Genomic DNA, 225,966 nt, shown 5'->3' with positions numbered 1-225,966 from the left:
CGTGTCGAAGAAGCTCCGGAGCTCGGGACGGCGGGTGGCCTCCAGGGCCAGCTCGTAGCGGGAGACCAACAGGGCGCGGTGGTCGGTGAGATAGCGGTGCAGGGCGAGGGCGAGCGCGTCGACGAGTGCGTCGCCGCCGCTCTCCGGGCCCGGCAGCTCGTGCGGGGTGAGGACCTCGGCCTCGCGCTGGACCTGGCGCCGTACGGCCGTCTCCAGGAGGGCCTGCCGGGTGCGGGCGTGATTGGACGTCGACCCCTGCGGCAGTCCCGCCCGCTCGTCCACGGCGCGGTGGGTCAGGCCCCGCATCCCCCGCTCGACCAGGAGGGCGAGGGCGGCGTCGCCGATCCGCTCGGCGCGGGAGGCGGGGGACTCCGGGGCCGGGGTCCCGGCGGTGGCTGAGGTCATGGGGACAACCTACTACCGGCGTGACTACACCTGTAGTACGGTCACGATGTCGGGCTCACTACACCTGTAGTGAGTCGGTGATCCGCCCGTCCCGAGCCGAGGAGCAGCCATGGAACAGCACCGTGCCGTCGTCGTCGGAGCCGGCATCGGCGGACTCACCGCCGCCGTCGCCCTGCACCGGCGCGGCCGGCAGGTCACCGTCCTCGAACGCGCCGCCGACCTCACCCCCGTCGGCGCCGGCATCGCCCTCGCCCCCAACGCCCAGCGCGCCCTCGACGTCATCGGCATCGGCGACCGCGTCCGCGCGCTCTCCGCCTGGCAGGGCGACGGCGGCATGCGCACCCCCGCCGGCCGCTGGCTCGCCCGTACCGACGCCAGGGCCGCCGCCGCCCGCTTCGGCGGACCCCTCGTCCTCCTCCACCGGGCCACCCTCGTCGAACTCCTCACCTCCGCCCTCCCCGAAGGCGTCGTCCGTACCGGAGCCGCCGCCACCGTCACCGACCCCGGCGACGACCACCGTCCCGCCCGCGTCACCGTCACGGACGCCGGGACCGGGGCCCGGAGCGAACTCGAGGCCGAGCTCGTCCTCGGAGCCGACGGCATCCACTCGGCGACCCGCAAGGCGCTCTTCCCCGACCACCCCGGCCCCCGCTACTCCGGCGCCACCAGCTGGCGCGTCGTCGTCCCCGCCCCCGGGCGGCCCTTCGCCCCGCACGAGACCTGGGGCGCCGGCCGGCTGTGGGGCAGCCAGCCCCTCAAGGACGGCCGGGTCTACGCGTACGCCATGGCCGTGGCCCCCGCCGGCGCCCACGCGCCCGACGACGAGAAGGCCGAACTGCTCCGGCTCTTCGGGGACTGGCACCACCCCGTCCCCGAGATCCTCGCGGGCGTCGCCCCCGACCGGATCCTGCGGCACGACGTCCACCACCTGCCCGACGCGCTGCCCGCCTTCCACCGGGGCAGGGTGGCCCTCCTCGGCGACGCCGCGCACGCGATGATGCCGAGCCTCGGCCAGGGCGGGAACCAGGCCGTCGAGGACGCCGTCGTCCTCGCCCACCACGCTTGCACCGCCCCCGACTTCGTGCCGGGCCGCGCCCTCGCCGCGTACACCGCCGACCGGCTGCCGCGCACCACCGCCATCGTCCGCAAGGCCGCCCGCGCCGGCGCGCTCACCATGCTCTCGGCCCGGCCCGCCGTCGCCCTGCGCAACACGGCCGTCAGCGCCGTCTCCCTGTTCGGGCCCGGCCTCGCCCTGCGCGGCTTCGACGGCATCTGCGACTGGAACCCGCCCGTCGAGCCGGTCCCTTCGGCCGGGGACGCGAGCCGTCCCGCGTAAGCTGACCGGCGCGAACGGCCCTGATGGCCAAGGGCCGGTGGACGACGACAAGGGAGACCCCGTGAAGGTTGGCTGCATCGGACTCGGAGACATCGCGCAGAAGGCCTACCTCCCCGTCCTCGGCACTCTCCCCGGCGTCGAACTGCACCTCCAGACCCGCACCCCGGCGACCCTGGAGCGGGTGGCCGACACCCTGCACCTGCCCGCCGAACGGCGCCACCGCGACCTCGACTCGCTCCTCTCCGCCGGACTCGACGCGGCCTTCGTCCACGCCTCCACCGCCGCCCACGCCGAGATCGCCGCCCGGCTCCTGGAAGCCGGCGTCCCCACGTACGTCGACAAGCCCCTCGCGTACGAGTACGCCGACTCCGAGCGGATCGTGGAGCTCGCCGAGAAGCGCTCGGTCAGCCTCGCCGTCGGCTTCAACCGGCGCCTCGCCCCCAGCTACGCCCAGTGCCTCGACCACCCGCGCGAGCTGATCCTCCTCCAGAAGAACCGCATCGGCCTGCCCGAGGACCCCCGCACCCTCGTCCTCGACGACTTCATCCACGTCGTCGACACCCTGCGCTTCCTGCTGCCCGGCGAGATCGAGCACATCGACGTGCGGGCCCGGATCCGCGAGGGCCTCATGCACCACGTGGTGCTCCAGCTCTCCGGCGACGGCTTCACCGCCATCGGCATGATGAACCGGATGAACGGCTCCACGGAGGAGGTCCTGGAGGTGTCCGGACAGGACACCAAGCGCCAGGTCCTCAACATCGCCGAGGTCATCGACCACAAGGGGCAGCCGACCGTGCGCCGCCGCGGCGACTGGGTGCCCGTGGCCCGGCAGCGCGGCATCGAGCAGGCGACCCTCGCCTTCCTCGACTCGGTACGGGAGGGCCGGGTGCTCAGCGCCCGCGACGCCCTGCTCACCCACGAGCTGTGCGAGCGCGTCGTCCGCGACGCGCTGGCCCAGGCGTCCTGAGCGCGCCCGCGCCCTCGGCGGTGCACACCGCGCCGACCACCGCCAGCGCCCCGTACAAGGGCCAGTCGCCCCACCGGACATAGGCCGTCGTCGTCCCCGAGAGCGGCAGCTCGCGCACGAGGGCGGCGCTCGCGTCCGTGCCGAGGACCGGACCGATCCGGCGCCCGTCGGGACCGTACGCGGCGCTGACCCCGGTGAGCGTCGCGTGGACGACGGGCCGGCCCGTCTCGGCCGCGCGCAGGGCCGCGAGCGAGGCGTGCTGGGCGGGCGCCCAGCTGTCCTGGAAGGTACTGGTCGAGGACTGCACGACCAGGAGGCCGGCCCCGTCGCGGGCGAGCCGCCGGCTCATGTCGGGGAACGCGGACTCGAAGCAGATCAGCGGCCCGACCCGGAGCGGGGACGCGCCGGCCGCACGGGCGGGCAGGGTCATCACCACCGGCTCGGTGCCGCGCCGCCGGTCCTCCCGCGCGGCGCGGCCGGCGGACGTCACCCAGCCCAGGAGCGGGCGCGCGGGGACGTACTCGCCGAACGGGACGAGCCGCATCTTGTCGTAGCGCTCGCCCGTGAGACCTGCCGGGCCGACCAGGACGGCGCTCTTGTAGATGCCGGGACGGTCGGCGGCCCGCGCGTCCACGTTCACCAGGAGCGGTGCGCCCACCGCCCGCGACAGCGCGGCCAGCCGGGCCGCGAGCGCCGGGTCGCCCGTCGGATCGGCGCCCACCCCGCTCTCGCCCCACACGACCAGGTCGAGGTGCTGCCCGGCGAGGGAACGGGTCAGCGCCTCGGCCCGCGCGAGACGCAGCGCGGGCCCGTCGGGGCCGCCGAACACCCCCGGCTGCACGAGGCCCACCCGTACCGACCCGCTCTCCCGCGGGGCCGGAACGCCCCAGGCGGCCGTCCCCGCCACCAGGGCGCAGGCCACGAGCCCCACCACCCCGACGGAACGCCGCCCCGGCACCGTCACGAGCAGGACCACGGCCGTGTTCACCGCCACCACGAGGAGGCTCACCAGCCACACCCCGCCGACCGAGGCGAGCCGCAGCGCCGCCGGGACCTGCCACTGGCTCGCCCCGAGCAGCCCCCACGGTCCGCCGAGCCCCTCCCAGGAACGGGCCAGCTCGATCAGCAGCCAGCCCGAGGGCACCGCGAGCAGCGCCGCGCCCGCCCGCGACGGCGAGGGGGTGCCGCCGAGCAGCGCCCTGACCAGCCACCCCCAGGGCAGCCACAGCAGACCGAGCAGCGCGGCGAGCGGAAGCAGGAACACGTGCAGGCTCGGCAGCAGCCAGTGGTGCATCGCCAGCATGAAGCCGAACCCGCCGGACCAGCCGTCGAGACCGGCCCGGCGGGCCCCCGGCGCCGTACGGATCAGCAGCAGCCACGGGACGAGCGCCACCCAGGCCCACCACCAGAGCCCGGGAGCGGGGAAGGCGAGCACGGGCAGGGCGCCGCAGCAGGCGGCGAGCAGGGAGCGCGCGGTCCCGCCCCGGGCACGCCGGGGAGCGGGGGAGCGGTCGGCCCGGCCTCCGGGGCGGCGGATCACGAACGGACCACGCATGACGTGCCTCCCGTCGATGCCTCAAGTGTCCGCGACGCGTGGGACTCGTCCGGGGTCAGCCGTGGCGGCGCCAGCGCTCGTCGACGACGACCGAGGTCAGCCGCCAGCCGTCGGGGGTGCGGCGGGCCGCGAAGGCGTAGCGCCCGCCGCAGACGAAGTCCTCGCCGGAGGCGAACCGCATCGGGTTCACGTAGTCGGCAGCGACGTCCGCCCGGTCCCCGGTCTCCGGGTAGCCGCCCGGCTCCGAGAACCGCACCCGCCGGTTCACGATGAGGTGCTGGCGTACGGGAAAGAGGGGCAGCGTCCCGGCCAGCCACTCGGCGACCTCCGCCGCCGGCCCCTCGATCCCGCCCGAGCCGCGGTAGTCGGCCCTGCCGTCCGGGGCGAACAGGCCCCGGTAGGCGTTCCAGTCGCCCTCGTCCACGGCCGCCGCGTAACCGGTGACCAGGTCGTCGAGGGCGAATCGGTCCATCACGGTCGCGAGGTCCACGCGCTGCGTCATCGGCTCAGTGTCGGGGAGCGGAGGCCAGAGGCCAAGGGTCGTGCAGGCGTGCGATGACGGTCGGCGCGCCGGTCATACTGGCCGCCATGCGCGTGAACATCGATCCCGAACTGACCGACCGCACCTCCTTCTACCGTCTCCTCACCGCCACCGTCGTGCCCCGGCCCATCGCCTGGGTGTCCACGGTCTCGGCCGACGGGACGGACAACCTCGCCCCGCACTCCTTCTTCACCATCTCCTCGGTCGCCCCGCCGGTCGTGCAGTTCACCTCGGTCGGACGCAAGGACTCCCTGCGCAACGTGGAGGAGACGGGGGAGTTCGTGGTGAACCTCGCCCCCGAGGGGCTCTTCGAGCGGATCAACGCCACGGCGACGGACTTCCCGCGCGGGGTGAGCGAGTTCGACGCGTGCGGCATCGAGCGGGAGCCGAGCCTGCGGGTGAAGCCGCCGCGGGTCGCCCAGTCGCCGGTGGCCCTGGAGTGCGAACTGCACAGCACCCTGCGGATCGGCGACTCGACGGTCGTGTTCGGCCGGGTCGTGCACGCGGCGGTGGACGAGTCGGTCATGGTCGACGGCCACCCCGAGATGACCCTGATGCGCCCCCTGACGCGACTCGGCAAGAACGAGTGGGGCACCCTGGGCGGCATCGAGGAGATCGCCAGGGTGCCCTATCGGGGCTGAGAGCCTCGGCCCGCGCGGACCTCCCCTCCTCGCGTCGTTTCCGCATCGTCCGGACCTCGTAGGGTGGGGGACATGTCCGATACGGCTCACGGGATCACGACCGGTGCCGTGGCACGGCGTCTGGGCGTCTCTCCCACCACGGTGCGTTCCTGGGACCGGCGGTACGGCATCGGCCCGGCCGTACGCGCGGACGGACGGCACAGGCGGTGGAGCCCGGCGGACATCGCGATGCTCGACGAGATGTGCCGTCTCACGGCCTCGGGCGTCCCGCCCGCCGAGGCCGCGAGGGCCGCCCGGCAGGCGCGGACCTCGGCGGAGCCGGCCGTCCCCGACGTCCCCGACGCCCCCGTGGCCCCCGGGAGGACCCGTCGGCCCGGACCCGGCAGCGGCCTGCCGCTGGGCGACGTACGGCAGGAGGCCCGCGGGCTCGCCCGCGCCGCCGTACGCCTCGACGGCCCCGCCGTGGAAGGGCTGCTCCAGGAGGCGCTGGCCGAGCACGGCCTGGTCACCGCGTGGCAGGAGATCATGGTCCCGACGCTGCACGCCGTGGGCCGCAAGTGGGAGTCGTCCGAAGACCGCTACGTCGAGGTGGAGCACCTGCTCTCCTGGCACATCTCCACCGCGCTGCGCCGGGCCGCCGTGACCGGCCCGGCGACGGCGTCCCCGGCCGCTCCGGTCGTGCTGGCGTGCGTCCCCGGGGAGCAGCACTCGCTGCCTCTGGAGGCACTCGCGGCGGGACTGGCCGAGCGGGGCCTGCCGACCAGGATGTTCGGTGCGGCGGTGCCCGCGGAGGCCCTCGACGCGGCGGTGCGACGTTCGGGTCCGGTCGCCGTCGCCCTCTGGTCCCAGACGAGGTCCACCGCGCATCACGCCCTGGCCCGGCACGTCGCGGGGACGGCGTTCGGGGTACGGGGAGCACGCAGGGCGCCCGTGGTCCTGCTCGCGGGCCCCGGCTGGCTCGGCCGGCCCCCCGCTCCCGGCATGATGCGCCCCACCGGGCTGCCCGAGGCCATCGGCGTGATCTCCCGGTTGTACGGGGAACCGGCCGCGAGCGCGAAGGAGTGAGGCCGCCTCTCACCCGCCGGTCGCGGCGAGGGCGAGACCGCGGCGCATCCGTTGGAGGCCGCGGCGGGCGTGGCTCTTGACCGTGCCGAGCGGCATGCCGGTGCGGTCGGCGATCTGTGTCTGGGTCAGGTCGGCGAAGTAGGCGAGCTCCAGGACGTCGCGCTGGACGCGGGGGAGCCTGGCCAGTTCCTCGGTGACGACGATCCGGTCGATGATCCGCTCGGGGCCTTCGTGGGAGCCGCCGGTGTGCTCCAGGGCGGCGCCGAGGGCCGCGGTGAGTTCGGTGCGCCGGGCGCGGGCGGTCAGCGCGTCGGCGATCTTCCGGCGGGTGATGCCGGTGAGCCAGGCCGGCAGGGTTCCCCGGTCGGGACGGAAGTTCGCGCGGCCCCGCCAGGCGGCGACGAACACCTGCTGGGTGACGTCCTCCGCCTCGCGGTGGTCGCCCAGGGCACGGGCCGCGAGCGTGTGCACGAGTCGTCCCCAGCGCCGGTACGCCGCGTCCAGGCAGCGCTCGTCCCCCTGGACCAGCCCTCGGGCGATCCGGTCGTCGTCGGCCGCCGTGTCGCGCCTCGCACGGTGGGCGCGGGGCTCCATCGAGGTGGCGAGGCGGCCGGTCGTCCGGTGCGCGGTCATGACGGTTCCTCCTCCGGGCGGCGGTGCGGGCGACCACCGGGACGTGCGACCGCCGGTCTCGGAGCGGCGGTACGGCGGAACCCCGTCGATTCCGTGTCCTCACGTTCCGGCGAGAGCCTCCTGCCCCTCAACTCGCATCGTTTCCGCATCGAAATGCGAGCGATGCGCATCGCTCCACCCGTCCGCGCCGGGAGACGCGGCTCCGCTCAGGAGGTCCCCCGGCCCCGGCGGAAGCGCTCCAGCCCATCGGAGAGCCCGATCAGCGGGTCCGGGTAGTCGTAGGCGGCCCGATCGAGGCCGGAGAGGCGCCAGGGCTCGTGGACGGCCGGCGCGCCGAGACCGGCGAGCTCCGGCACCCAGCGCCGGACGTAGACGCCGTCCGGGTCGTACCGCTTGCCCTGGAGCACGGGGTTGAGGACGCGGTGGGGGCGGCTGTCCGTCCCGGTGCCGGCCACCCACTGCCAGTTGAGCTGGTTGTTCGCCACGTCGCCGTCCACCAGCAGATCGAGGAAGTGGCGGGCGCCCTCCCGCCAGTCGATGTACAGCGTCTTGGTGAGGAAGGACGCGGTGAGCAGCCGCCCGCGGTTGTGCATCCAGCCCTCGTGGGCGAGCTGCCGCATCGCGGCGTCGACGACGGGATAGCCGGTCCGCCCCTCGCGCCACGCCGCCAGGTCCGCCTCGGCCCCGGCACCCCGGCGCCAGCGGTCGTGACGAGGACGGTAGTCCGCGCCCGCCGCCCCGGGCCGGGCGGCGAGCACCTGGCGGTGGAAGTCGCGCCAGCACAGCTGGCGCACGAAGGCCTCCGCTCCGGCACCGCCGCGCTTCCTGGCCCGCTGCACGGCCTCCAGGGCGGAGACGGCCCCGAAGTGGAGGTACGGCGAGAGACGCGACGTGACGTCCCCCGCCAGGTCGTCGTGGCGCTGCTCGTACGCGTCACCGTGCGCCGTCAGCCAGGAGGCGAGCCGCTTGCGCCCCTCGCTCTCCCCTCCCGCGGCGAGTCCCGGCGACACGTCGGCGATTCCGGAGCGCCGGGGCATCCGCTCCGAGCGCACCCCCGTCGGCACGCGCACCTCCCTCGGGGCGGACAGCGGTGTGCGCAGGGGTTCGCCCGCCCAGCGCCGGTAGTACGGCGTGAAGACCGCGAAGTGGTCCGATCCCTGCGGGGTGACGTCACCGGGCGGCACGACGTCCACCACGCCGTCGTGCACGTACAGCCGGCAGCCGTCCTCCTCCAGCACCTTGCGCAGGCGTTCCTCCCTCGCCCGGGCGAAGGCCGTCACACCGCCGGCCAGGTGCACCTCATCGGCCTCGGTCTGCCGCACCAACGCCCTCACCTCGGAGACCGTGTCGCCCTTCCGCACCACGAGTCGGCCGCCCCGCTCCCCCAGCGCCCGGTCGAGGTCCACCAGACAGTCCGCGAGGAAGGCCAGCCGGTTGGCGGCCGCGAAGCCCGCCCGGTCCACGGCCGGATCACGCACGAACAGCGGCACCACCTCCTGCGCCCCGTCGAGCGCGGCCCTCAGCGGCGGGTGATCGTGCACCCGGAGGTCGGAGGTGTACAGAACGACGGCGACGGTCATCGCGTCCTCCCTGCTCGGCCGCCGGTCGCGAGTGCGCCGCCGGCGTCTGGATGTCCCATTCCCACCCCGTGGTTCCGCGCTGCCCCGCGTGCCGGATGCGCGCGGGGGCGGCCGCCTTCGCCGGGCCGGAGAGCGCCGGTGGCCCCGCGTCCCGGGCACGGGCCGTGCCGCATGGGCGCGCCGCGCGGCGGGTAAGTGGAGCAAGAGGCGGTTCCCGTGTCCCTGGTGCTGATCGACAGGCTGCGTGGAAGGGCCGGGGAAGCGCTGCTGCTGCGAGTGGCCGGACCCACGGCCCATCGGAAGCGCGCCCGGATCCACGACACGCCGGGCCCGCGCTGGTTCGCTCCGGACCGGCCGATCCGGGTCGTGCACGCGGACGCCTCGATGTACGTCGGAGGGCTCGCGGCGCTCCTCCTGCAGTCCCTCCATCCGGTCGCCATGGCCGCCGTATGGGCGCACTCGGGGTTCCGCGGTGACCCCTGGGGGCGCCTCCAGCGCACCAGCACCTTCCTGGCGGAGACGACGTTCGGGCCGGTGGAGGACGCCGAGCGGGCGGTCGCGCGGGTGCGCGGGGTGCACGCCCGGGTCACCGGGACGACGTCCGGCGGGGTGCCCTACCGGGCCTCGGACCCGGCACTGCTCGCCTGGGTGCACATCGCCGAGACCTCCTGCTTCCTGCGGGCGTACCAGGAGTACGGCCGGGCCCCGCTCACCGGGGCCCGGCGGGACGCCTACGTCGAGGACATGGCGTCGGTCGCCCGCCGGCTGGGCGTCCCCCGGCCGCCCGTGACCGAGGCCGCTCTCGTCGAGGCGCTGGACCGGCGGCGCCCCGAGCTGGCGGCCACGGAGGAGTCGGCGGCCACGGCCCACTACCTGCTGGCCGCGCCGCCGCTGCCGTGGCCGGTGCGCGTTCCCTACGCCCTCCTCGCGGCCGCCGCGGTGGACCTCCTGCCCTCCTGGGCCAGGGAGTTGCTCCCCCTGCCGGTGAGCATCCGGCTGCTCCTGCCCTTCGCGCGGCGGGGCGGCCTCGTCGTCACCGCGTTGATCCGCTGGGTGATGCCCCGGGCGCCCGCCCGGACGGCCACGAGCGCCTCGGGCCAGGGCCGGTGACGGAGCGGGCCCGACCACCGGACCCCGGACGCACGCGGAGGTGATCACCGCCCGTTCACGGCCCGTCCCGCCGCCCGCTCTCCGTCTCGGCGGTCCGGGCGATGTTCCGGGCCATGCCGCCGAAGACCACGGCGTGGAACGGGGAGACGCTCCACCAGTACGCCTGGCCCGCGAGGCCCTTCGGATGGAAGAGCGCCCGCTGCCGGTAGGACGTACGGCCCGCTTCGTCCCGTTCGACGATCATCTCCAGCCACGCGAGGCCGGGCAGGCGCATCTCGGCCCGGAGACGGAGCAGCCGTCCGCGGTCGATCTCCTCCACGCGCCAGAAGTCCAGGGCGTCGCCGACCCGGAGACGCGTCGCGTCCCTGCGGCCGCGCCGCAGTCCCACTCCGCCGACGAGCCGGTCGGCCCAGCCCCGGACGGCCCAGGCCAGCGGGAAGGAGTACCAGCCGTTCTCCCCTCCCACGCCTTCGATGACCCTCCACAGCGCGTTCGGGCCGGCGTCGACGGCGCGTGACCGTTCGTCCGTGTAGAGGCTGCCGCCCGCCCAGTCCGGGTCGGTGGGCAGCGGGTCGCTCGGTGCGCCGGGCGGCGAGGCGGACGACCAGCGGGTCGTGACCTGCGCGTCCCGCACCCGGCGGAGGGCGAGACGGAGGGACTCCTCGAAGGGGACGGGCCGCCCGGGGCCGTCGGGAACGTACCGGGCGATGTCGTGCTCGCCGCACACCACCTCGTGCCGGAGCGACTCGGTGAGGGGCTTGGCCAGAGAGGCCGGCACCGGTGTGACGAGGCCGATCCAGTGGCTCGACAGCCGCGGGGTGAGGACGGGCACGGGGACGATGAGGCGCCTGCGGAGACCGGCGACCTCGGCGTACCGCACCATCATCTCCCGGTAGCTGAGCACGTCGGGTCCGCCGATGTCGAAGGTCCGGTTGACGTCGGCGGGCATGCCGGCGCTCCCCACCAGGTACCGCAGTACGTCGCGTACGGCGATGGGCTGGACCCTGCTGCCGACCCAGCTGGGCGTGACCATGACGGGCAGCCGTTCCGTCAGGTACCGCAGCATCTCGAAGGAGGCCGATCCGGAACCGATGACGACGGCGGCCCGCAGCACCGTGGTGGGGACACCCGAGCCGAGGAGGATGCGGCCCACCTCGGTGCGGGAGCGCAGGTGCGGCGAGAGCTCGCCCTCCGGCACTCCGCGCGGGGTGAGGCCGCCCAGGTAGACGATCCGTCGCACACCCGCGGAACGGGCCTCCGCGGCGAAGACACGGGCGGCCCGGCGGTCCTTCTCCTCGAACTGAGCCGTCGAGCTCATGGAGTGGACGAGGTAGTAGGCGACGTCGACGCCGTCGAGCGCCCTGCGGAGGCTCGCGGCGTCGGTGACGTCACCGCGCACCGCCTCCACCCGGTCCACCCAGGGGAAGTCACGGAGCTTGTCCGGATGCCGGGCGAGGCAGCGCACGCGGTGACCGCCGTCGAGGAGCTCCGGCACCAGGCGGCCCCCGACGTAGCCTGTCGCGCCGGTGACCAGGCAGCGGGCGCCTCCGGCCGTGCTTGGAGTGTTCATGCGCTGATCCGTTTCGCCGATCGCCTTGGCGTACACGCCCTACGCCGGTTCTTCGCCTCGGCGGGTGCGCGCGGATGCGGCCGTGCCCCCGGCGTCGGACGAGCGGGCCTCCCGCTTCGGCTCCGGGACACGGCCGGGCGGGAGGGGCGCTGCCGGGGCTCGCGCGATCAGCTCGGGGCGGGGGCCCTGGTGGGGTCGGGCGTGGCCGGCACGGCCTGCTGGTAGAAGATGTCGATGTCCACCTCTTCGCCGCCGACCATCAGGGTGTCCCAGGCTCCGCTCTCCCACAGGGTCCGCAGGGTGGAGGAGCCGAGCGTCTCCAGGTGGTTCCGGAGGGTCGCGTCGTCGGGCATGCCGGGAACGCGCGGTGCCAGCCGGTCGCGGATTCCCCGCAGCCGTTCCATGAGCGCGTCGACGTCCGCGTCCCTCTCCAGCTTCTCCAGGTCCTTCCCCTCCGACTCCTCGATGCTCTGGGCGATCTTCTCCTTGATCGCGCGGCTGACGCCGTTCTCGTCGGTGGTGATCATCGTGTTCCAGGCGCGGCTCTTGTGCCGGTACTGGAGCATGGACATGGCCGCTTCGTGGCGGGCGAAGTCGGCGTCCCGGAACGGGCGGCCGGTCCAGCCGCCGTTGAGGGAACGGGCCAGGGAGATGGCCGAGCCCAGACCGCTGTTGAGCCCGCGGCCGGGCCAGAAGTGGATGGCGTTGGCGGCGTCGCCGAGGAGGAAGCCGTAGGTCCCCGGGGTGGTCGACGTGGCCGGGAGCAGCCGGGTGGTGAACCGTGGCCGCTGCACCATGTCGAGCCGGAAGGCCGTGACGGCGCTCAGGTCCCGCTCGGCGACGCCGAACAGCGCCAGCCCTTCCTTCACCCGCCTCCACAGGGCCGAACCCCTGACCATGGCGGGCAGGAAGAGCGTGCTGTGCGTCGAGCACTGGAAGTCGCCGTGGTCGTCCCGTCCCATGACGCACGGGCGCGAGGCGATGCATTCCTCGAAGACGTGCCGGACCGGATCGATGCCGACCACTTCCGCGGCCTCGGCGTCGGTGAGCCGCATGTTCAGGAAACCCTCGCCGCGAAGGGCGTTGAGGAGGAAGCGGTTCTGGGCCACGGTCAACAGGACCGTCATGGGGTCCGTCAGGGTCGATTTGACGCGCAGGCCCAGGACCACATCCTGAATGTGCTCCCCGGAGAGCGAGTAGATGGACTTGTCGGCGTTGCCGAACTTGTCGGTGAAATACTCGCGCGTCCGGGAGCGACTCCCCTCGCAGACGGCGAGCACGTGCCCCCGGGTCTCCGCCCCGTGATACTCGGCCGGGTCGAAGACTTCGGGAACCAGCCGGATCCGCTCCGGCTTCTCGTTGGCCAATTCGAGGAGGGTGTCCTCGATGTAGGCGATGCGGAGGTTCCTCGGTTTGTGGCCACGGAGCGAATCGGGGCCGACCGGCCACATTTCGGAGTACGCGTCGCCGCGGAAAAGCCGGGCCTGCACCTCTTCCGGAAGGTTCAGGTACTGGCGGCTCTGGACCGTGACGACCTGCTGCCGCCTGACGTTGCCCTGCCCCTCGCTCTTCCAGACGACCTTCGTCCCGTCCCGCACCCACCGGCCGTCGTACACGGTGATCGCCACGCGGGGACCCATGAGGCTTTCCAGGAGGAGGGCGAAGCTCAGACCGACGGGGCCGCCGCCGGTCACCGTGACGTTTAGGACCGGCCCCTCCGCGAGGGTGGCCTCGGACGGAGTGACCGGCCCGAGCACGGAGAGGTCGAGGATGGTCTCCATCGCGTCGGCGGCTTCGAAGCGGAACGTCTCGGTGCCGATCTCGATGAGATCTCCGGGCTGCAGTTCGTGCGAGGTGACAAGCGTCCCGTTGACGCGTGTTCCATTGCTGCTGCCGCTGTCGTAGAGGATGAATCCGTGGCGTTCGCGACGCACCTCGGCGTGAAAGCGCGAGACGTTCCCCACCGTTATCACCACGCTGTTGTCGCCGTTGCGACCCAGGGTGAGCGGTGTGGCGCCGATCGGAAACTGCTGTCCCGCAAGAGAACCTTGATGGCCGACGAGCCGAGGAGGCATGGGTCACCCAATTCCATGAGTCACGGATCCGATGACGAAATCGCGAAACCGGCCACCCGGAAGAACAGCACCCCCTGCGTCACACACGGCGAGCGGACCGGAACGCAGGGCTATGGTATTCGCGCCACGAGGCGGATGAGAAGGCGTGCGGACCCAATGGTCATCACACGGTGACCATTCGGTGAAGACGGGGGGAGTGGAGTTCCCACAGTGGCGGCTGGGGCGGATGTGCAGAAGCTTCGCTGCCGCTCGACGACGAGGACCGGCCCGCGGCCGCCTTCGGCCTCCGACGCGGAAGGGCCCGCACGGTCACAGCCGTGCGGGCCCTTCCACGTCGTCTCGTCAGCCTGCGGACTCGCCCGCGTGCGGGCTCAGGACGCCCATGGCGACCAGGACGATCAGCAGAATGCCCAGCGCGATCCGGTAGATCACGAACGGCATGAAGGACTTCGTGGTGATGAACTTCATGAACCACGCGATCACCGCGTAGCCCACGGCGAAGGCGACGATCGTGGCGAAGATCGTCGGACCCCAGGAGACGCCGCCGTCCGCGGCCGCGTCCTTCAGCTCCATCCCGCCGGAGGCGAGCACCGCCGGAATGGCGAGCAGGAAGGAGTACCGGGCGGCGGCCTCGCGGGTGTAGCCCATGAGCAGACCGCCGGAGATGGTCGCGCCGGACCGGGAGACGCCGGGGATGAGCGCCATCGCCTGGCAGACGCCGTAGATCAGGCCGTCCCGCACGCCGAGGTCCTTGAGCGTCTTGCGCTCGCGCGCGGCCCGGTGCCGGCCGCCGGCCTCGTCACGGGCGGCGAGCCGGTCGGCGATGCCGAGGACGACGCCCATGACGATCAGCGTGGTGGCGGTGAGCCGCAGATCGCGGAACGGGCCCTCGATCTGGTCCTTGAGCGTGACGCCCAGGACACCGATCGGGATCGAGCCGACGATCACCAGCCAGCCCATCTGGGCGTCGTGGTCGGAGCGCATCGCCTTGTTCGTCAGCGAGCGGAACCAGGCCGAGACGATCCGGGCGATGTCCTTGCGGAAGTAGATCAGGACCGCGGTCTCCGTGCCGATCTGCGTGATCGCGGTGAAGGCCGCACCCGGGTCCTCCCAGCCGGCGAAGGCCGCGGTGAGACGGAGGTGCGCGCTGGAGGAGATGGGAAGGAACTCCGTCAGCCCCTGGACGAGTCCGAGGATGAACGATTCGAACCAACTCATGGGGCTAGGGCCGTCCCGTTTTGTACGTGTGCGGTCAGAAGGTCGTGCGCAGCGTACAGGTACAAGATGACAAGCCTATGGCGAGGCCCGTGGCCGCTACTTGAGGACCGGCTCCCGCTCCGCCCCGGCAGCCGGGACGGCGGCCCGCAGACGGTGCCGCTTGCGCCAGGCCACCACCGCCCCGCCGAGGCCCGACAGGACGATGAACCCGGAGGAGAACAGGAACGCCGGCGAGCCCGGCGAACCGGCCTGGGCGCCCGCCACCACGTACGCCGCCGTGTTCGGCAGCGAACCCAGCGCCGTCGCCAGGAGGAACGGCACGTACCCCATCCGGGAGACGGCCGCGCAGTAGTTGGCCGCCGCGAACGGCACCCCCGGAAACAGCCGGATCGCCAGCATCGAACGGAACCCGTGCCGGCTCAGCTGTCCGTCCGCCGCCGTCAGCCAGCGGCCCCGTACGAACGGCCGCAGGGCGTCCTGCCCCAGGAAGCGGCCGAGGGTGAACGCGATCCCGGCCCCGAGGACCGTCCCCGCGAGCGCCCCCGTCAGACCGGCCGCGGAACCGAACAGCGCGCCCGCCGCCAGATTCAGCACCGGACGCGGGACGAACGCCGCCGCGCACACCCCGTACGCGAGACCGAAGAGCAGCACCGCCCCGGCGCCGCTCGTGTGCGGCGGCCAGCCCGAGGTGAACATCCGCTGCGGCTCGTACAGCACCACGAGGGTGGCCGCCGTGAGCAGCAGCAGGGCGAGCAGCGAGAGCCGCGAGCGGGGGGAGAGCAGGGCCCGGGAGCAGCGGACGGCGAGGGAGCCCGGCGGCCGGGGCACGGGAGCGAGCATTCGGGGAGAGTAACGGACGCGTCCGTAGGAGCGCCGTAATGTGCGTCATGTCCGTCCGGGGGTGCTCCCGGAGTGTTCGTCCGGGGTGTGCCCCCGGAACGTCCGTCCGGTGCGTGCCCCCGGAATGTCCGTCCGGTGCGCCCGGAGCGCGTCGTGACCGAGAGAGTTCCATGACCCACACCGCGCCGCCCGCGAGCGCCCTCGCCGACACCGTCCTGGAACGGCTCACCACGGTCTACCCCGCCGCGGGCAACCCCTTCCGGGCCCAGGAGATGGTCGCGTACATGAAGGGCGCGGCCCCCTTCCTCGGCATCCGCACGCCCGAGCGCCGCGCCCTGGCCCGCACCGTCCTCGACGGCACCCCGCGCCCCGACGAGACCGACTGCACCGCGATCGCCCTGCGCTGCTTCGCCCTCCCCGAGCGCGAGTACCACTACTTCGCCGTCGACTACCTGCGCCGGCACGTCAGGCGCTGCTCCTCCGGCTTCCTGCCGGTCGCCCGCCGGCTCGTCACCACCGTCTCCTGGTGGGACACCGTCGACCACCTCGCCGCCCACGTCGTCGGCGGCCTGGTGGCGGCCGACCCCGTCCTCGCCGGCGAGATGGACACATGGATCGACGACGAGGACCTGTGGGTCGTTCGCACCGCCCTCCTCCACCAGCTCCGCCACAAGGACGCGACCGACGCCGACCGGCTCTTCGCCTACTGCCTGCGCCGCTCGGCCCACCCCGACTTCTTCATCCGCAAGGCCATCGGCTGGAGCCTGCGCGAGTACGGCAAGACGGCCCCCGCCGAAGTCCGCGCCTTCGTCGCCGCCCACGGCTCCCGCCTCTCCCCGCTCTCCGTCCGCGAGGCCCTCAAGAACCTCTGACCCCACCCCGGCCGTCGTCCGGGACAACTGCTGCGCCAGACTCGGGACATGACGCAGACAGAGAAGCGGACGGGGAAGCGGACGGCTCTCGTGCTGGGGTCCGGTGGGCTCGTCGGAGCCGGGTGGGAGGTCGGCGTGCTGCGGGGGCTCCTCGACGCCGGGATCGATCCGACCGGCGCCGATCTGATCGTCGGCAGCTCCGCGGGAGCGGTCGTCGGGGCGCAGCTCGCCTCCGGGCGGGGCGGGCTCGACGCGCTGTACGAGCAGCAGCTCGACGGGGAGGCCACCGAGCCCGCCGTGCGGCTCGGGATCCCGACGATCCTCCGGTACGCCGTCGCCGTCCTCCGGTCCCGTACCCCCGAGGAGTACGGGCGCAGGCTCGGCCGGATCGCCCTCGCCGCGACCACCGTCACCGAGGGCGAGCGCCGCGCGACCGTCGCCCGGCGCCTCGGCCGGGCCGGGGACTGGCCCGCGCGGCCGCTGCTCATCACCGCGGTCGACGCCGCCACCGGCGAACTCGTCGCGTACGGCGAGGACAGCGGGGTCCCGCTGACCGACGCCGTCACCGCGAGCTGCGCCATCCCCGGCGTGTGGCCCCCGGCGACCATCGACGGGCGCCGCTGGATCGACGGCGGCATCCACTCCACGGCCAACGCCCACCTCGCCGCGGGCTACGACCGGATCGTCGTCGTCGCGCCCAGCGCCCGGGGGAGCAAGGTCGTGCTCTCCCCCGCCCGGCAGGGGGCGGACCTCGCGGCGGGCGGGGCGCGGGTCGAGGTGATCACGCCGGATGCGGCGTCCCGCAAGGCGATGGGGCGCAACGCGCTGGACCCGGCGCACCGGGCGGCGGCGGCGCGTGCGGGGCGGGACCAGGGCGCCTCTTGCGCTGAGGCGGTCGCCGCCGTCTGGACGGGCTGACGGGCTGCGGCCAGGTCCTGGTGGGCGTCGTACAGGGAGCCGGAACCCGGCAACGGGGGCTGTGCCCACCCGTTCCGCCCTGCGGAACGATTGCCCACAGCGGCAGCGGCAGCCGCGGCGGTGCGATGCCCGGCACCGGCGCCCGGCACCGGTGGCGGCACAATGAACGCGTGAACGAGCACATCCCCGTCATCCGCGAGGTCGACCACGGCACCGCGCGTCTCATGCCCGATGTGGACCGGGAGCGTGCCTGGCTGCTGACCGTCGACGGCGCGCCCCAGTCCTACGTCGACCTGGACGACCCGGCGTACCTGGAATTCGAGTACGCGCGGCGCCTCGCGCACGTCGTCGACGGCGCCGCCGAGCCCGGCGCGCCCCTCGACGTCCTGCACCTGGGCGGCGGGGCGCTCTCGCTGCCCCGGTACGTCGCCGTCACCCGGCCCGGCTCGCGGCAGGACGTCGTCGAGGCCGACCGGGGGCTGCTCGCCCTCGTCGAGGAGTTCCTCCCGCTGCCCGAGGGCTCGGGGACCACCGTGCACGGGGCGGACGCCCGGGCCTGGCTGGAGGCGGCACCGGACGCCTCGGCCGATCTGATCGTCGGCGACGTCTTCGGCGGCTCGCGCGTGCCCGCGCACCTCACCTCCGTCGAGTACGCGCGCGAGGTCCGGCGCGTGCTGCGGCCCGGTGGGCTCTACGCGGCCAACCTGGCCGACGGGGCGCCCTTCCCGTTCCTCCGCTCCCAGCTCGCCACCTTCGCCACCGTCTTCCCGGAGCTCGCGCTCGTCGCGGAGCCCGCCGTGCTGCGCGGCCGCCGCTTCGGGAACGCGGTCCTGGTCGCCTCCGCCCGCGAGATCGACATCGCCCGTCTCGCGCGCCGTGCGGCGGCCGACGCCTTCCCCGCGCGCGTGGAGCACGGGGAGACGCTCGCCCGGTTCACCGGCGGCGCGGAACCGGTCCTCGACGCCGGGGCCGTACCGTCACCCGTTCCCCCGGAGGGCGCCTTCGGCATCGGCTGAGGCACCCTCCTGAGCGCCCTGGGCGCCCTGGGCCGTCCCGCCCGCGACCTCCTTCGTGTGCGGACGCCGCGTCAGGTTCCGTACGTCCGGCACGAAGAGGACGAGCGCGGTGACGAGCACCATCAGCGCCGCCGCGCCCCACAGCGCCTCGCTCCGGCCGAACGCGCTCTCCGCCGGGCCCGCGAGGGCCGTGGACAGCGGCAGCAGCGCCGTCGAGCCGAACCAGTCGTAGGCGGAGACCCGGGACAGCTTCTCCTCCGGGATCTCCTGGTGCATGGTCGTCATCCACGAGACGCCGAAGACCTCGATCGCCACCCCGCTGACGAACATCGCCGCCGTCAGGCCCGCCGCGTCCAGCGGCACGGCGAGCGCCGCCGAGGGCAGCGCGATCGGGAACACGCACAGGGTCCCGACGAACAGCATCCGGCGCGGCTTCCACCGGGTCATCAGGACGGCGCCCGCGACCGTCCCCGCCCCGTACGCGGCGAGCGCGATGCCCCAGGGGCGCGAGCCGCCCAGTTCGTCCCGGGCGACCAGCGGTCCGTACACCGACTCGACCGCGCCGATCAGTCCCACGACCACCGAGAACTGGGCGACGATCGACCACAGCCAGGGCCGGCCGACGAACTCCTGCCAGCCTTCCCGCAGATCCGAGAAGAGCCCGCCGCCGGGAGCGCGGTCCGGGATGCCGCTGACGTCGAGGAAGGCCCGCAGACCGCCCGCGACGGCGAAGGCGACGGCGTCGATCGCGAGGACCCAGCCCGGTCCGACGAAGGCGACGAGTGCGCCGCCGAGCGCGGCACCGCCGATGGCGGCACCGTGCATCGCCATGCGGAAGACGGCGAAGGCGCGGCTCGCCTGTTCCCCGCTGACGCTGGACATGAGCATGCCCTCGGCCGCCGGGTTGAAGAAGGCCTGACCGGTGCCGCAGAGCGCGGTGAGCGCCATCATCTGCCAGATGCGGGCCTCGCCGGAGAGCACGAGGACGGCGAAGGCGGCCTGCGAGACGCAGTTGAGGGCGTTGGCCGCGACCATCACCCGGTGCCGGGGCAGCCGGTCGGCCACCGCGCCGCCGATGAGCAGGAAGAGGACCAGCGGCGCGAACCGCGCCATGGCCACGAGACCCACGTCGCCCGCGTCGCCCCCGGACTCGAAGACCGCCCAGGTCGTGGCGATCAGCGCGCCGTGCGTGCCGAGGTTGGTCACGATCGTGGCGGCGGTGAGCAGGAGGTAGTTGCGGCCGGCCCACTCGGGGCGGCGGGAGCGGGACGGGGCCCGGCGGGGGGAGGGGGAGGCGGCGGGTGTGGTCACTCCCGGGACTATCCCCGGCTCCTCCCCGTACTGCCAACCGGATATTCGGGCGGTCCGTCGGGGGGGGGGGGCCGGCCACCGGGACCGGGGCGGCCGGTCCCGGTGGCGGGAGGAATCGGAATCCCGAGGTCAGGACCCGGAGGAGGTCAGGACCCGGAGGAGGTCAGGACCCGGAGGGGGCGAGCCGGACCGTGGAGAGGATCTGCCGGATCGTCGCGTCGGGCAGCTCGTCCTTGACGCCGTCGGCCCCGTAGAGCACCCAGGTCGAGAAGTCGCCCGCGGCGTTCTTGAAGGAGAAGGCGATCGACTTCCCGTCCGTCTCGCACTTGTTGCGCTTCTTGACGTTCGGCGCCGTGGCCGTCGCCATGCTGCCGGTGAGGCCGGACTTCGTCGTGTACGGCACCGGCTTGGTGATCTTGATGGTGCTCTGCGGCATGTGCTGCGCGTAGCCGCCCCACACCCACGTGCCGGCCTCGCTGCGCGCGAGGGACGAGGTGTCCTTGGCGCCCTGGCCGCCCTTGGTGCCGGCCGTGGACAGGCTCCAGGTCTCGTCGGTGCCGTTCTTGTTGACGTCGTACGTGCACCACTTGCTCTTGAAGCTCGTGGGGCTGGACATCGTCACCAGCGGAAGGCCGCCGCCCTTCTTCTCGTCCTCGAAGAAGGTGATCGAGCCCGGCTTGAACACCTCCCACTCCGGCGGTACGTCGAAGAGGGTGCCGTACTTCGGGTTGTAGACGACCTTCCAGCCGGGGATCGTCGGCTGCTGCGCCGCGCCGTCGCGCGGGTTGTCGATCCCGGACGACTGGCTCGGGTCGGGCGCCGGGGCGGACGAGGGGTCCGCGGAGGCGGTGGCCGTGACGGACGGCTTGGGGTCGTCGGCGGTGTTCTTCTTGTCGTCGTCCTTGCCGAGCACGAGGAACGCGGCGACTCCGGCCGCGACGACCACGGCGGTGGCGGCGACGATCGCCACGATCGTCGTCTGCTTCTTCTTCCCGCCGTCGGGCCCGCCGGGCTGTCCGGGGCCCGGCACCGCGTACTGCTGCGGCACGGTCGGCTGCTGGTACGGGTTCGGGTAACCCGGCTGCTGCGCGTACCCCTGCTGCGGGTAGCCGGGCTGCGCGGGCGGCTGTTGCGGGTAGCCGGGCTGTGTCGGCGGCTGCTGCGGATACCCGGGCTGGGTGGGCGGCTGCTGCTGATACGGGTTCGGCTGCTGGTACCCCGACTGCTGGTAGGGGTTCTGACTCTGGTCCTGCGGGTTCTGCTCGCCCCCGGGCGGCTGCTGTCCTGGCCACATGGCCAGTAACCATAGAGGTGCGGGGGCCGCTCGACCACGCCCGCCCCCGGGCCGGGGACGGGCGGGGGATGGCCAAGGCTGCTACTCGTGGGTAACATCACGGTCCATGAGCGCAGACCAGATGTCCGTCGGCGAGATGCTCGCCGCCACGGTCCCCATGGCCGGAACCCTCAACCTGGAGTTCCTGGAGACCACCGCCGAGCGCGCCGTCGTGCGCCTCCCGGACCAGCCCGCCTACCACAACCACGTCGGCGGCCCGCACGCCGGAGCGATGTTCACCCTGGCCGAGTCCGCCAGCGGCGCCATCGTGCTCGCCGCCTTCGGCGACCAGCTGAGCCGCGCGGTCCCGCTCGCCGTCAAGGCCGAGATCGGCTACAAGAAGCTGGCCATGGGCGTCGTCACCGCCACCGCCACCCTCGGCCGCCCCGCCGCCGAGGTCGTCGCCGAACTCGACGCCGGACAGCGGCCGGAGTTCCCGGTGCGGATCGACATCACCCGCGAGGACGGCGCCGTGACCGGCGAGATGACGGTGCTGTGGACGCTCAGGCCCAACGACCTGGGAAAGTGAGCCGGACGGCGGGCGCAGGTCCCGCATCGGCCCCCTCGCCTCTCGGCGACTGAGCGCTGCTGAACGCGGCGCGGCGGAAAGGGAGACGTCCACGGCGCGGGAGTCGCGATCGCCCGCGTCGATCCGGCCGTGGACGCACCTCTCGAACGTGATGCGAGGGTCCGGTCGGCGGTGCTCTGGTTCGAGGGGGTGCTATCCGGCCAAAGAGTTGACGGGTGCATGACAATTCAAGGTCCCTGTGGGACCTTCCCTGAGGCTCACACCCCACAAGGACGCGGCCCAGAAGGAGCGACATGAGGCAGTTCTCGGCACTCTCGTGCGTCACCGCCCTGATCATCGCGGCCACCGCCGGAGCCACCACGGCGGCGAACGCCTTCGGACCCACCGCAACGCAGCAGGTCGACGGCGTGATCGTGGTCTCGGGCAGCACCTGCACCTGGACCAACGCCCGGACCAGCGCCAACCCGCCCACCGCGCTGTCCATCGACCGCACCAGCATCAACACGCCGGGCGGCAACCTGAGCTGTACCGGAGGCATCACCGCCGCCCTCAACAACAACCCCAACGTCACCTTCGACGACGCGGCCGGCCAGGCGAAGGCCGACGTCATCGACATCACGGGAACGCAGTACGGCATCTCCTGCCGCTACAAGGCGACCAACGTCCTGCTGAACCGCGACAGCACCACCCGCAGGTACGTGAACCAGGCGTTCACCGCGACGAAGACCTCCGGCAGCTTCCTCTGCCCGGGATCGGTCACCACCGCCGCAGGCGGCGCCTCCCTGCTCTTCCACTGACACCCGGTGGACATGACGAAGTCCCCGCCTCGTCCGGACCTCTCCGGGCCCCTCCGAGGCGGGGGCTTCGTCGGCGTCGAGGTCCGTTCATCCCGACCGGGTAGGCTTCCACGGCGTGCCCGCCGACGTACCTGCCGGGCCGTCGAGCAGCCGACACGGGAGGAACCGCGTGCACGTCCAGGAATGGCTGGAGACGATCCCCGCGGTCGCCGTCTACGTCCTCGTGGCGGTGGTGATCGGGGTGGAGAGCCTGGGCATCCCGCTGCCTGGCGAGATCGTGCTCGTCAGCTCGGCGCTGCTCGCCTCGCAGCACGGCGACATCAATCCGTACGTCCTCGGCGCCTGCGCCACCGCCGGCGCGATCGTCGGCGACTCGATCGGCTACGCGATCGGCCGCAAGGGCGGACGGCCGCTCCTCGCCAAGCTGGGCCGGAGGTTCCCCAAGCACTTCAGCGAGGCCAACATCGGGCTCGCCGAGAACTCCTTCCAGAAGTGGGGCATGTGGGCGGTCTTCTTCGGCCGCTTCATCGCCCTCCTCCGCATCTTCGCGGGGCCGCTCGCGGGCGTGCTGCAGATGCCGTACTGGAAGTTCCTCATCGCCAACGTCCTCGGCGGCATCCTGTGGGCGGGCGGCACCACGGCCGTCATCTACACGGTCGGCGTCGTCGCCGAGGCCTGGCTCAAGCGCTTCTCCTGGCTGGGCCTCGTCCTCGCCGTGCTGATCGGCATCGTCTCGATGCTGGTGGTCAAGAACCGCGCCAAGAAGGCGGCGGCGCAGCGGGCCGAGGCCGCGGAGCAGGAGCCGGTCCCGGTGGCGGACTGAGCGCGGACCGTACGCGTACGGAGCGGAGGGCGGCACCCGGGAACGGGCGCCGCCCTCCTTCGCGTACAAGCCCGTACGGCTTACTCCTCGAAGGCCTCGGCGTGGCCCTTGGCGAGCAGCAGGTACATCTCGGCGTTCAGCTGGATGCCCGCCTTCTCCTCCTCGGTCAGCGGGCGGCGCACCTTGGCGGGGACGCCGGCGACCAGCGAGCCCGGCGGGATCTCCATCCCCTGCGGGACGAGCGCCTGGGCGGCGACGAGCGAGCCCGCGCCGATCCGGGCCCCGTTGAGGACGGTCGCGCCCATCCCGACGAGCACGTCGTCCTCGATGGTGCAGCCGTGCACGGTCGCGTTGTGGCCGACGGTGACCCGGTCGCCGATCGAGACGGGGAAGCCGGGGTCGACGTGGACGGTGCAGTTGTCCTGGATGTTGGAGTCCTCGCCGATCGCGATCGGACCGCAGTCCGCCCGCAGGACCGCGTGGTACCAGATGCTGGCGCGGGCGCCGAGCGTGACCTCGCCGAGCACCACGGAGGTCGGGGCGGTGAAGGCGGTCGGATCGATCTGCGGCTCCTTGCCGCCCACTCCCTTGATCAACGCCTCTGTCATGGTTCGCTCCTGATGGTCGGATCCGCAGATCGTCAGCCGTCGTGTCACGCCCGGGGGTGCCCCCGGGCGCAGCCTATGCCGTGCTCATGACGGACATCACAGCGCACCGCACTGATCAGGCACGACGGCGCCGACTACGGTGGCCGGGTGCCCAGGAACAGAAACACGTTCTCATCCCTCGCCGCCTGGCGGCGCCGGGTCCTCGCCCGTGCCGTGCAGGGCGGCTGGCGCTGGGTGCAGCAGGCCGGCTCCGTCACCGCCGAGCACCCCGGGAAGCTGCGGTTCCGCCGCCTCGGCGCGGGCACCCGGCTCGCCTTCCCGCAGGGCACGGTCTTCGGCGAGCCGTGGATCGAGATCGGCGAGTGCTGCATCATCGCCGAGCAGGTCACGCTGACGGCGGGGATGCTGCCGGACCTCGACCTCGGGAAGGACACGGTCCTGACCCTCGGCGACGGCGTCGTCCTCGGCCGGGGCAGCCACGTCATCGCCGACGCGAAGGTGACGATCGGCTCGGACACGTACTGCGGTCCGTACGTCTACATCACCTCGACCAACCACAGTTACGACGACCCGGACGAGCCCGTCGGCCGCCAGTGGCCCCGCTCCGAACCGGTCTCCATCGGCCCCGGCTGCTGGCTGGGCACGGGCGCGGTGATCCTCCCCGGCGCGCGGCTCGGCCGGAACGTCGTCGTCGCGGCGGGCGCGGTGGTGCGCGGGGAGGTCCCGGACCACTCGGTCGTGGCGGGCGCCCCGGCGAAGGTCGTCCGCAGCTGGACCCCGGAGACCGGCTGGCAGCCCCCGCTCCGTACCCCCGCCCCCACCCCGATACCGGAACACGTCACCCCGGAGCAGCTCGCGGCGCTCGCGGTGTGGGAGGCCCAGCGCGCGGGAAGCTCCGAGTCCGTCCCGTCGTGATGTGAGCGGTCACCCCGTCGCCAGGAGGACCGTGCCCACCAGGGCGAGGCCCGCGCCCGCCGCCTGGACGGCACGCAGCCGCTCCTTGAGGACGCCACGGGCCGCGAGGGCCGTGATCACCGGGTAGAGGCTGGCGAGGACGGCCGCGACGGTGACCGGGCCCTGCTGGGCGGCGATCGCGTACGTGCCGTTGGCGGCGACGTCCGCGAGGCCCACGAAGGCGAGGGCCGGAAGCGCGGCGCGGACGACCCCGGGGCCGCCCTCGGGGAGCGCGCGGCCGCCGCGCCTCACCGAGGCGTACAGGGCTCCGCCGCCGACCAGGACGTTGGTGACGCGCTGGACGAACAGGGCGAGGAACAGGCCCGTCACGGTCGTGGACGCCTCGGCGATGAGCGTCATCACCGAGCCGAAGCCGAAGGCCGCGACCAGGGTCAGCAGGACCGCCTGGCGCTGGACGGGCGCCCCGCGCAGCTCCGGTCCGCCCGCGAGCACCACGCCGAGGATCGCCACCGCGATCCCGGCGAACTGGAGCAGTCCCGGCCGGTCGCCGACGAGGAGGCCGATGGAGACGGGGACGACGACGCCGAGGGAGCCGAGCGGGGAGACGACGCCCATCGGGCCGAGCGCGAGCGCCTTGTAGAAGGCGAGCATGGCCGCCGGGCCGACGACGCCCGCCCCGACCGCGTACCAGAGCTGGGGCCCCGCCTCGGTCCAGGCGCCGGTCGCGAGGACGATCGTGCCGAGGACGAGGACCGCGAGGGTCTGGGAGACCACGACGACGGTGAGGGCGGGGATCCGCCGGGTGAGGAGCCCTCCCCCGAAGTCGGCGAGGCCCCACAGCAGGCTGGTGGCCAGGGCGAACAGGGCGGTCATGGATCCTCGCAGGGGCGTGCGGCAGTACAGTGCAGTGAACAATCGGGTGCACCCCACCGTAGTTCAGTTCATTGAACTCTGTCATCCAGAATATTGGACGGAATGTGTCGGACCTCGACCAGCTCACGCAGTCGCTCGCCCGGAACCTGAAGCGCTGGCGCAAGGAGCGGGGATTCACCCTGGACGCGCTCGCCGCCCGGGCGGGCGTCAGCCGCGGAATGATCATCCAGATCGAGCAGGCCCGGACCAACCCCAGCGTCGGCACCACCGTGAAGCTGGCCGACGCCCTCGGCGTCTCCATCACGACCCTCCTCGACTACGAGCAGGGCCCCCAGGTCCGGCTCGTCCCGCCCGGCCAGGCCGTCCGCATGTGGTCCACCTCCACCGGCAGCCACACCACCCTCCTGGTCGGCACCGAGGCCCGCGGCCCGCTGGAGCTCTGGTCCTGGACCCTCATGCCGGGCGACGGCAGCGCCTCCGACCCGCACCCGGACGGCACGGTCGAACTCCTCCACGTCACCGCGGGGACGCTCACCCTGGTCGTGGACGGCGAGGACCATCCGCTGCCCGCCGGCACCTCCGCCGTCTTCGAGGCCAACGTCGCGCACACCTACCGCAACGACGGCGACGAGCCGGCCGAGATGACGATGGCCGTCTCCATCCCGCCAGTGCGCTGACTCCCGCACGCTGAGACGGCCCGCCCTGCGCCCCGCGGCAGTTGTTAGCGTGCAGCCCATGCGCGCACCCATCGGAGACTTCGACGACGCCCGGCCCGCCCCCGACTGCCTCGACCTGCTGACCGGCCCCGTCGCGGCCGCCGTCCGCGCCTGGACGGGTCCCGTCCCGGCCGACCGGCTGGTGTACGTGGACACCGACCCGGCCATCGCCGACACGGCCGTCTTCGTGGAGCACTACGGGCCCGCGCTCCTCGACGAGTCCGCCAACTGCGTGGTCGTCGCGGGCAGGCGCGGCGAGATGACGACCCTCGCCGCGTGCCTCGTGAAGTCGGCGACCCGGGTCGACGTCAACGGCGTCGTCCGCAAGCACCTCGGCGCCCGCAAGGCCTCGTTCGCGCCGATGGACACCGCGACCGGCGAGACGGGCATGGAGTACGGCGGGATCACCCCCATCGGCCTCCCCGCCGACTGGCCCCTCCTCGTCGACGCCGCCGTCGTCGACACCGAGTGGGTCCTCGTCGGCAGCGGCCGCCGCCGCGGCAAGCTCATCGTCCCCGGCAAGGCCTTCGCCCAACTCCCCGGCGCCGTCGTCCTGGAGGGCCTCGGCGTCCCCGTCGGCTGAACCTCCCGGGACTCAGGTCCTGTCCGGAGGATCAGGGTCGGACAGGCCTCAGCCCAGGCGCGGTATCTCAATGGCGGGGCAGCGGTCCATGACCATGTCGAGGCCCGCCTCGCGCGTACGGGCGAAGGCCTCGTCGTCGATCACGTCCAGCTGGAACCAGACCGCCTTGGCGCCGATCGCGACGGCCTCGTCCGCGACGGCGCCCGCCAGGTCGCTGTTCACGAAGACGTCGACGACGTCGACCGGGAAGGGGATGTCGGCGAGCGAGGCGTAGCCCTGCTCGCCGTGGACCGTCTCCGCCTTCGGGTGCACCGGGACGATCCGCTTGCCGAAGCGCTGGAGGACCGCCGCCACCCCGTACGCGGCACGGGCCCGGTTCGAGGAGAGGCCGACCACCGCCCACGTGTCGCCCGTGGACGTCAGGATCCGCCGCACCGCCTCCGACGCGGAGTACGCGGTGGGGTCCGTGGTCGTGGTGTCTGTGCTCATCGCTTCTGCTGCCTCTCGTCGGCGCGGCCCGTCCCCCTGTGAACGAGCCGTGCCGAGCCGGGATTCCCGTACGCCCGACGAAGCGCCCCTGAGATGTCCCCTACGGGCCGACGGGCAGGGCGGGGCCGGACGGAACGTAGGCTGGGCGGATGCAGGAGCAGTACCGCACGCTGGCCCGCGAGGGTGTGCACGAGACCGAGATCAACCGATCGCGCTTCCTCTGCGCGCTCGCGCCCGTCGCCGACGAGCGGGAGGCGCAGGAGTTCATCGCGCGCATCCGCAAGGAGCACCCGACCGCCACCCACAACTGCTTCGCGTACGTCCTCGGCGCCGACGCCTCCGTGCAGAAGGCGAGCGACGACGGCGAACCCGGCGGCACGGCCGGCGTCCCCATGCTCCAGATGCTGCTGCGCCGCGAGATGCGGTACGTGGTCGCCGTCGTCACCCGCTACTACGGCGGCGTGAAGCTCGGCGCGGGCGGCCTGATCCGCGCGTACGGCGGGGTGGTCGGCGAGGCGCTCGACGCGCTCGGCACCGTCACCCGGCAGCGCTTCCGGCTCGCCACCGTCACCGTCGACCACCAGCGCGCGGGCAAGCTGGAGAACGACCTGCGGGCCACCGGCCGCGCCGTCCGGGACGTGCGGTACGCCGACGCCGTCACGATCGAGATCGGCCTCCCGGACGCGGACGTCCCCGCCTTCCGCGGCTGGCTCGCCGACGCCACGGCGGGCACGGCCTCCTTCGAACTCGGCGGCGAGGCCTACGGGGACGCGTGATGCGTCACACGTGACCTCCCGCGCATCCCCCACGCGCCCGCGTGGACCGGCCCCGCCCACCCTTCCGCTCGGGATAGCGTGGTGGGCGCACACGAACGGGAAGCGGCGGCGAGGAGCGGGACACATGCGGGGTGGGACGGCATCGTGAGGCTCCTGCACACCTCGGACTGGCATCTCGGCCGGTCTTTCCACCGCGTCGGCCTGCTCGACGCCCAGGCCGCCTTCCTCGACCACCTCGTGGCGACCGTCCACGCGCACGACGTGGACGCCGTCCTCGTCGCCGGGGACGTCTACGACCGGGCCGTGCCCCCGCTGCCCGCCGTCGAGCTCTTCGACACCGCCCTGCACCGCCTCGCCGAGGCCGGGGTGCCCACCGTCATGATCTCCGGCAACCACGACTCGGCCCGCCGGCTCGGGGTCGGCGCCGGACTCATCGAGCGCGCCGGCATCCACCTCCGTACCGACCCCGACGGCATCGGCACCCCCGTCGTCCTCTCCGACGCCCACGGCGAGGTCGCCCTCTACGGGCTGCCCTACCTCGAACCCGCGCTCGTCCGCGAGCGGCTCGGCGCCGAGAAGGCCGGCCACGAGGCGGTCCTCGCCGCCGCCATGGACCGGGTCCGCGCCGACCTCGCCGGCCGGCCCGCCGGCACCCGCTCCGTCGTCCTCGCCCACGCCTTCGTCGCGGGCGGCGCCCCCAGCGACAGCGAGCGGGACATCACCGTCGGCGGCGTCGCCGCCGTCCCCACCGGCGTCTTCGACGGCGTCGACTACGTCGCCCTCGGCCACCTCCACGGCAGCCAGACCCTCACCCCGCGCGTCCGCTACTCCGGCTCCCCCCTCGCGTACTCCTTCTCCGAGGCCGACCACCGCAAGACGATGTGGCTGATCGAGCTCGGCGAGGACGGGGAGATCACCGGCGACGTACGCCTCGACTGCCCCGTCCCGCGCCCCCTCGCCCGCATCCGGGGGCGGCTCGACGACCTCCTCGACGATCCCGCGCTCGCCCCGCACGAGCAGTCCTGGGTCGAGGCCACCCTCACCGACCCCGTGCGGCCCGCCGATCCCATGGCCCGGCTCGCCGCACGCTTCCCGCACACCCTCAACCTGGTCTTCGACCCCGAGCGGACCGGGGACGACCCCGGCGCCTCCTACGCCCAGCGGCTCCGGGACCGCAGCGACCAGCAGATCGCGGAGGACTTCGTGGCCCACGTACGCGGCGGCGCCGCCCTCGACGGCGCCGAACGGGCCGTCCTGTACGGGGCGTTCGACGACGTCCGGGTCGACGCGGCCGAGCGCGAGGTGGGCCGGTGAGGCTGCACCGCCTGGAGATCACGGCGTTCGGGCCGTTCGGCACCACGCAGAGGGTCGACTTCGACGCCCTGTCCGCCGCCGGGCTCTTCCTCCTCCACGGGCCCACCGGCGCGGGCAAGACCTCCGTCCTCGACGCCGTCTGCTTCGCCCTGTACGGGAGCGTGCCCGGCGAGCGCCAGACCCGCGGCGCCTCCCTGCGCAGCGACCACGCTCCCGTCGGCACGTACACCGAGGTCCTCCTCGAACTGACCGTGGGGGACCGACGCCTGGAGATCACCCGCCGCCCGGCCCAGCAGCGCCCCAAGAAGCGCGGCGGCGGCTTCACCACCGAGAAGGCCCAGACCTGGCTCCGCCAGTACGACCCGGCCACCGGCGAGTGGGCCGGACTCAGCCGTTCCCACCAGGAGATAGGGGAGGAGATCACCCAGCTCGTCGGCATGAGCCGCGAGCAGTTCTGCCAGGTCGTCCTCCTCCCGCAGGGCGACTTCGCCCGCTTCCTGCGCGCCGACGCCGAGGCCCGCGGCAAGCTCCTCGGCCGCCTCTTCGACACCCGTCGCTTCGCCGCCGTCGAGGAACGCCTCGCCGAACTGCGGCGCACGGCGCAGCAGCAGGTCGAGGACGGGGACGCGCGGCTGCTCACCCTCGCCCACCGCATGACCCAGGCCGCCGGCGGCCTCGACAGCGCCCGCACCCCCGTCGAGGGCCGGCCCGGCGATCCCGGGCTCGCCGAGTCCGTCCTCACCTGGGCCGCCGTCGCCCGCGCGGAGGCCCGCGAGGCCCTCGACATCGCCGGCGTGCGCCTCGCCGCCGCCGAGGGCGGACAGGCCGCCGCGCGGGCCGCCCTCGACGCGGAGAACGACCTCGCCGCCCGGCAGGCCCGGCACGCCGACGCCCTCCGGCGCCGCGAGCGGCTCACCGAGCAGGCGCCCGAGCGCGACCGCCTCCAGGACTCCCTCGACCGCAGCCTCAAGGCCGACCGGGTGGCGCCCGCGCTCGGACTGCGCCGGGACGCCGAGCGCGAGCACGCCGCCGCGCACACCGCCCGGGAGCGGGCCCGCGCCCTGCTGCCCCCCGAGCTCGCCGACGCGGGCGCCGAACACCTCTCCGCCCTCGAACACCGGCTGCGCGAGGAGTTGGGCGGTCTCGACGCGGCCCGCCGCGCCGAGCGCCGCGCGGCCGCCGTCGCCGAGGAGCGCGCCGTACTCGCCCGGGAGGCGCGCGCCGACGAGGACGCCCTCCGGGACGCGGCCGACTGGCTCACCGGCTGGGAACCGCGCCGCACGGCCCTCACCGAGCGCGTCGAGGCCGCCCGCGACGCCGCCGCCCGCGCCGAGCACCTCGCGGGCCGTCTGGAGCCCGCCCGCCGCCGGCTCGCCGCGGCCCGCCGCCGTGACGCCCTCGCCGAGGACACCAGGGCGGCCGAGGCGCGCCTCGCGGAGGCCCGTGAGCGGCGCAACGGCGCCCACGAGAGCTGGCTCGACGTCAAGTCCCGCCGCCTGGAGGGCATCGCCGCCGAACTCGCGGTCGCCCTCGCCCCGGGCGACCCCTGCCAGGTCTGCGGCTCCACCGACCATCCGGCCCCCGCCCGCACCACCGCCGGCCACGTCGACCGCGCCACCGAGGACGCCGCCTACGCGGCCTACACCCGCGCCGAGGAGACCCGCACGGCCGCCGAACGCGACCTCGCCGTCACCCGCGAGGCCTGGTCGGCGGCGCGTACGGAGGTCCTGGCGGGGGCGGAAGGGGAGGAGCCCACCGTCGCCGAACTCGCGGCGGAAGCGGACGAGCTGGCCCGGCTGTACGCCGAGGCGCACGCGCTCGCCGGACAGACGCACAGCGCGCGGGAGGCGCTCGCGCGGGCCGAGCGGGAGTACGAGGAGCGGGTCGGCGCGCAGCGGGAGGCCGAACGACGGGTCGCCGCGCGGACCTCGCGCCGGGAGGCCCTGGAACGGGAGCAGTCCACGCTTGACGAGGAACTCGCCCGGGGACGCGGCGCGTTCGCCAGCGTGGCCGAACACGCCACCCTCCTGGAGCGGCGCGTCGCCCTCCTGGCCGACGCCGCCGAAACCGTACGCACCGCCGAACTCGCCGCCCAGCGCCTCAAGGAGGCCGACGACCGGCTCGCCGACGCCGCCTACCGGGCGGGCTTCACCCCCCCCGCCGAGGCCGCCGGCGCCCTCCTCGGCGAGGGCGAACGCCGAGCCCTCCAGCAGCGCGTGGACGCCTGGCAGGCCGAGGCCGCCGCCGTCGCGGACCGGCTCGCCGAGCCCGGCACGGCCGAGGCCGCCGCCCTGCCGCCCGCCGACCCCGCCGCCGCCGAGGCCGCCCACACGGCGGCGCAGCGCGCGCTCCGCGAGGCCGACTCCGCCCTGGCCGCCGCCCGCGAGCGGGCCGCCGGACTCGCCGGACTCTCCCGGCAGGCCCTCACCGAGGTCCGCCGCCTCGGGCCGCTGCGCGAGGAGTACGACCGGGTGGCCCGCCTCGCCGCCCTCACCGCCGGCACCTCCGCGGAGAACGAGCGCCGGATGCGCCTGGAGTCGTACGTGCTCGCCGCCCGCCTCGAGCAGGTCGCGGCGGCCGCGAGCGCCCGCCTCCAGCGCATGTCCTCGGGCCGCTACACCCTCGTCCACTCCGACGCGCGCTCCGGCGGCAGGCGGGCCGGCCTCGGACTGCACGTCGTCGACGCCTGGACCGGCAACGAGCGCGACACGGCCACCCTCTCCGGCGGCGAGACCTTCTTCGCCTCGCTCGCGCTCGCCCTCGGCCTCGCCGACGTCGTCACCGACGAGGCCGGCGGGGTCCGGCTCGACACCCTCTTCATCGACGAGGGCTTCGGGAGCCTCGACGAGCAGACCCTCGACGAGGTCCTCGACGTCCTCGACTCGCTGCGCGAACGGGACCGCAGCGTCGGCATCGTCAGCCACGTCGGCGACCTCCGCCGCCGGATCCCGGCCCAGCTGGAGGTCGTCAAGGCGCGGCAGGGCTCGGCGGTCCGGCTGCGCACCGGAGGGGACGCGCTTTCCGGTTGAGGCGACGCGCCCAGCGGCTGCCCCGGCGCTCCCTCACCGGCCGGGGCGACGCGCCCAGCGGCCGGGGCGACGCGCTCAGCGGCTGAGGGAACGCCTCGGCAGGGGCGAGGAGTAGACGATGCTGGTGGTCACGGCCCCGAGCGTGGCGATCTTCCCCGTGATCCCCTCCAGGTGCTTCATGGAGCGGGCGGCGACCTTGAGGACGAAGCAGTCGTCGCCGGTGACGTGGTGGGCTTCGAGGACCTCGGGCGTGGTGTCGATCAGGTCGTGGAACGGCTTGTAGTTGCCGTGCGGGTAGCGCAGCCGTACGAAGGCGAGGATGGGCAGGCCGAGCCGGTCCTGGTCGACGATCGCCGTGTACCCGGTGATCACCCCGGCGTCCTCCAGGCGCCGCACCCGCTCGGTCACCGCGGACGGCGACATCGACACCGCGCGGGCGAGCTCGGCGAAGCTGGCGCGGCCCTCGGACTGGAGGGCTTCGAGGATGCGCCAGTCGGTGGCGTCCGGGGTGTATTCACTGCTCATGAGGGAGAGCGTGCAGGGGAATCCCCGGTCGATCAAGTGAGCGACCGGGGATTCTCGGCATGGGAGACGTCAGAGCCGGGAGATCTCGTCCACCAGGTCGTCCAGACCCAGCGGGCCCAGGGAGAGCGCCGCCATGTGCCAGGCCTTCGCGTCGAAGGCCTCGCCGTGCGCGGCCCGCGCGTTGGCGCGGCCGAGCAGCCAGGCGCGCTCGCCCAGCTTGTAGCCGATCGCCTGGCCCGGCATCGACAGGTAGCGGGTCATCTCGCTCTCCACGAACGACGGCGGGCGGCTGCTGTGCAGCTGGAAGAACTCCTGGGCGAGCTCCGGGGTCCACCGCTCGCCCGGGTGGAAGGGCGACTCCGCGGGGATCTCGAGACCGAGGTGCATGCCGATGTCCACGATCACCCGGCACGCGCGCATCATCTGGCCGTCGAGGTAGCCGAGGCGCCGCTCCGCGTCGGGCAGGAAGCCGAGTTCGTCCATGAGGCGCTCCGCGTACAGCGCCCAGCCCTCCGAGTTCGCGCTGACCTTGCCGATGGTCGCCTGGTAGCGGGAGAGCCGGTCGGCGACGTGCACCCACTGCGCGAGCTGGAGGTGGTGGCCGGGCACGCCCTCGTGGTACCAGGTCGACACCAGGTCGTACACCGGGAAGCGGGTCGTGCCGTCCACCGGCAGCCAGGTGCGGCCGGGGCGCGAGAAGTCCTCGGAGGGGCCGGTGTAGTACGGGGCCGCGGCGCCGCCCGGCGGGGCGATCCGGGACTCCACCCGCCGTACCCGCTCGGCGAGTTCGAAGTGGGTGCCGTCGAGCGCCTCGATGGCCTCGTCCATGAGCTCCTGGAGCCAGACCCGGACCTCCTCGACGCCCTCGATGTGGGTGCCGTGCTCGTCGAGGTGGGCGAGCGCCTCCCAGGGGCCCGCGCCCGGCAGGATCCGCTCGGCCTCGGTCCGCATCTCGCCGAGGAGCCGGTGGTACTCGGTCCAGCCGTACGCGTACGCCTGGTCGAGGTCCAGGTCGGTGCCGTTGAAGAAGCGGGTCCAGCGCTGGTAGCGCTCACGGCCCACCGTGTTCGGCGCGTCGGCGACGGCGGGGGCGTACACGTCCCGCATCCAGTCCCGCAGGGCCACGACGGCCGCGGTGGCGCCCCGCGCGGCCGTCGCGAGTTCGGCCCTCAGCTCCGCGGGGAGCGTGGCGGGGCCGGCGGCGGCGAACTCCTCGAACCAGCCCGGCCTGCCGCCGTCGCCGCCCGCCCACTCGGTGAGCTGCTCGACGAAGGTGGCGGTGGGGCGCGGCCCGCCGAAGAGCTTGCGCTCCAGACCGAGGGCGAGCGAGGCGCGGTAACCGTCGAACGCGGCGGGGACCGCGCGCAGCCGGGCGGCGACCGCCGTCCAGTCCTCCTCGGTCTCCGTCGGCATCACGGTGAAGACGATGCGGATGCTGTGTGCGGGCGAGCGCATGTTGCTGACCGTGCAGAGGCTCTCCTCGGCCTCGTACACGGCGAGTTCCGCCGTCAGCCGCTCCCGCAGCAGCCGGGCGCAGCGCCGCTCGGCGTCGCTGTCCGCACCCGGGGTCCGCTCCGCCTCGTCGAGCCGGGCGAGCGTGCGGCGGGCGAGCTCGGCCACCGCTCGCTGTCCGGCGGGCGAGAAGTCCGGCAGCCGTCCGGCGCTCTCCTTGACTCCCAGGTACGTACCGGTGATCGGGTCGAGGGCGATGAGTGCGTCGACGTGGTCGTCGGCGACCTGGCGGGGCAGCAGGCTGCTGGAAGTGTCTGGCATGGGAGTCATCCTGGCGCCTCCGGCGGGCCCGCGTCACCCTCGTCCGGCCTCAGTCGGCTGACAAGGAAGGGCCGGAGGAATGCGGCAGGAGGGGGCCGCACTCCCACTGCTGGAAGATCAGCCGGGTCTCGACGCGGGCCACCTCGCGGCGCGAGGTGAACTCGTCGAGGACGAGACGCTGCAGGTCGGCGGGGTCCGCCACGGCCACGTGCACCAGGTAGTCGTCGGGCCCGGTGAGGTGGAACAGCGCCCGGGACTCCGGCAGGGCCCGGATCCGGTCGACGAACGGACCGATCAGTTCACGCCGATGGGGCCGGACCTGGACGAGAAGCAGCGCTTCGAGCCCACGTCCGAGTTTGGCCGGATCCAGTCGTAGCTGGTGTCCGAGGATCACCCCGGTGCGGCGCAGCCGCGCCACCCGGTCCAGGCAGGTGGAAGGTGCGACTCCGACCTCGGCGGCGAGTTCGCGGTAGGTGGTCCGGGCGTCGTTCTGCAGGAGGCGAAGAATGTGCAGATCGACCGCGTCCAGTACGACAGAATCGGCCATCGGCCGAACGTAGCACGGCGCATTCCCGCTACTTTCCGGTATCCGTTCACAGTGCCGCCATGGACGCCATGGATCACGGCCTCTCGGACACCCCGAGGGCCCTCGCCACCGAAGCCGTGCACGCCGGCCGCGAAGACCTCGCCGGACTCGGGCTGCACGCCCCGCCGCTCGACCTGTCCACCACCTACCCCTCGTACGACGCCCGGGCCGAGGCCGCCCGGATCGACGAGTTCGCCACCACCGGCGCCCGGCTCGACGGCCCGCCCGTCTACGCCCGGCTCGACAACCCGACCGTGGCCCGCTTCGAGGAGGCCCTCGCCCGCCTGGAGGGCGCCGAGGCCGCCGTCGCCTTCGCCAGCGGCATGGCCGCCCTCACCGCCGTGCTCCTCGCCCGCGCGAGCCAGGGCCTGAAGCACGTCGTCGCGGTCCGTCCGCTGTACGGCTGCAGCGACCACCTCCTGGACGCCGGGCTGCTCGGCACCGAGGTGACCTGGACCGACCCGGCGGGCATCGCCGACGCGATCCGGCCCGACACCGGCCTCGTCATGGTCGAGTCGCCCGCCAACCCGACCCTCGCCGAGGCCGACATCCGGGCCGTCGCCCACTCCTGCGGCTCCGTCCCGCTGCTCGTCGACAACACCTTCGCCACGCCGGTGCTCCAGCGCCCCGTCGGGCAGGGCGCCCGCATCGTGCTGCACAGCGCCACCAAGTACCTCGGCGGCCACGGCGACGTCATGGGCGGGGTCGTCGCCTGCGACGAGGAGTTCGCCCGTACGCTCCGTCAGGTCCGCTTCGCCACCGGCGGGGTGCTCCACCCGCTCGCCGGATACCTGCTGCTCCGCGGTCTCTCCACCCTCCCGGTACGGGTCAGGGCGGCGTCCTCGTCGGCGGCGGAGCTCGTACGGCGGCTCGCCACCGACCCCCGGATCGCCCGCGTGCACTACCCGCGGATCGGCGGCGCGATGATCGCCTTCGAGGTGTACGGGGACCCGCACGACGTGATCGCCGGGGTGCGCCTGATCACCCCCGCGGTCAGCCTCGGCAGCGTCGACACCCTCATCCAGCACCCGGCCTCCATCAGCCACCGCATCGTGGCCGAGGGAGACCGGCGCTCGGCGGGCGTCAGCGACCGGCTCCTGCGGATGTCGGTCGGCCTGGAGGACGTCGAGGACCTGTGGCGCGACCTGACCCAGGCGCTCAGCGCTCCGCCCGCCGGGCCCCTTCGTGCGACTGCTCCTGCTGCGTCCGGGCGGCCGGTCGCGGTGCCGGGGCCAGCCGGGCGGTGATCACCAGGGTGCCCTCCTCGATCTGGTAGTCGAGGGGCAGGTTCAGCGCCCGCATCGCGGCCACCATCCCCGTGTTGGAGGACTGCGTCACGGCGTACACGCTGTCGCAGCCGGTCTCCTCGGCCATCGCCACGAGGCGGCCGAGGAGCTCGGAGCCGATGCCGCGCCGCTGCCAGTCGTCCTCGACGAGGAGGGCGACCTCCGTCTCGTCGCCGTCCCACAGCAGGTGACCGAGGGCGACGAGGCGGCCGGAGGCCGTCTGCACGGCGAGGGTGCGCCCGAAGCGGGGGCTGAGCAGGTGGCCGAGGTAGCGGTCGGCGTCGCCGACCGGGCCGTGGTACCGCAGGCCGAGGGTGCGGGCCGAGCAGCGGTCGTGCATGGCGCGCGCGGCGGCCAGGTCGCGCTGGTCGGCACGGCGGACGGTGATCTCGTTGCCCTCGGGCAGCGTCAGCACGTCCTGGCTGCGCGGGACGCGGGGACCGAGCCGGGCGTCGAGCTCGACGAGGGCGCGGGCTCGGGCGAACTCGGTCGGGGTGAAGGGCAGATAGGGCCGCTCGATGATGAGCGTGCCGCCGTGCGGGTCGCGCAGCCGCATCACGGTCCCCTCCAGGACGCCTTCGACCGGCGCCTGTTCGCCGGTGGGGCGGCCGGTGAGCGAGACGGCCGGCACGGAGTGGAGGGTGCAGCGGCCCAGGAGCTGGCGCAGCGCGAGCGGCAGTTCGGCCGCGTCGAGCGCGGTACGGGTGGCCAGGCCGAGGACCCGGGTGGGGGTGTCCACCAGGTCGTGGGCGTCGGCCCGCTCGGTCCAGGTGTCGCGGCCGCCGGCGGCCGCCGTCTCGCGGGCGAGGGCCTGCGCGGAGAGGTCGGCGGGGGCGCGCAGCAGGAACTCGTCGACCGTGCCGTCGCCGAGCGGGTGGGTCTGGAGGGTGAGGATGTCCACGCCCAGCCGGGCGAGGACCGTGCACAGCGCGGCGAGGCTGCCGGGGGTGTCCGCGACGGTGGTCCGCATCCGCCACAGCGTCGTCTCGGCGGGCGGCCCGGACTCCTCCTCCGTCTCCTTTCCGTTCTGAGCGTCCCCTGCCGACGGCTCGGGGGCGGGATGCCCGTCCGTGCCACCGGCGGGTGGGGCGTGGCTGGCATGACTGTGCCGCCGCGCCCACCAGGTGTGGAACGCGGCGGTGGCGACCAGCGCGATCGCCGAGAAGACCAGGAGGTAGGGGCCGTCGGGGCCCTTGGCGATGGTCTTGGCGATCGTGTCGGCCACCACCACGGCGGTGAACATGGCGGCGAGCTCGATCAGGTCGTGCCGCCAGTGGTGCGGACGGCGGGCGCTCTTCGAAGACGTCACATCGGTCATGGCTTCACTGTGACCCAGTGGTGTTGCGTGATCACGAACGCTTTGTGACTGACGGGTTAAGCGCCGATCTGGAGGCTTAACGACCGATTCGGACCGTTTCCGTCAGAGGTTGATCGGCCCCCTGGTGGAGTGCGTTCAGCAGCCGCTTGGCCTGCACCACCAGCTGCGAGGAACCCCGTCCCGAGGCGAGCGCGTCGAGCCCGGCGACCTCTCCGCCGGCCCCGGACCGCTCCACGCAGTCGGCGGCGACCGCGAGGACCTCGCCGAGCCCCCGTATCGGCTTCGCCGCCCCGAGGAGACCGGGAAGCATCGCCGCGAGGATCGCCCAGACCGTCCCGTACGCCCCCGTGGCGGCCGCCGTCCGGGCCGCGTCCGCCAGCCGGTTCGGCTTGACCGAGCCCTCCGCGACCAGCCACGCCAGCTCCGTGCCCAACCCCCGGGCGTCCAGCTCGCCCCGCGACGCCAGGACGAGCACGGCGTCCACCGCGCGCAGCCGGTCGTCCGCGTCCACGCAGCCGAGACCGTACGCCAGGGCCAGCAGGACCGCCCGGCCCACCGGTCCGTCGGCCTCGGCCAGCGCGGTCAGCGGTTCCGTCGCGCCGCGCGCGTCCGCCTCGGCGGAGTGCGCGAGCGCCGGCAGGAGACAGGCCGCGAGCAGCTCACGGTCGGCCGGCAGCACCGGGGCCCACTGCGCCCGGCCCTCCACCCAGTGGTGGCAACGGCGGGGGGTCGCCTCCAGGGCGCCACCGAGCCACTGGAAGGCGGGCGGGAACTCCGCCCGCACCACCGGGTGCTCGCCGAGGTCGACCACGAGCCGGTCGAACAGGTGGTACCTCCGCAGGGTCTTGTCCTCGTCCCGCCGGAGGAACCGCACGGTCGGCCCCACGGCCGCCTCTTCTCCCAGCCAGGCGGCGAGCCGCCGGCCGGCCGCGGTGCCGAGCGCCGCCGCCTCCTCGGCCGCCCGCCCCGCCGACGGGTCGGCCCGCAGCACCCGGAGCAGGGCCTGCGCGAAATCGACCGGAGCGGGCTCGACGCCCGCGTCCCGGTACTCCCGCAGCCGCCCCACCAGGACCAGCGGGTCGATGGCCCCGGTGTGCCAGGTCGGCGTGGCGAGGAGGAACGGCAGCGCGTCCGTGCCGACGAGGTCGGCGGCCTCCCACAGCCGGGCGTCGAGGACCCCCGACAGGGCCTGGTGGAGGCAGATGTCCGCGCCGTGCCCCTTGGTTCGACGGAAATCGACGAGCGTCGGGTTCAGCAGCCCGAGGACCCCCGCGAGCACCCCATGGATCCCGTGGGTGGTGTGCGTGAAGCAGTGGGTTCGCTGCTCCCACTGAGGCGAGGGAAAAGCCTCCCGCACCGCCTCCGCCACGGCCGCCCGGTCCCGGTGCGCATGCCGCACAAGCCCGTCGAGCGTCCGCTCGAACGCCATGGGCTCCTCCGAGAGCCGCTTCGCCACCAGCTCCGACACCAGCTCCTCGACGGTCGTGGCCGGGGGCGGGACCAGCTGCGCCTCGGGCACGGGAGGCAGGATCTCCTCGTACGGAAGGGCCGCCGCCTCCTCCAGGTCCGCGCCGAACAGCTCCTCGGCGGCCTGCCGGTGCGTCGGACCGAGGAGACCTGCGGCCTCGGCCAGCTCGCGGCGCACCTCCGCGTCCACGCCCGGCAGATGGCGGGCGACCAGCTTGAGGGCCCGCTCCTGCACGCCGGTGTCCTCGTTCCCGAAGGCCTCCGTCACGGCGGGCAACAGCTCCCCGGCCGCGCCCGGCTCGCGGGCGAGTACCTTGCCGACCAGCGCCAACTGGGCCCGTACCAGCTTCTTCTCGGTACGGAAGAGAACCCCGGACGTCATCTCGGCCAGCGCCCCGACCGGCACCGCCCCCGCCGAGGCGAGCTCCACCAGGACGTCCTGGGCGTACCCGGCGACGATCGACGGCGCGTCGGCCGCGATCCCGACCCAGTCCGGGATCCGCTGCCGCAGCTCCTCCGCGTCCGGTGCGAGCAGCTGCACCATCTCCAATGGGAGCCGCAGGTTCCGGAGGGGGCCGCCGCGCAGCAGCCGGGACACACACAGGTCCAGGACCTGGGCGCGGTCCAGGACCCCCTCCTCGACGAGGGTCCGCAACGCCGAGGGCCAGTGCCTCGCCGGCCGGCGACCGATCGGCCGGGTCAGCCGCTCGGGGGGCTCCGCCATCGCGAGGGCGTGCGCCACCAGGGTGGGCGTCTGCGGGTCCCCCCGGAGGCGCTCCACGAGCCGGTCGTCGGTGAGGTGCCAGGTCCAGCCGGTGACGTAGCCGTCGGTCGGGGGAACGGCATATCCGGAGCGGACGACCAGCCCGTGGAGCAGCGGGTAACTGTTCTCCGCCACGGCCCGGCGTCCGGCCAGCCGTCCCGCCAGATCCGCCGCCCACTCCGGGTCCCGGTCGCCGATCGCCGCGAGGGCCAGGGGCTTGTCCTCCTCCCGGAGCTGGAGGTCGCGCGCGCCGAGCCAGCTCGCGGCCGCCGCGGGCGTCGGGACGCAGCCGGCGCCCGCCACGTACAGCGCGCTGCGGATGCGGCTCGGCACGTACGGAGGCGTTTCCCACTTTCCGGCGCGCACCTCGGTGCGCAACGCCTTCAGCCGGGTGAGCGCGAGCTTGCGCTCGGCCGCGTCCAGAGGCTCCAGGAGCGCCGGTACGTCACCGGCCTCACCGGCGCGCACCGCCGCGAGCAGCCTCCCGACGCCGGAGTCGTCCCCCGCGCCCTCGACCTCGCCCGTCCCGTTCCCCATACCGTCCCCCCATCCTGCTCTCCACGCCCCGCCGTTCCACCCGCGTCCCCGTTCCCCGTCGTCTCCGGCCCGAGCAGCCGGCCGGAGCCCGTGGACTCCAGCGCGGACGGGCGGCGGCAGGCGAGCGCCTGTACGGATCGCGTCATGGGAACGACGTTACGACCCCCCACTGACAATCAGCGGCGCCCGCCCCGACCAGGGCTCACTGCCCGACCCGCCCCGGCTGGAGCACCTTGGTGAACAGCACCGTCCCGCCCTCGGCGCGCAGCCGCACGGTCAGCTCCCCGCTCTGGCCGTCGATGTCGACCTCGCCGAAGTACTGCGGGCTCTCCATCGGCGACAGGTTCCCCCGCTCCGGCGCCCGCACGAACACCCGCTCGGGACCGAAGGTCGCGTCCAGGGCGTTCGCCGGGAACCCGCCCGCCGCCAGCGGCCCGGACACGAACTCCCAGAAGGGGGCGAAGTCCTGGAAGGCCGCCCGCTCCGGCGCGTAGTGCTGCGCCGAGGTGTGGTGGACGTCCGCCGTCAGCCACACCGTGCCGGTGATCCGCCGGTGCTTCACGAAGCGCAGCAGCTCCGCCATCTGGAGTTCCCGGCCCAGGGGCGCTCCCGGGTCGCCCTGCGCGATCGCCTCGAAGTTCGCCGCGCCGTCCGGGACGACCAGACCGATCGGCATGTCCGCCGCGAGCACCTTCCACACCGCCCGGGACGCGGCCAGCTCCCGCTTGAGCCACGCCAGCTGCTCGGCGCCGAGGATGCCGGTGGTGTCGTCGGCCTGCCGGCCGGGCGAGTTGGCGTTCCGGTACGAGCGCATGTCGAGCACGAACACGTCGAGCAGCGGCCCGTACCGCACCACCCGGTGCACCCGCCGCTCGCGCCCCTCACCGCGCGCGTGGAGGGTGGACACCGGGAAGTACTCGCCGAACGCGCGCGAGGCGCGGGCCGCGAGGACGTCCACGTCCTTCTCCGTGTAGCGGGCGTCGTCCAGGATCTGCCCCGGGTACCAGTTGTTCCGCACCTCGTGGTCGTCCCACTGCACCACCGACGGCACCTGCGCGTTGAAGGCCCGGACGTTGTGGTCGAGGAGGTTGTAGCGGAAGTTGCCCCGGTACTCGTCGAGGGTCTCGGCGACCTTCGCCTTCTCCGGCGTCGTGACGTTCCGCCAGATCCGCCCGTCCGGCAGGGTCACGCTCGGCTGGATGACCCCGTCGGCGTAGATCGTGTCGCCGCTGCACAGGAAGAAGTCCGGGTCGAGCCGGCGCATATCCTCGTACGCGCGGAAGCCCCCGATGTCCGGGTTGATGCCCCAGCCCTGCCCCGCGATGTCCCCGGACCACAGGAACCGCACCCCGTCGCGGCGCCGGTCGGGGGCCGTACGGAAGGTGCCGAGGACCGGCTCGCCCGTCCGGCGCGGATCGTCCGGGTCGACGAGGGTGACCCGGTAGTGGATCTGCTCGCCCGCCGGAAGGCCGCGCAGGGCGGTCGTCCCGGTGAAGTCCGTGTCCGCGCCGATCAACGGCCCGAGGTGACGGCGCGCGTGCCGGAAGGACTCGGTCGCCGAGGTCTCCACGAGCATCCGCGCCGACCGGTCCGAACGCACCCACACCAGACCGGAGGAGGCCGTGACGTCACCCGCCTGCACACCCCACTCGGCCCGGGGCCGGCCCGACAGGGCGAACGCCGGCGCGGCGAGGCCGGTGCCGCCGAGGGTGAGCGCCGCCGACGCGGCGAGCGAACCGCGCAGCACGCTGCGCCGGGCGGGGGAGGGGGAGTTGCCGGGCACGGGAAGGGACATGGAGGGGCCTCCGGGGGCGGTCGTTCGGGCCGTGGACGGTGCACCGCCCCGTACTGCACGGCCGGGGCGCCGACCCATGCCTAACGGCCGGGTGCGGCGCCCGCGCGAACCCCGCGTGAACAGATGGCCGTTCGGGGTTCTTCGGGCCTCAGGCTCCGGTCGCCCACGCCCGAACGTCTCCGCTCGGGATCCTGGATCCAACATCCGAATTCTGGATCCAACATTCGAATCTTGGATCCAGGATCCCGAATCCAAGATTCGAATGTTGGATCCCGGCCCCGTTCACCCGCGCCTCAACGCCTCCGCCACAAGCCGGATCCCCGTCGTGACGGCCGAAGGCGCCACGTGCGCGTACCCGATGACGAGCCGTACGTCCCCGTCCGCCGGCCGTGCCGTGCCGTACTCCTCCAGGGGCCGCAGCGCCACCCCGGCCTCCGCCGCCCGCGCCAGGAACCGCTCCGGAGGCCCGAACCGCGCAGGTACGCGCGCGATGACGTGCAGTCCGGCCGCGATGCCGCTCACCCGGGTGCCGGGCAGGTGCTCCGCGAGCGCGGCGAGCAGCGCGTCCCTCCGCTCCCGGTAGGCGCGTTGGCAGCGGCGCAGCTGCCGGTCGTACCCGCCCCGCGTCACGAACTCGGCGAGGACGGCCTGGTCGAGTACGGGATTGCCGAGGTCCATCGTCCGCTTCCGCTCGACGACCTCGTCGAGCAGCGCCTCCGGGACGAGCAGCCAGCCCAGCCGCAGCCCCGGGGCCAGCGATTTGCTGACCGAGCCCGCGTAGGCGACCCGCTCGGGGTCGAGACCCTGGAGAGCGCCGACGGGGGCGCGGTCGTAGCGGAAGTCGCCGTCGTAGTCGTCCTCCAGGACGTATCCGTCCACCGCGCGCGCCCAGTCGAGGAGCGCGGTCCGGCGCTCCGCCGACCAGCTGATGCCGGACGGGAACTGGTGCGAGGGCGTCACGACCACCGCCCGCACCCCGGAGTCGGCGAGCGGCCCCGGACGCAGCCCCTCCTCGTCCAGCGGCAGCCACACCGTCTCCACGCCGGTCGAGGCGAACAGCCGCCCGTGCTCCGGGCTGCCGGGATCCTCGATCCCGATCCGGCGCATCCCGCGCGCGTGGAGGACGAAACCCATCAGCGTCGACGCCTGCGCCACGCCCGAACAGACCACGAGCCGTTCCGGATCGGCCACCACGCCGCGCCGCCGCGCCAGCATCGCGGCCAGCGCCTCGCGCAGCTCGGGCAGCCCGCGCGGGTCCGGATAGCCGAGCGCCGGGTGGGGGAGCCGCGCGAGCACGGACCGCTGCGCCGCCGCCCACGCGCTCCTCGGGAACAGCGACAGGTCGGGGGTCCCCGGGCGGAAGTCGACCCGGACCCCGGGCGTTCCGGCGGCCGGGTCGCGGGCCCCGCGCACGGCCGCCCGGGCCGCGCCGCCCACCCAGGTCCCCGCACCCCGGTCGCTGCGCAGGTACCCCTCGGCCGTCAGCTGCTCGTACGCCTCGGTCACCAGGCCCCGCGAGACGCCGAGGTCGGTCGCGAGCGCGCGGGTCGACGGCAGCCGCGTCCCGGCCGCGAGCCGCCCCGAACGCACCGCCTCCCGCAGCGCCTCCTGCAGTGCCCGCCCCCGCCGCCGCGCCGGAGCGCCGACGGCCGGCAACAGCAGCTCCCAGGCCGCCTGCCCCTGACTCCCCATGTCGCATGGCCCTTCTCGCCGTCCCGGCCCGGGAGTTCACCGATCCGTCCCGGTCGGACCCATGATGCCGAGGTCGCCTGCGGGTCAGTGCCGCACGTCCAGGGAAAGGTGGGCGGACAGCGCGCGGAGGAAGTCGGGAGCGTCGAACATCTCCCCGGCCGAGGCGACGCCGGTCGTCCGGGTCCGGCCGGTGAGGACGCGGTGGACGGCCTCCACGGCGAGCGGCGCGCTGACGGCGTAGATGTCCTGCCCGACGGCGACGGCCCGGCGTTCCGCGCCCCCGGAGCGCACGACGACGTCCACGAGGAAGGTCTGCGCGGACCGGCCGCGCCCGTCGACCGGGGTCGGTGCCGACGCGTCCGGCGCCGACAGGTCCCGGGCCGCGTCGACCGCCATGTACGTGCGTACCTCGGGCACCGCCAGATGGCTCGGCACGGTCACGACGTCGGCCATCGTGAACTCGCCGATGACGGGCCGGACGCCCAGGGGAGCGGGAAAGGGCCAGTCCAGGACCGGGAGCGCGTCGTCGTGGTACGCGAGGCGTCCGCCGGTGTAGCGGACGTGCCGGCCGCCCCGCCGCTCCCGGGAGACCTTGCCCGCCGCGAGGGTCCCCGCCGTGGGGTGCCAGCTGCTCAGTCCGTACGCGACGTGCACCTCGTCGGCCGCCGTCCAGTCGCCCATCGCCGTGGTGGCGAGCAGGTCGCCGAGGCCGCCGTAGAAGGCCATCGCGGGGACGACGACCGTTCCGGCGGCGCGGGCCCGGTCCGTGAAGCGCGCGAAGGTGTCGGCGTTGGCCTCGATCTCGGCGGCCACGTCCACGTACGGGATCCCGGCGCGCAGGGCGGCCTCGATCACCGGGGCGCCGGTCGCGGCGAACGGCCCGGCGCAGTTGATCACGGCCGCCGCGCCGGCCAGTGCGCGGTCGAGCGAGGCCGGGTCGTCGACCGACGCCGGGCGGACGTCGAGCCCGTCGTGGGACGTGGCGAGGGTCCCGTCGTGGGATGCGGCGAGCGTCCGCAGTTTGTCGGCGTCGCGGCCGGAGAGCACGGGGACGAAGCCCCGCTCGAGCAGTTCCGCCACCACGAAGCGCCCGGTGTGTCCGTAGGCACCGAACACCACGACCCGCTGACCCGATTCCATGACTTCTCCCGCCGTTCCCAGTTGTCGAACCTTCAACTACATCCATCCTGGCGGTCGTTCCGGACGGCCGCGAGTGTCCGGAACGACCTGCCCCGTACAATTTCGGACATGGGTACGCTCGCACTCGCCGTCACCGACGGCATGCTGCACTTCGAACTCTCCCTCGCGTACGAGGTGTTCGGCTCCCCACCGGACGCGGTGGCCGTCCCCTGGTACGACGTGACCGTCTGCGGGCCGAGCCCCGCGCGCGTGGAGCGGTTCCGCCTGGAACCCGACCAGGGGCTCGACCGGCTCCCGTACGCGGACACGGTGATCGTCCCCGGCTGGGCCGACGTCGACGAGGAGCCGCCCGCCGAACTGATCGACGCGGTGCGCGCGGCCCACGAGGCGGGCGCGCGCGTGGCCTCCCTGTGCACGGGCGCGTTCGTCCTGGCCGCCGCCGGCCTCCTCGACGGCCGGCGCGCCACCACGCACTGGGCGCACACCGAGGCCCTGGCCGAGCGGTACCCCCGGGTGGAGGTCGATCCCGACGTGCTCTACGTGGACAACGGCACGGTGCTCACCTCCGCAGGCAAGGCCGCCGCGATGGACCTCTGCCTGCACCTCGTCCGCCTCGACCACGGCTCGGCGATCGCCAACACGGTCGCCCGCCGCCTGGTCGTGCCCCCGCACCGGGACGGCGGCCAGGCCCAGTTCGTCACCGCCCCCGTACCCACCCGGGAGGACCACCCGCTCACCGAGCTGCTGCCCTGGGCGGTCGAACGGCTCGACCGACCGCTGACCGTGGAGGACCTGGCCCGCCAGGCACGGATGAGCTCGCGCCACCTGGGCCGCCACTTCCGGGCCGCGACCGGCACCACCCCGCTGCAGTGGCTGCTCACCCAGCGGATCCGCCGCGCCCAGGAGCTCCTGGAGGCCACCGACGACAGCGTCGACGCCATCGCGGAAGCCACCGGCATGGGCACGGCCACCACCCTCCGCCGCCACTTCAACCGCACCGTCGGCGTCCCCCCGGACGCCTACCGCCGCACCTTCCGCACCCGGACCCGCTCCGTACGCGACGAGAAGTGGTCCCCGATGGCGTGACGGAAGTGGACCTCAACCGGGACCGCTCGGCCTCCTAGCGTCGGAGGCATGAACGCGAACGCCCTGCGCGGGGTCCTTCTCGTGACCCTCGCCTACGCCCTCGTCGGTGCCTCCTTCACCGCCAACAGCCTGCTCGGCGCCTACCCGTACGCGGGCGGACAGGCGCTCCGGTACGGCGCCGCCTGCCTGCTCCTCCTCCCGCTGCTCGGCCGTGGCGGGTTCGCCCCGCTGCGGCTCCTGACCGCCCGTCACTGGCTGCGGCTCGCCGCCCTCGCTGCCGTCGGCATGGTCGGCTTCAACCTCGCCGTCCTTGCCGCCGAGCGGACTGCCGAGCCCGCCGTCCCCGGCGTCCTGGTCGGCTGCGCCCCGGTCGTCGTCGCCGTCCTGGTCCCGCTGACCGAGGGCCGCAGGCCCGCCCCCGCCGTCCTTTACGGGGCGCTGCTCGTCGCCGCCGGTGCCTTCACCGTGCAGGGCTGGGGGCGTACGGACCTGGCCGGGATCGGCTGGTCGGCGGCGGCGCTCGCGGGCGAGGTGGGGTTCACCGTCCTCGCCGTCCCGGTCCTCCGGCTGCTCGGGCCGAAGCTGCTGACGGCCGCCGTGTGCGGGCTCGGCGCGGTCGAGGCGGCCCTCGTCGGCCTGGTCGTGGACGGCGCCGGGTTCGTACGGGTGCCGACGGCCGTGGAGACGGGCGCCCTGGTCTGGCAGGCGGCCCTGGCCACGGTCGTCGGATTCGTCCTCTTCTACATGGGCGTCCAGCGCGTCGGCATGGAGAAGGCCACTCTCTATACCGGGGCCATCCCGATCGCCGCCGCGCTGAGCGCCGCGCTGGTCGGAGACGCCGTCTTCGGCCTCCCGCAGGCGGTCGGCGGCCTCCTCGTGGGCGCCGGCGCCGCCCTGGGCACCGGCCTGTTCACGCGGAAGCCCCGGCCGGACTCAGCGGCTGCCGTCCAGGATCACGCGCGCGACCAGAGCCGGGTCGTCGTTCATCGGCACGTGGCCGCAGCCGGGCAGCCGGACCAGGCGCGCGGCGGGCAGGGTGTGCTTGGCGCGGATCCCCTGGCGGCGCAGCAGCAGCCGGTCGCGGGTGCCCCAGGCGACGGTGACGGGCACCGCGGGGACGTCGTCGCGGAAGAGCGCGGTCCGGCCCGCGGTCAGGGTCTGGTGGAAGCCGGTGGCCGCCCGCAGCGCCAACGTCTCGGCGACGACGGCCTCGGGTGACCGGCGACCGGGCCGCGCGTAGATGGTGCTGGTGAGCACGGTGCGCCCGGCGGCCGTACGCGAGAGGCGCTCGATCACCGGCACGGGCAGCGACAGGGCCGCGCCCCGCATGGCCCGCAGCGTCCCGAAGGCGTACCGCCGCTCGCCCTCCGACCAGAAACCGGCGGGGGAGAGGGCGGTGACCGAGCGCACCAGCTTCTCCCGGCCGAGCTCCAGGGCGAGCAGCCCGCCCAGCGAGTTCCCCGCGACGTGCGGCCGCTCGAAGCCGACGGCCTCGCAGAAGGCGCCGAGCACGGGGACGACGGTGGACAGGTCGTACGGGACGCCCTCCGGCAGCCCGTCGGAGGCCCCGAAGCCGGGCAGGTCGACGGCGACCACCTCGCGTTCGGCGGCGAGGACGTCGAGGACGGGCTCCCAGGCCTGCCAGTGGTGCCCGATGCCGTGGAGCAGCAGCAGGGGCTCGCCCGCGCCCCGCCGCTCGTACGTCAGGGACGTGCTGCGGGGACCCGCCGGGGTCTCGATCGTGAACGCGATCCGTGCGGGCATGGGGGCTCCTCGCCGTCTCCTGGACACCTGGGGGCGACGCTTTCAGACGTCCCGTCAACAAGAATTACCGCTCAGTAGCCGGGAGTTCAAGACGGGGGCCGGAAACTGGACAGGGCTCGTGACGTGGGCTGGGATGGATGGGTGCCCACCGACATTCCGACCGCTGTTCCGACCGACACCCTCACCGAACTCTTCGAGGAGCACCGCCCGATGCTCCTCGGCGTCGCCTACCGGATGCTCGGCCGCACCGCCGACGCCGAGGACGTCGTCCAGGAGGCCTGGCTGCGCTGGACCGCCGCGGACCGGGCCGCCGTCCGCGAGCCGCGCGCCTTCCTCGTACGGATCACCACCCGGCTCGCCATCGACCGGCTCCGCCAGACGCAGGCGCGCCGCGAGTCCTACGTCGGCCCCTGGCTCCCCGAACCCGTCGTCACCGACTTCGGCCCCGCCGCCCCCGACAGCGCCGAGCGCGCCCTGCTCGCCGACTCCGTCTCGCTCGCGGTCCTCGTGGTGCTCGAATCCCTCTCCCCGCTGGAGCGGGCCGTCTTCGTGCTGCGCGAGGCCTTCGGCTTCCCGTTCGGGGAGATCGCCGCCGCCCTCGACCGCTCCGAGGCGGCCGTGCGCCAGCTCGCCGGACGCGCCCGGCGCCACGTCGACGAGGGCAGACCGCGCTACGACGTCGACCCGGCCGAGCGCCGCGACCTCACCGAGCGCTTCCTGTCCGCCGCCGCCGGCGGCGACCTCGGCGAACTCCTCGCGCTCCTCGCCCCGGACGCGCGGCTCGTCGGCGACAGCGGCGGCAAGTCCAAGGCGCCGCTGCGGATCATCGAGGGTGCAGACAAGGTGGGCCGCTTCCTCTTCGCCGTCGCCCGGGACTTCTCGGTCGGGTACGAGCTCCGCTTCCTGGAGCTCAACGGCGCCCCCGCCCTGCTCGTCCTCGCCGACGGGAAGCCCGACACCGTCTTCCAGATCGAATCGCGCGACGGACTCGTCCAGTGCGTCCACATCATCCGCAACCCCGACAAGCTCCGGGGTCTCGCCGACGCCTGACGAAGATCACGCCACCCGACCGGAACCCGCCCCGCCTCCCCTCCCGGGAGGCGGGGCGCTTTGCTGCGCGGGCCTCACGGGGGCGCGAACGTCCTGTGAACGATCTGGGGCAGAGGGTCACATTCAGGGGCGTCCGGCGGAGGATTGGTCTTGACCAAGGGGGTGGCTCGCCTTATGGTCGCAGAGTTAGTGCAGGAACCTTTAATAAACAAGGGCGCGGAAAAACGCCGCGGGACACGGCGAATTGCGGAGGATCAGGGTGGGGACCACGCAGCTGGCATCGGTACCGGAGCCGAAGTACCAGCACCTCAAGACAGTCATCGGCGAAGCGCTCGACTCGGACTTCGCCGTCGGAGAGATCCTTCCCAACGAGCGCGAGCTCGCGGCCCGCTTCGGCGTCGCCCGTGCCACGCTCCGCCAGGCCCTGGAGCAGCTGGAGCTGGAAGGCCGCCTGCAGCGCCGCCGCGGCGTCGGCACCACGGTCGCCCCGCCGCGCGTCGGCGTCGACGTCTCCACCGGCCGGCACGCCTGGCCCGGCGTCGCCGACGAGGCCTGGCAGCCCCAGGGCTCCGCCGCCGACGCGGCCCCGGCCGCCGTCGCCCGCGTCCTGGAGATCGGCACCGACGAGCAGGTGCACGTCGTCCGCCGCCTCCGGATCAGCCAGGGCCAGCCGGTCGCCGCCGAGCTGCTCTACGTGCCGGCCGGCTCCGTCCCGGGCCTCAGCGCCATCGACGCGCCCGCCGGACCCGCCCGCGCCCGCGCCGTGCTCCGTGAACTCCAGCACCTCGCCCTCGACGGCCAGGACCGCTCCGTGGAGCTCGGCTCGGCCCGCGCCGAAGACGCCAAGGAGCTCGACAGGCTGCCGGGTGCGCCCGTCCTCGTCGTGACGACCCGCTACCTCTCCGCCGGGCGTCCGGCCGCCGTCTCCGTGGCCACCTACCGCGCCGACACCTGCCGCCTCACCTTCGGCGACTCGGTGGACCTGGTCATGGCCTCGTAGAACCCCCGCCCCTCAGGCACCGGCCCGTCGCCAGGGAAGGCAACTCCCCGCGGCGGGCCGTCACCGTACCCCCAGGGCGCTCTGGTTGGCGGGCCGTCACCGTCGTATCCCCAGGGGGCTCTGGCGGCAGGCCGCCACCGTACCCCCAGGGGGCTCTAGCGCCGGGCCGTCACCGTGCCGTCGACGGCGAAGAGCTGCTCCTCGACGTGGTCGAGGGCGAGCCGCAGCGCGCCCGTGGCGACCGCGGCCTCGCCGAGCAGGGACAGCACCACCCGGGGCGGCCGCAGGCAGAACCGCGCCAGCTCCTCGCGGAGCGGCGGGAGCACCCCGTCGAGCCCGGCCGCCCAGCCGCCGATGACCACCAGTTCGGGGTCGATGGCGAGGACCAGGGCCCCCACGTCGTGCACCAGCCGCTGGATGAACCGCTCCACCGCCGCCTGTGCGCGCGCGTCGCCCTTGCGGGCCAGCGCGAAGACCTCGGTGACCGCCTGCTCGTCCAGCGGGTGCAGCGGCTCGTCCGTGGTCGAGAGCAGATGCTCGGGGGTGACGCCCCGGCCGAGCAGGTGCAGGGCGCCGATCTCCCCGGCCGCCCCGCCGAAGCCGCGGTGCAGCCGGCCGCCGATCAGCGAACCGGCGCCGGGGCTCAGCCCGGCCAGGACGAAGACGATGTCGTCGGAATCGGTCGCGGCACCCTTCCAGTGCTCGGCGACCGCCGCCGCGTTGGCGTCGTTCTCCACGATCACCGGGCAGCGGAAGGAGCGCCGCAGCCGATCGCCGAGCGCGAGGCCCGTCCAGCCGGGCAGCGCCGTGCCGAGGCGTACCGTGCCGTCGGCCTCCACGATGCCGGGTGTGCCGACGCCGACGGCCCGCAGATTGGACCGGGCGACCCCGGCCCTGCGCAGCACGTCCGCCACGACCGTACGCACCCGGTCGAGGCGCTCGTCCGCGGGCGCCGTCTCCGACACCTCGCGGGACCCGGCGCCGATGATGCGCCCGTCCAGACCGGAGAGCAGGGCGGCCACGCGGTGCGGGCCGATCTCGATGCCGAGCAGGTGACCGGCCTCCGCGCGGAAGCGGAACCTCCGCGCCGGACGTCCCTGCCGCCGGGCCTCGCCCTCCTCGGGCGCCGACTCGACGACGAGCCCGCCCTCCATGAGGCCCTCGACGACCCCCTCGACCGTGGGCCGCGACAGGCCCGTGATCCGGGTCAGATCCGTGAACGTGTGCGCGTCGGCACCGCGCAGCGCATGGAGCACCACCGCGGAGTTGATCCGCCGCAGCAGAGACGGATCCCCGCCGGTCAGCCGCCCCACAGTGTGTCCTCCCAGCTCGTGCACCTCTTCGGCGGATGGTACTCAATGGGTCCGGTCGCGGCGAGTGCCGCCCCCGCGGCGGACCCGGGGAACCACCCCTCGCATCCTGACGGAACGCCAACTGTCAGTGCCGGCCGCTTCACTGTCCCCATGACCACGGCACAGCACCTGGCGACCGTCGACTCACTCCGCACCCGCGCCTTCCCGACACGACCGGAGCGATCCGGACCCGTCGACAGCGGCCCCGGCTACCACGTCGGGGAGCTCGCGACGAGCGAGGACTTCTGGGAGGACGACGGCTTCCGCAGCCTGCTCGTCCTGGAGCAGTACGAGGCGGACCGGGACGCGCTCGCCGCCCTGCTCACCGCCCGCTGGGGCCCGCCGGAGGAGCTGAGCCTCTGGCCCGTCCTGGAGCGGGTCAACGACGGCGAGGAGATACCGGAGCCGTGGTCCACGCTCAGCTGTCACGCCCCGCACCTGTGGCTGTGGCGGGTGGACGGACGGTGGACGGGCCTCGGCATCTCCCAGTGGGACAAGGAGCTGCCGTTCCAGCTCCTCGCCGTCATCACCGAGGTCGACCCGCCTGCCCAGGACCTGTCCGGCGGATCATGGCCGGGTCCGCCGGACAGGCCCTAGGCCTCGGCCGCCGCCCGCAGCCGGGCGAACTCCTCGGCCATCGTCGCCGTCGTCCAGTGGGCGTTGAGACCGCTCGGGTTCGGCAGCACCCAGACCCGGGTGGAACCGATCGCCCGGTCCTGCGGCCCGATCACGGCCTTCGGCTCGTTGAAGGCCGTGCGGTACGCCGTGACGCCGACGACCGCGAGCCAGCGCGGCGCGAGCCGCTCCACCTTCTCGACGAGGAGGCGTCCGCCCTCCTCGTACTCCTCACGGCTCAGCTCGTCGGCCCGCGCCGTCGGCCGCGCCACCACGTTCGTGATCCCGAGCCCGTACGTCAGGAGCTCCTCCTGCTCGTCCGGGCGCAGCTGCCTCGGCGTGAAGCCGGACAGGTGCAGCACCGGCCAGAAGCGGTTGCCCGGCCGGGCGAAGTGGTGGCCGGTCGCCGCCGTCATCAGCCCCGGATTGATCCCGCAGAAGAGGACGGAAAGGCCGCTCGCGACCACGTCGGGAACGACGCGGTCGCGAGCGGCCTCCAGCTCCTGCTGGGTGAACCGGGGGTTCCGGGTCAGAGGATCGCCCCGGGGGTGTAGGCGGCGGCCTCCGGGTGCTGCTTGAGGATCTCCTCGATACGGGAGACCACGACCGCGACCTGGTCGGCGGCGGCACCCGTGAAGGACAGCTTGTCCGCCATCAGCTCGTCGAGCTGCGCCCGGTCCAGCGGGATCCGCTCGTCGGCGGCCAGCTTGTCGAGGAGCTCGTTCTGCACGGTGCCCTGCTCGCGCATGGCGAGGGCGGAGGCGACGGCGTTCTCCTTGATGGCCTCGTGGGCGACCTCGCGGCCCACGCCGGCGCGCACCGCGCCCATGAGGACCTTCGTGGTCGCCAGGAACGGCAGGTAGCGGTCGAGCTCGCGGGCGACGACGGCCGGGAAGGCGCCGAACTCGTCGAGCACGGTGAGGAAGGTCTCCAGGAGGCCGTCGAGCGCGAAGAACGCGTCCGGCAGCGCGACCCGGCGGACCACGGAGCAGGACACGTCGCCCTCGTTCCACTGGTCGCCCGCCAGCTCGCCGGTCATCGAGGCGTAGCCGCGGAGGATGACCATCAGGCCGTTGACGCGCTCGCAGGAACGGGTGTTCATCTTGTGCGGCATCGCCGAGGAGCCGACCTGGCCGGGCTTGAAGCCCTCGGTGACCAGCTCGTGGCCCGCCATCAGACGGATCGTCTTGGCGATCGAGGAGGGCGCGGCGGCCAGCTGCACCAGCGAGGTGACCACGTCGTAGTCGAGCGAGCGCGGGTAGACCTGGCCGACCGAGGTGAAGGCGTGCGCGAAGCCGAGGTGACCGGCGATCCGCTGCTCGAGCTCGGCGAGCTTGCCGGCGTCGCCGCCGAGCAGGTCCAGCATGTCCTGCGCGGTGCCGACCGGGCCCTTGATGCCGCGCAGCGGGTAGCGGCCGAGCAGCTCCTCCAGGCGGGCGTACGCCACGAGCAGCTCGTCCGCCGCCGTCGCGAAACGCTTGCCGAGGGTGGTCGCCTGGGCGGCGACGTTGTGCGAGCGGCCGGCCATGACCAGCTCCGCGTACTCGGCGGACAGCTTGCCGAGGCGGGCGAGTACGGCGACCGTGCGGTCCCGCATCAGCTCCAGGGAGAGCCGGATCTGGAGCTGCTCGACGTTCTCGGTGAGGTCGCGCGAGGTCATGCCCTTGTGGACGTGCTCGTGGCCGGCGAGGGCGTTGAACTCCTCGATCCGGGCCTTCACGTCGTGCCGGGTGACCTTCTCGCGCTCGGCGATGGAGCCGAGGTCGACCTGGTCGAGAACGCGCTCGTAGTCGGCGAGGGCGGCGTCCGGAACCTCGATCCCGAGGTCCTTCTGCGCACGCAGCACGGCGAGCCACAGCTGACGCTCCAGCTTCACCTTCTGCTCGGGGGACCAGAGGACGGCGAGCTCCGCGGAGGCGTAGCGGCCGGCCAGAACGTTGGGGATGCGGGGCTTCGCAGTCACAGCAGTCACGTGGACAGAGTTTACTGGTGGTTTCTGCAGGCCAGCGCCACGGTCCGGTGTGGAGCTTGCTACGAGACCCAGGTCACGCGCGCGCGTGGGCGCCCCGCTACGCGCCAGCCGGGGGCTCGTACGGCAGCAGCTCCGGTCGCTTGGGCGCGCGGCCGTCGCCCGACGAGCGGCCGGTCAGGCGCCGTCCGATCCACGGGCCCAGGTGCTCCCTGGCGAAGCGGGCGTCCGCGATCCGGCGGCTCGCCCAGCCGGGCCGTACGCCCGGGGGCAGCGGTGTGCGCCAGTCCTCCTCGGGCGCCAGGCCGAGCGTCTGCCACACGGCCTCGGCGACCCGCCGGTGCCCGTCGGCCGTCAGATGGAGCCGGTCCACGTCCCACAGCCGGGGGTCGCCGAGCGACGGGGCCCCGTACAGGTCGACGACCAGGGCGCCGTGCCGGGCGGCGAGCGTGTCGATGTGGGCGAACAGCTCCTCCATCCGGGGACGGAAGCGCTCCATGACCGGACCGTTGCGGCCGGGGCTGCGCATCAGGACCAGCTGCCCGCAGGAGGGTGTGAGGCGTTCCACTGCCTCGGTGAGCAGGTCCCTCACCCGGACCATGTCGACCTTGGGCCGCAGGGTGTCGTTGAGCCCGCCGACCAGGGTCACCACATCGGCCTTCATGCCTGCGGCCAGGTCGACTTGCTCGTCGACGATCTGGCCGATGAGCTTGCCGCGCACCGCCAGGTTGGCGTAGCGGAAGCCGGGGGAGCGGGCGGCGAGCCGGCCCGCGAGGACGTCCGCCCAGCCCCCGTAGGAGCCGTCGGGCTTCAGGTCCGACATACCCTCGGTGAAGCTGTCCCCGACGGCGACGAGACTGTTGTACGTGGCATTGATCTCCATGGCGGAGCGATCATACCGCGCGGTATGCGCGGGGTGCCGTGGAGAACCCGGGAGGGGAAACCCGATGAGCGACGCGCTCCTGAGCACGCTGGCCGAGGCGCTGGCGGAGCTGGTGACGGCGGTCGAGACCTCCGAGGACGAGGACCTCGATCCCGACACGGCCGTGAAGTGGCTGGAGAACACCGGGCACACCCTGGGCAGACTCGGTGCCGCCGACCGCCGCACCCTCGACGGGCTCTTCCGCGAGGCCGCGCTGCGGGGACCGGCGGGCCCCCGGCGGGACGAGCTCCTGAAGGTCTCCGAAGGCCTCGGGCTCACGGAGGACGCGTACGCCGCCGGTCGCGATGCGGCTCCGGAGAGCGCCCGGCGCCTCGGCACCCCGGAGAGCGTCCGGCCCGCCTCGCCGACGGCGTCCGCGACCACTCCGCCGACCGCTTCCCCGGACGCCGCCTGTGACGTCGTCGCCGAGCACGTGCTGCGCTTCGCCGCCCTCGTGCGCGAGGCCGATCCCGCGACCCCGGTGCCCACCTGTCCCGGCTGGACCCTCGCCGACCTGACCCGGCACCTCGGTGCGGTCCACCGCTGGGCCGAGCACCTCGTACGCACCCGGGCCGCCGTCCGCGTCCGCGTGCGGGACCTCCCGCTCGACCTGCCGACGGACCCCGCCGCGTACGCCGACTGGCTGACCGCCGGTGCCGAGAGCGCGCTCACGGCGCTGCGCACCACCGCCCCCGACCTCCCGGTCTGGTCGCCGGGGGCGGACCCGCACGCCCGGTACTACCCGCGGCTGCTGCTCGCCGAGGCGGTCGTCCACCTCGCCGACGCCGAGCTCGCCCTCGGCGGCGCCGCCGGGGCGATCGACCCCCGCACGGCCGCTGCCGCGATCGACCACTTCCTCACCGACGCGCCGTACGTCCCCTGGATCGCCGAACCCCTCGCCCACCTCGGCCGCGACGGCGCCGTCCTCCGGCTCACCGCCCGCGACACCGGCGCCGTATGGACCCTCACGCTCGGCGGGGGCGGCTTCACCCGGAGCCGTGGCGCCGGTGGCGCCGAGCCGACCGCCGGTGTCACGGCCGACACCGGCGAGCTGCTGCTCCTCCTGCACCGCCGGTACGCCGCCGACGACCCGCGCTTCACGCACACCGGCGACCGGGAGCTGCTCGACGACTGGCTCGCCGCCACCGCGCTCTGACACGCCGAAGGGCCCCGGGATCGCTCCCGGGGCCCTCCGCTTCAGGGCGTCACGGCGCCGCCGGGCGCCCCACCAGCTCGCGCAGCACGTCCTCCATCGTCACGAGGCCGGCCGGCTTGCCGTCCTCGTCGAGCACGGCCGCCAGGTGCGTCCGGCTGCGGCGCATCGCGGTGAGGACGTCGTCGAGCGGCGTCGCCGCCCGGACCCGGGCGATCGGCCGCAGCGCCGACACCGGGAACGGCAGATCGCGCGGGGTGGCGTCCAGGGCGTCCTTGACGTGCAGATAGCCCAGGATGCGGCGCTCGGCGTCGAGCACCGGGAAGCGGGAGAACCCGGTCCGCGCGGCCAGCGCCTCCAGCTCCTCGGGAGTGGTGCCGACCTGCGCGTACACCACCTTCTCCGCCGGCATCACGACGTCCCGCACCGGGCGCCGGCCCAGTTCGAGGGCGTCGTGCAGCCGCTCGGCGGCCCGGTCGTCCAGGAGACCCGCGTGGCCCGCGTCGGTGACCATCCGGGCCAGCTCGTCGTCCGAGAAGGTCGCCGCGACCTCGCCCTTGACCTCCACCCGCAACAGCTTGAGCAGGGTGTTGGCGAAGGCGTTGATCGCGAAGATCACCGGCCGCAGCGTCCGCGCGAGCGTCACCAGGGGCGGCCCGAGCAGCAGCGCGGAGCGCGTCGGCTCGGCCAGCGCGATGTTCTTCGGCACCATCTCGCCGAGCAGCATGTGCAGATACGTCGCCAGGGCCAGCGCGATCACGAACGAGATCGTGGCGGCCACGCCGTGCGGCACGCCGACCGCGTCGAAGACCGGTTCGAGCAGGTGCTCGATGGCCGGTTCGGCGACGATGCCGAGGACCAGGGTGCAGAGCGTGATGCCGAGCTGCGCCGCCGCGAGCATCGCGGAGACGTGCTCCAGGCCCCAGATGACGCTGCGCGCCCGCCGGTTCCCGGAGTCGGCCAGGGGCTCGATCTGGCTGCGGCGGACCGAGATCAGGGCGAACTCGGCGCCGACGAAGAAGGCGTTGACGACCAGCGTGAGCAGACCGATCAACAGCTGGACCGCGATCATCGACCGGCCTCCCCGGACTCGTCCTCGGTGTGGTGCGCGGGGGCGTGCAGGAGTACGCGCGCGGCGCGCCGGCCGGAGGCGTCGACGACGTCGAGCCGCCAGCCGGCGAGCTCCACGCTGTCGCCCGCGGCGGGGATCCGGCCGAGCTCGGTCGCGAGGACGCCCGCGAGCGTCTCGTACGGGCCGTCCGGCACCCGCAGGCCGATCGTGGCCAGCTGGTCCGTACGGGCGGCGCCGTCGGCGGACCACAGCTCGCGCCCGTCCGCGTCCTCGCCGGCCCGTGCCAGGTCCGGCGTCTCGTGCGGGTCGTGCTCGTCGCGCACCTCGCCGACGACCTCCTCGACGATGTCCTCCAGGGTCGCGACCCCGGCCGTGCCGCCGTACTCGTCGATGACGACGGCCATCGTCTGCTTGCCCGACAGACGGTCGAGCAGCCGGTCCACGGTGAGCGTCTCGGGGACGAGCAGCGGCTCGCGGAGCATCTCGCCGATCCGGCGGCGGGGCCGCTCCTCGGCCGGTATCGCGAGCACGTCCTTGATGTGGGCGATGCCGACGACCGCGTCGAGGCTGCCCCGGTAGACGGGGAAGCGGGACAGGCCGGTCGCGCGGGTCGCGTTGGCGACGTCCTCGGCGGTGGCCTGCACCTCAAGGGCGGTGACCTGCACGCGGGGCGTCATCACGTTCTCCGCGGTCAGCTCCGCCAGGTTGAGGGTACGGACGAACAGCTCGGCCGTGTCCGCCTCCAGGGCGCCCTCCTTCGCGGAGTGCCGGGCGAGCGCCACCAGCTCCTGCGGGGAGCGCGCGGAGGCGAGCTCCTCGGTCGGCTCCAGGCCGAGGCGACGCAGGATCCGGTTCGCCGTGTTGTTGAGATGACTGATGAACGGCTTGAAGGCGGCCGTGAACACGCGCTGCGGAGTGCCCACCACCTTCGCGACGGCGAGCGGCGAGGAGATCGCCCAGTTCTTGGGGACGAGCTCGCCGACGACCATCAGGACGACGGTGGACAGGGCGGTGCCCAGGGCGAGGGCGACCGAGGAGGCCGCCGAGGACGAGAGTCCCATCGCCTCCAGGGGGCCGCTGATCAGCTTGGCGATCGAGGGCTCGGAGAGCATGCCGACGACCAGGTTGGTCACGGTGATGCCCAGCTGGGCGCCGGAGAGCTGGAAGGTGAGGGAGCGGACGGCCTTGAGCGCGCCCGCCGCCCCCCGCTCGCCGCGCTCCACGGCCGCTTCGAGCTCGCCGCGCTCGACCGTGGTCAGCGAGAACTCGGCCGCGACGAACGCGCCGCACGCGAGAGCGAGCAGCAGCGCCACCACGAGCAGAAGCACTTCGGTCATCGGTTCACCTCCGTCCCATGATCAGTCAGCGGGAGAGGGATCGCTCGATGTCGATGGTCGGAACCAGTGCTACTGGGAGGCTCGCCCATGGGCGGACGCTCACACCTTTCGGTCGTCGGAATGAGACACCATGGTAAAGGATCGGCAAAGCGGCGTGATGATGACCCCGTACTCAGGCGGGGAACGGCTTCACCCACCGGCGCCACTGCTCCTGCCGCTCGTACCCCGCGGCCCCCCACGCGGCGTGCGCCGTCTCGTTCGCCACCAGGACCATCGCGTCCGCACGACGTCCGCCGAGCGCGGCGAAACGGTCCTCCGCCGCGCGCAGGAGCGCGGTCGAGATGCCCTGCCGACGGTGCGAGGGCAGCACGGCGAGCCGGTAGAGCGAGGCACGCCAGCCGTCCCAGCCGGCGATCACGGACCCCACGATCCGCCCGTCGGGCAGCGTGGCCAGGATCAGCGCCTCCGGATCGCGCTCCAGGAGCCGGGTCACCCCGTGCACGTCGTCGGAGATGGAGGTGCCCTCGGCGGCCTCCCGCCAGAAGGCGAGGACGGCCTCCGCCTCGTCGGTCACGGCGGCGCGAATCTTCACATCGATCATGGCCGAATCCCATCAGGCGACACGGCGACCGTGCCAGGGATTTACCGCCGGGCCGTGCCCAGGACGCAGGGGGAGGACGGCAGCCGCGGGCCCCGCTCCGGTACGTCGAAGGAGCGGTACGAGACGAGGCCGAAGCCCGCCGCCTCGATCGCCGCGAGTGGGGTACGGGAGGTGTGGCACCCGCCGAACAGCAGTGGCCAGACCGTGCGGTCCAGGCCCCGCTGCACCCGCGCGAGCCCTGGCGTGTCCGCCGCCCCGTGCTCGAAGAACCGCAGCTCACCGCCCGGGCGCAGGACCCGCCGCGCCTCGGCGAGGGCCGCCGGCACGTCCCGTACGGTGCACAGCACCAGCGAGGCCACCGCCGCGTCGAAGGAACCGTCCGGACCCGGCAGCGCCTCGGCCGTGCCCGGCAGCACGGTCACCGGGACGGGGGCCCGGCGCGCGGCCTCCTCGGCGAGCCGGCGCAGATGCGACTCCGGTTCGACGGCCACGACCTCGGTGACCCCGGCCGGGTAGTGCGCGAAGTTCAGGCCGTTCCCCGCCCCGATCTCGACGACCCGGCCGGAGAGCCCGGCGAGCAGCTCCGTCCGCAGCGCGCCGAGCCCGCCCCGCGTGTCGGCCGAGGCGCTGAACCGGGCGTAGAAACGGGCGAACAGAGGATGGTGGACACGAGGAGGCGAGCCGGGGTGCGTCATCGTCGGTCGCCTCATCCCGTCACGAAGCAGAACTCGTTGCCCTCCGGGTCCCGCATGACCTGGAAGGAACCCTGCTCGTCGGTGACGAGCCCGCCGACCGTGACCGCCCCGAGCGGCAGCACCTCCTCGGCCGCCCGCGCCGGATCCGCCACCTCCACGTCGAGGTGGAGCCGGTTCTTCACGGCCTTGCCCTCCGGCACCCGCTGGAAGGCGATCCGTACGAACTCCGGCGGATCCACGTACGACCAGTCGGCGCTCCGGTCGACGGGTTCGCCGCCGAGGAGCCCGGCCCAGAAGCGGACGAGCGCCGCCGGGGCGGCGCAGTCGAAGACGATCTCCTGAACGTGTGCGCGCATACGGTCAGCGTACGGAGACAGGGGCGGCCTGCGCCCCCGCGCGCATCGTCCGGCGCCGGATGCCGCAGGCGCCCCCGCGCACGCCGTCAGCGTACGGAGACCGGTGGCGCCTGCGCCTCGCACAGACCGTCAGTGTGTGAAGGCCGGTGGCGCCTGCGCCCCCGCGAACGCCTCCGCGTCCCACGTGCCGCCGAGCTCCGGCGCCAGCCAGCCGCCCGCCGCCGCCCGGAACGCCGCCGGGTCGAGCGTCCCCGAGCCCTCCGGTACGGCCCCGAGCAGCGGGGCGCCCGCCTCCTTCGGCAGGTCCGCGAGGTTGCAGCGCGCCGCCAGGTCCGGCGCGTCCGGCCAGCTGCCGACGACCACGCCGAGCTGCTCGATCCCGCGCGCCCGCAGTGCCTCGGCCGTCAGAGCCGTCGGGTTGAGCGTCCCCAGACCGGCCGGGACCACCACCAGGACCGGCGCGCCGAGCAACGCGGCCGCGTCGGCGAGCGTGCCGCCCTCCTCGTCGAAGCGGACGAGCAGCCCGCCCGCCCCCTCCACGAGCACCAGGTCATGGTCGGCGGCCAGCTTCCGGGCGGCCTCCGCGACCTCCCGGGGTCCGACCGGGGCGAGCCCGGCCCGCCGGGCGGCCGTCCCGGGGGCCAGGGGCTCCGGGAAACGGCCCAGCTCGACGGAGGCCGCGGCGCCCGAGAGGCGTACGACCTCGTCCGCGTCGCCCTGCTCGTCCGGGCCGACGCCGGTCTGGGCGGGCTTCAGGACGGCGACGGACTTTCCGGCGGCGGTGGCGATGGCGGCGACTGCCGCGGTGACGATGGTCTTGCCGATCTCCGTGCCGGTGCCGGTCACGACGATGACGGTCATGGGGTGTCCCTTCCTTGCTTGCGGGCGCCGAGCACGTGGGCGCCGTAGGTACAGGGGGCGGAGGCGCCCGCAGAGGCGCCGTTCCGTTGTGCCCACCCGTTCCGCCCTGCGGAACGATTGCCCACAACGGGGGGGCGCCCCCGCCGCAACGGCGTCAGCCCGCCTGCGCCGCCGCCCTGACCGCCGTGCAGATGCGGGCCAGGTCCTCGTCGCCCGTCACGTACGGCGGCATCGTGTAGATCAGGTCGCGGAACGGGCGCAGCCACACGCCCGCCCGGACCGCAGCCTCCGTGGCCGCGGCCATGTCGACGTCGTGGTCGAGCTGGACGACGCCGATGGCGCCGAGCACCCGTACCTCGCGCACACCGGGGAGTTCCGCGGCGGGGGCGAGCCCCTCGCGGAGTCCCGTCTCGATGCGCTTGACCTCCAGCGCCCAGTCCTGGGACATCAGCAGGTCGATCGACGCGCAGGCCACCGCCGAGGCCAGCGGATTGCCCATGAAGGTCGGCCCGTGCGCCAGGACGGGAACCTCGCCGCGCGAGATGCCCTCGGCGATCTCCGTCGTGCAGAGCGTGGCCGCCATCGACAGGTAACCGCCCGTCAGCGCCTTGCCCACGCACATCACATCGGGCGAGACGCCGGCCTGGTCGGCGCCGAACAGCGTGCCCGTACGGCCGAAGCCGGTCGCGATCTCGTCGAAGATCAGGAGGACCCCGTGCTCGTCGCACGCCTCGCGGAGGACGCGCAGGTACTCGGGCGGGTGGAACCGCATCCCGCCCGCGTTCTGCACCACCGGCTCCACGATCACCGCGGCGACCTCGTCCGCGTGGAGAGCGATCTGCTCCCGCAGCATCCGGGCGTACGACTCCTCGTACGTGACCGGCGGCGCGTCGACGAAGACCTGGCGCTGGAGCACGCCCGACCACAGCTCGTGCATCCCGCCCTCGGGGTCGCACAGGGACATCGGCTGCCAGGTGTCCCCGTGGTAGCCGCCGCGCCAGGTCATCAGGAGCTGCTTGCCGGGCCGGCCCACCGAGCGCCAGTACTGCAGGCACATCTTGGCCGCGACCTCGACGGAGACCGAGCCGGAGTCGCTGAGGAAGACGTGCTGGAGCGGTTCCGGGGTGATCTCGACCAGCCGGGTGGCGAGCCGGACGGCCGGCTCGTGGGTGAGCCCGCCGAACATGACGTGGCTCATCCGGCCCAGCTGGTCGTGCGCCGCCTCGTTGAGCACGGGGTGGTTGTAGCCGTGCAGCGCCGACCACCACGAGGACATGCCGTCGATCAACTCGGCCTGGCCGTGCACGGGTTCGGCGAGCCGGAGACGCACACCGGACGCCGACTCGACGACCAGCGGGTCCGTACGGCCCGGCATGGGGCCGTACGGATGCCAGACATGGGCCCGGTCCAGGGCGAGGAGTTCGTCGTTACGCATTCGGCGCGAGGTCCGTTCCGGCGCCCCGGCGGCGCACGGCCACCAGGTCGGTGCGGGCCTCGTTCACACGAGCCTCCTCGGCCACCGGAGCCGCGTGACCGCCGCAGGGGCCGCAGCCGGCGCCCTCCTCGGCGTGCGAGCCGCAGCCGGCCGCGGCCTCCGAGCCACAGCCCGCCGAGGCCGTCGAGCCGCAGCCGCCCGTCGCGCCCGCCGCCGCGAGCGCGTCCGCGCGGTGCTTCGGGAGGGTGGTCGTGCCCGCGCCCTCCACCTCGAAGCCCGCGTCCGCGATCATGTCCAGGTCGGCCTGGCCTGCCTGGCCCTCGCTGGTCAGGTAGTCGCCGAGGAAGATCGAGTTCGCGATGTTCAGCGCCAGCGGCTGCATCGAGCGCAGGTGCACCTCGCGGCCGCCGGCGATCCGCACCTCGACGTCGGGGCAGACGAACCGGACCATCGCGAGGATCCGCAGGCAGCGCTGCGGGGTGAGGTTCCACTCCTTGGCGAGCGGGGTGCCCTCGAAGGGGATCAGGAAGTTGACCGGAACCGAGTCGGAGTCGAGCTCGCGCAGCGCGTAGACGACGTCGACCAGGTCCTCGTCGCTCTCGCCCATGCCCGCGATCAGACCCGAGCAGGCCGACAGACCGGCGGCGTGCGCCTTCTGCACGGTGTCCACGCGGTCCGCGTAGGTGTGGGTCTTGGTGATGTCCCCGTACGTCGCCTCGGACGTGTTCAGGTTGTGGTTGTACGCGTCGGCGCCGGCCTCCCGCAGCCGCTCCGCCTGGCCGTCGGAGAGCAGACCGAGGCAGGCGCACACCTCGACGCCCTCGTTCTGCTCCTTGATCGCCTCGATCGTCTTCCCGACGCGCTCCACGTCCCGGTCCGTCGGGCCGCGGCCGCTGGCCACCAGGCAGACCCGCTTGGCGCCGCCCGCGACACCCGCCGCCGCGGCCTGCGAGGCCTCGTCCGGCTTCAGCCAGGTGTACTTGAGGATCTCGGCCTTCGAGCCGAGTCTCTGCGAGCAGTACGAGCAGTCCTCGGGGCAGAGGCCGGACTTCAGGTTGACCAGGTAGTTGAGCTTCACCCGGCGCCCGAACCACTGACGGCGCACCTTGCCGGCCGCCGCCACCACATCGAGCAGTTCGTCGTCGGAGGTCGCCAGCACGGCGAGCGCTTCTTCACGGGTCGGCAGCTCGCGCCGCAGCCCCTTCTCCACCAGCGTGTTCAGCAGGTCCATAACCGCTGATCCTTGCTTACCGCCCACCCCCGGGCCAAGGAGGATCCGAACAAACGCCCCCGATAGAGGTGTGTGGATGACCACATCCCGACCTCGGCATCCTGCGGTTAGGGTCTGTGCGCTGCCTACAAAAGGATCGCCGCATGCCACAGGCCGACGAGACCCGACTGGCCGAGGACGCACGCGCCGCGGGCGCCGACGACGGACGGGCCACGGGCCCGAGCACCGACGACGGGCGGGCCGCGGGTCCGAGCACCGACGACGGGTGGGCCGCGGGTCCGCGCCGTACCGCCTTCGACTGGACCGACGCCGAAGCGCGCCGCCGGGCCGAGGCCGGTCTCGTCCGGACGCTGCGGCCCCGGGCGGCCGAATCGGACCTCCTGGACCTGGCGAGCAACGACTACCTGGGCCTCACCCGCCGCCCCGAGGTCACCGAGGCCGCGGCCGAGGCGGCCAGGCGCTGGGGCGCCGGCTCCACCGGCTCGCGGCTCGTCACCGGCACCACCCGGCTGCACACCCGCCTGGAGCGCGAACTCGCCGAGTTCTGCGGTTTCGAGGAGGCTCTCGTCTTCTCCTCCGGCTACACCGCGAACCTCGCCGCGCTGACCGCGCTCGGCGGCCGGGACTCCCTGATCGTCTCCGACGCCTCCAACCACGCCTCGATCGTGGACGGCTGCCGGCTCGCGCGCGCCGAGGCCGCCGTCGTCCCGCACACCGACCCCGAGGCCGTCGCCAAGACCCTGGACGCGCACCCGGGGCGCCGGGCCCTGGTCGTCAGCGACTCCGTCTTCTCCGTCGACGGCGACAAGGCCCCGCTCCGCGAGCTCGCCGAGGCCTGCCGGGCGCACGGCGCCGGGCTCGTCGTCGACGACGCCCACGGCTTCGGCGTCCTCGGCGACGGCGGCCGGGGCGCCCTGTACGAGGCGGGACTCGCGGGCGACGAGGACGTCGTCGCCACCCTCACCCTCTCCAAGTCCCTCGGCAGCCAGGGCGGTGCCGTCCTCGGCCCGGCCCGGGTCATCGAGCACCTGGTGAACGCGGCCCGCACCTTCATCTTCGACACCGGGCTCGCCCCGGCCGCCGCCGGCGGCGCGCTCGCGAGCCTGCGGCTGATCGCGGCCGAACCGGGCCTCGCCGAGCGGGCCCGTACCGTCGCCACCACCCTCCACCGACTGCTCACGGACGCCGGACTCACCGCGGCCCGGCCCGACGCGGCCGTCGTCTCCGTGCACGCGCCCTCCCCGGAGGCGGCGCTGCGCTGGGCGGCGGACTGCCGCGAACAGGGCCTGGCGGTCGGCTGCTTCCGGCCCCCGTCCGTCCCCGACGGCATCTCGCGGCTGCGCCTCACGGCCCGGGCCGATCTGACGGACGCGGAGATCGGGCGCGCGGTGGAAACGATCCTGCGGACCGCACCGAAGGACTGACGGGGGTCTGACGGAGGTCTGACGGGCCGTCGGGGGTCTGACGGACCGTCGGGAGGCCCAAGGGCGTTCCCGGGCAGCAGAGTTCACCGCTTCGGGCGACAGATGGGGACATATCTTGGTGGAACGCCTGCCGGGGCGGCACGATCGGTGGCACTCTGACGCGAAGCGCGATCCGGGGCGGAAGCCCCGGCGGGAAAGGGACAGCGTCGCCATGGCAGACCATCAGGAAGCATCCGTCACTCTGCCGAGCGATCCCGCGTCGGTCCCCACGGCCCGGCGGTACGTCGCCGATGTCCTCGACGGCTGGGGTCTCGACGGCGCTGACGACCTGGCGGACGCGATCCGCCTGATGGTCTCGGAACTGGCCACCAACGCCGTCCTGCACACCTTCGGGCAGTCGCCCACCTTCACGGTCGACGTCCGCCTGGAGCGCGAGGAGCGCCTCCACATCGGCGTCACCGACAGCCACCCGCGCTGGCCCCGCCGGCTCCCGGCGGCGGTCCAGCAGGACAACGGCCGGGGCATGGTCATCATCCGCTCCCTGGCGGCGGAGGCGGGCGGCCGTCTCTCGGTCACTCCGACCGAGGAGGGAGGGAAGACGGTCTGGATCACCCTCCCGTGGACCCCGACGGCCGCCTCGTACGTCTAGGAGGTCCCGGCGCAGGGGTGCGGCGGCGCCACCGCACCCCTGGGGCGGGGTCAGTGCCCGGCGGGCGTCATCGGACGCGGCCGTAGTAGACCTTCGACGTCCAGATCCTGTCGAGCTTCACCCAGGATCCCGTCTTGGGCGAGTGCCAGATCTTGCCGCTGCCGGCGTAGATGCCCACGTGGTAGACGCTTCCGCCGGAGTGGAAGAAGACCAGGTCCCCCTTCTGTCTGCTGGACGCGGAGATGTGCCGGGTCTTGTTGTACTGCTGCTGCGCGGTGCGGGGCAGCGACTTGCCCGCCTGCTTGTACGCGTAGAGCGTCAGACCGGAGCAGTCGAACCTGGAGGGTCCGGCGCTCCCGTACCGGTACGGGGCTCCCTTCTTGGACGCGGCGACGCTCAGTGCCTTGTTCGCGTATGTGGTGGCTGCCTGGGCCTCGGGTGCCGCACCTGGTGCGAGCAACGTGCCGCCGACGGCGGCGAGGGTGAGAGCCGAGACGGCTCCGGCCCGGGACAGCAGGGACGGGACGTGCATCTGCGCAGTCATGCGCAACCCTTCGTCAGCCGCCTGCGAAGGATGACCTGTCGGGTTCGGACTGGCGAAGATGCCCGGCCGCGGCTGCGGCTTCACCCCAAGGGACGGCCCCGCTGCGAGAAACAGCGCGTACGTCCCGTACTGCTCGGGTCCTCCACTCCTGCCGATCCACTCCTGTCGACCAGACGTCCGGGACAGCGGCAGGACTCGGCGTCCGCCCGGACCGCCCCGCCTCGGATGGCGGGGGCTTGTCGTCGACAGGGATCTTGACCCACACCCAGGGCGAAATCCGAGCTGAAACGGCGATATGTGAGGCTCCTCACGACTGATCCATTCGGGTGGACAGGCTGCTTTCGTGATCGCCGCGGGTTTGGCCTACGAGCCCCGCACCAGCGGCGGAACGCCCCATTCCGCCAGATGCGTACACCTGTTGCGCAACTCACCCGACACATATGTCGACTCGTCGACTACGCCGAACGGGGGAGCGATTCTGCGATCCGTGTCGGCCGTCCGGACCTCGACACGACATGCCGGAATGTCAACTCGCCCGTGCGCGGGGGACGGTGACGCGGTCGGCGCGGCGCTCACCGTCCAACACCCTTAGGGCACGCGCCAGGGTGTCCGCGTGCACCTCGCTCTCGCCCCGCATATGCATGAGCGTCAGGGCCTCGCGCAGCGCCTCCGCGCGTCCCACCAGGGCCTGTGCCGCGCGCAGTGCCCCATAGGTATGCGTACCCCTGGATGGGTTGATCTTCCCAAGGAGGTCGACGACTTCGAGGTAGGCGTCGATCAACTCGCCCTCGGCCCGCGTCAGTGCGGGCAGCGGCGGCAGCTCGGGCACCACGGCCGGCTCACTGCGCCGCGCCGGCGTCGCGCCGGCTCGTGATCACGTGGTCCACCAGGCCGTACGCGACGGCCGCCGGCGCGTCCAGGACGGTGAGGCGGTCGATGTCGGCGTCGACCCGCTCCCGGCCCTGCCCGGTGTACTCGGTGAGCATCCCGGCCACCAGGGCGCGCAGCCTGAGCAGTTCGCGCGCGTGGATGTCGAGGTCGCTCGGCTGCCCCTGGAGGGGCTCGTCCATGGCCGGCTGCCGGAGGGTGATCCGGGCGCCGGGGAGGACGAACCGCTTGCCGGGGGTGCCTGCGGCGAGCAGGACGGCGGCGGTGGACGTCGCCTGACCCAGGCAGGTGGTCTCCACGTCGGAGGAGAGCGTCCGCATCGTGTCGTGGATCGCGGTCATGGCGCTGATGGAGCCGCCGGGGGAGTTGATGTAGAGCGCGATGTCCTGGCCGGGGGAGGCGTGGTCGAGGTGCAGGAACTGGGCGATGACGTCGTTGGCCGAGGTCTCGTCGATCGGTGTGCCGAGGAAGACGATCCGGGATTCGAGGAGCTTCGAGTACGGATCGAGGGTGCGGGTTCCGAAGCTGGTCCGCTCCGTGAACTCGGGCAGAACGTAGCGGGCGTCCATGGCTGAGCACCTCCAGCTGTCTGTAAAAAATGTACAGGACGTACAGACCGTAAGATGAGGAGCATGACCTACGAGATCCCGGTGACGCAAGCGCGGGCTGAGCTCGCCGACCTCATCAACCGCGTCGTGTACGGCGGTGAGCGCGTCGTGGTCACCCGCCACGGGAAGCCGCTCGTCGCCCTGGTCTCCGCCGCTGACCTGGAAGAACTCGAGGCGGCGGAGAAGCCGGCCGACGAGCAGGTGGTCAGCTCCCTCTCCGGCCTCCACCCGGTCGACTCCGCTCCCGGCGAACAGCGCCGCTTCGGCATCGCCGCCCACCACCGCGAGCCCGGCACGTCCTGACCGCACGCTGACAGCAAGCGAAAAGCCGCGTACCCCCGTCCGCTACAGCGGGGGTACGCGGCCGTTCTCGGGTGCGGGCCTCAGCCCACCGGCACCGGTGCGGGCTCCGTGGCGGGGGCCGCCTCCGCGCGGCGCCGCGCGCCGAACGCGGTCACGGTCAGACCCGCCACCGCCCAGAGGGAGAGGACGAGGAGCGGGCCGCCCGCGGCCGCGCCGTCGAAGGCGGAGACGGACCGCAGGGCCGAGCCCCCGGCGCCCGGCGGCAGCCACTGGCCGAGCGCGCCCACCCCGGTGGGCAGCAGCTGCGGCGCGCTCGACATCCCCGAGAACGCGTTGCCGAGCAGGATCGTCAGCGTGGCCGCGAGTCCGAAGCCGGCCTTGCCGAGCAGCGTCGCGAACCCCGCGAAGGCCGAGCCGATCGCCAGGACGGTCAGGCCGAGGACCCCGGCCTCCGCCCACCAGTCACCGGTCAGCGCCCCGAGCCAGCTGTCCGCGAGCGCCGCACCCACCAGACCCGCGAGCGCCGCCGCGCCGACCAGGGTCACGACCGCCCTGACCCCGCGCAGGCCGAGCAGCACGGTGGCGGCGCCGGTGGCCGCCCCGACGATGGCGAGGGGCAGCAGGCTCGCGCCGAGCACGGCGCCCCGGGGGTCGCCGGCCGGTGCGGCCACCACGTCCGTGACCGGGACCGGTGTCCCCGCGGGGGCCTGCGCGGCCACGGCCTCACGCAGCAGCCCGGCCACGACGGGGCTGCCCGCGGAGGCGGTGAGGAGCTCCGTGCCGCGCGGGGTCACGACCACGGCTCCGTATACATCGCGGTCCTCGATCGCGGTCCGGGCGGCCTCGGCGTCCTCGTACCGGTGGATCTCGAAGGCCCCCTCGTGCCGGCCGAGCTGCCGCTCGACCGCGTCGGCCGCGGCGGCGGGACCGGCCACGCCGATCGGCAGGTCGCGGGGTGCGATGCGCGCGGCGGGCCAGGCGAAGACCGCGAGGGCGAGGGCGGCGACGACCGGTATCAGTGCGAGCACCGCGAGGGTTCTGCGCCCGGCGGCCGAGGGGGCGGTGGCGGCGGACATGAGGGCCTCGATTCAAAGAGAAGGATCGTTCGTTTTACATCGGCCCCAGCGTGCGCCGCGTCGTGGAAGTTGTCAAGAATGAACATTCGTTTTAGGTTCTGCCCATGGCACGTGTCTCCCAGGAACACCTCGACGCCCGCCGCCGCCAGATCCTCGACGGCGCCGCGCGCTGCTTCGCCCGCAACGGCTTCCACGCCACGTCCATGCAGGACGTGCTCGCCGAGGTGGGTCTGTCCGCGGGCGCGGTCTACCGCTACTTCCGCGGCAAGGAGGAGCTGATCGGGGCCATCGCGACCGAGGCCTTCGCCGGCATCCGGAGCGCCTTCGAGGAGGCGTCCCGCGCCACCCCGCCGCCCACCCCCGACGTCCTCCTCGGCGCGGTGCTCCGGCTCTTCCTGGAGGAGCGGATCGAGGGCGCCGACCGGCAGGCCTTCGCGCGCCTGATCGTCCAGGTCTGGACGGAGACCCTGCGTAACGAGCAGCTGGCCGGGACCCTCTCCGAGGGCTACCACGGGATGCGGGTCGCGTGGACGAGGCTCGTCACCGCCTACCGGGAGAACGGCCTCCTCCGCGCCGACGTCCCTTCCGACCATGTGGCACGCACCCTCATCGCCACCGCCCAGGGTTTCATCGCCCAGCAGGCGCTCTTCGGCGACGTGTCCGTCGAGGTCCTGGAGGACGGGCTGCGTGGCCTGATGTCGATGTCCATGCCGGAAGGCGACGTTCCGATCGGATGATCATGAGATCGCAAAGTCGGAGTTAACGAGCCGGAAAAACTTTCGCCCTAACGTGCAATGTCTGGCCGCGCAGCGCATCTCCGCAGTTCAACAGAGTGTTGACGGTCGGTAGGGTCCGCAGCTGTCCGGGTCCCGTCCCGGTCGACCGACTGTGAGGTGGAAGAGTGCAACTGAGCCCGCACGAGCAGGAACGCCTGCTCATCCATGTGGCGGCCGACGTGGCCGAGAAGCGCCGGGCCCGCGGTGTGCGGCTCAATCACCCCGAGGCCGTCGCGCTGATCACTTCCCACATCCTGGAAGGTGCCCGGGACGGCCGTACCGTCGCCGAGCTGATGGCCTCCGGGCGCAAGGTGCTCACCCGTGACGAGGTCATGGACGGCATCCCGGAGATGATCCACGACGTCCAGGTCGAGGCCACCTTCCCGGACGGCACCAAGCTCGTCACCGTCCACGACCCCATCATCTGACGGGCGGCCACCGATGATCCCCGGAGAGATCCTGTACGCGGACGGCCCCGTCGCCCTCAACGAAGGGCGTCCCGTCACCCGACTGACCGTCCTCAACGCCGCCGACCGGCCCGTCCAGGTCGGCTCGCACTACCACTTCGCCGAGGTCAACCCCGGCCTGGACTTCGACCGCGCCGCAGCCCACGGGCAGCGCCTGCACATCGCCGCCGGGACCGCCGTCCGCTTCGAGCCCGGCATCCCCGTCGAGGTCGAGCTCGTTCCGATCGCCGGCCGCCGGATCGTGCCCGGCCTGCGCGGCGAGACCGCGGGCCCCCTCGACGTCCCCGGCCCCCTCGACCTCACCGATCAGGACAAGGACGGCGACCGTGCCTGACCTCCACCGCGCCGTCTACGCCGACCTGTTCGGCCCCACCACCGGCGACCGCATCCGCCTCGCCGACACCGACCTCCTCGTCGAGATCGAGGAGGACCGCTGCGGCGGCCCCGGCCGCGCCGGCGAGGAGGCCGTCTTCGGCGGCGGCAAGGTCGTCCGCGAGTCCATGGGCCAGGCCCGCACCACCCGCGCCGAGGGCGCCCCCGACACCGTCATCACCGGCGCCGTGGTCATCGACCACTGGGGCGTCGTCAAGGCGGACATCGGCATCCGGGACGGCCGGATCACCGCCCTCGGCAAGGCCGGCAACCCCGACACCATGGACGGAGTCCACCCCGACCTCGTCATCGGCCCCGAGACCGAGATCATCGTCGGCAACGGCCGGATCGTCACCGCCGGAGCCGTCGACACCCACGTCCACTTCATCTCGCCGACCGTCGTCGAGCAGGCCCTCGCCACCGGCGTCACCACCCTCGTCGGCGGCGGCACCGGACCGGCCGAGGGCACCAAGGCGACCACGATCACGCCCGGCCCCTGGCACATGGCCCGGATGTTCGAGGCCCTGGACACCTTCCCCGTCAACATCGGCCTGCTCGGCAAGGGCAACACGATGTCCCGGGAGGCGATGCACTCCCAGCTGCGCGGCGGCGCGCTCGGCTTCAAGATCCACGAGGACTGGGGCGCCACCCCCGCCGTCATCGACGCCTGTCTGAGCGTGTGCGAGGAGACGGGCGCCCAGCTCGCCATCCACACCGACACCCTGAACGAGGCGGGCTTCGTCGGCGACACCCTCGCCGCCATCGCCGGACGCACGATCCACGCGTACCACACGGAAGGCGCCGGCGGCGGGCACGCCCCCGACATCATCACGGTGGTCTCCGAGCCGTACGTCCTGCCCAGCTCCACCAACCCGACCCGGCCGCACACCGTCAACACCATCGAGGAACACCTCGACATGCTGATGGTCTGCCACCACCTCAACCCGGCCGTCCCCGAGGACCTCGCCTTCGCGGAGTCCCGCATCCGGCCCTCCACCATCGCCGCCGAGGACGTCCTCCACGACCTGGGCGCCATCTCGATCATCTCCTCCGACTCCCAGGCCATGGGCCGGATCGGCGAGGTGATCATGCGGACCTGGCAGACCGCCCACGTCATGAAGAAGCGGCGCGGCGCCCTGCCCGGCGACGGGGCCGCCGACAACCACCGGGCCCGCCGCTACGTCGCCAAGTACACGATCAACCCGGCCGTCGCCCAGGGCATGGCCCACCTCATCGGCTCGGTCGAGCCCGGCAAGCTCGCCGACCTGGTCCTCTGGGAGCCCGCCTTCTTCGGCGTGAAGCCGCTCGTCGTCGTCAAGGGCGGCCAGATCGCGTACGCGCAGATGGGCGACGCCAACGCCTCCATCCCCACGCCCCAGCCGGTCCTGCCCCGCCCGATGTTCGGCGCGCTCGGCCGGGCCGCGGCGGCCGGCTCGGTCAACTTCGTCGCCCAGGCGGCCATCGAGGACGACCTGCCCCGGAAGCTCGGCCTGCACAAGGAGTTCGCCGCCATCGGCTCCACCCGGCGGGTCACCAAGGCCGACATGCGGGAGAACGACGCCCTGCCCCGGGTCGAGGTCGACGCCGACACCTTCTCGGTGACCATCGACGGCGAGGCGGTCGAACCGGCGCCCGCCGCCGAACTGCCCATGGCCCAGCGCTACTTCCTCTTCTGATGTCGCGCTCCGCTCTCCTCGTGCTCGCCGACGGGCGCTTCCCCGCCGGTGGGCACGCCCACTCCGGCGGCGCCGAGGCCGCCGTCAAGGCCGGCCGCATCAAGGACGCCGCCGGCCTGGAGGCCTTCTGCCGGGGCCGCCTGCACACCACGGGCCTCACCTCGGCGGCGCTCGCCGCCGGGGCCGCGCACGGACTCGACCCGTATGAGCTCGACGCGGCGGCCGACGCCCGCACCCCCTCGGCGGCCCTGCGCGCCGCCGCCCGCAAGCTCGGCCGCCAGCTGATGCGGGCCGCCCGCGCCACCTGGCCGAGCCCCGAACTCGACGCGCTGGCCGCCGCGTTCCCGCGCGGCGCCCACCAGCCCGTCGTCCTCGGCACCGCCGCCCGGGCCGCCGGACTCGACCCCGAGGACGCGGCGCACTGCATCGCGTACGAGACGGTCGGCGGCCCGGCGACCGCGGCCGTCCGCCTCCTCAGCCTCGACCCCTACCAGGCCACCGCCGTCCTCGCCCGCCTCGCCCCCGAGATGGACCAGGTCGCCGAGCGCGCCGCCGCGGCCGCCAGGGAGGGCGTCGACGCCCTGCCCGCCGCCTCCGCGCCGCTGCTCGACCTCACCGCCGAACAGCACGCGGCCTGGCCCGTCCGCCTCTTCGCCTCCTGAACACCGTGGAGTCCCCCATGCACCTCGACCACGCCCACACCCACCACGGCGCCGTCTCCGCCGACGCCCACCGCCCCGACGGCACCCGCCGCGCCCTGCGCATCGGACTCGGCGGACCGGTCGGCTCCGGAAAGACCGCCACCGTCGCCGCCCTCTGCCGCGAGCTGCGCGACACCCTCTCCCTCGCCGTCGTCACCAACGACATCTACACCCGCGAGGACGCCGAGTTCCTGCTCCGCAACGCCGTCCTGCCGCCCGAGCGCATCCAGGCCGTCGAGACCGGCGCCTGCCCGCACACCGCCATCCGCGACGACATCTCCGCCAACCTCGAAGCCGTCGAGGAACTGGAGGACACGGTCGGACCGCTCGACCTGATCCTCGTCGAGTCCGGCGGCGACAACCTCACCGCCACCTTCTCCAAGGGACTCGTCGACGCCCAGATCTTCGTCATCGACGTGGCCGGCGGCGACGACATCCCCCGCAAGGGCGGCCCCGGCGTCACCACCGCCGACCTCCTCGTCGTCAACAAGACCGACCTCGCCCCGCACGTCGGCTCCGACCTGGAGCGGATGGCCCGCGACGCGAAGGAGCAGCGCGGCGAGCTGCCCGTCGCCTTCACCTCCCTGCGCGGCGAGCACGGCGTCGCGCCCGTCGCCGACTGGGTCCGGGCACAGCTCGCGGCGTGGACCGCGTGAGCCTGCGCGCCACCGCCCGGATCGCCGCCGACGCCGACGGCGGGCTTCCGCTCCTGGTGAGCGACGGCCCCCTCGCCCTGCGCCGCACCCGGGCCGCCGGACCGTACACCCGGGTCACCGTCGTCGGGGCGATGAGCGCCCCGCTCGGCGGCGACCGGCTCGCGATCGAGACCGAGGTACGGGACGGGGCCCGGCTCCTGGTCGACTCGGCCGCCGCCACCCTGGCCCTGCCCGGCCGGAGCGCCGACCCCGCCACGTACGATGTCCGGATCACCGTCGGCGAGAACGCGGTGCTCCGCTGGCTGCCCGAGCAGCTCGTCTCCGCCACCGGCTCGCACCTGCGGATGCGCACCACCGTCGACCTCGCGCCCACCGCGCGTCTCGTCCTGCGAGAGGAACAGGTCCTCGGCCGGCACGGGGAGCCGCCCGGCGCCCTCACCACCCGGCTCACCGTCCGCCGCGCCGGCCGCCCCCTGTTCGACCAGGAGCTGGCCTTCGGACCCGGCGCGCCCGGCGGCTGGGACGGCGGAGCGGTCCTCGGCGGCCACCGGGCCACCGGCCAACTCCTCGTCGTCGACCCTGCGTTCGAGAAGAAGCCGGTGGAGGCGCGGCTGTACGGGGAGAACGCCGTGGTCAGTCCGCTCGCCGGACCCGCGGCCCTCGCCACCGCCGTCGCCCCGGACGCGCTCGCACTGCGCCGACTCCTCGACGCGGCTTTGTCTGAACTCGCCCCGTTCTGACCCTTCCTCGAAGCCGTACCGCTCAGCGGTACACCACTCACCGGTTATTGGTTCGGCAAAGAAACACGTGTACGCCCTTACATCCTGAGCCTCAGTGACGAAAGGATCCCCCGGACACACAGACTCCTTCAGGGGGAGGATCATTGAGACGCACAGCAGTGCTCGGCTCTGCCGGCACTCTGATAGCGGGCACGCTCATGGCGACCGCGCTGGCCGCACCGACGGCCGGTGCCGTCACCGGCCATGACCGTGACGACGAGGCGCGCGGCGCGACCATCGCCGCCGCCCAGGCCGCCAAGGCCGGCATCGACTGGCAGGACTGCCCGGCCGACTGGGGCTTCGCCAAGCCCATCCAGTGCGGCTGGGTCACCGTCCCGGTCGACTACGCCAAGCCCTACGGCAAGAAGATCAAGCTCGCCGTGGACCGCGCCGTGTCCACCGGCACGCCCGCCGAGCGCCAGGGCGCGCTGCTCTACAACCCGGGCGGCCCCGGCGGTTCCGGTCTGCGCTTCCCGCGCCGGGTCACCACCAAGAACCCGCTCTGGGTGAACACCTCGAAGGCGTACGACTTCGTGGGCTTCGACCCGCGCGGTGTCGGCCACTCGGCGCCCATCTCCTGCGTCGACCCGACCGAGTTCGTCAAGGGCCCGAAGCTCGACCCGGTCCCGGACAGCGAGGCGGACAAGCTCGCCCAGCGCAAGCTGGCCGCCGAGTACGCCAAGGGCTGCGCCGAGAAGAGCGGCGACATGCTGCCCTACATGACGACGCGCAACACCGCCCGTGACCTCGACGTCATCCGGGCCGCGCTCGGCGAGAAGAAGCTCAACTTCATCGGCGTCTCGTACGGCACCTACCTGGGCGCCGTCTACGGCACGCTGTACCCGAACCACGTGCGTCGCATGATCGTCGACAGCGTGGTCAACCCGGCGAAGAGCAACATCTGGTACCAGGCCAACCTGGAGCAGGACATCGCCTTCGAGGGTCGTCTGAAGGACTGGATGACCTGGGTCGCCCAGAACGACGCCACGTACCACCTCGGCGACACCCTGGAGAAGGTCCAGCAGCAGTGGGTGACCCTGCGTGCCGCGGCCAAGAAGGAGCCCCTGGGCGGCAAGGTCGGTCCGGCCGAGCTCATCGGCTTCTTCCAGAGCGCTCCGTACTACGACTCCTCGTGGGTCCCGGTCGCGCAGGCCTGGAGCGCCTACGCCGCGGGTGACCCGCAGCCGCTCATCGACGGTGCCGCCGCGGACCTCACCGACACCGTCGGCAACATCGCGTCGGAGAACGGCAACGCCGTCTACACCGCCGTCGAGTGCGCCGACTCGGCGTGGCCGACGAACTGGAACCGGTGGGACCGGGACAACTCGGCCCTCCACGAGCAGTACCCGTTCATGACCTGGGCGAACGCCTGGATGAACCTGCCGTGCGCCACCTGGTCCGCGCCGCAGCAGAAGCCGACCCAGGTCAAGACCGGCAAGGGCCTGCCGCCGGTGCTCATCGTCCAGTCCGAGCGTGACGCGGCGACGCCGTACGCCGGCGCGGTCGAGCTGCACAAGCGCTTCAAGAACTCGCGTCTCATCACTGAGAAGGACGCGGGCTCGCACGGCGTCACCGGCCTGGTGAACCCCTGCATCAACCCGCGGGTCGAGACGTACCTGCTCACCGGCAAGGTGGACAGCGAGGACGTGACGTGCGAGCCGCACGCCACGCCCAAGCCGTAACACCCCGCACGGTCTGAAGGGAGGGGCGGCCGTCCGACGGCCGCCCCTCTCGTCATGCCCGGGACGCCAGCCAGGCGTCCTCGGCCGCGTAGTCGAACCAGTCCACCCCGTACTTCGCGAGCCCCGGGAAGGCCTCCCTCCAGTCCCGCCCCTTCAGGTGTCCGGCCAGCCACTCGACGGTCCCGGGCAGCGACGCGGCGTACGACACCACCGGCCGGTACCCCAACTCGCGCTCGGCCGCCGTCATGTCGTAGACGACGGGATGCGGCGCGGTCCACGGGGTGAGCCCCACGAGGTCCTGCGGGGGCGCCCCCTCGATGAGCACCGTCTCGCTCTCCACCCCCAGGACGGCGTCGATCGCCGCCCCGATCTCGGCCACCGTCGGCGCCTCCGGGTCGGCGCCGTTCAGCACCCGGCTGCCCGGGTTCGCCGCCGCGAGCCGGACGAGCTCCGCGAGGTTGTCCACGTGCGCCGGGTGGAACCGCGAGGCGCCGCCGTACGACAGCAGGCGCACCGGCCTCCCGTCGAGTGCCCGCTTCACGAACCACAGCTCGCGCGGCCCCGGACAGTACGGGCCGTGGATCGCGCCCGCCCGCAGCAGTGTCGTCGGCAGCGCCTCGCCCGCCGCGAGCAACTCCCGCTCCAGGGCGATCTTCCGGGTGCCGTACGTGCTGTCGCCGGGCGCGACCGTCCGCCATTCCTCCGCGACCGGCACCGGGAAGGCGGGAAAGCCGTCCGGCTGGTCCTGGGTGTCGAAGCTGCGGCCCTTCTCGTCCTCGTAGACGGCACCGCTCGACACCACCACCGCCGAGCCGATCCGGTCCGCGAGGCCGGTCAACTGCCGTCCGTGGCCCCGGTCGTACGCGACGATGTCCACGAGCACGTCGACGCCGTCACCGAGCCCCGCCGCCAGCGCGCCGTCCTCGTTCCGGTCGAGCCGGACCGACCGCACCTCCTCCGGCCACCCCTCGTCCCTGCCGCCGCCCCGCGAGGCGGCCGTCACCTCCCAGCCGTCCGCGACGAGCGCCCGCACGGCCGCCCGCCCCACCTGTCCCGTCGCACCCAGCACGAACGCGTTTCCCTTGGTCATGCAGGGGACGCTACGGGTGCGCGGGGCGGCCGCCCAGGGGATTGCGCCGTGCGCGGATCCGCCCTCAGCGTTCCCCGCGCGGGAACTATTCGGAGGGCTCGGTCCCCGCGGCCTTCACCACCGTGGCGTACTCGTCCACGTACTCCTGGCCCGACAGGCGCAGGATCTCGTACATGATCTCGTCGGTCACGGCGCGGACCACGGCCTTCTCGCCCGCCGACCCGGCGAACCGGGAGAAGTCCAGCGGCTCCCCGAACCGGATGGTGACCCGGCGGATCCTCGGCACGACCTTCCCCGGCGGCTGGATCTCGAAGGTCCCCACCATCGCGCACGGCACCACCGGGACCCCGGCGGTCAGCGCCATCACCGCCACCCCCACCTTGCCCTTGTAGAGCCGCCCGTCGTGCGAACGCGTCCCCTCCGGGTAGATCCCGAGGAGCTCGCCCCGGCCGAGGACGCCGAGCCCCTCCCGGATCGCCGCCTGCCCGGCCTCCTTCCCCGACCGGTCCACCGGGATCTGCCCGGCGGCCCGGAAGAAGGCGGCCGTCAGCCGGCCCTTGAGACCCGGCCCCGTGAAGTACTCCTGCTTCGCGAGGAAGGTGATCCGCCGGTCCAGGACCACCGGCATCAGGAAGTGGTCGGAGAAGGAGAGGTGATTGCCCGCGACGATCGCGGCCCCCTCCTCCGGGATGTGTTCGAGCCCCTCGATCCGCGGCCGGAACAGCAGCCTGAGGAGCGGTCCGAGGAGGACGTACTTCATCAACTGGTAGAACACGCGCGACCCCCGTTCGTCGTCCGTCACGCCCGTTGTATCCCCGCACGGGCCCGTGGTCCACTGGTGGGGGAGCGTCACATGACAGGCGAGCGCGGGGTCAGGCGCCCCGGCCGCGTCCTCACCGCACTGCTGTGCGCGCTGACGGCGGCCGGGTTGTACGGCTGCTCCGGCTCGGGCCCGTCGGAGCCGACCCCCGTGCCGACGACCGCGCCCGCCACCCCACCCACCACCCCGCCCGCCACCACGCCCACAGGACTCTCGCCCTTCACCGGGCTTCCCGCGAAGCCCGCCCCCGTCCTGGCCGTGAAGCTCGACAACGTGCCCGCCGCCCGCCCCCACACCGGACTCGGCGCGGCCGACCTCGTCTACGTCGAACAGGTCGAGGGCGGGGTGACCCGGCTCATGGCCGTCTACTCCTCCCACCTCCCCGACCTCGCCGGACCCGTCCGCAGCGCCCGCGAGTCCGACATCGCCCTGCTCGGCGACTTCGGGCGTCCTGTCCTCGCCTACTCCGGCGCCCAGTCAGCCCTCACCCCGCTCCTGCGGGCCGCGCCGCTCCACCTCGTCACCGAGAGCACCGCACCCCGGGCCTTCCGGCGCTCCCCGGACCGCCCCGTCCCGCACAACCTCTACCTGCGCCCCGGCCGCGCCCTCGCCGCCGCCCCGGGAGCCGACGACCCCCGGGACATCGGCTTCCGCTTCGGGGCCGCCCCGGCCGGCGGCACCCCGGTCACGACCTCGACCGTCCGCTACCCGGCGGCCCGCTACACCTTCACCTGGTCCGCCGCCGACCACGCCTGGCGGGTCGCCATGGACGGCCGCGAGGCCCGCGCCACCGACACGGGACCGCTCACCCCCGAGACGGTCGTCGTCCAGCGCGTCACGGTCCGCCCCTCCCGCTTCCACGACCGGTTCGGCTCCGTCTCCCCGTACAGCCAGACCGTCGGCAGCGGCACCGCGCTCGTCCTGCGCGACGGACGCGCCCACGAGGCCCACTGGTCCCGCCCCTCGGAGACCTCCGGCACCACCTTCACCACCCCGGCCGGAAAGCCCCTGCCCTTCGCCCCGGGCCAGACCTGGATCGTCCTGGCCCCGCGCGGATAGGACCCTCCTGCCGATCAGGAGGTGGTGCCCGGCGGGCGGGGGCGTGGAGCGGGCGGTGCGGCGCTGTCCGCGGCCGCCATCCCGATCGTCACCACGATCAGCACGATCAGACCGAACCAGAGCCAGCCGCTGCTGCCGAGCGCCACCGTGTAGGCCGTCGTCAGCACCAGCGCGGCGCAGGTGAGCACCGCCATCGTCTTCGTGGGACCGGACATCAGCCCGCCCTCCTTCCGACCGGGGCCGCGGAAGCCGTACAGCCCATCGTGACCCCGCGAGAGGGGCGCGCGCTACTCCCCGGACGCTCCGGCGTGCGCCGGAACGCGAACGGGCCCGGCGCCGCAAGCGGCACCGGGCCCGGAAGGGGACCGTGGATCCAACATCCTGGATTCGGATCCAGAATCCTGGATTCGGATCCAACATCCGACATCCCGGATTCGGATCCAGGATGTCGGATCCGGAGCGTCAGCGGCTCCGCGTCTGCAGGCTCGCCAGATACGCGTTGTACGCCTCCAGCTCCTTGTCGCCGTCCCGGTCGGCGGCCCGGTCCTTGCGGACGGCCTGCCGCTGCTCGGAGTGGTACCACTGGTAGACCAGCGCGATCAGGACGAGGACGGACGGGATCTCGCTGAACGCCCAGGCGATGCCGCCCGCCGCGTTCTGGTCGGCGAGGGCGTCGATCCCGAGCGAGGCCGGCGGGTTCTTGTACGACTCCACCAGCGGCTGGGTCGCCATCATCATCGCGATGCCGAAGAACGCGTGGAACGGCATGCCCGCGAACAGCTCCAGCATCCGCATCACGTACCCCGGCCGGTGCGGGCCCGGGTCCACGCCCATGATCGGCCAGAAGAAGACCAGGCCCACCATCAGGAAGTGCACCATCATGCCGATGTGCCCGGCCTTCGAGCCCATCAGGAAGTCGAAGAGCGGCGAGAAGTACAGCGCGTAGAGGCTCGCGATGAACATGGAGATGGTGAACGCCGGGTGCGTGACCACCCTCATGTACCGGCTGTGCAGCAGCTTCAGGAGCAGCTCGCGCGGCCCGAGCGAGCCCCGGCCCGCCACCGGCAGCGCCCGCAGCGCGAGCGTCACCGGCGCGCCGAGCAGCAGCAGGATCGGCGACAGCATGGAGATCACCATGTGCTGCACCATGTGCACGCTGAACATGACCATGCCGTAGTCGTTGAGCTTGGTGCACATCACGAGGGCGACGGTCAGCACGCCGACCGTGAAGAACACCGTCCGGCTGATCGGCCACGCGTCACCGCGCCGCCGCAGCCGCGCCACGCCCCACCCGTACAGACCGAGTGCCGCGAGGCAGCCGATCAGGAAGAAGAGGTCGGGAGAGAACTCGAGGCCCCGCCCCAGCGTGAACGGCGGCAGATCCATCGTCATGCCGTGCCCGCTGTGATCCATCCGTACACTCCTGGAGCCCGATTCGCACGTGTTGTCCGCACCAGACTAGAACCGCCCCCGGTCGCGACTGCGACCGGGGGCGGATGTGGCGTACGGGAGTCGTCAGAGCACGCACTCCGCCTCGTCGTACCGGTCGGCCGGAACGGTCTTGAGGGTCTCCACGGCCTGGGCCAGCGGGACCATCGTGATGTCCGTGCCGCGCAGCGCGGTCAGCATGCCGAACTCGCCGCGGTGCGCCGCCTCGACGGCGTGCCAGCCGAAGCGGGTCGCGAGGACGCGGTCGTACGCGGTCGGGGTGCCGCCGCGCTGGACGTGACCCAGGATGACCGGGCGGGCCTCCTTGCCGAGGCGCCGCTCCAGCTCGACGGAGAGCTGGTTGGCGATGCCGGTGAAGCGCTCGTGACCGTAGATGTCGGTGCCGGCGGTCTTGAAGTCCATCGAGCCCTCGCGCGGCTTCGCGCCCTCGGCGACGACCACGATCGCGAACCGCTTGCCGGCCTCGAAGCGCTCGCCGACCCGGGAGGTCAGCTCGTCCATGTCGAAGGGGCGCTCCGGGACGACCACGGCGTGCGCGCCGGCGGCCATGCCGGAGTGCAGCGCTATCCAGCCGGTGTGGCGGCCCATGACCTCGACGACGAGGACCCGCTGGTGCGACTCGGCGGTGGTCTTCAGCCGGTCGAGGGCCTCGGTGGCGACGGTGACGGCCGTGTCGAAGCCGAAGGTGACGTCGGTGGAGGCGATGTCGTTGTCGATCGTCTTCGGGACGCCGACGATCGGGAGCCCCGCCTCGGAGAGCAGGTTCGCCGCCTTGAGGGTGCCCTCGCCGCCGATCGGGATGATGGCGTCGAGACCGAGGTCGGCGACGTGGCCCTTGGCGCGCTCGACGCCGCCGACCAGGTGCGCGGGCTGGACCCGCGAGGAGCCGAGGATGGTGCCGCCCCGGGCCAGGATGCCGCCCACCGCGTCGAGGTCGAGCTTGCGGTAGTCGCACTCCAGGAGGCCCTTCCACCCGTCGTGGAAGCCGATGACCTCGTCGCCGTGATCGACGACGGCGCGGTGCACGACGGAACGGATGACAGCGTTCAGACCGGGGCAGTCTCCGCCGGAGGTGAGTACGCCAATGCGCATAGCCCAAAAACCTTTGCAACGTGGGCCGACTCCCGGACCACGTCGTCCGGCTGGATCCCCGCCACCCTATCGCCGCAGGGTGGCGGGGCCGAACCGGATGTCCGCACAGTGGACAACGTACGTTCGTACGAGGGACCAACGGCGGTGCGCGGGCTGACTCAGGCGGGCTGGGTCGCCGCCGCGATGCGCTCGGCGCGCAGCGCCTCGTACCAGCGGTCGTCCGTCGGCGGCAGCGCGTTCACGTCGAGGGCCAGCTTCAGGAGCAGGTCCGCGATCTGCGGGTTCCGCGCCATGACGGGGCCGTGCATGTACGTGCCGAAGACGGTGTCGTTGTACGCGCCCTCGGTGCCGTCGCCGGTCCCGTTGCCGTTGCCGAAGACGGTCCGGGCGAACGGCCGGGCCGTCGGGCCGAGATGGGTGATGCCCTGGTGGTTCTCGAAACCGGTCAGCTGGGGGAGGCCCAGGCGCGGGTCGATGTCCGCGAGGACGTCGCCGACACAGCGGGCACCCTCGCCGCGGGTCGAGATCACGTCGATGAGCCCGAGGCCGGGCTCGCGCTCGCCGAGGTCGTTGATGAACTCGTGGCCCAGGATCTGGTACCCGGCGCAGACCGAGAAGATGATCGCGCCGTTGGAGGCGGCCCGGCTCAGGCCGCCGTCCCGCCGCAGCCGCTCGGCCGCGAGCCGCTGCGGACGGTCCTCGCCGCCGCCGATCAGGTAGATGTCGCCCGAGGTCGGCACCGGCTGGTCGCTGCGGACGTCGACGCGCTCGACGCTGAGGCCGCGCTGTTCGGCACGGCGCTGGACGACGAGGACGTTGCCCTGGTCGCCGTAGGTGCTGAGCAGGTCCGGGTAGACCCAGACCAGGCGCAGGCTGCTGTCACTCATGCTGCAAGTCCTCTACGGGTCAGTTGCCGACGCGGCGGCGGACGTCCTGGAAGGCGGTGTAGTTGGCGATCAGCTCGATCTGCCCGGGCGGGGCCATCGCGACGGCCTCGTCGAGGGTCTCGCAGACGCGGAAGTCCACGCCCGCGACCTCCAGGCGGACCGCGAGGTCCAGCTTCCGGTCGCCGATCACCATGATCGGGTGGCCGGCGAGCCGGCCGTAGTCCACGTCCCACAGCCAGGAGGTGTCCGTGCCGTCGGCGCCGCGCGCGTTGACGGAGAGGATCACCGGGGCGGGCGGCCCGTCGATGAGGGAAAACGTTTCGAGCCAGCCGGCCGGGTTCTTCGCGAGGAGCAGACGCAGGTCGCGGTTCTGGAAGGAGACCACGTCATAGCGTCCGGCGACGGCCTGCACCTGGTACATGCGCTCCAGGGCCACCTGCGGCGGCACCCCGAAGACCGCGGCGACCGCGGCGGAGGTGGCGGCGTTCGCCTTGTTGGCGCGGCCGGGCAGCTGGAGGCGGATCGGCCAGGCCGAACCGTGCGGGTCGAGCACGTGGTCGCCGCTGAGCGCCCAGCTCGGCGCGGGACGGCGGAAGCCGCACTCGCCGCAGAACCAGTCGTCGCCCGGACGCTGCATCACACCGCCGCAGGCGGGGCACGACCAGGCGTCGTCCTTCCACTCCTGGCCGGCGGCGACCCACACCACGTTCGGGGAGGAGGAGGCGGCCCACACGATGAGAGGGTCGTCGGCGTTGGCGATGACCACGGCCTTGGTGCCGTTGAGGCCCTCGCGCCACTTCTCGGCGAGCATCCGGGTCTCGGCCGCGCGGTCCAGCTGGTCGCGGGAGAGGTTGAGCAGCGCGATCGCCTTGGGCGTGGTGTCCCGGGCGACGCCGGCGAGGTACTTCTCGTCGACCTCGATCACACCGAACTTGGAGTCCGTGCCGCCGGCCAGCGCCGAGGTGATGCCGGCGGGCATGTTGGCGCCGAGGGCGTTGGAGACCACGGGACCGGCGGCGCGCAGGGCCTCCGCGATCAGCCGGGTCGTGGTGGTCTTGCCGTTGGTCGCCGACACCAGGACGACGTCCAGATGCTGCGCGAGCCGACCGAGCAGGTCGGGGTCGAGCTTCAGCGCCACCCGGCCGCCGATCACCGATCCGCTGCCGCGCCCCGCCGCACGCGACACCGCGGCCGCGGCCTTGCCCGCCGTCACGGCCAGCTTGGCGCGCGGCGACAGCGGCTCTGGATTACCGGGGTGTCCTGACATCGTTCTTGTTCCTCCTTGCGTCGGTCCGGGCTCAGCCTATCGAGATCCGGCCAGCAGCCCGAACAGCGGCACCGCCGAGCGGCCGCACGAAACAGGGAGGTCACAGTGGACCGTACCCTTACGGCCATGCGAAACCGCCCCATCCCCGGCAGTTCCGGCCTCGTCCGAGCGATGACCCTCCTCGGCGACCCCGTGCTGCACACCCCCTGCGCGCCCGTCACCGACTTCGGACCCCAACTGGCCCGGCTCGTCGAGGACATGTTCGCCACGATGTACGCGGCGCACGGCGTGGGCCTGGCGGCGAACCAGGTCGGCACGGGCCTGCGGGTCTTCGTGTACGACTGCCCCGACGACGAGGAGAACCGCCACCTGGGCCATGTGGTGAACCCGCGCCTGGTGGAGGCGGACGGCGACGTGATCCGGGGCCCCGAGGGCTGCCTCTCCCTGCCGGGCCTGGAGGCGCCGACGCCCCGATTCGACCGCGCGGTGGTGGAGGGCGTCCGCCTCGACGGCACTCCGATACGGGTCGAGGGGACGGGTTTCTTCGCCCGCTGCCTCCAGCACGAGACGGACCACCTGGAGGGCGGGGTCTACGCGGACCGCGTCACGGGGTGGCGCAAGTCACGTCTGCTGCGCACGATCCGCAAGCAGCCGTGGGGGAGCGGGGCGTCCGTGCTGGAGGCCTGACCGGGTTCGTACGGGGATGTGGCCGGGTTCGTACGGGAGGCCTGGCCGAGTCCGTCAGAACCCCGGACCGCCCGGGAGGTCGTCGGCCTCCGCCAGCCGGCCCCACAGCAGGTCCGCCAGGCTCTTGACCAGCTCCGCCCGGGAGCAGGGGCGCTCGCCGAGCCACCAGTCGCCGGCCGCGTGCATCATGCCGACGATGCCGTGCCCCCAGATCCGGGCCTGGGCCTCGGCGGCCGGTCCCAGGTCGACGCGCTCGGCGATGACCTGGCCGAGCTCCTCGCCCATGCGCCGGAGCAGCGGGGCCGAGTGGCGGCCGACGTCGAAGCCCTGCTCGGCCTGGTGCGGCTCCTCCGCCGGGTGCATGAGGAAGCGGTAGACCTGGGGCATCGCCTCGATGGACGCCAGGTAGGTGTCGAGGGTGGACTCGACGCGGCGGCGCCGGTCCGCGGGCGCGTCGAGCGAGGCCCGGAGCGAGGCGAGGAGCGCGTCGGTGTGCCGGGTGGCGAGGGCGCGGTAGAGCCCGCCCTTGTCGCCGAAGTGGCGGTAGAGGATCGGCTTGGTGATGCCCGCCTCGGCCGCGATCGCGTTCATGGACGCCTGGGGGCCGTCCCGGAGCACCACCCGGTCCGCCGCCTCCAGCAGTTCGCGGCGCCGCTGCTCGGCGGGCGTCTGCTGGTCGGTGGTCCGGTCTGCGATGTCCATGTGCGTGTCTCCCCGCCCGTGCGATTCGTGAGGCTGTCGCAACGTAACACCCGGCCGGGACCCGGTGCCGGTCGGGCCGAACCGCTCCACCGCTGGTTGACAGCTCCTACCCGCCGGTAACAGACTGCTGTTACCGCAAGTAACGTCATGCTGGGAGGGAACATGGGCGAGTTCACGCTCGAACTCAACGAGGACCAGAAGCAGGTCCGCGACTGGCTCCACGGCTTCGCCGCCGATGTGATGCGCCCCGCGGCCGCCGAATGGGACGAGCGTGAGGAGACCCCCTGGCCGATCATCCAGGAAGCGGCCAAGATCGGCATCTACTCCCTCGACTTCTACGCCCAGCAGTTCTTCGACCCGACCGGCCTCGGCATCCCGATGGCGATGGAGGAGCTGTTCTGGGGCGATGCCGGCATCGCCCTCTCCATCGTCGGCACCGGCCTCGCCGCCGTCGGCGTCCTCGCCAACGGCACCGAGGAGCAGATCGGCACCTGGGTCCCGCAGATGTACGGCGACGCGAACGACGTCAAGGTCGCCGCCTTCTGCTCCTCCGAGCCCGACGCCGGCTCCGACGTCGCCTCCATGCGCACCCGCGCCGTGTACGACGAGGCCAAGGACGAGTGGGTCCTCAACGGCACCAAGACCTGGGCGACCAACGGCGGCATCGCCAACGTCCACGTCGTCGTCGCCGTCGTCGACGCCGAGCTCGGCTCCAAGGGCCACGCCTCCTTCATCGTGCCGCCGAACACCCCCGGCCTCTCCCAGGGCCAGAAGTTCCAGAAGCACGGCATCCGCGCCTCCCACACCGCCGAGGTCGTCCTGGAGGACGTCCGCGTTCCCGGCCACTGCCTCCTCGGCGGCAAGGACAAGCTGGACGAGCGCCTCGCCCGCGCCCGCGAGAAGGCCAGGGCGGGCGGCGAGCGCGTGAAGAACGCCGCCATGGCCACCTTCGAGGCCTCCCGCCCGGCCGTCGGCGCCATGGCCGTCGGCACCGCCCGCGCCGCGTACGAGGTCGCCCTCGACTACGCGAAGACCCGCGTCCAGTTCGGCCGCCCGATCATCGAGAACCAGGGCGTCGCCTTCCAGCTCGCCGACATGGCCACCCAGATCGACGCCGCCCGCCTCCTCGTCTGGCGCGCCTCCTGGATGGCCACCGCCGGCAAGCCCTTCACGGCGGCCGAGGGCTCCATGTCCAAGCTGTACGCGAGCGAGGTCGCCAAGAAGGTCACCGCCCAGGCCATCCAGATCCTCGGCGGCAACGGCTACACCCGCGAGTACCCGGTGGAGCGCATGCACCGCGACGCCGCCATCTACACCATCTTCGAGGGCACGAGCGAGATCCAGCGCATGGTGATCAGCCGCGCGCTCGCGAAGTAGCCGCCGGCGCTCACACCAGGCAGAACTCGTTGCCCTCCGGGTCCTGGAGGACCACCGCGTAGTAGTCCATGCCGTTCGGCTCGTCCATCGCGTAGAGGACGGTCGCGCCGAGCGCCGTCAGCCGGGCCACCTCGCCGTCCACGCGCTCGCGCCGGACGGCGAGGGGGACCTCGCGGCCGCCGCCGACCCTGAGGTCGAGGTGGACGCGGTTCTTGACGGTCTTCGGCTCCGGGACGTGCTGGAACCAGACGCGGGGCCCCACGCCCTTCGGGTCGACGATGGACTCCGGGAGCTCCCCGGCGTCCTCGCCCAGCTCGTCCTCCGGCACGCCGATCGCCTCCCAGTACGCCCGCCAGGTGGCGTGCCCGGCGGGCGGCGGATCGGGGACGTACCGCAGGGCGTCCAGCCAGAAGGGCACCAGGCGCTGGGGGTCGGCACAGTCGATGGTCAGTTGCAGCGTCAGCTCGGGTCGCTCCATGGGAACGAGCCTCGCAGACGCCACTGACAACGACGGGGCCGCCGGGCGATTCGAGCCAACAGGCCGGATATGGGCGGGTGTTCGACCCCCGCTCGCCTGTGCGTTACTTCCTGGGGAAGAATCACCAGGCCGGTGACGATCAAGGGGGAACCGATCATGACCACCACCCGGACCGAGGCGCCCGAACTCGCGGGACTTCCGCTCCTCGGCTCCATGTTCGACCTCAAGAACGACGCGCTGGGCACCTTCCTGCGCGCCCGGCGCGACCACGGCGACGTCGTGAAGATCACCGCAGGACCGCCCGGGATCCGCTCCACCATCTACGCCGTCTTCTCCGCCGAGGGCGCCCAGCAGGTCCTCGCCGGGGAGTCGGCGAACTTCCGCAAGGACAACACCTTCTACCAGGAGATCCGCGAGTCCTTCGGCAACGGCCTGCTCACCAGCCAGGACGAGGACTACCTCCGCCAGCGCCGGCTCGTCCAGCCCCTCTTCACCAAGCGCCGCGTCGACGGCTACGCCGAGGCCGTCGCCGCCGAGGTCACCACCCTCCTCGGCGAGTGGCAGGACGGCGGCGACGAAACCGTGGACGTCCACCACGAGATGACCCGCTTCGCCCTGCGCGCCGTCGCCCGCATCCTCTTCGGCACGGACGTCGACGCGGCCGTCGAGATCGTCGAGCGCAGCTTCCCCGAGCTCGGCGCCTACGTGCTGAGCCGCGGGTACGCCCCGCTCAGGGTGCCCCGCGACTGGCCCACGCCCGGCAACCGCAAGGCCGCCGCCGTCCACCGGGCGCTGTACGAGGTCTGCGACCGGATCATCGCCGAGCGGCGCGCCTCCGGCCGGGCCTCCGCCGAGGGCGACGACCTCCTCACCCTCCTCGTCGAGGCCGAGAGCGCCGAGGACGGCAGCTTCGACGCCACCGAGCTGCGCGAACAGGTCCTCGTCTTCCTGCTCGCCGGACACGAGACCACCGCCACCTCCCTCGGCTTCGCCCTCCACCTGCTCGCCAAGCACCCGGAGGTCCTGAAGCGGGCCCACGAGGAGGTCGACCGGGTCCTCGGCGGCCGTACCCCCGGCGCCGCCGACCTCGACGCGCTGCCCTACGTCACCCAGGTCCTCAAGGAGACCATGCGGCTCTTCCCGGCCGCCCCGGTCATCGGCCGCCGCGCCGTCGCCACCACCGTGATCGACGGCGTGACCATCCCGGCGGGCGCGGACGTCGTCGTCGCCTCCTGGGTCACCCACCGGCACCCCGCCTACTGGGAGGACGCGGAGCGCTTCGACCCGGACCGCTTCACGCCCGAGGCGGAGGCGGCCCGCCCGCGGTACGCCTGGTTCCCCTTCGGCGGCGGCCCGCGCGCCTGCATAGGCCAGCACTTCTCGATGCTGGAGTCGGTGATCGCCCTGGCGATGATCCTCCAGGGGTACGGCTTCGAGGCCGTCGACACCGAGGTGCCCGTCGGCTCCGCGATCACCCTCCAGGTGGCGGGCCCGGTCCGCTGCCGCCTGGTGCCGAGGACGGCGTAGGCCGACCGGACGGGGAGCGGCCGACACGGGGCCGCTCCTCGTCCTCGCCTACGGCCCGGTCGCGACGACGACCGTCGCCCACCACTCCTCGGAGGTGACGACGCGCGGCGTCAGACCGGCCGCGGACATCACCGCGAGCGCCGTCTCCGCCTGCCGCTCGCTCGTCTCCACCAGCAGGTGCCCGCCCGGCGCCAGCCACTCCGGCGCCTCGGCGGCGACCCGCCGCATGACGTCGAGCCCGTCCGCGCCGCCGTCGAGCGTGACGTGCGGCTCGTGGTCGCGGGCCTCGGGCGGCAGCAGCCCTATCTCCTCGGTCGGTACGTACGGCACGTTGGCGACCAGCACCTCGACCCGGCCCCGCAGCTCCCGCGGCAGCGGCGCGAAGAGGTCCCCCTCGTACACCCGGCCGCCGCGCGGCTCGACGTTCCGCCGGGCGCAGCGCACCGCCGCCGGCTCGATGTCCGAGGCGTGCACCTCCACGCCCTCGACCCCGGCGAGCAGCACCGCGCCCGCCGCGCCGGAGCCGCAGCACAGGTCGACGCAGACGGCGCCCGGCCGGGCCAGCCCCACCGCCTGGCCGACGAGGAACTCCGTACGCCGCCGGGGCACGAAGACCCCGCCGTCGACCTCGATCCGCAGCCCGGCGAACTCGGCCCAGCCCACGACGTGCTCCAGGGGCAGACCGGAGGCCCGCCGCTCGACCATGAGGTCGAGCTCGGCGGGCCCGGCGGCGGCCGCGAGGATCATCTCCGCCTCTTCTTCGGCGAAGACGCACCCGGCGGCCCGCAGCCGTTCGACGACCCCCAGGTCAGACAAGCTGTGCCTCGATCGCCGCCACGACCTCGGGGGCCTCCGGCTCGGTACGCGGACGGAAACGGGTGACCGCGCCGTCACGGCCGATCAGGAACTTCTCGAAGTTCCACTGCACGTCACCGGCCTCGCCCTCGGCGTCGGCGACCTTCACCAGCTCGGAATAGAGCGGGTGGCGCCCGTCACCGTTCACGTCCGTCTTCTCCAGGAGCGGGAAGGACACCCCGTACGTCGCGGAACAGAAGGTCGCGATCTCCTCGGCGCTGCCCGGCTCCTGCCCGGCGAACTGGTTGCAGGGCACGCCGAGCACCGTGAAGCCGCGCTCCCCGTACTCCTTCTGCAGCCGCTCCAGACCCGCGTACTGCGGGGTGAGCCCGCACTTGGAGGCGACGTTCACGACCAGGACGGCCCGGTCCCGGTAGTCGGCAAGGGAGACCGGCTCGCCGGTCAGGGTCTTCAGGGGGATGTCGTACAGGCTCATGTGCTGCTCCTCGTCGGAATAGGGTTTGATCTCAGCATGGGAGACGAACCACTGGCAATCGCGATCGATTCCACACCGGAGCCAGGACCGCGCCGCGTCCACTGCCGCCTCTGCGGCCGCCCCCTGACCGGCGCCGACTCCCGCCGCACGGGCCTGGGCCCCACCTGCGACGCCAAACTCCACCCCCCGGCCCCGGACATCCGCACCCGCCGCCACGAGGTGGAACAGGACACGCTGCCGGGCCTCGACGACGAGCAGTAGGTCCCGAGCCCGGCGACGCTACCAGGTGGGCAAATCGATCGCCCAGGGGAATTCGGGTCGGCCACAGTGGGCCGCGATGAGACCGAAACCCGAGCAACCGGAGTCCTGAACCATGTCCACCCTGCGCGTCACCGCCGAAGTCCTCACCGTCCATCCGCATCCCGACGCCGACGCCCTGGAGCTCGCCCAGGTCGGGCTCTACCGGGCCGTCGTCGCCAAGGGGGTCTACGAGACGGGTGATGTCGCCGTCTACATCCCCGAGCAGGCCGTGCTGCCCCTCCCGCTCGTCGAGGAGCTGGGGCTCACCGGGCGGCTCGCCGGGGGGAACTCGGACCGGGTGAAGGCGGTGCGGCTGCGTGGGGAGTTGTCGCAGGGGATCGTGTGCAGGCCCGGCGCGCTCGCCGGTACCGATCTGGCGCGGGCGGCCGCCGACGGGGTCGACTTCGCGGAGGTGCTGGGGATCACCAAGTGGGTGCCGCCGATACCGCCGACGATGAACGGGGACGTCGAGGTCGCGCCCGATCTGCTGCCCTGGGTCGACATCGAGAACCTGCAGCGCTATCCCGACGTCTTCGAGCCCGGCGAGCCCGTCGTCCTCACGGAGAAGCTCCACGGCACCGCCTGCCTGCTGACCTTCCACGCCGAGGAGGGCCGCGTCCAGGTCTCCTCCAAGGGGTTCGGGGCGAAGGGCCTCGCCCTCCAGGAGGATCCGCGCAACCTGTACTGGCGCGCCGTCCACGGGCACGGGCTCGCCGGTGTCGCCGAGCGGCTCGCCGAGCGCCTCGGCGCCCGCCGGGTGGGGCTCTTCGGCGAGGTGTACGGCTCCGGGGTGCAGGACCTCGCCTACGGCGCCGACGCCCGCTCCGAGACCGTCGGGTACGCGCTGTTCGACGTGTCCGCCGAGATCGACGGACACGTCCGGTGGTTCGACCCGGAGGCCGTGCTCGAGGCCGGTGAGGTGGCGCTCGTACCGCGGCTGTACTCCGGGCCGTACGACCTCGACACCGTCCTCGCGCACGCGAGCGGCCGCGAGACCGTTTCCGGACGGGAGACGCACCTGCGGGAGGGCGTCGTCATCCGGTCCGCGACCGAGCGGTACAGCCCGGTCACCGGCGGCCGGGCCATCGCCAAGGCCGTCAGCCCGGCCTATCTGACCCGCAAGGGCGGCACCGAGTTCGAGTGATCCGAGTGACCCGGGCCGGGGGTCAGAGCTTTCTGAACAGGCCCTCCTGGACCACCGACACCAACAGCCTGCCCTCGCGGTCGTAGATGCGGCCGCGGGCCAGGCCCCGGCCGCCCGTCGCGATGGGGGACTCCTGGTCGTACAGGAACCACTCGTCCGCCCGGAACGGCCGGTGGAACCACATCGCGTGGTCCAGGGAGGCCATGTCGAAGCCCCGCGGGCCCCAGAGGGGTTCGACGGGGATGCGGACCGCGTCCAGGAGCGTCATGTCCGAGGCGTACGTCAGCGCGCACGTGTGGACCAGCGGGTCGTCGCCCAGCGGGCCGACGGCCCGCATCCACACCGCGGAGCGCGGGTCCGCGTCCTTGACCTCCTCCTGCGTCCAGCGCAGCCGGTCCACGTACCGGATGTCGAAGGGCTGCCGGCGGGCCATCCGCTCCAGGGCCTCCGGCAGCGCGCCCAGGTGTTCCCGGATCTCGTCCGCCAGGTTCGGCAGGGTCTCCGGGTCCGTCAGGTGCCGAGGCGGCAGCTGGTGCTCGAAGGCGCCCTCCTCCGGCCTGTGGAAGGAGGCCGTCAGATTGAAGATCGTCCGCCCCTCCTGGATCGCCGTGACCCGGCGCGTCGTGAACGAGCGGCCGTCGCGCACCCGCTCCACCTGGTACACGATCGGCACCCCGGGCCGGCCGGGGCGCAGGAAGTAGGCGTGCAGCGAGTGCACCGGCCGGTCGCCCTCCGTGGTGCGGCCGGCCGCCACCAGGGCCTGCCCGGCGACCTGCCCGCCGAAGACCCGCTGCAGCGACTCCTGCGGGCTGCGCCCGCGGAAGATGTTCACCTCGATCTGCTCCAGGTCGAGCAGGTCCACGAGCCTCTCGGCGGGGTTCGTCATCCGGTTCTCCTCCTACAGCTGTCCGACGGACGTCACACGGACCACGGCCCGGCCCTCCTCGTCGGAGGCCGCGAGATCCACCTCCGCGCTGATGCCCCAGTCATGGTCGCCGTTCGGGTCGGCGAAGGTCTGCCGGACGCGCCACAGGCCGTGCGCCGCGTCCTCCTCGATCGAGAGCAGCTTCGGGCCGCGCGCGTCCGGGCCCGTACCCAGGTCGTCGTACTCGTCCCAGTACGCGTCCATCGCCTCGCCCCACGCGTCCGCGTCCCAGCCGGACTCCGCGTCCAGCTCGCCGAGCGCGTCGACGTTGTCGAGGGCGGCCAGCTCCACCCGGCGGAACATCGCGTTGCGCACCAGGACCCGGAAGGCGCGGGCGTTCGCCGTGACCGGCTTGACCTGGTCGGCCTTCTCCTGCGCCTCCTCGGCCGTCTGGACCTCCGGGTTGGCCAGCTGCTCCCACTCGTCGAGCAGCGAGGAGTCCACCTGGCGCACCATCTCGCCCAGCCAGGCGATCAGGTCCTCCAGGTCCTCGGTCTTCAGGTCGTCCGGGATGGTGTGGTCGAGCGCCTTGTACGCGCTCGCCAGGTACCGCAGGACGATGCCCTCGGTCCGCGCCAGCTCGTACCAGGAGGTGAACTCCGTGAACGTCAGGGCCCGTTCGTACATGTCACGGATGACCGACTTCGGCGACACCGGGTGGTCGCCGACCCACGGGTGCGACTTCCGGTACACGTTGTACGCGTGCCAGAGCAGCTCCTCCAGCGGCTTCGGGTACGAGATCTCCTGGAGCCGCTCCATCCGCTCCTCGTACTCGACGCCGTCCGCCTTCATCCGCCCGACGGCCTCCCCGCGCGCCTTGTTCTGCATGGCGGCGAGGATCTGGCGCGGGTCGTCGAGGGTCGACTCGACGACCGAGACCATGTCGAGCGCGTACGAAGGGGACTCCGGGTCGAGCAGGTCGAAGGCGGCGAGCGCGAACGTCGACAGCGGCTGGTTGAGCGCGAAGTCCTGCTGGAGGTCGACCGTCAGGCGGATCGTGCGGCCCTCGGCGTCCGGCTCGTCCAGCTGCTCCACCACACCGCCGTCGAGCAGCGAACGGTAGATCGCGATGGCCCGGCGGATGTGCCGCAGCTGCGCCTTGCGCGGCTCGTGGTTGTCCTCCAGGAGCTTGCGCATCGCCTCGAAGGCGTTGCCCGGACGGGCGATCACCGACAGCAGCATGATGTTGGTGACCTTGAAGCGGGAGGTCAGCGGCTCCGGCTCGGCCTCGATCAGCTTCTCGAAGGTCGATTCGCTCCAGGCGACGAAGCCCTCGGGGGCCTTCTTGCGGACCACCTTGCGGCGCTTCTTCGGATCGTCGCCGGCCTTCGCGAGCGCCTTCTCGTTCTCGATGACGTGCTCGGGGGCCTGCGCCACCACGAAACCGGCGGTGTCGAAGCCGGCCCGGCCGGCGCGGCCCGCGATCTGGTGGAACTCACGGGCGCGCAGGGTCCGCACCCGGTTGCCGTCGTACTTGGTGAGGGCCGTGAAGAGCACCGTGCGGATCGGCACGTTCACGCCGACGCCGAGGGTGTCCGTCCCACAGATCACCTTCAGGAGGCCCGCCTGCGCGAGCTTCTCCACGAGCCGCCGGTACTTCGGCAGCATGCCCGCGTGGTGCACGCCGATGCCGTGGCGCACGTACCGCGAGAGGTTCTGGCCGAACTTGGTGGTGAAGCGGAAGTTGCCGATGAGCTCGGCGATCTGGTCCTTCTCCTCGCGCGTGCACATGTTGATGCTCATCAGCGACTGCGCGCGCTCGACGGCCTGCGCCTGCGTGAAGTGCACGATGTAGACGGGCGCCTGCTTGGTCTCCAGGAGCTCGGTCAGGGTGTCCGTGATGGGCGTGAGCCGGTACTCGTACGACAGCGGCACCGGCCGGGTCGCCGAGCGGACCACCGAGGTCGGGCGTCCGGTCCGCCGGGTCAGGTCCTTCTCGAACATCGACACGTCGCCGAGCGTCGCCGACATGAGGACGAACTGCGCCTGGGGGAGTTCCAGGAGCGGGATCTGCCACGCCCAGCCGCGGTCCTGCTCGGCGTAGAAGTGGAACTCGTCCATGACGACCTGGCCGATGTCGGCGTACTTGCCGTCGCGCAGCGCGATCGAGGCGAGCACCTCCGCCGTGCAGCAGATCACCGGGGCGTCCGCGTTCACGGAGGCGTCGCCGGTCAGCATGCCGACGTTCTCCGTGCCGAAGAGCTTGCACAGGTCGAAGAACTTCTCCGACACCAGCGCCTTGATCGGCGCGGTGTAGAAGGTCACCTGGTCATTGGCGAGCGCGGTGAAGTGCGCACCCGCCGCGACCAGCGACTTTCCCGATCCGGTGGGGGTGGACAAGATCACGTTGGCCCCGGAGACGACCTCGATCAGCGCCTCTTCCTGGGCCGGGTAGAGCGTGATGCCCCGGTCCTCGGCCCAGGAGGAGAAGGCCTCGAAGAGGGCGTCGGGGTCGGCGGTCGGCGGCAGCTGATCGATAAGGGTCACGCCCCCATCTTGCCCGCATTCCGCTCGGATGAGGGAACCGGCCATCATCGGTCTTGATCACGGACGATAGGCTCGTCCGTCGACCGGCCGTCAACTGGGCGCCGGCAGGGGAGAAACGGGGCGGGTCAACCATGATGGGACCGGCGCACTCGCTGTCCGGAGCGGCGGCCTGGCTGGGTGTCGGAGCGGCCGCGGCCGCCTTCGACCACCCGATGCCCTGGCCGGTTCTCGTCGCCGGCGCGCTCATCTGCGCGGGTGCCGCCCTCGCGCCCGACCTCGACCACAAGTCGGCGACCATCTCCCGCGCCTTCGGGCCGGTCTCCCGGGGCCTCTGCGAGATCGTCGACAAGCTGTCGTACGCCGTCTACAAGGCCACCCGCTCCTCCTCCGACCCCCGCAGGTCCGGCGGACACCGGACCCTCACCCACACCTGGCTCTGGGCGGTCCTGATCGGCGCCGGGGCCTCCGTCGCGGCCGTCACCGGCGGCCGCTGGGCCGTCCTCGCGATCCTCTTCGTGCACCTGGTGCTCGCCGTGGAAGGCCTGCTGTGGCGGGCCGCCCGGGTCTCCAGCGACGTCCTGGTCTGGCTGCTCGGCGCCGCCGGCGCCTGGATCCTGGCGGGCGTCCTCGACCAGCCCGGCAACGGCGCCGGCTGGCTCTTCACCGAGCCGGGCCAGGAGTACCTGTGGCTGGGCCTGCCCATCGTCCTCGGCGCGCTCGTGCACGACATCGGCGACGCCCTGACCGTCTCCGGCTGCCCGATCCTGTGGCCCATCCCCGTCGGCCGCAAGCGCTGGTACCCGCTCGGCCCGCCCAAGGGCATGCGCTTCCGGGCCGGCAGCTGGGTCGAGCTCAAGGTCCTGATGCCCGCCTTCATGGTCCTGGGCGGGGTGGGCGGAGCCTCGGCGCTGGGCTTCTTCTAGCCGCCGTCAGCTGCCGTCCTCTGGTCGAGGGGGACGCCCAGCGTCCGCACGAGGCGCCCCAACTCCTCCTCGAAGAGCTTGTCCGGGCTCGCCGTCTGGCGGCCGAGGTGCCCGTACACCTCCAGGGCCACGAGCCCGTGCAGGTGCCCCCAGAGGCGCAGGGCGAGCGCGACACCGGCGGGCGGCAGGTCGGGGAAGGCCGGGCGCACCTTGTCGAGGAGCCCGGCGTCGAAGTCGGACCAGGTGAACGCGCTGTCCCGGTAGAGGAGTTCGGCGTACGGCCAGGCCGCCGCGGCGAGCCCGGCGAGCCCGGTGCACACCCGACGGGCCGCGTCCGGGGCGGGGCCCGCCTCGGGGGCCCGGTAGCCGGGCACGGGATCGCCGTAGACGAGGCGGAAGCCCTCGGGGTTCGTCAGGGCCCAGGTGCGGAAGGCGCGGGCCCAGGCCAGGATCCGGGCGGCGGGATCCTCGGCGCGGGCGGCGGCCCAGGCCGACTCCACGGAGTCGGCGAGCGCCGAGTACACGTCGTCGATGAGCGTGGTGACCAGGTCGTCGCGGGTGGCGAAGTAGCCGTAGATCGCGTTGGCCGTCATGCCCATCTCGCGGGCGATGGCCCGCAGGGTGATGGCGTCGGGGCCGCCCCCGGCCATCAGGCGCAGGGCCGTGCCCTTGATCTCGGCCGTGGTCTCGGCCCGTAGCCGCTCACGCCGTCCCCGTACGGCCGGGGCCGTTCCCGTCCGTGTCTCCGTCGTCCCGCTCATCGGGCCACCCTATCGCTTCCTTGGCGGGCGTATGGAAACTGCACGCCGTGAACTTCACGGCGTATAGTTTTCGCACGCCGTCACGTCAGATGTGATCACAGGGGAGAGCCATGCACATCGGAGTCATCGGAGCCACCGGCACCATCGGCAGTCGCGTCGTCGCGGAGGCGCTGGAACGGGGGCACCTCGTCAGGGCCTTCAGCCGCGACGCGACGGAGGTGGCCGCCGGGGAGACCCGCTCCCGCATCACGTGGGCGAGCCTCGACGTCCTCGACGCGGAGGCCGTCGCCGCCGTCCTGCCCGGACTCGACGTCCTCGTCAGCGCCTTCCAGCCCGGGAACGCGTCTCTGGACCTCGCGGACACCGTCCGCCGCTCCATCGCCGACGCCGGCGTGTACGCCACCGCCGCACGGGCCCTGCTCAAGGCCCTGGAGAGCCACCCCAGGACCCGGCTGATCGTCATCGGCGGCGCGGGCAGCCTGGAGGTCGAGCCCGGTGTGGTCCTCGCCGACACGGAGGAGCAACTGCACGAGACCCTCGACGCGGTGGGCCTGCCCCGCGAGTACGCGGCAGCGGTACGGGGCCACCGGGACGCGCTGAACGTGCTGCGCACCTCGAACCGCCGGTGGACCTACTTCAGCCCCGCCGAGGACATCGCGCCCGGCGAGCGCACCGGCCGCTTCCGCATCGGCGAGGACCAGCCGGTCCGGGACGCCGAGGGCCGCAGCCGCATCTCGGCGGAGGACGCGGCCGTGGCCCTCGTCGACGAGGCGGAACTGCCCCGCTTCGTCCAGCGCCGCTTCACGATCGGCTACTGACCGGCGCCGCCCGGGCCGTGCTCGACGCACGGCCCGGCCCGGGTCCGGTTCGGTGTGTCGTGCGACGGTCCGGCCCGGGTCCGGTTCGCCGTACGACGGCCGGCCCGGGTTCGGTCTGTCGTGCGACGGTCCGGTTCGACGCTCTGGTTCAGCCGTGCCAGGACCGCCACAGCGCCGCGTACGCCCCGTCCGCCGCGACCAGCTCCTCGTGGCTGCCGAGCTCGCTGATCCGGCCCGCCTCGACCACCGCGATCAGGTCGGCGTCGTGCGCGGTGTGCAGCCGGTGCGCGATGGCCACGACCGTACGGCCCTCCAGGACCCGGCCGAGCGAGCGCTCCAGGTGCCGGGCCGCGCGCGGGTCGAGCAGCGAGGTCGCCTCGTCCAGGACCAGGGTGTGCGGGCCCGCCAGGACGAGCCGGGCGAGCGCGACCTGCTGGGCCTGCGCCGGGGTCAGCGACCGGCCGCCCGAGCCGACCTCGGTGTCGAGGCCCTCGTCGAGGGCCCGGGCCCAGCCCTCCGCGTCCACCGCCGCGAGCGCCGCCCACAGGTCGGTGTCGGCGGCCCCGGTCCTGGCCAGGAGCAGATTGTCGCGGAGGGAGCCCACGAAGACGTGGTGCTCCTGGTTGACCAGGGCCACGTGCTCGCGGACCCGCTCGGCGGGCATCCGGGCCAGCTCGGCGGCCCCGAGGGTGACCGAACCGGTCCTCGGGGCGTAGATCCCCGCCAGCAGCCGGCCCAGGGTGGACTTGCCCGCGCCCGACGGGCCGACCAGGGCGAGCCGGGTGCCGGGCGCCACCTTCAGGGACACCTCGTGCAGCACGTCGACGCCCTCGCGGTAGCCGAACCGGACCTCGTCCGCCTCCACCGCCCGGCCCTCGGGCCGCACCTCCCGGTCGCCCGCGTCCGGCTCGATCTCCCGGACGCCGACGAGCCGGGCCAGCGACACCTGCGCGACCTGGAGCTCGTCGTACCAGCGCAGCACGATCCCGATCGGGTCCACCAGCATCTGCGCGAGCAGCGCCCCCGTCGTCAGCTGTCCCACGTCGATCCATCCTTGGAACACGAACACCCCGCCGAGCAGCAGGACCGCGCACAGCACCGTCGTATGGGTGAGGTTGATGACGGGGAAGAGAACCGAGCGCAGGAAGAGCGTGTACCGCTCCCACGCCACCCACTCCGAGATCCGCCGGTCCGACAGCGCGATCCGCCGCGCGCCGAGGCGGTGCGCCTCGACCGTGCGGCCCGCGTCGACGGTCTCGGCGAGCGCGCCGGCCACCGCCGCGTACCCCGCGGACTCCGCGCGGTACGCGGACGGCGCCCGCCTGAAGTACCACCGGCAGCCCACGATCAGCAGCGGCGCGGCGAGCAGCGCGGCGAGCGCGAGCGGCGGCGCGGTCACCATGAGGCCGCCGAGCAGCAGCCCCGCCCAGACGACGCCGATGACCAGCTGGGGCACGGCCTCGCGCATGGCGTTCGCGAGCCGGTCGACGTCCGTGGTGATCCGGGAGAGCAGGTCGCCCGCCCCGGCCCGTTCGAGCACGCCCGGCGGCAGGCCGACCGCGCGGACGAGGAAGTCCTCGCGCAGATCCGCGAGCATCTCCTCGCCGAGCATCGCCCCGCGCAGCCGGACCAGCCGCGTGAACACCGTCTGGACGAGCAGCGCGACCGCGAACAGTGCGACCGTACGCTCCAGATGGAGGTCACGGGCCCCGTCCGCGAGGCCGTCCACCACCGAACCGAGCAGGTACGGGCCGGCCATCGAGGCGGTCACGGCGACCGCGTTCACCCCGATGAGCAGCGCGAACGCCCGGCGGTGCCGGCGCAGCAGCTCACGGACATAGCCGCGGACGGTGGCGGTCCCGGCGACGGGCAGCGTCGTCGCCGTCTTCGGGGCCGCCGGGTCGTACTCCGGCGGCGCCAGGCCGATCATGCCGATTCCCCTTCCAGTGCGTCGAGTTCGACGGCGCGGCCGTCGGCGGTGGCGAGTTCCTCGTCGGTCTCGCGGGTGACGACCGCGCGGTAGCGCGGCTCCGTGGCGAGCAGCCCGCGGTGGCTGCCGACGGCGACCGCCTGGCCCTCGTGGACCAGCACGACGCAGTGGGCGCGGTCCAGGACCAGCGGCGAGGAGGTGAGCACCACCGTGGTCCTGGTCCTCCGCAGCTCCGCGATCCAGGTGGCGACGGCTGCCTCGGTGTGCGCGTCGACCGCCGAGGTCGGCTCGTCGAGGACGAGCACCTCCGGGTCGGCGAACAGGGACCGGGCCAGGGCGAGCCGCTGGCGCTGGCCGCCGGAGAGCGAGCGGCCCCGCTCGGTGATGCGGGTGAGCATCGGATCGCCGCCGGTGGCGACGGAGGCCTGCGCGAGCGCGTCGAGGACGTCGTCGCACTGGGCGGCGGCGAGCGCATGCTCGGCCCGGACCTTGCCCGACGTGGGAACGTCGAGCAGCTCGCGGAGGGTGCCCGAGAGCAGCACCGGCTCCTTGTCCTGGACGAGGACGACGGTACGGGCGTCCTCCAGCGGCAGTTCGTCGAGCGGCACCCCGCCGAGCAGCACCGAGGTGTGGTCGGCGTCCGGCTCCGTCGGGTGGCCGCCGAGCCGGTCCGCGAGCCGCCCGGCCACGTCCGGATCGCCGCAGACGACGGCCGTGAACAGCCCGGCGGGGGCGCGCAGCCCGGTCAGCGGGTCGTACAGGTCGCCGCCGGCCTCGACCTCCCGGGGCTTCGGGACCGTGGTCGTCGTGCGGGTCAGGGAGAGGACCCGGGCGGCCCGCTTCGCGGACGGCCGCGAGAAGGAGAAGGCCTGGGCGATCTCCTCGAAGTTCCGCAGCGCGTGATGGGTGAGGGCCACCGCGCTGTAGACGGTGACCAGCTCGCCGACCTCGATCCGGCCGTCGAGCGCGAGCTTCGTCCCGTACGCCACCACGGCGATGAGCAGCAGGCCCGGCAGCACGACCTGGATCGCGGCGATCAGCGCCCACATCCGCGCACTGTGCACGGCCGCCCGGCGGACCTCCTGGGAGGCGGCGCGGTAGCGGCCGAGGAAGAGCTCCTCGCCGCCGATGCCGCGCAGCACCCGGAGTCCGGCGACCGTGTCGGAGGCCAGCTCGGTGGCCTTGCCGGCTTTCTCGCGCTGGACGTCCGCCCGGCGGGCCGCGTGGGGGAGCAGCGGCAGCACGGCGAGGGCGAGGACGGGGATGCCGGCGGCGACCACGACACCCAGGGCCGGCTGGTAGACGACGAGGCCGACGCAGATGACGACCAGGGTGACGGCGGCCGCGGCGAACCGGGACAGCGCCTCGACGAACCAGCCGATCCGCTCGACGTCACCGGTCGACACGGCGACGACTTCTCCGGCGGCGACCCGCCGGGTCAGGACGGAGCCCAGTTCGGCGGTCTTGCGGGAGAGGAGCTGCTGCACACGGGCGGCGGCGGTGATCCAGTTGGTGACGGCGGTGCGGTGGAGCATGACGTCACCGGCCGCGATCGCCGCCCCGAGGGCCAGGAGCAGCACCCCGGCGAGCGCGAGCCGTCCGCCGTCGCGGTCCACGACTGCCTGGACGGCGAGACCGACGCCGAGCGGCAGACCGGCGATGCCCAGATGGTGCAGCAGCCCCCAGAGCAGGCATTTCACCTGCCCGCCGAGCTGTTGTCGGCCGAGCCAGAGGAGGAACCGGGTGCCCGAGCGGACATCGGGGACCCCCGGGTCGGCGTAGGGAAGATCTCGAATCTGCATGGCTGCCCAGGATCTCCGGGTCGGTTCTGGAGGATCGCGCGCCGATGGTGTGCCACGGCGGTGTGCGACGGCGGGGTGGAAACCGCGCAAGGTTCGCGTTTCCGCCCGGGAGCGGCAATCGATTTTCCGCAGCGAGGGAACAGATCGCGCCATGTCCGCTCATCGTCCTCTGGACCGCGCCGGACGACCGCGCTTCACTTCCGCCCCATGAGATCACTCAAGATCACGAGCGTGATCGGCGGTCTGGTGCTCGCCGCCGGCGCGCTGTTCACCGCCCACCCGGCCGCCGCCGACGGTCCGAACGGCCCGACGCCGCCCGCCGAGTTCACCACCGACTGGCACGACCCGGTCACCGCCGCCCCGCCCGTCGACACCCCCGGCACACGCAGCTGCGAGGTCACCCTCGCCGCCGCGCAGTTCCGCGACTTCACCCCGTACCGGGGGAGCTACACCCCGCCGAAGGAGTGCGGCACGGGCAAGGGCTGGAACAAGGTCGTCCTGCGCCTCGACGGACAGGTCAAGGGCCGCCAGTACGACCGACTCGGCTACCTGACCCTCGGCGGCGTCGAGATCCTCCGCACCTCCACCCCCGAGCCCTCTCCCGACGGCATCAGCTGGTCCGTGGAGAAGGACGTCACCCGCTACCGCGACACCCTCAGCCGCCCGCAGCCCGTCGAGATGCTCATCGGCAACGTCGTGAACGAGACGTACACCGGTGTCATCGACGTCCGCGTCACCCTCACCTTCCACACCGCCGAGGGCCGCGTGAAGCCCGCCGCCGGCACCCCCGACCGGGTCGTCCCGCTCACCGGCGCCACCCTCACCACCCCGCGCAACACCGAACGCGTCCTCGCCGAGGTGTACGCCACCGGATCCGGCGGAGGCTGCGAGGAGTTCTGGTACCTCACCGTCCCCGACGCCGCCCCCTACTCCTGCAAGGCCGCCGACGGGCCCTACCGGGAGGTGCGGATCTCCGTCGACGGGAAGCTCGCCGGCATCGCGGCCCCCTTCCCGCACGTGTGGACCGGCGGCTGGTCCAACCCCTTCCTCTGGTACGTGACACCCGCGCCGCGCGCCTTCGACGTGCAGCCGATCACCTACGACCTGACGCCCTTCGCGGCCCTGTTCAACGACGGCGCGGCCCACCGCGTCGAGGTCTCCGTCGCCGGCGTCCCCGCCGGGCAGTCCGGCTGGAGCATTCCCACCAACGTGCTCCTCTGGCAGGACGAGGGCAGCGAGGTCGTCACCGGCGGCCTGGACCGGCACGAGCTCGGCACCCCGCGCAACTCCGCCGTGTACACGGCCGGTTCGCCCGACGTCCTGGAGACCACCGGCGGCGACACGCTCACCGTCGCCGGGCACCTGAACACCTCGCACGGCCGGGTCGCCACGACCGTCACCCGTACCGTCGACCACCGCTCCACGCACCGCTGGGGCGCCGACGAGAACCCGGACGCGCTCACCGCCCGCTGGACCGACGACGAGACCGTGACCGTCGGCCGGACCGCGACCCGCACCCGGCACACGTACACCATGGACGGCGAGATCAGTGTCGACGCCGCGAACCGGCTGCGGACCGTCCTCACCGTCGGCGACCGCGCCGCCGTCGACGTCGTCCGGGGAGACAAGCGGCTGTCCTGGTCGCGCCTCGACGACACGTACACCGGCGACGCCTCCTTCACCCTCGGCGTCCCGCGCGACCAGCGGCACGCGGTCGGCACCGGCACCGAGCGCTACCGCCTGTACGGCTCCGCCGGCTGCTACGACCGGAGCCTGACGACCGTCCAGGGCACGGTCACCGAGGACCTCCGGCGCTGCTGAACACGACGGTGCCCGGCCCCTCGCGAGGAGGGGCCGGGCATCCGCGGCCCCGTCAGGCCGGCTTCGCCGAGTCCACGCCCGCGCGGGCCTTCTGCCACTCGCCGCGCGTGAAGTCGGGGATCTCCTGCGGCGCCCCGTTCGCCTTGATCGAGGCGTGGCTGAGCGGCACCGGAGCCGTCCAGGTGGCGGCGTCGTACACGTCGAAGTCCGGCGGAAGGCCCAGCTGGAGGCACTGCATCAGGCGGAAGACCATGAGGTAGTCCATGCCGCCGTGGCCGCCCGGCGGATTGGCGTGCTCCTTCCACAGCCAGTGGTCGAACTCGGCCGCGTACGCCGAGAAGTCGCCCCACACGTCGTCCTTGTGGTCCGGCTCCAGGTAGATCCGGGCCGGGTAGTCCTCGAAGACCCCCCGCGTACCGCCGAGGCTGTTGATCCTGCTGTACGGGTGCGGGGTGGAGACGTCGTGCTCCAGGCGGATCAGCCGGCCCTTGGCCGTCTTGACCATGCTGATCGTCCGGTCGCTCTCGATGTACGTCTCCTTCCAGCTCGGGTCGCCGGGCGGCATGTTCGCCGCGCGGTACTCGGCGAGACCGAGCGCCGGGGTGCCGAAGCTGCTGATGCTCAGCACCCGGTCGCCCCGGTTGACGTCCATGTAGTTCGCGACCGGACCGAAGCCGTGGTTCGGGTAGAGGTCCCCGCGCCGCCGCGTGTGCCAGAGACGGCGCCACGGCCCCTCGTAGTACGTCGGCGAGAACATCAGACCGCGCAGGTCGTGGTTGTACGCCCCCGCGCCGTGCAGCAGCTCCCCGAACCTGCCCGCGTGCGCCATCCGCAGCACCCGCATCTCGTTCCGCCCGTAGCAGCAGTTCTCCAGCTGCATGCAGTGGCGGCGGGTCTGCTCCGACAGGTCGACGAGCTCCCACAGGTCGGCGAGCTCCATCGCGACCGGACACTCCACGCCGACGTGCTTGCCGCCCAGCATCGCCGCCCTGGCGATCGCGAAGTGCGTCTCCCAGGGCGTCGCCACGTAGACGAAGTCGAGGTCCGTGCGGGTGCAGAGGTTCTCGTAGTCCTCCTCGCCGTGGGTGTACAGGGCGGGGGCGGGCTGTCCGGCGGCGACGACGGTCGAGGCGGCCCGCTCGGCCTTCTCGCGCACCGGGTCGCAGACGGCGACCACCCGGACCCAGGGGAGGGCGAGGAAGTTGCCGATCATGCTCGCGCCGCGGTTGCCGAGCCCGACGATGCCGATCCGTACGGTGGAACGGCCCTCGAACGGGACCCCGGCCATGGTGGCGCCGCGGCGCTTCGGCACGGCGGCGGATCCCGGCGGGGCCGAGGGGACGGATTCGGTGGCGGCCCGTGCGGTCCGGCCGCTCAGGGCGCCGATGCCGAGGCCCGTTCCGGCGGCTCCCGCAGTGGTCCTGAGGACCTTGCGGCGGCTCGGGGTGCGGGGCGTCTGGTCGTCCATGGAACCTCCCTTCTCGCGACGGGTGGTTGGACCATACTGTTCCGGTTCCGCCGCCGAGCCGCACCGGCCGCCGATGATCACTCGAACATACGAAGGGCCCCTCACCGCTCGGGGTGAGGGGCCCTGCCCGCCGGGGAAGAGACCGGCTGACGGACGGTCAGGGGCGGGTCGCGCGCTCCAGCGCGAGCAGCACCGAGCCGTAGCTCCGGCCCGTCGCCCGGTCCATCCCGATCTCGCACATCCGGTTGGCCGAGAGGTGGACGTCGAACGGCCGGGCCGTGACCTCGGCCGCCTCGCGGGCCGTCGCCGAGGCCGTCAGCTCCGGATGCAGCATCCCCCGGTCGCCCGCGAAGGCGCAGCAGCCCGCGTCGGCGGGGACGACGACCTCCTCCGCGCAGGCCTCGGCGAGCGCGGTGAGCTTCTCCTCGTCTCCCAGGTGCCGCATCGAGCAGGTCGGATGGACCACGGCCGAGGCGACGCGGCGCCGCACGTCGAGCCGGGGGAGCAGCTCGTCCGCCGCCCACACCAGCGAGTCCACCACGGTCAGTTCGGCGTGCAGCTCCCGGTTGTCCTCCGTCAGGTACGGCACCACCTCGTGGGCGATCCCGAGGGTGCAGGAGGAGGCGTCCACCACGAGCGGCAGCTTCCCGCCGGCCGTCCAGCCCCAGGCGGCCTCGACGATCCGGTTCGCCATCACCTCGTTGCCCCGCTCGTACCCCTTGGAGTGCCAGATCGTCGCGCAGCACGTTCCGGCCACGTCGTCGGGGATCCACACCGGCCGCCCGGCCCGCGCGGACACGGCGACGACGGCCTCCGGGAGCGAGGGACCGCGCTCGCCGTCCGGGTTGCCGAAGATGCGGTTCACGCAGGCCGGGTAGTAGACGGCGGTCGCCGCCGGGCGGTGGGTGCGGGGCAGCCGCCGGGCCGCCGCGGCCGGGAGCTCGGGCAGCCACTCCGGTACGAGGTCGGGGCGGACGGCCCGGCGGGCGAGGCCCGTCACCGAGCCCAGGACCCGGTCGCCGATCCGGTCCGCGGCGGCGACCGCGAGCCGCGCGGAGGCCTCCACGGCGCGGAAGTTCCTCGCGGCCAGGGCGGCGAGTCGCTCCTCGCGCGCCGAGTGCCGCTCGTGCCGGAACTCCTTCATCAGCGCCCCCGTGTCGATCCCGACCGGGCAGGCCAGCTTGCAGGTGGAGTCGCCGGCGCAGGTGTCGACGGCGTCGTAGCCGTACGACTCCAGGAGCCGGGCCTCGACGGGGGAGCCGTCGGGCTGGCGCATCATCTCCCGGCGCAGCACGATCCGCTGGCGCGGAGTGGTCGTCAGGTCGTGGCTGGGGCAGGTCGGTTCGCAGAAGCCGCACTCGATGCAGGGGTCGGCGATCCGCTCCACGGTCGGGATCGTCTTCAGACCGCGCAGATGGGCCTGCGGGTCGCGGTCCAGGACGATCCGCGGGGCGAGCACACCGGCCGGGTCGATGGCCTCCTTGACCCGCCACATCAGCTCGGTCGCCTTCGCCCCCCACTCCAGCTCGAGGAAGGGCGCGATGTTGCGGCCGGTGGCGTGCTCCGCCTTCAGCGAGCCGTCGAAGCGCTCCACGGTCAGCTTGCAGAACTCGTCCATGAAGGCCGCGTACCGCTCGACGTCGGAGGGGTCGGCCGCGTCGAAGGCGAGCAGGAAGTGGAGGTTGCCGTGGGCCGCGTGGCCGGCCACGGCCGCGTCGAAGCCGTGCCGGGCCTGGAGGTCGAGCAGCGAGGCGCAGGCCTCCGCGAGCCGGTCCGGCGGCACCGCGAAGTCCTCGGTGATCAGGGTCGTACCGGAGGGGCGGGAGCCGCCGACCGCCGTCACGAAGGCCCTGCGGGCCTTCCAGTAGCCGGAGATCCGCCTCGGGTCGCGGGTGAAGGCGTTCTCCACGGAGGCCACCGGGGCGACCAGGTCGAGACCGTCGAGCACGGCCCGCGCCGCCCGCTCGTACGCCTCCAGGGCCGGTGCGTCCGGGGCCCGGAACTCGACCAGGAGCGCCGCCGTCTCCTTCGGCAGCTCCGCCCAGTCGGCGGGCACGCCCGACACCCGCACCGAGGCCCGCAGCGTGTTGCCGTCCATCAGCTCGACGGCGAGCGCCCCGGCCTCGTTGAACAGGGGCACGGCCGCGGCGGCGGCCGGCAGCGAGGGGAAGAAGAGCAGGGCCGTGGACACCTCGCGGTCCAGCGGCAGGGTGTCGAAGACGACCTCGGAGATGAAGCCGAAGGTGCCCTCGGAGCCGACCATCAGGCCGCGCAGGATCCGCACCGGGGTGTCGCCGTCGAGGAAGGCGTCGAGCCGGTAGCCGTTGGTGTTCTTGATGGCGTGCTTGGCGCGGATCCGGGCCGTCAGCTCGGCGTCCGCCTCGATCTCCGCCTTCAGCGCCATCAGCTCCGCGCACAGCCTCGGCTCGGCGCGCGCGAGCTCCTCGTCGGCGTCCGGGTCCGCCGTGTCGACCACGGTCCCGCTCGGCAGCACGACGGTGAGGGAGGCGAGGGTGCGGTACGAGTTCCGGGTGGTGCCGGCCGTCATGCCCGAGGCGTTGTTGGCGACGACCCCGCCGATCGTGCAGGCGACCGCGCTGGCCGGATCGGGTCCCAGGACCCGCCCGTGCGGGGCGAGCGCGGCATTGGCCCGCACCACGGTGGTGCCGGGCCGGATCCGGGCCCGGGCGCCGCCGTCCAGGACCTCGACGCCCGCCCAGTGGCGGCGCACGTCCACGAGGATGTCCTCGCCCTGCGCCTGCCCGTTCAGACTGGTCCCGGCGGCCCGGAAGACCACCTCGCGGCCCTTGCCGTGGGCGTACGACAGGACGGCGGAGACGTCGTCGATGTCCTCGGCGACCACGACGACCTGCGGGACGAAGCGGTACGGGCTCGCGTCCGAGGCGTAGCGCACCAGGTCGGAGACCTTCGACAGGACCTTCCCGGGCCCGAGGAGCTCGGTGAGCTCCTCGCGCAGCCGCCGCGGCGTGCCCCGGGCCTGGAGCTCCGGCACGCGGTCCGGGGCGGGGGTCCGCTTCGTGCCGGGACGGAGGGCCTGCGGGTCGGGCTCAAACAGCGGCATGTCACGACTCCCCATTCGGCGCGTCCCCGCACCCGACGGGTCAGCAGCCGCGCTCCGGGCCGGGGTCGACCAGGGCGGACAGCAGACCCTCGAGCACCTCGCGCTGTTCGACGGTCAATGGAGCAAGGATGTCCTCTGCGGCGGCCCGGCGCGCGCTGCGCAGCTCGCGCAGCGTGGCGCGTCCCGCGTCGGTGAGCTCGATCCGCACCACCCGGCGGTTGCTCGGGTCGGGCACCCGGCGCACCCGGTCGCCCGCTTCCAGGCCGTCGACGAGACTGGTCACGGCCCTCGGGACGACCTCCAGGCGGGCCGCGAGGTCGGCCATCCGGGGCGGCTCCCCGAAGTGCGCGACCGTGCGCAGGAGCCGGGACTGCGCGGGCGTGATGCCGACCGGCTCCAGGTGGCGCTTCTGGATGCGGTGCAGGCGCCGGGTGAGCCGCAGCAGCTGCTCGGCGAGGAGGCCGTCGGTGTCGGTCCCGCTCGGCCGCTCAGGGCTGCTCGGACGGTCGGAGGTGCTCATGCGGGAACAATATCAGGACCATGTTCATTGTGAGTATAGGTAACAATGAGCTATGGTCTTCATCGACCGTCTCGTCTCCCGAAGGAGCCCATGCGCCCCCACGACCAGTCCGACTGGACGCCCCCGCCCCGCGACTCCGGCCAGCCCAAGGAGCCCGCCCAGGTGCGGCGGATCCTTCGGCTCTTCCGCCCCTACCGCGCGCGCCTCGCGCTCGTCGGCCTCCTGGTCGGCGCCGCCTCGCTCGTGTCGGTCGCCTCGCCGTTCCTCCTCCGGGAGATCCTGGACACCGCGATCCCCCAGGGCCGCACCGGGCTGCTCAGCCTGCTCGCCCTCGGCATGATCGCCACCGCCGTCCTCACCAGCGTCTTCGGCGTGCTCCAGACCCTCATCTCGACCACCGTCGGCCAGCGCGTCATGCACGACCTGCGCACCGGGGTCTACGAGCAGCTCCAGCGGATGCCGCTCGCCTTCTTCACGCGCACGCGTACGGGCGAGGTCCAGTCCCGCATCGCCAACGACATCGGCGGCATGCAGGCGACCGTGACCTCCACGGCCACCTCCCTCGTCTCCAACCTCACCGCCGTCGTCGCGACCGTCGTCGCCATGCTCGCCCTCGACTGGCGGCTCACCCTCGTCTCGCTGCTCCTGCTGCCGGTCTTCGTCTGGATCAGCCGGCGCGTCGGCCGCGAGCGCAAGAAGATCACCACCCAGCGCCAGAAGCAGATGGCCGCCATGGCCGCGACCGTCACCGAGTCCCTCTCGGTCAGCGGCATCCTGCTCGGCCGCACCATGGGCCGCGCCGACTCGCTGACCAGGTCCTTCGCCGAGGAGTCCGAGCGCCTCGTCGACCTCGAAGTGCGCTCCTCCATGGCCGGGCGGTGGCGGATGTCCACCATCGGCATCGTCATGGCCGCCATGCCCGCCCTGATCTACTGGGCCGCCGGCATCGCCCTCGGCTCGGGCGGCTCGGAGATCTCGCTCGGCACGCTCGTCGCCTTCGTCTCGCTCCAGCAGGGCCTCTTCCGGCCCGCCGTCAGCCTGCTCTCCACCGGCGTGCAGGTGCAGACCTCCCTCGCGCTCTTCCAGCGCATCTTCGAATACCTCGACCTGCCCGTCGACATCACCGAACCCGACGAGCCGGTCCGGCTGGCGAAGATCCGCGGCGAGGTCGCCTTCGAGAAGGTCGAGTTCCACTACGACCTCGAGGGGCAGGGCCGCCCCACCCTGGACGGCATCGACGTGACCGTCCCCGCCGGCGGCAGCCTGGCCGTCGTCGGCCCCACCGGCTCCGGCAAGTCCACCCTCAGCTACCTGGTGCCCCGGCTGTACGACGTCACCGGCGGCCGCGTCACCCTCGACGGGGTCGACGTGCGCGACCTGGACTTCGACACCCTCGCCCGCGCCGTCGGCGTCGTCTCCCAGGAGACGTACCTCTTCCACGCCTCCGTCGCCGACAACCTCCGCTTCGCCAAGCCGGACGCCACCGACGAGGAGATAGAGGCCGCCGCGCGCGCCGCCCAGATCCACGAGCACATCGCCTCGCTCCCCGAGGGGTACGACACCCTCGTCGGCGAGCGCGGCTACCGCTTCTCCGGCGGCGAGAAGCAGCGCCTCGCCATCGCGCGCACCATCCTGCGGGACCCGCCGGTGCTGATCCTCGACGAGGCGACCAGCGCCCTCGACACCCGGACCGAGCACGCGGTGCAGCGCGCCATCGACGCCCTGTCGGCCGGCCGCACCACGATCACCATCGCCCACCGGCTCTCCACCGTCCGCGACGCCGACCAGATCGTCGTCCTGGAGGCGGGCGGCATCGCGGAGCGCGGGACGCACGAGGAGCTCCTCGCCCAGGACGGGCGGTACGCGGCCCTGGTCCGCCGGGACGCCCGTACCGAACAGGCGAACGTGGGAGCGGTTGTTCCCCAGAACGTGTGATCGTTCCGGGATTCGTTGCCCGGCTCCCCTGAGGCATCGGAAGATTACGGAGTGCGAGCGACGGGCTGCAGACCGCGACCGCACACGTCCCACTGATGTACCTGTACGAGGAGAAGCACCACCATGAACGTCATCACCAACCTGCTCGCCGGCGTCCTCCACTTCCTGGGCTGGCTCGTCTGACGATCGCAGTGCCCGGCGCCGTCGGTCCCCCGTCCCAGGGGGCCGGCGGCGCCGCCGCGTGCGCGCTCGCCGGGTTCGCGCAACCGGCAGGTCAGACGGTCGGCGCGGCGACCCGGTCGCGGTCCAGGAGGCGGCGGATGTCGGAGACGGCCGCGCGGCCCGCCCGGTTGGCGCCGATCGTCGAGGCCGAGGGGCCGTAGCCGACGAGGTGGACGCGTTCGTCCCGTACCGCGCGCGTGCCCTCCACCTGGATGCCGCCGCCCGGCTCCCGCAGCCGCAGCGGCGCCAGATGGTCGATCGCCGCCCGGAAACCGGTCGCCCACAGGATGACGTCCACGTCGACCGTCCGGCCGTCGTCCCAGGCCACCCCGGTCGGGGTGATCCGGTCGAACATCGGCTGCCGGTCCAGGATCCCGCGCGCGCGTGCCGCGCGGATCGCGTCGTTGAGGGGAAGTCCCGTGACCGAGACGACGCTCTGAGGCGGCAGCCCGCGCCGTACCCGGTCCTCGACCAGGGCGACGGCCGCGCGGCCCTCCACCTCGCCGAAGGGGCCCTCGCGGTAGACGGGCTCGCGCCGGGTCACCCAGGTCGTCCCCGCGGCGACCTCGGCGATCTCCATGAGGTGCTGGGTGCCCGAGGCCCCGCCGCCCACGACGAGCACCCGCTTCCCGGCGAACGCCTCGGGGCCCGGGTACTGGGCGGTGTGCAGCTGACGGCCCCGGAAGGTCTCCTGCCCCGGGTAGCGCGGCCAGAACGGACGGTCCCAGGTGCCCGTCGCGTTGATCAGGGCCCGGGTCGCGTACACGCCCTCCGAGGTCTCGACCCGGAGCCGGCCGCCCTCGCCCTCCCGGACGGCCGTGACGTCGACGGGCCGGTGGACCCGCAGGTCGAAGGTCCGCTCGTACGTGTCGAAGTACGCGCCGATCACCTCCGAGGAGGGGCGCGAGGGATCGGCCCCGGTCAGCTCCATGCCGGGCAGCGCGTGCATCCCGTGGACCTTGCCGTACGTGAGCGAGGGCCAGCGGAACTGCCAGGCGCCGCCCGGGTTCGGGGCGTGGTCCAGGACGACGAAGTCCCGGTCCGGCTCCAGGCCGGCGCGCCGCAGGTGGAAGGCGGCCGAGAGCCCCGCCTGCCCGGCGCCGATGACGACGACGTCCACCGTCCTGACCTCTGCGACCTCTTCGAACCCGAAATCGTTCACGCTTCCACCAACCGGGGCGGGGGTGCGGTTCTTCCCGCACCCCCGCAGGCCGGGGGACTACCGCCCGCCGGACACGAGCAGCGGCGCACCGCCCGGAGCCGAGGCCGGGCGGCCGTTCGCCGCCGGCACGCCGAGCAACGGGGAGACGGGGGCCGACGGCAGCAGCCCGCGCGCCGCCAGCTCGGGCGTCACGCCCTCGCCGAACCAGTACGCCTCCTCCAGATGCGGGTAGCCGGACAGGACGAAGTGCTCCACACCCAGGTCGTGGTACTCCTCGATCCGGTCCGCCACGTCCGCGTGGCTGCCGACGAGCGCGGTCCCGGCCCCGCCCCGTACCAGACCGACGCCCGCCCACAGGTTCGGCGAGATCTCCAGCCGGTCGCGGTCGAGCGAACCGCCGCCGTGCAGCGCCAGCATCCGCTGCTGGCCGACCGACTCGCTCCGGCCGAGCAGCTCCTGCGCCGCCGCGACGGTCTCCGCGTCGAGATCGGAGAGCAGCCGGTCGGCCGTCGCCCAGGCCTCGCGCGCCGAATCGCGCGAGATCGTGTGCAGCCGGATCCCGAACCGGACCGTCCGGCCGCGTTCCTCCGCGAGCCGCCGGATCCAGTCGATCTTCTCCTTCACCTGCCACGGCGGCTCGCCCCACGTCAGGTACACGTCGGCGTGCTCCGCCGCGACCGGACCGGCCGCCGCGGACGAACCGCCGAAGAAGATCTCGGGCAGCGGGTCCGGCGGCAGCGCGGTGAGCCCGCCCTCGATCCGGAAGTGCTCGCCCTCGAAGTCGTACGGCCGCCCGCCCCACACGCCCCGCACCACCGAGAGGAACTCGGCCGTGCGCGCGTACCGCCGGTCGTGGTCGAGATGGTCGCCGAAGCGGCGCTGCTCGGCCGAGTCGCCGCCGGTCACGACGTTGAGCAGCAGCCGCCCCCGGGTGATCCGCTGGTACGTGGACGCCATCTGCGCCGCGAGCACCGGTGAGATCACTCCCGGCCGGAACGCCACCAGGAACTTGAGGCGCTCGGTGTGCTGGGCCAGCGCGACCGTCGTCAGCCAGGCGTCCTCGCACCACGTGCCGGTCGGCGTCAGCACGGCCTCGAAGCCCAGCTGCTCGGCCGCCTTGGCGATCTGGACGAGGTAGTCGATGTCGGGGGCGCGCACCCCGGACACGGTCCGGTTCCGGGTGATCCCGCCGTCCGTGTAGGCGTGCCGGTCGACGAGGGTCCGGCCGTCGCCGCCGGTCGGCAGGAACCAGTGCAGATGGACGGTCATCAGGAGGCCTTTCCGTAGCTGCGCGCCGGGGTCGTGGAGGGCGGCAGGTCCTTGTTGAAGCGGGTGTCGACGTAGTCGGCGAAGCGGAACGTGTGCGGGATCAGCTTGAGTTCGGCGAAGGTGTCGGCGATCTTCTGCTCGGAGGCGATCGCCGCGTCGTCGAGGGCGACGGGGATGCGGGTCCCGTTGCTGCGCTTCACTGCGGCCAGCGCCACCTCGTACGGCAGCCCGGTCTCCTTCGCCCAGGCCTTCGCCCAGTCCTCGGGGTGGTCGAACACCCAGCCCTGGGCGCGGCGCAGCCGCTCGACGAGGTCGCCGATCGCCTTCGCCTTCTCCCGGTCGGCCAGCGCCGAGGGGGCCGCGACCTGGAAGCCGAGGCCGTTGACGAGGCCGCGCCCGTCGGTCAGCACCCGGCCCTTGCCGCTCAGCAGGACCTGGGAGGTGTACGGGTCCCAGACCGCCCAGGCGTCGACCTTGCCGCTGGTGAACGCGGCCAGGGCGTCGGCCGGCTGCAACAGGCTGACCTGGACGTCGTCGAGCCCCAGACCGGCCTGACGGAGCGAGGAGATCAGCTGGAAGTGGGCGGAGCTGCCCTGGGCGACGGCGATCCGCTTCCCCTTCAGGTCCCGCGCGGTGCGCAGCGGCGAGTCCTTGGGGACGAGGATCGCCTCGCCCGCGGAGTCGCCGTGCGTCGCGGCGACCACGGTGATCTTCGAGCCCGCGCCGGCGGCGAAGACGGGCGGCGTGTTGCCGACGGTGCCGATGTCGACGGCCTTGGCGTTGACCGCTTCCAGGAGCGGTGGGCCGGAGGTGAACGTCGACCACTTGATCCGGTACGGGAGGTCGTCGAGCTCACCGGCGGCACGCAGCAGGGCCTCGGAGCCGCCCTTCTGGTCGCCGACGTTCAGGACGAGGGAGCCCTTGCCGTCGGAGTTCGTGGTGTCGCCGGCCGCGGAGGCACCGGAGCAGGCGGAGGCGAGCAGGGCGAGCGGCACGAGCAGTGCCGCGGCGGACAGACGGAAGGATTTCACGGTCGTCTCCTCGGAGAGTGTTCGGTGTGGTGGTCAGGACGTCGTGCTTGTTGCCAACTCGGCATCCGCCACGCCCAGTTCGGCGAGCAGGCGGGTGCGGAGCGCGGCGAGCGCGGGATCGCCGGGGGAGCGGGGCCGGTCGAGGTCGACGGCGGTGTCGTACGCGATCACGCCGTCCCGCATCACCAGCGCCCGGTCCGCGAGCAGCAGCGCCTCGTCGACGTCGTGCGTGACGAGCAGCACCGTGCAGCCGCGCCGCTGCCACAGCTCGGCCACGAGCCGCTGGGCCTTGATCCGGGTCAGCGCGTCGAGCGCGCCGAACGGCTCGTCGAGCAGCAGCAGATCCGGATCCCTTACCAACGCCCGGGCGAGGGACGCGCGTTGGGCCTCCCCGCCCGACAGGGTCTTCGGCCACGCTCCCGAGCGGTGGCCGAGCCCCACCTCGGCGAGCGCCTTCTCCGCCACCGCGCGGCCCGGCTTCCCCGGCAGCCCGAGCAGCACGTTCCGCCAGACCTTCTTCCAGGGCATGAGGCGCGGCGCCTGGAAGGCGACCGCGCGGCGGCGCGGCACCAGGACCGTGCCGGAGACCTCCCGGTCGAGGCCCGCGAGGATCCGCAGGAGGGTCGACTTGCCGCAGCCGCTGTGCCCGAGGAGCGCCGTGAACTGCCCGGCGCGCAGGGTCAGATCGAGCCCGTCGACGACGGGACGCCCGTCGAAGGAGCGGGTGAGACCCTGGACGGTCACTGCCCCGTGAAGGTCGGTCGCCATTGCAGCAGGAGCCTTTCGAGAGTGCGGACGAGGGCGTCGGCGAGCAGGCCGAGGAAGGCGTAGACGACCAGGCAGACGACGATCACGTCCGTGCGGAAGAACTCCCGCGCCTGGTTCATGAGGAAGCCGATCCCGGCGTCGGCGTTGATCGACTCGCCGAAGACGAGCGCGAGCCAGGCCGTGGCCAGGGAGTAGCGGAGGCCGGTCATCGCCCCGGGCAGCGCCCCCGGCAGGACGACGTGCCGGACCAGACCCCACCGGCCGAGCCCCAGGGACTCGCCCGCCTCGACGAGCCCCGCGTCGACGCCCCGGATCCCGGCGTACACGTTCAGATAGAGGTGGAAGGCGACGCCGAGGGCGATCAGCGCCACCTTGGGCGCCTCGCCGATCCCCAGCCAGATGATGAACAGCGGGATGAGTCCGACCCACGGCACCGTCCGCAGCATCTGCACGGGAGCGTCGACGAGGTCCTCCCCGAGCCGCGAGAGCCCGGACACCAGGGCGAGCGCGATCCCCACCACCCCGCCGAGGAGCAGCCCCACGGCGACCCGGCGCAGCGAGACGCCCATCGCGGTCGGCAGCGTCCCGTCCCCGACCAGCTCGCCGGCGGCCCGGGCGATGGTCCCCGGCGAGGCGAGCACGTCCGCCGGAAGCACCCCCGCCGCACTGCTCGCCTGCCAGAGGACGAGCAGCAGCACCGGGCCCACGGTCCGGCGCAGCCAGCGCGGAACGGACGGGCCGCGGCCGGGCCCCCGGGCGGGAGTCAGGGACTCGACATCCGGCAAAGGCGATATGTCGGGCGGGGACGAGGGCGGGGCATGGTCGACCGTCATGACGGACTCCGGGGGAGAGGGAGGCGAAGGTACGCGTCAGCGGCCGTGGGCGCGGGGTGAACACGCGCGCACGGCGAGCAGAGCCTCAGAAGAGGCGCGGTGAAGGGGAAAGGGCGTCAGCAGCCGCGGCGACACGCGGCGGAGGCCACCCGCAGCAGGTCGATGTGACCGCGCGTGGTGAGCAGGGCTGTACGCAACATGGCGCGAACGTAGCGGTCGCCACGCGCCGGGTCAACGGCGTCTCGGCCCCTGGACGCGCGGCCCGCGCCTGCTGAAACGACCGAACTGACGGAACCGACCGGACCGAAGAACCGACCGAACCGAAAGGACCGGCCGAACCGAAAGGACCGGCCGGACCGAAGGAACCGACCGAACCGACCGAACCGACGTGCGACCGTGCCCCACGTGTGATCACCGCGCCCTAGTCTCCAACAGGGGTACACCGACAGCACGTTCACGACGGGGGAGACGACATGACGTACCGGCGCGCGGCGATACCCGCGCTGATCGGCGGGCTGCTGCTCACCGCACTCCTGTGGTGGGCGGGATCCAGCGCCGATGCGCTGCAGCTGCCCGGCAGCGGCGGGACGCTCGGCACCGGGGCGGTCGCCGAGCTCCAGCGCTGGCTGACCCCCTGGGCGTACGACCCCCCGGTCTTCCTCGACTCCGGCGCGCAGGCCTCCGGCTACGTCCCGGACACCTCGGGCGGCGACCACCGCGACCACTACGGCGGGCTGTACACGACCGGGCTCCAGATCCGGTACGGAGCCGTCCTCGTCGCCTTCGTGCTCGGTGCGCTGCTCCTGGTCCGCAGGCTGCCGCCCGTGCGCGGGCGGACGACGGCCGCGTTCCTCGCGCTGTGGGCCTGGGGCGCGGTGGCCGGGACCCTGGCGCTCGCCGTGTCCGCCCCGTGGATGATCGCCTCGATGGGACACGGCAGTTACCGCCTCCTGCCCCAGCTGGCGAACGTGATCGCCGGCGGACGGCAGCTCCCCGTGGCCGTCTCGCTCGTCGCGGCGGGAGCGACCGTCCTCGTCGCGCGGATCACCGCCGGGGGCGCGGGACCGCTGCCCCGCACGGACGTCCCGGTCCGCGCCGCGCGCCTGGCCGCCACCGCCGGGACCGCCGTGATCGCCCTGTCCGTGGTCGTCCTCTCGTACCAGCGGGTCGCCGCCGCCCTCCAGGAGTTCTCCCCGGACGGCGGACTCCTCTCCGAGCCCGGCGACCTGCTGCGCCAGTGGCTGCTGCTCGGCGCCTGGGACGGCCCGGCGGGCGGCCCGCTCGGCGACTGGCTCCTCTACCGCGCCTCCGACGTCCTCCTCCTCGCCGTCGTCTGGTGGGCCCTGAGCCGGCTCCCCGGGCTCCTCACCCGGGTCACGCTCCCGGCCATGGCGGTGGGCGCGGTCTGCGTCACCGTCCTCGGGCTGCTCGCGGCCCAGCTCCTCCGGATCGCGGTCGTCCAGGCGGGCCCCCAGCAGGACCTCCTCTACTCCACCGCCGGCATCGGCAACGGCATCCCGGCCGCCCTGACCTGCGGCCTCGTGGCCGGGGCCGTCGCCACCACGGTCCTTCGGCTCTCCCTGCGGGGCGCGCCGGACCCCGCGGCCTAAGCTGCCGTACGGCACAGGTCCCGACCCAGGAGCACACCCCATGAACGACCGCGACCGGCAGCACCCGTACCCCGACGCGTTCCGGGCGGACGAGGCGCCCGCGCCGCACGCGCTGCTCGCCCCGGTGACCGGGCTGCTCGGGACCTGGGTCGGGCGCGGCCGGGGCGGCTATCCCTCGCTCGCCGAGGAGTTCGCGTACGAGCAGGAGGTCACCTTCAGCCACGACGGGCGCCCCTTCCTGCACTACGAGGCACGGGCCTGGCTGATCGACGAGACCGGCACCCCGCTGCGGCCCTCGGCCCGGGAGAGCGGCTGGTGGCGGCTGCAGCCCGAAGGCGGGGTCGAGGCGCTGATCACCCAGCCCACCGGCATCGCGGAGATCGCCGTCGGCCGCGCGGACGGCACCACCGTCGACCTCACCACCCACGAGGTCGCGCTCGCCCCCACCGCCAAGCAGGTCGACGCCACCCGCCGCCGCTACACCCTCACCGGCGAGGACACCCTCGACTTCGTCCACGACCTCGCCGCCGTCGGCCGCCCGCTCCAGCACCACCTCGCGGTACGGCTCCACCGCGAGAGCGGGAGCTGACCCGGGTCCCGCACAATACGGGGGTGAGCGAAGACGACCCGTACCTGTGGCTGGAAGACATCTCCGGCGAGGCCGCCCTCGCGTGGGTGGCCGAGCGGAACGCCGAGACGGCGGACGTGCTGGCCGCCGACGCCGGGTTCGCCCCGCTGAAGGCGCGCGTGAGGGAGGTGCTCGACGCCTCGGACCGCATCCCGTACACCGCGCGTCGCGGCGCGTACCTCTACAACTTCTGGCGCGACGCCGAGCACGTGCGCGGGGTGTGGCGGCGCACGACCCTGGAGCAGTACCGCAAGGACGCGCCCGAGTGGGAGGTCCTCCTCGACGTCGACGCGCTGGCCGCCGCGGAGGGCGAGAAGTGGGTGTGGGACGGGGCGCGGGTGCGCCGTCCCGCCTACGACCGGGCCCTGGTGCGCCTGTCCCGGGACGGCGGGGACGCCGTCGTGGTCCGCGAATTCGACCTCGCCACGCGGGAGTTCGTCGAGGACGGCTTCGAGGTGCCGGAGGCGAAGACGCGGATCGGCTGGATCGACGCCGACACCGTCCTCGTCGGCACGGACACCGGACCGGGCTCGCTGACCGACTCCGGCTATCCGCGCACGGTCCGCCGCTGGCGGCGCGGCACGCCGATCGAGGAGTCCGAGCTCGTCTACGAGGCCGCGGACACGGACGTCTCGGCCTGGGGGTACCGCGACGACACGCCCGGCTTCGAGCGGGACTTCGTCGGCCGCTCGCTCGACTTCTTCCGCAGCGAGACGTACCTCCTGGAGCCCGACGGCACCACCGTACGCATCGACGTCCCCGACGACGCCGTCGTCCACGCCCACCGCCGGCACCTGCTCGTCACCCTGAAGTCCGAGTGGCTCGGGCAGCCCACCGGCTCCCTCCTCGCGTTCGACTTCGACGCCTTCCTCGCGGGCGACCGGACCCCCGAGGTGCTGTTCGCCCCGGACGCGCGGACGGCCCTCGCCGGGCACTCCTGGACCCGCCACCATCTGATCCTGGAGACGATGCGGGACGTCAGCACCCACCTCGAGGTCCTCACCCCGGGCCGCGACGGCACCGGCTGGACGCGCACCCCGCTCGTCGGCGTCCCGGCGCTGTCCGCCGTGAGCGTCGTGGACACGGACCCGGACGTCTCCGACGAGTACTTCCTCGACGTCTCGGGCTTCCTCCAGCCCTCCAGCCTCCACCGCGGGCACATCGGCGGAGACACGGAGGTCCTCAAGCAGGCCCCGGACCGCTTCGACACCGCCGGACTCACCGTCGAGCAGTACTTCGCGACCTCCGCCGACGGCACCCGCGTGCCGTACTTCGTCATCGGCCCCGACCACGTCGCCGCCGGTCCCGGCCCCACCCTGCTCTACGGCTACGGCGGCTTCGAGGTCTCCCTCACCCCGTACTACGGCGCCGTCACCGGCCGGGCGTGGCTGGAGGGCGGCGGCACGTACGTCATCGCGAACATCCGGGGCGGCGGCGAGTACGGGCCGGACTGGCACCAGGCCGCGCTGCGCGCCGAACGCCCGCGGGCCTTCGAGGACTTCGCGGCCGTCGCGAAGGACCTCGTCGCCCGGGGCATCACCACCCCGGACCGGCTCGGCGCCTCCGGCGGCAGCAACGGCGGCCTGCTCATGGGCGCGATGCTCACCCGCCACCCGGAGCTGTTCGGCGCGATCGTCGCGCAGGTCCCGCTGCTCGACATGACCCGCTTCCACAAGCTCCTCGCGGGCGCGTCCTGGATCGCCGAGTACGGCGACCCGGACGACCCGGCCGACCTCGCCCACCTGCGGGAACTCTCCCCGTACCACCGGATCGAGGCCGACCGGACCTATCCGCCGGTGCTCCTGATGACCTCCACCCGCGACGACCGCGTCCACCCCGGCCACGCCCGCAAGACGGCGGCCCGGCTGCGGGAGCTCGGCCACCCCGTCCTGTTCCACGAGAACACCGGCGGCGGCCACGCGGGCGCCGGGGACAACGAACAGGCCGCCCACAACAGCGCCCTCGTGCACACCTTCCTCAGGCGGCACCTGACCTGACGCGCCTGACCCGGCCCGTGCCTACAGCCAGCCCTGGCGCTGCGCCTGCAGCGCCATCTGGAAGCGGCTCGTGGCGCCGAGCCGGGCCATGAGGACCTGGATCCGGCGGAAGAGCGTGCGACGGCTGACCCCGATCTCCCGGGCGATGACGTCGTCGCTCGCCCCGCCCGCGAGCAGCCAGAGCAGCCGGCGGTCGGCGGGCAGCAGTCCGGCGGGCAGCACGCCCGCCGGACGGGCCGTGCGGCCGTGGAACGGCAGGGCGCTCTGCCAGGTCTGCTCGAACAGGGCCACCAGGGCGGACAGGAGCCCGCACGGCTGCACGACCAGCATCGTGTTGTGCACGTCGGCCTCCCTGATCGACAGCGACACCAGCGCGTACGCCTCGTCGATGATCATGAGCTTCACCGGGAGCGACGGCAGCACCCTCGCCTGCTCGCCCGCCTCGATGCACGGCTCGATGACCGTCCGCATCTTGTCCGGGTGCTCGAGCGACGCCTGGGAGTAGATGACCCGCTGCGTCACCCCCCGGGCCAGCGTCGCGAGCGCGTCGTCGGTCGAGCCCGGGATGGGCGTGTACGGGGGCGTGTCGAACTGCCGGATCTGCTCGCGGGCACTGGCCCAGGCCTGCCGGCTCCGGGGACCGATCGCGTCGCCGGTGACGACCTCCACGAGATCGTCGTTGTACGCGGCGAGCCGCTGCCGCCGGAACGACTCGAAGGCGCCCCCGACGGTGAGCCGCGACTCGTCGAGCTCGGCCGCCCGGTGCCGTCCCAGGATCTCCAGGCCCGCGGCCGGGGGCACCGGGGCCACCAGGTCGGGGCCCTGCGCCGCCGGACTCGCCAGGCCCGCGTCGACCAGCTCCCCGTACGCCGCCGCAAGCTCCGCGCCGTCGAGCCCGGCCGCGGAACCGACGGCGTCGAGCGGCGCGGGACCGAGGTCCAGGAGCCGGACGTAGACCCGGCGGGCCTCCTCGCCGATCCCCAGGAGCCGGAGCGCCTCACTGAGCTTCGCGTTCGCCATGGACCGCATTATCGGCCCGCCCCGACCGCCCCCGCCGCCCGGGGTGTGGCCGATCTGTGCCACTGGCCGATCCGGGCACCCGGCGGGCCCGCGGCGCAGTACCGTCCGGGTGCCCGCCGACGACCGGCGGCCGAGAACGTACCCGGAAGAAGGTGCAGGACGTGGCGAACGCTCGCAAGAACGGCCTCTACAACGGCGTCTCCGAGGAGCTCTCCGCTCTGATGAGGACGGGCTGGGCGGACACCGAGCGGCACGACCTCGAACCGGCCGAGCAGGCCCCCTACGCGGCCGAGCGCCGCGCCGCGCTCTCCGCTCTCTTCCCCGGCGAGCGCCTGATCGTCCCCTCGGGCAACCTCAAGTACCGCTCCAACGACGACAACTACCCGTTCCGCCCGTACTCCGGCTATGTGCACATGACCGGCGACCAGGCCCGCGACGGCGCGCTCGTCCTCGAACCCCGCGCCGACGGCGGCCACGACGCCTACTGCTACCAGCTGCCCCGCGACAGCCGCGACAACGACGAGTTCTGGATCGGCTACACCGCCGAGCTGTGGATGGGACGCCGCCGCTCCCTCGCCGAGTCCGCGACCGTCCTCGGCCTGCCCTGCCGCGACGTCCGCACCATCACCGAGGACCTCGCCGCCGGCTCCGACCTGCCGACCCGCATCGTCCGCGGCATCGACCCGGCCCTCGAAGCCGCCGTCACCACCGACGAGGAGCGCGACGCCGAGCTGGAGGGCGCGCTCAGCGACCTCCGCCTCGTCAAGGACGCGTGGGAGCTCGGCGAGATGCGCAAGGCCGTGGACTCCACCGTGCGCGGCTTCACCGACTGCGTCGCCGAACTCTCCCGGGCGATCGCCTCCTCCGAGCGGTGGATCGAGGGCACCTTCTTCCGCCGGGCCCGCCTGGAGGGCAACCACGTCGGCTACGGCTCGATCTGCGCCGCCGGCGACCACGCCACGATCATGCACTGGACGCAGAACGACGGCCCGGTCGTCCCCGGCGAGCTGCTCCTCCTCGACGCGGGCGTGGAGACGCACTCCCTCTACACCGCCGACGTCACCCGCACCCTCCCCATCAGCGGCACCTTCACCCCCGTCCAGCGCCAGGTGTACGACGCGGTGTACGAGGCCCAGGAAGCCGGCATGGCCGCGGTGAAGCCCGGCGCCCCGTACCGCGACTTCCACGAGGCCTCCCAGCGCCACCTGACGGCGCGCCTCGTCGAGTGGGGCTTCATCGAGGGGCCCGTCGACCGCGCCTACGAGCTCGGCCTCCAGCGCCGCTTCACCATGGCCGGCACCGGCCACATGCTGGGCCTGGACGTCCACGACTGCGCGCAGGCCCGCACGGAGGAGTACGTCGACGGCGTCCTCGAACCGGGCATGGTGCTCACCGTCGAGCCCGGCCTGTACTTCCAGCCGGACGACCTGACCGTGCCCGAGGAGTGGCGCGGCATCGGCGTCCGCATCGAGGACGACCTCGTCGTCACCGACGAGGGCCACGAGAACCTGTCGGCCGGTCTGCCGCGCTCCTCGACCGAGGTCGAGGAGTGGATGGCCCGGTTCGCGGGCTGAGCCTCCCGCCGGGGCTCGGAAGAGGGGCCGTCCGCGTGAATTCACGCGGACGGCCCCTCGTGTCGTCCCGGAGTACGGCTCGTCGCGCCGCCGGGGAGGGACGGTGGGACGCGTGACCGTGATGCGGCGCCAGGGGGGCCTGTGAGGCGCGTGACCGTGAGGAGCGTCCGGCTGGTCGTCCTGTCGCTCCTGGTGCCGGCCCTCGCCGGACTGACCGTCGTCGAACTCGCCGCCGTGGAGCCGGTGGAGCCGGGCCCGCCGGGGGTCGCGGCGGGGGCCGCGGCGGGGTCCGCCGGGGAGCCGGGGCCGCCGGAGGGCCCGGCCGGGTGCGAGGTGTCCGTCCCGTACGCCGCCGGCGTCGGCGGCTACGCGAGCTACCGCATCCCGGCCGCCGTGCGGACCCGCGCCGGGACCGTGCTCGCCTTCGCCGAGGGCCGCAGGGGCGGGGCGGGGGACAGTGGCGACATCGACATCGTGGCGCGGCGGTCGGAGGACGGCGGCTGCACCTGGGGGCCGACGCTCGTCGTCGCCGCCGGGGACGGCGACACGCGCGGCAACCCCGCACCGGTCGTCGACCCGCGCTCGGGCGACGTGGTGCTGCTCAGCTCGTACAACGGCGCGGAGGCGACCGAGCGGCGGATCCTGCGCGGTGAGGTCTCCGCCGCACGAGGCCGCCGGGTCTTCGTCCAGCGCAGCTCCGACGACGGGCGGACGTTCTCCGCTCCGCGCGAGATCACCGCGCGCGTGAAGAAGCCCGGATGGCGCTGGTACGCCACCGGGCCCGGCCACGCCCTCGCCCTGACGCGGGGCCCGCACGCCGGCCGGCTCGTCGTGCCCGCCGACCACTCGGCGGCGCCGCCCGAGGGATCCACGGACACCGGCGAGGAGCCCCGCCACTACGGGGCGCACGTGCTCTACAGCGACGACGGCGGCCGGTCCTGGCGCCTCGGCCTGGTGGACGACGCCTACGACGGGTTCGTCAACGCCAATGAGACGGCCGTGGCCCAACTCCCCGACGGAAGCCTGTACTTCAGCTCCCGCGACCAGCTGGGGACGAGCCCCGGCAACCGCGCGGACGCCTCCTCGCGCGACGGCGGCACGAGCCTCGACCGCCCCTTCGCGCCCCAGCACGCCCTGGACCGCGTCCCCGTCGTGCAGGGCAGCCTGCTGTACGTGGGCGGCCGTGACGGGATCCTGCTGTTCTCGGCCCCCTCGGTGCCGGACGCCCGCGCGGAGCCGGCGGTCTGGACCAGTACGGACGGCGGGCGGACCTTCACGAAGGCCCTGACGGTGGACCGGCGGAAGGCGGCCTACTCGGACCTGGTGCCGCTGGACGCGGCGACGGTCGGCCTCCTCCACGAGACCGGGACGAGGAGCCCGTACGAGACCGTGGAGTTCCGCCGCATCCCGCTGGCGGCGCTCCGCGCACACGTTCGGCCCGCGCTTGCCCGAACGAGGGAAAGAGGTCCGGATGTTCACCGATTCAGGTGACAGCGGCCGAGGTGAAACGTCCCTCCCCGCAGCGGGGCGGCCACGCTCGACGTGACACATGGAGCCACCCTGTGGAGCGTCCGATGCAGCTGATCCCCCGTCATGACCCGTACCTCGTCGTCGGCTCGACCGGCGGTCACACCGTCGTCGCCCTCCGGGGCGAGCTCGACCTGGTCCTGGTGCGGCACCTGCGGCCCGAGCTCGACGCCCTCGTCCGGGAGTCCGACGCCCTGACCGTCGACATCCGGGGTCTCACCTTCTGCGACGCCACCGGGCTCGGACTCCTCGCCCACTGCGCCGGGCGCATGCGCCGGCGCGGTGCACGCTGGCGGCTCGTCTGCGACCAGCCGCGGATCCTGCGGCTGATCCGGCTGGCCGCGCTGGGCGACCTCCTCGACCCGGAGGCCGGACCACCGGAGGACCCGGTCGTTCAGTCCGTGCCGTCGCCGGCCGAGCCCGGGGTGACGAGGCCCGTCTCGTAGGCGGCGATCACCGCCTGGGCCCGGTCGCGCAGCCGGAGCTTCTGGAGGATGCGGGCGACGTGCGTCTTCACCGTCGCCTCGCTCAGCCGGAACCGCGCGGCCAGTTCGGCGTTGGTGTGGCCGCGCGCCAGGGCCTCCAGGACCTCCAGCTCGCGCGGGGTGAGCGTGGCGAGTTCGCGGTGCGGGGCGACGGTCCGCGGCCCCGTCCCCGTACCGGAGGCGGCGAAGCGCTCCACCAGGCGGCGCGTGATCGCCGGGGCGAGCAGGGCGTCCCCGGAGCGGACGAGCCGGACCGCCGCCGTCAGGTGCTCGGGCGTGACGTCCTTGAGCAGGAAGCCGCTCGCGCCCGCGGCCAGCGCCGCGTACACGTACTGGTCGAGGTCGTACGTGGTGAGGACGACGATCCTCGGCCGTGTCGCCGTCTCGTCCGCGAGGATGCGGCGCGTGGCCTCCAGACCGTCCGTGCCCGGCATCCGGATGTCCATCAGGACCACGTCCGGCCGGGTCCTGCGGACCGCAGCCACCGCCGCGTCGCCGTCGGCGGCCTCCGCGACCACGTCGATGCCGTCGGCGGCGAGGATCATCCGGAAACCGGTCCGCACCAGCGCCTGGTCGTCGACGATCACCACGCGCGGAGCGTCGGCCACGGTCACGGAACCTCCCACGGAATCACCGCACGGACCCGGTACCCGCCGTGCGGGCGGCCGCCCGCGTCGAGCGTACCGCCGTACACCGCGAGCCGTTCCCGCAAGCCGAGGAGTCCGTGACCGCCGCCCGGCTCCGCCGTCCGCAGCCGGCGCCCGCCCGTGTCGGACACCTCCACCCGCAGCCGGTCCGCCCCGTACTCGACCGTCACCGACACCCGCGCGCCCGCCGCGTGCTTCACCGCGTTCGTGAGGCCCTCCTGCACCACCCGGTACGCGGCGAGGTCCACACCGGCCGGCAGCTCCACCCGGTCACCCCGCACCTCCACCTCCACCGGCACCCCCGAGGCGCGCACCCGGTCCGTCAGCTCCGTCAGCGCGTCCAGGCCCGGCTGCGGGGCGAGCGCCACGGCGACGGCCGGATCGGGACCGTCGGCGGCCATCGTCAACAACCCCATCACGTGCCGCAGTTCCGACATCGCCGTCCGCCCGGCCGCCTCCACCGCGAGCATCGCCTCCCGGGCCAGCTCGGGCGAGGCGGCGAGGACCGTGCGCGCCGCACCGGCCTGGATCGTCATCATGCTCACGTTGTGGGTCACCACGTCGTGCAGCTCCCGGGCGATCCGCGACCGCTCCGCCTCCACTGCCCGGCGCAGCGCCGCCTCCTGCTCCGCCCGCAGCACCCGTTCCCGCTGCCGCCACAGGTGGACGCCGTGCGAGGCGAGGGCGAGCGGGAGGAGGACGAGGAGGGGCACCAGGTCGCTGTCGACCTTCGGGACCAGCGGGAAGACCGCGTACAGCAGGGCACCCGCCAGGAGCGAGGCCAGCACCGACTTGCGGTGCGGGCTGTGCATCGCCGCGCTGTACGCCGCGACGAGCCCCGCGGCGAAGGTGGTCCGCGTGGCGTCGTCGGCCGCGTCCCCGAGGTGCAGCACCACCGACGCGACCGTCACCACCCAGTACACGGCCAGCGGGAAGCGCCGTCGCAGCACCAGTGGCAGCGCGGTCAGCAGCGCCGCCACGATCTCCCAGGCCTCCACCGGCGGCAGCACGTGCTCCACGGCATGCAAGGGGCGAGGGTCCGGAGCCCCCGGAACCCCCGGTACGTCCGGGAGCGCGGGCGGAGTCGGAAGGCGCCCCGTCACCGGTGCCCCGCTCACGGCCGGGTAGGGCCGGAGCTCGACGTACGTGCGGTCCAGGTTCCCGACGAGCGTGGCCACGGCGAGCGACAGGGCGAGCAGCCCGTCGGCCAGCCACGCCCAGCGGGACAGCGGGGGCAAGGCGCCGATGGTCCGCGATCCGCGTATCCGGCCCAGGAATTGCTCGTACCTGCTCACCGGTGCAGTGTGCCAAGCGGGCCGCGCGGGCGAATCGGCCCGGGGGACCAGGGCGCCGTCCCCGCGATGTACATCGCGCGGATGACCCGCCCGCGCATCCACCGCACACGGTACGGATCTTCGCCACCGCGGCCGACGCGGCCGGGGGCGGGCCGTTCCTAGCGTCGGTGCACACCCACTCGACCCCGAGCCCCGGAGGGCCCCATGACCCCATCCTCAGCCGAGCCGCTGATCGACCTGAGCGAGGTCGGCAGGACGTACGACGAGGGGCCGGCCGCCCTCGCCGGGCTGAACCTGCGCGTGGCACGAGGGGAGTCGCTCGCCGTGCTCGGTCCCTCCGGCAGCGGCAAGTCGACCCTGCTCAACCTCCTCGCCGGCCTCGACCGGCCGAGCACCGGCCGCGTGACCGTCGACGGGCTGCGCGTCGACGCGCTGAGCGAGACGGCCTCCGCCCTCTACCGGCGCGACCGCGTCGGCATGGTCTTCCAGTTCTTCAACCTCCTCGACGACCTCACCGTCCTCGACAACGTGCTGCTCCCCGCCCAGCTCGCCGGCATGCCGCGCGGCCGGGCGGCGGCCCGCGCCGCCGAACTCCTCGACCAGCTCGGCGTCGCCCGCCACGCGCGCGTGCACCCCGGCCGTCTCTCCGGCGGCGAGCGGCAGCGCGTCGCCGTCGCCCGCGCCCTGATGAACCGTCCGCCGCTGCTCCTCGCCGACGAGCCGACGGGGGCCCTGGACACCGCGTCCGGTGCGGACGTCCGCGACCTCCTGCGCGAACTGAACGCCGACGGACAGACGATCGTCCTCGTCACCCACGACCTCGCGCTCGCCGAGGCCTGCGCGACGCGCACGATCGAACTCGTCGACGGCCGCATCGCCCGCGACGTCACGGCGGTGGCCCGATGAGCGCGGATCCCACCACCGGAGGCGCCCTCGGCCGCGTCGTACGGGCCGGGGTCGGGCGGCGTCGTACGCAGACCGCCGTCATGGTCCTGACCACGCTGCTGTCCGTCGCCTCCGCCGTCCTCGCGCTCGGCCTCCTCGTCGCCTCCGGGGCGCCCTTCGACCGGGCCTTCGCGCGGCAGCACGGCGCCCATCTGACCGTGCGGTTCGACGGATCGGCCGTCACCCCGGAGCGCCTCGCCGCCACCGCCCGTGCGTCCGGGGTGGCCGCGGCCTCGGGTCCCTTCGCCGTCACCTCCCTGCGCCTGAGCGCGGACCGGGCGGCCCCGCCCGGGTTCGCACCGCCGCCGCTGACGGTCGTCGGCCGGGCCTCCGCCGCCGGGCCCGTGGACGCGGTGACCGTGGTGGAGGGCCGGTGGGCCACGGCTCCCGGCGAGATCGTCCTGGAGCGGGGATCCGAACCTCCGAGAACCGGCCCGGGAGTCCGGGTGACCGCCGGCGGCGTCACCCTCACCGTGGTGGGCATCGCCGAGTCGGTCGGCGAGAGCGCCGACGCCTGGGTCGTACCCGAGCAGCTCACGGCGCTCGCGGGAGGGCGGCCGCCCGCGCTCCAGATGCTCTACCGGCTCACCGCGGCGGACACCGCCGCCGAGGTGACGGCCGGGCGGAAGGCCGTCACCGCCGCCGTACCCGCCGGGGCGGTCACCGGCGCCCGCTCGTACCTCGACGTGCGGGAGACCGCGCGCGCGGCCACGGCCGCCTTCGTGCCCTTCGTCACCGCCTTCGCGTTCCTCGGGCTGGCGCTGTCGGTCCTGGTGATCGGCATCGTGGTGAGCGGAGCCGTCGGCGCCGCGACCCGCCGGATCGGGATCCTCAAGTCCCTCGGCTTCACCCCGTTCCAGGTGGGACGCGCGTACGTGGCGCAGGCGCTGATCCCGGGCACCGTCGGGGCCGTGCTCGGCGTCGCCCTCGGGAACGTGCTCGCCGTACCCCTCATGGCGGAGGTCTCCGAGGTGTACGGGACGACCGAGATCCTCATCCCCGTGTGGGTCGACCTCGCCGTACCGGCCGGCGGGCTCGCCCTCGTGGCCGCCACCGCCTTCGGGCCCGCCCTGCGCGCGGCCCGGCTGCCGACCGCGACGGTCCTCCGCATGGGCCCCGCCACCGGAGGCGGCCGGGGGCGCGCGCTCCTCGGCCTGCTCGGGCGCCTCCCGCTGCCCCGGCCGGTCACCCTGGGCCTCGCCGCGCCCTTCGCCCGCCCCGCACGAGCGGCGAGCACGGCCGCGGCGGTGACCTTCGGAGCCCTCGCGGTGACCTTCGCCGTGGGACTCGGCAGCACGCTCGTCGCCATCAAGGCCGACGGAGACCCGGACCGGGGCGGCGACGTCACCGTCCACACGATCGCCCCGCCCCACGGGGACCCCGGAGCGCCGGGCGGGGAGATGCCCCGGCAGGCCGATCCGGCCGCCGTCGCGGCGGCGATCGCCGCGCTCCCGGGAACGGCCTCGGTGTACCGGACGGCCCGCACCCAGCTGGACGTGGCCGGGCTCAAGGGCGGGGCGCCCCTCGTCGCGTACGAGGGGGACACGGCCGGCAGCCGCCACACGATGGTCTCCGGCCGTTGGTTCGGGGCCACCGGGGAGGCCGTCGCCCCGACCCGGTTCCTGCACACCACCGGAGTCCGCGTCGGGGACACGGTCACCCTCTCCGAACAGGGCCGCACGGCCCGGGTCCGGATCGTCGGTGAGGTCTTCGACCTGGGCGACGACGGCATGACCCTGCGCACCGGGGAGGCGTCCGTCGCCGCGCTGCACGCCCGCTACCAGCCCGCCGACTTCGCCGTGACCGTCACCGGGGGCACGGACGCGGCGCGCTACGCGGAGCGCCTCGACGCCGCCGTGGCACCGCTCGGGGCGGAGGCCGCCCTCACCGAGGGAAGCAGGTCGGGCGTCATCCGGGCGATGCAGGCCCTGATCGTCACGCTCACCCTGATGCTGGTCGTCGTCGCCTGCCTCGGGGTGCTCGACATGGTCGTCCTCGACACCCGCGACCGCGTCCGTGACCTGGGCGTCTTCAAGGCCCTGGGGATGACCCCGCGGCAGACGGTCGCGCAGGTCCTCACCTCCGTCGGCGCCATCGGCCTCCTGTCGGGCGCGGTCGGCGTACCGCTCGGCGTGGCCCTCCACGGCTGGGTGATGCCGGCGATGGGCCGCGCGGTCGGCACCACGATCCCGCCCGCCGACATCGAGGTGTACGGCACGCCGCTGCTCGTGCTCCTCGCGGCGGCGGGCGTCGTGATCGCGACGGCCGGTGCGCTGCTCCCGGCGGGCTGGGCGGCCCGTACGGCCACGGCGCGGGCACTGCGGACGGAGTAGGAGCGGAAGGCCTGGCCGGGGGCACTGCCCCCGGCCACCGCACCGGCCCGCCGCGATACCGTCGCCGCATGTCTGAAGTCCGGTTGACCACTCCCTCCTTCCTCGTGCTCGGCATCATCGACAAACTGGGCGAAGCCAGTCCGTACGACGTGAAGGTGGAGGCCGCGCGGACGGTGGCCCCGTTCTGGTCCATGCCGCACGCGCAGGTGTACGCGCAGTGCGACCGGCTCCTGGAGGCGGGGCTGCTGTCGGAGGTGCGCCAGCCGGGCGGCCGCAACCGGCGTCTGATGAGCCTCACGGAGGAGGGGGCGGCCGCGCTGCGCGGTTGGCTGGCCGACCCCTCCTTCGTCCCGGTCGAGGCCCGCGAACGGGGCATCCTCAAGCTGTGGTTCGGCGCCAGCCCGCGCGTCCACGCCCCGGTCCAGATCGACGAGCACCGCAGGACCCTGGGCGAGTACGAAGGCCTTGCGGACGAGGTCGGCGAGCTGCTGACGCGCGGGCAGCGCGAGGCGCTGGAGTTCGGCATCCGCTATGAGCGGATGATGGTCGATTTCTGGCAGTGGGTGGAGAGCCGCGAGCCCTGATCTCGCGAACGACGGCTTGTTACCGACCGGTTGACCCCGGCCGGCTCCCGCCCTACCTTCCTCCATAGTCCAGACAGGACTATCGGTGATGGGGGGAACCGCCATGAGGCGTACGGCCGGCACGCGACGGGGGTGGGGGCGGGCGGCCACCGTCGCGGTGACCGTGGTCTGCCTGGCGTACGCGCCGATCGCCATGACCGAACTCTGGCCGTACGCCCGCCCGGGAGCGCCCGCCCTCGGCGAGTGGCTCCTCGGCCGGGCCGTCTCCCCGGAGTTCGTCGCCGAGGCCGTGCGCGACCGGATGGGACCGTACGGGCGCAGCCTGATCCCCCTGATCGTGCACGCGGTCCTCGGCGGCCTCCTCATGCTCCTCGGCCCCGTGCAGCTGCTCTCCGCGGTCCGGCGCCGCATCCGGCTGCACCGGATCACCGGCACCGTCTTCGCCGTCACGGTGTACGCGTCGATGGCGGGCGCCGCCCTCTACCTGGTGCGCACCCCGCCGGCGGAGGCCTTCAGCGGGGCCGCGTTCTGGATCGTCCTCGCCACGATCCTGGTCGGCACCGTCGGCAGCGTGACCTTCGGGATCCTCGCCGCCGTCCGCGGCTTCCCGGACCTCCACCAGCGCTGGCTGCTGCTCTGCTACGGCTTCCTGATGACCGCCCCGCTGCTGCGGATCGAATGGGGACTGCTGCCCTCGCTCTACCCCGGCCTCGGCCTGGCCGACATCAACCGCGTCGCGATCATGCACCTCGGCGCGCTCGTCTCCTTCGGCGCCCTCCTCGCCTCCCGCGCCCTCGACCGGCGCGCCACCGTTCCCGGCCTGACCGGCACGTGGTGCCCGCTGCCGGTGCGGGTCGCCGCCCACCTCGCGGGCGCGGCCGGCCTGGTGCGGATCACCGTGGCGTTCCTCGACGAGGGGACCGCCGGGCGGCGACTGCTCCTCGCGTACCTCGTCCCGTACGCCGTGACGTACGCCGTCATCGCCGCCCGGGCGGCACGCGCCGGCGCACGGGGCGCCGCGTGGCCGCGCGAGGAGTGGTCGCTGCACCTCGCCGCCCTGTGCCTGGCACCCGCCTTCTCGGCGGTGACCTTGCCCGTACTCGAACGGACCCTGGGCCTCGACCGGATCACGGCCCTCGTCGCGGGCGTCGGCATCGGCTGCGGCATGCTCGCCTACGCGGCCGTCACGGCGGTGAGCCTGCGGATCCTGTACGCCCGTGAAGTCCTCAAGAGACAGCGGGAGTTCGCCGACCCGCCGACGACTCCGGCGGATGCCCGGGTCGCGGCGGGCACCAGCCGGGAAGGAGCCCAGGGATGAGCGTCGTTCCGCAGGAGACGGCCATGAGCACCGGAAGCCCCGAGGGCCGCGCCCTCTCGCCCGCCGTCGTGGTCCTGAGCGGCGTCGTCGGCGGCATCAGCGCCACCGTGGGCGCACTGCTCGCCGTGGCGAGCCTGGCCGGGCACGCGGCGGGCGCCTGGGTGTCGCCCGAGGCGCTGAGCCCCGGCCTCGTCGGGGCGGCCATGGCGGGCGTGGCGCCCGCGCTGTTCACGGTCGGCCGGGCCCGCGTCTGGGAGGAGGTCCGGTGCCTGGTGCTGCCGCTCGCGATCGTCCTCGTCGGCCTCTTCACGGTGTCCGTGCTCAACGCCGGCACCCTCCAGGCCGTACGGGGCGGCCCGCTGTTCCTCGCCCTGTTCAGCCTCGGCTGGGTCGCCACCCTCGGCGTCCTCGCCCTCGCGGCGGTGGGCTGCCTGGCGGCGCAGTACCGCAGACGGCCCGGCGGCACGGGGGCGGCGGGGCGGCGTCCGGTCGCCCCCCTGCCCGCCTGGTCGAAACCGCTGCTCGCCGTCCTCGGCTCGGGATGGCTCGGCATCGGCGCCGGCCTGCTGTGCTTCCCCGCCTTCTGGGGAGCCCTGCTCCCGTGGACGGTGAACCGCGCCGACGCACAGGGCCTCGGCGTGTGGGCGCTCGCGCTCGGCGTCGGCGTCCTCGGCTCCCTCGTGGAGGACGACCTGGCCCGTATCCGCCCCGCGCTCCGGGCCGTTCCGGCGGTGGCCCTCGCCCTCGCCGTGGTCCTCGCCGCCCACGCCTCCACGGTCGACTGGACCTCAGGACCCGGCGCCGCCCTCGTCACCCTCGTCGCGGGGCTCCTCGTCACGGGCGTCTCGGGCCGGTGGCTGCTCGGCCGGGCCGTGCGGCGGGACAGGCCCTAGGGCCCGTCCCGCGGATCACGGTCGCCGGCGCGGGGCCTCGTCGTCCGGGGTGTCCGGGCTCGCGAAGTGGAAGGGCACCGCGAGGTGTTCGGCCAGGGCCCGGCCGGCCGCGCCGGCGGCCACGGCCTCCGGACGGCGCACCTCCTCGGCCCGCGCGGCGCCCAGGTGCCGTACGGCCGTCTCCCGGTAGATCGTGGCGAGGTGGTGCTCGCCCACGGGCTCGGCGGTGATCGCGAGGAGGATCACGAACCAGTCGTGGACGGTGTCGCCGTCCCAGACCGCCTCGATCGCGACCAGGGGCCCCGGGCAGCCGGAGGCCCGTGCGGTCAGCGACTCCAGGTCGAGGGGGCTGAGGGGGGTGCGCGCGATCCGGTCGCCGTGGTGGAGGTACCGCTCGTGGACGACGCCCTCCGCCTCGTGGAGCCCCAGACCGCGGTTCCGGCAGGTCTCCCAGACGACACGTGCCGCCTGGAGCCGGCGGTCCTGGAGGACGTACCCGTCGACCTCGCCGCGAATGCCCTCCGGCAGCAGCGCCCACCACTCGGACGTCGTCAACTCGGCCATGCGGATCCTCCCCTTGTTCCCGGCCCATGAGGTTACTTGCAGGTCGGGGGCGTGCGCCCGGGGATTTCGGCCCGTGCCGGGGGCCGTGCGCCCAGGGAATCCGGCCCTCTCCGGCGGGGCGAAACCCCGTGGCGGGTGGGGCCCGTGGGAGTGATGATGGCCGGATGACCCAGCGCGCGCAGCCCGTGGATGCCCTGATCGTCGTCGACGTGCAGTCGGCCTTCGTCACCGGTGACGGGGCCGTGCCCGCGGCCGGCCGGCTCGTCGACCGGACGACCGACCTGATCGCCCGGGCCCGGCGGGACGGGGCGTTCATCGCCCACCTGCAGAATGACGGGCCGCCCGGCGCCGAGGACGAACCCCACACGCCCGGCTGGGAACTCCACCACCCCGTGGAGCCCGGACCCGCCGAGGTGGTGATCCGCAAGCCCCACGACGACGGCTTCCAGGAGACCGCGCTCGGGGTGGTCCTCGCCGACGCGGGGGTGCGGGCGATCGCCGTCTGCGGCGTCATGTCGGAGATGTGCGTCCAGGCGACGGCCCGTACGGCCCTGGCGCTCGGCTACCGGGTCGTCGTCCCGCACGACGCCCACGCGACCCAGGACATCCCGGCGGCGCCGGGCATCAGCGGGACGATCCCGGCCGCGACGGTCTCCCGCGTCGCCGCGTACGCCCTCGGGAGCGACGCGGAGACCACCGTCCCGGCCGCCGCCGTCACGTTCACGGCCCCTACGGCGCCCTGAGGCACCCGCCCCTCCTCCGCCGAGCGAACGGAATGCGCCACGCGCCGCGTCAGCGCGACGGCGAGCGGGCTGTTCAAAGGCTTGTCGATCTCTCTACGGTGGTGCCGGGGCGTCTCGTCGGCGTTCCGCGCGACAGGTTGGGGGAGCGGTGGAAGAGCTGGCGGCGCTCGCCATGTCGGGGGTGACGACGGTGTTCGGGCTCGTCGTCTCGGACGTCTGGGAGCAGGCCAAGGCGCGGGACTGGCGCCTGTTCCGTCGACGGGGTTCCGGTGAGGACACCGGTCAGGACGCCGAGGGGATCGCCGGGGAACTGGAGGCCGCCGGGCGGGAGGTGGCGTCCGCGCGGGCCGCCGGGAACGAGGCGGAGGCCGCCGCGATCCAGGAGCACTGGAGCGAGCGGCTCCTCCGGGTGCTCCGCGAGGACCCGGCCGCCGTGGCCGAACTCCAGGAGCTCATCGCCGCCTTCGGGACCCCGGGCACGGCCACGTACAGCGGCGGCGGGGTGAACCACGGCCCCGCCTTCCACGGATCGCAGATCCACGGGGACGTCACGATCCACGTGCAGCAGGCAGCTCCCGCTCCCGCCCCCGTGTCGTACGAGCCGCGTCCCGACCAAGTCCCCGCGCTCACCGCCGCGTTCGTCAACCGCACCGCCGACCTCTCCGAACTCGACGGCTGGTTCGGACGGCCCTCGTCCACCGCCCCGCCCGTCGGCATCGGCGTCCTCCACGGCCTTCCCGGTGTCGGCAAGACGGCGACCGCCTGGCACTGGGCCACCACCGCCCGCGAGCAGTACCCCGACGGCCAGCTGTACGTCGACTTCGCCGCGCTCCGCGGACAGGCCGGAGGCGACGTCTCCGAGGCCGTCGCCATGTGTCTGCGCGGCCTCGGCGTCAGCGACGCCTACATGCCGGGATCCCTCCAGGAGCGGGCCGCGCTGTTCCGCTCCCGTACGGCCGGACGGCGGCTGCTCGTCGTCCTCGACGACGTCGGCGAACCCGCCCAGGTCCGGCCCCTCGTGCCCAAGGGCCCCGGCAGCGCCGTGCTCGTCACCAGCCGGACGGCCCTCGGCGAGCTGGTCTACGACGGCGCCAGGGTCCTCGCCCTCCGGCCGCTCGACCCGGACGGCGCCCTGCGGCTGCTCGCCGAACGCTGCGGGGAGGACACCGTCGAGGCCGACCGGGCCGCCGCCGAGCGGCTCATCGAACTCTGCGGGGGACTGCCCGTCGCCCTGCGGATCGCCGCCGCACGCCTCCTCACCGACCGCACGCTCACCACGACCGCCCTGGCGACGGAGCTCACGGACGAGAACCGCCGGCTCGAAGGCCTCTCCCTGGGGCCCCTGGGAGGGGAGCACTCCATGTCCGCCGTACTCAACCCGACGTACCGCCTCCTCCCCGCCGGGGCCGCCCGCCTCTACCGGTACCTCGGCTGGCACCCGTGCCGCACCCACGACGTCGACACGGCCGCCGCCGCCCTCGGCGCCACGCCCGCCGAGACGGCCCCGCTCCTCGCCCGCCTCGCCGACGACGCCCTGCTCGAACGGACCGCCGACCGCCGCTACCGCATGCACGACCTCGTCCGGCTGCACGCCCGCGAGCGCGCGGTCGCCGAAGAGCCCCGCACCGGGGAGCGGGAGCTCGTCGCCCGCGTCCTCACCCACCAACTCGTCCTCACCGCACGCGCCGACCGGGCGATCCGCGAGGACCGGCTGCGCATCGCCGACCTCCGCGCACTCCTGGACGGGACGTCCGACCCGTTCGCGGCACCCGGCGGCCCCGCACCGCTCGCCTGGCTGGAGAGCCGCAGCGCCGACATCCTCGCCGTCCTGCGCGCCGGAGCCGCCCAGGAGGGCCTGGAGACCCCCGTGTGGCAGCTGGCCGAGGCGTACAGCGTGCTCTTCCTCCACCAGCGGGCGCTCGGCCCCTGGCGGGAGTCCCTCGAACTGGGCGCCGCCGCGGCCGCGACCGCCGTCGCCCCCGCGGCCGAGGCGCGCCTGCGCAGCCTGCTCTCCCGCCCCCTGCTCGACCTGGGCGAGGACGAGCGGGCCCGCGCCGAGCTCGACACGGCCCTCGCCTGCGCCGAGGTCGCCGGACACCAGGTGCTCAGCGCCTCGGTCCGCGAGTTCGACGGCCGGTACTGGGACCGGCACGACCCGGCCCGCGCCGTCGCCGCCTACCGCGCCTCCCTGGAGCTCAACAGCGGTGCGGGGGAGGCACGCGGCGCGGCGATCGCGACGTACTTCCTCGGCTGCGCCCAGGACGCCGCCGGCGAGCACACCACCGCGCTGACCACCCTGCGCGCCGCCCACCGGATGCTGACGGAGTGCCGGGACCCGCGCATGGCGGCCCGCGCCACGGCCGCCCTCGGCATCGCGCTCGACCACCTCGGCGACACCGAGGAGGCCGTACGCGCCCTGGAGGCCGCCGCCGGCACCCTGCGGGCCGAGCGGGCCACCCACTACGAGGCCCAGGCGCTCGTCGCCCTCGCGGACATCGCCGAACGCACCGGACTCCGCCGGGACGACGTCCCCGGCTGGCTGGAACGGGCCGCCCACATCCACGAGGCGGGCGGCAGCCCCCTGGCCCCCGCCCTGCGCGAGCGCCTGCGGCCGTACGCGCAGGGAGGAGGGGCCGGGCCCGAGGAACAGGGCTGAGCCGTCGCCCGTGCCTCCCCGCCCCCGCGTTGCCGGAAGCAGGAAGGCACGGGGGCGCGCGGCTGCCCGGCTCCGCCCTTGATGCCCCCTCCTCGCCGGGCGGACGCTGATCGCGCACACGTCCTCGGTGAGAGGCAAGGGGGCCCGGGATGCGTCATGTGCCGTTCTTCCGCTGGGTGGCGACGTTCGGTCTGATCCTGCTCGGCTGCTCGGCCGTCCTGGACGCGCTCGGGACGGTCGGGTTCCTGTTCATGGCCGGTGGCCTCTTCGGCGGGACCGTCCGTGCCTTGTACCGGTCCAGCGGCACGCATCGGCGGCCCAGCCGCCGGGCGCTGCTGCTGCGGGACGCCGCCGCACTGGTGGATCCGAGGAACCGCCGGGCCGTACGTCGGGCGGCCCGGCTGCGGGAGGTCGCGGCCCTCGTGGCCCGGGACCACCGGAAGGCCGTGGAAGCGGTCCGTACGGCGTGGACCCCCTCGCTCCGGGCACAGGTGGACGAGGAACTGGCCCTGATGCCCGTGACACGGCTCAGGCGGGTGGCCGGAAAAGCCTTCCCCGTCGGGGAGTTGGCCGAGCACGGCGTCCACACCGTACGGGACGTGCTCGACGCCGAGGAGTGGGGCCTCGAACACGCCGGCGTGCCACGGCACACCGCGGGTCCGGCGGTCGCCGCCGCGCGGAGGATCGCCCAGGAACGGGCCAGGGCCGTGACGGTACGGATCGAGGCGGACCGGCCGGAGCCGCACACCACGGCGGTGCTCGCCGCCCTCCGGGTCCTGGTGGAGGCCGGGCCGCGGGCGAAGGGCGCGGCGGAGCGGGGCGCGGCCCTGGCCGCGCGCCTGGACGCGCTGCTCGCCGACGCGGCACCCGCCGTCCGGATCCGTCCCCTGCTGACCGCCGGTCCGGACCAGCTCCGGCGCGCCAGGGCCGCCCTCGAGGCCTTGCACCCGCTGCTCGACCGGGCCGAACGGGAAGGCCTCGCCGAGCGGTTCGCGCAGGCCTCCGTCGACCTGCTGCGCGGGCCGGACGCCGACCCCGCCGGGCTTGACGCCTGGGTCGACTTCGAGTCACGGCCCGAGAAGTACCAGGCCCTGCTCACGAAGTGCGCGGACCGAACCCTCACGTGGGCCGACTGACGGGCAGCCGCGGCCGCGCGCGCTCCGTCCGTCGTGAGGCTCAGCCGTCCTCCGGCCCGGTGGCGGGGAGGGTGCTCAGGACGACGTCCTCCTCGGACCGGGCGTCGACGCGCAGGCGGACCGCGCCCTCCAACGGCAGCCCGGCGCGGAGGCAGGCGTACGTGACGGCCGCCGCGTGCTCGGGGCCGGTCGCGGTCGCTTCGACGAGCCGGCCGTCCCGCAGGCCCACCAGATGGCGGCCCGCGTCGAGGGCGGCCGCGGCGGCGAGGCAGCCGGGGCGGGCGGCGAGCGTGTCGGCGATCCACCTCGCGGCGTCCGGCGAGGGCGGGGCGGCGCGCAGGACGACGGACGCGCTCTCGGCGACCCGTAGGTCCCGCTCCGCTTCCGTGCACGTGAGGTGGTCGAAGAGCCCGGGAGCGTCACGGAGACCTTCGTCGCCCGCCACCGCCGCCGGGATCCGCTCCATGTCGACGACGGCGCGGGCCACGCGCGTGCGTACCCGCCAGGACGTGACCGGTTCCGCCGGCACCCGCACCGGGGCGAGGGCGCGTACCGGCGGCGGCCCCGAGGAGGGCTCGGGCAGGCGCAGCAGCTCGTACAGCACCGAGCGCAGCCGTACGAGGGCCCGGCCCGGTTCGCTGAACGCCCGCTCCGCCACCTCCGCGTACGCCGCGCGCGCCTCCGGTCCGAGGGCCGCCTCCACCTGGCCGCGCGTATCCCGCCCGGGGTCGAGGCGCGGCGCGTGCCGGCCCAGGACCTCGGCGGCCGTGCCCGGCACCGAATCGCTCCCGAACGTCGCGAGCAGCACCGCCCGCCCCAGCGCCGCGCCGTACAGCGTCACCGAGCCGTGGTCCCCGACGACAAGGTCGGAGGCGAGGAGCACCGACCGCCAGGCGTGCGCCGGGGGAACCAGGATCAGACCCGCGTCGAGCGCGGCGGCGAGGTTCCGCCGGAGCTGCCAGGAGCCGTGCGCCGCCCACACGTTGGGGTGGACGATCGCCGCCACGCGGTACGTGTCGTACGGCAGCGCGGCGAGCAGCCGCGCCGGCAGACCGGGGTCCCGGCCGAGCAGCGAGGTCGGACCCCAGGTCGAACTGATCACGACCAGCCGCCGGTCGTCCCCCACGTCGAGGGCCGAGCGGTACGCGGGGCGCAGCACCGCGCTCGCCGCCAGTTCGTCGAAGCACGGATCGCCCACCAGCAGCGTCCGTCCCGCGGCCTTGGGGTGCGCCGCGAGCAGCTGCTCCCCCTGGTCCGGGTGCGAGGTCGCCAGCCAGGCCCGGCCCGCCTCCAGGAGCGCGTCGGGCACCAGGCCCGAGAGCCGGACGCGGTCGGCGCGGGAGTCCGGCACGTACTTCTGGAAGCCGATGCCGTGCGGGAGGACGAGCACGGGGCACGTCCCCTCGGGGACGTCGACGTTCTCGCTCGCGGTGAGGACCAGGTCGGGGGAGACGTCGCCGAGCTGCGACCAGGGCATCACGCGGCAGCCGGAGTCGTGGAGCAGGTCGAGGACGCCGTCGTTGAAGGCGGAGGTGGGGTCGTACGCGAAGACGACGCTCACCCGGCTGTCGTCGCGCAGGACGGCGGGGAGGCACTCCAGGACCCGGGTGGTGGAGACGACGGTCCGCGCGGCGACGACGAGCGTCCGCTCGCCGGGGAAGGTCCGCCACCGCTCGGCGTCCGGCCCGACGGGAACGCGGAGGGGCCGCTCAGCGTGCATGGCCGCCCCGTCCACATACGCCCAGGTCACCCGCTCCGCGGCTCGCGGCTCGCGGCTCGCGGCTCGCGGCTCGCGGCTCGCGGCTCGCGGCTCGCGGCTCGCGGCTCGCGGCTCGCGGCTCGCGGCCATCGTCCGGTACCTCAATTCCTGGGGGAAGGCAATGAATCCGCGGCCCGGTTCCGGGCCGACCGCCACCCTATCGGCTCGGCCCGGACTCCACCGGGAACGTCCCCGTCGTCACACGGACCCGGTCACCCCTCCTCGGCCTCCGGCTGGATCCCCGCGAGGAGGTTGAAGGCGCCGGTGAGGAGGTTGAGGGTGACGACGCCGACCACCTCGGCGATCACCCGGTCGCTCCAGCCGTGGGCCCGTACCTCGGCGACGTCCTCGTCGGAGAGGGCGCCGGGCTCCGCGAGGACCCGCAGCGCGAGGCCGATCAGGGCGGCCTCGCGGGGGTCGGTCGACGTGCCCTGACGGGCGAGTTCGAGGTCGGTCTCGGTCAGTCCCGCCGCGCGGCCGGCCTCGCGGTGCGCCTCGCGGCAGGTGCCGCAGCCGATCCACTCCTGGACGGCGAGCGACAGCTTCTCGCTCAGTGCGCGGGGGATCTTCACCCGCTTCATGGCCCGCGAGAGGCTGAGATAGCCGTCGAGCAGCGCGGGCGAGTGCGCCATCGTGGACACCATCTCGCCGACGGAGCCGTGCCGTTCGACGATGTCGGCGAGCAGTTCGCGTGCGCGGCCGGGTGCCTGCTCGGGGGCGAGCGCGGTCAGTCTTCTCGTGGTCATGGAACCCCTCCTCTATATACCCTTGGGGGGTATAACGCAGGAGGGTGGGGAGGCGTTCCCGGGGCTCATGGGAAACCTGGGCCAGCGAGACAGCGGCAGAGGGGCGGCGTCAGCAGGACAGCGTCAGCCGTGACGGGCCGTGGAACACCCAGTCCGGCGCGTACTCCACCTCCACCCCCGGCCGCGCGCCGCGGCCCAGCGCGGGCAGCCGGTCCAGGAGGACGCCGAGCCCGATCTCCGCCTCCGCGCGGGCGAGCGCCGCGCCCACGCAGTAGTGGATGCCGAAGGCGCAGTGCCGGCCGCCCTCCCGGTGGATGTCGAGCGTGTCGGGGTCGGGGAAGCGCGCCGGGTCCCGGTGCGCCGAGCCCAGGACGAGCCGCAGACGGTCGCCCCGGCGTACGGACCGGCCGGCGAGCTCGGCGTCCCGGTGCGCCCACCGCGTGACCATCTGGACCGGTGGGTCGTGGCGCAGGAACTCGTCCACGGCCTTCGGCAACAGGCCCGGATCCGCCCGGAGTTCCTCCCCGACGTCCGGGCGCGCGAGGAGGGAGAGCACCGCCTTGCCGATGAGTCCCGTCGTCGTCTCGTGGCCCGCGGTCAGCAGATGGACGCAGGTGGCCGTCAGCGCCTTCGTCCCCAGGGCCGGGTCCTCCGCCCCGGCCCGGGCGAGTGCGGAGAGCAGGTCCCCGTGACCCTCCGTACGCCGAGCCGCCAGCCCCCTCCCGAAGTACGCGTCCAGTTCCGCCGCCGCCCGGTCGGCCCGGTCGAGGGCGGCCGGCGAGCGGTCGCCCCGTGTCCCGCCGGCCCGCTGGAGGGCGAGCGCCTCCGCCCGGAACCACGGCCACCGCGCGCCCTTCACCCCGAGCAGCCCCGCCACGACGAGCAGCGGGTAGGGCGCGGCGAAGCCCTCCACGAGCTCCGCCACGGGCCGCCGCGCGAGCGGCCCGACGAGCTCCTCGGCGATCTCCCGTACGCGCGGCCGCAAGGCCCCGACGGCGGCCGTGCCGAGCGGCGGGGCCACCAGGGCGCGCAGCCGTGTATGGCGGGGCGGGTCGAGGAAGACGAGCCAGTTCTCGACGATCCTCCGCAGCGTCGCGTACCCCTCCGGCACCGGTGCGGCACGCGCGTCCGACGGGTTCCTCCGGCCGAAGCCCCGGTCGGTGAGGACCCGCGCCACCTCCGCGTGCCCGAACAGGTACCAGGTCGTCGGCCCGGAGCCGCTCCTCGGGCGCACCGCGTGCACCGGGTCCGTCTCGCGGTAGCGCCGGTAGACGGGGTACGGGTCGGCGAGCGCGAGCCGTGCGGGATCGAACTCCTCCGGAGGCCCGGCCCCGGCCGGGGAGCGGCTCATGCCCCCGCCCCGCGCACCAGGTCCGCGAGCCGCCCGGGGTCGGCCGGCGGAGCCGTTCCGCGCCAGGCCACGTGACCGTCGGGGCGTACGAGGACGAACGGCCGCTCGTACCGCCGGGCCACCTCCTCGTCGCGGCAGCGCACCACGCCGAGCGGGACCCGGCGCTCGGCGAAGGCGCGCACCAGGCCGTCCGGGGCGCCCGGGCCGGGAGCGGGGGCCGCGTACGGGCCCGGGCCGAGGCACAGCAGGACGAACCCCGGGCCGAACAGGTCGAGCGTCGACCGGCCGGGGCCCAGCGGGACGTGCGGCGCCCGCGCCCCCGGCAGGGCCGTACGGTTCCACCACGGCTCCCCGCCAGGACCGGAATCCTCTCCGCCGGTTCTCTCCGTCTTCTCGTCCGCGATCACCGGCGAGGTGTACCGGTACGCGAAGTGGGCGTCGGGCACGGTGAATTCGCGCCCCGGATCGGACGCGGCGATCTCCCGGCCGAGCGCGGCGCGCTCTCGTTCCCCCTCGGGCGTCGCGTCGCACAGGGCGCCGGAGAGGCGCCGGTCGACGGTCCGCCGCAGGTTGCGGTGGCTCTCCTCCAGGCAGGCGACGGCCACCGGGCGCCGTTCGCTCTCGTACGCGTCGAGGAGCCCGGGACCGGCCCATCCGGCCAGCTCCGCCGCCAGCTTCCACCCCAGGTCCGCCGCGTCGCCCACCCCCGTGGCGAGCCCGAGCCCGCCCGAGGGCGACAGCGTGTGCGCCGCGTCCCCGGCGAGCAGCACCCGCCCGCGGCGGAGCCGGGCGGCGACCCGGTCGCCGAACCGGGCCCGGTTCAGCCAGAGCGGCTCCGTCGTCTCGAGCCGGAGACCCGGGATCCGGGTGGTGTCCGCGACGAGGTCGCGGAGTTCGTCCACGGTGGGGGCGGCGGTCAGCGCGGGGTCGGGATCGTCGCGGAAGCAGAAGAAGCGGAAGCCGCCGCCGGGCAGCGGGAAGACGAGCAGCGAGCGGTGCGGGGCCAGGAAGATGTGCCCGCGGCCCGGCCGTTCGCCGAGCGTCCAGGTGGGGCGGGCGTTGCCCTGGACGACCTGGAGGCCGGTGCGGCGGCGGCCCTCGAAGGGGATGCCGAGCCGGTCCCTGACCACACTGGCGGTGCCCTCGCAGCCGACGATCCACGGAGCGGCGGCGGACTCGACCGTGCCGTCCCCGTGGCGCAGGGTGTACTCGGCCCGGTCCTCGTGGACCTTGAGGTCGGTCACCTCGGTGTTCCACTCGACGCGGGTGCCGAGCCGGGCGAGTTCCGCGCACGGGAGCCGTGAGGGAGTCGAGCGCCTCCCGGGCCCGTGCCCAGAGCACCAGGGCACGGGCCTCGTGCTTGGCGGCCGGAGCCTTGTCGACGATCCGCACCCGCAGCCCGAGCCGGCGCAGGGCGATCGCGAGCGTCAGTCCGACCGGCCCGGCCCCGACCACGCACACGTCCACGCCCTCGTCCTTGCCCGCGTCCACCCGGTCACCTGCTTCCCGCTCGCTCTCCCCGGCGTTCAGGGTGCGGGCGGAGGATCGGCGTCGACAGGGCGTGCGGCGGGGCGCTGGGATCACCACGACCAGGGAGTATGACTACCTGTGCATCATCTTGTCCGTTTGGGTGACGACAGTGGAATTCGGTCGTCCGCAGGGGGTGGGGAGGGGGCAGCTGGCCGGATCGTCGTGCTCCGGAGGCCGTACGGCGGGGTGTCGGGCTCCGGCATTCCGCCCCTTGAGCGGCTTCGCGCCCCCCGCCCGATGGCCAGTTCACGACAGCGGCGACGGTCCGCCCCGCCCCCGGGCGAACCGCCCGGGCGTGGTGCCCACGATCCGCTTGAACGAGCGGTTCAGATGCGACTGGTCGTAGAAGCCGGTCGCGGCCGCCACCTCGACCGGCGGCTGTCCGTCGAGCAGCAGACCGCGCGCCCGGCCGATCCGGCGGGCCGTCAGGTACTGGTGCGGTGCGATGCCGAAGGCGCCGCTGAACGCCCGTACGAGATGCGCGGGATGGGCGTGGAGCAGCTGGGCGGCCTCGTCCAGGGTCACGCCCTCGACGAGACGCGCGTCGAGGAGCTCCCGCAGACCGTGCGCCACCCCCGGATCGGCTCCACGCGCGGGCGTGACGAGCCCGGGCCGCAGATGGCCGCGCAGCCGCTCGCCGATGAGGGCGAGGCGGCTCTGCGCCTCCAGTTCGTCCCCCGGCTCCGCGAGCGCGGTGTGCAGCTGCCCGACGCGCCGCCGCAGCAGCGGGTCGGCCAGGTCGGGCGCGTCGACCGCAGGACCGATGAGGCTCTCGTCCAGCTGGCTCAGGTCCAGGTACAGGACCCGCTTCCGGAACCCGCCGGCGGTGGCGGGCGAGCCGTTGTGCGGGACCCCCGGCGGGAGCAGGGACACCGTGTCGTCGGGAGTGCCGCGCTCGTGCCGGTCGAGGTCGTAGCGGACCGCGCCGTCGTCGACGATGAGCAGGGTCCACACGTCGTGGACGTGCATCGGATACGCGTGCTCGGTGAAGTGCGCGTGGAACACCTCCACGACACCCGGCACGTGCGGGCGCCACGCCGAGACCTCCTGCCGGGTCACCGTACGGGCCGCCATGCAGGAAATGTACATGCCGCCGGTCGCGGCGACGGCGTCGACGGGCGCGGTGGCCGGTCGGCCGAACGCGACCGGCCACCCCAGGCCGTGACCGCCGGTCAGGCCCGCGGGGCGCGCGGCTCCAGCCGGAACTCGAAGCCGAGGGTGCCCGGGTCGAGCGCGGTCGCGCCGCCGTCGACGGTGAGCACCGCACCGTTCACGAACGAGGCCGCGGGCGACAGCAGCCAGGCGACCGCCTCCGCGACCTCCTGCGGCTCACCGGGCCGCCCGGCGGGCAGGACCCGGGTCACCTCCTCGTACGCCGCCTCCAGACCGTCCCCGTCCAGGCCCGCCTCGGCGGCGAACCGGTTCATCCGGCGGTCCGCCATGTCGGTGCGCACCCAGCTCGGGCACACGGTGTTGGCGCGCAGCCCCGCGCCCCCGTAGTCGACCGCGAGCGAGCGGCACAGCTGGAGCAGCGCTGCCTTGGAGGTGGCGTAGGCGGCGTTCCCGACGCCGCCCAGCAGGGCTGACACCGAGGCCACCGCGACCACCGCGCCGCGGGCGTCGAGCAGGTGCGGGAGCGCGGCGCGCAGCAGCAGGAACGGACCGGTGAGGTTGGTCCGCATGACCTCGTCCCAGTCCTCCGGGGTCACCTCGCCCACCCCGCCGCCCCGCCCGATGCCGGCGTTGAGCACCAGACCGTCGAGCCGCCCGTACGTGCCGACCACCGTCTCGACGAGCGAGGCCACCGCGGCGGGGTCCCCGATGTCCGACGGTACGGGCAGGGCGCCGGTCTCCTCGGCGACCAGCCGCAGCGGCTCGGGGCGGCGCCCCGACACCGCCACCTTGTGTCCCGCCCGGGCCAGCGACCGCGCGGTCGCGGCCCCGATCCCCGTCCCGCCCCCGGTCACCAGGTACACACGCTCGTCCGCCATGTCCGCCGCCTCTCCCGCGTCTCGTCCGCCGTCCCCGTCCCGGTGATCGTAGGCACGCGCCGCCCGGCGCCGGGCGGCGAACCACCCGGCGGGACACACCGGCCGGAGAGCGGGGCCGAGAGCGGTCTGGCGCCGGGAGGGCCGTACGTCGGATCATGAGGGTGATCACGGACGGTGGGTGAGAGCGACATGAGTGACCGCACGGACGGCCCGCACGGCCTGCACCGCCGGCTCTGAGCGTCGGCGAAGATAGGACCACCCACCACCCCACCCCGTGCCGTGCGGCACGACCAGAGGAGCGACGGCAGATGCCCCCTTCCGGGTCCGGAGCGAGCCCGCGACCGCCGACGATCGCCGACGTCGCCCGTACGGCGGGGGTGTCGCGGACCACCGTCTCGCACGCCCTCAACGGGCTCGGCAAGGTCGACCCCCGGACCCGTGAACGCATCAAGCAGGTGGCGGCCGAGCTGGGTTACCGGCCCAACCTGCGGGCCCAGCGGCTGCGGCGCGGCGAGGCCCGGGCGATCGCGCTCGCCTCGTCGATGCCCTTCGCGGTGGCCGGCGGCCCGTCCCGGCTCGGCTTCTACATGGAGGTCGCCGCCGCGGCCGCCGAGAGCGCGCTCCTGCACGACTACGCGCTCGTGCTCGTACCGCCCGTGCAGTCGGGCGCCGCCCTGGACTCGGTCGACATCGACGGCGCCATCGTCGTGGAGCCCGACGTGGACGACGCCGCCGCGGCCCGGCTGCGGCAGCGCGGCCTGCCGTACGTGGCGCTCGGCCGGCCCGTCTCGCCGGACGAGGCCGTCCCGTACGTCGACCTGCACGGCGCGGCCGTCGCCGAGGCGCTCCTGACCCATCTGCGTGAGCAGGGCGCGAGGCGGCCCGCCCTGCTCGTCGGTTCCGGCGACCGGCACTCGTCGGTGGACGCGCGCGCGGCCTACGAACGGCTCGCCGCCGAGTACGGCTGGCAGCCGATCGTGGCGAGCGCCCCGGAGTCCGGCGGTGAACAGGCCGGCTACGAGCGGTGCGCCGCCCTGCTCGCCGAGCACCCCGACCTCGACGCCGTGTGCGCGCTGGTCGACGCCTTCGCCGTGGGCGCGCTGCGGGCCGTCCGGGACAGCGGGCGTGCCGTCCCCGACGACGTCATGGTCGTCACCCGTTACGACGGTCTGCGCGCCCGCACCGCGCAGCCGCCGCTGACCGCCGTCGATCTGCACCTGGACCGGGCGGCGGCGGCCGCCGTGGACCTGTTGCTCGGGCGGTTGCGGGGGGACACCCCGGCCGAGGCCGTGGTGACGGTGCCGCCTCCGAAGGTGATCCCGCGTGAGTCGTCGCTCAGGACGCCCCCGCCGACGACGGACCGCTGAGCCGCCGCCGTACCGGCCGGGCGGCGGCTGTCGGCCGGCAGCCGGGCAGGGACGGCGGGGCGGGACGGCGAGACGGGGACGGGACGGCGGGGCGGGGCGAGCCGCCCGGGCCGGGGGCAGCCGTGAGGGCGGGCCGGATCAGACGCCCACCATGAGCACCACGCCCGACACCAACGCGAAGACCAGCACGAACAGGCGCATCCTGCGGGCGTCGATCCGGTGGTGCACCAGCCGGCTCAGCCACGCGCCCACGGCGATGGCCGGCGCCAGCGCCAGGGCGAGGCCGAGGTCCGCCGTGTCGCCCCGGCCCGTCGCGAACAGCAGCCCCAGCGAGGCGACTTCGCCGACGAGGAAGCAGGTCGCCACGGTGGAGCGCAGCTCGGCCGGCGGCCGGTGCTGGTAGACCAGCGCCAGCGGCGGGCCGCCGACGCCCGTCGCCGTCTCCGTCAGGCCGGTCACCGCGCCCGCGCCGACATAGGCGGCCCTGCCCGGCGTGAAGGCCGGTGCCGCCAGGCTCACCACGGCCGCCAGGACGGTCGCGAGGCCCACGTACAGCCCGAGTCGGCGGTCCGGTATCACCCACAGCAACGCCAGGCCTGCGGGCGTGGCCGCGAGCCGCGCGGCGGTGATCCAGCCCGCGCCGCGCAGATCGAGCGAGGCCCGCTCGCGCCAGGCGACGTACAGGTTGAGCGGCACCATCGACGCCAGGACGAACACCGGCAGCAGCCCGGGGTCGAGGATCCCGGCCACCGGGGCGACGATCAGTGCGAAGCCCAGGCCGCTGCTGCCCTGGACGAAGGCGGCGACGGCCACGGTCAGCGCGAGCACCGTCAGGGTCTCACCGGTCATCGCGCCGTGCTCCGTTCCCGGCCGGCCACGGCCGCGCGGGCCCTGGTGGACGTCGGGTGCGCGCGGGTGATCGCCGCCCGGGGCACCGTCGCCTCGGCCAGCGCGGCGGCGCGCCGGACCAGTGCCGCCCCGTCCCACCCGACCGGCCCGCCGCACCACATCCTGAGGCGTCCTGCGACGAACACGGCCGTGATCTGGTCCCTGTTGCCGCGCCGGACCAGCTCCCAGGGGAGGTCGTGGGAGAGCGCGAGTTCGGGGGTCGTGACGTCGACGAGAAGGAAGTCGGCCGCCAGGCCCGGGGCGATCGTGCCGGTCCGCGCGCCCAGGCCCACGGCGTCGGCGCCGCCACGGGTGGCGTGCTCCAGCCAGGTCCAGCCCGCGCCGCACGAGGAGTCCCCGCCGGCGAGCCCGTACGCGATCCGCTGGGCGAACTCGGCCGCCTCGGCGAGCCGGAAGCCGTCCCCGCGGGTGCCGTCGGTGCCGAGGCCGAACCGGATGCCGCGTTCGGCCATGGCGGTGGCGGGCGCCACGGCGTTGCCCTTCCACGCGCTGGCCACGGGGTTGTAGCTCACCGCGGTCCCGGTGTCGGCGAGCAGGGTGAGTTCGCGCGGGGTGAGCAGGGTGGCGTGCGCGGCGAGCAGCTGGGGCCCGAGTGCGCCGATCGCGTGCAGGTGTTCCAGCGGCCGCAGGCCGTGGGTCAGGAGGGACCGTTCGACGGCGGCCAGGTGCTCGTTGACGTGGATCTGGACGACGGCCCCGGCCGCCGCGGCGAGCGCGGCGGTCCGGCGCAACGTCTCCTCGGTGGCCGCCTCGGGGATGGAGACGGCGAGGGAGGCGTGGACCAGGGGATCGTCCTCGTACCGTACGAGGTGCTTCTCGGCGCGCTCCAGGACGCCGGGGCCGGCGGGAGCCGCGCCGCCGTCCCGGTCGTTGCAGACGAGGCCCAGGACGCAGCGGAGGCCGGCGTCACGGGTGGCGGCCGCGATCACGTCCACGTCGACGTCCGCGCGGGTTCCGGCGTCCGTGACGGTGGTGAAGCCGCCGCGCAGCGCTTCGAGCGCGGCCAACTTGGCGGCCACGTAGGCCGATTCCTCGTCCAGTGCGCCCTCCAGGGGCACCCACACCCGGCGGAAGATCTCCGACGGCTCGCCGAAGGCGAGGGCGGCGCCGAAGCTCTGGGTGAGGTGGTGGTGGGCGTCGACGAAGCCGGGCATGAGGAGGTGGCCGGGGAGGCGTACGGGGGAGGTGTCCGGGTGGCGGCCGATCAGTTCCCCGGCCGGTCCCACCTCGGTGAAGACGCCGGCGGTGACGACCACGGCGTGGCCGGTGACGGGGCCTTCGGGCAGCAGGACGGCGTCCGGGACGAGGAGGAGCGGGCCCGGGGAGTCGAGCAGGTCTCGCAGGGGGGTGTGCTGGTTCATCGGTCGCTTTCCGCGCGGGGGCCGGCCAGCCGGGCGACGACGCCGGGCCGGACGTGGTGGAAGAGGACGTTGAGGACGGCGGCGACGAACGCGCCGACGGCGACGCCGCTTTCGAGGAGGATGCGGAGGTTGGGCGGGAAGCCGCCGTACACGCCGGGGACGAGGATCGGCAGCAGGCCGAGGGCGAGGGCGACGGCGCAGACGAAGGTGCTGGTGTGCCGGTCGAGGTCGGAGCGGCCGAGCATCTGGACGCCGAGCACGGTGATCACGGCGAACACGACCATCGCGGTGCCGCCGACGACGGCGGACGGGATGACGCTGATCGCCCGGGTGACCGGGGCGAGGAAGCCGATGGCGATGAGGGCGAGGCCGGCGGTGGCGGTGACGAAGCGGCTGCGGACGCCGGTGACCCGGACGATGCCGATGTTCTCGCCGCTGGTCACCATGAGCGGCAGTCCGAAGAATCCGCCGAACAGGGAGGTGAGGGCGTCGCCGCGGACGGTCCTGGGCACGTGGACGCGCTGGTCGATCTCCTTGCCGACGGCCTGGGCGTTGATGACGGTCTGGCCGGTGGCCTCGGCCATCGAGGCGAGGCTGTAGAGCATCAGGGGCAGCGCGGCGAGCAGGTCGAAGCGGGGGGTGCCGAAGGGCATCAGGTGCGGCAGGCTGAGCAGCCCGCCGTCGGCGGCGTGGCCGAGGGGGACGCGGCCGAGCGCGGCGGCGAGCGCGGTGCCGGCCAGCAGGCCGAGCATGACGGCGAGTTGGCGCACGACGCCGGAGAACAGCAGGTAGAACGCGACGGTGAAGCCGATCGTCGCGATGCCGAGCAGGAGGTTCTGCGGCTGGGCGAAGCCCGGCTCGCCGGGGCGGCCGGTGACGAGGACGGCGCCCACCTTCACCAGGTTCACGCCGACGATGACGATCATCGTGCCGATCACCAGGCCGGGGAAGAACGCGAGCAGCCGTGAGAAGAGGGGCAGCACGACGAAGGAGAACAGCGCGGTGAGGATGACCGCGCCGCACGCCGTCGGCAGGCCGTGCTGTCCGGCGATGGCCAGGAACAGCACGAGCGGGGCGCCACCCGGCAGCATCACGAACGGCAGCCGGGGCCCGAACTTCCAGGGCCCGAGCGACTGGATGAGCGAACCGACGCCGGACAGCACGAAGGCCGCGGACAGCAGATCGACGGTCAGCCGGGCATCGAGCCGCAGGGTGGCGCTCATCAGGAAGATCGCCGAGATGGGCGTGGCGGCCATCACCAGCACGTGCTGGACCCCGAACAGCAGGATCCGGCCGAGCGGACGGCGCTCGTCGACGGGATGCACCGCCGCCGGTCGCGAAGGTTCGTCGACGAGGGGGATGTCCGGAGCCTCGTCCGGCGACACGGCCGGGCTCGGGAGCGGAGCGGGGGACGGGGACGAGGAGGGGGATGGGGACGAGGAGGGGGATGGGGGCAGGGACGGGCGGGGGCGGGGACTGGACACGTTCGAGCTCCGTTCGGCGTTCGATACGTCGTGGTTCAGCCGCGATCCGGCCCCGGACGGGGAGCCAAATCGATTTGGCCAAATCGATTTGGCCGCCAGTATGTGAGGGCGTGCCCGGGCCGTCAAGAGATCCGACGGGCAAGAGGGAGCGGGTGCGGTGCCCGGTCCGCGCGCATGCGTCCGCCGCCGGAGGCGGTGAGCCGGTGGTGGACGGGCGCCGGCGTGTCGTACTCACCGCGCATCGAGGGCGAAGCCCTTCGAGGCGGCGCTGGCCGGATTGTGGCTGGACAGCCGATGTGGGGCACCGGAGCATGGCGCGCAGGCGCGAGGCCGTTCAGGGGAGGACCCGTCAGCATGGGTTTGACAGAGGGAGAAGAGCCGGGCGGAGAGCGGCCGTGGCAGCGGTCGCGCGCCGGCGGCAACCCAGGGGCGGCTGGACCTGGAGGCCCCGGCGGGCCCATGGGATTCGGCCGGGGGCCGATCCCCTCAGGGCCGCAGATGCCACAGCCGGTGAAGAACCTTCGCGTGTTGATGATGATCCTGGGCGGCATGCAGGCCGTCCTCGGACTCTTTCTGCTGACCAACAGCGTGGCCATCGCCGAGGTCATCTGGGTCGAGCGCGACTCCTCGGCGCCGTGCTGCACCACGCCGGGCGAGGCCCACTCCGGGATCGTCGTGTTCGCCGGAGTGCTCGTGCTCGCGATCGCCGCATGGGGCGTCGCCACCGCCCTGAAGTTCCCCACGCGCCACCCCGGTCTGCGCGTGTCCGCCTTCGTCTACGGGTGGACGGCGCTGCCCTTCACCCTGGCCTTCTACGAAGTGGTGCCCATTCTGGGAGTGATCTGGCTCGTGCCGGCCATCCTGGCGATCGTCCGCCCCAACCAGCCGGAAAGCCGTGCTTGGTTCGGTCATCACCTCCTCTGAGGTGGGACCACCGCAGTGGAACCCGGGCGCCTGTTGCTCGGGATCTGTCACCTCCGATACCGCTGCGCCACTGCCGTGAAGGCGGCCTTGGGTTCCCATTCCATGTCGGGGTAGGTCTGCCCCCGGCGTCCTTCGAGGAGTTTGACGATGCCCAGGCCGGCCCGGTCCAGGTCGTCCCGGGGGTCGCCGTCCGGGCGGTGCGGGTAGCCGGGCAGGGCGAACAGGAACACGAACGCGCTGTCCACGCCCTCGGTCTCGAAGATCTCGAGCAGTTCGCTCAGATATGCGGCCTGGCCGGCCTCGTCACGCTCGTACATGCCGTTCAGTCGTATGGGGGCCTTGGTCTGCGGATCGTGCTCGACCACTTCCAGCACGCGCCCGCCGCGGTCTCCCGCGCCGCGGTAGGCCGCGGTGCCGAAACCGGTGACGGCGAGCGGCTTCGGGCCTCGGGTCAGGGTGCGCACCGCGTCCCGGAACCGGTCGGCGACTTCGGCGGAGCGGATCAGCTCGAACGTCACCCTGTCGAAGGGAGTCCAGTCGACCTGCTCGAACTGGATGGCCGCGTAGGTGAGTTCGCCCTGGAAGCGCTCGCGGACCGCGGCCGCGGCGTCGCGGAGGAACGCGTTGATGCGCACGCCGAGCTCGCGCATCGCTTCGGCCCGCCGCTCGGGTCGGCCCATCAGCTGTTCGACCCGCTCCTCGGGACTCTCTCCGGGCAGGAACCCGCGGTTCATCACGCTCAGCTCGACCCCTGCGACGAACACGACCGTGGCCCCCTGCTGCCGGAGCCGTTCCGCTCGCTCGGCGCAGTCGCGGAAGAGCGTGAGGATCTGCTCCGGGGCCAGCTCCAGCGGATAGGGCGAGAACCAGACCTCCAGGCCGAGCTCGGCGGCGGCACCGGCGGCCAGCTCCAGTCGTTCCGGGTCGCCGCCGATGATCTGGACCGCGTTGCAGTGCAGGTCGTCGCGGATGATGGCGAGTTCGCGCCGGACCACCGCGGGGTCGAAGTGCTCGCGGGACGTCCGGCCGTGCACGACGAATCCGGTGTCGTAGGTCATTCCTCTTGCTCGCATGGTGACGTCCTCTCTGCCGGTCCCTACCGATCTCTGCCGGGTCGAGGCTGACAGGAAAAGTGCGTGCACGCAAGTTTTCGTGCGCGCAACTTTGCGCGCACGCAGCCCTGTGTGGAACGCTGACCCCGTGACGACACCACCACCAGGGCTGCGGGAGCGGAAGAAGCAGGCCACGCGCGAGGCGCTGCGCGAGGCGGCCCTGCGCCTGGCCGTGGAACGCGGACCGGACCAGGTACGGGTCGAGGACATCGCCGAAGCGGCCGGGGTCTCGCCGCGCACCTACAACAACTACTTCGCCAGCCGCGAGCAGGCGATCGTCTCCGCTGTCGCCGCGGACCGGGAGGCACGCATCGCGGCGGCGGTCGCGGCCCGGCCCGCAGGGGTACGCCTGGCCGACGCCATCACCGAAGCGGTGGTCGAGCAGTACACGAACACCGGCGAGCGCGAACAGCGGGCGCTGCTGCTGATCACCACCCGGGCCGCGCTGCGCGACGCGTTCCTGGACACCACCGCCGACATCGAGCCCCCGCTCACGGCGGTGATCGCCGAACGCCTGGGGGGCGCCGGAGCGCACACGGCCCGCGTCCTCGCGGCAAGCGCGGCCGCGGCGGTTCGCATCGCGCTGGAAGGCTGGCTCCGGCCGGCCGGGAACGCGGAGGCCGCCGAGAGCCTCGCCACCGGAGGACTCGTCGTGCCCTCCGGCTCACTGCCCGACCAGCTCCGCGCGGCACTGGCCCCGCTCGCGCCCGCGTTCGACGCCGCCGAGCAACACGCCCAGCCGTGAAGCCGACCCGCCTGGGGCGTCCGCTGGACGGGCAGTAGATCCGGACCCTGCCCGCACCCGGCCGTCACCATCCGAATCGGCCGGTTCGGCGCGGATGGCGCCGCGTCAGGTCACGATCCGCGACTGGAGTTCCAGGGCGTTTCCTTCGCCGCGTCGAGGGCGTGGGTGCGCAGGGCGAGAAGTGCCTCGAAGCGGAAGGCCGGGTCGCTCAGCCGGTCGCCGAAGAGCTCTTCCAGGCGGCGCAGTCGCTGCCGGACGCCTCCTGCACGGTGATCGTCACCCGGCTCGTCCTCGACGCCCTGGATCCGGCGCACGCCCGGCGCCCCACCCGCCTCCGTAGCAAGAGGCGATGAGGTTACGTATGCAACCAAGTAGAGGACTTGGCCGTACGACGCACCGTGAAATGGTGACACCCCCCGAACTCTTCAAAAGAGAGCCGGTTCATGTGTATTTAGTCCGTTTCGCCGTAACCGGGCGGTACTGATGAGTAACCCAGCGCAGCAAATGTAAGGTGACTTGGGTCACATTCGATCGAAGATCGAAGTAATCACTTTGCAGAGGAGAACGGGCCCTTCCGGGGTGCCACGCACGCCTCGACGAGGGTCCTGTCGCCGTCCACCGAGCCGTTGACGCAGAGCCGGCCGCCCTTGTCGCGCAGGTCTAGGGCGAACGTCGTGGCCGTGCCGGACTGCCGGAGCCCGTGGATGCGTTCGTCGATGTAGCCGAGGTCGTTCAGGACCTTCCTGACCTTGTCCGGGGCGGGGTCCGCCAGCTCCCAGACCTCCCGGGTGATGCGCTCCTCGTGCAGGGCGCTCGCGCACCAGTCGCGAGCGTTCAGCTCCACCTCCGGCCCCGCCGTGGGAGCGGGCGCGGCCGCGTCGCCCGGGGGCTTCTCCACGGGGCCGGGCTCGGGACACGACCGCGCCACCTCGTCGAGCATCGCGGTGAACGCCCTGTCGGTCGCGGCGCCGGCGGAGGAGCCGTCCCGCACGTCCCCGGCCCCCTGCTGCTGGGTTCCGCATCCGACAAGTACCAGGGCGGCCAAGGCGGTTGCCGAGATGATGCGCAGCGGTCGGACGAACTGGCCGACCTGAGCTGGGATTTCGGTCATGCGCACAGTCTGTGGCGTTGCCCGGCAGGCCACATGAGTACGCGTACTCAATCGCATCCGGACGCGCGACGGCGTTTGCGGAGCCTTCACAGGTGCAATCAAATGACGTCGCCGCCCCGTGGCGAGACAACCTTGTGAAGTTGATCAAGGGCCCCCTATGGTCCGGCAGCAATCACCAGCCGAGCACCACACCGAGGGGTCAACTCGTGCGCAAAATCGCACTTCCGGCCATCACCGCGCTTTCACTCGCGCTACTGATGCCGCAGCAGTCCATGGCGCTGACGACCGCCGCGCAGGCGAGCGCCACCACGGCGGAGGTCCCGGACCAGCCGCTGGCGGAGGGCACGCTGTCCACGATCGGTCCCGGTCTGTACTCGACCGCGGACAAGACCTTCCAGGTCGACGAGAACGACGTGGACGCCGCCCTCATAGGCCGACGCCACACCGTCGCCGAGCAGCTCGACGGCAGCCTCGCCAAGCCCGAGTCCGCGCCCGCCACCCGCCCCGAGATGGGCGTCTTCGGCCCCAACTGGGAGGCCGAGTTCGTCGGCGGCCAGCTCAACCGGAAGCTGGAGCAGCAGGGCGACAAGATCGTCGTGACCGACCTCGGTGTCGACGAGAAGATCACGTACGCGCTCAAGTCGAGCATCGACTACCCCGACGGCGGCGGCGTCAAGAAGTACGCGACCGCCGACGGGTCCGAGGTGACGGCTACCTCCAAGTGGAACGACGCCACCGGCACCCTGGTGACGACCATGGTCGAGGTGCTCGGCGTGGACCTCTCCACCGTCGCGGCGGGCGACGACACCTTCACCGACGCCGCCGGAAACCCCATCCCGGCCGCGGACCTCAAGCCCACCTACAAGTGGCAGCAGGCCGCCACCGGCACCGACAGGTGGCGGGTCACCAGCGTCGGCAACAACACCTACGCCACCACGGTCCAGTACGACGCCAAGGGCCGGGTGTTCAAGGTCTCGACCCCCGCCGCCGGCGAGAAGCTCGCGACGTCCACCTCGGTCACCTACGCGGACACGACCACGGCCGCCGGCACCTCCTTCGGCGACTACACGGGCCGCGTCAAGCAGATCAGCGTCACCGAGGGCGCCACCACGCAGACCCTCGCCCGATACGCCTACGACTCCTCCGGTCTGCTGCGCACGGTGACCAACCCGAGCGAGGCCGCCGAGCCGGCGGCCACCTATGCCTACGACGGCGTCAACCGCCTCATCGACATCAACTCGCCGAGCAGCGGCAGCTGGGACCTGAGCTTCGCGGGCAACTCCGCAGCCCCGACCGCCACCGTCGACGGCGAGGCCGTCCCGACCCCCGGCGTGCCGGTCGAGGGTGACGCTCCGGACGACACCACCGGCGTCACCGACCCGCCGCCCGCCGCGGACTTCCCCGGCGGCGAGATCACCGACCCGACGTCGTACCCGTCGAAGTGCAGCTGGGCGCGGCACTGGCTGTACTACTGGAAGACCGGCTGCACGTCCAAGGTGGCGCACTACGGCTGGCACTCGCCCAAGTGGAAGAAGACCCCGACCGGTTACTGGGTGCGCGGCATCAACCACGACCACTGCACCACGGCGCCCGACAAGCCGCTCGGCTACAACTTCATCCCCGCCTGCGACATGCACGACTACGGCTACGGCCTGATCGGCAACACGTACAAGGGCTACAAGTACTACCTGTCGCGCAACAAGGGCCTTGCCGTGGACGCCGTCTTCTACAGCACGCTCTACTGGAAGACCTGCTCCGCCTACTTCTGGAAGAGCACCTGCCGCTCCCTCGCCAACACGTACTACGCCGCGGTGACGGTCTTCGGCCGGGCCAAGAACGGCGCGAACGCGACCTGATCCCGGGCGACTTGATCCCGGGCGGTCCGTTCCCGGGTGATCCGATCCCAGGCGATCCGATACCGGGCGGGGACCTCTGATGTCCCCCGGCCCGACCTCCTGACGGATCAGGCCCCCTCGCGCATCAAGCCTTCGGGCGGAAACGGGCCGGGCGGCGCGACATCGCCGCCCGGCCCCTTCGCACCCGATCCCTTCACTCCCCCCCATCTCCACGGACCCGGCCGCGCCCGCCCATCCACGGGCCGTACCGGGCCCCCTGCTCCCCGAGGCGCCATGAAGAAAACGATCTGGGCCACGGTCGTCGCCGCCGCGATGACCACGACCCTGGGTGCGATACCGGCCCAGGCCGCCGCACCGACGAGCACCACCGGCGCGGTCACGGCCGCGGTCACGGGCGAGGCCGTCGACCCGCCGCTGTACGACAAGACCGCCGACGGCTCCACCGTCCGCGTCAACGTGCTCACCCAGAGCCGTACGGACCTTCCCGAAGCGGCCACCGCCGGTGAGACGAAGCAGAGCTTCGACGCCCTGCCGGTGGTCACCCTCAAGGTCGACAAGGCGGGCCTTGACCGGCTCGCCGCCCAGCCGGGCGTGGTCAGTGTCACCGAGGACAAGCCCGAGCAGGCGACCCTGGACGAGAGCGTCCCGCTCATCGGCGGCGACGAGGCTGCCAAGGCGGGCAAGACCGGTGCGGGCAGCGCCGTCGCCGTGCTGGACAGCGGTGTCGACACCCACCATCCGTTCCTGGGCGGCCGGGTCAAGGCCGAGGCCTGCTTCTCGCCGATCGATCCCGATCTGGGCGCCACCAGCCTCTGCCCCAACGGCGCCGCGGAGCAGGTGGGTCCCGGCTCCGCCGACGTCGCGTCCGGACCGTGCGCGACCCTGAACGCCTGTGACCACGGAACCCATGTGGCCGGCATCGCCGCGGGCAAGGGTACGGGCGCCGTCGGATCCCCGAAGACCGGAGTCGCCCCCGGCGCCGACATCGTCGCCATCCAGGTGTTCTCCCAGTTCAACACCGCCGATGCCTGCGGCGGCGAAGTGCCGTGCATCGGCAGTTTCCCCAGCGCCCAACTGGCGGCTCTGGAAGAGGTGCTGAGGCTCAAGCAGACCGGTACGCCGATCGTCGCGGCCAACCTCAGCCTCGGCGGCGGCCACTACACCACCGCCTGCGAGAGCGACCCGCGCAAGGTGGCGATCGACAACCTGCTCGGCGCCGGTGTCGCCACCGTGGTCGCGGCCGGCAACAACGGCTACACCGACGCGGTCAGCGTCCCCGGCTGCATCTCCTCCGCCGTCACGGTCGGCTCCACCACCGATGACGACGAGCTGTCCTCCTTCACCAACCGGGGCCCGCTGCTCGACGTGTTCGCCCCCGGCACGAGCATCGTCTCCTCGGTGCCCGGCGGCAACTACGCCTCCAAGAACGGTACTTCGATGGCGACGCCGCACGTGGCGGGCGCCCTCGCCGTGCTCAGGCAGGCCTACCCCACCAAGAGCATCGCGGACCTCGTGGCCCTGCTGAAGAGCAGTGGCCGCCCCATCATCTACACGGGTGCCACCACTCCCCGCATCGACATCGGCGCGGCGCTCGGCGGAGGCGGCAGCACTCCCCGGCCCGTCGGCATGACCGACTTCAACGGTGACGGTGCCGAGGACATCGCGATCTCCGACACCCAGGCCACCGTCGGCACGGACGTCAAGGCCGGTCTGATCCGCATCGTGTACGGCGGCGGCAAGGGCACCGCGGAGATCAGCCAGGACCTGGACTGGGTGCCGGGCGGCTCCGAGGCGGACGACTACTTCGGCGAGACCCTCGCCGCCATCGACTGGAACAAGGACGGTTTCACCGACCTGGTGGTCGGCACCCCGAGCGAGGACATCGGCACCGTCGCCAACGCCGGCATGGTCGACATCCTCTACGGCGCCGCCGGCGGCCTGGGGGCGGGCACCACCAAGGCCACGCACTTCGAGCAGGGCGCGGGCACCGGGGCGATCGCCGCCTCGACCGCCGAGGCGAACGACCGGATGGGGCAGTCGCTCGCGGCCGCGGTCAACGACGCCGGCCGGCCGTACCTGCTGATCGGCACGCCCGGCGAGGCCATCAGCACGCTCACCAACGCGGGCACCGCCTTCTACGTCTACGACACCACGAGCCTGACGATCCACCAGGACAAGCCCGGCGTCCCCGGTGACCCCGAGAAGGACGACAACTTCGGCTGGTCCCTGGCCGCCGACCAGAACTACATCGCCATCGGCTCCCCCAACGAGGCCATCGGCACCAAGACGAAGGCGGGCAGTGTCGTCATCTTCGACGCCAACGCGTTCGACGCCGAGGGCCGGCCGCTTCCCCTGGCCGGGCTCGACCAGGACAGCGCGGCCATCTCCGGTGACGCCGAGGCGGGCGACCAGTTCGGCTACGCGGTGGCCATCGCCCCGTACCGGCCCCTGGGATCCTCCGCCCCCGCCGACTCGATCCTCGCCATCGGTTCGCCCGGCGAAGGCGTGGTCGTGGGCACCGAGAACCGGCTGAACGCGGGCCGTGTGGTGCAGATCCGGATCAAGCCCGACGGCACCTGGAGCTATCTGCGCGAGCTCAAGCAGGGCACCGCGGACGACGAGGTCTCCGGCACCTCCGAGACCGGTGACCGCATGGGCGAGACGCTGACCGCCGTCAACACCGCCCCGAACGCGGTGAGCACCATAGCCTCCATGCGCCTCGCGGTCGGTACGCCCGGTGAGGACATCGGCACCGCTGCCGACGCGGGCGCGGTCCACACGTTCTCCATGGCCGGCTCGGCCGGGCTGAACGACCGCTGGATCGAGGCGGGCGACGGCGACGGGATCCCCGGCACGCCCGGCGCCAACCAGAAGCTCGGCAAGAGCATCCACTTCACCGCGACCCGTCTGTACGTGGGGATGCCGTTCGGGCCCAACGCCGCCGGTGCGCTGTACGCGCTGCCGATGTCCAACGTGACCCAGGGCGGCACGGTCGCTCCCGTGACCACGTACAAGCCCGGCTCGGGCGGCCTGCCGGCCAACGGTGTGGCCTTCGGATACGCCGCTCGATAGGCGCTTCTCGACAGGCGCTTCGGGACAACCGTGAACGCCGGGTGGGCCGACACATCGGCCCACCCGGCGTTCATCATGCAAGGAACGTACAAGACCGTACGACGGGGCCGGCGGCAGTCTCGGAGCATGACGACGAACGACAACACGCCCGACGACACCCCCGTACGCTTCGACACCAAGATCGCCGTGCTGCTGCGCGAGGACCTGGAGACCTGGCAGCGGCTGAACGTGACGGCGTTCCTGGTCAGCGGCCTCGGTACGGAGCTCCCGGAGGTGATCGGCGAGCGGTACGCCGACGCCGACGGCACCCCGTACCTGCCGATGTTCCGGCAGCCCGTCCTGGTCTTCGAGGGGACCAAGGAGACGCTGACCGCCGCGCACGGCCGCGCCCTCTCCCGCGGACTGCCCCGGGCGGTGTTCACGTCCGACCTCTTCACCACCGGCAACGACCGGGACAACCGCGCCGCCGTACGGGCCGTGGGCGCGGGACAGCTCGACCTGGTGGGGATCGCCGTGTACGGGCCGCGCAACGCGGTCGACAAGGTCCTCAAGGGGGCCGGGATGCACCCCTGAGCACCCTCATCCGGCCGCGCGTTCCGCGCACTCCAGGAGGGTGGGGAGCGCGGCGGCCAGGGCCTCCGTCCCGTGTGCGTACGGCAGTCTGAGCCGGTCCCGGAAGCCGTCCACCGGCGAGAACGCCGCCCCCGGGACGACCGACACCCCCTGCCGCCGCGCCAGTTGGGCGAGGGCCTCCGTGTCGGCGCCCGGGATCCGCACCCACAGCGCGGGGCCGCCCGCCGGACGGGTCCACTCCCAGTGCGGGGCCGCCCCGCGCACCAACGCCTCGGCCGCGTCCCGCTGCCCCCGCAGCTCGGCCCTGCGCCGGGCGCGGGCCTCGGGCAGCCGGTCGAGCAGCCGGACGGCGACCAACTGGTCCACGACCGAGCAGGCCAGGTCCACCGAGGTCTTGATCTTCGCGAGCCGGGCCACCACCTGCGGCGACGACCGCACCCAGCCCACCCGCAGCCCGCCCCAGAACAGCTTCGACAGCGTGCCGACGGTCACCGTCGAGGCCATCGGGAGATCGGCCACGAGCGGAACCGGTGCGTCGGCCTCCTCGTTCTCCCCGTCGCCCAGGGCGAGTTCGGCACAGGCCGTGTCCTCGACCGTGAACAGCTCCTGGTCCGCGAGGACCCGCTGCCACTCCCGGCGCGCCGCGCCGCCGAGCGTGCGCCCCGTCGGGTTGTGGACCGTCGGCTGGAGGTACACGAGCCGGGGCCGCCCGTGGGCGTGCGCGCACAGCCGCCGCAGTTCCGCCGAACCGGTCCCGCCCGCGCCACCGTCCGGCTCGTCCCCGCCGACCGGGACGAGCCGGGCGCCCCGCGCCCGCAGCGCCTCCAGGGCTCCCCGGTAGGTGGGGTTCTCCACGACCACCGTGTCGCCCGGCTCGACCAGGGCCTGCACCACCAGCCACACCGCCTGCTGCGAACCCGAGGTCACCAGGATCTGCCCCGCCTCCGTCGCCACCCCCGCCGCCCGGTAGTACGCGGCGATGCCCTCCCGCAACGCGGGGATCCCGTACGGGTGGTAGCCGTCGTCCCCGAGCAGGGCGCCCAGGTCGCCGTGGGTCAGCGCCCCCACGGCCTCGCCGACCGCGCCGAGCCCGGGCAGCGCCCCGCTCGACAGGTCCGCGGTGCCGGAGCCCCCCGACCGCGCGTTGAAGCTGACGAGCCGGCCCTCGGCGACGTACCGGTCGAGCGCACCCGAGCCGCGCAGCCGGGAGCCGCTGCCCCGCACGCTCTCCAGCCACCCCTCGCCCTCCAGGAGCCCGTACGCGGCCGTCACCGTCGACCGGCTCACGCCGAGCACCAGGGCCAGTTCGCGCTGCGAGGGCAGCACGCTGCCGCCGGGCACGTCCCCGCGCTCGGCCAGCTCCCGCAGCGCGTCCGCCAGCCGCCGTGGCAGCGGTCCCGCCCCCTCCGACGACCAGCCGGTGAGGAGCCGTGACAGACGGGTCGAAGCAATCCTGGCCATGGCGCCCATCTTGCTGCACGACCCCTTTCGGGGATCTTCACGACGCAGGCCAATCCGGCCCGACTGGTCGTTGTCGCCGCAGGTCACCCGTCGGAGGATCGACACCGGCGGGACCGGGCCACGGGACCGGGACGCGGCTACGGGACCGGGAGAAGGGTGAGGGCATGGCGACCGTCGTGCTGGTCGGCACACTGGACACCAAGGGGGAGGAGTACGCCTGGCTGCGCGAGCGGCTCAGGGAGTACGGCAGCGACGTCCTCCTCGTCGACACCGGCATCATGCCGCCGCCCGCCCAGGGACCCGTGCCCGACGTGCCCGCCGACGTCGTCGCGCGGGCCGCGGGACACGACCTGGCGCGGCTCCGGGCCGCCGGGGACCGTGGGGCGGCCGTCACCGCGATGGCGCAGGGCCTCAGCCGGATCGTCGTCGACCTCTACCGCAAGGGAAGGCTGCACGCCGTGCTCGCCGCCGCCGGCAGCGGCGGCTCCGCGATCGCCGCCCAGGCCATGCGGGCCCTGCCCATCGGCGTCCCGAAGGTCCTCGTCAGCACCATGGCCGGCGGTGACGTCTCCCCGTACGTCGACAGCAGCGACCTCACCCTGATGTACAGCGTCGTCGACATCTCCGGGCTCAACTCCGTGTCCTGCCAGGTCCTCGGCAACGCCGCAGCGGCCGCCGCCGGCATGGCCCGCCGCCACGAGCGCAACCACGACGAGCCCGCAGGCCGGGGACGGCCGGTCGTCGCGGCCACCATGTTCGGCGTGACCACCCCGGCCGTCGACACGGCCCGCGCCCGGCTCGCCGAACTCGGCTACGAGGTCCTCGTCTTCCACGCCACCGGCGCCGGCGGCCGGGCCGTCGAGAAGCTCGCCAGGGACGGCATGCTCGACGGCGTCCTCGACCTCACCACCACCGAACTCGCCGACGACCTCGTCGGCGGCGTGCTCGGCGCGGGCCCGTCCCGGCTCACCGCCGCCGGGGCCGTCGGCATCCCGCAGGTCGTCGCCCCCGGAGCGCTCGACATGGTCAACTTCGGGCCGGCCGCGACCGTCCCCGAGCGGTTCGCCGAACGCCGGCTGCTCATCCACAACGCGACCGTCACCCTGATGCGCACCACCGCGGGCGAGATGGCCGAACTCGGCACCGGGATCGGCCGCAAGCTCCGCACCGCGCGCGGCCCCGCCGAGGTCTTCTGGCCGCTGCGCGGCGTCTCCGCCGTGGACGTGGCCGGCGGGCCCTTCGAGGACCCGGAGGCGGACCGCGCCGGGCTCGACGCGCTGCGCGCCGCCGTCCGGGGCGGCGAGGTCCGGGTCCACGAACTCGACGCCCACGTCAACGACCCCTCCTTCGCGGTCGCCATGGCCGACCGCCTCCACCGGCTGATCACCGAGAACGCCCGCGCCGCCACCCGCCGAGACACCGAGGAGCGACCATCGTGACCACCATCAGCCGTCAGGACGTGCTCGACCGGCTCCGCGCCCAGGTCGCCGCGGGCCGCCCGATCGTCGGCGCGGGCGCGGGAACCGGCCTCTCCGCCAAGTGCGCCGAGGCCGGCGGGGTCGACCTGCTGATCATCTACAACTCCGGCCGCTACCGGATGGCCGGCCGCGGCTCGCTCGCCGGTCTCCTGCCGTACGGGGACGCCAACGCGATCGTCCAGGACATGGCCCGCGAGGTGCTGCCCGTGGTCCGCGACACCCCCGTCCTCGCCGGCGTCTGCGGCACCGACCCGTTCCGCCGCATGGACCTCTTCCTCGACGAGCTCAAGGCCATGGGCTTCGCCGGAGTGCAGAACTTCCCCACGGTCGGCCTGTACGACGGCACCTTCCGGGTCAACCTGGAGGAGACCGGCATGGGGTACGGCCTGGAGGTCGACATGGTCCGCGCCGCCCACGAACGCGACCTGCTCACCGCCCCGTACGTCTTCGACCCCGAGCAGGCCGCCGACATGGCCGCGGCCGGCGCCGACGTCCTGGTGCCCCACGTCGGGCTCACCACCAAGGGGGCCATCGGCGCGGGCACGGCCATGACGCTCGACCGGGCCGCCGCCGCGGTCCAGGAGATGCACGACGCGGCCAAGCGGGTGAACCCCGACGTCCTCGTCCTCTGCCACGGCGGACCCATCGCCGAGCCCGAGGACGCGCGGTACGTCCTGGAGCACACCACCGGCGTCGTCGGCTTCTTCGGAGCCTCGTCGATCGAACGCCTCCCCACGGAGCGGGCCATCACCGAACAGACCCGCGCCTTCAAGGCCCTCGCCACCGGCTGAGGCCGTCGTCGGGGCGGCGGCCCGCCCGGTGAGCGGCTGCTCATGCGCTCTGCCCCTGCCCCTGCCCGTCCCCGCCGGCACGGGCAGGGGCAGGGCGCCGTCCCGATCGGCCGCACTGCGCAGCGCCCGCCGTGAGCTCCTCGGATAGGGTGATTCGGTAGGGATTGCGCCCTCTGGGGCCGGGCCGATGCGTAGGTCGATGCGTTGGAGACTCATCAGTCGTCGAGCAGGGTTCCGCAGCCGCCCCGGGCGGCCGTCGGGGACGCGGGCGTGCTCCGCGAGCTGCTGCCGATCGCCCTCTGGCGGGAGGACGCCGAGGGCCGCATCGTCGAATGGTCGCTCGCCGCGCAGGACCTCCTCGGCCACCGGCCCGAGCACGTCCTCGGGCGGCTCGCGACCCCGCTCCTCGTCCCCGACGCGAACCGTGAGCTCGCCGAGGGGCTCACCGGCCGCGTCCAGGCGGGCGAGACCATCATGGGCACGCTGCCCGTCCGCCACCGTGACGGCCACACGGTCGCCATGGAGATGTGGATCGTCCCGGCCACCGACCCGCAGGGACGCCCGGGGGCGATGCTCATCGCGGTGGAGACCTCCGAGGTCCTGCGGATGCGGGAGAACCTGGCGGCGATGGAGAGCCTCTTCACCCAGTCGCCCATAGGACTCGCCCTGCTCGGCCCCGACCTGCGCTTCCTGCGCGTCAACGACGCCCTCGCCCGGATGAACGGCGTCTCGGCCGCCCGGCACGTGGGCCACCGGCTCACCGAGGTCGTGCCCGACGTCAACGCCGCCGGGCTCGAATCGCTCATGCGCGAGGCCCTGGAGAGCGGTACGGCCGTGGTGGACGCCCGCCGGGTCGGCCGTACCCCCGCCGACCCCGACCGGGACCACATCTGGTCCTGCTCGTACGCCCCGCTCGTCGACCGCACCGAACCACGGCCGCTCGGGCTCATCGCCTCCCTCGTCGACATCACCGAGAGCCAGGAGGCACACATCGAGGTCGAGCGGGCCCGTCACCGCTTCGCGCTGCTCGCCGAGGCCGGCGCCCGGATCGGCACCACCCTGGACCTGAAGCAGACGGCGGAGGAGACCGTGCGCTTCCTCGTGCCCCAGCTCGCCGACTCGGCCGACGTACAGATGCTGGAGTCCGTCCTCGAACCCGACGACCCGGCCGCCTCCACCCGGGGAGTGCTGCGGCGGCTCGCCGCCCAGTTCCCCGACCCGACCGCGCCCACGGCGCTCCTCACCCCGGGCCAGACCTTCCAGATCCCCCTCGACTCCGTGTACGAGCAGGTGGTCGTCCACGGACGGCCGACGAACCTCTACACCTCCGACCTCCCGCGGCTCTTCACCGATCCGCGCACCGAGGCGCTCCGCACCTATCTCGCCACCCGTCTCGGCTCGGCGCGGCTCGTCCCCCTGGTGGCCAGGGGCCAGGTGCTCGGGGCGGTCACGGTGACCCGGCTGCGGACCCGCGAGCCCTTCGACGCGCAGGACTGCGTCCTCATCGACGAGGTCGTCGCCCGCGCCGCCCTCAACATCGACAACGCCCGGCTCTACACCACCCAGCGGGAGGCCGCCCTCACCCTGCAGCGCAGCCTCACCAACAACGCGCTCCCCGCCGTCACCGGCCTCGAGCTCACCGGCCGCTACCTCCCCGCGAGCTCCCACGACGTCGGCGGCGACTGGTTCGACGTCATCGCGCTGCCCGGCGGCCGGACGGGACTCGTCATCGGCGACGTCATGGGCCACGGCATCCACGCGGCGGCCGTCATGGGCCAACTGCGCACCGCCGTACGGACCCTGGCCCGCCACGACATCGCACCGGCGCGGATGCTCCGCTCCCTGGACGCCGTCGTGGCCGACCTCGGCGAGGACGAGATGGCGACCTGCGTCTACGCGGTCCACGACCCGGCCACCGGCGGCTGGACCATCGCCCGCGCCGGCCATCTGCCGCCCGCCGTCGCCACCCCGGACGGCACCATCACCTTCCTCGACGGACCGCCCGGCACACCGCTGGGCACCGGAGCCCACGACTTCGGCACGGAGGAGGTCGCCCTGCCCGGGGGCGGACTCCTCGTCCTCTACACGGACGGTCTCATCGAGGCCCGCGACCGGGACCTCGACCAGGGCATGCGGCAGCTCGCCGAGGCGCTGCAGCCCCTCGACCGGCCCCTGGACACGCTGTGCGACGAGGTCCTCGGGCGGCTCCTCGCGGGATCCGCCCAGGACGACGTGGCGATGCTCCTCGCCCGCACCATCCGCTGAACCGCGCTACGCGCGGAGCCGGTGGAGGTCGCGGAGCAGGGCGATCTCCGCCCCGTGGTGCAGGAGCTCCTGGTTCACCCACCAGACGATCTCCAGGAAGGGGTTCTCCGCGTCGCTGCCGTGCGGGTAGGTGCAGTGGCCGACCGTGTCGAGCGCCTTGTCGTCGACGGACAGCAGCGCCTCGCGCCAGGCGTCGGCGGCGGTGTCGAAGGCGGCCAGGGCGGTGGCGACGTCCCCGGCGACCCGGTAGTCGTCGCGGGTCAGGCTGCGGCTGCCGTTGGTGTGGTCGGCGCGCAGCGCGAGCATCTCGGAGAGGTGGCTCAGCCGCCAGGCGATCGTCGTGAACGGCGGCGGCACGGGGTGCGGCGTGGGCGCCGTGTCCCGGCCCCACTCCCCGGCGCCGACCAGGAGGGTCGCGCGCGCCCCCGGGCCGTCGGCGTGCCGCCGGACGGACCAGCAGCCGGGCCCCGGCTCCCAGAGGTACTCCGCGTCGGTCATCGGACCGACCTCGACGTCCGTGCCGTTGCCGCTGTCCATCACCGGTCCCGCCATCCGGTCGGCGAGCCGCTGTCGGGCGAAGTCGAACTGGTCGAGGAGGGGGACGAGCCGCTCGGGCAGGGGCATGGGACGCTCCGGATCACGCGGGGGCAGGGCCGTCGTACCCTGCCACAGGACCGGGCCGGGCGCCCGTGAATTTCCTTCCCGGGCCGGGCAGTTGCCGACGCCGGGCAGTCGCCGACAGGAACGGCATCACGGGGGCGGCGTCACCGGGGCCGTCACAGCGGTACGACGGTCACCTCGGTCGCCTTGACGCCCGTCCAGACCGGCACCCCGTCGGCGAGGCCCAGTTCGGCGGCGGCCTGCGGGGTGATCTCGGCGACGAGCGAGGGCGCGGAGTCCGAGGTGACGAGGACGCGCAGCCGGCTGCCGCTCGCGGTGATCTCCCGTACGGTGCCGGGCCAGACGTTACGGGGGCTGCCGCCGGGCCTCTCGCGGTGCACGGCCACCGCCTCGGGCGCGATGATCGCCAGGGCCGGGGTGCCGGCGGGCGGCTGCTCGGCGGTGATCAGGGTGCCGCCCCCGTCCAGCGCGAGTCCTTCGGCGGAGGCGGTGCCGGGCCAGGCGTTCCGGCCGAGCATCCGGGCCACCCAGGGGGAGCGGGGGTGCCGCGAGACCTCGGCGGGAGAGGCGTCCTGCAGGGTGCGCCCGTCCTCCAGGACGAGCACCCGGTCGGCGAGGGAGACGGCCTCGACGGGGTCGTGGGTGACGATGAGGCAGACGCCGCCGAAGCCGGCGAGGTGACGGCGCAGGGTGTGCCGGACATGGGCGCGGGTGGTCTGGTCGAGGGCCGCGAGCGGCTCGTCGAGCAGCAGCAGCCGGGGGCGGGCGGCGAGCGCGCGGGCCAGGGCGACGCGCTGGGCCTGGCCGCCGGACAGCTCGGCCGGACGGCGGTGCGCGAGGTGGCCGACGGCGAGCCGGTCGAGCCAGGCCCGCGCCTCGCGCCGGGCCTCGGCGCGCGGCACCCCGCGCGCCCGGAGGCCGTACGCGGTGTTGGCGAGCGCCGACAGATGGGGGAAGAGGGCGCCGTCCTGCGGGACCCAGGCGACCTGGCGCCGGTGCGGGGGCAGCTCCGTGACGTCGGTGTCGCCGAGCCGGAGCGAGGCGTGGGCGCGGGGGGTGAGGCCGAGGAGGGCCCGGAGCAGGGTGGTCTTGCCGGCGCCGTTGGGGCCGACGACGGCGATGGTGGTGCCCGGCTCGGCGTCGAGGGCGAGGCGGGTGAAGCCGGTGACCTCGGCGTGCAGCGCCCACTTCCCGCCCTCCGGTTCCTCCGCTCCGGGGAGGTCCGTGACCGCCGCGGCCTGCGCCTCGGCCGTGGGAACGGCGGGGTCGTCGGCCGGCGCCCCGGACACGGCTCGGGGGCGGCCCGGGGACGGGGTGCCCGTCCAGCGGCCCCGCAGGGCGACCAGGACCGCCATCGCGATGGCGAGCAGCAGCAGCGACACGGAGGTCGCCGCCTCCGGCTGCTCCTGGAGCAGCAGATAGACCTGGAGCGGCAGGGTCTGGGTGGTGCCGGGCAGGTTCCCGGCGAAGGTGATCGTGGCCCCGAACTCGCCCAGCGCCCGCGCCCAGGTGAGCGCGGCCCCGGCGAGCAGCCCCGGGGCGACCATCGGCAGCGTGACGGTGAAGAACACCCGCACCGGCGAGGCGCCCAGGGAGGCCGCCGTCTCCTCGTACCGGGGGCGCAGCCCGGCCAGCGCCCCCTCCAGGCTGATGACCAGGAACGGCATGGCCACGAACGTCGCGGCGACCACCGCGCCCGAGGTGTGGAAGGGCAGGGTGAGACCGAAGGCGCTCTCCAGCCAGGGGCCGACGACGCCGCGCCGCCCGAACGCGAGCAGCAGGGCCACGCCGCCGACCGTCGGCGGCAGCACCATGGGCAGCAGGACCAGCGACCGGACGATCGCCTTGCCGCGGAACGGCACCCGGGCGAGCAGCCAGGCGAGCGGCACGCCGAGCAGCAGCGACAGGCCGAGCGCCCAGAAGGAGACGAGCAGGGACAGCCTGAGGGCCTCGACGGTGCCGGGACTCGTCAGGTGCGCGCCGAACGAACCCCACTCGGTGCGGACCAGGACCCCGACGAGCGGGAGCAGCAGGAACGCGACGGCGAGCAGCGCGGGCACGGCGAGGACGAGCGGGGTGCGCGGTCCGCGCCCGGCGGTCCGGCCGTGAAGGCGTTTCATCGTGGGTTCCAGGGGTGTGCTGAGGAGGAGTGTTCTGAGAAAGCGCGGTGGGGGCTGTCCGTCCCCCCGGACACGGACAGCCCCCACCGCCACTCCGGGCCACGGCCTCCGGAAGTCCGCTTCCGGGGTTCGTGTCCCGGAGGGATCAGGTCCGGTCGATGTGCACGCTGGTCGACTTCACCCGGGCGACGGCCTGCATGCCGACCTCCAGGCCCAGTTCCTCCACCGCCTCGCGGGTGAGCAGCGAGACGAGCCGGTGCGGCCCGGCCTGGATCTCGACCTGGGCGGCGACGTCGCCGAGCTTGACGGCGGTCACGATCCCGGGGAACGCGTTGCGGGCCGAGGTGTACGACTCCTCCTCGTCCCCGGAGGCGCCCTGCCCGACCTCGATGGAGAAGGCGGCCAGATCGCGGCCGTCGATGAGGCGCCGGCCGTTCTCGTCGCGGTGGGTCGCGACCCGGCCCGCGTCGGCCCAGCGGCGTGCCGTGTCGGGGCTGACGCCGAGCAGGCGTGCCGCCTGACCGATGGTGTAGGACTGCATGTCGGCCACGTTAGGCCGTACGAGATCTCATCTGCAAGCGATCAAGGGATGTCTCATGGCATCTGCCAGCCCACTTGGACGAACCACCAGGAGGGGCGGCGTCGGCAAGGCTCGTGATCAATACACCTAGGGCGTCCCCGAGCGGCGGCCGACCGCCTCGACCAGCGGCAGCAGCCGGTGCGCGACCCGCTCGCGCAGCGCGATCTCGGTCCGGGTGCGGACCACGCCGGGCAGCTGGATCAGCCGCTGGATGACGTCCTCCAGGTGCCCGGCGTCGCGGGCCACCACCCGGGTCAGGAGGTCGCCGCCGCCGGTGATGGAGAAGGCCTCCACGATCTCCGGCACGCGCGCGAGCGCGTCCCCGACCTCGTCCAGATGCCCCTGGGTCACCTCGACGTGCACGAAGGCGAGCACCGGGTGCCCGAGGGCGGCGGGGGAGAGGACCGGCCCGGTCGCCGTGATCACCCCGTCGCGCTCCATCCGGTCGATCCTCGCCTGCACGGTGCCCCGCGCCACCCCCAGGATCCGCGCGTACTCGCGCACGCTGGTCCTCGGCTGCTCGATCAGCAGCCGCAGGATCCGCGTGTCGAGCTCGTCCACCGCCATGCTCCGTCGGCCTCCTTCGCCCCGGCTCGTCCGGTTTCCGACTGTACCCATGCCCCACGCGGGCGCCGTGCCGTACGTCTCCGGTGCGGATCGGCGCGGCCCGGCGGTGGCGGCCGGAAGTGGAGGGATCCGAGGCGTTGACAGCGCCGCCGACGCCTCTCGATACTGACTGACGGTTCAGTTAACGACCCTGTTGCCACACCTGGAGGCACCATGTCCGACCTCCCCACCGAGCTGGTTCCGTTCACCCCCGAGCAGCGTGGCATCGTCGAACTCACCCGGGCCTTCGCCCGCGACGAGATCCGCCCGCGGGCGCGCGCCGTGGACGAGGCCGACATCCGGACGCCGTGGGACCTGTGGCACAAGGCCGCCAAGGTCGGCATCACCGGCTTCATGCTTCCCGAGGAGTACGGGGGCGGCGGCTTCACCGACGTCTTCACCCAGTGCCTCGTGCAGGAGGAGCTGTGCGTCGGCGACCTCGGCATCGGAAACCTGCTCTGCTCCAACGGCTTCTTCGCCGACCCGCTGCTCGAACTCGGCACCGAGGAGCAGAAGCGGACCTGGCTCACCCCGCTGACCGGCCCGGACAGCCCGATGGCCGCCCTCGCCACCACGGAACCCGGCGCCGGCTCCGACGCCGCGTCCATCGTGACGACGGCCACCCGCACCGACGGCGGCTACCTGTTGAACGGCCAGAAGGCCTGGATCTCCAACGCGGGCGAGGCCGAGCAGTACGTCGTCTTCGCCAAGACCGACCCCACGCAGCGCTCCCGGGGCGTGACCGCCTTCCTGCTGCGCAAGGACACCCCCGGCGTCACCTTCGGCGAGCCCATGCGCAAGATGGGCCAGCGCGCCATCGTCTGCCGGGAGATCTTCCTCGCCGACGCCTTCGTGCCCGAGGAGGACCGCCTCGGCGAGGAGGGGCAGGGCTTCCGGGGACTCATGCGGACCTTCGACGTCTCGCGGGTCGTGCTGGGCGCGGCGGCGACCGGCGTGGCGCGGGCCGCGTACGAGTACGCCCGCGACTACGCGCGCACCCGGCAGCAGTTCGGCAAGCCGATCATCGAGCACCAGGCGGTGGCGTTCCGGCTGGCCGACATGCGGACCCGGATCGAGCAGTCCCGCCTGATGACCTGGCGCGCGGCCAAGCGCCTGGACGCCGGCCTGTCCGCGACGACCGAGGCCGCCATGGCCAAGCTGACCGCCTCGGAGACGGCCGCGTACTGCACCTGGGCCGCCGTGCAGACCCTCGGCGGCTGGGGCTACTCGCGCGAGTACCCGGTGGAGCAGTGGATGCGGGACGCCAAGCTGGAGGAGATCGAGGAGGGCACCTCGGACATCATGCGGCTCGTGATCGCGCGGGGCCTGTGATGGCGACCCCGCCCACGGAGGGCAAGACCTTCACCGACGGCGCGTCCCTCACCGGCGGCGAGGCCGTCGTCCGCGCCCTCGCCGCGCACGGCGTCACCGACGCCTTCGGGATCCCCGGCACGCACAACCTGGAGATCTACCGCCACCTCCGGGCCCACGGCATACGCCATGTGACGCCCCGCCACGAACAGGGCGCGGGGTACGCCGCCGACGCGTACGCCCGGGTCTCCGGCCGGCCCGGTGTCGCGATCACCACCACCGGTCCCGCGCTGCTGAACATCGCCGCCGCCGTCGGCCAGGCCTACTCCGACAGCGTGCCGCTGCTCGTCGTCTCCCCCGGCATGCCGCTGCGGCACCCCCGGCAGTCCACCGGACTCCTCCACGAGATGCGCAGCCAGACGGAGGCGCTGCGCGGCGTCGCGGCCTTCAGCCACCGGGTGTCGTCCGTGGACGAGATCGGCTCGGCGGTGGCACGGGCCTTCACCCTCTTCCGTACGGGCCGGCCCCGTCCGGTGCACATCGAGGTGCCGCTCGACCTCCTTGAGACGGTGGAGCCGGCAGGGCCCGTACGGCGTGCGCCGCTCACCGGACCCCCCGCGCCCGACCCGGAGGCGGTGGGGAAGGCGGCCGACGTCCTGCGCGCGGCCCGGCGGCCCGCGCTCGTCCTGGGCGGAGGGGCCCGGTCGGCGGCAGCGGAATGCGCGGCGCTCGCCGAGGACCTCGGCGCGCCGGCCGTGACCACCGCCAACGGCAAAGGCGTGATCGACGAGCGCCACCCGCTCTCGCTGGGCGTGTCGTTGCACAGCCCGGCCGTGCAGAAGTGGCTGGCGGACCGCGACGTAATCCTCGCCGTCGGCACGGAGCTGGCCGAGTCCGACCTCTGGGGTCCGCCACCGGCCCTGACGGGCACCTTGATCCGGGTCGACGTGGACCCCGCCCAGATGTACGCGGGGCTCCCGGCGGACGTGTCCCTGGTGGGCGACGCACGGGTCCTGCTCAAGGCGCTGCTCGCCGCGTGCCGGGAAGGAACCGGCGGCGTCCCCGCGGACCCCGCCGACGTCCGCTCCCTCCGTGCCGCCCGCGACGACGAGACCCGCACCCGCGACGCGCACTGGCTGCCCTACCTCCACGCCGTGCGCCGCGTCCTCGCCGAGGACGCCGTGCTCACCTCCGACAGCGCCCAGTGCTGCTACTACGGCGCACTGCCCCATCTGCCCCTCGGCCCCGAGGGCCGCTATCTGCACCCCACCGGCTTCGGCACCCTCGGCTACGCCCTGCCCGCCGCGATCGGCGCGAAGACCGCGTACCCCGAACGACAGGTCGTCGCCCTCAGCGGCGACGGCGGCCTGCAGTTCTCCGTGCAGGAGCTCGCCACCGCCGCACAGCTCCGGCTCCCGCTTCCCGTCGTGGTCTTCGACAACGGCGGTTACGGCGAGATCCGCGAGGAGATGGCGGCCCGCGGGGACACCCCCACGGCGGTGGACCTGCCCTCCGTCGACCTCCCCGCACTCGCTCGCGCCTACGGCGGCCGGGGCGCGGTGGTCCGTTCGCCGGAGGAGCTCGCCGACGCCCTGGCCCATGCGCTGAGCACTCCCGGACCCACCGTCCTGACCGTTCCCGAAACAGTCCCCGAAGCCCCCGAAGTCCCCGAGGAGTCCCCCCGATGACGCCCGAGACCGCGACCGCCCTCACGCACACCCCTCTCATCTCCCTCACCTGGACGGACCACGTGACCGGCCGCCGGGGCCACCTGGTGATCGACCGGCTCGTGCGCGGCGTCTCCAGCGGCGGGCTGCGGATGCGCGAGGGCTGCACCCTCGACGAGGTCGCAGGACTGGCCCGCGGCATGACCATGAAGGAGGCCCTGCACTACAACCCCGAGGGCCGCTACATCCCGCTCGGCGGCGCCAAGGGCGGCATCGACTGCGACCCGCGCGACCCCGAGGCGTACGGGGTGCTGGTCCGCTACCTCCGCGCGATGCGGCCGCACATCGAGCACTTCTGGACCACCGGCGAGGACCTCGGCCTCACCCAGGACCTCGTCGACCGCGCGGCCGCCGAGGCCGGTCTGGTCTCCTCGATCCAGGCCGTGTACCCGCTGCTCGACGACGAGGCCGCGGCCCGGCGCCGGCTCGCGGACGCGTTCGCCGTGGACGTGGACGGCATCGGGCTCGACGAGCTGGCGGGCGGCTGCGGGGTCGCCGAATCGGTCCTGACCGCACTGGACAGGGCCGGTGTCCCCCGCGCGGGGACGCGGGTGTCGGTGCAGGGCTTCGGGACGATGGGCGGGGCGACCGCCCGCTTCCTGGCCCGGGCCGGGCTGAAGATCGTCGCCGTGGCCGACGTCAAGGGGACGATCGTCCACCCGGACGGCCTGGACGTGGAAGCACTCCTTGCCGCCCGGGACGCGCACGGGACCGTGGACCGCGCCGCCCTGCGCGCGGACGACGCCGAACTGCCCGGCGACGCCTGGCTCTCCGCCGACGTCGACGTGCTCGTCCCGGCCGCCGTCTCGTACGCGGTCGACGCCGGCAACCAGGCCGGCATCACGGCCCGCTGGATCGTCGAGGCGGCCAACATGCCGGTCCTGCCGGAGGCCGAGGAACTGCTGGCCGCGCGCGGCATCACCGTCCTGCCGGACGTGGTCGTCAACTCGGCCACCAACGCCTGGTGGTGGTGGACCCTCTTCGGCGACATCGGCGCGGACCCGGACGAGGCGTTCGCCCACATCCGGAGCTCCATGCGCGCGCTGGTCGAGCAGGTCCTGGCCCGGGCCGAGCGCGACGGGACCACCCCGCGCGCGGCGGCGCACGGCGTCGTCGCGGACCGGCTGCCGGTGATCGCCGAACGCTTCGGCTGGTACGCATGAGCCTGGACGCCCTCTTCGATCCGCGTTCCGTCGCCGTCGTCGGGGCCTCCGCCAACCCCGCCAAGTGGGGTTACTGGCTGGCCGCCGGCGCCCTCGCCGGACGCTCCCGGCGCAGCGTCCACCTCGTCAACCAGCGGGGCGGCCACCTCGACGGCGTCCCCTTCCTGCCGGACCTCGGGTCCCTGGCGACCGTCCCCGAGCAGATCGTCGTCGCGGTGCCGCCGCAGCAGGTGCGGCCCGTGGTCGTCGAGGGGCTCGCGGCGGGCGCGCGGTGCTTCACCGTGATCACGTCCGGCGGGTCCGGTCCCGAGGAGGAACGGGAACTCGCCTCGCTCGTCACCTCGCACGGCGGGCGGCTGCTCGGCCCCAACTGCATGGGCGTCGTCGACACCACCACCGAACTGCGCCTGAGCTGGGGCGACTTCCCGGCGGGGGCGGTCGGGCTCGTGTCGCAGAGCGGCAACCTCGCGCTTGAGATCGGCAGACTCCTGGCCCGGGCCGGACAGGGGTTCTCCCGGTTCGTCTCGCTCGGCAACCAGCGCGACATCGATGCGGCGGACGCCCTCGACGCGCTGATCGCCCACGACGCGACGCGCGTCGTCGCCGCGTACGTGGAGGACTTCCGGGACGGACGGCGCCTGGCCCGCACCCTGGCCGCCGCCCACGCGGCCGGCAAGCCCGTCCTGCTCCTCACGCTCGGCCGCAGCGAGGCCTCCGGCCGCGCGGCGGCCTCCCACACGGGCGCGCTGGTGAGCGCCCGGGCGGTGGTGGACGCGGTCTGCCGCGACACGGGCGCGATCCTGCTGGAGTCGGCGGGCGAACTGGTCGACACGGCCGTGCTGTTGACGGCGGCACGGCACGGTCAGGGGCAGCGGCGGGCACAGGGACGGATTCAAGGGCAGGGGCAGGGGTCGTGCCTCGGGCGGGGCCGGGCCGTGCCCGAGGCCGCCGCCGACGCGGACGCCGACGCCTTCGCGTCCGACGAAACCCCCGCGTCCCCCGAAGCGCCGCGCATCGCCGTCGTCGGCGACAGCGGAGGCCAGGGCGCGCTCGCCGCCGACGCGCTGACCGCCCGGGGGCTCCACGTCCCCGTTCTCGACGAGGCCACCCGGGCCGCCGTCGCCGCACACCTCCCCGGCCGGGGCGGCTGCGGCAACCCCGTCGACCTCGCGGGCGCGGGAGAGGCGGACCTCCGCAACTACGCCCGGATCACCCGGGCGCTGCTCGACGGCGGGGACACCGACGCCACGGTCCTCACCGGCTACTTCGGCGACTACGCCACCGCCAACCCCGAGCAGACCCGCGAGGAGTGCGAGGTCGCCGAGGAGTTGGGGGAGGCCGCGCGGAAGGCCGGGCGGCTGCTCGTCGTCCACACCATGGCCCGCGACACCCCGGCCCTGACCGTGCTGCGCGAACACGGCGTACCCGTCTACGAGCGCATCGAGCAGGCCGCGACCGCCCTGGCCCATGCGGCCCGGCTCGAACGCGCGACACCGTACGCGCCGCCGGGGCGGGTGCCGCCCCCGTCCCGCCCCGTCGCGGACGGGGGGTACGAGAGCGTCCGGGCCCTGCTCCGGTCCCATGGACTCGACTTCCCCACCGCCGAGTTCGTCACCACGGCCGACGAGGCGGCCGACGCCGCCCGCCGCACCGGATACCCGCTCGCCCTCAAGGCGATGGGCCTGGCCCACAAGACCGAGGCGGGCGGGGTGGCCCTCGGCATCGTCGACGAGACCGCACTGCGCGCCGCCTTCGCCCGGATGCGTGACACCACCGGCGCCGCCCGGTACGCGGTCGAGGAGATGGCCGTCCACCCGCACTCCGTCGAGCTCATCGCCGGAGTGCGCTACGACCCGGCGTTCGGGCCCGTCGCCATGGTCGGCCTCGGCGGGGTCACCGCCGAACTGCTCGCCGACACCGCGCTCGCCCTCGCCCCGCTCACCCCGGTACGGGCCCGCGAGCTGCTGCTCTCCCTGCGGCACGCACCGCTGCTCACCGGCTGGCGGGGCGCGCCCGCCGTCGACCTGGACGCCGCCGCGGACGCCCTGTGCGCACTGGCGCGGGCCGCGTCCGAGCACCCCGAGCTCATCGAGCTCGAAGTCAATCCGCTGCTCGTCCACCCGGGCGGCGCGGTCGCCCTCGACGCCCATGGAGTGCTGACATGACCCGTTTCGACGGACGGACGTACATCGTGACGGGCGGCGGCAGCGGCATCGGCCGCGCCATCGCGCTCGCCCTGACGGGGGCGGGCGCCCGGGTCGCCGTCGCCGGCCGCACCCCGGAGCGCCTCGACGAGACGGTCGCCCTGATCGAGAAGGCCGGCGGGGAGGCCCTCGCGGTGCCGACGGACGTCCGGGACCCGGAGGCGGTGGACGCGCTGGTGGCCGCGGCGGTCGAGCGGTTCGGCAGGCTTGACGGGCTGGTCAACAACGCCGCCGGAAACTTCGTCGTCCCCGGCATCGACCTGTCCCCGGGCGGCTGGCGCGCCGTCGTCGACATCGTCCTCAACGGCTCGTACTACTGCACCCGTGCCGTCGCCCGCAGGCTGCGCGAGCAGGGCACCGGCGGCTCGGTCCTCTCCGTGATCGCCACGTACGCCTGGCACGGCCACCCGGGCACCGTCCACTCGGCCGCCGCGAAGGCCGGCGTCCTGGCCATGACGCGGACCCTGGCGGTGGAACTCGCCCCGCTGGGCATCCGCCTGAACTGCATCGCCCCCGGCCCGACGGAGACGGAGGGCGCCGGCGCGGCCCTGTGGGCCACCGACGAGGCCCGCGAGGAGGTGCTGGCCACGGTCCCGGCCGGCCGCTTCGCCGACCCCGCCGAGATCGCGGACGCGTCGCTGTTCCTCCTGGGCGACGGGGCCTCGTACCTGACCGGCGAGTGCCTGACGGTGGACGGCGGCCAGTGGCTGGGCAAGCAGGTGTACGGGCGGTCGGCCGGGTAGCGGAACGGACCGCACACAACGGCGAGGGGCGGCCCGGCGGCCGCCCCTCGTCGCGTACGGTCCGGAGCTCAGCTCTTCGTACGGCGGGTCTTCGCGCCCGCCGCGTAGAAGAGGAGGCCGACGACCGCGATGATCAGCAGCGGCACGACCTGGCTCAGCGTGTACGCGAGGCGCTGGCCGGCGAAGGCCTCGGGCAGGGAGTCCGCCGAGGAGCCCTCCGTGCCGAACCAGCCGACGCCGAAGCCCGGCCAGATCAGTACGACCACCGTGAAGGCGACCAGGCCGGTCGCGAGCGCGGTGACCGTCCAGACGCCGAGGCGGCCGCCCGGGACGGCGTACGGGCGCGGCGTGTCGGGGTACTTGCGGCGCAGCACCAGCAGGCTCGGGAAGGTGATGACGTACGAGATGAAGGTCGTGCAGATCGTCAGGCCCAGGCCCGCCGCGAAGTACTTCTCGCCGTCGCCCTCGGTGAGGTTGAGGGCGGCCACGAGGAGGATCGACGCGAGGGCCGCCGAGAGCAGGTTCACCCGCACCGGGGTGCCGTGCTTCTCGGAGATCGTGCCGAGCCAGGCCGGACCGGCGCCGTCGGCGCAGGCGACGGCCTGGCCACGGTGCGCGCCCATCGCCCAGGTGACGCCGGAGGTCAGCAGGCCGACGATGAGTCCCGCGGCGGCGATGCCGCCGAAGACCGCGCCCGCACCGGTGAGGGTGACCGTGCCGTCGGTGGCGATGGAGCCGCCGTAGACCGTGAAGACGGCCTTGCAGGCGTCGATGAAGCCGCCGAGGCTGCCGATCCGCTCGCTGGGCAGGACGAACATGATGCCGAGGATGGGCCCGCCGTAGAGCAGGAGCGAGGCGATGCCGGAGCGGAGGATGGAGAGCGGGATGTCACGGCGCGGGTTGCGCATCTCCTCGGCCGCGGAGCTGGGCAGTTCGAAGCCGACGTAGTTGAAGATCAGGACGGGGACGAGCGCCACGAAGCCGGCGTAGGTCGGTGAGAACTCGCTGACGGGCAGGGCGTGCACGCCGTTCCGCACGGCGAACACGACCACCGAGACGAGGAAGAAGCCAAGGAGCACGATCCGCGCGACGGCACCCGCGATCGGCACCCACTTGCCGACCCGGACGGACTGGACGACGGCGAGCGCACCGCCCCAGATGAAGACGAGACCGGCGGCGTACTTCCACAGACCGGGCAGCGGCGTGAAGAACTCCTCCCAGGTGGTGAGGGCGATGATGCACAGACTGCCGCCCACCCACACCGGGTTGGAGATCCAGTAGAGGATCTGGTTGAGGCCCGCGGTGAGCCGGCCGAAGGCGAGCCGGGTCCAGACGTACGGGCCGCCCTGGACGGGGAAGGCGGAGCCGAGTTCGGCGACGAGGAGTCCGTAGGGGAGGAAGAAGAGCAGCGCGAGGACGGCCATCCAGGTCAGCCCCTGCGGGCCCTGCGCCGCGACCGACCCGATCGTGTCGAGTCCGACGAGGGTGCATATGAGGAACAGCAGGACGTCGAAACGGCGCAGCTCCTTGCGGAGCCGGCCGCGCTGTTCGCCCCAGCCCTCGGAGAGGTCGGGGGTCTCGGGTGCGGGCTCTTCGGCCCTGCTGGCGGTGACGGGTATTTGGGTCACGGGGCGGACTCCTACGGCGGCACGGGGGAGGGTCACGTACGGAGCGGCACATCATCTGACTGAACGGCCAGTCAGTAGCCAGCACTGTGAGCCCGGCCACACTGCACTGTCAAGAGCTGTGTAGGGTAAAGCCGTGGCCAGAGTCCGGTTGAGCGTGGAAGAGCGACGCGCGGAGATCCTGCGCATCGCCGTCGAGCAGATCGAAGCCCGCGGCGTCAGCGGCGTGCGCATCGCGGACGTCGCCTCGGCGCTCGGAGTCAGCAGCTCCCTGGTGCTCTACCACTTCTCCACCAAGGAACTGCTCGTCGCCGAGGCCTTCGCCCACGCCGCCGAGGGAGACCTCGCCCACCTGCGCAGACTCCTGGACAAACCCCGTACCAGCGCCGCGCTCCGGCTGCGCGCGGCCGTGCGCTGGTACGCGCCGACCGGGCAGGCCAAGGGCTGGCGGCTGTGGATCGAGGGCTGGGCGGCCGCGCTGCGCGAACCCGCCCTCAGGAAGGTCGCCCACGACCTCGACCAGCAGTGGAAGGCCGCGATCGCCGACGTCGTCGCACAGGGCGTGGCAGCCGGCGAGTTCGTCTGCGACCGCCCCGAGGACGTGGCCTGGCGCCTGACCGCGCTGCTCGACGGACTGGCCGTGCAGATGACCTCGTACAAGGGACCGCTCAGCCGCGCCACGATGCTGGAGTGGGTGGACGACGCGCTCGTGACCGAACTGGGCATCGACCGCGAGACGCTGACGGCCCGTCGATAGGACCGCCCCGCCCGCGCCGGACGTGCGCCGCGACCCGTCTCGCCATCCGTCTGCCGCAACCATTGACGCCCCCGTCAGTGTTGCCGCATCCTCTCGGGCCATGGAGAGACAGAGCGGAACGCGTCTGATCGAATCCGATGTTGTCGTCGTGGGCGGAGGGTACGCCGGGCTGGCCGCGGCACTCCGACTCCACGACCACGCCGTCGACTTCACCCTGGTCGAGGCCGCCGACCGGGTCGGCGGGCGGGTCCTGACCGAGCTCCGACCGGACGGCGGGCCCATCGACCACGGCGGCCAATGGGTCGGCCCCACCCAGACCCACCTCGTCGGACTCGCGGCACGCTTCGGCTGTCCCACCTTCCCGACCTGGGAGAAGGGCAGCCACATCGAGGTCTGGCACGACGGCACGAGGGTCCCCTACACCGGCGCCGCGCCCGCCGACGGGCCCGGCATCACCGAGTACGTCCGGATCACCGGGCTCCTCGACGAGCTGGCCCGCACCGTGGACACCGGCCGACCGTGGCGCACGGCCCGTTTCGAGGAATGGGACGCCCGGACGGCGCAGTCCTTCTTCCGCTCCGAGACCGACGACGCGGACGCCCTGCGCCGCCTGGCCCTCGCCGTCCAAGGGCTGTGGTGCACGGAGCCCGACGAGATCTCGCTCTTCCACGTGCTCTTCTACATCGCCGCGGCCGGCGGCTTCGAACAGCTGATGGAGACCCGCGGCTGCGCCCAGGACAGCCGGTTCGGCACGGGCGCGGCCGGCCCGGCCCGCGCGGTCGCGGCCCTGCTCGGGGACCGCGTCCGCCTCGGCGAGCAGGCGCTCTCGATCGCGTACGACGCCGACGGCGTCCGCGTCCGCACCTCGACCACCGTGCTCCGGGCGCGCCGGGCGATCGTGGCCCTGCCCCCGCACGCCGTACGGGCGGTGGGCTTCGCGCCGCCCCTGCCCGCCGCCCGGGACGGCTGGCTGTCGCACAGCCCGATGGGACGGGTCGCCAAGGTCCACGCGGTCTACGACACCCCGTTCTGGCGCGAGGAGGGGCTGTCCGGCGTGGCGACCCTGTACGACGACGGGCCGGTCGGCGTCGTGTTCGACAACTCCCCGGAGGACGGTGCGCACGGCGTTCTCGTCGGATTCGTGTACGGCGACCGCCTGGACGGCTTCGCCGCCCTGGACGAGGCCGGCCGCAGGGCCGCCGTACTGGAAAGCCTCGTCTCCGTGGCCGGACCCGGGGCCGGGCGGCCGCGCGACTACACGGAGAAGATCTGGACCCGGGACCCCTTCGCCCGGGGCGGATACGAGGCCTACGCGACGCCCGGCGGATGGAGCGGCCACGGCGAACGCGGCTGGCGGGAACCGACCGGCCCGCTGCACTGGGCGGGGACGGAGACCGCGTCGGAGTGGAACGGCTACATCGACGGCGCGGTGTCGTCGGGATACCGGGCCGCCGACGAAGCCCTCGCCGGCCTGGCGAGCCTGGACGGGGCGGCCGGGCTGGACGGGGCAGACCTGCCAGACGGGTCGGACGAGGTGGGCGGGTCGGACCGGTCTGAGGGGGTGGCGCGATGACGGCGATCCGGCGGGTGCAGGACGACGACGTCCGGGCCGTGGCGGACCGGGCGCGCCTGGTGGTGCGGGCGGCGGCGGTCAGCCAGCGCGAGTTCGCCGCCCGCATCGGCATGGAGCCCACCGCACTGTCCAAGGCCCTCAACGGCAGCCGCCGCCTCACGGCCGGTGAGCTCGCCGCCATCGCGCGGACCGGGAAGGTGTCCCTGCGGTACCTGCGGACCGGGGAGGGCCGGCCGCCCACCGCCCCGGACGACCCGGCGCTGCCCGAGGCGCGGCGCCGCGCCGACGCCGTCGACGCGGAGGTCCGCCGGACCCAGATCCTCGAGGAGACCGCGCGGCTCATCGCCCGCCGCGGCTTCCACCGGGTCCGGGTCGCGGACATCGCCCGCGCCTGCGGAACCAGCACCGGCACGATCCACTACCACTTCCCCACGAAGGGCGACGCGCTGCGCGCCGCCCTGCACCACTACGCCGAGCGGCTCCACCAGCGCCTCGAAGCCGAGTTCCGGGACGCGGACGGGCCGGTCGAGAAGCTGCGGCGGCTGATCGACGTCCAGCTGATCCGCGACGAGGACGACAACGACGAATGGTCGGTGTGGGTGCAGTCGTGGAACGAGGCGATCCTCGACCCCGCCCTGAGGGAGGGCCAGCGCGAGACCTACGCCCGCTGGCGGCGGACCGTGCTCGACCTGGTGCGCGCCTGCCAGTACGAGGGAATGGCCACGGACGCCGACCCCGAGGCGCTGACCAGCCGGTTCACCGCCCTCGCGGACGGCCTGGCCATCCAGGTCCTTGCGGGGAACGGGGAGATGACCCCGACCCGGATGCGAGAGCTGCTCCTCGACGCCTTCGAACCGCACATCACGCTCCGCTGACGGGCGCGGCGGCCTTCTTCCGACCGCCGCCCGCCCGGGCCCGAGAAAGGACGTCCCATGACGACGCGGTTCCCCCACCTGTTCAGCCCGCTGCGGATCGGCGGCGTCACCGTACCCAACCGGATCCTTTCCTCCGGCCACGACACGGTCCTGGCCGAGGACGGCGCGGTGACCGACGACCTGATCGCCTATCACGAGGCCCGCGCCGCGGGCGGCGTCGGTCTGATCGTGCTCCAGGTCTCCGGCGTGCACGAGTCCGCCCGCTACACCACGCACGTGCTGATGGCCACGGACGACGCGTGCGTCCCCGGCTACGCCCGGCTCGCGGCGGCGGTGCACCGGCACGGCACGAAGGTCTTCGGCCAGCTGTTCCACCCCGGCCGGGAGATCCTGGAGTCCGCGGACGGCACCGCGCCGGTGGCGTGGGCGCCCTCGGCCACGCCGAGCGAGCGCTTCCACGTCATGCCGCGCGCCATGACCGAGGCGGAGATCCGCGAGGTCGTCGACGGCTACGGACAGGCGGCGCGCCGACTGCGCGAGGCCGGACTCGACGGCGTGGAGGTCGTCGCCAGCCACGGCTATCTGCCGGCGCAGTTCCTCAGCCCCCACGTCAACGTCCGGACCGACGGGTGGGGCGGCGACCGCGAGGGGCGGCTGCGGTTCCTGCGCGAGGCGCTGCGCAGCGCCCGGGCGGAGGCCCGGCCGGACTTCGCCGTCGGCCTGCGCATCTCGGGCGACGAACTCAGCCACGACGGCCTGGACACCGAGCTCGTCCTGGACACCGTCGCCCGGCTCGACGCCGAAGGACTCCTCGACTACGTCTCGGTGTGCGCGGGCAGCTCGTCCAGCCTGTCCGGGGCCGAGCACATTGCTCCGCCCATGTTCCGGCCCGCCGGTTACACCGCCCCGCTCGCCGCGAAGGTACGCGCGGTGGTCGGCGTCCCGGTGATGGTCGCCGGCCGGATCAACCAGCCGCAGGAGGCCGAGCAGATCCTCGCGGACGGGCAGGCGGACGCCTGCGCGATGACCAGGGCGCTGATCTGCGACCCGGACCTGCCGGCCAAGACCGCCGGAGGCCGCACCGAGGAGATCCGTGCGTGCGTCGGCTGCAACCAGGCCTGCATCGGCCACTTCCAGCTCGGCCACCCCATCTCCTGCATCCAGCACCCGGAGACGGGGCGGGAGCGTCGCTTCGGGGTCCTGCCGCTCGTGACGCGGCGCAAGAAGGTGCTGGTGGTCGGCGGCGGCCCGGCCGGCCTGAAGGCCGCGGCCGTGGCGGCCGCACGCGGACACGAGGTGGAGCTGCACGAGGCGGGCCGCCGCGTGGGCGGCCAGGTGCTGCTCGCCGAACGGCTTCCGGGGCGGGCCGAGTTCGGGGGTGTGATCACCAACCTGGAGGGCGAGGCGCACCGCGCCGGAGTCCGCGTCGTGACGGGTTCGCGGATCGACGCCCCGGCCCTCGCCGCCGCGGCCCCGGACGCCGTGGTCCTCGCGACCGGGGCCCGGCCCCGCCGACCGCCCCTGGAGCTGATGGACGACCCGGTGGTCCTTGACGCCTGGTCGGTGATCCGCGGCGACGCCGAGATCCCCCGCGGCGGCCGGAGGCGGATCGTGGTGGCGGACTGGCGCGGCGACTGGATCGGCCTCGGCGTCGCCCTCCTCCTGGCCGGCCGGGGCCGGAAGGTGACCCTCTGCGTGACCGGTTTCGCGGCCGGCGAGCACCTGCAGCAGTACGTACGCGCCGCCATGCTGGCCCGGGCCGTGCGCGCCCGGATCGAGATCGTTCCCAACGTCCGGCTCCACGGCGCGGACGACGACACCGTCTACCTCCAGCACACCCTGACCGAGGAGCCGGTGGTGCTGGAGGGCGTGGCCGGAGTCGTACTGGCCCAGGGCCACGTCCCGGTCACCGACCTCGACCCGCTCGCCCTGGGCCTCGCGCCCGACCGTGCCTTCGCCGTCGGCGACCGCGTCAGCCCGCGCACGGTGGAGGAGGCGGTACTGGAGGGGCTGACGGTGGCGTCCGGGCTGTAGGCGCGCCGATCCCGCCGCCGCCCTCGTCGCCGGCCGCCCGGCAGGCCGCCCGTCACCCGGCACACGCGTACGTGAAGGCGGCCTCGGCTTCGAGTGGCGGCGTGTCCGGGCGCAGAACCTGGAGGCGGGCGGTGCCGTGGAACAGGCCTGGGCCGCGGACGGTCCAGCGAAGGTGCAACGCCACCTCGTGCTCGCCGCCGCGTGCCGTACGGGTCAGAACCTCGGACCGCTGCCCGTCACTGCGCAGCCAGCGGTACCTGAACGGGCCGGCGTGGCCGTCCGTGGTCACCACACCGGTCACCTCGGCGGTCCCGCCGCACGTCAACCGCTGCGATGGGGCCGTGACCCGGACCGCCGTCACCACCGGGCCCGTCGTCGGTCGCAGCAGCAGCCACAGCACGACCGCCACCGCCGCCAGCGCGGCGGTGGCGCCGAGCAGGCCGGCCCGGCGCCGTCGGCGGTGCGGCGGGGTGGGCGCAGGCGCGGGGGCGGCCCACAGAGCGCGCAGGGCCTCCTCCTCGGAGCGCGGGACGCCGGGGCCGAAACGAAGCACGATCTCGCCGTCGTCCTCGGCTCCGCCGGGCACGGGCGTCAGAGGCGTGGCGGGGACGCTTCGATGGCGCTTGCCGAGGAGGGTGTCCCGCTCGTCCGGAGCGACGCCGACAGGGGCGGCCGCCGCGGTGTCCTCCACCGCCCCCGCGTCCTCCACCGATTCCGTCGCCTCCGAACGTCCCGAAGCCCCCGGGGACTTCGTGGCCGGCTCTGTCCGCGATGCCGGCTCGGCCAGTTCCGCCAAGGCGGCGGCCGCCGCCGTTCGCAGGGCCGTCCTGCGCAGGAAGTCCCGGGGCAGCGCCGCGCGCCCCGAGGTGAGCGTCGTACGCGCGGCGGCGAGGCCCTCGGACCCGGCCGTGGCGGAGCAGCGGGCGAACAACTCGGCCGCCGGTGTGCCGGGCGCCGCCCATGCGGTGCCGAGGGTACGGGCGAGCGCCGCCCACGCCGCGATGTCGGCGTCCCTGGGGGAGACCGTGGAGGCGCCGTCCTCGGTCAGCGCGGCGGCCAGTGACGCTTCGACGAGCAGTGCGGTGCCGTCCGGGGCGAGGACCACGTGGTCGGGGGTGAGCGAACCGTGGGCGAGGCCGGCCGCGTGGAGGGCGAGCAGCGTCTGCGCGGTCTCGTTGAGCACGCTCGCGGCGCTGCCCTCGTCGAGCCCGGGCGCGCCCGTGGCGAGCAGGTCGGAGACGGTACGGGCCGGCGGTCGCGCGACGATCAGCCACACGTCCCCCGCCTCCCGCAGCAGGTCGACGGTGGCCGGTACGCCCGGCAGCCGCAGCTTCGCCACGGAGCGCACCGCGGCCGTGAGCCGCTCCCGCGCACCGCTCGGCGTGAGCAGGGCGCGGTGGATCCGCAGGACGCCGAGCGGCGGTCCGTCCGCGTCGGCGGGCCCCAGCGCGTACCAGGTGCCGAACCGGCCGTCCCGCGACCATTCCGACAGGGCACGCCCGGCGACCGTGGCGGGTGCCGGTGGCGTCGGCGGTGTCCTCATCGAGCCTCGTTCTCCTCGGTGGTGGCTCAGCACGGCGGCGCGTCGGCGGAGGCCGTCCGCGTTCCGTCCGGGGACTGAGGGTCGCTGCTGACGGCGATGGTCCAGGTGCCCCGGCACGGGTGGTTCGCGAAGTCGCCCTGGAAGGTCAGGGAGTACTGCGTGCCGCCCGACAGCCGGCGGGACTGCGAACCGTAGGGCTCGGCGGGCGTGTTGGCGTAGAAGTCCGCGGTGAGCGTCAGCGGACCGGTGCCGGTGGTGTCGACGGTCACGTCGGCGATCAGCGTGCTGCCCGGCCCACGGCGCAGGGAGCCGATGACGATCGTGATCGTGCCCGGCGTCGGCGCTGCCGAGGTCGTGGTCGTCGGAGGCGGCGTGGTCGGGGCCGGGGTGGTGGGGGCCGGGGTGGAGGCCGTGGGGTCCGGTCCGGGTGCGGTCGTGGTCGGCGTGCCGTCCGTGGCCGGTGCCGTCGTCGTGCCGCTCGGCGTCGGTTCGGTCGAGGGGCTGCCGGCCGGCGACCCGCTCGGCGTCGGAGAGGCGGAGGGCGGGTGGGACGACGAGGACGGGGCCGGGACACCGGAGGCCGGAGTTCCCGACGGGACGGAGGTCGCCGCGGTCGTCGTCGTGTCGTCGGCCGTCCCGGCCGTCGCCACCGTCGCCGCACCGGCCGCGACCACGGCCAGCGCGGCCACCCCGACCAGCGTCCTTCCGAGGACGCCCTTCAGGCGGCCCAGGACCGTCAGCGCCGGCGTCGCCTCGTACACCGCCCCCGTCGTCGCGAACGGGAACAGCAGGGCGAGCAGGGCGGCGAGTCGGCCGAGGCCCCGGCGTCCGCGCTCCTCCCAGTCCGCGCCGTAACCGTCCGTGGCGGCACGTTCGAGGCCGACGAGAAACGCGTCGACGCCCGGCCGGTCCGCCGGGTCCTTCGCCAGGCCCGTACGCACCAGATCGCGCACCGGCTCGGGGACACCGGCCACCTCGACCGGCGCCCGGAGGTGCTGGAGCCGCAGGGCGATCAGGTCGTCGGCGACGAACGGCTGCCGGCCGGTGAGGCACTCGTAGAACACGGCCGTCGCCGCGTACACATCGCCCGCCGGGCCCGCCGGCTCGCCGTCCCACTGCTCGGGCGCCATGTACGCGGGCGTGCCCGCGGCCTCCGCCTCGCGCCCCGCGCGCACGGCGATGCCGAAGTCGGCCAGCGCGCTCGAACCGTCGGCGCGCACCAGCACGTTCTCCGGCTTGTAGTCGCGGTGCACCACCCCGGCCGCATGGGCCGCGCCGAGCCCGAGCAGAGAGCCCTTGAGCAGGACGAGCGCCGCCTCCGGGCCGGTGGCCCCGTGTTCGCGCAGCAGCTCGCGCAAGGTCACCCCGTCGACCGCCTCCATGACGATCGCCGCGCCCCGTCGGGCCTCCACGTACTCGTACAGCCGCACCACGCACGGGTGCCGCAGCTCGCCGAGCAGCCGCGCCTCGGCGCGGAACCGGGCCAGGAAGTCCCGGTCGCCGTGCAGCCGTTCGCTCAGGTACTTGACGGCCACGGGCACGCCCGTCGCCTCGTGACGTGCCAGGACGACCCGTCCGCCCGCGCCCCGGCCGAGCGTGCGCACGGCCTCGTAGCCGGGGACCGTCCAACCGGCGTCCGCCCCGCGCATGTCGCTCATGCCGTCCCCTCCAGGGCCGTGCCGTCCACGGCCGCCCCGTCCGCCCGATCGCCGCCCGTCGCCGTGCGACGTCGCTTCACCACCCGTACCAGCCACCGCACCGGCGCCGCCCACACCGGGAACGCCACCAGGGCCACGACCACCGCCACGATCACCGCGTCCCACGGCGCGGGCACCCGCCCGTCCAGCCACTCCCCGAGCCGGGACCGCCAGGCCAGCAGGGCGAGGACCAGGAATCCGTACGTCCCGACGACCACCGCCAGGCCGTATGCGGCCATGCCCGCCTGCCGCGGCCCCGGCCGTCGGCCCGCCCGCAGGTCCCGCCACAACCCCGTGCGGAAGTACGCGCTCGCCTCCTCACGCAGCCGCGGCACGCGCAGTGCGTCGGTGAGCGCCTGGTAACCGTCCAGCGGCATCAGCGGATTGAAGTTGTACAGGGTGTTCAGATACAGCCCGAAGGCCAGGTGGAACAGCACGGCCGAGACCGGCCCCACCGGCAGGAAGGCCGCGCCCACGGCGCACCAGCCCGCCAGGGCGGCCGTCGACACCGGCCCGGACAGCGCCACCACGACCCGCGACCAGCGGGTGCCGAACCACATGTCGCTCGTGTCCACGAACGCGAACGGCATTCCCATCATCAGCATGAAGCCGCCTCGCCTGACCTTGCGGCCGTACGACTTCACCGCGAGGGCGTGCGCCAGTTCGTGCACCACGAGCGCCGAGACGTAACCGACGGCCAGCGCCACCGGGCCCCGGACGCCGGACCCGCCGAAGTCGAGGAGATGCTGGCGGCCCTGCGCCACCGCGAAGAACACCACCAGACCGCCGAGCAGCGACAGCCAGGTCAGCGCCACTCCGGTACGGGTGAAGAACCGCCAGCCGCCGCCCGCGTACAACCGCGTCACGGCCCCGTCGAGGCCCGGCACGGACACCTCCAGCCTGAGCAGGGCCCGGTACACCGCCCGCCACACCCGGCGCGGCCCGGACACCGCCTTCTCCTCCCGCCGCCCCGGCAGACCGCGCAGGAGCCCGGCGCCCGCGAACGCCGCCAGCGCGGCCTCGATCCGCGGCAGCGCCAGCTCGCCGAAGCGGTCCGCGTACGCGAAGAGCAGGTCCCGCACGGTGGCGTCGCCGTCGAGGGCGTTCCACAGGAACACCTCGCGCTCGTCGAGCCGGAGGTACCCGCCGGTCCGCGTGTTGCTCAGCACCCAGTACGGTTCCGCGCGGCCGCTCGTGGGCACCTGCTTGAGCGCCCAGCCGCCGCGGCGGCGCGGCCGCGCGGTGAGCGGGCCGTGCGCCTCCGGCGCGTCCGGCTCGGGAACGGCACCGGCGGGCAGTTCGGTGAGCTGCGTGCCGACCATGACGGTCCGCGAACCGATCCGCGCGTCACGCGGCTGCTCGAACACCAGCCGGACGTCACCGACGGACAGTTCGGCGCCGTCGTCCAGGCGCGCCGAACCGCCGTGCAGGGTCGCCCCCGCGACGGCCGTGCCGTTGAACGAGTCCAGATCCTCGACCCGGAAGCCCGACGCGTCACGGACGATACGGGCATGACGGCGCGACACACTGCCGTCCGCGAGGACGACGTCGCTGTCCGCGCCGCGGCCCAGCGTCGTGACCTCGCCCGTCAGCGGTACGAGGAGGTCGGGGTCGTCGAGGCCGCGCAGCCGGGGCGCGGCGAACGACGTCGGCGCCGCACCGCGGCGCAGGGTGCCGCAGCGCAGGCAGTACGGGAAGTCGCGCCGCACGTGCACGCGACAGGCATGGCAGAGCATGGTCTCGGGCCCGACGCCTCAGGAACCCGTGACGAAGGAACCGCCGGCCGGGCCGCCGAGCGCGTCGTGGCCGGGCCCGGCGGTGTGCAGGTGACTGTCGCCGATCCGGTCGAGCCCGGGCCGGACCAGTCCGCTGCGGGCGCCGTCGGAGTCGGGACCGGGAGTCTCGTTGCGCCCGCCGCCACCGCTGGGCCGACGGCCGTTCTCGCTGCTGCCGCCGTCACCACCGCCGTCACCACCACCACCACCGTCGCCGCCGCCGGAGCCGCCACCGCCGGGCCGGCGGCCGTTCTCGCTGCTGCTGCCCTCGCCTCCGCCGCCTCCGCCTTCGCCCCCGCCGCCGTCGCCTCCGCCTCCGCCTTCGCCCCCGCCGCCGGTGCCGCCACCGCCAGGCCGGCGGCCGTTCTCGCTGCTGCCGCCGTCACCACCGCCGTCACCACCACCACCACCACCACCGTCGCCGCCGCCGGAGCCGCCACCGCCGGGCCGGCGGCCGTTCTCGCTGCTGCTGCCGTCGCCGCCTCCGCCTCCGTCGCTGCCTCCGCCTCCGTCGCCGCCTCCGCCTCCGTCGCCACCGCCGGTGCCGCCGCTGCCGGGTCGGCGGCCGTTCTCGCTGCTGCTGCCGTCGCCGCCCCCGCCGCCGGAGTCGCCTCCACCGCCTTCGCCGCCGCCGTCGTCGCCCTCCGCGTAGATGCCGCCGTGCCCGAGGCCCTCGGCACCGCCCCCGTGGAAACCGCCGCCATGGCCACCGAACTCTCCGCCGAACCCGCCGCCGTGGCCGCCCTCGAACCCGTCGCCGAACCCTCCGCCGAAGCCGTCGCCGAGGCCGCCTTCGTGGCCGCCCCCGAACCCGTCGCCGAACCCTCCACCGAGCCCGTCGCCGAAGCCGCCGTCATGGCCGCCGAGCCCGGCCTCGCCGAAGCCCGTATCGCCGTCACCGAAGGAGCCGAAGTCCCCGAAGCCCCCGGCATCCCCGAAACCGCCGAAGTCGCCCGCGTCGCCCAGGCCACCCATGTCTCCCGGCTCGCCCGCGTCGCCGAGACCCCCGAGGTCGCCGAGGAGGGAGCCGTCGTCGCCGACGGGTGCGTCGCCGATCAGGCCGGTGAGGTCGGACGCCGTCGCGTCGAGCTGTCCGGCCAGGTCGCGGGAGTCACCCAGGGCGTCCGCCGCGTCGTGCGGGCCCGTCTCGACGGGCACGTCGTGGGCGGCCAGGGCGTGGGCCGCGTTGCCGAAGAACAGGGACGACTTGGACAGCCGTGCGTCGAGGGTGGCCGGTCCCTCGGCCGTGCTCGACTCCACGCGGAGCCGCCGCAGCTCGATGACCTGCTCGGGCGTCAGACCGAGTCGGCGTGCCACCTCGTCGGGGCTTCCGTCGAGTTGCTCCGCGAACGCGGGATCGACCGCCAGACGGGTCATGGCATCGCGAAAGGCGTCGTTGTCGGTCATGGCCTCACGTTCTCCGTCGGTACGCGTGCGCGCACGGTGCTTCCGGCGGGAAGTGGAGGGTCCCCCTGGTCGGTGGCATGGATGCCATTCCGGCCATCCCAACCGATGCCTACACGGAACCTTATAAAGGCTTTTGAGCACCCGGCGCAAGGGCTCAGGAGGGCCCAGGAGAGGACGTACCGCCTGCCGGTCATCGGTTCCGCAAACGAGTTTCGGCCAGTGGCGTTCACCACTGTCGGCCCGTGTCTCCCTTCGGCTCCGTACCTCCCTCCGGTCGTGCACCTCCTGCCCGTCCCGGAGGGGAGACCGTCCGGCCTTCCGGGGGCTGCCCTCGGAAGGCCGGTTCGGGGTGGCTGATGTACGGGCGGCATGGGCCAATGGCTCCGTCCGGTCACTGGTTCCGCTGTGGCGCTGGGCCAATGGCCCACCGTTTCGGCGGCGAGTTGAGCCGCCGTACCCCCTGCGGTCTATCCTTGTAGCCATCACATACCTTCGGCGCCGCGCAGCGCCGTCCGGCGACGAGGCCGGACAGGCCCGCGGTGCCTTCGTCGTGTCCGAGCCCCCACCACCCCAGGGGAACCTCGCGCGCGCCGAGGAACAGATCAAGGGGGGCGGATTGGCCGCCGTGCAGAAGTACTTCATGGCCCCGGATCCGGGGCTCGTCCGGCTCAGGACCTCGCTCCGTGCCGTCCTGGGCGTCGGGCTCGCGGTCGCCCTGTCCGAGCTGCTCGGGCTGTCCCTCGTCGCGTCCATCACCGCCGGGCTCGCCGCGCTGCTCGCCCTCTTCACGGTCGGCGACCCCACGGTGCGCCGGCAGGTCGTCACCACCGCCCTGCTGCCGACGGTCGGTTTTCCGGTGCTCGCCCTCGCGGCGCTCCTGCACGGCGCGCCGCTCCTGCGCGACGCGGCCTGGCTGCTCGTGATCTTCGCGGGCGTGTACGCGCGCCGCTGGGGGCCGCGCGGACACGCGCTCGGCATCTTCGCCTTCATGCAGTTCTTCGTGACCCAGTTCCTGCACGCCGTCCCCGCGCAGCTCCCCGAGCTGTACGCGGCCACCGGCATCGCCCTGGGCGCGGCCGGGACCGTGCGCTTCGTGCTGTGGCCCCTCGAGCGTCGGGTCCCGCCGCCGGCGGCGCCCGCCCCGCTGCCCGGGACGGGACTGGCCCGGGCCACCACCCGCCAGGCCGTCCAGGTCACCGTCGCCTCGGGGGCGGCCCTCGTCATCGGCCAGTTCCTCTCGGAGCAGCGCTGGTACTGGGCCGTCGGCACCGTCTGGTGGATCTTCGTCAACACGGCCTCGCGGGGCGAGACGCTCGTACGGGGCTTCCGCCGCGTCCTCGGCACCGTCACCGGCATCGCCGCCGGATTCCTCATCGCCGTCCCGCTGGGCGGGGCGCCCGTCGCCACCGCGGTGCTGGTCGCCGTGTGCGTGTTCGGGATCTTCTACGCCGCCCCCGTGTCGTACAGCTGGATGATCCTGGCGGTCACCGTGATGGCCAGCCTGCTCTACGGACTCCTCGGGGTGCTGGACGGCGCGCTGCTCCTCCTGCGCGTGACCGAGACCGGCGTCGGCGCCGTGTGCGCCGCTCTTGCCGTGACGCTGGTCCTTCCCGTGCGGACGCACACGACGAACGACGCGTGGATCCAGCGGGCGCTCCTCTGCGTCCGGTCCGCCACCTCGGCGTCCGTCCGGCGTCTCGCCGGCGAGGAGGCCGCCGACCCGACGCCGCACGCCGCCGAGCTGGAGGCGCTTCTCGGGCGCGTGCGGCTCTCGCTGGCTCCGCTGGTGCACCCGCTGACCCCCTTCACGGGGAGGAAGCAGCGGGCGCGCCGCGTCCTCGGGCTCCTCGACGAGGCGGCCGCGGAGGTGCGGGGCCTGGTCGCCGTGGCCGCCGACCCGGACGCCAGTCACGACGCCCGCCTGGCCGCCGCCTGCTGGCGGGTCGAGGCCGCCGTGGAGGCCCTCACTTCCGGCGAAGGGGGCGCGATGGAGCTGGAGGGGCACTTCCGGGCCGAGACCGACGTCCCTCACGTGGGCGCGCCGGCTCTCGCCCACGCCAGGGGACTGGCTCGCGTGCTCACGGAGCTGGACGCTCCGCTGCGGACTCCGCCCGGCGCCTGGGCGGTCCGTTCCTGACGGGGCTCTGTAGCGCCAGGTGCCCGGCTCGTCCGCTCGGACGCGCCGGGCACCGCCGTTTGGTCTAGACCGACTGCTACCGTCGGCGCCACGAGACGACGGCCGGTCGACCGCGACCGGCCCCGGGGCAGGGGAGGCGCCGTGGGCGGCACAGGGACGGATCAGGGCCGGAGCGGGGTACGGGCGTACATCGGCTCCTTCACCTCGGCGGGCGGCCTCGGGGTCCTCGCCGCCGACGTCGACGAGGAGACCGGCGCGCTGACCGTCACCGGCGGCAGCGACGCCGTCGCCGACCCCTCCTTCCTCGCCCTCGCCGGCCCCGTGCTCCACGCCGTGTCCGAGACCGAGGCGGGCGCCGTGGCCGCCTTCGACGTCACCGGGCCCGCGCCCGAGCCGCTCGGCGCCCCCGTGCCCGTCGACGGAGCCGGACCCACCCACCTGGCGCTCGCCGCCGGGCACCTCCTCACCGCCAACTACACCTCCGGCAGCGTCACCGCCCTGCCCCTCGCCGAGGACGGCACCGCCCGCCCCGCCACCGCTGTCCTGCGCCACGAGGGCAGCGGCCCCGTCGCCGACCGCCAGAGCGGCCCGCACGCCCACCAGGTGCTCCCCGATCCCAGCGGCGGCTGGGTCGTCAGCGTGGACCTCGGCACCGACTCCGTACGGATCTGCGCCCTCGACCCCGCGACCGGGGAGCTCACCCTCCACGGCGAGACCGCGCTGCGCCCCGGCACCGGACCGCGCCACCTCGCCTTCCATCCGGCCGGCACGCACGCGTACGTCCTGAACGAGCTGGAGCCCACCCTCACCGTCTGCCGCTGGGACGCCGCGAAGGGCGTGCTCGCACCGCTCGCCGAGACCCCCGTCGTCCCCGGCGGTACCACCGGCCCCAGCCACCCCTCCGAGGTGGTCGTCGCCCCCGACGGCCGCTTCCTCTGGGCCGCCGTGCGCGGCGACGACACCCTCGCCGTGCTCGCCCTCGACGCCGACGGCGCCGGGGCCCGTCTCGTCGCCACCGTGCCCTGCGGCGGCACCTGGCCCCGCGACCTGACCCTCGATCCCTCCGGCAGGCGCCTGTACGCGGCGAACGAGCGCTCCGGCGACGTCACCTGGTTCACCCTCGACCCGGAGAGCGGGATCCCGTCGCGCGCGGGCTCGATCGAGGCCCCCGCCGCCTCCTGCGTCGTCTTCGGCTGAGCCGCCGCACTCCCGCAGGACACGACGAAGGGCCCGCACCGGACGATTCCGGAGCGGGCCCTTCCGTACGAGGCGGGGTCGCGGCCTCAGAGCGAGGGCGCGCCCTGCGGCTGCTGCGGCGGAATGCCGAGGGCGGCCGTGTACTGCGAGAGCACCAGCTTGCCGATGGCCGGGTAGGCACCCAGCGGCTCGGCGGCGGCGCACCCGGCCTCCTTCGAGGCCTCGTCGAGGAGACCGTCGGCCAGCTCGGGGCCGATCAGGTACGGGGCGAGGGCCAGCTGCTCCGCACCGGCGGCGCGCAGCTGCTCGGCCACGGAGGCGATGGAACCCTCCTGGTCGAGCGCGGCGGCCATCACCGGGACGGCGAGGCGCGCGGCGAGCAGCATGCCGGTGATCCCGGCGGCCTGCACGGCCTCCTCGCCACCGACCGTGGCCAGGATGATGCCGTCGGCGGCCGTCGCGACCGTGAACAGCCTGGCCCGGTCGGCGCGGGCCAGACCGGCCTCGGAGAGGCGCACGTGCAGCGCCTCGGCGAGCAGCGGGTGCGGGCCGAGGACGTCGGTCAGCTCGGCGGTGTTGCCACCGTCCATGAGGCCCTGGCGCACCTGGCGCATCTGGGCGCTGTCCGGGCCCGCGAGCAGCGGGACGACGACCGCGGCCGGGCCCGTCGGGGCGGTGGCCTCGCGGCCGGCGGCCAGGGCCAGCTCGTACCGCTCGGTGCGCAGCTTCTCGGCCGCCGTGAGGACGGTCGCGAGCGAGGGGTACTCGGTGTCGTCGCCCTCCAGGAAGCCGATCGCGGCCTCCAGGCCGGGCAGCTCGGAGCGGGCGATGCTCACGACCTCCTCGGCCAGTGAGCGTATGGCGGCGGACGGCGCGCCGGGCACGGCGAGAACCAGTGCGGGAGCGCCCTCGGGCGCCGCCGCGGGTTCGGGGCGACGGTGCCGCCCGGACTGGCGGGGTCGAGGCATTCGTACAGGCAGGCCGGAAGCAGGCCCAGTGGGGGAGCTCATGGCGCCGCATGCTACTGGTTTCGCCTGCCGCGCAGTTGGCTGAGGTGCGGTCACGCGCCTTCTGCCCCTCTATGTCCGCTCTCGGCCGTGGCTTCCGTTCCGTTTCCCTTTTCCCCTCGTACCGTCAGAGCCGGATCGGCCCTCTGCGCACCGCCTCCCAGCTGGCCGGACGGGCCGCCTAGCCCGCCCCGACGCCGAACAGGCGGAGCAAGGAGGGATCTTCCGGCAGGCGCAGGGTTCCGGTGGCGAGCGCGGAGGCGAGCGCGACGGCCCCGGCGAGCGGATCTCCCGCCGGCTCCACCGTCCGCGCCTGCGGCAGCAGCTCCCCGAGCGCGGCCCGCAGCGGTACGAGCAAGGGGTCGCCCATCTTGAAGAGTCCCCCGGTGAGCGCCACCAGGGCCCCCGGCTCCGCCGGGCAGGCCGCCTCGGCGGCCTCGGCGATGTGCGCGCCGGCCCGCGCGAGGATGCCGGCCGCCACGGGATCCGTCGCGGCGCACCGCCCCACCTCGGGGGCGAAGGAGGCGAGCACCGCGGGCCGGTCCGTACGCGGGTACAGCACGCCCGGCAGTCCGGCCGCAGGACCGAAGAGCTTCTCGGCCCGCGTCAGCAGCGCCGCCGAGCCCCCGCGCCGCCCGTCGTGCGCGCGCATCGCCGCCTCCAGGCCCGCCCGGCCGATCCAGGCGCCGCTGCCGCAGTCGCCGAGCAGGTGCCCCCAGCCGTCGGCCCGCCGCCAGGACGTCAGATCCGTGCCGAGGGCGATCAGCCCCGTACCGCCCGCGACGACGGCGCCCGCCCGCTGCCCGAGCGCCCCGGCGTACGCGGTGACCGCGTCGGCCGCGAGGGCGAGCCGGCGCACGCCCCATGCCTCCGCGAAGGCGCCCGGCAGTCCGGCCCGCAGCTCGTCCCCGAGGGTCGCCATCCCGGCGGCGCCCACGGCCACGGCGACGACCGGAGGCGCACCGACCCGCTCCCGCAGGGCGGCGACGGCGGGCAGGACCTGCTCCAGGAAGTGACCGGCGGAGATCCCGCCGGGCCCCGTCCGCACCGGCTCCCGGGAGGAGACGGTCTCCAGGACGGCGCCGCTCGCGGCCTCGGCCAGGGCGATCCGGAGCCCCGAGCCTCCGGAGTCGACGCCGACGACAAGGCCCTCGAAGGGTTCGTTCACGGAAACCACGGTGCACCATCCTCGAAGACGTGCGCGGGAGCGGGCGGAGGTCCGGGCCGGACCGGGTTGTCAGCGTAGGCCGGTAGAGTGACGGACCGTGACAGCGCGACCCTTGAACGAACTGGTGGAGCCCGGCTGGGCGGAGGCCCTGAGCCCCGTGGCGGGGCGTATCGCCGCGATGGGCGACTTCCTGCGGGCGGAGATCGCCGCGGGCCGGACGTACCTGCCCGCCGGACAGAACGTGCTGCGGGCCTTCCAGCAGCCCTTCGACGACGTGCGGGTCCTGATCGTGGGTCAGGATCCGTACCACACGCCGGGGATGGCGATGGGGCTCAGCTTCTCGGTCGCGCCCGAGGTCCGCTCGCTGCCCCCCAGCCTGGAGAACATCTTCCGGGAGCTGCACACCGACCTCGGTCTGCCCCGGCCGTCGAACGGCGACCTGACGCCGTGGACCCGCCAGGGCGTCCTGCTGCTCAACAGGGCGCTGACCACGGCCCCGCGCAAGGCGGGCGCCCACCGGGGCAAGGGCTGGGAAGAGGTGACCGAGCAGGCCATCCGCGCGCTGGCCGCCCGGGGCAAGCCCCTGGTGTCGATCCTCTGGGGCAGCGACGCCCGCAGGGCCCGCCCGCTCCTCGGCAACCTGCCGGTGATCGAGTCCGCGCACCCCTCCCCGATGTCGGCGGACCGGGGCTTCTTCGGCTCCCGCCCGTTCAGCCGGGCGAACGAGCTGCTGGTGAGCCAGGGCGCGCAGCCGGTGGACTGGCGCCTGCCCTGAGCCCGGAGGGGCGCCGGCCGGACCGGCGCCCCGATCAGCGGGTCAGACCCGCTTGAAGTAGAACTTCTGGTTGGGCTGGTAGGTGCAGTCCCACAGCCGCGCCGGGGCGCCGTTGTCGACGCGCCAGTCGGCGACCTCCAGGCACTTGCCGGAGGTGTGCGTGGGCTGGAGCTGGAAGACGCCGTCGAGGACGAGGTCCTGGGCCTGCGCGGGCGCGGCCGTGAGTCCGAAGAGCATGCCGACGGTGGCCGCGAGCACGAGCAGGCCGCGGCGGGCGTGGGAGAACAGGCTGAGCTCCATGGTCCTCTGCAATCAGGGAGGCCCCGGCCGACGGCCGGGAGAGCGGCCTCGTGATCGCATGCCTGTGCGAACGAACTTCCTTTCCTGTACGCGGATTTGACCAAGATCGGCGGAATCCGCCATTCCGTCAGATCACGGCCGCCCGCACGCACAGCACGTCCGGCAGGTGCTCCGCGAGCAGCTGCCAGCTGTCCCCGTCGTCGGCGCTCGCGTACACCTCGCCGTTGCGGTTGCCGAAGTAGACGCCCGCCGGGTCCGCGTCGTCCGTGCAGAGCGCGTCCCGGAGCACCGTGCCGTAGTGGTCGGCCTCGGGCAGTCCCCGGGTCAGCGGCTCCCAGGTCCCGCCCGCGTCCGTCGTGCGGTAGACCCGGCAGCGGCGGCCCGCCGGGACCCGGTCGGAGTCGGCGGTGATCGGGAAGACGTAGGCGGTGTCGGGGCGGTGGGGGTGCGCGGCGATCGCGAACCCGAAGTCGGAGGGGAGCCCCGAGCCGATGTCGGTCCAGCTCGCGCCCGCGTCGTCGCTGCGGAAGACCCCCCAGTGGTTCTGGAGGTAGAGCCGGTCCTTGTCGCCCGCGTCCTGGGCGATCTTGTGGACGCACTGCCCGAACTCGGGGTGCGGGTCGGGCAGGAAGACGGCCGACACCCCCTGGTTGGAAGGCGCCCACGCGGCCCCGCCGTCCCGCGAGCGGAACACCCCCGCGGTCGACACCGCGACCGCCAGCGCGTCCGGGTCGCGCGGATCGGTGACGACGGTGTGCACGGCCTCGCCGCCTCCGCCGGGCACCCACTTCGAGCGCGTCGGGTGCTCCCAGAGCGGACGGACGAGCTCGAAGGACTCGCCGCCGTCCGCCGACCGGAAGAGCGCGGCCGGCTCCGTCCCCGCGTACACGACGTCGGGGGAGTGCTCCGGTGCCGGGTGCAGCTGCCAGACGCGCTCCAGGGAGGCCCCGGTGTCCTCGGGGAACTTCACGGCGGGGCGGGCCGGTTCGGTCCACGTCCTGCCGAGGTCGTCGGAGTGGAAGACGGAGGGGCCCCAGTGCGCGCTGTCCCCGCCCGCGAGCAGGCGAGGGGTCGGCCGCCGGGTGTCGATGGCGACCGAGTACACCGCCTGCGCGGGGAAGCCGGGATCGTCGAACTCCCACCGTCCGTCCTGCCGTCGGCCGATGAAGAGACCCTTGCGGGTGCCCACGGTGAGAAGTACGTCGGGCATGACTGCCACCTCCAGGACGCCGTTGTCACTGATGCGGGCCAGTCTGCACCCGGCCACTGACAACGGCCCTCGGAGGCGCGCCGCGGTCAGATCGCCCAGGCGTACTGCGACGGCGCCGGGGTCGTCGCGCCCAGCTCGCGGGCGGCGCGGCGCGGCCAGGAGGCGTCGCGCAGCAGCTCGCGGCCGAGGAGGACCGCGTCGGCCTCGCCGTTGGCGAGGATCTTCTCGGCCTGCCCGCTCTCGGTGATCAGACCGACGGCGGCGACGGGCAGCCCGGTCTCCGCCTTGACGCGGGCGGCGAAGGGCACCTGGTAGCCGGGGCCCACCGGGATCCGGGCCGGTCCGCCGTTGCCGCCGCTGGAGACGTCGAGGAGGTCGACGCCGTGCTCGCGCAGGAGGGCGGCGAACCGTACGGTCTCGTCGACCGTCCAGCCCTGCTCCTCCAGCCAGTCGGTCGCGGAGATGCGGAAGAAGAGGGGCAGTTCCTCGGGCCAGACGGCCCGCACCGCGTCGACGACCTCCAGGGCGAGACGGGTCCGGTTCTCGAACGAGCCGCCGTACGCGTCCGTGCGGTGGTTGCTGTGCGGGGAGAGGAACTCGCCGATGAGGTAGCCGTGCGCCCCGTGCACCTCCAGGACCTCGAAGCCGGCCGCCAGGGCGCGCCGGGCCGCGTCCGCGAACTGCCCGGTGATCTCCCGGATCCGCTCCGCGGTCAGCTCGGTCGGTACGGGGTGGGCCTCGTCGAACGCGACCGGGCTGGGGCCGACGGGCTGCCAGCCCTCGCTCGGGTCGACCGGGCCGCGGCCCTGCCAGGGCCGGTTGGTGGAGGCCTTGCGGCCGGCGTGGCCGATCTGGATGCCGGGCACGGTGCCGTGCTCCTTGAGGAAGCCGGAGATCCGCCGCAGTCCTTCGACCTGGGTGTCGTTCCAGAGGCCGAGGTCCGCCGGGCTGATGCGGCCCTCGGGGGAGACGGCGGTCGCCTCGACGAGGATCAGTCCGGCGCCGCCGGTGGCACGGGCCGCGTAGTGGGCGAAGTGCCAGTCGCCCGCCACGCCCGCGTTCGGTCCGCTCGTCTCCGCCGAGTACTGGCACATGGGCGCCATCCAGACCCGGTTGGGCACGGTCAGGGAACGCAGGGCGTAGGGCTCGAACAGGGCGACGCTCATGACGGACTCCGTTTCGGGGTGCCTCGAAGGTACTCGTACGATACTCATCGTAGTACGGCGCCTGTCAAACTACGAGGGCTCTCGTACAATGGGTCGCATCCCGGATGAAGTGGAGCCGCCGCCATGACGACCACCACCAGCCCGCGCGTCCTCGAACACCCCACGCGCGACCAGATCCGCCTCGAAGAGGTGCTGCACGCGCTCGCGGACGCCGTGCGTCTGCAGATCGTGCGGGACATGGCGCGCGAGGACACCGAACTCAGCTGCTCGTACTTCGACCTCCCGGTGACCAAGTCCACGACCACGCACCACTTCCGGGTGCTCCGCGAGAGCGGTGTGATCCGGCAGATGTACCGGGGCACGGCCAAGCTCAACTGCCTGCGCAGGAGCGACCTCGACGCCCTCTTCCCCGGCCTCCTCGACTCCGTCCTGTCCGCCGCCGGCGCCCAGGCCGACCGCGAGGGGGAGACGGCCTGACGGCCGCCACCCCTCGAAGGCGCATCCGGCTACCGCACCCGACTGCCGCATCCGGCTACAGGGAGCGCATCCGGTCGATCTCCGCGGTCTGCTGGGCGATCACGTCGTTCGCCATCTCCTCCACGAGGACGTTGTTCCCCTCGCTCAGCACCTCGGCGGCCATCGTCACCGCCCCCTCGTGGTGCGTGATCATGAGCTTCAGGAAGAGCTCGTCGAAGGCCTTCCCCTTCGCGCCCCTCAGCTCCTTCAGCTGGTCCTCGGTCGCCATGCCCGGCATCGAGTGATGGTCATGGGCGCCCTGTGCGCGCGGACCGCCGTTGTTTTTCAGCCAACCTTCCATCGCGCCGATCTCCGGCCGCTGCGCCGCCGCGATCCGCTCGGCCACCTTCTTCACCTGGGGGGACGACGCCCGCTGCGGAACCAGCTCCGTCATCGTCAGGGCCTGCCGGTGGTGCACCACCATCATCTGCACGTAGCGGAAGTCCGCGCCGTTCGGGCTCTCGTCGGGGAGCAGTCGGGCGGCCTCCTCGGGGGATATCCGCCGGGCCGGTTCACCCGGCTTCCCCGGTGCCACCACCGACGGCCCGGTCGAGCCCTCGGCCTGCGGCGCGCCCTTGCCGGGCCCCGACTCGCAGGCGCCCAGGGCGAGTGCGGCGACGGCGGACAGGGCCACGGCGGCGACGACACGCTGACGGCGGATCAACAACGCGACCTCCAGGGGTTCTTACGGGGACAGTGACCGTTCCTAGCACTTTCTCGTCTTGACCGATCAAAAACCTTCATTACGTCTCTGTTGCCATCTGTTGAGATGAGCACGGCAAGGAAGATACTGCCGGGGTCCAACACCCGTTCAAAGCTGAACGGATACCAGGGAGGACGGAGTGACTTCGTTGCGTACCCCGCGTACCACGTCCGACACGCGCGACCCGCGTGCCCGGTTCAGACACCTGGGTGTGGCATCGGCCGCCGCCGGGCTGCTGGCCGCCATGCTCGTGGCAGGACCCGCGGCCGCCACCCCCGACCCCGGAGACGCCGCCCCCGCACAGGAGGCCGTCTCCTCCCAGGAAGCTGCCGAGGCGCGCGCCGCCATCCAGAGCGGCGAGATACCCGGCGTGGACGAGATCGTCCACAGCTCCAACATCGAGCACCTCGCGAACGTCCCCAAGGACGCCCTCAAGAGCCTCAACTCGGACCTCGCCTTCCAGGGCAAGTACGCCTTCGCCGGCAACTACGACGGCTTCCGGATCTACGACATCAGCGACCCGAAGGCCCCGAAGACCGTCGCGCAGGTCCTCTGCCCGGGCTCCCAGAACGACATCTCCGTCTCCGGGAACCTCGTCTTCCTCTCCACCGACTCCTCCCGGAGCGACAACTCGTGCGCCAGCACGACGCAGCCCGCCTCGGTCAAGGAATCCTGGGAGGGCATGAAGATCTTCGACATCAGCGACATCACCAACCCGAAGTACGTCGCCGCCGTCGAGACCAACTGCGGTTCCCACACCCACACGATCGTGCCCAAGGGCAAGAACGTGTACATCTACGTCTCCTCCTACTCGCCCAACGCGGCCTTCCCGGACTGCCAGCCCCCGCACGACGGCATCTCCGTCATCAAGGTGCCCCGCAAGGCGCCCGAGCAGGCGGCGGTCGTCAACTTCCCCGTCCTCTTCCCGGGCGAGGGCCCGGACGGCGGCGGCAACCCGGGCGCGCCCACCAACCCGGGCGTCTCCAAGACCACCGGCTGCCACGACATCACCGTGCTGCCGTCGCAGGACCTCGCGGCCGGTGCCTGCATGGGTGACGGCATCCTCTTCGACATCAAGGACCCCGAGCACCCGCGCGTGCTCGACCAGGTCGAGGACAACGTCAACTTCGCGTTCTGGCACTCCGCGACCTTCAACCAGAAGGCGAACAAGGTCGTCTTCACCGACGAGCTCGGCGGCGGCGGCGCCGCCACCTGCAACGCCGCGGTCGGCCCGAACCGGGGCGCCGACGGCATCTACGACATCGTCGGCAAGGGCGACCAGCGCAAGCTCGTCTTCCGCAGCTACTTCAAGATCCCGCGCCACCAGGCCGACACCGAGAACTGCGTCGCCCACAACGGCTCGCTGATCCCGGTCAAGGGCAAGGACCTCATGGTCCAGGCCTGGTACCAGGGCGGCGTCTCCGTCTGGGACTTCACCGACTCCTCCGCCCCGAAGGAGATCGCCTACTTCGAGCGCGGCCCGCTGTCCGCCACCACCATGGCGACGGGCGGCTCCTGGTCGGCGTACTACTACAACGGCTACATCTACTCGAACGACATCGCGAAGGGCTTCGACGTCCTGAAGCTCTCCGACCGTCGTACCGACCCGGCGAAGCGGATCCGGATGGACGAGCTCAACGTCCAGAGCCAGCCGGACTACTTCGACGACTTCTAGGACCGGTCACCGCTTCACGACCGCGGCGTGCCGTCGGGCGGACCCCCGTCCGGCGGCATGCCCGCCTCCCAGTCGAGCCCGTACCGGTGGAACAGCTCCGAACGCAGGCGCGCCAGCGGCATCGGGGCCCCCGGCAGCAGCACCGCCACCACCGCGCCCATCAGCAGGGCGCGCAGCAGCGGATAGTCGGTGTCCACGTCCGCGGAGCCGTACCGCGTGACCGTGTCCCGCAGCAGGAAGGCCAGGCGCTGCTGCTCCTCGCACTGCACGAACCCGTCGGCCTGCAGGATGCCCGCCATGTGGGTCCGCATCAGGGTGGGCCGCGTCACCGCGAGCCCCAGGATCGCGTCGATCGCCCGGGCCAGCCGCTCGCGGCCGTCCTCCGTGCGCGGCTCGCGTTCGAGCGCCTCCTCCAGGGTGAGGTGCATCAGCCGGTGCACCGCCGCCTGGAGCAGCTGCCGCTTGCCGGGGAAGTAGTACGAGATCAGCCCCCGCGCCGTACCGGCCCGCTCCGCTATGTCGCCGAGCGTGGTCGCCTCGTAGCCGTGGGCGTCGATCAGCTCCACGGTGGCCTGGAGAATCCGCTCCCGCGACCGGCGCCGAAGCTCTTCATTGACCGATGGGCTACGCGGGGACATGCTGGACTCCTGCGTTGACTGGCTGCCGGCCAATATACTCGGCGCATCCCGTCGGCATGTCCGTGTGGCATACCGCCGGGGATGCCGTCTGTTCTGGGCGACACGGGGGATCGTCCAGAACAGGCGGCTTCATCGTCTTTCTCCCATTCTTCCGCGCCGCTCGCTCCAGCGGTACGTGAGCACGGCCGCGGTCACACAGCACCAGCCGAGCAGCCAGCCCTCGACGACGTCCGAGGGCCAGTGCACGCCCAGGTAGACCCGCGTCCAGCCCACCCCGAGCACCGAGACGACGGCGACGCCCGTCAGGGTGCCCCAGCCGCGCCACTCCTCCCGCCAGTGCAGGGCGAGCACCCACAGCAGCAGCCCGAAGGTGACCGTCGCCGTCATCGCGTGCCCCGACGGGAAGGCGGCGTAGTGCGCCGAGTCCACCGGGTCGGTCCACTGCGGCCGCTCCCGCCCCACCAGGTCCTTGACGGCCTGCTGGAGCCCGGCGGCCAGCAGGCTCGTCCCGGCCACCCACAGCGCCGCCCGCCGGTCCCGCCGCCACCACAGCAGCACCGCGGTGACGGCGGCCAGGGCGCGCATCGTCCACGGGTCCCACACCCAGTCGGTGAGGACACGGTTGACGTGGGTGAACCCGGGGTGGGCGAGGGCGTTGCGGTGGAGCGCCTCGGCGACCGAGCGGTCGAAGGAGAGCAGCGGCGACCACTCCACGGCGACGAGCACGAGCAGAATCAGAGCCAGGACCCCGGAGACCAGGGCGGAGGTGCGCATGCGCCGATCCTGCCCGACGATCGCCCCCGCGCCGCCCTCCGACCGACCCACGCGCGTCGCCCTCCGGGCGGCTTCGACTGTGCGCGGCGTGGGGCCCGCCGTCCCGGCCGCGTCGACTGCGCGCGCCGCGGAGCATGCTGTCGGGGCCGCGTCGGCTGTGCGCGCTATGGAGCCTGCTGTGCGAGCCCTGCCCGCCATGAGAGGCGTGGGGCCCGCCGTCTCGCCCGCGGCGGTCGCGCGCGCTGCGGGTTCCGGTGTTCGGGGTCCGTCCGTCGTGCGCGGCGTCATCCGGCGCTATCCCAGCGCGCGGAGCGCCGGCACGAAGGCCACGAGTACGGGGACCACGGGCACCAGGGACGCGGCCGCCGTCAGCCGGAGCCGGCGTCCGGCGGTGAGGCGGGGCGTCGCGGCCAGCAGCCGGTTCACCCGCTGCGGCAGATCGGCGGCGGGGGCCGGGCCGGGGCCGAACACTCCCCGGTCCTCGTTCAGTTCGACCAGCGCGAGCGCGGTCGTCAGCCGGCCGAAGCGGCGCGAGGCCACGTCGTCGGCGGCCAGCTCCACCAGGCGGTGCATCTCCTCGCGGAAGGCCGCGAAGACCGGGATCCCCGGGAATCCGGCGGCCAGCGCCCCCGAGCCGTGCAGCAGCCAGTCGTGCCGGGCCCGGGCGTGGCCCTGCTCGTGCGCGAGGACCGCGTCCAGCTGACGGCCCTTCAACCGCCGCAGCGCCGCCGTCGTGATGACCAGCCGGGGCGTCGCCCCCGCCATCCACCAGGCGTCCGCCCGCTCGTCCTCCAGGACGACGAGCCGCTCGCTGCCCGGCCGCTCCCCGGGCAGCAGGGGCGCGCGGACGAGCAGATCGCAGCGGCGCTGTCTGCGCCGGGCGCGGGCCCGGCCGATCTCCCGGCCCAGCATCGCCCCGGACCAGAGCCCGCCGGCCGCGAGGACCACCGCGAGCACCGCGGACCAGGGTCCCGAGGTGCCCAGTTCGTACGCGTCGACCACCGCGCGCGGCGCGCCCGCGAAGACCTGTCCCCGGACGGCCTGCCAGGCCGCGGACGCACTGAACGTCATGGAGAGCGCGAAGCTCAGCAGCACCGCGGCCACCACGCACTGCCACACCCACAGGGCCACCACGGGTTCTCGCTCCACCCAGTCCGCCCGGGACAGCAGCCGGGGGGCGGCGAGGGCGGTCAGGACGCCGAGCAGGAACAGCGCGAGGGAGACCCACATGGCGTCAGCCTATGAGCGCGGTACTCGCCGGGGTATGGGCTGGGACGGCAAGTGACGTACGCCACGGTTTGGTTGGCCGGAAGGTGCTGTCATCGGACCGGATCCCACGAGGGCCTCACAGCGTCACCAGCATCGCGAGCATCGCGAGCGCCATCGAGAGCCGGCAGGCGAGCGTCAGCTCCGGTCCGGTCACCCAGGCGGGACCCGGGCCGCCGGCGGTCGCCGCCACCGGCACGAGCCGCGCCCCCGAGCGGAGCACGTACGCCGTGTAATAGAGGAGGAGCCCGGCCGTGAGCACGGGTATGCCACCCACCGCCCCCGCCGCGTGCCCCGCCGCGTGCCCCGCCGTGTGCCCCGCGTGCGCCCCCGCCGCGCCGGGCGCCGCCATCGCCACCGCCATGTAGACCATGGCGAGCGAGCCCACCAGGTGGTGCAGATGATGGCCGCCGTGCCGCACCGCGAGGAGGCCGTGCAGCGTCGCCGCGCCGAACACCGCCGCGTACACCGCCCAGCCCCACTCCGGTGGGGTCAGGACGGCGGCGGGCACCGCCATGGACGCCATTCCGAAGCTCATCACCGCCTCGCCGCCCGCGGCCTTCCGCTCCGCACCGGCGCAGACGCGCATCCGCAGCAGGCAGTACACGCCCGTCGCCGCGCACAGCGCGACCAGCAACCACCCGGACAGGGCCGGTCCGTGCACGGCACACCTCCCCCTGGTCCCCCTGGACGCTCCCCTTCAGCAAGCAATGCCCGCCTCCCGGGCGCCGCACGCGGGCGCACGGGCGCGCACGGGCGTACGAAGGGGGAGTGAAAGGCGCGCGTTAGGCTCGGGACGATCGCGCACGCCGATCGTCAGCGCCCGAGGGGAGCCCCGTTACATGGACACCGCCACGTCCCAGGAGACCGGCCGGATCAGCTACCGCGAAGCGGTCCTCGACGACGTCCCGGCCCTCGTCCCGCTCGTCGAGTCGGCCTACCGGGGCGACGCCAGCCGGGGCGGCTGGACCACGGAGGCGGACATCCTCCAGGGGCAGCGCACCGACCCCGAGGGCGTGACCGCGGTCATCACCGCCCCCGGCAGCCGGCTCCTGGTCGTCGAGCGCGACGGCGAGCTCGTCGCCTGCTGCCAGCTGGAGCACCGGGGCGAGGCCGCGTACTTCGGCATGTTCGCGGTCCGCCCCGAGCTGCAGGGCGCGGGCCTGGGCAAGCAGATCATCGCGGAGGCCGAGCGCCGGGTGCGCGAGCTGTGGGACGCGCGCGAGATGCACATGACGGTGATCTCCGTGCGCGAGGAGCTGATCGCCTGGTACGAGCGGCGCGGCTACCGGCGCACGGGCCGGATGACCCCGTTCCCGTACGGCGACGAGCGCTTCGGACTGCCCCAGCGCGACGACCTGGAGTTCGAGCTGCTGATCAAGCAGCTCGGCTGAACCCCGTACGGCGGAAGAGTGGCTTCAACCCTGACCGACAGGAAAAACTTCTGTCGGCAGGGGGGGCACGCAGGATAATTTCTCTTGCCTCCCCTTGTGGGAACGAAGCGTCAATGGTTACGTTGTCTTGACGCAAGGTTCTCCTGTGGAGGAAGAGGCATGACGGAAATTCTTGTGCAGGACGTGACCGGTGGGGCGATATCCACCGACGCCCGCGTGATCGACCACCCGGCCTGGGCCGAGCTCAAGAATGCCGTGGAGGAGATCCGCCCCTGGCAGAGCGCCGACGGCTCCATCGACTTCGAGGCCGAGGGCGCCCCCGCCCGCGCGCTCGTCGAGCTCGCCGTCGACCGCCTGACCGCGGCCGTCGAGCAGCTCTCCCCGCTCGTCCCGCACGACGGCGCCTACCACCGCGCCCTCGTCGCGGACCTGCGCAAGTGGGTCGAGAGCGGCTTCACCGTGCCGGACTTCCTGGACTCCCTCATGGAGTTCCACCCGGCCGCCGGCCGTGCCGACGGGCTCCAGCACCTCGTGCTCTTCCCGATGTACACGCAGAACGGCAACCTCGACCGCAACTTCGAGGCCGTCGTGCTCCGCATGGTCTGGCCGGAGTGGCTCTCCGAGCTGGAGCGCACCCGCTACGACAACCCGGGCTTCTGCGGCATCACCTTCGAGGACTTCACCGCCGGTTACGACACCAACTCGGCCGTCCTCTTCCCCGAGACCGTCGCCGTCCGCGAGGTCCCCGAGCGCTTCACCTGGGGCGGCATCTTCTGCGACCGCGAGGCCGCGCGCTTCCGCAAGGTCACCGAGGCCGCGGTCGACACCCTCGGCGTGAAGCTGCCCGAGGACATCGCCGTCATGCTCGGCGACCAGGAGCGCTGCCAGCAGGCCTTCGCGCTCTGGGACCTGGTCCACGACCGCGCCCACAGCCGCGGCGACCTGCCCTTCGACCCCTTCATGATCAAGCAGCGCCAGCCCTTCTGGATGTACGGCCTGGAGGAGCTCCGCTGCGACCTCACCGCCTTCAAGGAGGCCGTGAAGCTGGAGGCAGAGGGCAACGCGCACGGCCGTGACGTGCAGTACGCGGTCCTCTTCGACCGGATGTTCCGCTTCCCGCTCACCGGCGACCGCACCCGCAACTACGACGGTCTGGGCGGCCAGCTCCTCTTCGCGTACCTCCACAAGAACGACGTGGTGCGCTGGACGGACAACATCCTCACCATCGACTGGGACCGGGCCCCCGAGGTCACCAACCGCCTCTGCGCCGAGATCGAGACCCTCTACCGCGAGGGCATCGACCGCCCGAAGCTGGTCCACTGGTTCAAGGCGTACGAGTTCGTCTCCACCTACCTCGCCCCGCACCCGGGATCGAAGTGGGCCAAGGGTCCCGACGCCCTCGACCTGTCCCTCCCGCCGCGCAAGCTGGTCGACGACGTGCTTCCGGACGAGTTTCCGCTCAGCATGTTCTTTGAGGCCCTGGCCAAGAAGCTGAAGGGCGTGATCGCCGACACCAAGGGGATCACCGCCGCCGACGTCCCGAGCACCGTGCGGGCCGCCGCGTGAGCGACCTCACCGAGAACACCGAGGAGGCGTCGCCCATGATCTCCAACGGAAACGGCGGACCGCTCGACGGCGCCGTCATCGCGGTCGCCGGCGCGGCCGGCCCCGCGGGCCGCGCGACGCTGCTGCGTCTCGCCGAGGCCGGTGCCACGGTCGTCGCCTCCGACGCCGACCCGGCGCGCCTCGCGGAGGCCGTCGACGCCGCCCGCTACGCCCACGGCGGAGCCAAGGTCGTCGGCGACACGGTCGACCTCCTCGACCTGGACGCCACGCGCGACTGGGCCGCGAAGACCGAGAAGGAGTTCGGCCGGATCGACGGCCTGGTCCACCTGGTCGGCGGCTGGCGCGGCAGCGCCTCCTTCACGGAGACCGACCTCAAGGACTGGGACTTCCTGGAGAAGCTCCTGATCCGCACCGTCCAGCACACCTCGCTCGCCTTCCACGACGGGCTGCTGCGCGCCGGCGGACGCGGCCGGTACGCCCTGATCAGCCAGTCCGGCGCCCACAAGCCGGTCGCCAACAACGCCGCGTACAACGCCGGCAAGGCGGCCGCCGAGGCCTGGACCCTCGCCATGGCCGACTCCTTCCGCAAGCTGGGGGGCGACGACGGCCCGCAGGCGGCGGCTGCCATCCTGGTGATCAAGGCATTGGTGCACGACGCCATGCGCGCCGAACGCCCCAACGCGAAGTTCGCGGGCTTCACCGACGTCAAGGACCTGGCGAACGAGATCGCGGGTCTCTGGGACAAGCCCGCCCAGGAAGTGAATGGACAGCGTCTGTGGCTGACCCCCAAGCCGTGACCGCGGCACTCGGCCCCAGGACCGACGCACGTCGTCACCACGACCCGTCGGTCCGGGGCTTCGCCAGCGACAACTACGCCGGCGCCCACCCCGAGGTCCTCGCGGCCCTCGCCCTCGCCAACGAAGGCCACCAGGTCGCCTACGGCGAGGACCAGTACACCGAGCACCTCCAGCGGATCATGCACAGCCACTTCGGCCCCACCGCCGAAGCCTTCCCGGTCTTCAACGGGACCGGGGCGAACGTGACCGCCCTCCAGGCGCTCACCGACCGCTGGGGCGCCGTGATCTGCGCCGAGACCGCCCACATCAACGTGGACGAGGGCGGCGCGCCGGAGCGGATGGGCGGCCTCAAGCTGCTCACCGTCCCGACCCCGGACGGCAAGCTCACCCCCGAGCTGATCGACCGGCAGGCCTGGGGCTGGGAGGACGAGCACCGGGCCATGCCCCAGGTCGTCTCGATCACCCAGAACACGGAGCTCGGCACCGTCTACACGGTGGAGGAGATCCGCGCGATCGTCGAGCACGCCCACGCCAAGGGCATGAAGGTGCACCTCGACGGGGCCCGCATAGCCAACGCGGCAGCCTCGCTCGACGTGCCCATGCGCGCCTTCACCAACGCGGTCGGCGTGGACGTGATCTCGTACGGCGGCACGAAGAACGGCATGCTCTTCGGCGAGGCCGTCGTCGTGCTCAACCCCGACGCGGTCAGCCACATGAAGCACCTGCGCAAGCTGTCCATGCAGCTCGCCTCGAAGATGCGCTTCGTGTCGGTACAGCTGGAGGCCCTCCTCGCGAAGGACCTGTGGCTGCGCAACGCCCGCCACGGCAACGCGATGGCCCAGCGTCTCGCCGCCGGGGTGCGCGAGCTCGACGGGGTGGAGATCCTCTACCCGGTGCAGGCCAACGCGGTCTTCGCCCGCCTCCCGCACGAGGTGAGCCGACGCCTGCAGGAACGGTTCCGCTTCTACTTCTGGGACGAGGCCGCCGGCGATGTCCGCTGGATGTGCGCCTTCGACACCACGGAGGACGACGTGGACGCCTTCCTCCAGGCCCTGAAGGAAGAGCTGGCCCGCTGAGCAGGTCTGCATAAAAATGCGGCCGGACGGAAAGTCATTGACTCCGTCCGGCCGTTTTCATAGGGTCGTCCCGCATGGAACTCATTCAGCAGAACCCCGATATCGACGCGTACCTTGCGGCAAGCGAGTCGGTCGATCACGACCACCCGCTCGTCAAGGACGTCTCCGAGCGCCTCGCCGCGGATCATCCCGACGCATACTCATACGCCGAAGCGGCCTACGCCTTCGTCCGCGACACCATCCCGCACTCCATGGACTCCGGCGATCTCCGCGTCACCTGGCGCGCCTCCGACGTCCTGGAGCAGCGCAACGGCATCTGCTACGCCAAGTCCCTCGCCTACGCCGCGCTCCTGCGGGCCCGCGGAATCCCCGCCGCCCTCTGCTACCAGCGGCTCACCGAGGACGACGGCTCGGACCCGGTCGTCCACGGCCTCGTCGCCGTCCTGCTGCCCGGGGAGAGAGCCTGGGCCCGCCAGGACGTGCGGGGGAACAAGCCGGGCGTCGACGCCCGGTTCTCCCTGGGGGAGGAGCGGCTGGCCTGGACCGTACGGCCGGAGCTCGGCGAAGTGGACTACCCCGAGCTGTACGCCGAGCCGCACCCGGTCGTCCTGGGCGCCCTGAAGGCCGCCCCGGACCGCCCGTACCTCGACCGGACGCTGCCGGCCGAGCTGTGATCCGGGCGGTGCAGGAACGGTTCCGTCAGCCGGCTTCCTTGACCTGGGCCGGCGTCGGAGCCGTACCGCCGAGGTGCGCGGGAATCCACCAGGTGTCGTTCGCGTCCTTCGGTCGCACCGGGTAGGCGCGCTGCGCGGCCTCCAGGAGCTCCTGGACGCGCTCGCGGAGGCGCCGGGTGATCGCGCCCGCGTACTGGTCGGCGGGGGCCTCCACCGGCTCGCCCACGCGGATGGTCACCGGGATGTGGCTCCGCTTGAAGTTCCGCGGCTTGCCCTTCGTCCACAGCCGCTGGGTGCCCCACAGCGCCATCGGGATCAGCGGGACGCCCGCCTCCTGCGCCAGGCGCGCCGCACCCGTCTTGAAGCTCTTCAGCGTGAAGGACTGGGAGATGGTCGCCTCGGGGAAGACGCCGATGATCTCGCCGGCCCGCAGCGACTCCAGGGCGTGCTGGTACGCGTGCTCGCCCTGGGCGCGGTCCACCGGGATGTGCTTCATGCCGCGCATGAGCGGCCCCGAGATCTTGTGCTTGAAGACCGAGTCCTTCGCCATGAAGCGCACCAGGCGCTTCTGCGGCAGGGCGGCGAGACCGGTGAAGATGAAGTCCAGATAGCTGATGTGGTTGCTCACGAGCACCGCGCCGCCGGTCCGGGGGATGTGCTCCGAACCCTGCGTGTCGATCTTCAGGTCGAGCGCCTTGAACATGGTCAGAGCGGCGCCGATGACCGGTCGATAGACGAGTTCTGCCATCGGAGAGGAACCTCTTCTTCATGTGCCCGGAGGGGGGTTCTCCCGGCGAAGTTACGCGGCCGTAGGTTTTCGGCTTTGGGCAGATCGTGCCCCATGTGCGGCCCCGTGACCAGTCCAGACGGCTTCATACGGGGAGATTCTCGTCACTCGCGGTGGTCGGTGGCGGGAATCCATCGGCCCCGTGGGACGCTGCACCGGAGGAACGGGAGAGCGAAGGGAAGTGGGATGACCGAGGTCCTGGGGCCGGAGGCGCTCGGCGCCGCACTGGGGGAGCGGGCCACCCTCGTCCAGTTCTCGACGGCCTTCTGTCAGCCCTGCCGGGCCACCCGCCGCACCCTCGCCGAGGTCGCCGCGATGGTGCCGGGCGTGGGGCACGTGGAGATCGACGCCGAGGAGCGCCTCGACCTCGTGCGCGAGCTCGGCATCGCCCGTACCCCCACCGTCCTCGTCCTCGACGCCGCCGGACGCGTCGTCCGCAGGGCCGCGGGGCAGCCCCGCAGGGCGGACGTCATCGCAGCCCTGGGCCGCGCCGTCTGACGGACGGTCCGCCGCACGCCCGGCCGGGTCGTCTGACGAAGGGTTCGCCGCACGCACGCACGCACACACGCCCGCGCCGTCCGGCGAAGAGTTCGCCGCACGCCCGGCCGGGTCGTCTGACGGACGGTCCGCCGCGCGTCCGGCCGCGTGCGTCCGGCGCAGGGTCCGCCGCGGGCCGAGCGGGGCCCGAGCGTGGAAGGGCCCGGCGGGCCCGGTCTGACGCCGTGACACTTCTCCCACATCCCGGTACGCACTTGACTGCACCCGCCACCGATCGTCACCCTGACGGAGTGCCCATAGAACTCCTTCTCTACGGCCGGGCCCACGTGGATCTGGCCCGCAACGCGAGTGCGCGCTGTCCGGGTGTCTGACCACCCCAGGACCCCTCTCATGACGCCCTCGCAGAAGGACAACTCCATGACGGTTTCGCCCGAGCTCCGTACCGTTCCCACGATCGGCGCACCCCGGCAGGCCTCTCCCGATCTGCTCCGCTCCGTCTTCCGCCGGCACGCGGCCGGTGTCGCGGTCATCACCGCGCACGGCGAGCGGCCCGTCGGTTTCACCGCCACCTCGCTCAACTCCGTCGCCGCCGAACCCCCGCTGATCTCCTTCGGGGTGGGCACGGGCTCCTCCAGTTGGCCGGTGGTCTCCGAGGCCGAGTTCATCGGCGTGCACATACTCGGCGAGCACCAGCAGGAGCTCGCGGCCACCTTCGCGCGCAGCGGCGCCGACCGCTTCGGCGAGGGCACCCGCTGGAGCATCGGCCCCGAGGGCGTGCCCGTGCTCGACGGCGTCCTGGCCTGGCTGGTCTGCCGCGTGGTGGCCCGGGTGCCCGCCGGGGACCACCGGATCGTCATCGCGCAGGCGGTGGCCGGGGACCCGGACGGGGCGGGCCGGCCGCTCCTCTACCACCACGGCCGCTTCAACGCGCTGCGCGACTGAGAGTTCCCGTGCGCGCCGCTCTCCGCGCGTTGGCAAGGTCACATGCCTGAGCGCTTGCTCAGCGGTAACGAACTGGGTGTACTGACGAGTAATATTCCGGTCGGGGCGTCTGGCGCCCCGACCGGAAACCCGCCCTTCAGGCGCCTATGCTGCGAGCAACAAGGCAGCCCAGTTATGACCGATGCAGTAGGAGAGCCGGCGTGAGCTTGAGGATCGTTGTCTGTGTGAAGTACGTGCCCGACGCCACCGGCGACCGGCACTTCGCCGATGACCTGACCGTCGACCGCGACGACGTCGACGGCCTGCTGTCGGAGCTCGACGAGTACGCCGTCGAGCAGGCCCTGCAGATCGCCGAAGAGGCCGACGACGCCGAGGTCACCGTGCTCACGGTCGGCCCCGAGGACGCCAAGGACGCGCTGCGCAAGGCGCTCTCCATGGGCGCCGACAAGGCCGTCCACGTCGAGGACGACGACCTGCACGGCACCGACGTCATGGGCACCTCGCTGGTGCTCGCCAAGGCGATCGAGAAGGTCGGCTACGACGTCGTCATCGCCGGCATGGCCTCCACCGACGGCACCATGGGCGTCCTCCCGGCCATCCTCGCCGAGCGCCTGGGCGTCCCGCAGGTCACCCTGCTCTCCGAGGTCAAGATCGAGGACGGCGTCGTCACGGGCCGCCGCGACGGCGACACCGCCTCCGAGCAGCTGGAGGCCTCGCTTCCGGCCGTCGTCTCCGTGACGGACCAGTCGGGCGAGGCCCGCTACCCGTCCTTCAAGGGCATCATGGCCGCCAAGAAGAAGCCGGTCGAGTCCCTGGACCTGGAGGACCTGGAGATCGAGGCCGACGAGGTCGGCCTGGAGGGTGCCTGGACCGCGGTCGACTCCGCCGCCGAGCGTCCGGCCCGCACCGCCGGCACGATCGTCAAGGACGAGGGCGAGGGCGGCAAGCAGCTGGCCGAGTTCCTCGCGAGCCAGAAGTTCATCTAAGGCTCCCGAGAGCCCACCAGACCGCCCCTTCCGTTCTCAGGAGATTGAAGTCCCATGGCTGAGATTCTCGTCTACGTCGACCACGTCGACGGAGCCGTCCGCAAGCCCACCCTGGAGCTGCTGACCCTCGCCCGCCGCCTCGGCGACCCGGTCGCCGTCGCCCTCGGCAACGGCGCCGCCGACACCGCCGCCGCGCTCGCCGAGCACGGCGCGGTGAAGGTCCTCACCGCCGACGCCCCCGAGTTCGCCGAGTACCTCGTCGTCCCGAAGGTCGAGGCCCTCCAGGCCGCGTACGAGGCCGTCTCCCCGGCCGCCGTGCTCGTCCCGTCCTCCGCCGAGGGCAAGGAGATCGCCGCCCGCCTCGCGGTGCGCATCGGCTCCGGCATCATCACCGACGCCGTCGACCTGGAGGCCGGTGACGAGGGCCCGGTCGCGACGCAGTCCGCGTTCGCCGCCTCCTTCACCACCAAGTCCCGCGTCTCCAAGGGCACCCCGGTCATCACGGTCAAGCCGAACTCGGCCCCCGTCGAGGCCGCCCCGGCCGCCGGCGCCGTCGAGGCGCTCGCCGTCTCCTTCTCGGAGATGGCCCACGGCACCAAGATCACCGCCCGCACCCCGCGCGAGTCGACCGGCCGCCCGGAGCTGACCGAGGCCGCGATCGTGGTCTCCGGCGGCCGCGGCGTCAACGGCGCCGAGAACTTCGCCGTCATCGAGGCGCTCGCCGACTCGCTCGGTGCCGCCGTCGGCGCCTCCCGCGCCGCCGTCGACGCCGGCTGGTACCCGCACTCCAACCAGGTCGGCCAGACCGGCAAGTCGGTCTCGCCGCAGCTGTACATCGCCTCCGGCATCTCCGGCGCGATCCAGCACCGCGCGGGCATGCAGACCTCGAAGACCATCGTCGCCATCAACAAGGACGCCGAGGCTCCGATCTTCGACCTCGTCGACTACGGCGTCGTGGGCGACCTCTTCGACGTCGTCCCGCAGCTCACCGAAGAGGTCAAGTCCCGCAAGGGCTGATGACCTGCGGTTCTGTCGGTCCCGGGGGCCGCACGGCGATCACTCGCCGTGCGGCCCCCGGCCGTTTCGGACAACCATTGACGCAGGTCCGAGGGCCTACTAATTTTGCTATACGGATTGTTGATTCCGTGCAGCGGAAAACAGGAGGATGCAGGATGGGTCAGCAGGAGAAGGTGTCGACGAGCCTCGCCGGCGCGGTCAGCGAGGGCATCAGCGCCTCCCTCGCAGCGGTGGACGCCGAGCTCGACCGGCGCTACCCGGGAGACCCCGGCACCCGCCAGCCCGTCCACACGGTCTACGTCCCCGGCAACGTCTTCGACGCCGGCACCATCCGCTCCTGGGGCGACCAGGCCCTCGCCGCACTCGACGAGCACGCCCCCGACGCCGCCTCCTTCGCCGCCGTCCTCGGCCTCTCCGACGAGCTCGCCGAGGACGTCTACGGCCGCGTACGGGCCAAGCTGGAGCGCGAGCCCATCGAGGACCTCCGCGTCGACTTCGAGGACGGCTACGCCGGCCGGGACGAGGACCAGGACGCCGCCCGCGCCGCCCGCCTGATCTCCGAGGCGTACGCGAACGGCACCGCCGCCCCGTACATGGGCATCCGGATGAAGTGCATGGAGGCCGCCGTACGCGACCGCGGCATCCGCACCACCGACGTCTTCCTCACCGGCCTCCTGGAGAACGGCGGCCTCCCCGACGGCCTCGTCCTCACCCTCCCCAAGGTCACCTACCCCGAGCAGGTCTCCGCCTTCGTCCGCCTCCTGGAGGCCTTCGAGAAGGCCCACGGCCTCGACGCTGGCCGCCTCGGCTTCGAGATCCAGATCGAGACCAGCCAGTCCATCCTCGCCAGCGACGGCACCGCCGCCGTGGCCCGCATGATCGGCGCCGCAGAGGGCCGCGCCACCGGACTGCACTACGGCACCTTCGACTACAGCGCCTGCGTCGGCGTCTCCGCCGCCTACCAGGCCAGCGACCACCCGGCCGCCGACCACGCCAAGGCGATCATGCAGGTCGCCGCCGCCGGCACCGGCGTCCGCGTCTCCGACGGCTCCACCAACGTCCTGCCCGTCGGCTCCACCGAGCACGTCCACGAGGCCTGGCGCCTGCATTATGGCCTCACCCGCCGCGCCCTGGCCCGCGCCTACTACCAGGGCTGGGACATGCACCCCGGCCACATCCCCACCCGCTACGCCGCCGTCTTCGCCTTCTACCGCGAGGGCTTCGAGACCGCCGCCAAGCGCCTCTCCGCCTACGCCAACCACGTCGGCGGCGACGTCATGGACGAGCCCGCAACCGCCAAGGCCCTCAGCTCCTACCTGCTGCGCGGCCTCCAGTGCGGCGCCCTCGACGCCGCCGAGGTCGACGCCCTCACCGGCATGACCCGCGCCGACCTCGACCGCTTCGCCGCCCCGCGCCGAGGCGACCTCACCGCCACCACTGATCGCTAAACGGTCACTTTCCCGCCAACTGCCCCGTACTCTTGTCGAGTTCATAAGATCGACAGGGGGACGGGGCAGCGGTGTCATCGGGGGAGAACGGGCGGATCGCGGACCGCTACAGAATCGTGCGGCAGCTCGGACGCGGCGGCATGGGCGTCGTCTGGCGGGCCGTCGACGAGGTGCTCGGCCGCGAGGTGGCCGTCAAGGAGCTCCGTACGTACACGGACGCGGCCGCGCCCGAACTGGCCGACCTGCGCCTGCGGATGACCCGCGAGGCGCGCGCCGCCGCCCGGGTCCGCCACCCCGGAGTCGTGGCCGTCCACGACGTCACCGAACACGAGGGCCGACCGGTCATCGTCATGGAGCTCGTCGAGGGGCCCTCCCTCGCCGACGTCCTCGGCGAGCGCGGCGCCATCGACCCCGCCGAGGCCGCCCGCATCGGCGCCCACGTCCTGGAGGCGCTGGCCGCGGCGCACGACGTGGGCGTCCTCCACCGGGACGTGAAGCCCGGCAACATCCTGCTCGACAGTTCGGGCCGGATCGTCCTCACCGACTTCGGCATCGCCACGATGGAGGACCCCGGCGACGGCTCCGCGACGCACCTCACGCGCAGCGGCGAGATCGTCGGCTCCCTCGACTTCCTCGCCCCCGAGCGCGCCCAGGGGCAGGACCCGGGGCCCGCGTCGGACGTGTGGGCGGTGGGCGCGACCCTGTACGCGGCGGTCGAGGGCTCCTCGCCCTTCCGTCGTACGTCGACCTGGTCGACCCTCGCCGCCATCGTCACCGAGCCCCTCCCGGAGCCCGTCCGCGCCGGACCCCTCGCCCCGCTCCTGCTCCGCCTCCTCGACAAGGACCCCGCCGCCCGCCCGACCGCCCGCGAGGCGGCGCGGCTCCTCGGCGCGATGGGGGAGACAGCGGCCTCCGGCGGGGCGCCGGAACCCGAAGGCGCCGAGGAGGGAGTCCTCGCTCCGGAGGCTCCCGCGCCGAACCCGTACGCGGGTCCCGTGGAGCCGAACCCGTACGCCGGTGCCTTCGGACCGCCGGTCCCCGTCGCCGACCCGGTCGCCGCCCCTGTTCCCGTGCCGCCCGTTCAGCTCGACACGGGCGTGGGCACGGGCGTGGGCACGGGCGGACGGGCCGAGGCGCGGCGCGCCGGAGCGAAGCCGCGCCGGGGGAACGTGCTGGTCGCCGCCGCCGTGGCCGCCGTCCTCCTTGCCGGCGGCGGCATCACGTACGCCCTCATGGACCACGACAGCGGCACGCAGGCCGTCGGCGAGACCCCGCAGGACGGCGACCGGGGCGGTGCCACCACCGGGGGCGACCCCGGTCGCGTCCTGGACCCGGGGAGCAGCACCGCGCCCTCCGGCCGGCCGAGCGGCAGCGCCACGCCCTCCGCCGGACCGACCCCCTCGGGCCGGGAGTCGGGCGCGGCGGCCGGCGGCGCACCGGCCACCGACGGGCCCGGCTCCGACGGCTCGGACCCGGGCTCCGCGGCGGGCGGCTCGGCGGCGGGTGGCGCCGGTTCGGACACCGCGTCCGGAGCGGGCGGCGGCGGAGGCGGCGGTACGAAGGCCCCGGGCACGACCGCCGGAGGCGCCGCCACCGCCGGCGGCACCAGCACGACCGGTGGTGCCGGCACGACCGGCGGCTCCTCCGGGGGCGGCACCACGACCGCGCCCACCACCGAGGCCCCGCCGCCCGCCTCCGGCTGCACCGCCTCCGGCTCCTCAGCCACCTGCCAGGTCGTACGGAGCGCCACCACCACCCGGTACGACGGCGGGGAGATGGGCACGGTCGGAGCCGGCCCGCACACGTTCTACTGCCAGGTCGACCTCGACCGGACCGAGACGTACGGCGGAACCACCAGCCGCTGGTTCGCCCGCACCGACGACGACAGCGGCAACACCAACGTCTACCTCAGCGTGCTCCACCTGTCGGGCGGCGCGGGCGGCGGCCCCGTGGCGGGCCTCCGCATCTGCTGAAGCAGGCTCTGCCGAGCAGCTCTGCCGGGCGACGGGCCTCAGGTGGCCGGCGGTGCGATCTCGCCCGATCCACGGGCGATCAGCGTCGTGCCGAGCACCAGTCGCTCCGGCGCCTCGTCGGTCCCGTCGAGGCGCCGGAAGAGGCGCTCCGCCGCCGTTCGGCCGAGCGCGGCGGCGTCCTGGGCGACGACCGTGACCCCGAGCAGATCGGCCAGTTCGATGTCGTCGAAGCCGACCAGGGCGACGGGCCGGCCGTGCCGGGCGAGGGCCCGGACCACGGTCACGGTGACCCGGTTGTTCCCCGAGAACAGGGCCGTCACGGGCTCCGGCGCCGCCAGCATCTCCCGTACCGCCGTGCTCACCCGCTCCGGGTCGGTGGACCCGAGGGAGACCCAGGCGTCCCGGACCGGAAGGCCCGCGTCCGTCATCGCCGCACGGTAGCCGCGCAGCCGCTCGGCCGCCGTGTGGATGCGGGGGCGGTCGCCGATGAAGCCGATCCGGCGGTGGCCGTGCGCGATCAGATGGGCCACGCCCGCGCGTGCCCCGCCGAAGCTGTCGGAGAGGACGGCGTCGGCGTCGATCCGTCCGGCGGGCCGGTCGACGAAGACCGTGGCGACCCCCGCCCTCATCTCGGGTTCCAGATACCGGTGGTCGTCACCGGCGGGGATCACGATGAGGCCGTCGACCCGGCGTGCGCAGAGCGCGAGCGCCAACTCCTGCTCCCGCTCCGGGTCCTCGGCGCTCGAGCCGTTGAACAGCAGGGCCCCGTGCGCCCGCGCGACCTCCTCGACCGCCCGGCTGAGCGGCCCGTAGAAGGGGTCGGCGAGATCCTCCAGGACGAGGCCGACGGTCGCCGTCCTGCCCTTGCGCAGGACCCGCGCGCTGTCGTTGCGGCGGAAGCCGAGGGCCTCGATGGCCTCCCGCACCCGGCGCTCGGTGTCCGGGGTGACGCCCGCCTCGCCGTTGACGACCCGGGACACCGTCTTGAGGCCGACGCCCGCCCGGGCGGCGACGTCCTTCATCGTGGGCCGGGTGCCGTAGCGGGGCTCGGTGCGGCGGGCGATGTCGGCCACGATGTGCGGTTCCTCCCGAGCGTGACGAGTCGATCTCGGTTCGAGCATAGGGCCTGGACAACGTTGTCAGGAGCGGGTGAGACTGTACGGAACGACCTCCCGCTCCCGGCCGCCGACTGGAGACCCCGCGCCCATGCCCATCGACCCCGCCACGGGCCTCGTCGCCGCCCTCGACATCGGAGGGACCAAGATCGCCGGCGCCCTGGTCGACGGCGAGGGCCGCGTCCGCGTCCGGTCGCGGCGGCCCACGCCCGCGCGTGAGGGCGGCGAGACGGTGATGGCGGCGGTCGAGGCGGTCCTCGCCGACCTCGCTGCCTCCCCGCTGTGGGAGACCGTCGGGGCCGTCGGGATCGGCAGCGCGGGCCCGGTCGACGCCTCCCTAGGGACCGTCAGCCCGGTGAACGTGCCCGGCTGGCGCGACTACCCGCTCGTCGAACGGGTCCGCCGGGCCACGGGCGGCCGCCCGGTCACCCTCGTCGGCGACGGCGTCGCCATGACGGCCGCCGAACACTGGCTCGGGGCCGCCCGGGGCCACGCCAACGCCCTGTGCCTCGTGGTCTCCACGGGTGTCGGCGGCGGTCTCGTCCTCGACGGCCGGATCCACCCGGGCCCTACCGGCAACGCCGGGCACATCGGTCACGTCCCGGTGGACCTGGACGGCGAGCCCTGCGCCTGCGGCGGGCGCGGCTGCGTCGAGCGCATCGCCGCCGGCCCGCCCCTCGCCCGCCGAGCCCTGGAGAACGGCTGGCGGCCGGGGCCCGACGGCGACGTCTCCGCCGCCGCCGTGGCCGCCGCCGCGCAGGCCGGGGACCCGATCGCCGTCGCCGCGTTCGAGCGCGCGGCCCAGGCGCTCGCGGCGGGCATCGCCGCCACCGCGGCGCTCGTCGAGATCGACCTCGCGGTCGTCGGCGGCGGGGTGGCGGGCGCCGGCGAGGCCCTCTTCGCCCCGCTCCGGCGCAGCCTCGACACGTACGCCAGGCTCTCCTTCGTCCGGAACCTGACGGTCGTCCCCGCCGCCACGGGCACGGACGCGGGCCTCCTCGGCGCCGCGGCGGCGGCGATGCCGCCAGGGGCGGGAGCCACGGGCTGAGGGGCCACGGGCTGAGGCACCACCGGCCGAGGCATCACCGGCCGAGGCATCACCGGCCGAGGGGCTACCGGCCGAGGGGCCACGGGCGCGGGCGCCGCCCCGCTCACCCGACCGCCCCGCTCACCCGCCCCGGGTCGGCCCCCGCTCCCGCACTCGCTCCGGGCCCGGCCCCCGCTCCCGTACGCGCTCCGGGCCGGCGCTCACTCCCGTACCCGCTCCGGCGCCCGCTGTTCGACGATCACCAGGAACGCGTCGGACTCCAGGTCCATCACGACCCGGGCCGGCACCCCCTCCTCGCGCCGCGCTCCGGCGAACTCCTCCGCCGGCCAGCTGCCCCGCGGGCCGCCGGCCGGAAACCGTTCGAGAACCGTACGACTCATCTCCGTACCCCCTCGTGCTCGCCGTTCTCAACGACGGCCGCCCGGAAGTGTCACGCACATGCCGAGACATGTGTTCGTGGTTTCCGTGGCAGGGTGTTGCGGGCAAGCCACTGGGGGCTATCGATGAGGGGGAAATCGTGATCGTCTGGATCAACGGGACGTTCGGCGCGGGAAAGTCCAGCACCGCGCGCGAGCTGGTCGATCTGATCCCGAGCAGCACCCTGTACGACCCCGAGGTCACCGGCGGGGGACTGCGCCGGCTCCTCCCGGCCAAGCGACTCGCCGAGGTCGAGGACTACCAGGACCTGCCGATCTGGCGCCGACTGGTCGTCGACACCGCCGCCGCCCTGCTCGCCGAGGTGGGCGGCGTCCTCGTCGTCCCGATGACCCTGCTCCGCCAGGAGTACCGGGACGAGATCTTCGGCGGGCTCGCCGCCCGCCGCATCGACGTGCGCCATGTGCTGCTCGCCCCGGAGGAAACGATCCTGCGGGCGCGGATCGACGGCCGCTCGGAGTACGGCGACCCCGAGGTCGACGCCCGCGTACGGGAGTGGTGCCACCAGCACCTGCCGCCGTACCGCGCCGCCCTCGACTGGCTCGCCGCCGACGCGTACACGCTCGACACCTCGGCGCTCACCGCGGCCGAGGCCGCCCGGGCCGTCGCCGACGCGGTCCTGGCCGGGCAGGTCGCGCCCTGCGGCATCGTCCAGACGCCCGAACCGACCGGCGAGACCCTCGCCGCCGGCGTCCTGCTCTTCGACGAGCAGGACCGCTTCCTGCTCGTCGACCCCACCTACAAGCCCGGCTGGGAGTTCCCCGGCGGCGTCGTCGAGCCCGGCGAACCCCCGGCCCGGGCCGGCATGCGCGAGGTAGCCGAGGAGATCGGCCTCGAACTCGACGCCGTACCCCGCCTGTTGCTCGTCGACTGGGAACGCCCCAAGCCCCCCGGCTACGGCGGGCTCCGCCTCCTCTTCGACGGCGGCACCCTCCGCGCCGCCGACACCGCGCGCCTCCACCTGCCCGGCGCCGAACTCCGCGGCTGGCGGTTCGTCACCGAGGAGGAGGCCGCGGAGCTGCTGCCCCCCGTCCGCTACCGCCGCCTCCGCTGGGCCCTGCGCGCCCGCGAACGCGGCACGGTCCTCAACCTGGAGGCGGGCGTCCCGGTGGGCTGACCCCTTACTGCCGGGCCGCCGCCGTGAGCTGGGCCGCCGTGTCCGTGGTCACCGGTGCCCCGTGCCCGCAGCACAGCACCGAGGGGGCGAGCTTCGCGAGCGCCCGCATCGAGTCCAGGGCGAGCGCGCGGTCGACATGGAACACGCCGAACGTCACGCCCTGCACCGACGCCACCGTGTCCCCGGCGAACAGCACGCCGTGGCGCGGCAGGTGGACGGCGATCGAGCCGGGGGTGTGGCCAGGGGTGTGCACCACCACGGCGCCGTCGCCGAAGCCCAGCTCCTCGCCGTCCTCGACCTCCCGGTCGACCCGGGTCGGCGGCGCCTCGGGCGTGCTCAGACCGTGCGCGAAGAGGGGGCGCTCCCAGTCCAGGAGGTCGGGCTCCGGGACCGGGGCCTCGCCCCGGATCACCGGAGCGTCGAGCCGGTGCGCGAGGGTCTCGGCGCCGTGCCGGTCCGCCAGCTCCTGGGCCGAGCCCACGTGGTCCCGGTGACAGTGGGTCAGCACGATCCGGCGCAGCCGGTCCGGGGCCAGGCCGGCCGACCGTATGGCCGCGTCGATGCCGTCCGCCGTGCCGGCCCAGCCGGCGTCGATCAGGGTCAGCTCCTCCTCGTCCTGCCACAGATAGGCCTGGCCGATGGAGAAGTCGAGGAGGTGCAGTCGAGGGGTGATCCGGGACAGTTCGATGGATGCCATACGGCGAACCTACGCATCCGCGCAGGTCCGCCGTATGCTTCTACGCTCTCGGCGAGCTTCGCCGAGCGCTGAAACCCAGCGCTGAAACCCAGCGCTGAACCGATTCGCCGTCAGCCCTGCTTCGAGCGGGCGTAGTTGACGAGGAAGTGCGCCTCGGCCACCGACAGCCGCTCCAGCTCCTCCGGCGAGACGGACTCGTTCGGCGCGTGGATCTGCGCCTCCGGCTCGCTCAGACCGATCAGCAGGATCTCCGACTCCGGGTAGAGCGAGGCCAGCGTGTTGCACAGCGGGATCGAGCCGCCCATGCCCGCCGTCTGCATCTCCTCACCGGGGTACGCGATCCGCATCGCCTCGGCCATCGACGCGTACGCCGGGCTGGAGGTGTCCGCCTGGAACGGCTGGCCCTGGCCGACCTGCTCCAGGGACACCCGGGCGTCCCACGGGGTGTGCTTCTCGATGTGCGCGAAGAGCAGCTTCGTCACCTCGGCCGCGTCCTCGCCCGGCGGCACCCGCAGGCTGATCTGCGCACGGGCCGACTTCGGGACCGACGGGGTCGCGCCGGCCACCGGGTGGGCGTCGATGCCGATGACCGTGACCGCGGGGCGCGCCCAGATCCGGTCGGCGACGGTGCCGGCGCCCGGCAGGGACACGCCGGACAGGACCTTGGCGTCCTGGCGGAAGTCCTCCTCCGGGTACTGGAGGCCCTCCCACACCTGGTCGCTCGCGAGGCCGTCGATGACGGTGGAGCCGTCCGGGCCGCGCAGCGAGTCCAGGACGCGGATCAGCGCGGCCAGCGCGTCGGGCGCGGCGCCGCCGAACTGACCGGAGTGCAGATTGCCCTCCAGGGTGTCGATCGTGACCCGGATCATCGTCATGCCGCGCAGGGTCGCGGTCACGGTCGGCAGGCCCACGCGGAAGTTGCCCGCGTCGCCGATCACGATGGCGTCGGCCGTGAGCAGCTCGGGGTGCTGCTCCGCGTACCGCTCCAGACCGCCGGTGCCCTGCTCCTCCGAGCCCTCGACGATGACCTTGACCGTCACCGGCACGCCGCCGTTCGCCTTGAGGGCGCGCAGCGCGAGCAGGTGCATGATGAAGCCGCCCTTGCAGTCGGCGGTGCCGCGCCCGTACCAGCGGCCGTCCCGCTCGGTCAGCTCGAACGGCGGGGAGAGCCACACGGACTCGTCCAGCTTCGGCTGCACGTCGTAGTGCGCGTACAGCAGGACGGTCGGCGCGCCGGCCGGGCCGGGCAGGATGCCGTACACGGCCTGCGAGCCGTCGGGGGTGTCGAGCAGCGCCACGTCCTGGAAGTCCTCGGCGCGCAGGGCGTCCGCGACCCAGTTCGCCGCGGCCTCGCACTCGCTGCGGGGCGCCACGGCCTCGTCCGCCACCGACTCGAAGGCCACGAGCTCCGTGAGCTCGGCCTTGGCCCGGGGCATCAGTGACCGGACGGTCTCGGCGATCGGATTCGAGGTCATGGGCACGCTCCTGATGGGTGCGACGTTACGACGTGAGGACGGCGTTCGTCGTATGTCGTGGTACGCCGAACGCACCGTCGATCCTACGGGCGGCCCCCTGGCTACCGCGCCGTAGGATGCGTCAGGAGCAGACCACCGGTCGGATCAGGAGCAGAAGCACACGTGAGCAGCGAGCACGCAGAGAACGCCGGTCCGGAGCACACCGAGCCCGGAGGCGCGACTCCTGAGGCCGCCGAGGGCGCCGCCGGGAGCACGGAGGCGGAGCCGGCGCACCTCCCGGATGACGAGGCGTCGGACGAGGCGCCGGCCCCGGCGGCCGAGGAGTCGGCCGACGGGTCGGCGGACGTCTGGGACGTCGTGGTCGTCGGCGCCGGACCGGCCGGCGCGTCCGCGGCCTACGCGGCGGCGGTCGCGGGCCGCCGGGTGCTGCTCCTGGAGAAGTCCGAGCTGCCCCGGTACAAGACCTGCGGCGGCGGCATCATCGGCCCCTCCCGCGACTCGCTCCCGCCGGGCTTCGAACTGCCCCTCCAGGACCGGGTGCACGCCGTCACCTTCTCCCTGGACGGGCGCTTCGCCCGCACCCGCCGCTCGCGCCGGATGCTCTTCGGGCTCATCAACCGTCCGGAGTTCGACGCGCAGCTCGTCGAGCACGCGCAGAAGGCCGGCGCCGAACTGCGGACCGGCGCCACGGTGTCCCGGGTGGAGCAGCACGGCCCGGCCGTGCCGGACCGGCGGACCGTCGCCGTCGTCCTCGCCGACGGCGAGACGATCCTGGCGCGCGCGGTCGTCGGTGCCGACGGCAGCGCCAGCCGGATAGGAGCCCATGTGGGGGTGAAGCTCGGCCAGGTCGACCTGGGCCTCGAGGCGGAGATCCCCGTCCCGCCGTCCGTGGCGGAGGACTGGAAGGGCCGCGTCCTCATCGACTGGGGTCCGATGCCCGGCAGTTACGGCTGGGTGTTCCCCAAGGGCGACACGCTGACCGTCGGCGTCATCTCGGCGCGCGGCGAGGGCGCCGCCACCAAGCGGTACATGGAGGACTTCGTCGCCCGGCTCGGCCTCGCCGGCTTCGAGCCCACGATCTCCTCCGGCCATCTGACGCGCTGCCGCACCGACGACTCGCCGCTCTCCCGCGGCCGGGTCCTCGTCTGCGGCGACGCGGCCGGTCTCCTGGAGCCGTGGACGCGCGAGGGCATCTCGTACGCGCTGCGCTCGGGCCGTCTCGCGGGCGAGTGGGCGGTCCGGGTCGCCGAGTCGAACGACGCGGTCGACGCGCGGCGCCAGGCCCTGAACTACGCCTTCGCCATCAAGGCGGGGCTCGGGGTCGAGATGGCGGTCGGGCGGCGGATGCTCGCCGTCTTCGAGCGGCGTCCTGGACTGCTGCACGCGACGATAACGGGACTGCGGCCGGCCTGGAACGCCTTCGCCGACATCACCCGCGGCGCGGCCACGCTCGGTGGCATGGTCCGCTCGAACGGCATGGCGCGGCGGGCCCTGGAGCTCCTCGACAAGCGCATGGACACCACGGCCGGTGTCGGCCCGGCGGGGCGGGGCGTCAGCCCGCGCGAGCGCGCGGCGTCCGAGCAGGAGGGTGCGAAGGCCCTGGAGGCCTCGGAAGAGGTCTGACGGTTCCGATCGGTTCGATCACTTCGATCGGGTCGGTCGGGCCGGCAGGTCGATCGCTTCGGCACGGGCTCCGCTGCCCCGGCCGGCTCACGCCGCCGGGGTGGCGGGGCCCGTCGTCGTGATGCGGAAGACGGGGTGCTTGGGCGCGATGGCCCGCAGCTCCTGCTCGGAGGAGTCGGGGCCGACGCCGCCGAAGAAGACGCCGACCTCGGCCTTCCAGCGCTTGAGGTAGGCGCGGAGCAGGGCGGGCTTGTCGTCGTCGGCGACCTCGACGGCGGTGAACTCCTCGACGTGCTTGCCGAGGTGCAGCTGCCCGCCGCCGGCGGCCCGCATGTTGTGGGTCCACTGGACGTGGCCGCGGGGGGCGACGAGGTACTGGGTGCCGCCCACCGTCAGCAGGTTGACGGGGGTGCGGCGCCATTCGCCGCTCTTGCGGCCGCGGACGGCGAGCACGCGGGAGCCCCAGACGCTGATGCCGCGGCGGGTCATCCAGGCGACGGCGCGGTTGAAGATGTTCACCGTGAACCAGCCGGGCTTCATGACGTGGGTGGCGGGGGAGGAGCCGGCGGGCTGAGCGGGCTGAGCGGACATGGGAGCCTCCTACGGCTTCGAAGTGTGAGCGCTGCTCTCGCTTGAGAACAGTGTGCACGGTTCGGTGCTCACAAGCAAGAGCGGTGCTCTCGTTTCGTTCCAGTGCTCCGAAAGTGGCACACTGATCTCCATGACGACCGTTCGAGGAGCCCGCGCCCGCGCCCGTATCGAGATCACCGCCGCCATCAAGGACGAGGCCCGCACCCAGCTCGCCGCCGAAGGCGCCGCCAAACTGTCCCTGCGGGCCGTCGCCCGCGAACTCGGCATGGTCTCCTCCGCGCTCTACCGCTACTTCCCCAGCCGCGACGACCTGCTCACCGCCCTCATCGTCGACGCCTACGACGCCGTCGGAGCCGCCGCCGAACGAGCCGCCGCCGAGGCCGAGGCCGAGCGCCCCCTCGACCGCTGGACCGCCGTCTGCCGGGCGGTCCGCACCTGGGCCGTCGCCCACCCCCACGAGTACGCCCTGATCTACGGCTCCCCGGTCCCCGGCTACTCCGCACCCCAGGACACGATCGTCCCCGCCTCCCGCGTCGGCCTCGTCCTCATCGACATCGCCCGCCGGGCCCACACCGGCGAGGGCGTCGCGCTCCCGCCGCTCCCGGACGCCCTGCGCCCCGAAGCCG

At 73.7% G+C, this 225,966-nt stretch carries 201 protein-coding genes, 2 pseudogenes and 1 riboswitch (2 of these 204 only partly in view); of the genes and pseudogenes, 97 read left to right on the top strand and 106 right to left on the bottom strand.

All coding sequences use genetic code 11. The features are described from left to right. A protein-coding gene (locus SVTN_RS05910; RefSeq protein ID WP_041128102.1) for a TetR/AcrR family transcriptional regulator crosses the window boundary here: on the bottom strand, positions 1 to 405 show its 5' portion. The gene continues 213 nt to the left of window position 1, outside the view; the window shows 405 of its 618 coding nt (coding positions 1–405); the start codon lies at positions 403 to 405; its stop codon lies off the left edge, out of view. Positions 406 to 514: 109 nt separating this feature from the next. Here SVTN_RS05910 and SVTN_RS05905 point away from each other — a divergent pair, with 109 nt between their 5' ends. After that, positions 515 to 1,741 (top strand): FAD-dependent monooxygenase, encoded by a 1,227-nt coding sequence (locus SVTN_RS05905; RefSeq protein ID WP_041128101.1) that lies wholly within the window; start codon positions 515 to 517, stop codon positions 1,739 to 1,741. Positions 1,742 to 1,802: 61 nt separating this feature from the next. Next, complete coding sequence (locus SVTN_RS05900; RefSeq protein WP_041133639.1) at positions 1,803 to 2,708, top strand: Gfo/Idh/MocA family protein; 906 nt, start codon at positions 1,803 to 1,805, stop codon at positions 2,706 to 2,708. Here SVTN_RS05900 and lnt read toward each other — a convergent pair. Together lnt and SVTN_RS05890 are read right to left on the bottom strand one after the other, a co-directional pair. Beyond that, positions 2,653 to 4,263, bottom strand: coding sequence for an apolipoprotein N-acyltransferase (gene lnt, locus SVTN_RS05895; RefSeq protein WP_041128100.1), 1,611 nt, complete (start codon positions 4,261 to 4,263; stop codon positions 2,653 to 2,655). The two genes, SVTN_RS05900 and lnt, sit on opposite strands and share 56 nt — an antisense overlap. A gap of 55 nt (positions 4,264 to 4,318) precedes the next feature. After that, positions 4,319 to 4,765: a nuclear transport factor 2 family protein gene (locus SVTN_RS05890; protein ID WP_041128099.1), complete on the bottom strand. Its 447-nt coding sequence runs from the start codon at positions 4,763 to 4,765 to the stop codon at positions 4,319 to 4,321. Positions 4,766 to 4,851: 86 nt separating this feature from the next. Between SVTN_RS05890 and SVTN_RS05885 the strand changes: the two genes are divergently transcribed. Continuing rightward, positions 4,852 to 5,445 carry a flavin reductase family protein gene (locus SVTN_RS05885; RefSeq protein WP_041133638.1) on the top strand — a complete coding sequence of 198 codons (594 nt, stop codon included), beginning with the start codon at positions 4,852 to 4,854 and terminating at the stop codon, positions 5,443 to 5,445. Positions 5,446 to 5,517: 72 nt separating this feature from the next. Beyond that, on the top strand, positions 5,518 to 6,510 hold the full coding sequence (locus tag SVTN_RS05880) for a MerR family transcriptional regulator (protein WP_041128098.1): 993 nt from the start codon (positions 5,518 to 5,520) through the stop codon (positions 6,508 to 6,510). Between the two features lie 9 nt (positions 6,511 to 6,519). Here the strand turns inward: SVTN_RS05880 and SVTN_RS05875 are convergent, their stop codons facing one another. Together SVTN_RS05875 and SVTN_RS05870 are read right to left on the bottom strand one after the other, a co-directional pair. Further along, positions 6,520 to 7,143 carry a sigma-70 family RNA polymerase sigma factor gene (locus SVTN_RS05875; RefSeq protein ID WP_425428947.1) on the bottom strand — a complete coding sequence of 208 codons (624 nt, stop codon included), beginning with the start codon at positions 7,141 to 7,143 and terminating at the stop codon, positions 6,520 to 6,522. Positions 7,144 to 7,349: 206 nt separating this feature from the next. Further along, positions 7,350 to 8,723 (bottom strand): cryptochrome/photolyase family protein, encoded by a 1,374-nt coding sequence (locus SVTN_RS05870; RefSeq protein ID WP_041128097.1) that lies wholly within the window; start codon positions 8,721 to 8,723, stop codon positions 7,350 to 7,352. Between the two features lie 216 nt (positions 8,724 to 8,939). Between SVTN_RS05870 and SVTN_RS05865 the strand changes: the two genes are divergently transcribed. Then, positions 8,940 to 9,833: an oxygenase MpaB family protein gene (locus tag SVTN_RS05865; protein WP_041128096.1), complete on the top strand. Its 894-nt coding sequence runs from the start codon at positions 8,940 to 8,942 to the stop codon at positions 9,831 to 9,833. A 55-nt stretch (positions 9,834 to 9,888) separates the two neighbouring features. On the opposite strand, the gene SVTN_RS05860 is transcribed toward SVTN_RS05865, so the two are convergent. From SVTN_RS05860 to SVTN_RS05845, 4 genes are all read right to left on the bottom strand, one after another. Further along, complete coding sequence (locus tag SVTN_RS05860; protein WP_041133636.1) at positions 9,889 to 11,403, bottom strand: SDR family oxidoreductase; 1,515 nt, start codon at positions 11,401 to 11,403, stop codon at positions 9,889 to 9,891. A 167-nt stretch (positions 11,404 to 11,570) separates the two neighbouring features. Then, positions 11,571 to 13,478 (bottom strand): FHA domain-containing protein, encoded by a 1,908-nt coding sequence (locus SVTN_RS05855; RefSeq protein WP_041128095.1) that lies wholly within the window; start codon positions 13,476 to 13,478, stop codon positions 11,571 to 11,573. A 342-nt stretch (positions 13,479 to 13,820) separates the two neighbouring features. Further along, positions 13,821 to 14,696 carry an undecaprenyl-diphosphate phosphatase gene (locus SVTN_RS05850; RefSeq protein WP_041128094.1) on the bottom strand — a complete coding sequence of 292 codons (876 nt, stop codon included), beginning with the start codon at positions 14,694 to 14,696 and terminating at the stop codon, positions 13,821 to 13,823. A 96-nt stretch (positions 14,697 to 14,792) separates the two neighbouring features. Continuing rightward, a complete protein-coding gene (locus SVTN_RS05845; protein ID WP_041128093.1) occupies positions 14,793 to 15,536 on the bottom strand; it encodes a TVP38/TMEM64 family protein in 744 nt (247 codons plus the stop codon). Positions 15,537 to 15,706: 170 nt separating this feature from the next. On the opposite strand from SVTN_RS05845, the gene SVTN_RS05840 reads away from it, so the two are divergent. The 3 genes from SVTN_RS05840 to SVTN_RS05830 all read left to right on the top strand — a co-directional run bounded on the left by SVTN_RS05840 (position 15,707) and on the right by SVTN_RS05830 (position 18,342). Then, positions 15,707 to 16,408 carry a DNA alkylation repair protein gene (locus SVTN_RS05840; RefSeq protein WP_041128092.1) on the top strand — a complete coding sequence of 234 codons (702 nt, stop codon included), beginning with the start codon at positions 15,707 to 15,709 and terminating at the stop codon, positions 16,406 to 16,408. 48 nt (positions 16,409 to 16,456) lie between these two features. Continuing rightward, positions 16,457 to 17,326 (top strand): patatin-like phospholipase family protein, encoded by an 870-nt coding sequence (locus SVTN_RS05835; protein ID WP_041128091.1) that lies wholly within the window; start codon positions 16,457 to 16,459, stop codon positions 17,324 to 17,326. 170 nt (positions 17,327 to 17,496) lie between these two features. Then, positions 17,497 to 18,342 (top strand): spermidine synthase, encoded by an 846-nt coding sequence (locus SVTN_RS05830; protein WP_041133635.1) that lies wholly within the window; start codon positions 17,497 to 17,499, stop codon positions 18,340 to 18,342. Here the strand turns inward: SVTN_RS05830 and SVTN_RS05825 are convergent. Together SVTN_RS05825 and SVTN_RS05820 are read right to left on the bottom strand one after the other, a co-directional pair. Beyond that, positions 18,304 to 19,653, bottom strand: a complete 1,350-nt coding sequence (locus SVTN_RS05825; protein WP_041128090.1) for an MFS transporter — start codon at positions 19,651 to 19,653, stop codon at positions 18,304 to 18,306. The two genes, SVTN_RS05830 and SVTN_RS05825, sit on opposite strands and share 39 nt — an antisense overlap. A gap of 163 nt (positions 19,654 to 19,816) precedes the next feature. Then, complete coding sequence (locus SVTN_RS05820; RefSeq protein ID WP_041128089.1) at positions 19,817 to 20,947, bottom strand: DUF8017 domain-containing protein; 1,131 nt, start codon at positions 20,945 to 20,947, stop codon at positions 19,817 to 19,819. 106 nt (positions 20,948 to 21,053) lie between these two features. On the opposite strand from SVTN_RS05820, the gene SVTN_RS05815 reads away from it, so the two are divergent. The 3 genes from SVTN_RS05815 (at position 21,054) to SVTN_RS05805 (ending at position 23,135) form a co-directional block, all read left to right on the top strand. Further along, complete coding sequence (locus SVTN_RS05815; RefSeq protein ID WP_174518235.1) at positions 21,054 to 21,515, top strand: DUF4442 domain-containing protein; 462 nt, start codon at positions 21,054 to 21,056, stop codon at positions 21,513 to 21,515. 293 nt (positions 21,516 to 21,808) lie between these two features. Beyond that, positions 21,809 to 22,312 carry a hypothetical protein gene (locus SVTN_RS05810; protein WP_041128087.1) on the top strand — a complete coding sequence of 168 codons (504 nt, stop codon included), beginning with the start codon at positions 21,809 to 21,811 and terminating at the stop codon, positions 22,310 to 22,312. Between the two features lie 169 nt (positions 22,313 to 22,481). Next, positions 22,482 to 23,135 carry a DedA family protein gene (locus tag SVTN_RS05805; protein WP_041128086.1) on the top strand — a complete coding sequence of 218 codons (654 nt, stop codon included), beginning with the start codon at positions 22,482 to 22,484 and terminating at the stop codon, positions 23,133 to 23,135. Between the two features lie 80 nt (positions 23,136 to 23,215). Here SVTN_RS05805 and SVTN_RS05800 read toward each other — a convergent pair whose 3' ends face one another. After that, positions 23,216 to 23,743 carry a gamma carbonic anhydrase family protein gene (locus SVTN_RS05800; RefSeq protein WP_041128085.1) on the bottom strand — a complete coding sequence of 176 codons (528 nt, stop codon included), beginning with the start codon at positions 23,741 to 23,743 and terminating at the stop codon, positions 23,216 to 23,218. 147 nt (positions 23,744 to 23,890) lie between these two features. On the opposite strand from SVTN_RS05800, the gene SVTN_RS05795 reads away from it, so the two are divergent. Further along, positions 23,891 to 24,658 carry an acyltransferase gene (locus SVTN_RS05795; RefSeq protein ID WP_041128084.1) on the top strand — a complete coding sequence of 256 codons (768 nt, stop codon included), beginning with the start codon at positions 23,891 to 23,893 and terminating at the stop codon, positions 24,656 to 24,658. 9 nt (positions 24,659 to 24,667) lie between these two features. Here SVTN_RS05795 and SVTN_RS05790 read toward each other — a convergent pair whose 3' ends face one another. Continuing rightward, complete coding sequence (locus SVTN_RS05790; RefSeq protein WP_041128083.1) at positions 24,668 to 25,531, bottom strand: DMT family transporter; 864 nt, start codon at positions 25,529 to 25,531, stop codon at positions 24,668 to 24,670. 104 nt (positions 25,532 to 25,635) lie between these two features. Between SVTN_RS05790 and SVTN_RS05785 the strand changes: the two genes are divergently transcribed. Both SVTN_RS05785 and SVTN_RS05780 read left to right on the top strand, forming a co-directional pair. Then, complete coding sequence (locus tag SVTN_RS05785; RefSeq protein ID WP_041128082.1) at positions 25,636 to 26,208, top strand: helix-turn-helix domain-containing protein; 573 nt, start codon at positions 25,636 to 25,638, stop codon at positions 26,206 to 26,208. A 58-nt stretch (positions 26,209 to 26,266) separates the two neighbouring features. Next, a complete protein-coding gene (locus SVTN_RS05780) occupies positions 26,267 to 26,830 on the top strand; it encodes a YbaK/EbsC family protein (protein ID WP_041128081.1) in 564 nt (187 codons plus the stop codon). 48 nt (positions 26,831 to 26,878) lie between these two features. Here SVTN_RS05780 and SVTN_RS05775 read toward each other — a convergent pair whose 3' ends face one another. After that, positions 26,879 to 27,319, bottom strand: a complete 441-nt coding sequence (locus SVTN_RS05775) for a CoA-binding protein (protein ID WP_052498998.1) — start codon at positions 27,317 to 27,319, stop codon at positions 26,879 to 26,881. Between the two features lie 149 nt (positions 27,320 to 27,468). On the opposite strand from SVTN_RS05775, the gene SVTN_RS05770 reads away from it, so the two are divergent. The 3 genes from SVTN_RS05770 to SVTN_RS05760 all read left to right on the top strand — a co-directional run bounded on the left by SVTN_RS05770 (position 27,469) and on the right by SVTN_RS05760 (position 32,438). Beyond that, entirely contained in the window at positions 27,469 to 28,095 is a 627-nt protein-coding gene (locus SVTN_RS05770) for a YigZ family protein (protein ID WP_041128080.1), read from the top strand. Between the two features lie 144 nt (positions 28,096 to 28,239). Then, positions 28,240 to 29,409, top strand: coding sequence for an exonuclease SbcCD subunit D (locus SVTN_RS05765; protein ID WP_041128079.1), 1,170 nt, complete (start codon positions 28,240 to 28,242; stop codon positions 29,407 to 29,409). Then, complete coding sequence (locus SVTN_RS05760) at positions 29,406 to 32,438, top strand: AAA family ATPase (RefSeq protein ID WP_041128078.1); 3,033 nt, start codon at positions 29,406 to 29,408, stop codon at positions 32,436 to 32,438. The genes SVTN_RS05765 and SVTN_RS05760 overlap by 4 nt, the downstream gene beginning before the upstream one ends. Before the next feature lie 75 nt (positions 32,439 to 32,513). Here the strand turns inward: SVTN_RS05760 and SVTN_RS05755 are convergent, their stop codons facing one another. The 3 genes from SVTN_RS05755 to SVTN_RS05745 all read right to left on the bottom strand — a co-directional run bounded on the left by SVTN_RS05755 (position 32,514) and on the right by SVTN_RS05745 (position 35,283). Then, positions 32,514 to 32,963, bottom strand: a complete 450-nt coding sequence (locus tag SVTN_RS05755) for an Lrp/AsnC family transcriptional regulator (protein ID WP_041133633.1) — start codon at positions 32,961 to 32,963, stop codon at positions 32,514 to 32,516. A gap of 69 nt (positions 32,964 to 33,032) precedes the next feature. Beyond that, positions 33,033 to 34,736, bottom strand: a complete 1,704-nt coding sequence (locus SVTN_RS05750; protein ID WP_174518234.1) for a DUF885 domain-containing protein — start codon at positions 34,734 to 34,736, stop codon at positions 33,033 to 33,035. A gap of 49 nt (positions 34,737 to 34,785) precedes the next feature. Then, positions 34,786 to 35,283, bottom strand: coding sequence for an Lrp/AsnC family transcriptional regulator (locus tag SVTN_RS05745; RefSeq protein ID WP_041128076.1), 498 nt, complete (start codon positions 35,281 to 35,283; stop codon positions 34,786 to 34,788). Positions 35,284 to 35,342: 59 nt separating this feature from the next. Here SVTN_RS05745 and SVTN_RS05740 point away from each other — a divergent pair, with 59 nt between their 5' ends. Beyond that, the gene (locus SVTN_RS05740) at positions 35,343 to 36,569 is read left to right on the top strand and encodes a trans-sulfuration enzyme family protein (protein ID WP_041128075.1); all 1,227 of its coding nucleotides are present in this window, start codon (positions 35,343 to 35,345) and stop codon (positions 36,567 to 36,569) included. On the opposite strand, the gene SVTN_RS05735 is transcribed toward SVTN_RS05740, so the two are convergent. From SVTN_RS05735 to SVTN_RS05715, 5 genes are all read right to left on the bottom strand, one after another. Continuing rightward, positions 36,481 to 37,926, bottom strand: coding sequence for a GNAT family N-acetyltransferase (locus SVTN_RS05735; protein WP_041128074.1), 1,446 nt, complete (start codon positions 37,924 to 37,926; stop codon positions 36,481 to 36,483). The genes SVTN_RS05740 and SVTN_RS05735 overlap by 89 nt on opposite strands. Before the next feature lie 76 nt (positions 37,927 to 38,002). Next, positions 38,003 to 40,693, bottom strand: a complete 2,691-nt coding sequence (locus SVTN_RS05730; RefSeq protein ID WP_052498997.1) for a DUF7824 domain-containing protein — start codon at positions 40,691 to 40,693, stop codon at positions 38,003 to 38,005. 202 nt (positions 40,694 to 40,895) lie between these two features. Beyond that, positions 40,896 to 42,488, bottom strand: coding sequence for an alkaline phosphatase D family protein (locus SVTN_RS05725; RefSeq protein WP_041128073.1), 1,593 nt, complete (start codon positions 42,486 to 42,488; stop codon positions 40,896 to 40,898). Between the two features lie 282 nt (positions 42,489 to 42,770). Further along, entirely contained in the window at positions 42,771 to 44,180 is a 1,410-nt protein-coding gene (gene pdxR / locus SVTN_RS05720; protein WP_078908222.1) for a MocR-like pyridoxine biosynthesis transcription factor PdxR, read from the bottom strand. A gap of 84 nt (positions 44,181 to 44,264) precedes the next feature. Then, a complete protein-coding gene (locus SVTN_RS05715; protein ID WP_041128072.1) occupies positions 44,265 to 45,320 on the bottom strand; it encodes a saccharopine dehydrogenase family protein in 1,056 nt (351 codons plus the stop codon). A gap of 108 nt (positions 45,321 to 45,428) precedes the next feature. On the opposite strand from SVTN_RS05715, the gene SVTN_RS05710 reads away from it, so the two are divergent. Together SVTN_RS05710 and SVTN_RS46770 are read left to right on the top strand one after the other, a co-directional pair. Beyond that, positions 45,429 to 46,406 (top strand): helix-turn-helix domain-containing protein, encoded by a 978-nt coding sequence (locus SVTN_RS05710; protein WP_052498996.1) that lies wholly within the window; start codon positions 45,429 to 45,431, stop codon positions 46,404 to 46,406. Positions 46,407 to 46,454: 48 nt separating this feature from the next. Further along, positions 46,455 to 46,859 (top strand): annotated as a pseudogene (locus SVTN_RS46770) (EamA family transporter); the annotation flags it as partial. Positions 46,860 to 47,339: 480 nt separating this feature from the next. On the opposite strand, the gene SVTN_RS41875 reads toward SVTN_RS46770, so the two are convergent. Continuing rightward, entirely contained in the window at positions 47,340 to 48,170 is an 831-nt protein-coding gene (locus tag SVTN_RS41875; RefSeq protein ID WP_078908221.1) for an alpha/beta fold hydrolase, read from the bottom strand. A gap of 141 nt (positions 48,171 to 48,311) precedes the next feature. On the opposite strand from SVTN_RS41875, the gene SVTN_RS05700 reads away from it, so the two are divergent. Together SVTN_RS05700 and SVTN_RS05695 are read left to right on the top strand one after the other, a co-directional pair. Next, positions 48,312 to 49,220 carry an RNA polymerase sigma-70 factor gene (locus SVTN_RS05700; protein WP_281192300.1) on the top strand — a complete coding sequence of 303 codons (909 nt, stop codon included), beginning with the start codon at positions 48,312 to 48,314 and terminating at the stop codon, positions 49,218 to 49,220. Between the two features lie 259 nt (positions 49,221 to 49,479). Beyond that, on the top strand, positions 49,480 to 50,220 hold the full coding sequence (locus tag SVTN_RS05695; protein ID WP_041128070.1) for a GntR family transcriptional regulator: 741 nt from the start codon (positions 49,480 to 49,482) through the stop codon (positions 50,218 to 50,220). 155 nt (positions 50,221 to 50,375) lie between these two features. Here SVTN_RS05695 and SVTN_RS05690 read toward each other — a convergent pair whose 3' ends face one another. Next, entirely contained in the window at positions 50,376 to 51,533 is a 1,158-nt protein-coding gene (locus tag SVTN_RS05690) for an ROK family transcriptional regulator (protein WP_041128069.1), read from the bottom strand. Positions 51,534 to 51,683: 150 nt separating this feature from the next. On the opposite strand from SVTN_RS05690, the gene SVTN_RS05685 reads away from it, so the two are divergent. Then, positions 51,684 to 52,169, top strand: a complete 486-nt coding sequence (locus SVTN_RS05685; RefSeq protein WP_052498995.1) for a hypothetical protein — start codon at positions 51,684 to 51,686, stop codon at positions 52,167 to 52,169. Here SVTN_RS05685 and mug read toward each other — a convergent pair. From mug to SVTN_RS05670, 3 genes are all read right to left on the bottom strand, one after another. Next, the gene (gene mug, locus SVTN_RS05680; RefSeq protein WP_041128068.1) at positions 52,166 to 52,654 is read right to left on the bottom strand and encodes a G/U mismatch-specific DNA glycosylase; all 489 of its coding nucleotides are present in this window, start codon (positions 52,652 to 52,654) and stop codon (positions 52,166 to 52,168) included. The genes SVTN_RS05685 and mug overlap by 4 nt on opposite strands. Positions 52,655 to 52,716: 62 nt before the next feature. Further along, on the bottom strand, positions 52,717 to 54,159 hold the full coding sequence (gene purB / locus SVTN_RS05675) for an adenylosuccinate lyase (RefSeq protein WP_041128067.1): 1,443 nt from the start codon (positions 54,157 to 54,159) through the stop codon (positions 52,717 to 52,719). Between the two features lie 97 nt (positions 54,160 to 54,256). Then, positions 54,257 to 55,039 carry an SGNH/GDSL hydrolase family protein gene (locus SVTN_RS05670; protein ID WP_041128066.1) on the bottom strand — a complete coding sequence of 261 codons (783 nt, stop codon included), beginning with the start codon at positions 55,037 to 55,039 and terminating at the stop codon, positions 54,257 to 54,259. Positions 55,040 to 55,103: 64 nt separating this feature from the next. Here SVTN_RS05670 and SVTN_RS41870 point away from each other — a divergent pair, with 64 nt between their 5' ends. Continuing rightward, the gene (locus SVTN_RS41870) at positions 55,104 to 56,234 is read left to right on the top strand and encodes a maleylpyruvate isomerase N-terminal domain-containing protein (RefSeq protein WP_041128065.1); all 1,131 of its coding nucleotides are present in this window, start codon (positions 55,104 to 55,106) and stop codon (positions 56,232 to 56,234) included. Positions 56,235 to 56,283: 49 nt separating this feature from the next. Here SVTN_RS41870 and SVTN_RS05660 read toward each other — a convergent pair whose 3' ends face one another. The 8 genes from SVTN_RS05660 to bioB form a co-directional block, all read right to left on the bottom strand. Further along, the gene (locus SVTN_RS05660) at positions 56,284 to 57,303 is read right to left on the bottom strand and encodes a hemolysin family protein (protein ID WP_041128064.1); all 1,020 of its coding nucleotides are present in this window, start codon (positions 57,301 to 57,303) and stop codon (positions 56,284 to 56,286) included. Further along, positions 57,300 to 58,640, bottom strand: coding sequence for a hemolysin family protein (locus tag SVTN_RS05655; protein ID WP_041128063.1), 1,341 nt, complete (start codon positions 58,638 to 58,640; stop codon positions 57,300 to 57,302). Before SVTN_RS05655 ends, SVTN_RS05660 begins: the two co-directional genes overlap by 4 nt. 172 nt (positions 58,641 to 58,812) lie before the next feature. After that, the gene (locus SVTN_RS05650) at positions 58,813 to 59,241 is read right to left on the bottom strand and encodes a GNAT family N-acetyltransferase (RefSeq protein WP_041128062.1); all 429 of its coding nucleotides are present in this window, start codon (positions 59,239 to 59,241) and stop codon (positions 58,813 to 58,815) included. Between the two features lie 41 nt (positions 59,242 to 59,282). Further along, positions 59,283 to 59,936, bottom strand: coding sequence for a class I SAM-dependent methyltransferase (locus SVTN_RS05645; protein ID WP_099055165.1), 654 nt, complete (start codon positions 59,934 to 59,936; stop codon positions 59,283 to 59,285). 11 nt (positions 59,937 to 59,947) lie between these two features. Then, the gene (locus SVTN_RS05640) at positions 59,948 to 60,292 is read right to left on the bottom strand and encodes a VOC family protein (RefSeq protein WP_041128060.1); all 345 of its coding nucleotides are present in this window, start codon (positions 60,290 to 60,292) and stop codon (positions 59,948 to 59,950) included. Positions 60,293 to 60,421: 129 nt separating this feature from the next. Next, the gene (bioD, locus tag SVTN_RS05635; protein ID WP_041128059.1) at positions 60,422 to 61,153 is read right to left on the bottom strand and encodes a dethiobiotin synthase; all 732 of its coding nucleotides are present in this window, start codon (positions 61,151 to 61,153) and stop codon (positions 60,422 to 60,424) included. Positions 61,154 to 61,307: 154 nt separating this feature from the next. After that, positions 61,308 to 62,588 (bottom strand): adenosylmethionine--8-amino-7-oxononanoate transaminase, encoded by a 1,281-nt coding sequence (locus tag SVTN_RS05630; protein WP_041128058.1) that lies wholly within the window; start codon positions 62,586 to 62,588, stop codon positions 61,308 to 61,310. After that, positions 62,581 to 63,819: a biotin synthase BioB gene (bioB, locus tag SVTN_RS05625; RefSeq protein WP_041128057.1), complete on the bottom strand. Its 1,239-nt coding sequence runs from the start codon at positions 63,817 to 63,819 to the stop codon at positions 62,581 to 62,583. Before bioB ends, SVTN_RS05630 begins: the two co-directional genes overlap by 8 nt. A 143-nt stretch (positions 63,820 to 63,962) precedes the next feature. On the opposite strand from bioB, the gene SVTN_RS05620 reads away from it, so the two are divergent. Both SVTN_RS05620 and SVTN_RS05615 read left to right on the top strand, forming a co-directional pair. Beyond that, entirely contained in the window at positions 63,963 to 65,243 is a 1,281-nt protein-coding gene (locus SVTN_RS05620) for an 8-amino-7-oxononanoate synthase (protein ID WP_167352194.1), read from the top strand. 211 nt (positions 65,244 to 65,454) lie between these two features. Then, positions 65,455 to 65,892 carry an ATP-binding protein gene (locus SVTN_RS05615; RefSeq protein ID WP_041128056.1) on the top strand — a complete coding sequence of 146 codons (438 nt, stop codon included), beginning with the start codon at positions 65,455 to 65,457 and terminating at the stop codon, positions 65,890 to 65,892. 67 nt (positions 65,893 to 65,959) lie between these two features. Here the strand turns inward: SVTN_RS05615 and SVTN_RS05610 are convergent, their stop codons facing one another. The 3 genes from SVTN_RS05610 to SVTN_RS05600 form a co-directional block, all read right to left on the bottom strand. Next, on the bottom strand, positions 65,960 to 66,436 hold the full coding sequence (locus tag SVTN_RS05610; RefSeq protein ID WP_041128055.1) for a C40 family peptidase: 477 nt from the start codon (positions 66,434 to 66,436) through the stop codon (positions 65,960 to 65,962). A gap of 3 nt (positions 66,437 to 66,439) precedes the next feature. After that, positions 66,440 to 66,562: riboswitch (cyclic di-AMP (ydaO/yuaA leader) on the bottom strand. Between the two features lie 400 nt (positions 66,563 to 66,962). Continuing rightward, entirely contained in the window at positions 66,963 to 67,268 is a 306-nt protein-coding gene (locus SVTN_RS05605) for a hypothetical protein (RefSeq protein WP_041128054.1), read from the bottom strand. A 7-nt stretch (positions 67,269 to 67,275) separates the two neighbouring features. Beyond that, positions 67,276 to 67,893 carry an ATP-dependent Clp protease proteolytic subunit gene (locus tag SVTN_RS05600; RefSeq protein ID WP_041128053.1) on the bottom strand — a complete coding sequence of 206 codons (618 nt, stop codon included), beginning with the start codon at positions 67,891 to 67,893 and terminating at the stop codon, positions 67,276 to 67,278. A 63-nt stretch (positions 67,894 to 67,956) separates the two neighbouring features. Here SVTN_RS05600 and SVTN_RS05595 point away from each other — a divergent pair, with 63 nt between their 5' ends. Then, positions 67,957 to 68,235: a type II toxin-antitoxin system Phd/YefM family antitoxin gene (locus tag SVTN_RS05595; protein WP_041128052.1), complete on the top strand. Its 279-nt coding sequence runs from the start codon at positions 67,957 to 67,959 to the stop codon at positions 68,233 to 68,235. An 80-nt stretch (positions 68,236 to 68,315) separates the two neighbouring features. On the opposite strand, the gene SVTN_RS05590 is transcribed toward SVTN_RS05595, so the two are convergent. Then, positions 68,316 to 69,311, bottom strand: a complete 996-nt coding sequence (locus SVTN_RS05590; RefSeq protein ID WP_041128051.1) for a serine/threonine-protein kinase — start codon at positions 69,309 to 69,311, stop codon at positions 68,316 to 68,318. Positions 69,312 to 69,415: 104 nt separating this feature from the next. On the opposite strand from SVTN_RS05590, the gene SVTN_RS05585 reads away from it, so the two are divergent. From SVTN_RS05585 to SVTN_RS05550, 8 genes are all read left to right on the top strand, one after another. Then, positions 69,416 to 70,048, top strand: coding sequence for a TetR/AcrR family transcriptional regulator (locus SVTN_RS05585; RefSeq protein ID WP_041128050.1), 633 nt, complete (start codon positions 69,416 to 69,418; stop codon positions 70,046 to 70,048). A 164-nt stretch (positions 70,049 to 70,212) separates the two neighbouring features. Further along, entirely contained in the window at positions 70,213 to 70,515 is a 303-nt protein-coding gene (locus SVTN_RS05580) for an urease subunit gamma (protein ID WP_041128049.1), read from the top strand. A gap of 13 nt (positions 70,516 to 70,528) precedes the next feature. Then, the gene (locus SVTN_RS05575) at positions 70,529 to 70,888 is read left to right on the top strand and encodes an urease subunit beta (protein WP_041128048.1); all 360 of its coding nucleotides are present in this window, start codon (positions 70,529 to 70,531) and stop codon (positions 70,886 to 70,888) included. Continuing rightward, positions 70,881 to 72,602, top strand: coding sequence for an urease subunit alpha (locus tag SVTN_RS05570; protein WP_041128047.1), 1,722 nt, complete (start codon positions 70,881 to 70,883; stop codon positions 72,600 to 72,602). The genes SVTN_RS05575 and SVTN_RS05570 overlap by 8 nt, the downstream gene beginning before the upstream one ends. Then, positions 72,602 to 73,264 carry an urease accessory protein UreF gene (locus tag SVTN_RS05565; RefSeq protein ID WP_041128046.1) on the top strand — a complete coding sequence of 221 codons (663 nt, stop codon included), beginning with the start codon at positions 72,602 to 72,604 and terminating at the stop codon, positions 73,262 to 73,264. The genes SVTN_RS05570 and SVTN_RS05565 overlap by 1 nt, the downstream gene beginning before the upstream one ends. Before the next feature lie 17 nt (positions 73,265 to 73,281). Next, complete coding sequence (ureG, locus tag SVTN_RS05560) at positions 73,282 to 73,959, top strand: urease accessory protein UreG (RefSeq protein ID WP_041128045.1); 678 nt, start codon at positions 73,282 to 73,284, stop codon at positions 73,957 to 73,959. Then, positions 73,956 to 74,699 carry an urease accessory protein UreD gene (locus SVTN_RS05555; RefSeq protein ID WP_041128044.1) on the top strand — a complete coding sequence of 248 codons (744 nt, stop codon included), beginning with the start codon at positions 73,956 to 73,958 and terminating at the stop codon, positions 74,697 to 74,699. Before ureG ends, SVTN_RS05555 begins: the two co-directional genes overlap by 4 nt. A 143-nt stretch (positions 74,700 to 74,842) precedes the next feature. Next, the gene (locus SVTN_RS05550; protein ID WP_063782244.1) at positions 74,843 to 76,420 is read left to right on the top strand and encodes an alpha/beta hydrolase; all 1,578 of its coding nucleotides are present in this window, start codon (positions 74,843 to 74,845) and stop codon (positions 76,418 to 76,420) included. Positions 76,421 to 76,472: 52 nt separating this feature from the next. Here the strand turns inward: SVTN_RS05550 and SVTN_RS05545 are convergent, their stop codons facing one another. Both SVTN_RS05545 and SVTN_RS05540 read right to left on the bottom strand, forming a co-directional pair. After that, on the bottom strand, positions 76,473 to 77,510 hold the full coding sequence (locus SVTN_RS05545; RefSeq protein ID WP_174518233.1) for an NAD-dependent epimerase/dehydratase family protein: 1,038 nt from the start codon (positions 77,508 to 77,510) through the stop codon (positions 76,473 to 76,475). Positions 77,511 to 77,595: 85 nt separating this feature from the next. Beyond that, a complete protein-coding gene (locus tag SVTN_RS05540; RefSeq protein ID WP_041128042.1) occupies positions 77,596 to 78,285 on the bottom strand; it encodes a lysophospholipid acyltransferase family protein in 690 nt (229 codons plus the stop codon). Between the two features lie 78 nt (positions 78,286 to 78,363). Between SVTN_RS05540 and SVTN_RS05535 the strand changes: the two genes are divergently transcribed. Next, positions 78,364 to 79,389 (top strand): DUF3048 domain-containing protein, encoded by a 1,026-nt coding sequence (locus tag SVTN_RS05535; RefSeq protein ID WP_041128041.1) that lies wholly within the window; start codon positions 78,364 to 78,366, stop codon positions 79,387 to 79,389. A 14-nt stretch (positions 79,390 to 79,403) separates the two neighbouring features. Here the strand turns inward: SVTN_RS05535 and SVTN_RS05530 are convergent, their stop codons facing one another. From SVTN_RS05530 to SVTN_RS05510, 5 genes are all read right to left on the bottom strand, one after another. Next, entirely contained in the window at positions 79,404 to 79,604 is a 201-nt protein-coding gene (locus SVTN_RS05530) for a hypothetical protein (RefSeq protein WP_041128040.1), read from the bottom strand. 247 nt (positions 79,605 to 79,851) lie between these two features. Next, entirely contained in the window at positions 79,852 to 80,802 is a 951-nt protein-coding gene (locus SVTN_RS05525) for a cytochrome c oxidase assembly protein (protein ID WP_041128039.1), read from the bottom strand. A 102-nt stretch (positions 80,803 to 80,904) separates the two neighbouring features. Then, complete coding sequence (locus tag SVTN_RS05520) at positions 80,905 to 81,930, bottom strand: 6-phosphofructokinase (RefSeq protein WP_041128038.1); 1,026 nt, start codon at positions 81,928 to 81,930, stop codon at positions 80,905 to 80,907. Between the two features lie 158 nt (positions 81,931 to 82,088). Then, positions 82,089 to 82,817: a type 1 glutamine amidotransferase gene (locus SVTN_RS05515; protein WP_041128037.1), complete on the bottom strand. Its 729-nt coding sequence runs from the start codon at positions 82,815 to 82,817 to the stop codon at positions 82,089 to 82,091. A gap of 19 nt (positions 82,818 to 82,836) precedes the next feature. After that, positions 82,837 to 84,084, bottom strand: coding sequence for a Mur ligase family protein (locus tag SVTN_RS05510; protein ID WP_041128036.1), 1,248 nt, complete (start codon positions 84,082 to 84,084; stop codon positions 82,837 to 82,839). A gap of 126 nt (positions 84,085 to 84,210) precedes the next feature. Here SVTN_RS05510 and def point away from each other — a divergent pair, with 126 nt between their 5' ends. After that, positions 84,211 to 84,771: a peptide deformylase gene (gene def, locus SVTN_RS05505; protein WP_041128035.1), complete on the top strand. Its 561-nt coding sequence runs from the start codon at positions 84,211 to 84,213 to the stop codon at positions 84,769 to 84,771. A gap of 54 nt (positions 84,772 to 84,825) precedes the next feature. On the opposite strand, the gene SVTN_RS05500 is transcribed toward def, so the two are convergent. Further along, positions 84,826 to 85,473: a TetR/AcrR family transcriptional regulator gene (locus tag SVTN_RS05500; RefSeq protein ID WP_041128034.1), complete on the bottom strand. Its 648-nt coding sequence runs from the start codon at positions 85,471 to 85,473 to the stop codon at positions 84,826 to 84,828. A gap of 162 nt (positions 85,474 to 85,635) precedes the next feature. Between SVTN_RS05500 and SVTN_RS05495 the strand changes: the two genes are divergently transcribed. Beyond that, positions 85,636 to 86,850 carry an acyl-CoA dehydrogenase family protein gene (locus SVTN_RS05495; RefSeq protein WP_041128033.1) on the top strand — a complete coding sequence of 405 codons (1,215 nt, stop codon included), beginning with the start codon at positions 85,636 to 85,638 and terminating at the stop codon, positions 86,848 to 86,850. Between the two features lie 10 nt (positions 86,851 to 86,860). Here the strand turns inward: SVTN_RS05495 and SVTN_RS05490 are convergent, their stop codons facing one another. After that, positions 86,861 to 87,328 (bottom strand): VOC family protein, encoded by a 468-nt coding sequence (locus SVTN_RS05490; protein ID WP_041128032.1) that lies wholly within the window; start codon positions 87,326 to 87,328, stop codon positions 86,861 to 86,863. Positions 87,329 to 87,484: 156 nt separating this feature from the next. On the opposite strand from SVTN_RS05490, the gene SVTN_RS05485 reads away from it, so the two are divergent. Then, positions 87,485 to 88,855, top strand: a complete 1,371-nt coding sequence (locus tag SVTN_RS05485; protein WP_041133625.1) for a cytochrome P450 — start codon at positions 87,485 to 87,487, stop codon at positions 88,853 to 88,855. A gap of 48 nt (positions 88,856 to 88,903) precedes the next feature. Here SVTN_RS05485 and SVTN_RS05480 read toward each other — a convergent pair whose 3' ends face one another. Next, positions 88,904 to 89,671 (bottom strand): putative protein N(5)-glutamine methyltransferase, encoded by a 768-nt coding sequence (locus SVTN_RS05480; RefSeq protein ID WP_041128031.1) that lies wholly within the window; start codon positions 89,669 to 89,671, stop codon positions 88,904 to 88,906. After that, a complete protein-coding gene (locus SVTN_RS05475; protein ID WP_041128030.1) occupies positions 89,664 to 90,146 on the bottom strand; it encodes a glutathione peroxidase in 483 nt (160 codons plus the stop codon). Before SVTN_RS05475 ends, SVTN_RS05480 begins: the two co-directional genes overlap by 8 nt. 36 nt (positions 90,147 to 90,182) lie before the next feature. Between SVTN_RS05475 and SVTN_RS05470 the strand changes: the two genes are divergently transcribed. Together SVTN_RS05470 and SVTN_RS05465 are read left to right on the top strand one after the other, a co-directional pair. Further along, positions 90,183 to 90,407, top strand: coding sequence for a DUF6011 domain-containing protein (locus tag SVTN_RS05470; protein WP_041128029.1), 225 nt, complete (start codon positions 90,183 to 90,185; stop codon positions 90,405 to 90,407). A 112-nt stretch (positions 90,408 to 90,519) separates the two neighbouring features. Next, positions 90,520 to 91,590, top strand: coding sequence for an RNA ligase (ATP) (locus tag SVTN_RS05465; RefSeq protein WP_041128028.1), 1,071 nt, complete (start codon positions 90,520 to 90,522; stop codon positions 91,588 to 91,590). A gap of 22 nt (positions 91,591 to 91,612) precedes the next feature. Here SVTN_RS05465 and SVTN_RS05460 read toward each other — a convergent pair whose 3' ends face one another. Together SVTN_RS05460 and SVTN_RS05455 are read right to left on the bottom strand one after the other, a co-directional pair. Next, a complete protein-coding gene (locus SVTN_RS05460; RefSeq protein WP_041128027.1) occupies positions 91,613 to 92,476 on the bottom strand; it encodes an acyl-CoA thioesterase in 864 nt (287 codons plus the stop codon). A 12-nt stretch (positions 92,477 to 92,488) separates the two neighbouring features. After that, the gene (locus SVTN_RS05455) at positions 92,489 to 95,050 is read right to left on the bottom strand and encodes a DEAD/DEAH box helicase (protein ID WP_078908218.1); all 2,562 of its coding nucleotides are present in this window, start codon (positions 95,048 to 95,050) and stop codon (positions 92,489 to 92,491) included. Positions 95,051 to 95,133: 83 nt separating this feature from the next. Here SVTN_RS05455 and SVTN_RS05450 point away from each other — a divergent pair, with 83 nt between their 5' ends. After that, on the top strand, positions 95,134 to 95,925 hold the full coding sequence (locus tag SVTN_RS05450) for a metal-dependent hydrolase (protein WP_041128025.1): 792 nt from the start codon (positions 95,134 to 95,136) through the stop codon (positions 95,923 to 95,925). On the opposite strand, the gene SVTN_RS05445 is transcribed toward SVTN_RS05450, so the two are convergent. After that, positions 95,922 to 96,686, bottom strand: a complete 765-nt coding sequence (locus SVTN_RS05445; protein WP_052498994.1) for a TetR/AcrR family transcriptional regulator — start codon at positions 96,684 to 96,686, stop codon at positions 95,922 to 95,924. The genes SVTN_RS05450 and SVTN_RS05445 overlap by 4 nt on opposite strands. 110 nt (positions 96,687 to 96,796) lie before the next feature. Between SVTN_RS05445 and SVTN_RS05440 the strand changes: the two genes are divergently transcribed. Next, complete coding sequence (locus SVTN_RS05440; protein ID WP_041128024.1) at positions 96,797 to 97,504, top strand: NAD(P)-dependent oxidoreductase; 708 nt, start codon at positions 96,797 to 96,799, stop codon at positions 97,502 to 97,504. A 148-nt stretch (positions 97,505 to 97,652) separates the two neighbouring features. Here SVTN_RS05440 and SVTN_RS05435 read toward each other — a convergent pair whose 3' ends face one another. Further along, positions 97,653 to 99,434, bottom strand: a complete 1,782-nt coding sequence (locus SVTN_RS05435; RefSeq protein ID WP_041128023.1) for an ABC transporter ATP-binding protein — start codon at positions 99,432 to 99,434, stop codon at positions 97,653 to 97,655. Next, a complete protein-coding gene (locus SVTN_RS05430; protein WP_041128022.1) occupies positions 99,431 to 101,236 on the bottom strand; it encodes an ABC transporter transmembrane domain-containing protein in 1,806 nt (601 codons plus the stop codon). Before SVTN_RS05430 ends, SVTN_RS05435 begins: the two co-directional genes overlap by 4 nt. Before the next feature lie 207 nt (positions 101,237 to 101,443). Here SVTN_RS05430 and SVTN_RS05425 point away from each other — a divergent pair, with 207 nt between their 5' ends. Beyond that, positions 101,444 to 103,057, top strand: coding sequence for a peptide-N4-asparagine amidase (locus tag SVTN_RS05425; RefSeq protein ID WP_041128021.1), 1,614 nt, complete (start codon positions 101,444 to 101,446; stop codon positions 103,055 to 103,057). 52 nt (positions 103,058 to 103,109) lie between these two features. Here the strand turns inward: SVTN_RS05425 and SVTN_RS05420 are convergent, their stop codons facing one another. From SVTN_RS05420 to SVTN_RS05410, 3 genes are all read right to left on the bottom strand, one after another. Beyond that, positions 103,110 to 104,525: a Gfo/Idh/MocA family protein gene (locus tag SVTN_RS05420; RefSeq protein ID WP_041128020.1), complete on the bottom strand. Its 1,416-nt coding sequence runs from the start codon at positions 104,523 to 104,525 to the stop codon at positions 103,110 to 103,112. A gap of 157 nt (positions 104,526 to 104,682) precedes the next feature. After that, entirely contained in the window at positions 104,683 to 107,607 is a 2,925-nt protein-coding gene (locus SVTN_RS05415) for an FAD-binding and (Fe-S)-binding domain-containing protein (protein WP_041128019.1), read from the bottom strand. A 40-nt stretch (positions 107,608 to 107,647) separates the two neighbouring features. Beyond that, positions 107,648 to 108,127 carry a MarR family winged helix-turn-helix transcriptional regulator gene (locus tag SVTN_RS05410; RefSeq protein ID WP_041128018.1) on the bottom strand — a complete coding sequence of 160 codons (480 nt, stop codon included), beginning with the start codon at positions 108,125 to 108,127 and terminating at the stop codon, positions 107,648 to 107,650. Between the two features lie 90 nt (positions 108,128 to 108,217). Here SVTN_RS05410 and SVTN_RS05405 point away from each other — a divergent pair, with 90 nt between their 5' ends. Then, positions 108,218 to 110,062 (top strand): ABC transporter ATP-binding protein, encoded by a 1,845-nt coding sequence (locus SVTN_RS05405; protein WP_041128017.1) that lies wholly within the window; start codon positions 108,218 to 108,220, stop codon positions 110,060 to 110,062. 274 nt (positions 110,063 to 110,336) lie between these two features. On the opposite strand, the gene SVTN_RS05400 is transcribed toward SVTN_RS05405, so the two are convergent. Genes SVTN_RS05400 through SVTN_RS05380 form a run of 5 tightly spaced genes read right to left on the bottom strand, consistent with a single transcriptional unit; the run spans position 110,337 to position 115,347 of the window. After that, positions 110,337 to 111,446: an NAD(P)-binding domain-containing protein gene (locus SVTN_RS05400; RefSeq protein ID WP_041128016.1), complete on the bottom strand. Its 1,110-nt coding sequence runs from the start codon at positions 111,444 to 111,446 to the stop codon at positions 110,337 to 110,339. 57 nt (positions 111,447 to 111,503) lie between these two features. Then, positions 111,504 to 112,715, bottom strand: a complete 1,212-nt coding sequence (locus SVTN_RS05395) for an LLM class flavin-dependent oxidoreductase (protein WP_041128015.1) — start codon at positions 112,713 to 112,715, stop codon at positions 111,504 to 111,506. Continuing rightward, the gene (locus tag SVTN_RS05390; RefSeq protein WP_041128014.1) at positions 112,715 to 113,746 is read right to left on the bottom strand and encodes an ABC transporter substrate-binding protein; all 1,032 of its coding nucleotides are present in this window, start codon (positions 113,744 to 113,746) and stop codon (positions 112,715 to 112,717) included. The genes SVTN_RS05395 and SVTN_RS05390 overlap by 1 nt, the downstream gene beginning before the upstream one ends. 33 nt (positions 113,747 to 113,779) lie before the next feature. Then, a complete protein-coding gene (locus tag SVTN_RS05385) occupies positions 113,780 to 114,514 on the bottom strand; it encodes an ABC transporter ATP-binding protein (protein ID WP_041128013.1) in 735 nt (244 codons plus the stop codon). Beyond that, complete coding sequence (locus tag SVTN_RS05380) at positions 114,487 to 115,347, bottom strand: ABC transporter permease (RefSeq protein WP_041128012.1); 861 nt, start codon at positions 115,345 to 115,347, stop codon at positions 114,487 to 114,489. The genes SVTN_RS05385 and SVTN_RS05380 overlap by 28 nt, the downstream gene beginning before the upstream one ends. Positions 115,348 to 115,820: 473 nt before the next feature. On the opposite strand from SVTN_RS05380, the gene SVTN_RS05375 reads away from it, so the two are divergent. From SVTN_RS05375 to SVTN_RS05365, 3 genes are read left to right on the top strand one after another with little or no spacing between them, the layout of a single operon-like run. Next, positions 115,821 to 116,957: a hypothetical protein gene (locus SVTN_RS05375; protein ID WP_041128011.1), complete on the top strand. Its 1,137-nt coding sequence runs from the start codon at positions 115,821 to 115,823 to the stop codon at positions 116,955 to 116,957. Positions 116,958 to 116,997: 40 nt separating this feature from the next. Next, positions 116,998 to 117,546, top strand: a complete 549-nt coding sequence (locus SVTN_RS05370) for a nitrobindin family protein (protein ID WP_041128010.1) — start codon at positions 116,998 to 117,000, stop codon at positions 117,544 to 117,546. A 23-nt stretch (positions 117,547 to 117,569) separates the two neighbouring features. Further along, on the top strand, positions 117,570 to 119,582 hold the full coding sequence (locus SVTN_RS05365; protein ID WP_041128009.1) for a prolyl oligopeptidase family serine peptidase: 2,013 nt from the start codon (positions 117,570 to 117,572) through the stop codon (positions 119,580 to 119,582). A 21-nt stretch (positions 119,583 to 119,603) separates the two neighbouring features. On the opposite strand, the gene SVTN_RS05360 is transcribed toward SVTN_RS05365, so the two are convergent. After that, entirely contained in the window at positions 119,604 to 120,602 is a 999-nt protein-coding gene (locus SVTN_RS05360; protein ID WP_174518232.1) for a helix-turn-helix domain-containing protein, read from the bottom strand. A gap of 161 nt (positions 120,603 to 120,763) precedes the next feature. Between SVTN_RS05360 and SVTN_RS05355 the strand changes: the two genes are divergently transcribed. The 3 genes from SVTN_RS05355 (at position 120,764) to SVTN_RS05345 (ending at position 124,149) form a co-directional block, all read left to right on the top strand. Continuing rightward, the gene (locus SVTN_RS05355) at positions 120,764 to 122,176 is read left to right on the top strand and encodes an aminopeptidase P family protein (RefSeq protein WP_041133623.1); all 1,413 of its coding nucleotides are present in this window, start codon (positions 120,764 to 120,766) and stop codon (positions 122,174 to 122,176) included. Positions 122,177 to 122,410: 234 nt separating this feature from the next. Then, positions 122,411 to 123,667: a sialidase family protein gene (locus SVTN_RS05350; protein ID WP_425429043.1), complete on the top strand. Its 1,257-nt coding sequence runs from the start codon at positions 122,411 to 122,413 to the stop codon at positions 123,665 to 123,667. Positions 123,668 to 123,750: 83 nt separating this feature from the next. Continuing rightward, positions 123,751 to 124,149, top strand: a complete 399-nt coding sequence (locus tag SVTN_RS05345; protein WP_041128007.1) for an STAS domain-containing protein — start codon at positions 123,751 to 123,753, stop codon at positions 124,147 to 124,149. Here SVTN_RS05345 and SVTN_RS05340 read toward each other — a convergent pair. After that, positions 124,098 to 124,796 (bottom strand): response regulator, encoded by a 699-nt coding sequence (locus SVTN_RS05340; RefSeq protein ID WP_041133621.1) that lies wholly within the window; start codon positions 124,794 to 124,796, stop codon positions 124,098 to 124,100. The two genes, SVTN_RS05345 and SVTN_RS05340, sit on opposite strands and share 52 nt — an antisense overlap. A gap of 2 nt (positions 124,797 to 124,798) precedes the next feature. Further along, positions 124,799 to 126,130: a sensor histidine kinase gene (locus tag SVTN_RS05335; protein ID WP_041128006.1), complete on the bottom strand. Its 1,332-nt coding sequence runs from the start codon at positions 126,128 to 126,130 to the stop codon at positions 124,799 to 124,801. Between the two features lie 204 nt (positions 126,131 to 126,334). Here SVTN_RS05335 and SVTN_RS05330 point away from each other — a divergent pair, with 204 nt between their 5' ends. From SVTN_RS05330 to SVTN_RS05310, 5 genes are all read left to right on the top strand, one after another. Then, entirely contained in the window at positions 126,335 to 127,036 is a 702-nt protein-coding gene (locus SVTN_RS05330; protein WP_041128005.1) for an ABC transporter ATP-binding protein, read from the top strand. Next, a complete protein-coding gene (locus SVTN_RS05325) occupies positions 127,033 to 129,408 on the top strand; it encodes an ABC transporter permease (protein WP_041128004.1) in 2,376 nt (791 codons plus the stop codon). The genes SVTN_RS05330 and SVTN_RS05325 overlap by 4 nt, the downstream gene beginning before the upstream one ends. A gap of 68 nt (positions 129,409 to 129,476) precedes the next feature. Then, positions 129,477 to 129,992, top strand: coding sequence for a PadR family transcriptional regulator (locus tag SVTN_RS46100; RefSeq protein ID WP_041128003.1), 516 nt, complete (start codon positions 129,477 to 129,479; stop codon positions 129,990 to 129,992). A 103-nt stretch (positions 129,993 to 130,095) separates the two neighbouring features. Beyond that, a complete protein-coding gene (locus tag SVTN_RS05315) occupies positions 130,096 to 131,310 on the top strand; it encodes a DUF2306 domain-containing protein (RefSeq protein WP_052498992.1) in 1,215 nt (404 codons plus the stop codon). Positions 131,311 to 131,333: 23 nt separating this feature from the next. Then, entirely contained in the window at positions 131,334 to 132,203 is an 870-nt protein-coding gene (locus SVTN_RS05310; protein ID WP_159026425.1) for a hypothetical protein, read from the top strand. A 15-nt stretch (positions 132,204 to 132,218) separates the two neighbouring features. Here SVTN_RS05310 and SVTN_RS05305 read toward each other — a convergent pair whose 3' ends face one another. After that, on the bottom strand, positions 132,219 to 132,767 hold the full coding sequence (locus SVTN_RS05305; protein WP_041128000.1) for a hypothetical protein: 549 nt from the start codon (positions 132,765 to 132,767) through the stop codon (positions 132,219 to 132,221). Positions 132,768 to 132,931: 164 nt separating this feature from the next. Between SVTN_RS05305 and SVTN_RS05300 the strand changes: the two genes are divergently transcribed. From SVTN_RS05300 to SVTN_RS05290, 3 genes are all read left to right on the top strand, one after another. After that, the gene (locus tag SVTN_RS05300) at positions 132,932 to 133,510 is read left to right on the top strand and encodes an isochorismatase family protein (protein WP_041127999.1); all 579 of its coding nucleotides are present in this window, start codon (positions 132,932 to 132,934) and stop codon (positions 133,508 to 133,510) included. 148 nt (positions 133,511 to 133,658) lie between these two features. Further along, entirely contained in the window at positions 133,659 to 136,166 is a 2,508-nt protein-coding gene (locus SVTN_RS05295; RefSeq protein ID WP_245727449.1) for an NB-ARC domain-containing protein, read from the top strand. 149 nt (positions 136,167 to 136,315) lie between these two features. Continuing rightward, a complete protein-coding gene (locus SVTN_RS05290; protein WP_159026424.1) occupies positions 136,316 to 137,302 on the top strand; it encodes a hypothetical protein in 987 nt (328 codons plus the stop codon). A gap of 40 nt (positions 137,303 to 137,342) precedes the next feature. On the opposite strand, the gene SVTN_RS05285 is transcribed toward SVTN_RS05290, so the two are convergent. The 7 genes and pseudogenes from SVTN_RS05285 to SVTN_RS05260 form a co-directional block, all read right to left on the bottom strand. Continuing rightward, positions 137,343 to 139,151 carry a hypothetical protein gene (locus SVTN_RS05285; RefSeq protein WP_425428946.1) on the bottom strand — a complete coding sequence of 603 codons (1,809 nt, stop codon included), beginning with the start codon at positions 139,149 to 139,151 and terminating at the stop codon, positions 137,343 to 137,345. A gap of 122 nt (positions 139,152 to 139,273) precedes the next feature. Next, entirely contained in the window at positions 139,274 to 139,807 is a 534-nt protein-coding gene (locus tag SVTN_RS05280) for a carboxymuconolactone decarboxylase family protein (protein WP_041127998.1), read from the bottom strand. A 109-nt stretch (positions 139,808 to 139,916) separates the two neighbouring features. Then, complete coding sequence (locus SVTN_RS05275; protein WP_041127997.1) at positions 139,917 to 141,158, bottom strand: cytochrome P450; 1,242 nt, start codon at positions 141,156 to 141,158, stop codon at positions 139,917 to 139,919. After that, positions 141,155 to 142,402 carry an FAD-dependent monooxygenase gene (locus tag SVTN_RS05270; protein ID WP_052498989.1) on the bottom strand — a complete coding sequence of 416 codons (1,248 nt, stop codon included), beginning with the start codon at positions 142,400 to 142,402 and terminating at the stop codon, positions 141,155 to 141,157. The genes SVTN_RS05275 and SVTN_RS05270 overlap by 4 nt, the downstream gene beginning before the upstream one ends. Before the next feature lie 73 nt (positions 142,403 to 142,475). Beyond that, a pseudogene (locus SVTN_RS46560) lies at positions 142,476 to 142,613 on the bottom strand (FAD-dependent monooxygenase); the annotation flags it as partial. A gap of 321 nt (positions 142,614 to 142,934) precedes the next feature. Continuing rightward, the gene (locus SVTN_RS05265) at positions 142,935 to 143,777 is read right to left on the bottom strand and encodes a helix-turn-helix domain-containing protein (protein ID WP_052498988.1); all 843 of its coding nucleotides are present in this window, start codon (positions 143,775 to 143,777) and stop codon (positions 142,935 to 142,937) included. A gap of 83 nt (positions 143,778 to 143,860) precedes the next feature. Further along, positions 143,861 to 144,679, bottom strand: a complete 819-nt coding sequence (locus SVTN_RS05260) for an SDR family NAD(P)-dependent oxidoreductase (RefSeq protein ID WP_041127995.1) — start codon at positions 144,677 to 144,679, stop codon at positions 143,861 to 143,863. Positions 144,680 to 144,987: 308 nt separating this feature from the next. Here SVTN_RS05260 and SVTN_RS05255 point away from each other — a divergent pair, with 308 nt between their 5' ends. Continuing rightward, entirely contained in the window at positions 144,988 to 146,046 is a 1,059-nt protein-coding gene (locus SVTN_RS05255; protein WP_041127994.1) for a LacI family DNA-binding transcriptional regulator, read from the top strand. Between the two features lie 138 nt (positions 146,047 to 146,184). On the opposite strand, the gene SVTN_RS05250 is transcribed toward SVTN_RS05255, so the two are convergent. The 3 genes from SVTN_RS05250 to SVTN_RS05240 are packed head-to-tail and all read right to left on the bottom strand — an operon-like array spanning position 146,185 to position 149,641. After that, positions 146,185 to 146,895, bottom strand: a complete 711-nt coding sequence (locus tag SVTN_RS05250) for a sulfite exporter TauE/SafE family protein (RefSeq protein WP_041127993.1) — start codon at positions 146,893 to 146,895, stop codon at positions 146,185 to 146,187. After that, positions 146,892 to 148,316 carry an amidohydrolase family protein gene (locus tag SVTN_RS05245; RefSeq protein ID WP_041127992.1) on the bottom strand — a complete coding sequence of 475 codons (1,425 nt, stop codon included), beginning with the start codon at positions 148,314 to 148,316 and terminating at the stop codon, positions 146,892 to 146,894. The genes SVTN_RS05250 and SVTN_RS05245 overlap by 4 nt, the downstream gene beginning before the upstream one ends. After that, a complete protein-coding gene (locus SVTN_RS05240; protein ID WP_041133616.1) occupies positions 148,313 to 149,641 on the bottom strand; it encodes a uracil-xanthine permease family protein in 1,329 nt (442 codons plus the stop codon). The genes SVTN_RS05245 and SVTN_RS05240 overlap by 4 nt, the downstream gene beginning before the upstream one ends. Positions 149,642 to 150,310: 669 nt before the next feature. Here SVTN_RS05240 and SVTN_RS40920 point away from each other — a divergent pair. Further along, positions 150,311 to 150,724 (top strand): hypothetical protein, encoded by a 414-nt coding sequence (locus SVTN_RS40920; RefSeq protein WP_159026423.1) that lies wholly within the window; start codon positions 150,311 to 150,313, stop codon positions 150,722 to 150,724. 47 nt (positions 150,725 to 150,771) lie between these two features. On the opposite strand, the gene SVTN_RS05225 is transcribed toward SVTN_RS40920, so the two are convergent. Further along, positions 150,772 to 151,797: a hypothetical protein gene (locus SVTN_RS05225; RefSeq protein WP_245727447.1), complete on the bottom strand. Its 1,026-nt coding sequence runs from the start codon at positions 151,795 to 151,797 to the stop codon at positions 150,772 to 150,774. 127 nt (positions 151,798 to 151,924) lie between these two features. On the opposite strand from SVTN_RS05225, the gene SVTN_RS05220 reads away from it, so the two are divergent. Then, the gene (locus tag SVTN_RS05220) at positions 151,925 to 152,581 is read left to right on the top strand and encodes a TetR/AcrR family transcriptional regulator (RefSeq protein ID WP_041127989.1); all 657 of its coding nucleotides are present in this window, start codon (positions 151,925 to 151,927) and stop codon (positions 152,579 to 152,581) included. 110 nt (positions 152,582 to 152,691) lie between these two features. Here the strand turns inward: SVTN_RS05220 and SVTN_RS05215 are convergent, their stop codons facing one another. Together SVTN_RS05215 and SVTN_RS43075 are read right to left on the bottom strand one after the other, a co-directional pair. Further along, entirely contained in the window at positions 152,692 to 152,895 is a 204-nt protein-coding gene (locus SVTN_RS05215; RefSeq protein ID WP_041127988.1) for a helix-turn-helix domain-containing protein, read from the bottom strand. A gap of 233 nt (positions 152,896 to 153,128) precedes the next feature. Beyond that, the gene (locus SVTN_RS43075; protein WP_099055163.1) at positions 153,129 to 153,692 is read right to left on the bottom strand and encodes a hypothetical protein; all 564 of its coding nucleotides are present in this window, start codon (positions 153,690 to 153,692) and stop codon (positions 153,129 to 153,131) included. A 206-nt stretch (positions 153,693 to 153,898) separates the two neighbouring features. Here SVTN_RS43075 and SVTN_RS05205 point away from each other — a divergent pair, with 206 nt between their 5' ends. From SVTN_RS05205 to SVTN_RS05190, 3 genes are all read left to right on the top strand, one after another. Beyond that, positions 153,899 to 155,548 carry a phospholipase A2 gene (locus SVTN_RS05205; protein WP_245727446.1) on the top strand — a complete coding sequence of 550 codons (1,650 nt, stop codon included), beginning with the start codon at positions 153,899 to 153,901 and terminating at the stop codon, positions 155,546 to 155,548. Between the two features lie 273 nt (positions 155,549 to 155,821). Continuing rightward, positions 155,822 to 158,620: a S8 family peptidase gene (locus SVTN_RS40915; protein WP_052498985.1), complete on the top strand. Its 2,799-nt coding sequence runs from the start codon at positions 155,822 to 155,824 to the stop codon at positions 158,618 to 158,620. A 126-nt stretch (positions 158,621 to 158,746) separates the two neighbouring features. Continuing rightward, positions 158,747 to 159,193 (top strand): DUF2000 domain-containing protein, encoded by a 447-nt coding sequence (locus tag SVTN_RS05190; RefSeq protein WP_041127987.1) that lies wholly within the window; start codon positions 158,747 to 158,749, stop codon positions 159,191 to 159,193. A gap of 6 nt (positions 159,194 to 159,199) precedes the next feature. Here the strand turns inward: SVTN_RS05190 and SVTN_RS05185 are convergent, their stop codons facing one another. Continuing rightward, positions 159,200 to 160,654, bottom strand: a complete 1,455-nt coding sequence (locus SVTN_RS05185; RefSeq protein ID WP_041127986.1) for an aminotransferase-like domain-containing protein — start codon at positions 160,652 to 160,654, stop codon at positions 159,200 to 159,202. 164 nt (positions 160,655 to 160,818) lie between these two features. Between SVTN_RS05185 and SVTN_RS05180 the strand changes: the two genes are divergently transcribed. The 3 genes from SVTN_RS05180 to SVTN_RS05170 all read left to right on the top strand — a co-directional run bounded on the left by SVTN_RS05180 (position 160,819) and on the right by SVTN_RS05170 (position 165,188). Further along, positions 160,819 to 162,093, top strand: a complete 1,275-nt coding sequence (locus tag SVTN_RS05180; protein WP_041127985.1) for a Tm-1-like ATP-binding domain-containing protein — start codon at positions 160,819 to 160,821, stop codon at positions 162,091 to 162,093. Then, positions 162,090 to 162,923, top strand: coding sequence for a phosphoenolpyruvate hydrolase family protein (locus tag SVTN_RS05175; protein ID WP_245727445.1), 834 nt, complete (start codon positions 162,090 to 162,092; stop codon positions 162,921 to 162,923). Before SVTN_RS05180 ends, SVTN_RS05175 begins: the two co-directional genes overlap by 4 nt. 204 nt (positions 162,924 to 163,127) lie before the next feature. Next, positions 163,128 to 165,188 (top strand): SpoIIE family protein phosphatase, encoded by a 2,061-nt coding sequence (locus SVTN_RS05170; RefSeq protein WP_041127984.1) that lies wholly within the window; start codon positions 163,128 to 163,130, stop codon positions 165,186 to 165,188. A gap of 6 nt (positions 165,189 to 165,194) precedes the next feature. Here the strand turns inward: SVTN_RS05170 and SVTN_RS05165 are convergent, their stop codons facing one another. From SVTN_RS05165 to SVTN_RS05150, 4 genes are all read right to left on the bottom strand, one after another. Further along, positions 165,195 to 165,812, bottom strand: a complete 618-nt coding sequence (locus SVTN_RS05165) for a DinB family protein (RefSeq protein ID WP_041127983.1) — start codon at positions 165,810 to 165,812, stop codon at positions 165,195 to 165,197. A 152-nt stretch (positions 165,813 to 165,964) separates the two neighbouring features. After that, complete coding sequence (locus SVTN_RS05160; protein WP_041127982.1) at positions 165,965 to 167,929, bottom strand: ABC transporter permease; 1,965 nt, start codon at positions 167,927 to 167,929, stop codon at positions 165,965 to 165,967. Positions 167,930 to 168,074: 145 nt separating this feature from the next. After that, a complete protein-coding gene (locus SVTN_RS05155) occupies positions 168,075 to 168,470 on the bottom strand; it encodes a TOBE domain-containing protein (protein WP_041133609.1) in 396 nt (131 codons plus the stop codon). A 126-nt stretch (positions 168,471 to 168,596) separates the two neighbouring features. Further along, positions 168,597 to 169,076, bottom strand: coding sequence for an Lrp/AsnC family transcriptional regulator (locus SVTN_RS05150; protein WP_041127981.1), 480 nt, complete (start codon positions 169,074 to 169,076; stop codon positions 168,597 to 168,599). A 213-nt stretch (positions 169,077 to 169,289) separates the two neighbouring features. Here SVTN_RS05150 and SVTN_RS05145 point away from each other — a divergent pair, with 213 nt between their 5' ends. From SVTN_RS05145 to SVTN_RS05125, 5 genes are read left to right on the top strand one after another with little or no spacing between them, the layout of a single operon-like run. After that, positions 169,290 to 170,447, top strand: a complete 1,158-nt coding sequence (locus tag SVTN_RS05145) for an acyl-CoA dehydrogenase family protein (RefSeq protein WP_041127980.1) — start codon at positions 169,290 to 169,292, stop codon at positions 170,445 to 170,447. Then, the gene (locus SVTN_RS05140) at positions 170,447 to 172,114 is read left to right on the top strand and encodes a thiamine pyrophosphate-binding protein (RefSeq protein WP_052498984.1); all 1,668 of its coding nucleotides are present in this window, start codon (positions 170,447 to 170,449) and stop codon (positions 172,112 to 172,114) included. Before SVTN_RS05145 ends, SVTN_RS05140 begins: the two co-directional genes overlap by 1 nt. Continuing rightward, positions 172,111 to 173,316 carry a glutamate dehydrogenase gene (locus tag SVTN_RS05135; protein ID WP_052498983.1) on the top strand — a complete coding sequence of 402 codons (1,206 nt, stop codon included), beginning with the start codon at positions 172,111 to 172,113 and terminating at the stop codon, positions 173,314 to 173,316. The genes SVTN_RS05140 and SVTN_RS05135 overlap by 4 nt, the downstream gene beginning before the upstream one ends. After that, on the top strand, positions 173,313 to 175,481 hold the full coding sequence (locus SVTN_RS05130) for an acetate--CoA ligase family protein (RefSeq protein WP_041127979.1): 2,169 nt from the start codon (positions 173,313 to 173,315) through the stop codon (positions 175,479 to 175,481). Before SVTN_RS05135 ends, SVTN_RS05130 begins: the two co-directional genes overlap by 4 nt. After that, a complete protein-coding gene (locus SVTN_RS05125) occupies positions 175,478 to 176,263 on the top strand; it encodes an SDR family oxidoreductase (RefSeq protein ID WP_041127978.1) in 786 nt (261 codons plus the stop codon). Before SVTN_RS05130 ends, SVTN_RS05125 begins: the two co-directional genes overlap by 4 nt. Positions 176,264 to 176,331: 68 nt before the next feature. On the opposite strand, the gene SVTN_RS05120 is transcribed toward SVTN_RS05125, so the two are convergent. Then, positions 176,332 to 177,891 carry an APC family permease gene (locus SVTN_RS05120; protein ID WP_245727444.1) on the bottom strand — a complete coding sequence of 520 codons (1,560 nt, stop codon included), beginning with the start codon at positions 177,889 to 177,891 and terminating at the stop codon, positions 176,332 to 176,334. 154 nt (positions 177,892 to 178,045) lie between these two features. Between SVTN_RS05120 and SVTN_RS05115 the strand changes: the two genes are divergently transcribed. From SVTN_RS05115 to SVTN_RS05100, 4 genes are all read left to right on the top strand, one after another. After that, positions 178,046 to 178,645 carry a TetR/AcrR family transcriptional regulator gene (locus SVTN_RS05115; RefSeq protein ID WP_041127977.1) on the top strand — a complete coding sequence of 200 codons (600 nt, stop codon included), beginning with the start codon at positions 178,046 to 178,048 and terminating at the stop codon, positions 178,643 to 178,645. Positions 178,646 to 178,793: 148 nt separating this feature from the next. After that, positions 178,794 to 180,218, top strand: a complete 1,425-nt coding sequence (locus SVTN_RS05110) for a flavin monoamine oxidase family protein (RefSeq protein WP_063782242.1) — start codon at positions 178,794 to 178,796, stop codon at positions 180,216 to 180,218. Further along, on the top strand, positions 180,215 to 181,093 hold the full coding sequence (locus SVTN_RS05105; RefSeq protein ID WP_052498982.1) for a TetR/AcrR family transcriptional regulator: 879 nt from the start codon (positions 180,215 to 180,217) through the stop codon (positions 181,091 to 181,093). The genes SVTN_RS05110 and SVTN_RS05105 overlap by 4 nt, the downstream gene beginning before the upstream one ends. Before the next feature lie 57 nt (positions 181,094 to 181,150). Next, entirely contained in the window at positions 181,151 to 183,127 is a 1,977-nt protein-coding gene (locus SVTN_RS05100; protein ID WP_041127976.1) for an oxidoreductase, read from the top strand. A gap of 52 nt (positions 183,128 to 183,179) precedes the next feature. Here SVTN_RS05100 and SVTN_RS40910 read toward each other — a convergent pair whose 3' ends face one another. From SVTN_RS40910 to SVTN_RS44175, 4 genes are read right to left on the bottom strand one after another with little or no spacing between them, the layout of a single operon-like run. After that, positions 183,180 to 184,670, bottom strand: coding sequence for a hypothetical protein (locus SVTN_RS40910; protein WP_052498981.1), 1,491 nt, complete (start codon positions 184,668 to 184,670; stop codon positions 183,180 to 183,182). 26 nt (positions 184,671 to 184,696) lie between these two features. Beyond that, the gene (locus SVTN_RS05090) at positions 184,697 to 186,328 is read right to left on the bottom strand and encodes a serine/threonine-protein kinase (protein WP_245727443.1); all 1,632 of its coding nucleotides are present in this window, start codon (positions 186,326 to 186,328) and stop codon (positions 184,697 to 184,699) included. Continuing rightward, positions 186,325 to 188,082, bottom strand: coding sequence for an FHA domain-containing protein (locus SVTN_RS40905; protein ID WP_052498980.1), 1,758 nt, complete (start codon positions 188,080 to 188,082; stop codon positions 186,325 to 186,327). Before SVTN_RS40905 ends, SVTN_RS05090 begins: the two co-directional genes overlap by 4 nt. 39 nt (positions 188,083 to 188,121) lie before the next feature. Further along, a complete protein-coding gene (locus SVTN_RS44175) occupies positions 188,122 to 189,549 on the bottom strand; it encodes a hypothetical protein (RefSeq protein WP_052498979.1) in 1,428 nt (475 codons plus the stop codon). 640 nt (positions 189,550 to 190,189) lie between these two features. On the opposite strand from SVTN_RS44175, the gene SVTN_RS05075 reads away from it, so the two are divergent. After that, on the top strand, positions 190,190 to 191,686 hold the full coding sequence (locus SVTN_RS05075) for an FUSC family protein (RefSeq protein WP_041133600.1): 1,497 nt from the start codon (positions 190,190 to 190,192) through the stop codon (positions 191,684 to 191,686). A gap of 141 nt (positions 191,687 to 191,827) precedes the next feature. Then, positions 191,828 to 192,883: a lactonase family protein gene (locus SVTN_RS05070; protein WP_052498978.1), complete on the top strand. Its 1,056-nt coding sequence runs from the start codon at positions 191,828 to 191,830 to the stop codon at positions 192,881 to 192,883. An 86-nt stretch (positions 192,884 to 192,969) separates the two neighbouring features. On the opposite strand, the gene SVTN_RS05065 is transcribed toward SVTN_RS05070, so the two are convergent. Further along, positions 192,970 to 193,893 (bottom strand): sirohydrochlorin chelatase, encoded by a 924-nt coding sequence (locus SVTN_RS05065; RefSeq protein ID WP_041127975.1) that lies wholly within the window; start codon positions 193,891 to 193,893, stop codon positions 192,970 to 192,972. A gap of 178 nt (positions 193,894 to 194,071) precedes the next feature. Next, the gene (locus SVTN_RS05060; RefSeq protein WP_078908212.1) at positions 194,072 to 195,067 is read right to left on the bottom strand and encodes an N-acetylglucosamine kinase; all 996 of its coding nucleotides are present in this window, start codon (positions 195,065 to 195,067) and stop codon (positions 194,072 to 194,074) included. Between the two features lie 88 nt (positions 195,068 to 195,155). Between SVTN_RS05060 and SVTN_RS05055 the strand changes: the two genes are divergently transcribed. Further along, the gene (locus SVTN_RS05055; protein ID WP_041127973.1) at positions 195,156 to 195,833 is read left to right on the top strand and encodes a uracil-DNA glycosylase; all 678 of its coding nucleotides are present in this window, start codon (positions 195,156 to 195,158) and stop codon (positions 195,831 to 195,833) included. 42 nt (positions 195,834 to 195,875) lie between these two features. Here SVTN_RS05055 and SVTN_RS05050 read toward each other — a convergent pair whose 3' ends face one another. The 3 genes from SVTN_RS05050 to SVTN_RS05040 all read right to left on the bottom strand — a co-directional run bounded on the left by SVTN_RS05050 (position 195,876) and on the right by SVTN_RS05040 (position 198,509). After that, the gene (locus SVTN_RS05050) at positions 195,876 to 196,133 is read right to left on the bottom strand and encodes an RICIN domain-containing protein (protein WP_041127972.1); all 258 of its coding nucleotides are present in this window, start codon (positions 196,131 to 196,133) and stop codon (positions 195,876 to 195,878) included. 127 nt (positions 196,134 to 196,260) lie between these two features. Further along, on the bottom strand, positions 196,261 to 197,343 hold the full coding sequence (locus SVTN_RS05045) for a WD40/YVTN/BNR-like repeat-containing protein (protein ID WP_041127971.1): 1,083 nt from the start codon (positions 197,341 to 197,343) through the stop codon (positions 196,261 to 196,263). A gap of 86 nt (positions 197,344 to 197,429) precedes the next feature. Continuing rightward, on the bottom strand, positions 197,430 to 198,509 hold the full coding sequence (locus tag SVTN_RS05040; RefSeq protein WP_041127970.1) for an NADH:flavin oxidoreductase/NADH oxidase: 1,080 nt from the start codon (positions 198,507 to 198,509) through the stop codon (positions 197,430 to 197,432). A gap of 123 nt (positions 198,510 to 198,632) precedes the next feature. Between SVTN_RS05040 and SVTN_RS05035 the strand changes: the two genes are divergently transcribed. After that, complete coding sequence (locus tag SVTN_RS05035) at positions 198,633 to 198,986, top strand: ArsR/SmtB family transcription factor (RefSeq protein ID WP_041127969.1); 354 nt, start codon at positions 198,633 to 198,635, stop codon at positions 198,984 to 198,986. 55 nt (positions 198,987 to 199,041) lie between these two features. Here the strand turns inward: SVTN_RS05035 and SVTN_RS05030 are convergent, their stop codons facing one another. Next, positions 199,042 to 199,692 (bottom strand): DUF305 domain-containing protein, encoded by a 651-nt coding sequence (locus SVTN_RS05030; protein ID WP_041127968.1) that lies wholly within the window; start codon positions 199,690 to 199,692, stop codon positions 199,042 to 199,044. Between the two features lie 280 nt (positions 199,693 to 199,972). Here SVTN_RS05030 and SVTN_RS05025 point away from each other — a divergent pair, with 280 nt between their 5' ends. Then, positions 199,973 to 201,403, top strand: coding sequence for an LVIVD repeat-containing protein (locus SVTN_RS05025; RefSeq protein ID WP_245727870.1), 1,431 nt, complete (start codon positions 199,973 to 199,975; stop codon positions 201,401 to 201,403). 14 nt (positions 201,404 to 201,417) lie between these two features. Here the strand turns inward: SVTN_RS05025 and SVTN_RS05020 are convergent, their stop codons facing one another. The 4 genes from SVTN_RS05020 to SVTN_RS05005 form a co-directional block, all read right to left on the bottom strand. Further along, complete coding sequence (locus tag SVTN_RS05020) at positions 201,418 to 202,041, bottom strand: TetR/AcrR family transcriptional regulator (RefSeq protein WP_052498976.1); 624 nt, start codon at positions 202,039 to 202,041, stop codon at positions 201,418 to 201,420. Positions 202,042 to 202,170: 129 nt separating this feature from the next. Next, the gene (locus SVTN_RS05015) at positions 202,171 to 202,815 is read right to left on the bottom strand and encodes a phosphatase PAP2 family protein (RefSeq protein WP_041127966.1); all 645 of its coding nucleotides are present in this window, start codon (positions 202,813 to 202,815) and stop codon (positions 202,171 to 202,173) included. A gap of 294 nt (positions 202,816 to 203,109) precedes the next feature. Beyond that, positions 203,110 to 204,045: a M56 family metallopeptidase gene (locus SVTN_RS05010; RefSeq protein WP_041127965.1), complete on the bottom strand. Its 936-nt coding sequence runs from the start codon at positions 204,043 to 204,045 to the stop codon at positions 203,110 to 203,112. Positions 204,046 to 204,160: 115 nt separating this feature from the next. Further along, a complete protein-coding gene (locus SVTN_RS05005) occupies positions 204,161 to 204,745 on the bottom strand; it encodes a DUF5134 domain-containing protein (protein WP_041127964.1) in 585 nt (194 codons plus the stop codon). 178 nt (positions 204,746 to 204,923) lie between these two features. On the opposite strand from SVTN_RS05005, the gene SVTN_RS05000 reads away from it, so the two are divergent. From SVTN_RS05000 to SVTN_RS04980, 5 genes are all read left to right on the top strand, one after another. Next, positions 204,924 to 205,475 (top strand): GNAT family N-acetyltransferase, encoded by a 552-nt coding sequence (locus SVTN_RS05000; RefSeq protein ID WP_041127963.1) that lies wholly within the window; start codon positions 204,924 to 204,926, stop codon positions 205,473 to 205,475. Positions 205,476 to 205,634: 159 nt separating this feature from the next. Further along, positions 205,635 to 207,041: a DUF6421 family protein gene (locus tag SVTN_RS04995; protein ID WP_041127962.1), complete on the top strand. Its 1,407-nt coding sequence runs from the start codon at positions 205,635 to 205,637 to the stop codon at positions 207,039 to 207,041. 35 nt (positions 207,042 to 207,076) lie between these two features. Next, positions 207,077 to 207,838, top strand: coding sequence for an SDR family oxidoreductase (locus SVTN_RS04990; protein WP_041133597.1), 762 nt, complete (start codon positions 207,077 to 207,079; stop codon positions 207,836 to 207,838). Next, entirely contained in the window at positions 207,835 to 208,914 is a 1,080-nt protein-coding gene (locus SVTN_RS04985) for a threonine aldolase family protein (RefSeq protein WP_041127961.1), read from the top strand. Before SVTN_RS04990 ends, SVTN_RS04985 begins: the two co-directional genes overlap by 4 nt. Positions 208,915 to 208,988: 74 nt before the next feature. Next, positions 208,989 to 209,588: a transglutaminase-like domain-containing protein gene (locus SVTN_RS04980; protein WP_041127960.1), complete on the top strand. Its 600-nt coding sequence runs from the start codon at positions 208,989 to 208,991 to the stop codon at positions 209,586 to 209,588. A gap of 25 nt (positions 209,589 to 209,613) precedes the next feature. On the opposite strand, the gene SVTN_RS04975 is transcribed toward SVTN_RS04980, so the two are convergent. Further along, a complete protein-coding gene (locus SVTN_RS04975) occupies positions 209,614 to 210,336 on the bottom strand; it encodes a lysophospholipid acyltransferase family protein (protein ID WP_041127959.1) in 723 nt (240 codons plus the stop codon). Between the two features lie 225 nt (positions 210,337 to 210,561). On the opposite strand from SVTN_RS04975, the gene SVTN_RS04970 reads away from it, so the two are divergent. From SVTN_RS04970 to SVTN_RS04945, 6 genes are all read left to right on the top strand, one after another. Next, positions 210,562 to 210,873 carry a TlpA family protein disulfide reductase gene (locus tag SVTN_RS04970; RefSeq protein WP_030686007.1) on the top strand — a complete coding sequence of 104 codons (312 nt, stop codon included), beginning with the start codon at positions 210,562 to 210,564 and terminating at the stop codon, positions 210,871 to 210,873. 417 nt (positions 210,874 to 211,290) lie between these two features. Further along, positions 211,291 to 211,815 carry a flavin reductase family protein gene (locus SVTN_RS04965; RefSeq protein ID WP_041127958.1) on the top strand — a complete coding sequence of 175 codons (525 nt, stop codon included), beginning with the start codon at positions 211,291 to 211,293 and terminating at the stop codon, positions 211,813 to 211,815. A 200-nt stretch (positions 211,816 to 212,015) separates the two neighbouring features. Then, positions 212,016 to 212,801: an electron transfer flavoprotein subunit beta/FixA family protein gene (locus SVTN_RS04960; protein ID WP_052498974.1), complete on the top strand. Its 786-nt coding sequence runs from the start codon at positions 212,016 to 212,018 to the stop codon at positions 212,799 to 212,801. Positions 212,802 to 212,855: 54 nt separating this feature from the next. Next, positions 212,856 to 213,818, top strand: coding sequence for an electron transfer flavoprotein subunit alpha/FixB family protein (locus SVTN_RS04955; protein WP_041127956.1), 963 nt, complete (start codon positions 212,856 to 212,858; stop codon positions 213,816 to 213,818). 155 nt (positions 213,819 to 213,973) lie between these two features. Beyond that, positions 213,974 to 215,266 carry a DUF6986 family protein gene (locus SVTN_RS04950; protein WP_041127955.1) on the top strand — a complete coding sequence of 431 codons (1,293 nt, stop codon included), beginning with the start codon at positions 213,974 to 213,976 and terminating at the stop codon, positions 215,264 to 215,266. A gap of 71 nt (positions 215,267 to 215,337) precedes the next feature. After that, on the top strand, positions 215,338 to 217,239 hold the full coding sequence (locus SVTN_RS04945) for a serine/threonine-protein kinase (protein WP_041127954.1): 1,902 nt from the start codon (positions 215,338 to 215,340) through the stop codon (positions 217,237 to 217,239). Between the two features lie 38 nt (positions 217,240 to 217,277). Here SVTN_RS04945 and SVTN_RS04940 read toward each other — a convergent pair whose 3' ends face one another. Further along, complete coding sequence (locus tag SVTN_RS04940) at positions 217,278 to 218,312, bottom strand: LacI family DNA-binding transcriptional regulator (RefSeq protein WP_041127953.1); 1,035 nt, start codon at positions 218,310 to 218,312, stop codon at positions 217,278 to 217,280. Between the two features lie 133 nt (positions 218,313 to 218,445). Here SVTN_RS04940 and SVTN_RS04935 point away from each other — a divergent pair, with 133 nt between their 5' ends. After that, positions 218,446 to 219,402: an ROK family protein gene (locus SVTN_RS04935; protein ID WP_041127952.1), complete on the top strand. Its 957-nt coding sequence runs from the start codon at positions 218,446 to 218,448 to the stop codon at positions 219,400 to 219,402. 200 nt (positions 219,403 to 219,602) lie between these two features. Here the strand turns inward: SVTN_RS04935 and SVTN_RS04930 are convergent, their stop codons facing one another. Continuing rightward, on the bottom strand, positions 219,603 to 219,782 hold the full coding sequence (locus SVTN_RS04930) for a hypothetical protein (protein ID WP_041127951.1): 180 nt from the start codon (positions 219,780 to 219,782) through the stop codon (positions 219,603 to 219,605). A 137-nt stretch (positions 219,783 to 219,919) separates the two neighbouring features. On the opposite strand from SVTN_RS04930, the gene SVTN_RS04925 reads away from it, so the two are divergent. Then, a complete protein-coding gene (locus SVTN_RS04925; protein WP_041127950.1) occupies positions 219,920 to 220,954 on the top strand; it encodes an NUDIX hydrolase in 1,035 nt (344 codons plus the stop codon). A 4-nt stretch (positions 220,955 to 220,958) separates the two neighbouring features. Here the strand turns inward: SVTN_RS04925 and SVTN_RS04920 are convergent, their stop codons facing one another. Both SVTN_RS04920 and SVTN_RS04915 read right to left on the bottom strand, forming a co-directional pair. After that, positions 220,959 to 221,651, bottom strand: coding sequence for an MBL fold metallo-hydrolase (locus SVTN_RS04920; RefSeq protein WP_078908210.1), 693 nt, complete (start codon positions 221,649 to 221,651; stop codon positions 220,959 to 220,961). A gap of 110 nt (positions 221,652 to 221,761) precedes the next feature. Continuing rightward, positions 221,762 to 223,126, bottom strand: a complete 1,365-nt coding sequence (locus SVTN_RS04915; protein ID WP_041127949.1) for a dipeptidase — start codon at positions 223,124 to 223,126, stop codon at positions 221,762 to 221,764. A 357-nt stretch (positions 223,127 to 223,483) separates the two neighbouring features. On the opposite strand from SVTN_RS04915, the gene SVTN_RS04910 reads away from it, so the two are divergent. Further along, positions 223,484 to 224,749, top strand: a complete 1,266-nt coding sequence (locus SVTN_RS04910) for a geranylgeranyl reductase family protein (RefSeq protein WP_245727869.1) — start codon at positions 223,484 to 223,486, stop codon at positions 224,747 to 224,749. Between the two features lie 87 nt (positions 224,750 to 224,836). Here SVTN_RS04910 and SVTN_RS04905 read toward each other — a convergent pair whose 3' ends face one another. Next, complete coding sequence (locus SVTN_RS04905) at positions 224,837 to 225,340, bottom strand: nitroreductase family deazaflavin-dependent oxidoreductase (RefSeq protein ID WP_041127947.1); 504 nt, start codon at positions 225,338 to 225,340, stop codon at positions 224,837 to 224,839. A 130-nt stretch (positions 225,341 to 225,470) separates the two neighbouring features. Between SVTN_RS04905 and SVTN_RS04900 the strand changes: the two genes are divergently transcribed. After that, a protein-coding gene (locus tag SVTN_RS04900; RefSeq protein ID WP_041127946.1) for a TetR/AcrR family transcriptional regulator crosses the window boundary here: on the top strand, positions 225,471 to 225,966 show its 5' portion. It continues 200 nt past the right edge of the window; the window shows 496 of its 696 coding nt (coding positions 1–496); the start codon lies at positions 225,471 to 225,473; the stop codon falls past the right edge of the window.

It is taken from the genome of Streptomyces vietnamensis, from assembly GCF_000830005.1.
In the GTDB taxonomy this organism is placed as follows: domain Bacteria; phylum Actinomycetota; class Actinomycetes; order Streptomycetales; family Streptomycetaceae; genus Streptomyces; species Streptomyces vietnamensis.
The sequence above is the reverse complement of the archived record's forward strand: the minus strand, read 5'-3'. Positions and strand labels throughout refer to the sequence as shown.

Excerpts from the sequence above, each read along its gene's own strand:
- SVTN_RS05450 (WP_041128025.1), top strand. The coding sequence starts at position 95,134 with ATGATGGGACCGGCGCACTCGCTGTCCGGAGCGGCGGCCTGGCTGGGT.
- SVTN_RS05040 (WP_041127970.1), bottom strand. The coding sequence starts at position 198,509 with ATGAGCGTCGCCCTGTTCGAGCCCTACGCCCTGCGTTCCCTGACCGTG.
- SVTN_RS05430 (WP_041128022.1), bottom strand. The coding sequence starts at position 101,236 with ATGCAGATTCGAGATCTTCCCTACGCCGACCCGGGGGTCCCCGATGTC.
- SVTN_RS05875 (WP_425428947.1), bottom strand. The coding sequence starts at position 7,143 with ATGACCGCGCACCGGACGACCGGCCGCCTCGCCACCTCGATGGAGCCC.
- SVTN_RS05600 (WP_041128053.1), bottom strand. The coding sequence starts at position 67,893 with ATGGACGCCCGCTACGTTCTGCCCGAGTTCACGGAGCGGACCAGCTTC.
- SVTN_RS05075 (WP_041133600.1), top strand. The coding sequence starts at position 190,190 with ATGGCCCCGGATCCGGGGCTCGTCCGGCTCAGGACCTCGCTCCGTGCC.
- SVTN_RS05045 (WP_041127971.1), bottom strand. The coding sequence starts at position 197,343 with ATGCCCGACGTACTTCTCACCGTGGGCACCCGCAAGGGTCTCTTCATC.
- SVTN_RS05535 (WP_041128041.1), top strand. The coding sequence starts at position 78,364 with ATGACAGGCGAGCGCGGGGTCAGGCGCCCCGGCCGCGTCCTCACCGCA.
- SVTN_RS05255 (WP_041127994.1), top strand. The coding sequence starts at position 144,988 with ATGCCCCCTTCCGGGTCCGGAGCGAGCCCGCGACCGCCGACGATCGCC.
- SVTN_RS46100 (WP_041128003.1), top strand. The coding sequence starts at position 129,477 with ATGTCTGAAGTCCGGTTGACCACTCCCTCCTTCCTCGTGCTCGGCATC.
- SVTN_RS05380 (WP_041128012.1), bottom strand. The coding sequence starts at position 115,347 with ATGACGGTCGACCATGCCCCGCCCTCGTCCCCGCCCGACATATCGCCT.
- SVTN_RS05880 (WP_041128098.1), top strand. The coding sequence starts at position 5,518 with ATGTCCGATACGGCTCACGGGATCACGACCGGTGCCGTGGCACGGCGT.
- SVTN_RS04935 (WP_041127952.1), top strand. The coding sequence starts at position 218,446 with ATGCCCATCGACCCCGCCACGGGCCTCGTCGCCGCCCTCGACATCGGA.
- SVTN_RS05360 (WP_174518232.1), bottom strand. The coding sequence starts at position 120,602 with ATGGCGAACGCGAAGCTCAGTGAGGCGCTCCGGCTCCTGGGGATCGGC.
- SVTN_RS05730 (WP_052498997.1), bottom strand. The coding sequence starts at position 40,693 with ATGGGGAACGGGACGGGCGAGGTCGAGGGCGCGGGGGACGACTCCGGC.
- SVTN_RS04990 (WP_041133597.1), top strand. The coding sequence starts at position 207,077 with ATGATCTCCAACGGAAACGGCGGACCGCTCGACGGCGCCGTCATCGCG.
- SVTN_RS05525 (WP_041128039.1), bottom strand. The coding sequence starts at position 80,802 with ATGGATCACAGCGGGCACGGCATGACGATGGATCTGCCGCCGTTCACG.
- SVTN_RS05425 (WP_041128021.1), top strand. The coding sequence starts at position 101,444 with ATGAGATCACTCAAGATCACGAGCGTGATCGGCGGTCTGGTGCTCGCC.
- SVTN_RS05770 (WP_041128080.1), top strand. The coding sequence starts at position 27,469 with ATGCAGGAGCAGTACCGCACGCTGGCCCGCGAGGGTGTGCACGAGACC.
- SVTN_RS05225 (WP_245727447.1), bottom strand. The coding sequence starts at position 151,797 with ATGCGAGCAAGAGGAATGACCTACGACACCGGATTCGTCGTGCACGGC.
- SVTN_RS05500 (WP_041128034.1), bottom strand. The coding sequence starts at position 85,473 with ATGGACATCGCAGACCGGACCACCGACCAGCAGACGCCCGCCGAGCAG.
- SVTN_RS05905 (WP_041128101.1), top strand. The coding sequence starts at position 515 with ATGGAACAGCACCGTGCCGTCGTCGTCGGAGCCGGCATCGGCGGACTC.
- SVTN_RS05470 (WP_041128029.1), top strand. The coding sequence starts at position 90,183 with ATGGGAGACGAACCACTGGCAATCGCGATCGATTCCACACCGGAGCCA.
- SVTN_RS05515 (WP_041128037.1), bottom strand. The coding sequence starts at position 82,817 with ATGAGTGACAGCAGCCTGCGCCTGGTCTGGGTCTACCCGGACCTGCTC.
- SVTN_RS05300 (WP_041127999.1), top strand. The coding sequence starts at position 132,932 with ATGACCCAGCGCGCGCAGCCCGTGGATGCCCTGATCGTCGTCGACGTG.
- SVTN_RS05840 (WP_041128092.1), top strand. The coding sequence starts at position 15,707 with ATGACCCACACCGCGCCGCCCGCGAGCGCCCTCGCCGACACCGTCCTG.
- SVTN_RS05250 (WP_041127993.1), bottom strand. The coding sequence starts at position 146,895 with ATGACCGGTGAGACCCTGACGGTGCTCGCGCTGACCGTGGCCGTCGCC.
- bioD (WP_041128059.1), bottom strand. The coding sequence starts at position 61,153 with ATGACCGTCATCGTCGTGACCGGCACCGGCACGGAGATCGGCAAGACC.
- SVTN_RS05835 (WP_041128091.1), top strand. The coding sequence starts at position 16,457 with ATGACGCAGACAGAGAAGCGGACGGGGAAGCGGACGGCTCTCGTGCTG.
- SVTN_RS05405 (WP_041128017.1), top strand. The coding sequence starts at position 108,218 with ATGCGCCCCCACGACCAGTCCGACTGGACGCCCCCGCCCCGCGACTCC.
- SVTN_RS05885 (WP_041133638.1), top strand. The coding sequence starts at position 4,852 with ATGCGCGTGAACATCGATCCCGAACTGACCGACCGCACCTCCTTCTAC.
- SVTN_RS05670 (WP_041128066.1), bottom strand. The coding sequence starts at position 55,039 with ATGGAGATCAATGCCACGTACAACAGTCTCGTCGCCGTCGGGGACAGC.
- SVTN_RS05420 (WP_041128020.1), bottom strand. The coding sequence starts at position 104,525 with ATGGACGACCAGACGCCCCGCACCCCGAGCCGCCGCAAGGTCCTCAGG.
- SVTN_RS05455 (WP_078908218.1), bottom strand. The coding sequence starts at position 95,050 with ATGATGGCCGGTTCCCTCATCCGAGCGGAATGCGGGCAAGATGGGGGC.
- SVTN_RS05855 (WP_041128095.1), bottom strand. The coding sequence starts at position 13,478 with ATGCCTCCTCGGCTCGTCGGCCATCAAGGTTCTCTTGCGGGACAGCAG.
- SVTN_RS05145 (WP_041127980.1), top strand. The coding sequence starts at position 169,290 with ATGTCCGACCTCCCCACCGAGCTGGTTCCGTTCACCCCCGAGCAGCGT.
- SVTN_RS05740 (WP_041128075.1), top strand. The coding sequence starts at position 35,343 with ATGGACGCCATGGATCACGGCCTCTCGGACACCCCGAGGGCCCTCGCC.
- SVTN_RS41875 (WP_078908221.1), bottom strand. The coding sequence starts at position 48,170 with ATGCCCGCACGGATCGCGTTCACGATCGAGACCCCGGCGGGTCCCCGC.
- SVTN_RS05615 (WP_041128056.1), top strand. The coding sequence starts at position 65,455 with ATGGCAGACCATCAGGAAGCATCCGTCACTCTGCCGAGCGATCCCGCG.
- SVTN_RS05575 (WP_041128048.1), top strand. The coding sequence starts at position 70,529 with ATGATCCCCGGAGAGATCCTGTACGCGGACGGCCCCGTCGCCCTCAAC.
- SVTN_RS05275 (WP_041127997.1), bottom strand. The coding sequence starts at position 141,158 with ATGAGCCGCTCCCCGGCCGGGGCCGGGCCTCCGGAGGAGTTCGATCCC.
- SVTN_RS05810 (WP_041128087.1), top strand. The coding sequence starts at position 21,809 with ATGAGGCAGTTCTCGGCACTCTCGTGCGTCACCGCCCTGATCATCGCG.
- SVTN_RS04965 (WP_041127958.1), top strand. The coding sequence starts at position 211,291 with ATGACGGTTTCGCCCGAGCTCCGTACCGTTCCCACGATCGGCGCACCC.
- SVTN_RS05010 (WP_041127965.1), bottom strand. The coding sequence starts at position 204,045 with ATGTGGGTCTCCCTCGCGCTGTTCCTGCTCGGCGTCCTGACCGCCCTC.
- SVTN_RS05755 (WP_041133633.1), bottom strand. The coding sequence starts at position 32,963 with ATGAGCAGTGAATACACCCCGGACGCCACCGACTGGCGCATCCTCGAA.
- SVTN_RS05165 (WP_041127983.1), bottom strand. The coding sequence starts at position 165,812 with ATGCCCCTGCCCGAGCGGCTCGTCCCCCTCCTCGACCAGTTCGACTTC.
- SVTN_RS44175 (WP_052498979.1), bottom strand. The coding sequence starts at position 189,549 with ATGACCGACAACGACGCCTTTCGCGATGCCATGACCCGTCTGGCGGTC.
- SVTN_RS05375 (WP_041128011.1), top strand. The coding sequence starts at position 115,821 with ATGACGTACCGGCGCGCGGCGATACCCGCGCTGATCGGCGGGCTGCTG.
- SVTN_RS05435 (WP_041128023.1), bottom strand. The coding sequence starts at position 99,434 with ATGATCGGCCTGGCGCCGCCGGAGTACGACCCGGCGGCCCCGAAGACG.
- SVTN_RS05305 (WP_041128000.1), bottom strand. The coding sequence starts at position 132,767 with ATGGCCGAGTTGACGACGTCCGAGTGGTGGGCGCTGCTGCCGGAGGGC.
- SVTN_RS05440 (WP_041128024.1), top strand. The coding sequence starts at position 96,797 with ATGCACATCGGAGTCATCGGAGCCACCGGCACCATCGGCAGTCGCGTC.
- SVTN_RS05660 (WP_041128064.1), bottom strand. The coding sequence starts at position 57,303 with ATGATCGCGGTCCAGCTGTTGATCGGTCTGCTCACGCTGGTCGTCAAC.
- SVTN_RS05820 (WP_041128089.1), bottom strand. The coding sequence starts at position 20,947 with ATGTGGCCAGGACAGCAGCCGCCCGGGGGCGAGCAGAACCCGCAGGAC.
- SVTN_RS05495 (WP_041128033.1), top strand. The coding sequence starts at position 85,636 with ATGGGCGAGTTCACGCTCGAACTCAACGAGGACCAGAAGCAGGTCCGC.
- SVTN_RS05020 (WP_052498976.1), bottom strand. The coding sequence starts at position 202,041 with ATGTCCCCGCGTAGCCCATCGGTCAATGAAGAGCTTCGGCGCCGGTCG.
- SVTN_RS05150 (WP_041127981.1), bottom strand. The coding sequence starts at position 169,076 with ATGGCGGTGGACGAGCTCGACACGCGGATCCTGCGGCTGCTGATCGAG.
- SVTN_RS05710 (WP_052498996.1), top strand. The coding sequence starts at position 45,429 with ATGGGTACGCTCGCACTCGCCGTCACCGACGGCATGCTGCACTTCGAA.
- SVTN_RS04970 (WP_030686007.1), top strand. The coding sequence starts at position 210,562 with ATGACCGAGGTCCTGGGGCCGGAGGCGCTCGGCGCCGCACTGGGGGAG.
- SVTN_RS05775 (WP_052498998.1), bottom strand. The coding sequence starts at position 27,319 with ATGAGCACAGACACCACGACCACGGACCCCACCGCGTACTCCGCGTCG.
- SVTN_RS05800 (WP_041128085.1), bottom strand. The coding sequence starts at position 23,743 with ATGACAGAGGCGTTGATCAAGGGAGTGGGCGGCAAGGAGCCGCAGATC.
- SVTN_RS04955 (WP_041127956.1), top strand. The coding sequence starts at position 212,856 with ATGGCTGAGATTCTCGTCTACGTCGACCACGTCGACGGAGCCGTCCGC.
- SVTN_RS05520 (WP_041128038.1), bottom strand. The coding sequence starts at position 81,930 with ATGCGCATTGGCGTACTCACCTCCGGCGGAGACTGCCCCGGTCTGAAC.
- SVTN_RS05850 (WP_041128094.1), bottom strand. The coding sequence starts at position 14,696 with ATGAGTTGGTTCGAATCGTTCATCCTCGGACTCGTCCAGGGGCTGACG.
- SVTN_RS05645 (WP_099055165.1), bottom strand. The coding sequence starts at position 59,936 with ATGACGCACCCCGGCTCGCCTCCTCGTGTCCACCATCCTCTGTTCGCC.
- SVTN_RS05490 (WP_041128032.1), bottom strand. The coding sequence starts at position 87,328 with ATGGAGCGACCCGAGCTGACGCTGCAACTGACCATCGACTGTGCCGAC.
- SVTN_RS05155 (WP_041133609.1), bottom strand. The coding sequence starts at position 168,470 with ATGCAGTCCTACACCATCGGTCAGGCGGCACGCCTGCTCGGCGTCAGC.
- SVTN_RS05015 (WP_041127966.1), bottom strand. The coding sequence starts at position 202,815 with ATGCGCACCTCCGCCCTGGTCTCCGGGGTCCTGGCTCTGATTCTGCTC.
- SVTN_RS05565 (WP_041128046.1), top strand. The coding sequence starts at position 72,602 with ATGTCGCGCTCCGCTCTCCTCGTGCTCGCCGACGGGCGCTTCCCCGCC.
- SVTN_RS41870 (WP_041128065.1), top strand. The coding sequence starts at position 55,104 with ATGAGCGACGCGCTCCTGAGCACGCTGGCCGAGGCGCTGGCGGAGCTG.
- SVTN_RS43075 (WP_099055163.1), bottom strand. The coding sequence starts at position 153,692 with ATGACCGAAATCCCAGCTCAGGTCGGCCAGTTCGTCCGACCGCTGCGC.
- SVTN_RS05685 (WP_052498995.1), top strand. The coding sequence starts at position 51,684 with ATGACCACGGCACAGCACCTGGCGACCGTCGACTCACTCCGCACCCGC.
- SVTN_RS05545 (WP_174518233.1), bottom strand. The coding sequence starts at position 77,510 with ATGACCAAGGGAAACGCGTTCGTGCTGGGTGCGACGGGACAGGTGGGG.
- SVTN_RS40910 (WP_052498981.1), bottom strand. The coding sequence starts at position 184,670 with ATGAGGACACCGCCGACGCCACCGGCACCCGCCACGGTCGCCGGGCGT.
- SVTN_RS04930 (WP_041127951.1), bottom strand. The coding sequence starts at position 219,782 with ATGAGTCGTACGGTTCTCGAACGGTTTCCGGCCGGCGGCCCGCGGGGC.
- SVTN_RS05180 (WP_041127985.1), top strand. The coding sequence starts at position 160,819 with ATGGCGACCGTCGTGCTGGTCGGCACACTGGACACCAAGGGGGAGGAG.
- SVTN_RS05595 (WP_041128052.1), top strand. The coding sequence starts at position 67,957 with ATGACCTACGAGATCCCGGTGACGCAAGCGCGGGCTGAGCTCGCCGAC.
- SVTN_RS05725 (WP_041128073.1), bottom strand. The coding sequence starts at position 42,488 with ATGTCCCTTCCCGTGCCCGGCAACTCCCCCTCCCCCGCCCGGCGCAGC.
- SVTN_RS05630 (WP_041128058.1), bottom strand. The coding sequence starts at position 62,588 with ATGCGTAACGACGAACTCCTCGCCCTGGACCGGGCCCATGTCTGGCAT.
- SVTN_RS05590 (WP_041128051.1), bottom strand. The coding sequence starts at position 69,311 with ATGTCCGCCGCCACCGCCCCCTCGGCCGCCGGGCGCAGAACCCTCGCG.
- SVTN_RS05000 (WP_041127963.1), top strand. The coding sequence starts at position 204,924 with ATGGACACCGCCACGTCCCAGGAGACCGGCCGGATCAGCTACCGCGAA.
- SVTN_RS05530 (WP_041128040.1), bottom strand. The coding sequence starts at position 79,604 with ATGTCCGGTCCCACGAAGACGATGGCGGTGCTCACCTGCGCCGCGCTG.
- SVTN_RS05410 (WP_041128018.1), bottom strand. The coding sequence starts at position 108,127 with ATGAGCACCTCCGACCGTCCGAGCAGCCCTGAGCGGCCGAGCGGGACC.
- SVTN_RS05735 (WP_041128074.1), bottom strand. The coding sequence starts at position 37,926 with ATGACCGATGTGACGTCTTCGAAGAGCGCCCGCCGTCCGCACCACTGG.
- SVTN_RS05845 (WP_041128093.1), bottom strand. The coding sequence starts at position 15,536 with ATGCTCGCTCCCGTGCCCCGGCCGCCGGGCTCCCTCGCCGTCCGCTGC.
- SVTN_RS05100 (WP_041127976.1), top strand. The coding sequence starts at position 181,151 with ATGACGACGCGGTTCCCCCACCTGTTCAGCCCGCTGCGGATCGGCGGC.
- SVTN_RS04995 (WP_041127962.1), top strand. The coding sequence starts at position 205,635 with ATGACGGAAATTCTTGTGCAGGACGTGACCGGTGGGGCGATATCCACC.
- SVTN_RS05780 (WP_041128081.1), top strand. The coding sequence starts at position 26,267 with ATGCGCGCACCCATCGGAGACTTCGACGACGCCCGGCCCGCCCCCGAC.
- SVTN_RS05815 (WP_174518235.1), top strand. The coding sequence starts at position 21,054 with ATGAGCGCAGACCAGATGTCCGTCGGCGAGATGCTCGCCGCCACGGTC.
- SVTN_RS05715 (WP_041128072.1), bottom strand. The coding sequence starts at position 45,320 with ATGGAATCGGGTCAGCGGGTCGTGGTGTTCGGTGCCTACGGACACACC.
- SVTN_RS05050 (WP_041127972.1), bottom strand. The coding sequence starts at position 196,133 with ATGGAGCTCAGCCTGTTCTCCCACGCCCGCCGCGGCCTGCTCGTGCTC.
- SVTN_RS05160 (WP_041127982.1), bottom strand. The coding sequence starts at position 167,929 with ATGAAACGCCTTCACGGCCGGACCGCCGGGCGCGGACCGCGCACCCCG.
- SVTN_RS05290 (WP_159026424.1), top strand. The coding sequence starts at position 136,316 with ATGCGTCATGTGCCGTTCTTCCGCTGGGTGGCGACGTTCGGTCTGATC.
- SVTN_RS05130 (WP_041127979.1), top strand. The coding sequence starts at position 173,313 with ATGAGCCTGGACGCCCTCTTCGATCCGCGTTCCGTCGCCGTCGTCGGG.
- SVTN_RS05475 (WP_041128030.1), bottom strand. The coding sequence starts at position 90,146 with ATGAGCCTGTACGACATCCCCCTGAAGACCCTGACCGGCGAGCCGGTC.
- ureG (WP_041128045.1), top strand. The coding sequence starts at position 73,282 with ATGCACCTCGACCACGCCCACACCCACCACGGCGCCGTCTCCGCCGAC.
- SVTN_RS05890 (WP_041128099.1), bottom strand. The coding sequence starts at position 4,765 with ATGACGCAGCGCGTGGACCTCGCGACCGTGATGGACCGATTCGCCCTC.
- SVTN_RS05315 (WP_052498992.1), top strand. The coding sequence starts at position 130,096 with ATGAGGCGTACGGCCGGCACGCGACGGGGGTGGGGGCGGGCGGCCACC.
- SVTN_RS05025 (WP_245727870.1), top strand. The coding sequence starts at position 199,973 with ATGCTCGTGGCAGGACCCGCGGCCGCCACCCCCGACCCCGGAGACGCC.
- SVTN_RS40915 (WP_052498985.1), top strand. The coding sequence starts at position 155,822 with ATGAAGAAAACGATCTGGGCCACGGTCGTCGCCGCCGCGATGACCACG.
- SVTN_RS05585 (WP_041128050.1), top strand. The coding sequence starts at position 69,416 with ATGGCACGTGTCTCCCAGGAACACCTCGACGCCCGCCGCCGCCAGATC.
- SVTN_RS05860 (WP_041133636.1), bottom strand. The coding sequence starts at position 11,403 with ATGAACACTCCAAGCACGGCCGGAGGCGCCCGCTGCCTGGTCACCGGC.
- SVTN_RS05510 (WP_041128036.1), bottom strand. The coding sequence starts at position 84,084 with ATGTCAGGACACCCCGGTAATCCAGAGCCGCTGTCGCCGCGCGCCAAG.
- SVTN_RS05125 (WP_041127978.1), top strand. The coding sequence starts at position 175,478 with ATGACCCGTTTCGACGGACGGACGTACATCGTGACGGGCGGCGGCAGC.
- SVTN_RS05185 (WP_041127986.1), bottom strand. The coding sequence starts at position 160,654 with ATGGCCAGGATTGCTTCGACCCGTCTGTCACGGCTCCTCACCGGCTGG.
- SVTN_RS05385 (WP_041128013.1), bottom strand. The coding sequence starts at position 114,514 with ATGGCGACCGACCTTCACGGGGCAGTGACCGTCCAGGGTCTCACCCGC.
- SVTN_RS05140 (WP_052498984.1), top strand. The coding sequence starts at position 170,447 with ATGGCGACCCCGCCCACGGAGGGCAAGACCTTCACCGACGGCGCGTCC.
- SVTN_RS05655 (WP_041128063.1), bottom strand. The coding sequence starts at position 58,640 with ATGACCGAAGTGCTTCTGCTCGTGGTGGCGCTGCTGCTCGCTCTCGCG.
- def (WP_041128035.1), top strand. The coding sequence starts at position 84,211 with ATGCGAAACCGCCCCATCCCCGGCAGTTCCGGCCTCGTCCGAGCGATG.
- SVTN_RS05135 (WP_052498983.1), top strand. The coding sequence starts at position 172,111 with ATGACGCCCGAGACCGCGACCGCCCTCACGCACACCCCTCTCATCTCC.
- SVTN_RS05260 (WP_041127995.1), bottom strand. The coding sequence starts at position 144,679 with ATGGCGGACGAGCGTGTGTACCTGGTGACCGGGGGCGGGACGGGGATC.
- SVTN_RS04975 (WP_041127959.1), bottom strand. The coding sequence starts at position 210,336 with ATGGCAGAACTCGTCTATCGACCGGTCATCGGCGCCGCTCTGACCATG.
- SVTN_RS05265 (WP_052498988.1), bottom strand. The coding sequence starts at position 143,777 with ATGTACATTTCCTGCATGGCGGCCCGTACGGTGACCCGGCAGGAGGTC.
- SVTN_RS04915 (WP_041127949.1), bottom strand. The coding sequence starts at position 223,126 with ATGACCTCGAATCCGATCGCCGAGACCGTCCGGTCACTGATGCCCCGG.
- SVTN_RS05445 (WP_052498994.1), bottom strand. The coding sequence starts at position 96,686 with ATGAGCGGGACGACGGAGACACGGACGGGAACGGCCCCGGCCGTACGG.
- SVTN_RS05285 (WP_425428946.1), bottom strand. The coding sequence starts at position 139,151 with ATGGCCGCGAGCCGCGAGCCGCGAGCCGCGAGCCGCGAGCCGCGAGCC.
- SVTN_RS05485 (WP_041133625.1), top strand. The coding sequence starts at position 87,485 with ATGACCACCACCCGGACCGAGGCGCCCGAACTCGCGGGACTTCCGCTC.
- SVTN_RS05370 (WP_041128010.1), top strand. The coding sequence starts at position 116,998 with ATGAACGACCGCGACCGGCAGCACCCGTACCCCGACGCGTTCCGGGCG.
- SVTN_RS05330 (WP_041128005.1), top strand. The coding sequence starts at position 126,335 with ATGACCCCATCCTCAGCCGAGCCGCTGATCGACCTGAGCGAGGTCGGC.
- SVTN_RS05620 (WP_167352194.1), top strand. The coding sequence starts at position 63,963 with ATGCCACAGGCCGACGAGACCCGACTGGCCGAGGACGCACGCGCCGCG.
- SVTN_RS05310 (WP_159026425.1), top strand. The coding sequence starts at position 131,334 with ATGAGCACCGGAAGCCCCGAGGGCCGCGCCCTCTCGCCCGCCGTCGTG.
- SVTN_RS05280 (WP_041127998.1), bottom strand. The coding sequence starts at position 139,807 with ATGACCACGAGAAGACTGACCGCGCTCGCCCCCGAGCAGGCACCCGGC.
- SVTN_RS05065 (WP_041127975.1), bottom strand. The coding sequence starts at position 193,893 with ATGAGCTCCCCCACTGGGCCTGCTTCCGGCCTGCCTGTACGAATGCCT.
- SVTN_RS05650 (WP_041128062.1), bottom strand. The coding sequence starts at position 59,241 with ATGATCGATGTGAAGATTCGCGCCGCCGTGACCGACGAGGCGGAGGCC.
- SVTN_RS05750 (WP_174518234.1), bottom strand. The coding sequence starts at position 34,736 with ATGCCAGACACTTCCAGCAGCCTGCTGCCCCGCCAGGTCGCCGACGAC.
- SVTN_RS05395 (WP_041128015.1), bottom strand. The coding sequence starts at position 112,715 with ATGACCGTCCATCTGCACTGGTTCCTGCCGACCGGCGGCGACGGCCGG.
- SVTN_RS05090 (WP_245727443.1), bottom strand. The coding sequence starts at position 186,328 with ATGAGCGACATGCGCGGGGCGGACGCCGGTTGGACGGTCCCCGGCTAC.
- SVTN_RS04905 (WP_041127947.1), bottom strand. The coding sequence starts at position 225,340 with ATGTCCGCTCAGCCCGCTCAGCCCGCCGGCTCCTCCCCCGCCACCCAC.
- SVTN_RS05870 (WP_041128097.1), bottom strand. The coding sequence starts at position 8,723 with ATGACCGTCGCCGTCGTTCTGTACACCTCCGACCTCCGGGTGCACGAT.
- SVTN_RS05325 (WP_041128004.1), top strand. The coding sequence starts at position 127,033 with ATGAGCGCGGATCCCACCACCGGAGGCGCCCTCGGCCGCGTCGTACGG.
- SVTN_RS04950 (WP_041127955.1), top strand. The coding sequence starts at position 213,974 with ATGGGTCAGCAGGAGAAGGTGTCGACGAGCCTCGCCGGCGCGGTCAGC.
- SVTN_RS05245 (WP_041127992.1), bottom strand. The coding sequence starts at position 148,316 with ATGAACCAGCACACCCCCCTGCGAGACCTGCTCGACTCCCCGGGCCCG.
- lnt (WP_041128100.1), bottom strand. The coding sequence starts at position 4,263 with ATGCGTGGTCCGTTCGTGATCCGCCGCCCCGGAGGCCGGGCCGACCGC.
- SVTN_RS05640 (WP_041128060.1), bottom strand. The coding sequence starts at position 60,292 with ATGCGCGCACACGTTCAGGAGATCGTCTTCGACTGCGCCGCCCCGGCG.
- SVTN_RS05105 (WP_052498982.1), top strand. The coding sequence starts at position 180,215 with ATGACGGCGATCCGGCGGGTGCAGGACGACGACGTCCGGGCCGTGGCG.
- SVTN_RS04920 (WP_078908210.1), bottom strand. The coding sequence starts at position 221,651 with ATGGCATCCATCGAACTGTCCCGGATCACCCCTCGACTGCACCTCCTC.
- SVTN_RS05610 (WP_041128055.1), bottom strand. The coding sequence starts at position 66,436 with ATGACTGCGCAGATGCACGTCCCGTCCCTGCTGTCCCGGGCCGGAGCC.
- SVTN_RS05415 (WP_041128019.1), bottom strand. The coding sequence starts at position 107,607 with ATGCCGCTGTTTGAGCCCGACCCGCAGGCCCTCCGTCCCGGCACGAAG.
- bioB (WP_041128057.1), bottom strand. The coding sequence starts at position 63,819 with ATGGACCTGCTGAACACGCTGGTGGAGAAGGGGCTGCGGCGCGAGCTG.
- SVTN_RS05345 (WP_041128007.1), top strand. The coding sequence starts at position 123,751 with ATGCAGCTGATCCCCCGTCATGACCCGTACCTCGTCGTCGGCTCGACC.
- pdxR (WP_078908222.1), bottom strand. The coding sequence starts at position 44,180 with ATGGGGAGTCAGGGGCAGGCGGCCTGGGAGCTGCTGTTGCCGGCCGTC.
- SVTN_RS04980 (WP_041127960.1), top strand. The coding sequence starts at position 208,989 with ATGGAACTCATTCAGCAGAACCCCGATATCGACGCGTACCTTGCGGCA.
- SVTN_RS05460 (WP_041128027.1), bottom strand. The coding sequence starts at position 92,476 with ATGACGAACCCCGCCGAGAGGCTCGTGGACCTGCTCGACCTGGAGCAG.
- SVTN_RS05035 (WP_041127969.1), top strand. The coding sequence starts at position 198,633 with ATGACGACCACCACCAGCCCGCGCGTCCTCGAACACCCCACGCGCGAC.
- SVTN_RS05465 (WP_041128028.1), top strand. The coding sequence starts at position 90,520 with ATGTCCACCCTGCGCGTCACCGCCGAAGTCCTCACCGTCCATCCGCAT.
- SVTN_RS05190 (WP_041127987.1), top strand. The coding sequence starts at position 158,747 with ATGACGACGAACGACAACACGCCCGACGACACCCCCGTACGCTTCGAC.
- SVTN_RS05790 (WP_041128083.1), bottom strand. The coding sequence starts at position 25,531 with ATGACCGCCCTGTTCGCCCTGGCCACCAGCCTGCTGTGGGGCCTCGCC.
- SVTN_RS05745 (WP_041128076.1), bottom strand. The coding sequence starts at position 35,283 with ATGGCCGATTCTGTCGTACTGGACGCGGTCGATCTGCACATTCTTCGC.